The 227146-nt window shown below is 67.6% G+C and carries 205 protein-coding genes and 1 pseudogene; 68 read left to right on the forward strand and 138 right to left on the reverse strand.

The features are described 5' to 3' along the window. Positions 1-10 precede the first annotated feature (10 nt). Both ACODRX_RS00240 and ACODRX_RS00245 read left to right on the forward strand, forming a co-directional pair. Positions 11-1105 carry an RCC1 domain-containing protein gene (locus tag ACODRX_RS00240; RefSeq protein WP_488868837.1) on the forward strand — a complete coding sequence of 365 codons (1095 nt, stop codon included), beginning with the start codon at positions 11-13 and terminating at the stop codon, positions 1103-1105. An 18-nt stretch (positions 1106-1123) separates the two neighbouring features. Next, positions 1124-2806: a multicopper oxidase family protein gene (locus ACODRX_RS00245; protein ID WP_488868839.1), complete on the forward strand. Its 1683-nt coding sequence runs from the start codon at positions 1124-1126 to the stop codon at positions 2804-2806. A 13-nt stretch (positions 2807-2819) separates the two neighbouring features. On the opposite strand, the gene ACODRX_RS00250 is transcribed toward ACODRX_RS00245, so the two are convergent. The 5 genes from ACODRX_RS00250 to ACODRX_RS00270 are packed head-to-tail and all read right to left on the reverse strand — an operon-like array spanning position 2820 to position 6965. Then, on the reverse strand, positions 2820-3428 hold the full coding sequence (locus ACODRX_RS00250) for an SCO family protein (protein WP_488868841.1): 609 nt from the start codon (positions 3426-3428) through the stop codon (positions 2820-2822). A 7-nt stretch (positions 3429-3435) separates the two neighbouring features. Further along, positions 3436-4338, reverse strand: a complete 903-nt coding sequence (cyoE, locus tag ACODRX_RS00255; RefSeq protein WP_488868843.1) for a heme o synthase — start codon at positions 4336-4338, stop codon at positions 3436-3438. Positions 4339-4352: 14 nt separating this feature from the next. Continuing rightward, a complete protein-coding gene (locus ACODRX_RS00260) occupies positions 4353-5492 on the reverse strand; it encodes a COX15/CtaA family protein (RefSeq protein ID WP_488868845.1) in 1140 nt (379 codons plus the stop codon). Continuing rightward, positions 5492-6232: a hypothetical protein gene (locus ACODRX_RS00265; RefSeq protein WP_488868847.1), complete on the reverse strand. Its 741-nt coding sequence runs from the start codon at positions 6230-6232 to the stop codon at positions 5492-5494. Before ACODRX_RS00265 ends, ACODRX_RS00260 begins: the two co-directional genes overlap by 1 nt. Then, entirely contained in the window at positions 6174-6965 is a 792-nt protein-coding gene (locus tag ACODRX_RS00270; protein WP_488868849.1) for an SURF1 family protein, read from the reverse strand. Before ACODRX_RS00270 ends, ACODRX_RS00265 begins: the two co-directional genes overlap by 59 nt. Positions 6966-7027: 62 nt before the next feature. On the opposite strand from ACODRX_RS00270, the gene ACODRX_RS00275 reads away from it, so the two are divergent. Then, on the forward strand, positions 7028-7249 hold the full coding sequence (locus ACODRX_RS00275; RefSeq protein WP_488868851.1) for a twin transmembrane helix small protein: 222 nt from the start codon (positions 7028-7030) through the stop codon (positions 7247-7249). A 48-nt stretch (positions 7250-7297) separates the two neighbouring features. On the opposite strand, the gene ACODRX_RS00280 is transcribed toward ACODRX_RS00275, so the two are convergent. The 7 genes from ACODRX_RS00280 to ACODRX_RS00310 all read right to left on the reverse strand — a co-directional run bounded on the left by ACODRX_RS00280 (position 7298) and on the right by ACODRX_RS00310 (position 13716). Continuing rightward, entirely contained in the window at positions 7298-8179 is an 882-nt protein-coding gene (locus ACODRX_RS00280; protein WP_488868853.1) for a cytochrome c oxidase subunit 3, read from the reverse strand. Between the two features lie 47 nt (positions 8180-8226). Next, entirely contained in the window at positions 8227-8445 is a 219-nt protein-coding gene (locus ACODRX_RS00285; protein WP_488868855.1) for a DUF2970 domain-containing protein, read from the reverse strand. Next, the gene (locus tag ACODRX_RS00290; protein WP_488868857.1) at positions 8445-9062 is read right to left on the reverse strand and encodes a cytochrome c oxidase assembly protein; all 618 of its coding nucleotides are present in this window, start codon (positions 9060-9062) and stop codon (positions 8445-8447) included. The genes ACODRX_RS00285 and ACODRX_RS00290 overlap by 1 nt, the downstream gene beginning before the upstream one ends. 34 nt (positions 9063-9096) lie before the next feature. Next, a complete protein-coding gene (locus tag ACODRX_RS00295; protein ID WP_488868859.1) occupies positions 9097-9210 on the reverse strand; it encodes a cytochrome oxidase small assembly protein in 114 nt (37 codons plus the stop codon). A gap of 6 nt (positions 9211-9216) precedes the next feature. Next, positions 9217-10842, reverse strand: a complete 1626-nt coding sequence (ctaD, locus tag ACODRX_RS00300; RefSeq protein WP_488868861.1) for a cytochrome c oxidase subunit I — start codon at positions 10840-10842, stop codon at positions 9217-9219. Between the two features lie 31 nt (positions 10843-10873). Next, positions 10874-12466, reverse strand: a complete 1593-nt coding sequence (gene coxB / locus ACODRX_RS00305) for a cytochrome c oxidase subunit II (protein WP_488868862.1) — start codon at positions 12464-12466, stop codon at positions 10874-10876. 350 nt (positions 12467-12816) lie between these two features. Beyond that, positions 12817-13716, reverse strand: coding sequence for a biotin synthase (locus ACODRX_RS00310; protein WP_488868864.1), 900 nt, complete (start codon positions 13714-13716; stop codon positions 12817-12819). A gap of 46 nt (positions 13717-13762) precedes the next feature. Between ACODRX_RS00310 and ACODRX_RS00315 the strand changes: the two genes are divergently transcribed. Next, positions 13763-14506 carry a ComF family protein gene (locus ACODRX_RS00315; RefSeq protein ID WP_488868866.1) on the forward strand — a complete coding sequence of 248 codons (744 nt, stop codon included), beginning with the start codon at positions 13763-13765 and terminating at the stop codon, positions 14504-14506. Between the two features lie 21 nt (positions 14507-14527). After that, on the forward strand, positions 14528-15001 hold the full coding sequence (trmL, locus tag ACODRX_RS00320) for a tRNA (uridine(34)/cytosine(34)/5-carboxymethylaminomethyluridine(34)-2'-O)-methyltransferase TrmL (RefSeq protein WP_488868868.1): 474 nt from the start codon (positions 14528-14530) through the stop codon (positions 14999-15001). On the opposite strand, the gene ACODRX_RS00325 is transcribed toward trmL, so the two are convergent. Further along, the gene (locus ACODRX_RS00325) at positions 14982-15614 is read right to left on the reverse strand and encodes a LysE family transporter (protein ID WP_488868870.1); all 633 of its coding nucleotides are present in this window, start codon (positions 15612-15614) and stop codon (positions 14982-14984) included. The two genes, trmL and ACODRX_RS00325, sit on opposite strands and share 20 nt — an antisense overlap. Before the next feature lie 178 nt (positions 15615-15792). On the opposite strand from ACODRX_RS00325, the gene kefC reads away from it, so the two are divergent. Both kefC and ACODRX_RS00335 read left to right on the forward strand, forming a co-directional pair. Next, the gene (gene kefC, locus ACODRX_RS00330) at positions 15793-17682 is read left to right on the forward strand and encodes a glutathione-regulated potassium-efflux system protein KefC (RefSeq protein WP_488868872.1); all 1890 of its coding nucleotides are present in this window, start codon (positions 15793-15795) and stop codon (positions 17680-17682) included. 65 nt (positions 17683-17747) lie between these two features. Beyond that, a complete protein-coding gene (locus ACODRX_RS00335; RefSeq protein ID WP_488868873.1) occupies positions 17748-18182 on the forward strand; it encodes a DUF1841 family protein in 435 nt (144 codons plus the stop codon). A 49-nt stretch (positions 18183-18231) separates the two neighbouring features. Here ACODRX_RS00335 and ACODRX_RS00340 read toward each other — a convergent pair whose 3' ends face one another. Further along, entirely contained in the window at positions 18232-18894 is a 663-nt protein-coding gene (locus ACODRX_RS00340; RefSeq protein ID WP_488868876.1) for a c-type cytochrome, read from the reverse strand. Between the two features lie 100 nt (positions 18895-18994). On the opposite strand from ACODRX_RS00340, the gene ACODRX_RS00345 reads away from it, so the two are divergent. The 6 genes from ACODRX_RS00345 to ACODRX_RS00370 all read left to right on the forward strand — a co-directional run bounded on the left by ACODRX_RS00345 (position 18995) and on the right by ACODRX_RS00370 (position 28367). After that, a complete protein-coding gene (locus ACODRX_RS00345) occupies positions 18995-19849 on the forward strand; it encodes an AAA family ATPase (protein WP_488868878.1) in 855 nt (284 codons plus the stop codon). A gap of 19 nt (positions 19850-19868) precedes the next feature. After that, positions 19869-20453, forward strand: a complete 585-nt coding sequence (locus ACODRX_RS00350; protein ID WP_488868880.1) for a GNAT family N-acetyltransferase — start codon at positions 19869-19871, stop codon at positions 20451-20453. A 111-nt stretch (positions 20454-20564) separates the two neighbouring features. Continuing rightward, the gene (locus ACODRX_RS00355; protein ID WP_488868882.1) at positions 20565-21752 is read left to right on the forward strand and encodes a vWA domain-containing protein; all 1188 of its coding nucleotides are present in this window, start codon (positions 20565-20567) and stop codon (positions 21750-21752) included. Between the two features lie 70 nt (positions 21753-21822). Further along, positions 21823-23754: an autotransporter assembly complex protein TamA gene (locus tag ACODRX_RS00360; RefSeq protein WP_488869250.1), complete on the forward strand. Its 1932-nt coding sequence runs from the start codon at positions 21823-21825 to the stop codon at positions 23752-23754. Between the two features lie 9 nt (positions 23755-23763). Then, positions 23764-28044 (forward strand): translocation/assembly module TamB domain-containing protein, encoded by a 4281-nt coding sequence (locus tag ACODRX_RS00365; protein WP_488868884.1) that lies wholly within the window; start codon positions 23764-23766, stop codon positions 28042-28044. Further along, a complete protein-coding gene (locus ACODRX_RS00370; RefSeq protein WP_488868886.1) occupies positions 28041-28367 on the forward strand; it encodes a YnfA family protein in 327 nt (108 codons plus the stop codon). Before ACODRX_RS00365 ends, ACODRX_RS00370 begins: the two co-directional genes overlap by 4 nt. 6 nt (positions 28368-28373) lie before the next feature. Here ACODRX_RS00370 and ACODRX_RS00375 read toward each other — a convergent pair whose 3' ends face one another. The 19 genes from ACODRX_RS00375 to ACODRX_RS00465 all read right to left on the reverse strand — a co-directional run bounded on the left by ACODRX_RS00375 (position 28374) and on the right by ACODRX_RS00465 (position 48631). Further along, positions 28374-28820, reverse strand: coding sequence for a PqqD family peptide modification chaperone (locus ACODRX_RS00375; protein WP_488868888.1), 447 nt, complete (start codon positions 28818-28820; stop codon positions 28374-28376). 11 nt (positions 28821-28831) lie between these two features. After that, entirely contained in the window at positions 28832-30610 is a 1779-nt protein-coding gene (locus ACODRX_RS00380; RefSeq protein ID WP_488868890.1) for a glycosyltransferase family 2 protein, read from the reverse strand. A 6-nt stretch (positions 30611-30616) separates the two neighbouring features. Further along, complete coding sequence (locus ACODRX_RS00385; RefSeq protein ID WP_488868892.1) at positions 30617-31333, reverse strand: glycosyltransferase family A protein; 717 nt, start codon at positions 31331-31333, stop codon at positions 30617-30619. A 17-nt stretch (positions 31334-31350) separates the two neighbouring features. Then, on the reverse strand, positions 31351-32499 hold the full coding sequence (locus ACODRX_RS00390; protein ID WP_488868894.1) for a nucleotidyltransferase family protein: 1149 nt from the start codon (positions 32497-32499) through the stop codon (positions 31351-31353). Positions 32500-32668: 169 nt separating this feature from the next. Beyond that, a complete protein-coding gene (locus tag ACODRX_RS00395; protein ID WP_488868896.1) occupies positions 32669-33535 on the reverse strand; it encodes a nucleotidyl transferase AbiEii/AbiGii toxin family protein in 867 nt (288 codons plus the stop codon). Further along, positions 33532-34434 (reverse strand): type IV toxin-antitoxin system AbiEi family antitoxin domain-containing protein, encoded by a 903-nt coding sequence (locus ACODRX_RS00400; RefSeq protein WP_488868898.1) that lies wholly within the window; start codon positions 34432-34434, stop codon positions 33532-33534. Before ACODRX_RS00400 ends, ACODRX_RS00395 begins: the two co-directional genes overlap by 4 nt. Before the next feature lie 134 nt (positions 34435-34568). Further along, the gene (locus tag ACODRX_RS00405; RefSeq protein WP_488868900.1) at positions 34569-36122 is read right to left on the reverse strand and encodes a dynamin family protein; all 1554 of its coding nucleotides are present in this window, start codon (positions 36120-36122) and stop codon (positions 34569-34571) included. After that, positions 36119-37372, reverse strand: a complete 1254-nt coding sequence (locus ACODRX_RS00410; RefSeq protein ID WP_488868902.1) for a GTPase — start codon at positions 37370-37372, stop codon at positions 36119-36121. Before ACODRX_RS00410 ends, ACODRX_RS00405 begins: the two co-directional genes overlap by 4 nt. After that, a complete protein-coding gene (locus tag ACODRX_RS00415) occupies positions 37369-38547 on the reverse strand; it encodes a benzoate/H(+) symporter BenE family transporter (protein WP_488868904.1) in 1179 nt (392 codons plus the stop codon). Before ACODRX_RS00415 ends, ACODRX_RS00410 begins: the two co-directional genes overlap by 4 nt. A gap of 33 nt (positions 38548-38580) precedes the next feature. Continuing rightward, positions 38581-39927, reverse strand: coding sequence for an MFS transporter (locus tag ACODRX_RS00420; RefSeq protein WP_488868906.1), 1347 nt, complete (start codon positions 39925-39927; stop codon positions 38581-38583). A gap of 20 nt (positions 39928-39947) precedes the next feature. Beyond that, on the reverse strand, positions 39948-40928 hold the full coding sequence (locus ACODRX_RS00425) for a tripartite tricarboxylate transporter substrate binding protein (protein WP_488868908.1): 981 nt from the start codon (positions 40926-40928) through the stop codon (positions 39948-39950). Positions 40929-40939: 11 nt separating this feature from the next. Next, the gene (gene catC, locus ACODRX_RS00430; RefSeq protein WP_488868910.1) at positions 40940-41218 is read right to left on the reverse strand and encodes a muconolactone Delta-isomerase; all 279 of its coding nucleotides are present in this window, start codon (positions 41216-41218) and stop codon (positions 40940-40942) included. A 33-nt stretch (positions 41219-41251) separates the two neighbouring features. Beyond that, positions 41252-42610, reverse strand: a complete 1359-nt coding sequence (locus ACODRX_RS00435) for an MFS transporter (RefSeq protein WP_488868912.1) — start codon at positions 42608-42610, stop codon at positions 41252-41254. Between the two features lie 30 nt (positions 42611-42640). Continuing rightward, positions 42641-43414 (reverse strand): benzoate diol dehydrogenase BenD, encoded by a 774-nt coding sequence (gene benD, locus ACODRX_RS00440; RefSeq protein ID WP_488868914.1) that lies wholly within the window; start codon positions 43412-43414, stop codon positions 42641-42643. 12 nt (positions 43415-43426) lie between these two features. Next, on the reverse strand, positions 43427-44446 hold the full coding sequence (gene benC, locus ACODRX_RS00445; RefSeq protein WP_488868916.1) for a benzoate 1,2-dioxygenase electron transfer component BenC: 1020 nt from the start codon (positions 44444-44446) through the stop codon (positions 43427-43429). Between the two features lie 16 nt (positions 44447-44462). Then, positions 44463-44966 (reverse strand): benzoate 1,2-dioxygenase small subunit, encoded by a 504-nt coding sequence (gene benB, locus ACODRX_RS00450; RefSeq protein ID WP_488868918.1) that lies wholly within the window; start codon positions 44964-44966, stop codon positions 44463-44465. Continuing rightward, on the reverse strand, positions 44963-46327 hold the full coding sequence (locus ACODRX_RS00455) for a Rieske 2Fe-2S domain-containing protein (protein WP_488868920.1): 1365 nt from the start codon (positions 46325-46327) through the stop codon (positions 44963-44965). Before ACODRX_RS00455 ends, benB begins: the two co-directional genes overlap by 4 nt. A gap of 125 nt (positions 46328-46452) precedes the next feature. Then, complete coding sequence (gene catA / locus ACODRX_RS00460) at positions 46453-47388, reverse strand: catechol 1,2-dioxygenase (protein ID WP_488868922.1); 936 nt, start codon at positions 47386-47388, stop codon at positions 46453-46455. Between the two features lie 46 nt (positions 47389-47434). Beyond that, positions 47435-48631, reverse strand: coding sequence for a muconate/chloromuconate family cycloisomerase (locus ACODRX_RS00465; RefSeq protein WP_488868924.1), 1197 nt, complete (start codon positions 48629-48631; stop codon positions 47435-47437). A gap of 144 nt (positions 48632-48775) precedes the next feature. Here ACODRX_RS00465 and ACODRX_RS00470 point away from each other — a divergent pair, with 144 nt between their 5' ends. The 4 genes from ACODRX_RS00470 (at position 48776) to ACODRX_RS00485 (ending at position 53125) form a co-directional block, all read left to right on the forward strand. Beyond that, on the forward strand, positions 48776-49765 hold the full coding sequence (locus ACODRX_RS00470) for a LysR family transcriptional regulator (RefSeq protein ID WP_488868926.1): 990 nt from the start codon (positions 48776-48778) through the stop codon (positions 49763-49765). Between the two features lie 152 nt (positions 49766-49917). After that, the gene (locus tag ACODRX_RS00475) at positions 49918-50352 is read left to right on the forward strand and encodes a MarR family winged helix-turn-helix transcriptional regulator (protein ID WP_488868928.1); all 435 of its coding nucleotides are present in this window, start codon (positions 49918-49920) and stop codon (positions 50350-50352) included. Between the two features lie 25 nt (positions 50353-50377). Next, entirely contained in the window at positions 50378-51697 is a 1320-nt protein-coding gene (locus tag ACODRX_RS00480) for an MFS transporter (protein ID WP_488868930.1), read from the forward strand. Between the two features lie 9 nt (positions 51698-51706). Further along, positions 51707-53125, forward strand: a complete 1419-nt coding sequence (locus ACODRX_RS00485; protein ID WP_488868932.1) for an MATE family efflux transporter — start codon at positions 51707-51709, stop codon at positions 53123-53125. A 3-nt stretch (positions 53126-53128) separates the two neighbouring features. Here the strand turns inward: ACODRX_RS00485 and ACODRX_RS00490 are convergent, their stop codons facing one another. Together ACODRX_RS00490 and ACODRX_RS00495 are read right to left on the reverse strand one after the other, a co-directional pair. Then, positions 53129-54328 carry a CaiB/BaiF CoA transferase family protein gene (locus ACODRX_RS00490; protein ID WP_488868934.1) on the reverse strand — a complete coding sequence of 400 codons (1200 nt, stop codon included), beginning with the start codon at positions 54326-54328 and terminating at the stop codon, positions 53129-53131. Positions 54329-54343: 15 nt separating this feature from the next. Next, positions 54344-55210, reverse strand: coding sequence for an enoyl-CoA hydratase/isomerase family protein (locus ACODRX_RS00495; RefSeq protein WP_488868936.1), 867 nt, complete (start codon positions 55208-55210; stop codon positions 54344-54346). Between the two features lie 47 nt (positions 55211-55257). Between ACODRX_RS00495 and ACODRX_RS00500 the strand changes: the two genes are divergently transcribed. Next, complete coding sequence (locus ACODRX_RS00500; protein WP_488868938.1) at positions 55258-56100, forward strand: LysR substrate-binding domain-containing protein; 843 nt, start codon at positions 55258-55260, stop codon at positions 56098-56100. 120 nt (positions 56101-56220) lie between these two features. Here ACODRX_RS00500 and ACODRX_RS00505 read toward each other — a convergent pair whose 3' ends face one another. The 18 genes from ACODRX_RS00505 to ACODRX_RS00590 all read right to left on the reverse strand — a co-directional run bounded on the left by ACODRX_RS00505 (position 56221) and on the right by ACODRX_RS00590 (position 75434). After that, positions 56221-57240, reverse strand: a complete 1020-nt coding sequence (locus ACODRX_RS00505; RefSeq protein ID WP_488868940.1) for a Bug family tripartite tricarboxylate transporter substrate binding protein — start codon at positions 57238-57240, stop codon at positions 56221-56223. Positions 57241-57274: 34 nt separating this feature from the next. Further along, a complete protein-coding gene (locus ACODRX_RS00510) occupies positions 57275-59047 on the reverse strand; it encodes an acyclic terpene utilization AtuA family protein (RefSeq protein ID WP_488868942.1) in 1773 nt (590 codons plus the stop codon). Then, on the reverse strand, positions 59044-61056 hold the full coding sequence (locus ACODRX_RS00515; protein WP_488868944.1) for an acetyl/propionyl/methylcrotonyl-CoA carboxylase subunit alpha: 2013 nt from the start codon (positions 61054-61056) through the stop codon (positions 59044-59046). Before ACODRX_RS00515 ends, ACODRX_RS00510 begins: the two co-directional genes overlap by 4 nt. A gap of 14 nt (positions 61057-61070) precedes the next feature. Then, positions 61071-62237 (reverse strand): acyl-CoA dehydrogenase family protein, encoded by a 1167-nt coding sequence (locus ACODRX_RS00520; protein ID WP_488869251.1) that lies wholly within the window; start codon positions 62235-62237, stop codon positions 61071-61073. Positions 62238-62369: 132 nt separating this feature from the next. Continuing rightward, a complete protein-coding gene (locus ACODRX_RS00525; RefSeq protein WP_488868946.1) occupies positions 62370-63989 on the reverse strand; it encodes an acyl-CoA carboxylase subunit beta in 1620 nt (539 codons plus the stop codon). A 101-nt stretch (positions 63990-64090) separates the two neighbouring features. Next, entirely contained in the window at positions 64091-64864 is a 774-nt protein-coding gene (locus ACODRX_RS00530; protein ID WP_488868948.1) for an enoyl-CoA hydratase, read from the reverse strand. Positions 64865-64999: 135 nt separating this feature from the next. After that, positions 65000-65983: a Bug family tripartite tricarboxylate transporter substrate binding protein gene (locus ACODRX_RS00535; RefSeq protein WP_488868950.1), complete on the reverse strand. Its 984-nt coding sequence runs from the start codon at positions 65981-65983 to the stop codon at positions 65000-65002. 10 nt (positions 65984-65993) lie between these two features. Beyond that, complete coding sequence (locus ACODRX_RS00540) at positions 65994-67142, reverse strand: CaiB/BaiF CoA transferase family protein (RefSeq protein ID WP_488869252.1); 1149 nt, start codon at positions 67140-67142, stop codon at positions 65994-65996. After that, entirely contained in the window at positions 67142-69229 is a 2088-nt protein-coding gene (locus tag ACODRX_RS00545; protein WP_488868952.1) for a 3-hydroxyacyl-CoA dehydrogenase NAD-binding domain-containing protein, read from the reverse strand. The genes ACODRX_RS00540 and ACODRX_RS00545 overlap by 1 nt, the downstream gene beginning before the upstream one ends. Positions 69230-69260: 31 nt before the next feature. After that, complete coding sequence (locus ACODRX_RS00550) at positions 69261-70421, reverse strand: thiolase (RefSeq protein ID WP_488868954.1); 1161 nt, start codon at positions 70419-70421, stop codon at positions 69261-69263. After that, complete coding sequence (locus ACODRX_RS00555) at positions 70418-70819, reverse strand: Zn-ribbon domain-containing OB-fold protein (protein ID WP_488868956.1); 402 nt, start codon at positions 70817-70819, stop codon at positions 70418-70420. The genes ACODRX_RS00550 and ACODRX_RS00555 overlap by 4 nt, the downstream gene beginning before the upstream one ends. 12 nt (positions 70820-70831) lie before the next feature. Further along, complete coding sequence (locus ACODRX_RS00560) at positions 70832-71830, reverse strand: tripartite tricarboxylate transporter substrate binding protein (protein ID WP_488868958.1); 999 nt, start codon at positions 71828-71830, stop codon at positions 70832-70834. A 131-nt stretch (positions 71831-71961) separates the two neighbouring features. Continuing rightward, positions 71962-72876, reverse strand: coding sequence for a LysR family transcriptional regulator (locus ACODRX_RS00565; RefSeq protein ID WP_488868960.1), 915 nt, complete (start codon positions 72874-72876; stop codon positions 71962-71964). An 81-nt stretch (positions 72877-72957) separates the two neighbouring features. Then, positions 72958-73950 carry a hypothetical protein gene (locus ACODRX_RS00570; protein WP_488868962.1) on the reverse strand — a complete coding sequence of 331 codons (993 nt, stop codon included), beginning with the start codon at positions 73948-73950 and terminating at the stop codon, positions 72958-72960. 307 nt (positions 73951-74257) lie between these two features. After that, a complete protein-coding gene (locus ACODRX_RS00575) occupies positions 74258-74461 on the reverse strand; it encodes a hypothetical protein (protein ID WP_488868964.1) in 204 nt (67 codons plus the stop codon). Positions 74462-74504: 43 nt separating this feature from the next. After that, positions 74505-74843, reverse strand: a complete 339-nt coding sequence (rbp, locus tag ACODRX_RS00580; protein ID WP_488868966.1) for an RNA-binding regulator — start codon at positions 74841-74843, stop codon at positions 74505-74507. A gap of 69 nt (positions 74844-74912) precedes the next feature. Beyond that, complete coding sequence (infA, locus tag ACODRX_RS00585; RefSeq protein ID WP_488868968.1) at positions 74913-75179, reverse strand: translation initiation factor IF-1; 267 nt, start codon at positions 75177-75179, stop codon at positions 74913-74915. Positions 75180-75197: 18 nt separating this feature from the next. Then, positions 75198-75434 carry a DUF6566 family protein gene (locus ACODRX_RS00590; protein ID WP_488868970.1) on the reverse strand — a complete coding sequence of 79 codons (237 nt, stop codon included), beginning with the start codon at positions 75432-75434 and terminating at the stop codon, positions 75198-75200. A 524-nt stretch (positions 75435-75958) separates the two neighbouring features. Between ACODRX_RS00590 and ACODRX_RS00595 the strand changes: the two genes are divergently transcribed. After that, on the forward strand, positions 75959-77119 hold the full coding sequence (locus ACODRX_RS00595; protein ID WP_488868972.1) for a hypothetical protein: 1161 nt from the start codon (positions 75959-75961) through the stop codon (positions 77117-77119). Between the two features lie 39 nt (positions 77120-77158). On the opposite strand, the gene ACODRX_RS00600 is transcribed toward ACODRX_RS00595, so the two are convergent. The 4 genes from ACODRX_RS00600 to glmS all read right to left on the reverse strand — a co-directional run bounded on the left by ACODRX_RS00600 (position 77159) and on the right by glmS (position 81309). Beyond that, entirely contained in the window at positions 77159-78142 is a 984-nt protein-coding gene (locus tag ACODRX_RS00600; RefSeq protein ID WP_488868974.1) for an alpha/beta hydrolase family protein, read from the reverse strand. 17 nt (positions 78143-78159) lie between these two features. Beyond that, positions 78160-78882, reverse strand: a complete 723-nt coding sequence (locus tag ACODRX_RS00605; RefSeq protein WP_488868976.1) for an RES family NAD+ phosphorylase — start codon at positions 78880-78882, stop codon at positions 78160-78162. Next, the gene (locus ACODRX_RS00610) at positions 78879-79253 is read right to left on the reverse strand and encodes an MbcA/ParS/Xre antitoxin family protein (RefSeq protein ID WP_488868978.1); all 375 of its coding nucleotides are present in this window, start codon (positions 79251-79253) and stop codon (positions 78879-78881) included. The genes ACODRX_RS00605 and ACODRX_RS00610 overlap by 4 nt, the downstream gene beginning before the upstream one ends. A gap of 166 nt (positions 79254-79419) precedes the next feature. After that, positions 79420-81309 carry a glutamine--fructose-6-phosphate transaminase (isomerizing) gene (gene glmS / locus ACODRX_RS00615; RefSeq protein WP_488868980.1) on the reverse strand — a complete coding sequence of 630 codons (1890 nt, stop codon included), beginning with the start codon at positions 81307-81309 and terminating at the stop codon, positions 79420-79422. Positions 81310-81442: 133 nt separating this feature from the next. On the opposite strand from glmS, the gene ACODRX_RS00620 reads away from it, so the two are divergent. Then, positions 81443-81967 (forward strand): Lrp/AsnC family transcriptional regulator, encoded by a 525-nt coding sequence (locus ACODRX_RS00620; RefSeq protein WP_488868982.1) that lies wholly within the window; start codon positions 81443-81445, stop codon positions 81965-81967. A 108-nt stretch (positions 81968-82075) separates the two neighbouring features. Here ACODRX_RS00620 and glmU read toward each other — a convergent pair whose 3' ends face one another. Beyond that, positions 82076-83500 (reverse strand): bifunctional UDP-N-acetylglucosamine diphosphorylase/glucosamine-1-phosphate N-acetyltransferase GlmU, encoded by a 1425-nt coding sequence (gene glmU, locus ACODRX_RS00625; RefSeq protein WP_488868984.1) that lies wholly within the window; start codon positions 83498-83500, stop codon positions 82076-82078. Between the two features lie 266 nt (positions 83501-83766). On the opposite strand from glmU, the gene ACODRX_RS00630 reads away from it, so the two are divergent. Both ACODRX_RS00630 and ACODRX_RS00635 read left to right on the forward strand, forming a co-directional pair. Beyond that, positions 83767-84753, forward strand: a complete 987-nt coding sequence (locus ACODRX_RS00630; RefSeq protein WP_488868986.1) for a LysR substrate-binding domain-containing protein — start codon at positions 83767-83769, stop codon at positions 84751-84753. A 98-nt stretch (positions 84754-84851) separates the two neighbouring features. Next, positions 84852-85835, forward strand: coding sequence for a Bug family tripartite tricarboxylate transporter substrate binding protein (locus tag ACODRX_RS00635; RefSeq protein WP_488868988.1), 984 nt, complete (start codon positions 84852-84854; stop codon positions 85833-85835). Positions 85836-85844: 9 nt separating this feature from the next. On the opposite strand, the gene ACODRX_RS00640 is transcribed toward ACODRX_RS00635, so the two are convergent. The 5 genes from ACODRX_RS00640 to ACODRX_RS00660 all read right to left on the reverse strand — a co-directional run bounded on the left by ACODRX_RS00640 (position 85845) and on the right by ACODRX_RS00660 (position 90910). Next, entirely contained in the window at positions 85845-86585 is a 741-nt protein-coding gene (locus ACODRX_RS00640; RefSeq protein WP_488868990.1) for a helix-turn-helix transcriptional regulator, read from the reverse strand. 136 nt (positions 86586-86721) lie between these two features. Beyond that, a complete protein-coding gene (locus ACODRX_RS00645; RefSeq protein ID WP_488868992.1) occupies positions 86722-88050 on the reverse strand; it encodes an MFS transporter in 1329 nt (442 codons plus the stop codon). 45 nt (positions 88051-88095) lie between these two features. Continuing rightward, entirely contained in the window at positions 88096-88308 is a 213-nt protein-coding gene (locus ACODRX_RS00650; protein ID WP_488868994.1) for a DUF2783 domain-containing protein, read from the reverse strand. Continuing rightward, a complete protein-coding gene (locus ACODRX_RS00655) occupies positions 88305-89945 on the reverse strand; it encodes an FAD-dependent oxidoreductase (protein WP_488868996.1) in 1641 nt (546 codons plus the stop codon). Before ACODRX_RS00655 ends, ACODRX_RS00650 begins: the two co-directional genes overlap by 4 nt. Positions 89946-89950: 5 nt before the next feature. After that, on the reverse strand, positions 89951-90910 hold the full coding sequence (locus ACODRX_RS00660; RefSeq protein ID WP_488868998.1) for an MBL fold metallo-hydrolase: 960 nt from the start codon (positions 90908-90910) through the stop codon (positions 89951-89953). Positions 90911-91141: 231 nt separating this feature from the next. Between ACODRX_RS00660 and ACODRX_RS00665 the strand changes: the two genes are divergently transcribed. After that, positions 91142-92071 (forward strand): DMT family transporter, encoded by a 930-nt coding sequence (locus ACODRX_RS00665; protein ID WP_488869000.1) that lies wholly within the window; start codon positions 91142-91144, stop codon positions 92069-92071. Between the two features lie 31 nt (positions 92072-92102). Here ACODRX_RS00665 and pdxR read toward each other — a convergent pair whose 3' ends face one another. Beyond that, a complete protein-coding gene (pdxR, locus tag ACODRX_RS00670; protein WP_488869253.1) occupies positions 92103-93590 on the reverse strand; it encodes a MocR-like pyridoxine biosynthesis transcription factor PdxR in 1488 nt (495 codons plus the stop codon). 86 nt (positions 93591-93676) lie between these two features. On the opposite strand from pdxR, the gene ACODRX_RS00675 reads away from it, so the two are divergent. The 31 genes and pseudogenes from ACODRX_RS00675 (at position 93677) to ACODRX_RS00825 (ending at position 124724) form a co-directional block, all read left to right on the forward strand. Then, on the forward strand, positions 93677-94300 hold the full coding sequence (locus ACODRX_RS00675; protein ID WP_488869002.1) for an FMN-binding negative transcriptional regulator: 624 nt from the start codon (positions 93677-93679) through the stop codon (positions 94298-94300). Positions 94301-94363: 63 nt separating this feature from the next. Beyond that, the gene (locus ACODRX_RS00680) at positions 94364-95329 is read left to right on the forward strand and encodes a LysR substrate-binding domain-containing protein (protein WP_488869003.1); all 966 of its coding nucleotides are present in this window, start codon (positions 94364-94366) and stop codon (positions 95327-95329) included. Between the two features lie 84 nt (positions 95330-95413). Then, a complete protein-coding gene (gene tcuA / locus ACODRX_RS00685) occupies positions 95414-96838 on the forward strand; it encodes an FAD-dependent tricarballylate dehydrogenase TcuA (RefSeq protein WP_488869005.1) in 1425 nt (474 codons plus the stop codon). Between the two features lie 5 nt (positions 96839-96843). Next, positions 96844-98046, forward strand: a complete 1203-nt coding sequence (gene tcuB / locus ACODRX_RS00690; protein ID WP_488869007.1) for a tricarballylate utilization 4Fe-4S protein TcuB — start codon at positions 96844-96846, stop codon at positions 98044-98046. Positions 98047-98076: 30 nt separating this feature from the next. Continuing rightward, complete coding sequence (locus ACODRX_RS00695) at positions 98077-98877, forward strand: class II aldolase/adducin family protein (protein ID WP_488869009.1); 801 nt, start codon at positions 98077-98079, stop codon at positions 98875-98877. A gap of 27 nt (positions 98878-98904) precedes the next feature. Beyond that, a complete protein-coding gene (locus ACODRX_RS00700) occupies positions 98905-99906 on the forward strand; it encodes a Bug family tripartite tricarboxylate transporter substrate binding protein (protein ID WP_488869011.1) in 1002 nt (333 codons plus the stop codon). A gap of 9 nt (positions 99907-99915) precedes the next feature. Continuing rightward, a complete protein-coding gene (locus ACODRX_RS00705; RefSeq protein WP_488869013.1) occupies positions 99916-100935 on the forward strand; it encodes a D-2-hydroxyacid dehydrogenase in 1020 nt (339 codons plus the stop codon). A 46-nt stretch (positions 100936-100981) separates the two neighbouring features. Further along, on the forward strand, positions 100982-101959 hold the full coding sequence (locus ACODRX_RS00710; protein ID WP_488869015.1) for a Bug family tripartite tricarboxylate transporter substrate binding protein: 978 nt from the start codon (positions 100982-100984) through the stop codon (positions 101957-101959). Positions 101960-102351: 392 nt separating this feature from the next. Then, positions 102352-102732 (forward strand): hypothetical protein, encoded by a 381-nt coding sequence (locus ACODRX_RS00715; RefSeq protein WP_488869017.1) that lies wholly within the window; start codon positions 102352-102354, stop codon positions 102730-102732. Positions 102733-102751: 19 nt separating this feature from the next. Continuing rightward, positions 102752-103609 carry an alpha/beta fold hydrolase gene (locus ACODRX_RS00720; protein ID WP_488869019.1) on the forward strand — a complete coding sequence of 286 codons (858 nt, stop codon included), beginning with the start codon at positions 102752-102754 and terminating at the stop codon, positions 103607-103609. Positions 103610-103640: 31 nt separating this feature from the next. Beyond that, positions 103641-104795 carry an ABC transporter substrate-binding protein gene (locus ACODRX_RS00725; protein WP_488869021.1) on the forward strand — a complete coding sequence of 385 codons (1155 nt, stop codon included), beginning with the start codon at positions 103641-103643 and terminating at the stop codon, positions 104793-104795. A gap of 28 nt (positions 104796-104823) precedes the next feature. Beyond that, complete coding sequence (locus ACODRX_RS00730) at positions 104824-105693, forward strand: branched-chain amino acid ABC transporter permease (RefSeq protein WP_488869023.1); 870 nt, start codon at positions 104824-104826, stop codon at positions 105691-105693. A gap of 3 nt (positions 105694-105696) precedes the next feature. Beyond that, complete coding sequence (locus ACODRX_RS00735; protein ID WP_488869025.1) at positions 105697-106698, forward strand: branched-chain amino acid ABC transporter permease; 1002 nt, start codon at positions 105697-105699, stop codon at positions 106696-106698. Then, a complete protein-coding gene (locus ACODRX_RS00740; RefSeq protein WP_488869027.1) occupies positions 106695-107474 on the forward strand; it encodes an ABC transporter ATP-binding protein in 780 nt (259 codons plus the stop codon). Before ACODRX_RS00735 ends, ACODRX_RS00740 begins: the two co-directional genes overlap by 4 nt. Further along, positions 107461-108174: an ABC transporter ATP-binding protein gene (locus ACODRX_RS00745; RefSeq protein WP_488869029.1), complete on the forward strand. Its 714-nt coding sequence runs from the start codon at positions 107461-107463 to the stop codon at positions 108172-108174. Before ACODRX_RS00740 ends, ACODRX_RS00745 begins: the two co-directional genes overlap by 14 nt. A gap of 24 nt (positions 108175-108198) precedes the next feature. Next, on the forward strand, positions 108199-109230 hold the full coding sequence (locus ACODRX_RS00750; protein WP_488869030.1) for an amidohydrolase family protein: 1032 nt from the start codon (positions 108199-108201) through the stop codon (positions 109228-109230). Between the two features lie 294 nt (positions 109231-109524). Continuing rightward, positions 109525-110541 carry a tripartite tricarboxylate transporter substrate binding protein gene (locus ACODRX_RS00755; protein ID WP_488869032.1) on the forward strand — a complete coding sequence of 339 codons (1017 nt, stop codon included), beginning with the start codon at positions 109525-109527 and terminating at the stop codon, positions 110539-110541. Positions 110542-110591: 50 nt separating this feature from the next. Further along, complete coding sequence (locus tag ACODRX_RS00760) at positions 110592-112070, forward strand: aldehyde dehydrogenase (RefSeq protein ID WP_488869034.1); 1479 nt, start codon at positions 110592-110594, stop codon at positions 112068-112070. Positions 112071-112095: 25 nt separating this feature from the next. After that, positions 112096-112584 (forward strand): annotated as a pseudogene (locus ACODRX_RS00765) (NAD(P)-dependent oxidoreductase); the annotation flags it as partial. A gap of 30 nt (positions 112585-112614) precedes the next feature. Then, on the forward strand, positions 112615-112995 hold the full coding sequence (locus ACODRX_RS00770; protein ID WP_488869254.1) for an NAD-binding protein: 381 nt from the start codon (positions 112615-112617) through the stop codon (positions 112993-112995). Between the two features lie 140 nt (positions 112996-113135). Further along, complete coding sequence (locus ACODRX_RS00775; protein WP_488869036.1) at positions 113136-113870, forward strand: IclR family transcriptional regulator; 735 nt, start codon at positions 113136-113138, stop codon at positions 113868-113870. Between the two features lie 251 nt (positions 113871-114121). Beyond that, the gene (locus ACODRX_RS00780; RefSeq protein ID WP_488869038.1) at positions 114122-115108 is read left to right on the forward strand and encodes a Bug family tripartite tricarboxylate transporter substrate binding protein; all 987 of its coding nucleotides are present in this window, start codon (positions 114122-114124) and stop codon (positions 115106-115108) included. A 69-nt stretch (positions 115109-115177) separates the two neighbouring features. After that, positions 115178-116725 carry an acyl-CoA carboxylase subunit beta gene (locus ACODRX_RS00785; RefSeq protein WP_488869040.1) on the forward strand — a complete coding sequence of 516 codons (1548 nt, stop codon included), beginning with the start codon at positions 115178-115180 and terminating at the stop codon, positions 116723-116725. Positions 116726-116767: 42 nt separating this feature from the next. Continuing rightward, on the forward strand, positions 116768-116980 hold the full coding sequence (locus tag ACODRX_RS00790; RefSeq protein WP_488869042.1) for an acyl-CoA carboxylase biotin carboxyl carrier protein subunit: 213 nt from the start codon (positions 116768-116770) through the stop codon (positions 116978-116980). Then, positions 116977-119103 carry a 3-hydroxyacyl-CoA dehydrogenase NAD-binding domain-containing protein gene (locus ACODRX_RS00795; protein ID WP_488869043.1) on the forward strand — a complete coding sequence of 709 codons (2127 nt, stop codon included), beginning with the start codon at positions 116977-116979 and terminating at the stop codon, positions 119101-119103. The genes ACODRX_RS00790 and ACODRX_RS00795 overlap by 4 nt, the downstream gene beginning before the upstream one ends. 13 nt (positions 119104-119116) lie before the next feature. Next, complete coding sequence (locus ACODRX_RS00800) at positions 119117-119809, forward strand: 3-oxoacid CoA-transferase subunit A (RefSeq protein WP_488869045.1); 693 nt, start codon at positions 119117-119119, stop codon at positions 119807-119809. Further along, on the forward strand, positions 119806-120492 hold the full coding sequence (locus ACODRX_RS00805) for a 3-oxoacid CoA-transferase subunit B (RefSeq protein ID WP_488869047.1): 687 nt from the start codon (positions 119806-119808) through the stop codon (positions 120490-120492). Before ACODRX_RS00800 ends, ACODRX_RS00805 begins: the two co-directional genes overlap by 4 nt. A 212-nt stretch (positions 120493-120704) precedes the next feature. After that, a complete protein-coding gene (locus ACODRX_RS00810; protein WP_488869049.1) occupies positions 120705-121925 on the forward strand; it encodes a CaiB/BaiF CoA transferase family protein in 1221 nt (406 codons plus the stop codon). A gap of 44 nt (positions 121926-121969) precedes the next feature. Continuing rightward, a complete protein-coding gene (locus ACODRX_RS00815; RefSeq protein WP_488869051.1) occupies positions 121970-122950 on the forward strand; it encodes a Bug family tripartite tricarboxylate transporter substrate binding protein in 981 nt (326 codons plus the stop codon). Positions 122951-122957: 7 nt separating this feature from the next. Next, the gene (locus tag ACODRX_RS00820) at positions 122958-123797 is read left to right on the forward strand and encodes an HpcH/HpaI aldolase/citrate lyase family protein (RefSeq protein ID WP_488869053.1); all 840 of its coding nucleotides are present in this window, start codon (positions 122958-122960) and stop codon (positions 123795-123797) included. Positions 123798-123836: 39 nt separating this feature from the next. Further along, complete coding sequence (locus tag ACODRX_RS00825; protein WP_488869255.1) at positions 123837-124724, forward strand: LysR family transcriptional regulator; 888 nt, start codon at positions 123837-123839, stop codon at positions 124722-124724. A gap of 31 nt (positions 124725-124755) precedes the next feature. On the opposite strand, the gene ACODRX_RS00830 is transcribed toward ACODRX_RS00825, so the two are convergent. Genes ACODRX_RS00830 through ACODRX_RS00840 form a run of 3 tightly spaced genes read right to left on the reverse strand, consistent with a single transcriptional unit; the run spans position 124756 to position 128171 of the window. Continuing rightward, positions 124756-125994, reverse strand: a complete 1239-nt coding sequence (locus ACODRX_RS00830) for an MFS transporter (RefSeq protein WP_488869055.1) — start codon at positions 125992-125994, stop codon at positions 124756-124758. 42 nt (positions 125995-126036) lie between these two features. Next, complete coding sequence (locus tag ACODRX_RS00835; protein ID WP_488869057.1) at positions 126037-126903, reverse strand: amidohydrolase family protein; 867 nt, start codon at positions 126901-126903, stop codon at positions 126037-126039. A gap of 23 nt (positions 126904-126926) precedes the next feature. After that, entirely contained in the window at positions 126927-128171 is a 1245-nt protein-coding gene (locus ACODRX_RS00840; protein WP_488869256.1) for an alpha-hydroxy acid oxidase, read from the reverse strand. 111 nt (positions 128172-128282) lie between these two features. Between ACODRX_RS00840 and ACODRX_RS00845 the strand changes: the two genes are divergently transcribed. Beyond that, positions 128283-129194: a LysR family transcriptional regulator gene (locus ACODRX_RS00845; RefSeq protein ID WP_488869059.1), complete on the forward strand. Its 912-nt coding sequence runs from the start codon at positions 128283-128285 to the stop codon at positions 129192-129194. 21 nt (positions 129195-129215) lie between these two features. Here the strand turns inward: ACODRX_RS00845 and ACODRX_RS00850 are convergent, their stop codons facing one another. From ACODRX_RS00850 to ACODRX_RS00865, 4 genes are all read right to left on the reverse strand, one after another. After that, entirely contained in the window at positions 129216-129701 is a 486-nt protein-coding gene (locus tag ACODRX_RS00850; protein ID WP_488869061.1) for a carboxymuconolactone decarboxylase family protein, read from the reverse strand. Between the two features lie 532 nt (positions 129702-130233). Further along, the gene (gene sigJ, locus ACODRX_RS00855) at positions 130234-131139 is read right to left on the reverse strand and encodes an RNA polymerase sigma factor SigJ (protein ID WP_488869257.1); all 906 of its coding nucleotides are present in this window, start codon (positions 131137-131139) and stop codon (positions 130234-130236) included. Positions 131140-131247: 108 nt separating this feature from the next. Then, complete coding sequence (locus tag ACODRX_RS00860; RefSeq protein ID WP_488869063.1) at positions 131248-132849, reverse strand: gamma-glutamyltransferase family protein; 1602 nt, start codon at positions 132847-132849, stop codon at positions 131248-131250. Positions 132850-132851: 2 nt separating this feature from the next. Further along, entirely contained in the window at positions 132852-133853 is a 1002-nt protein-coding gene (locus ACODRX_RS00865) for a Bug family tripartite tricarboxylate transporter substrate binding protein (protein ID WP_488869065.1), read from the reverse strand. Positions 133854-133988: 135 nt separating this feature from the next. Between ACODRX_RS00865 and ACODRX_RS00870 the strand changes: the two genes are divergently transcribed. Then, the gene (locus ACODRX_RS00870; protein WP_488869067.1) at positions 133989-134900 is read left to right on the forward strand and encodes a LysR family transcriptional regulator; all 912 of its coding nucleotides are present in this window, start codon (positions 133989-133991) and stop codon (positions 134898-134900) included. A 50-nt stretch (positions 134901-134950) separates the two neighbouring features. Here ACODRX_RS00870 and ACODRX_RS00875 read toward each other — a convergent pair whose 3' ends face one another. From ACODRX_RS00875 to ACODRX_RS01000, 26 genes are all read right to left on the reverse strand, one after another. Then, positions 134951-135748 carry an SDR family oxidoreductase gene (locus tag ACODRX_RS00875; protein WP_488869069.1) on the reverse strand — a complete coding sequence of 266 codons (798 nt, stop codon included), beginning with the start codon at positions 135746-135748 and terminating at the stop codon, positions 134951-134953. Between the two features lies 1 nt (position 135749). Continuing rightward, positions 135750-136763, reverse strand: a complete 1014-nt coding sequence (locus ACODRX_RS00880; protein ID WP_488869071.1) for an ABC transporter substrate-binding protein — start codon at positions 136761-136763, stop codon at positions 135750-135752. 38 nt (positions 136764-136801) lie between these two features. Further along, positions 136802-137563 (reverse strand): ABC transporter permease, encoded by a 762-nt coding sequence (locus ACODRX_RS00885; protein WP_488869073.1) that lies wholly within the window; start codon positions 137561-137563, stop codon positions 136802-136804. Beyond that, complete coding sequence (locus ACODRX_RS00890; RefSeq protein WP_488869075.1) at positions 137560-138306, reverse strand: ABC transporter ATP-binding protein; 747 nt, start codon at positions 138304-138306, stop codon at positions 137560-137562. Before ACODRX_RS00890 ends, ACODRX_RS00885 begins: the two co-directional genes overlap by 4 nt. Positions 138307-138319: 13 nt before the next feature. Beyond that, positions 138320-139780 carry an acyl-CoA reductase gene (locus tag ACODRX_RS00895; protein ID WP_488869077.1) on the reverse strand — a complete coding sequence of 487 codons (1461 nt, stop codon included), beginning with the start codon at positions 139778-139780 and terminating at the stop codon, positions 138320-138322. Beyond that, on the reverse strand, positions 139777-140883 hold the full coding sequence (locus tag ACODRX_RS00900; RefSeq protein WP_488869079.1) for a LuxE/PaaK family acyltransferase: 1107 nt from the start codon (positions 140881-140883) through the stop codon (positions 139777-139779). Before ACODRX_RS00900 ends, ACODRX_RS00895 begins: the two co-directional genes overlap by 4 nt. 200 nt (positions 140884-141083) lie before the next feature. Further along, positions 141084-141581, reverse strand: a complete 498-nt coding sequence (locus tag ACODRX_RS00905; protein WP_488869080.1) for a type II toxin-antitoxin system VapC family toxin — start codon at positions 141579-141581, stop codon at positions 141084-141086. Continuing rightward, the gene (locus ACODRX_RS00910; RefSeq protein WP_488869082.1) at positions 141520-141807 is read right to left on the reverse strand and encodes a type II toxin-antitoxin system Phd/YefM family antitoxin; all 288 of its coding nucleotides are present in this window, start codon (positions 141805-141807) and stop codon (positions 141520-141522) included. Before ACODRX_RS00910 ends, ACODRX_RS00905 begins: the two co-directional genes overlap by 62 nt. Positions 141808-141876: 69 nt before the next feature. Then, the gene (locus ACODRX_RS00915; RefSeq protein WP_488869084.1) at positions 141877-142599 is read right to left on the reverse strand and encodes a uracil-DNA glycosylase; all 723 of its coding nucleotides are present in this window, start codon (positions 142597-142599) and stop codon (positions 141877-141879) included. Beyond that, positions 142592-144052, reverse strand: a complete 1461-nt coding sequence (locus ACODRX_RS00920; protein WP_488869086.1) for a sensor histidine kinase — start codon at positions 144050-144052, stop codon at positions 142592-142594. Before ACODRX_RS00920 ends, ACODRX_RS00915 begins: the two co-directional genes overlap by 8 nt. Continuing rightward, entirely contained in the window at positions 144049-144756 is a 708-nt protein-coding gene (locus ACODRX_RS00925; protein WP_488869088.1) for a response regulator transcription factor, read from the reverse strand. The genes ACODRX_RS00920 and ACODRX_RS00925 overlap by 4 nt, the downstream gene beginning before the upstream one ends. A 97-nt stretch (positions 144757-144853) precedes the next feature. Next, positions 144854-146134, reverse strand: coding sequence for a TolC family protein (locus ACODRX_RS00930; RefSeq protein WP_488869090.1), 1281 nt, complete (start codon positions 146132-146134; stop codon positions 144854-144856). Beyond that, positions 146115-149225 carry an efflux RND transporter permease subunit gene (locus ACODRX_RS00935; RefSeq protein ID WP_488869092.1) on the reverse strand — a complete coding sequence of 1037 codons (3111 nt, stop codon included), beginning with the start codon at positions 149223-149225 and terminating at the stop codon, positions 146115-146117. The genes ACODRX_RS00930 and ACODRX_RS00935 overlap by 20 nt, the downstream gene beginning before the upstream one ends. 13 nt (positions 149226-149238) lie before the next feature. Next, entirely contained in the window at positions 149239-150372 is a 1134-nt protein-coding gene (locus tag ACODRX_RS00940; RefSeq protein ID WP_488869094.1) for an efflux RND transporter periplasmic adaptor subunit, read from the reverse strand. Positions 150373-150555: 183 nt separating this feature from the next. After that, positions 150556-151347, reverse strand: coding sequence for an enoyl-CoA hydratase (locus ACODRX_RS00945; protein WP_488869096.1), 792 nt, complete (start codon positions 151345-151347; stop codon positions 150556-150558). A gap of 116 nt (positions 151348-151463) precedes the next feature. Next, positions 151464-152294: an acyl-CoA thioesterase gene (locus ACODRX_RS00950; RefSeq protein ID WP_488869098.1), complete on the reverse strand. Its 831-nt coding sequence runs from the start codon at positions 152292-152294 to the stop codon at positions 151464-151466. Positions 152295-152381: 87 nt separating this feature from the next. Then, on the reverse strand, positions 152382-153581 hold the full coding sequence (locus tag ACODRX_RS00955; RefSeq protein ID WP_488869100.1) for an acetyl-CoA C-acyltransferase: 1200 nt from the start codon (positions 153579-153581) through the stop codon (positions 152382-152384). A 156-nt stretch (positions 153582-153737) separates the two neighbouring features. Continuing rightward, on the reverse strand, positions 153738-156149 hold the full coding sequence (locus ACODRX_RS00960) for a 3-hydroxyacyl-CoA dehydrogenase/enoyl-CoA hydratase family protein (protein WP_488869102.1): 2412 nt from the start codon (positions 156147-156149) through the stop codon (positions 153738-153740). Positions 156150-156187: 38 nt separating this feature from the next. Continuing rightward, positions 156188-156622 carry a DUF2147 domain-containing protein gene (locus ACODRX_RS00965; RefSeq protein ID WP_488869104.1) on the reverse strand — a complete coding sequence of 145 codons (435 nt, stop codon included), beginning with the start codon at positions 156620-156622 and terminating at the stop codon, positions 156188-156190. A 30-nt stretch (positions 156623-156652) separates the two neighbouring features. Beyond that, on the reverse strand, positions 156653-158464 hold the full coding sequence (locus ACODRX_RS00970; protein WP_488869106.1) for an acyl-CoA dehydrogenase C-terminal domain-containing protein: 1812 nt from the start codon (positions 158462-158464) through the stop codon (positions 156653-156655). Between the two features lie 34 nt (positions 158465-158498). Then, a complete protein-coding gene (locus ACODRX_RS00975; protein WP_488869108.1) occupies positions 158499-159266 on the reverse strand; it encodes a TetR/AcrR family transcriptional regulator in 768 nt (255 codons plus the stop codon). 253 nt (positions 159267-159519) lie between these two features. Next, the gene (slmA, locus tag ACODRX_RS00980; protein ID WP_488869110.1) at positions 159520-160185 is read right to left on the reverse strand and encodes a nucleoid occlusion factor SlmA; all 666 of its coding nucleotides are present in this window, start codon (positions 160183-160185) and stop codon (positions 159520-159522) included. A gap of 11 nt (positions 160186-160196) precedes the next feature. Beyond that, positions 160197-161099 (reverse strand): acetylglutamate kinase, encoded by a 903-nt coding sequence (gene argB, locus ACODRX_RS00985; protein ID WP_488869112.1) that lies wholly within the window; start codon positions 161097-161099, stop codon positions 160197-160199. 118 nt (positions 161100-161217) lie between these two features. Then, the gene (gene wecB / locus ACODRX_RS00990; RefSeq protein WP_488869114.1) at positions 161218-162318 is read right to left on the reverse strand and encodes a non-hydrolyzing UDP-N-acetylglucosamine 2-epimerase; all 1101 of its coding nucleotides are present in this window, start codon (positions 162316-162318) and stop codon (positions 161218-161220) included. 45 nt (positions 162319-162363) lie between these two features. After that, positions 162364-163464: a glycosyltransferase family 4 protein gene (locus ACODRX_RS00995; protein ID WP_488869116.1), complete on the reverse strand. Its 1101-nt coding sequence runs from the start codon at positions 163462-163464 to the stop codon at positions 162364-162366. Further along, a complete protein-coding gene (locus ACODRX_RS01000) occupies positions 163461-164180 on the reverse strand; it encodes a glycosyltransferase family protein (RefSeq protein WP_488869118.1) in 720 nt (239 codons plus the stop codon). Before ACODRX_RS01000 ends, ACODRX_RS00995 begins: the two co-directional genes overlap by 4 nt. A gap of 69 nt (positions 164181-164249) precedes the next feature. On the opposite strand from ACODRX_RS01000, the gene ACODRX_RS01005 reads away from it, so the two are divergent. After that, entirely contained in the window at positions 164250-165374 is a 1125-nt protein-coding gene (locus ACODRX_RS01005; protein ID WP_488869120.1) for an acyltransferase family protein, read from the forward strand. Between the two features lie 10 nt (positions 165375-165384). Here ACODRX_RS01005 and ACODRX_RS01010 read toward each other — a convergent pair whose 3' ends face one another. Then, the gene (locus tag ACODRX_RS01010) at positions 165385-166308 is read right to left on the reverse strand and encodes a glycosyltransferase family 2 protein (protein WP_488869122.1); all 924 of its coding nucleotides are present in this window, start codon (positions 166306-166308) and stop codon (positions 165385-165387) included. A gap of 146 nt (positions 166309-166454) precedes the next feature. On the opposite strand from ACODRX_RS01010, the gene ACODRX_RS01015 reads away from it, so the two are divergent. From ACODRX_RS01015 to ACODRX_RS01025, 3 genes are all read left to right on the forward strand, one after another. Then, entirely contained in the window at positions 166455-170240 is a 3786-nt protein-coding gene (locus ACODRX_RS01015; protein ID WP_488869124.1) for a methyltransferase domain-containing protein, read from the forward strand. 243 nt (positions 170241-170483) lie between these two features. Beyond that, positions 170484-172262 (forward strand): glycosyltransferase family 2 protein, encoded by a 1779-nt coding sequence (locus ACODRX_RS01020; RefSeq protein WP_488869126.1) that lies wholly within the window; start codon positions 170484-170486, stop codon positions 172260-172262. A gap of 16 nt (positions 172263-172278) precedes the next feature. Beyond that, entirely contained in the window at positions 172279-174468 is a 2190-nt protein-coding gene (locus ACODRX_RS01025) for an acyltransferase family protein (protein ID WP_488869128.1), read from the forward strand. 6 nt (positions 174469-174474) lie between these two features. Here the strand turns inward: ACODRX_RS01025 and ACODRX_RS01030 are convergent, their stop codons facing one another. From ACODRX_RS01030 to ACODRX_RS01055, 6 genes are all read right to left on the reverse strand, one after another. Then, positions 174475-175335, reverse strand: coding sequence for an SAM-dependent methyltransferase (locus ACODRX_RS01030; protein ID WP_488869130.1), 861 nt, complete (start codon positions 175333-175335; stop codon positions 174475-174477). A gap of 104 nt (positions 175336-175439) precedes the next feature. Then, on the reverse strand, positions 175440-176738 hold the full coding sequence (locus tag ACODRX_RS01035) for an ABC transporter ATP-binding protein (RefSeq protein ID WP_488869132.1): 1299 nt from the start codon (positions 176736-176738) through the stop codon (positions 175440-175442). Continuing rightward, positions 176735-177535 (reverse strand): ABC transporter permease, encoded by an 801-nt coding sequence (locus tag ACODRX_RS01040; RefSeq protein ID WP_488869134.1) that lies wholly within the window; start codon positions 177533-177535, stop codon positions 176735-176737. Before ACODRX_RS01040 ends, ACODRX_RS01035 begins: the two co-directional genes overlap by 4 nt. A gap of 56 nt (positions 177536-177591) precedes the next feature. Further along, positions 177592-178527 carry a peptidylprolyl isomerase gene (locus ACODRX_RS01045; protein ID WP_488869136.1) on the reverse strand — a complete coding sequence of 312 codons (936 nt, stop codon included), beginning with the start codon at positions 178525-178527 and terminating at the stop codon, positions 177592-177594. Between the two features lie 163 nt (positions 178528-178690). Then, positions 178691-180379 (reverse strand): cell surface protein, encoded by a 1689-nt coding sequence (locus ACODRX_RS01050; protein ID WP_488869138.1) that lies wholly within the window; start codon positions 180377-180379, stop codon positions 178691-178693. 159 nt (positions 180380-180538) lie between these two features. Then, positions 180539-180979 (reverse strand): hypothetical protein, encoded by a 441-nt coding sequence (locus ACODRX_RS01055; protein ID WP_488869140.1) that lies wholly within the window; start codon positions 180977-180979, stop codon positions 180539-180541. A gap of 757 nt (positions 180980-181736) precedes the next feature. Here ACODRX_RS01055 and ACODRX_RS01060 point away from each other — a divergent pair. Continuing rightward, entirely contained in the window at positions 181737-182417 is a 681-nt protein-coding gene (locus ACODRX_RS01060) for a hypothetical protein (RefSeq protein WP_488869142.1), read from the forward strand. Positions 182418-182557: 140 nt separating this feature from the next. On the opposite strand, the gene gspD is transcribed toward ACODRX_RS01060, so the two are convergent. The 18 genes from gspD to ACODRX_RS01150 all read right to left on the reverse strand — a co-directional run bounded on the left by gspD (position 182558) and on the right by ACODRX_RS01150 (position 203076). Then, entirely contained in the window at positions 182558-185005 is a 2448-nt protein-coding gene (gene gspD / locus ACODRX_RS01065; RefSeq protein WP_488869144.1) for a type II secretion system secretin GspD, read from the reverse strand. A 30-nt stretch (positions 185006-185035) separates the two neighbouring features. Then, positions 185036-185647 (reverse strand): hypothetical protein, encoded by a 612-nt coding sequence (locus ACODRX_RS01070; protein ID WP_488869146.1) that lies wholly within the window; start codon positions 185645-185647, stop codon positions 185036-185038. Next, on the reverse strand, positions 185644-186213 hold the full coding sequence (gene gspM, locus ACODRX_RS01075; RefSeq protein WP_488869148.1) for a type II secretion system protein GspM: 570 nt from the start codon (positions 186211-186213) through the stop codon (positions 185644-185646). The genes ACODRX_RS01070 and gspM overlap by 4 nt, the downstream gene beginning before the upstream one ends. Beyond that, positions 186210-187493 (reverse strand): PilN domain-containing protein, encoded by a 1284-nt coding sequence (locus tag ACODRX_RS01080; RefSeq protein ID WP_488869150.1) that lies wholly within the window; start codon positions 187491-187493, stop codon positions 186210-186212. The genes gspM and ACODRX_RS01080 overlap by 4 nt, the downstream gene beginning before the upstream one ends. Continuing rightward, the gene (locus ACODRX_RS01085) at positions 187494-188312 is read right to left on the reverse strand and encodes a type II secretion system minor pseudopilin (protein ID WP_488869152.1); all 819 of its coding nucleotides are present in this window, start codon (positions 188310-188312) and stop codon (positions 187494-187496) included. A gap of 53 nt (positions 188313-188365) precedes the next feature. Then, positions 188366-189037 (reverse strand): prepilin-type N-terminal cleavage/methylation domain-containing protein, encoded by a 672-nt coding sequence (locus ACODRX_RS01090; protein WP_488869154.1) that lies wholly within the window; start codon positions 189035-189037, stop codon positions 188366-188368. A gap of 2 nt (positions 189038-189039) precedes the next feature. Then, the gene (locus ACODRX_RS01095) at positions 189040-189450 is read right to left on the reverse strand and encodes a type II secretion system protein (protein ID WP_488869156.1); all 411 of its coding nucleotides are present in this window, start codon (positions 189448-189450) and stop codon (positions 189040-189042) included. Continuing rightward, positions 189447-189908: a GspH/FimT family pseudopilin gene (locus tag ACODRX_RS01100; RefSeq protein WP_488869158.1), complete on the reverse strand. Its 462-nt coding sequence runs from the start codon at positions 189906-189908 to the stop codon at positions 189447-189449. The genes ACODRX_RS01095 and ACODRX_RS01100 overlap by 4 nt, the downstream gene beginning before the upstream one ends. Positions 189909-189940: 32 nt before the next feature. Continuing rightward, a complete protein-coding gene (gene gspG / locus ACODRX_RS01105; protein WP_488869160.1) occupies positions 189941-190399 on the reverse strand; it encodes a type II secretion system major pseudopilin GspG in 459 nt (152 codons plus the stop codon). Positions 190400-190442: 43 nt separating this feature from the next. Further along, a complete protein-coding gene (locus ACODRX_RS01110; RefSeq protein WP_488869162.1) occupies positions 190443-191732 on the reverse strand; it encodes a type II secretion system F family protein in 1290 nt (429 codons plus the stop codon). A gap of 180 nt (positions 191733-191912) precedes the next feature. After that, positions 191913-193646: a type II secretion system ATPase GspE gene (gene gspE / locus ACODRX_RS01115; protein WP_488869164.1), complete on the reverse strand. Its 1734-nt coding sequence runs from the start codon at positions 193644-193646 to the stop codon at positions 191913-191915. A 175-nt stretch (positions 193647-193821) separates the two neighbouring features. After that, a complete protein-coding gene (rfbC, locus tag ACODRX_RS01120) occupies positions 193822-194370 on the reverse strand; it encodes a dTDP-4-dehydrorhamnose 3,5-epimerase (RefSeq protein WP_488869166.1) in 549 nt (182 codons plus the stop codon). Between the two features lie 19 nt (positions 194371-194389). Further along, on the reverse strand, positions 194390-196198 hold the full coding sequence (locus ACODRX_RS01125) for an O-linked N-acetylglucosamine transferase, SPINDLY family protein (protein WP_488869168.1): 1809 nt from the start codon (positions 196196-196198) through the stop codon (positions 194390-194392). A gap of 121 nt (positions 196199-196319) precedes the next feature. Beyond that, positions 196320-198116, reverse strand: coding sequence for an O-linked N-acetylglucosamine transferase, SPINDLY family protein (locus tag ACODRX_RS01130; RefSeq protein WP_488869170.1), 1797 nt, complete (start codon positions 198114-198116; stop codon positions 196320-196322). Between the two features lie 296 nt (positions 198117-198412). Then, positions 198413-199309, reverse strand: coding sequence for a dTDP-4-dehydrorhamnose reductase (rfbD, locus tag ACODRX_RS01135; RefSeq protein ID WP_488869172.1), 897 nt, complete (start codon positions 199307-199309; stop codon positions 198413-198415). Positions 199310-199369: 60 nt separating this feature from the next. Then, the gene (locus ACODRX_RS01140) at positions 199370-201151 is read right to left on the reverse strand and encodes an O-linked N-acetylglucosamine transferase, SPINDLY family protein (protein WP_488869174.1); all 1782 of its coding nucleotides are present in this window, start codon (positions 201149-201151) and stop codon (positions 199370-199372) included. Positions 201152-201177: 26 nt separating this feature from the next. Then, positions 201178-202233: a dTDP-glucose 4,6-dehydratase gene (gene rfbB / locus ACODRX_RS01145; protein ID WP_488869176.1), complete on the reverse strand. Its 1056-nt coding sequence runs from the start codon at positions 202231-202233 to the stop codon at positions 201178-201180. Between the two features lie 75 nt (positions 202234-202308). Beyond that, complete coding sequence (locus ACODRX_RS01150; protein WP_488869178.1) at positions 202309-203076, reverse strand: type III pantothenate kinase; 768 nt, start codon at positions 203074-203076, stop codon at positions 202309-202311. Positions 203077-203282: 206 nt separating this feature from the next. Here ACODRX_RS01150 and lysM point away from each other — a divergent pair, with 206 nt between their 5' ends. Further along, positions 203283-203747 carry a peptidoglycan-binding protein LysM gene (gene lysM / locus ACODRX_RS01155; RefSeq protein WP_488869180.1) on the forward strand — a complete coding sequence of 155 codons (465 nt, stop codon included), beginning with the start codon at positions 203283-203285 and terminating at the stop codon, positions 203745-203747. 63 nt (positions 203748-203810) lie between these two features. Here lysM and ACODRX_RS01160 read toward each other — a convergent pair whose 3' ends face one another. From ACODRX_RS01160 to ACODRX_RS01170, 3 genes are read right to left on the reverse strand one after another with little or no spacing between them, the layout of a single operon-like run. Further along, positions 203811-204239 (reverse strand): rhodanese-like domain-containing protein, encoded by a 429-nt coding sequence (locus ACODRX_RS01160; protein ID WP_488869182.1) that lies wholly within the window; start codon positions 204237-204239, stop codon positions 203811-203813. Between the two features lie 30 nt (positions 204240-204269). Continuing rightward, the gene (locus tag ACODRX_RS01165) at positions 204270-205211 is read right to left on the reverse strand and encodes a M48 family metallopeptidase (RefSeq protein WP_488869184.1); all 942 of its coding nucleotides are present in this window, start codon (positions 205209-205211) and stop codon (positions 204270-204272) included. Positions 205212-205242: 31 nt separating this feature from the next. After that, the gene (locus ACODRX_RS01170) at positions 205243-205992 is read right to left on the reverse strand and encodes a lysophospholipid acyltransferase family protein (RefSeq protein ID WP_488869186.1); all 750 of its coding nucleotides are present in this window, start codon (positions 205990-205992) and stop codon (positions 205243-205245) included. 740 nt (positions 205993-206732) lie between these two features. Between ACODRX_RS01170 and priA the strand changes: the two genes are divergently transcribed. Beyond that, positions 206733-208883, forward strand: a complete 2151-nt coding sequence (priA, locus tag ACODRX_RS01175; RefSeq protein ID WP_488869188.1) for a replication restart helicase PriA — start codon at positions 206733-206735, stop codon at positions 208881-208883. A gap of 14 nt (positions 208884-208897) precedes the next feature. Here the strand turns inward: priA and ACODRX_RS01180 are convergent, their stop codons facing one another. From ACODRX_RS01180 to ACODRX_RS01195, 4 genes are all read right to left on the reverse strand, one after another. Next, positions 208898-209683: a sterol desaturase family protein gene (locus ACODRX_RS01180; protein ID WP_488869190.1), complete on the reverse strand. Its 786-nt coding sequence runs from the start codon at positions 209681-209683 to the stop codon at positions 208898-208900. A 49-nt stretch (positions 209684-209732) separates the two neighbouring features. Beyond that, entirely contained in the window at positions 209733-210272 is a 540-nt protein-coding gene (locus tag ACODRX_RS01185; RefSeq protein ID WP_488869192.1) for a midcut-by-XrtH protein, read from the reverse strand. Between the two features lie 2 nt (positions 210273-210274). Beyond that, a complete protein-coding gene (locus ACODRX_RS01190; protein WP_488869194.1) occupies positions 210275-210808 on the reverse strand; it encodes a midcut-by-XrtH protein in 534 nt (177 codons plus the stop codon). A gap of 93 nt (positions 210809-210901) precedes the next feature. After that, positions 210902-211861 (reverse strand): AEC family transporter, encoded by a 960-nt coding sequence (locus ACODRX_RS01195; protein WP_488869196.1) that lies wholly within the window; start codon positions 211859-211861, stop codon positions 210902-210904. Positions 211862-211951: 90 nt separating this feature from the next. On the opposite strand from ACODRX_RS01195, the gene ACODRX_RS01200 reads away from it, so the two are divergent. The 3 genes from ACODRX_RS01200 (at position 211952) to ACODRX_RS01210 (ending at position 215639) form a co-directional block, all read left to right on the forward strand. Continuing rightward, on the forward strand, positions 211952-214021 hold the full coding sequence (locus ACODRX_RS01200) for an ATP-dependent helicase (protein WP_488869198.1): 2070 nt from the start codon (positions 211952-211954) through the stop codon (positions 214019-214021). Between the two features lie 68 nt (positions 214022-214089). Then, positions 214090-214449: a hypothetical protein gene (locus ACODRX_RS01205; protein ID WP_488869199.1), complete on the forward strand. Its 360-nt coding sequence runs from the start codon at positions 214090-214092 to the stop codon at positions 214447-214449. A gap of 5 nt (positions 214450-214454) precedes the next feature. Then, positions 214455-215639, forward strand: coding sequence for a phospholipase A (locus tag ACODRX_RS01210; protein WP_488869200.1), 1185 nt, complete (start codon positions 214455-214457; stop codon positions 215637-215639). Between the two features lie 28 nt (positions 215640-215667). Here ACODRX_RS01210 and ACODRX_RS01215 read toward each other — a convergent pair whose 3' ends face one another. Genes ACODRX_RS01215 through ACODRX_RS01245 form a run of 7 tightly spaced genes read right to left on the reverse strand, consistent with a single transcriptional unit; the run spans position 215668 to position 223354 of the window. Continuing rightward, the gene (locus ACODRX_RS01215) at positions 215668-216072 is read right to left on the reverse strand and encodes a RidA family protein (protein WP_488869201.1); all 405 of its coding nucleotides are present in this window, start codon (positions 216070-216072) and stop codon (positions 215668-215670) included. Positions 216073-216083: 11 nt separating this feature from the next. Next, complete coding sequence (locus ACODRX_RS01220; protein ID WP_488869202.1) at positions 216084-216542, reverse strand: acyl-CoA thioesterase; 459 nt, start codon at positions 216540-216542, stop codon at positions 216084-216086. Positions 216543-216576: 34 nt separating this feature from the next. Then, positions 216577-218199 (reverse strand): benzoate-CoA ligase family protein, encoded by a 1623-nt coding sequence (locus tag ACODRX_RS01225; protein WP_488869203.1) that lies wholly within the window; start codon positions 218197-218199, stop codon positions 216577-216579. An 11-nt stretch (positions 218200-218210) separates the two neighbouring features. Then, entirely contained in the window at positions 218211-219371 is a 1161-nt protein-coding gene (locus ACODRX_RS01230; RefSeq protein ID WP_488869204.1) for an acyl-CoA dehydrogenase family protein, read from the reverse strand. Between the two features lies 1 nt (position 219372). Then, positions 219373-220227 (reverse strand): enoyl-CoA hydratase family protein, encoded by an 855-nt coding sequence (locus ACODRX_RS01235; protein WP_488869205.1) that lies wholly within the window; start codon positions 220225-220227, stop codon positions 219373-219375. 12 nt (positions 220228-220239) lie between these two features. Next, positions 220240-221010, reverse strand: a complete 771-nt coding sequence (locus ACODRX_RS01240; RefSeq protein ID WP_488869206.1) for an SDR family NAD(P)-dependent oxidoreductase — start codon at positions 221008-221010, stop codon at positions 220240-220242. Between the two features lies 1 nt (position 221011). Beyond that, positions 221012-223354: a bifunctional salicylyl-CoA 5-hydroxylase/oxidoreductase gene (locus tag ACODRX_RS01245; protein ID WP_488869207.1), complete on the reverse strand. Its 2343-nt coding sequence runs from the start codon at positions 223352-223354 to the stop codon at positions 221012-221014. A gap of 119 nt (positions 223355-223473) precedes the next feature. On the opposite strand from ACODRX_RS01245, the gene ACODRX_RS01250 reads away from it, so the two are divergent. Continuing rightward, on the forward strand, positions 223474-223977 hold the full coding sequence (locus tag ACODRX_RS01250) for a MarR family winged helix-turn-helix transcriptional regulator (RefSeq protein WP_488869208.1): 504 nt from the start codon (positions 223474-223476) through the stop codon (positions 223975-223977). A 29-nt stretch (positions 223978-224006) separates the two neighbouring features. On the opposite strand, the gene ACODRX_RS01255 is transcribed toward ACODRX_RS01250, so the two are convergent. Beyond that, a complete protein-coding gene (locus ACODRX_RS01255) occupies positions 224007-224480 on the reverse strand; it encodes a universal stress protein (RefSeq protein ID WP_488869209.1) in 474 nt (157 codons plus the stop codon). 68 nt (positions 224481-224548) lie between these two features. On the opposite strand from ACODRX_RS01255, the gene tgt reads away from it, so the two are divergent. Continuing rightward, a complete protein-coding gene (gene tgt / locus ACODRX_RS01260; protein ID WP_488869210.1) occupies positions 224549-225721 on the forward strand; it encodes a tRNA guanosine(34) transglycosylase Tgt in 1173 nt (390 codons plus the stop codon). A 103-nt stretch (positions 225722-225824) separates the two neighbouring features. On the opposite strand, the gene ACODRX_RS01265 is transcribed toward tgt, so the two are convergent. Continuing rightward, positions 225825-226817, reverse strand: a complete 993-nt coding sequence (locus ACODRX_RS01265) for a Bug family tripartite tricarboxylate transporter substrate binding protein (RefSeq protein ID WP_488869211.1) — start codon at positions 226815-226817, stop codon at positions 225825-225827. Between the last annotated feature and the right edge of the window lie 329 nt (positions 226818-227146).

The raw sequence follows: 227146 nt of genomic DNA on the forward strand, positions 1-227146 counted from the left end.
GGAGGCGAAGATGGCGATCAGGATCATGCAGATCAGTGCCGGCCGCGAGCGCTCGGTGGCGCTGGACCAACAAGGCCATGCCTGGGGCTGGGGCGGCATCAAGGTACTGGGCGCCACGCTGCCCCCGGGCTATCCGGGCGATTTGTGCATCGCCAACCCCACCGAGATCGGCCACAACCGCTATGCGCAGCCGCTGCCGCAGCGGCTGAATCCGGCGCAGCTGCCCTTTGCGGCCGTGGCCGACGGGCATGTGGACACGGTCGCCGTCGGCCGCAACGGGCATGTGCTGTCGTGCCGCCCGGTGGTGTCTCCCGAGCACGGCGTGCAGCGCTCGCCCATCGCCGGCCTGCCGGCGCGGCCGGTGCAGGTGGCGCAGGCCGAATCGGCCGGCTTCGCCTTGTATGCCGATGGCTCCGTCTGGTCCTGGGGCCTGCGTGCGCAGGGGCAGCTGGGCCGCGCCACCGAGGCGCTGGCGGCGCCGCCGGGCCGCCTGGCCGCGCTGCCGCCCATGGCGGCGCTGGCGGCCGGGCACGGCCATGTGCTGGCGCTGGACCGCCTGGGCCGCGTCTGGACCTGGGGCGCCAATGGCGCCGGCCAGCTGGGCCACGGCGACCTGGCGGCCAGCGCCTCGCCCCGCCGCTTGGAGATTCCCGCCCGCATCCGCCGGGTGGCCGCGGGCGACACCCACAGCCTGGCGGTGGACGAGGCCGGCCGGCTCTGGGCCTGGGGCGCCAACAACCACGGCCAGGCGGGCGAAGTGGCCGCACGCTACCTGCCGCGCCCCACGCGCATAGCCACCGCGTTCGCGGTGAGCCAGATCGACGGCGGCATGTTCTACACCGTGGCCACCTCGGTGCACGGCGACGTGTTCGCCTGGGGCTGGAACGGCCTGGGCCAGCTGGGCCAGGCCGGCCCGGCCGCATCGGCCCGGCCCTTGCGCATTGCGGCGCTGAAGCGGGTGGCGCAGCTGTCCGCCGGCACCGGCCATGTGCTGGCCCTGGGCGAGCAGGGCGTGCATGCCTGGGGCAACAACCGCAGCTCGGCCTGCGGCGCCTTTCCCTCGGCGGCGGTGCAGCCCAAGCCCCGCCTGGTCACCTTTGCCTGAATTGCCTGAAGGATCGCCATGACCGAAACCCTTCACCCCCCCGCCCAGCCCAGCCGCCGCGAAGCCCTGCAGTGGGCCTTCGGACTGAGCGCCGGCTCCGCGCTGCTGCCGCTCGCCGGCTGCGGCGGCGGCTCGGGCACCGAGGACACGCTGCCCGAGCCGCAGCGGCTCAGCTCCGCCAAGGGCCTGCTGGAGCTGGAGCTGAACGTGCAGTACGCCACGCAGGCGCTGGAGATCGCGGCCAGCCAGCCGCCGGCCTATCCGGGCAGCGCCACCCGCACCCAGGCCACGCTGCGCAGCTTCAACGGCCGCTACATGGGGCCCACGCTGGTGCTCGATGCCGGCGACACGCTGCGCATCCTACTCAACAACCGCCTGCCGGCCAACACCCGGCAGACCGGCGTGTCGTACCTGAACCACCAGAACAGCACCAACCTGCATTTCCACGGCCTGCACGTGGACCCGCGCGAGATCCGCCCCGGCGTCTTCGGCGACTATGTGGTCGATACCGCCGAGGGCGGCGTGCTGCCCGGCCAGAGCCGGCAGCACGAGCTGCAGATCCCGGCCAACCACACCAACGGCATCTACTGGTACCACCCGCACCTGCACGGCTCCTCGAACGTGCAGGTCTCCAGCGGCATGTTCGGCGCCATCATCATCCGCGACCCGGCGGACCGCTTCATCACCTCGCCCGACATCCGCGAGCGCGTCCTGCATGTGCACAAGCTCAACCTGAACGGCGACGGCCGCACCGATTCGTTCAAGGACTCGGTGGAGTCGCCGACCTCGGGCTTCCTGCTCAACGGCGCCTACCAGCCCACCATCGTGATGCGGCCGGGCGAGGTGCAGAACTGGCACCTCATCAACACGGCCTCGTTCTACCCTTTCAACCCGGTGCTGGACGGCCACACCCTGTGGGCCTACGCCAAGGACGGCAATGTGTACGACCGCCGCTTCAAGCCCATGAACGCGGACAACGCCGGCCAGTTCGACGACGCCCACTGGCCCGGCAACGCGCTGTACCCCGGCAACCGGCATTCGCTGATCGTCAAGGCCAGCAGCACGCTCGGCACCTACTACCTGCGCGCGGCCAAGGCCCCGTCGAGCGAGGCGCAGGAAGAGATCGTCGCCCGCATCGTGGTCGAGGGCCTGCCGGTGGACACGCCCATGCCCGCGGCGGCCGATCTGCCGCGCTACGACGAGCATGTGCCGATCACCGACGAGGAGCTTGCCAGCCATGGCGGCAAGCAGCGCAACCTGGTGCTGGCGGTGCTCGACAAGGACGACCCGCAGGTGATGAAGCCGATTCCGCAGGGCGAGGACTGGTTCGTCCCCGAGTCGGAGGGCTTCATGGCCAACCTGGTGTTCGCATCGGGCGCCGTCGGCGCGCCGCTCATTCCGTTCCAGTCATCGCTGGCGGTCACCCAGACGGTGGCGCTCGACGCGGTCGAGGAGTGGACCATCAACAGCCTCAACGGCTATCCGCACCCGTTCCACATCCATGTGAACGACAGCTATGTGGTCAAGGTCAACGGCCAGCCGGTCACGCCGTTCTGGACCGACACCATCCCGGTCGCCGTCAAGGGCAGCATCACCTTTCGCATGCGCTTCTCGGACTTCCCGGGCAAGTTCGTCTGGCACTGCCATGCGCTGGACCACGAAGACCTGGGCATGATGCAGCTGGTCGAAGTGGTGGCCTGATGCCATGGGCCCGTCAGGCGCCGTCCAGTAGTTTCTGGATGTCGCCCGCCAGCTGCTCGGGCGGCGCGCCGTAGCGGCTGTACAGCCGCAGGCGGCCCTGGCCGTCGAAGATGTAGTCGCCGGCCGAATGGTCCATGGTGTAGCTGCCGGGGGTGCTGCCCTCGACCTTCTTGTAGTAGACCTTGAAGTCCTTGGCCATCGCGGCGAGCTGCTCGGGCGAGCCGGCCAAGCCGACGAAGCTTGGATCGAAATTGGCCAGGTAGGCCTTGAGCACCTCGCGGGTGTCGCGCTGCGGGTCCACCGAGACGAAGACCACCTGCAGCAGCTCGCCCTTGGCGCCGAGCTGCTTCTTGACGTTCGCCAGGTCGAGCAAGGTGGTAGGGCACACATCGGGGCATTGGGTGTAGCCGAAGAACACCAGCACCACCTTGCCCTTGAAGTCGGCCAGCGTGCGCTGGCGGCCGTCCTGGTCGGGCATGGCGAAGTCCTTGGCATAGTCGGCGCCGGTCAGGTCGATCGCGTTGAAGCTGGCCTTTTCCTTCTGGCAGGCGGTCAGCAGGCCGGCAGCGCCGGCGGCCAGCGCCGACTTCGCCATCCATTGCAGTGCGTTGCGTTTGTTCATGGTGTGCTCAGGCCAAGGTGTAGTGGTCCACCAGCAGCGCGGCGAATAGCACGCTCAGGTGGATCAGTGAAAAACGGAAGGTCTTGCGCGCCAGCGTGTCGGAGTACTCGCGCCACAGCCCGAAGCCGTAGGCGCAAAAGCCCAGGCTCAGCGCCACGGCGGCGGCCAGGTAGATCCACGAGCTCATGCCGAAGACGAAAGGCAGCAGGCAGGCCGCGAACAGCACGATGGTGTAGAGGAACACATGCAGCCGCGTGAATTCGTTGCCGTGCGTGACCGGCAGCATGGGCAGGCCGCTCTTGCGATAGTCCTCGACCCGGTACAGCGCCAGCGCCCAGAAGTGCGGCGGCGTCCACAGGAAGATGATGAGGAACAGCAGCAGCGCATGCGGCGCCACGTCGCCGGTCATCGCGGCCCAGCCCAGCACCGGCGGCATCGCGCCCGAGGCGCCGCCGATGACGATGTTCTGCGGCGTGAGCGGCTTGAGGATCACGGTGTAGATCACCGCATAGCCGACGAAGGTGGCGAAGGTGAGCCACATGGTCAGCGGGTTGACCCAGAGGTACAGGATCGCCGAGCCCGCGCCGCACAGCAGGGCCGAGAACAGCAGGGTCTGGCGGTTGGACAGCTCGCCGCGCGCCGTGGGGCGCCAGGCAGTGCGCTTCATGCGCGCATCGATGCCCTGCTCCACCAGGCAGTTGAAGGCGGCGGCCGCGCCCGCGACCAGCCAGATGCCCGCGCAGGCCACGGCCATCAGGCCCAGCTGCTGCAGCGACGGCAGGCCGGGCACCGCCAGCACCATGCCGATCAGCGCGCAGAACACGATCAGTTGCACCACCCTGGGCTTGGTCAGCGCATAGAACTGCGCGAACCGTGTCGGCATGGTGGTGGCAGAGGAAGTTTCGGTCATTGCGGCACTCAAGGTCAGTCCGTTTCTTTCGCGGTGCGCCCCGCACAGCTGCGGGTGGAGGTGGAGCACCAGGTCCAGGTCAGCACGGTGATGATGGCCGCCGCGCCGCCGGTATGCAGCACCGCCGCCACCAGGGGCCAGTCCAGCACCACGTTGGACAGCCCCGTCAGGAACTGCAGCACCGTCAGCCCCACCAGCCAGCGCCGCTGGGCCCGCAGCGCCGGCACCACCGCCAGGCGCCAGCCCAGCCACAGCAGGGCCGGCAACACCACATAGGCACCGAGCCGGTGCACGTAGTGAATGCCCACCAACGCCTGGTAGCTGATGTGCGAGCCATCGCGCAGCATGCCCAGCTCGCGCCAGAGCTGGAAGCCGTCGAAGCGCATCTCGGGCCACCAGGCGCCGTTGCAGGTGGGGAAGGTGGAGCAGGCAAGCACCGCATAGTTGGTGCTCACCCAGCCGCCCAGCGCGATCTGCGCCAGCACCAGCGCGGCCACCAGCGCCACGCCGGCGCGCAGGCCGGCGCCAACCGGCACCAGCGCCAGATTATCGGAAAATTGCGTGTGCCGCGTGGCCTGCACGCACAAAAGCACCAGCAGCAGTGTGCCTCCGAGCAGGTGCAGGGTGACGATGGCGGGAAAGAGCTTCATCGTCACCGTGAGCGCGCCGAACGCGCCTTGCAGCAGTATCCACGCCAGCGTCAGCGTGGGCCACCATGGGCTGAGGGGCTGGCGCCCGCCGCGGCGCCGCTGCAGCCAGGCCACCGCGGTCAGCACCACGATCAGCCCACCCACCGCAGTGGCGAGATAGCGGTGGATCATCTCCACCCAGGCCTTGCCGTGGGTCACCGGGCCGCTGGGCATCGCCGCCTGGGCCGAGGCGATCTCGCTGCGCGCGCCCACCGGGCTGGCATTGCCGTAGCAGCCCGGCCAGTCGGGGCAGCCCAGGCCCGAATCGGTGAGCCGGGTGAAGGCGCCGAACAGCACCAGGTCGAAGGTCAAAAACAGCGTGAGCACCGCCAGCACCTGCAGGCGCTTGGAATGCGTGGCGCCGCGGTGGCGCCACCAGATCCAGGCGATGGGGCCGAGCGCGATCACGGCGCCGGTCAGCAGCACCCGCGCCAGCGGCGCCAGGTCGTACAGCTCGCCGCCCATCAGCGCCCTTCCTTGTCCCAGCTGGACGAGGCGCGCATCAGCCGCTCCAGGTCGCGCCGTGCCTTGGCCGCATCGGCCTGGGCCAGCTGCGGCGGAAAGCGCATCATCCAGTGGCCCAGCGGATCGACGACGTACAGATGGTCCTGCAGCTGGCGGCCGGCCTGCGGCGCCAGCCATTGCTGCAGCACCGCCTGGGGCACGCGCAGCACGGTGGCGGTGGCCAGCCCCGGCACGATGGCCGCGGGCGGCTCGGCGCCATCGGCGATCAGCCACACCCAGTCCATGCGCTCCTTGTCCTTGCCCAGGCTCTCGCGCAGCTGGCGCTGCAGGTACAGGTTGCCCTGGCACCGGGCATCGCAGGCACCGCCCGACACGCTCAGCAGCAGCCACTGGCCCTGCAGGCTGCGCAGCTCGACAGGCGTGCCGTCCAGGCGCTGCGCCTGCACCGCCGGGAGCTCCTTTTGCGGCACGATGAGCTCGCCGAAGTTGCGCCGCCCCTCGGGCCGGATGACGTAGTAGGTGAAGTAGGAGGCGATCACCGGCGCCGCGCAGACCAGCAGCACCAGCAGCATCTTGAGCCGGCCGCTGCGCGAGCGCTGGGCATCGTCCATCGCGGCCTGCGCGCGCGGCACCGCCGGCAGGCTGTGGACGGTGAGCCCCAGCAACTCATGGTCGTCGGGCTCAGGCGCCCGCGTGGCGGCGTCTTCGAAGGAAACGTCGGACAATTTGGAACCAGACATAAAGAATCGCGGTCAGGCCACACAGGCCGAACCACTGGAATGCGTAACCATAGTGTTTTTCCACCCCGGTGCCCACCACGGGCCAGTCGCGCAGCAGGCCATCGGCAGCGGCATCGGTCTGCACCACGGTGAAGGGGGACAAGGCTTGCCCGATCTCGCGCGCAAACGCCTCGACGTGCAGATTTTGCCGTATGGGCGAAGCCCCTGGGCCATCGTGCCCCTCGCCGGCCGCAGAAAACTCCCACAGCCGCGAAGGCTCGGCGGCAATGCGCCCGCTGAGCTGCACCGGCCCCGGCGGCGTGGGCACCGCGGGCAGCGCATTGCGATCCTCGAAGTTGCGCGGCACCCAGCCGCGCTGCACCAGCACCACTGCCGGGCTGCCGGCCAAACGCAGCGGGCTGACGACGTAGAAGCCCGGCCGCCCCCGCATCTGCCGGTTGTCAAGAAACACGGTATGCCCGGGCAGCCATTCGCCCTGCACCACCACGCGCCGGTGCAGCAGCGCGGATGCATCGCCGCCCTCGCCGGCGCTGGCGAGGCTGCGGCCATCCAGCGCCGGCAGGGCGGCGCGCGCATCGATCTGGGCCTGCCACTGCTCTTTCTCGGCGGCGCGGCGCAGCTGCCACAACCCCAGCGAGGCCGTCACCGCCATGACCGCCAGCGCGGCCACGGTGAGCAGCAGCCAGCGCAGGCCCCGGCGGGCGCCTGCGGGCGATATACTGGTTTCATGCATATGCGATCTGCGCATCACGCTCCGTTAATCATAGCAATCAAGTATACCCACAGGGCATTCCCATGAAGATCGTCATTGTTCTGGCATTCCTGGTGATTCTGGGCAGCCTGGCCTGCGCGCTGCTGTTCATGATGCGCGGCAACAAGGACAACCAGGGCAGCAACAGCCGCATGGCCTGGGCGCTGACCGTGCGCATCGGCGTGTCGGTGCTGGTGTTCCTGCTGATCCTGCTGGCCTGGAAGCTGGGCTACATCCAGCCCACCGGCCTGCGCAGCGGCACCTGAATCTCAACAAAAAAGCGCCTCGCGGCGCTTTTTGCTGGGCGATGCGGATCACATCCAGTACACCAGCACGTACAGGCCGAGCCAGACCACGTCCACGAAGTGCCAGTACCAGGCGGCGCCTTCGAAGCCGAAATGGTGGCTGGGCGTGAAATGCCCTTTTTGCAGGCGCAGCGTCATGAAGAACAGCATCAGCATGCCCACGAACACGTGGAAGCCGTGGAAGCCGGTGAGCATGTAGAAGGTCGAGCCGTACACGCCGGAGCTGAGCTTGAGGTTCAGCTCGGTGTAGAGGTGGAAATACTCATAGCCCTGCACGCACAGGAAGATGAAGCCCAGCAGCACCGTGATCCACATGAAGCTGATGGTCTTGGCGCGCTGGTTCTCGCGCAGCGCATGGTGGGCGATGGTCAGCGTCACGCCCGAGGTCAGCAGCAGCGCGGTGTTGATGGTCGGCAGCCAGAACGGGCCCACGGTCTGGAAGGGCTCGATGATGCCCGCGGGCGAGGCGGTGGCGCCGGCGGCCAGGCTGGGCCACACGGCCTTGAAGTCGGGCCACAGGACGGCGTTGGCCAGGCTGCCCAGCGCCGGCACCGAATGCGCGCGCGCCCACCACAGCGCGGTGAAGAAGGCGCCGAAGAACATGACCTCGGAGAAGATGAACCAGCTCATGCTCCAGCGGTAGGACATGTCGATGCGGTGGCTGTACTTGCCCGACTCGCTTTCGCGGATCGCATCGCCGAACCACTGGTACAGCACGAACAGCCACCAGACGAGGCCCGCCAGGCAGGCGTACTTGCCCCACTCGTGGCCGTTGACCCATTGCGCCGCACCCAGGATCACGAAGAACAGCCCGATGGCCGCCATGACCGGGTGGCGCGACTCGGCGGGCACATAGTAGTACGGCGTTGCGCCGGTGGTGGATGCACTCATTTCAGCTCCTGATTTCTCGTTTTCTGCTTGCTATTGCTATCAATTCTTTACACCAGCCAGTTTACCAGCGCGATCAGTCCGAGCACCAGCAGGAAGATGGCGATCAGTCCGACCATGATGATCTGCAGCGGCGTGATGTTCTCTATGTCCTGCTGGTACTCCGAGCCCTTGCGCAGCCCGATCAGCGACCATGCCACCGCGCGGATGCTGCGCAGCAGCCCGCGGCCGGCGGGCTTGCGCTCTGGCAGGGGCTGGGGCGGCGCCATCACGAGCCCCGGCTTTCCTGCGGGCCGGAGGGCGGTGCCAGCGCGACCGGCGCCGCCGGTATCTTGCCGCCGACCTCGAAGAAGGTGTAGGACAGCGTGATGGTCTTCACATCCTTGGACAGCTTGGGGTCGATCACGAAGGCCACCGGCCACTGCTTTTCCTCGCCGGGGTTCAGCGTGTACTGGTTGAAGCAGAAGCACTCCAGCTTGTTGAAGTACGGCGCGGCCTGGCGCGGCGCGTAGCTGGGTATGGCCTGGGCCGACATGCGGTGGTTCTGCTCGTTGCGGAACTCGTACATCACCGTCGCCAGCTCGCCCGGATGCACCTGCATCGAATGCACCGCGGGCTTGAAGCTCCAGGGGCCGCGCGCATTGGCGTCGAACTCCACGGTGATGGTGCGGCTGGTGTCGACCTGGGTGTTCGCCGGCAGCCGCACATTCCGGCCCGCCTTGCCGTTGCCCGGCACCTCGCGCTCGGACAGCGACAGGATGTTGATGCCCGTCACCTCGCAGATGCGCTGGTAGATCGGGACCAGCGCATAGCCGAAGGCGAACATGCCGGCGGCGATCACCGCCAGCTTGCCCACCATTCTTGCGTTTTCCGTCTTCTGCCGCACACCTATCCCTCAGCTGTCGCACATGAACAAAGGCCTAGCGGCCCAGCATAACCATCTTGGCCAGAAAGCCCAGGAAGAATACCACCGCGATCGAAGCCAGTATCCAAGCCAGGCGCCGGTTGGCCTTGCGCTGTTCGGGCGTCGCCATGCCGGCCTACCCGATGACCCTGGTCGCGGTCGCGTCCAGCTTGGGCGGCGTCTCGAAGGTGTGGAACGGCGCCGGCGAGGGCACTTCCCACTCCAGGCCTTCCGCGGCCTCCCAGGGCTTTTGCGGTGCCTTCTCGCCCTGGCCGCGCATGGCCGGCCAGACGACGAACACGAAGAAGTACACCTGCATCAGGCCAAAGCCGAAGGCGCCGATCGAGGCCAGCATGTTGAAGTCGGCGAACTGCATCGGGTAGTCGGCATAGCGGCGCGGCATGCCGGCCAGGCCCAGGAAGTGCATCGGGAAGAAGGTGATGTTGAAGGTGATCAGCGAGCCCCAGAAGTGGATCTTGCCGCGGGTTTCGTTGTACATCACGCCGGTCCACTTCGGGCTCCAGTAGTAGTAGGCCGCGAACATCGAGAACAGCGAACCGGCCACCAGCACGTAGTGGAAGTGGGCCACCACGTAGTAGGTGTCCTGCAGCTGGATGTCGATGGGCGCCATCGACAGGATCAGGCCGGTGAAGCCACCCATGGTGAACACGAAGATGAAGCCCACCGAGAACAGCATCGGGGTCTCGAAGGTCATCGAGCCGCGCCACATGGTGGCCACCCAGTTGAAGATCTTCACCGCGGTGGGCACCGAGATCAGCATGGTGGCGTACATGAAGAACAGCTGGCCGGTGACCGGCATGCCGGTGGTGAACATGTGGTGCGCCCACACGATGAACGACAGGATGGCGATGGAGGCGGTAGCGTAGACCATGGAGGCGTAGCCGAACAGCTTCTTGCGCGCGAACGCGGGCACGATCTGGCTGATGATGCCGAAGGCCGGCAGGATCATGATGTAGACCTCGGGGTGGCCGAAGAACCAGAAGATGTGCTGGTACATCACCGGGTCGCCGCCGCCGGCGGGGTTGAAGAAGCTGGTGCCGAAGTGGCGGTCGGTCAGCGTCATGGTGATCGCGCCGGCCAGCACGGGCATCACCGCGATCAGCAGGTAGGCGGTGATCAGCCAGGTCCAGGCGAACATCGGCATCTTCATCAGCGTCATGCCGGGCGCGCGCATGTTCAGGATGGTGACGATGATGTTGATCGCGCCCATGATGGACGAGGCGCCCATGATGTGCATCGCGAAGATGCCGGCGTCCATCGATGGGCCCATCTGCAGCGTCAGCGGCGCGTACAGCGTCCAGCCCGCGGCGGGCGCGCCGCCGGGCATGAAGAACGAGCCCACCAGCATCAGGCCGGCGGGGATCAGCAGCCAGAAGCTGAAGTTGTTCATGCGGGCGAAGGCCATGTCGGAGGCGCCGATCTGCAGCGGCAGCATCCAGTTCGCGAAGCCGACGAAGGCCGGCATGATGGCGCCGAACACCATGATCAGGCCGTGCATCGTGGTCAGCTGGTTGAACAGCTCGGGGTTCACGATCTGCAGGCCGGGCTTGAACAGCTCGGCGCGGATCAAGAGCGCCAGGATGCCGCCCACCATCAGCATGGTGAACGAGAACAGCAGGTACAGCGTACCGATGTCCTTGTGGTTGGTGGCGAACACCCAGCGGCGCCAGCCGGCGGGCCCGTGGTGATGGTGGTCGTCGTGACCGTGTACGTGTCCGTGGTTGTCCAGTACTGCACTCATCTCTATCTCCAATCGGTCATCTGTCCTGGACTCATTGCGCGGCAATGACGTCGACACGGCGTGCCTGGCGGTCGTCGCCGGCACCTGCAGTAATGGCTTCGGGCTTGCGCAGCTCGATGCGGTCGGCGGCGACGCCGTTGTCGCTGAGCACCTTGGCTACCGCCTGGGCGCGCTTCTTGGCAAGTTCGGCGTTCTGGTCGGCGCTGCCGGTGGAGTCCACGAAGCCGGACAGGGCCACCTTGCCCTCCTTGTGGGCCGCCCAGTAGGCCGCCGCCTTCTGGGCTATGGCCTGGGCCTCGGGGCCGAGCTCGCTCTTGCCGGTTTCAAAGAAGATCTGGAACGGGCCGCCATCGGCCGCGGCCGCGGCAGGCGCGGGCGCCGGGGCAGGAGCCGCAGCGGGGGCGGCAGCGGCAGCGGCAGCGGCCGCGGGCGCGGCCGTGCCGCCGCCTTCGGGGTAGGTGCCGGTGCGGGCGGCCACGAACTGCGCGGGCTGGATGAGCTGGCCGGTCTTGTTGCTCCAGTGGTTCTTGGCGAAGGTCACCACCGCCGCCAGGTCGGTGTCGCTGAGCTGCTTCCAGGCCGGCATCGCGCCGTTGGCCCGGCCTTCGAGCACCGCATGCATCATCTCGGCCGGAGCGCCGTTGACCACGGCGCTGCCGTCGAGCGGCTTGATCGGGCCCGCGCCCTTGCCGTTGGCCTGGTGGCAGGCGGCGCAGTTGGCCGCATACACCTTCTCGCCCCGGGCGCTCAGGTCTGCCAGCGTCCAGACCTTGTTCGGGTCGTCCTGCTTGGCGGCCAGCTTCTTCTTCTCGGCCTCGACCCACTTGCTGTAATCCTCGGCCGACAGCACCTTCACATGGATGGGCATGTAGGCGTGCTCCTTGCCGCACAGCTCGGCGCACTGGCCGTAGTAGTCGCCGGTCTTCTCGGCGCGGAACCAGGTGTCGCGCACGAAGCCGGGGATCGCGTCCTGCTTGATGCCGAAGGCCGGCACCATGAAGGCGTGGATCACGTCGTTGGCGGTGGTGATGATGCGCACCTTCTTGTTCACCGGCACCACCAGCGGGTTGTCGACCTTCAGCAGGTAGTCGTTGGGCGCCTGCGAGACGTCGCCGCTGTTGGACAGCACGCGGTGGCTGTTGTCCAGCGTCGAGATGTAGGACAGGCCCTCGCCCTCGCCATTGAGGTAGTCGTAGCCCCACTTCCACTGGTAGCCGGTGGCCTTGATGGTGAGGTCGGCGTTGGTCGTGTCCTTCTGCGCCACCAGCACCTTGGTGGCCGGCAGGGCCATCAGGATCACGATCACGAAGGGCGCCACGGTCCAGGCCACCTCGACCGACACGGACTCATGGAAGGATGCCGGCTTGGCCCCGCGGGACTTGCGGTGCTTCCAGATGGAATAGAACATCACCGCGAAAACCGCGATGAAGATCACCGTACAGATGATCAGCATCATCCAGTGCAGCGAACTCTGCTCCTCCGCGATCTTGGTCACCGGGGGCGCCAGGTTCATCTGCTTGACCGCGGGGCCTCCCGGCAGATCCTGCACTGCGTGGGCCACCGACCCCAGGCCGGCACCGGCCAACAGCAGCAAAGAAGCCAGCCTTTTCGAAACGCTATTCATAGTTGTCACTTACTTCTTAACTTCTCATCATTGATAGACATTCCGATGCGCGCTATGTGGGCTAGCGACTCGGCTGGCCCCGGGGCCATGCATTGCTAACAAATCGAAAGCACGACATGCACCATGGGAGCCAGTCTGTCCTGCGCCCGAGCATGGCCTGAACTGCCCAAGAATGCAACCCAGGCTATCCCCGAACCATAGGCGTTTCACAACAAAATTGCACCCGGGTATAGACAAGCGGCGTAAATGCCGATCCACCTGCGCCGCACGCGCCTGCCGCAGCCGCCGATTGTATCGCCGGGACCTGGAAATTAACCGCCCGATAGCGGCAGTTCAGGCCCGTTGCCCGTTCAATCGCCGCGCTTGCCGGCGCGCAGCATGCTCTGCAGGTCGTCGACGGAGATCCGGCTCTCGCCCTGCATGCGCAGCTTGGGCGCCGGCTTGAAGGCGTGGCCGTAGATGATCTCGAAGCTAAGCTCCAGGCGGGCGCCGCCGGCACCGGGCTGTCCCGCAAGCGATAGCTCCCAGTCCCGCAGCCAGCGCCGCCCGCGCAGCCCTTGGTGGCGCTGGCGGTGCAGGTTGCGCCCCAGCTCGCGCAGCTCGGCGCGCAGCTTCTCGGGCGACGAGAACGACAGCACGATGCGCTCCATGTCCATCACCGGCTCGGCAAAGCCGGTCTGCACCAGCATGTCGCCCCAGTCGTGCATGTCGGTGAAGTCGTGGCTGACCGGCCCCCAGCCCCGCTCGGCATAGAGGCGGCGCAGCTCCTTGAACGTGTCGGGCCCCAGGCAGGAGAACATCAGGTAGCCGTCCACCGCCAGCAGACTGTGCCATTCTTGCAACAGCGCCTGGGGGTTGGCGCTGGCATGCAGCGCCATGTTGGCCCAGAGCATGTTGGCCTCGCCCGCGGCCGCGGCGCCAAAGCGCAGTGCGGGCTGGCGCCAGCGCCCGGGGCTCCACCACGGGGCCTGCAGTTGCTGCTGCGCCTGCGCCAGCCGGGGCGCGGCCTCGTCCACCACGATGCAGCGCGCCCGGGGCAGCTGCGCGGCCACCAGGCGGTGCGCCGCGAGGCCGGCCAGCGCCGGCTGCCAGCTGCACCAGGTGGCGGGCTTTTGCATAATCCACTGCAGGCGGTCCGCCATGCGCCGCCCCACCTCCTCGTGCAGCCAGGGGCTGTGCGCGGGCGCCTGCAGCGCCCAGCGGCGGGCGGCTGCCGGGTCGATACTGGGGGGAACTTGAAACTCAGCCATGGATGGGGAGCGCCAGCCGGTCGCGGGCGAAAGGGGGTGGAGGGAGATGGATAGGCAATGGTGGATCAGGGCGCGCCGGGCAGCCGCGCATCTCGCCGCGCGCATTCCCAGCCAGTGCTTCGTCTGCCGCTCGTGGCCCAGCGCGCGGCTGTGCCCGGACTGCGAGGCCGCGCTGTGGCTGCCGCAGACGCCGCGCTGCCCGCGCTGCGCCCTGCAGCTGCCGGCCGCCGCGCCGCTGTGCGGCGCCTGCCTGCGCGAGCCCCTGCTGCTCAGCACCTGCCATGCAGCGGTGGACTATATCGCGCCCTGGAGCGAGATGCTGCAGGAGCTGAAATTTCACCAGCAGCCCGCATGGGCTCCCGCCTTCGCGGGCTATATCGCGGCCACCCCGGGCGCCGCCGCCGCGTTCGCGTGCTGCGACTGGGTGGCGCCAGTGCCGCTGTCGGCGGCGCGGCTGCGCGAGCGCGGCTTCAACCAGGCGCTGCTGATCGCGCGGCGGCTGCGCCGCCTGCTGCCGGCCGGCGCCCCGCAGCTGCAGCCGGGGCTGCTGCTGCGCCTGCACGACGCCGCGCCGCAAAGCCGCTCCGGCCGCGCCCAGCGCCAGCGCAACCTGCGCCACGCGTTCGCCATCGAGCCGCGGCTGCGCGAGCAGCTGCAGGGCCAGCGCGTCGCGCTGATCGACGATGTGATGACCACCGGCGCCACGCTGAACGCATCGGCCCGGCTGCTGCTGGCGGCCGGCGCCGCCGAGGTGCACGGCTTCGTCTTTGCGCGCACGCCGCAGCACTGAGGCTCTTAAAATCTCGCCCCTATGTTCAATGTCGTCCTGGTCGAGCCCGAGATTCCGCCCAATACGGGCAATGTGATACGTTTGTGCGCCAATACCGGCAGCCGGCTGCACCTGGTGGAGCCGCTGGGCTTTTCGATGGAGGACCGCCTGATGCGCCGCGCCGGGCTGGACTACCACGAGTACGCCCAGGTGCTGCGCCATGCCAGCTGGCCGGCCTTCGTGCAGGCCATGCAGCCCGCGCCCGAACGCATGTTCGCGATGACCACGCACGGCAGCGGCAATCTGTTCGAGCAGTCTTTCCAGCCCGGCGACTGGCTGGTGTTCGGCTCGGAAACCCGGGGCCTGGCGCCCGGGCTGCGCGAGAGCTTCGCGCCGGCCCGGCGCCTGCGCCTGCCGATGGTGGCCGGCCAGCGCAGCCTGAACCTGTCGAACGCGGTGGCGGTGACCGTGTTCGAGGCCTGGCGGCAAAACGGTTTCAGGCCTGGCTGCGCTTGACGAAGAACAGCCCGGTGCCGACCGCCATCAGCAGGCCGCCGAAGACCCGATTCTGGGTGCGCATGGCCCGGCTGCTGCGCAGCAGGCGGCGCAGCGCGCTGGCGCTGGCCGCGTAGCCGTGCATGACCACCATGTCCACCGCGATGGTGGTTGCCGCCAGCACCAGCAGCTGCAGCCACAGCGGGCGCTCGCTGCTCATGAACTGCGGCAGCACCGCCACCATGAAGATGATGCCCTTGGGGTTGGTGGCATTGGTCATGAAGCCGGTCAGGCAGCGCTTGCGCCAGCTGGCGGTCGGCGCCGCCGCCTCACCGCCCGGCAGCGGGCCGCCGCCGGCGCGCCACTGCTGCAGGCCGATGTAGATCAGGTAGCAGGCGCCGGCGATCTTCACCGCATTGAACGCGGGCTCGGAGGCCACCAGCAGCGATCCCACGCCGGCGCCGGCCACGAGCAGGATGGCCAGCAGCCCCAGCTGCAGGCCCACGATGGTGGCGCTGGTCTTGCGCACGCCGTAGGACAGGCCGTGGCTCATCGACAGCACCGCGCCGGAGCCCGGCGAGACCGCGATGATGCAGGCGGCGACCAGGTAGGCCATCCAGGTATGCAGGTCCATGTTGTGCAATCTTTCTCGGCGCGAATAACAAATATGCGGGGAGCGACATTATCCGTCCAACTCCGTGGCCAGGGCTGCGCTGTTGAAACTCATTTTTTCATAGCTTGAATCACTTGCCACTATTGCGCCAATTGCCAATTTCACTCAAACTCTCACTCCCCATCAGCGGCACATCCCCATGGAACACGCACCCACCTGGCTGACCTATACCTTCCTCTACCTGGCAGCCGCCGTGGTGGCGGTGCCGATCTCGCGGGCGCTGGGCCTGGGGGCCATCATCGGCTATCTGGCGGCCGGCATGATCATCGGCCCCAGCGGCTTCGGCTGGGTCAGCAATGTGCAGGACATCCTGCACTTCTCGGAATTCGGCGTGGTGCTGATGCTGTTCCTGATCGGGCTGGAGCTGCAGCCGAGCCGGCTGTGGAGCCTGCGCCGCCCGATCTTCGGCTGGGGCACGGCGCAGATGCTGCTGTGCAGCGCCGCGCTGTTCGGCGCCGCGCTGCTGGCGCGCGCGGACTGGCGGCTGGCGCTGGTGGCCGCGCTGGGCCTGGCGCTGTCGTCCACCGCGATCGCGCTGCAGTCGATCGCCGAGCGCAATCTGATGGGTACCGACAGCGGCAAGGCGGCCTTCTCCATCCTGCTGTTCCAGGATGTGGCCGCCATCCCCATCCTGGCGCTGCTGCCGCTGCTGGCGCTGGGTGGCCACGCCAGCGCCGATGCCAGCACCCTGTGGGCGCTGTGCAAGACGGTGGGCATCGTCGCGGCGGTGATCGTCGGCGGCCGCTACCTGCTGCGCCCGCTGCTGCGCTGGATCGCGCAGAGCAAGACGCAGGAGATCTTCACCGCCACCGCGCTGCTGCTGGTGGTGGCGATCGCGCTCTTGATGGTGCAGCTGGGCCTGTCGATGGCGCTGGGCGCCTTCCTGGCCGGCGTGCTGCTGGCCGACAGCGAATACCGCGCCGAGCTGGAGACCGACATCGAGCCCTTCAAGGGCCTGCTGCTGGGGCTGTTCTTCATAGCGGTGGGCATGACGATCGATTTCTCCGTCATCCTGCGCGCGCCGCTGGCCATGGCGCTGCTGGTGGTGCTCTTCCTGGCGCTCAAGGCCGGCGCCATCTACGCGCTGGCGGCCGGCCTGCACATGCCGCCGCAGGAGCGCCCGCTGTTCACGCTGCTGCTGGCCCAGGGCGGCGAGTTCGCCTTCGTGGTGTTCAGCACGGCGCAAAGCCAGAAGATCATCAGCGACGAGCAGGCCTCGCTGCTGATCGGCGCGGTGGCGATCTCGATGGTGGTGACGCCGCTGGTGGTCACGCTGGTGGACCGCTGGGTGGTGCGCCGCTTCGCGCAGCTGGGCGATGGCGCCGACCGGCCCGCCGAGCTGTCCGAGCCGCAGCAGGCGCCGATCATCATCGCCGGTTTCGGCCGCTACGGCCAGATCGTTACCCGCGTGCTGCTCTCGCAGGGTCTCAAGGCCGTGATCCTGGACCGCAGCGTCGAGATGCTCGAAGTGGCGCGGATCTTCGGCTACCGGGTGTTCTACGGCGACGCCACCCGGCTCGACCTGCTGCGCATCGCCGGCATCGAGAAGGCCAGTGTGCTGGTGATCGCGGTCGACGGCGAGGAGCAGGCCAACCAGATCGCCGAGCTCGCGCTGGAGCATTTCCCGCACCTGAAGATCGTGGCCCGCGCCAAGGACGTGTCGCACTGGTATGCGCTGCGCGACCTGGGCGTGCAGCACATCGACCGCGAGGTGTTCGACTCCAGCCTGCAGACCGCGCAGAAGACGCTGGAGCTGCTGGGCTACAGCGCCGAGGATGCGCAGTACGTGGCCACGGTGTTCCGGGTGCACAACCTCGAACTCACCGAGAAGATGTACGAGCACCACAACGACCGCGAGGCCATGCTGGCGGTGGCCAAGCAGGGGCGCGACCAGCTGACCGAGCAGATGCTGCGCGAGCGCGAGGAGCGCGGGGGCCGCACGCTGGACAGCGCCCAGGCCGAGCAGGCCCCGATGAGCCCCTACCCCGCCCATCCGGCCCAGGCGCCGGCCGCCGCGGAGTCGCCCTGATGCAGTGCCGCGATGAATCGCCCTGATCCTGCAGCGCCGCCGCGGTGGTGCTACGCTGGCCGCCTATGTTCAACCCATCCCAAGCCGACGTAAGGCGATTTTTCTGCGCGGTCCAGGCCAAGTCCGAGGCCCACGCCCCGATGGAGGCCATCGAGACCCTGGCGGGCCTGTGGATCGCCGAGCACCCCGAATACCATGCCGAACTGCAGGACGCAGAGGCCGCGATTGCCCGCAACTACGACGAGGCCCCCGGCAGGACCAACCCTTTCCTGCACCTGTCCATGCACCTGTCGATCAGCGAACAGTGCAGCATCGACCAGCCGCGCGGCATCCGCCAGGCGGTGGAGCTGCTGTCCCGGCGCCTCGCCTCGCTGCACGACGCCCACCACGTGGCCATGGAATGCCTGGGCACCATGCTGTGGGAGAGCCAGCGCTCGGGCCGCCCGCCCGACGGCAATGCCTACGTGGCGGCGGTGCAGCGCCAGGCCACGAAAGACTGACGGAACAAAGGCTCCCGAGGGAGCCTTTGCTATCCATGGGCCGCGCAGCCTACTTGCGGAAGCGCGATTCGGGAATGGTCTGCAGGTCGCCGTCCAGGCTGCCCAGGTAGTTGGCCAGCTCCTTCATCTCGCTGTTGGAGAACTGCTTGGCGATCGCGCCCATCACCGCGTTGTTGCGGCCCACCATCGGGTTGTTGGTGACCTTGTACGACTTGAGCGCGGCAAACAGGTAGTCGGCGTTCTGGCCGGCGATCTTCGGGTACGACGGATCGATGGGCTTGGCGAAGTTGTCGCCGTGGCAAGACACGCAGGTGCCCTTCTTCAGCAGCTCGGCCACCTTGGCCGAGGGCTCGCGCGCCTTGTCGGCCGCCTTGACGGTGCCGGCGCCGTGCTGCTCGTAGTAGGCGGAGACATCGGCGATGTCCTGCTCGGAGAGCGAATCGGCGATGCCGCGCATCGTCGGGTGCTTGCGGTCGCCCTTCTTGTACTCGGTCAGCGCCGCAGCGATGTACTTGGCGCTCTGGCCGGAGATCTTGGGCACCTTGTAGACCTCGGGAAAGCTGGCCTGGTAGCCGATGATGCCGTGGCAGCCGATGCACATGGCAATCTTGTTCTCCCCCGCCTTGGCATCGCCCTTCAGCTCCTGCGCGAAACCCATGCTGGTCGCGGAAGCGACAGCCAATGCAAATACCGTGGTCAATGTTTTATTCATTTTGCGCGCACAATCGTGTGGAAAATCTTGTCTCTGGCAGATGATTGATTATATTGAGCATTCCATCTGTCCTTGCCTCAACGATCCGCATTCCAACCCCATGAAATTCCAAGGCTCACAGAACTACGTCGCCACCAAAGACCTGATGCTTGCGGTCAATGCTGCGATTACCCTTCAAAGACCGCTTCTCGTCAAGGGGGAACCCGGCACAGGGAAAACCATGCTGGCGGAGGAGGTGTCACAAGCGCTAGGCATGCCGCTGCTGCAATGGCACATCAAGTCCACCACCAAGGCGCAGCAGGGCCTGTACGAATACGATGCGGTCAGTCGTTTGCGCGACAGCCAGCTGGCCGACGTGGACGGGGCCGAGCGCGTCAAGAACATCCACAACTACATCGTCAAGGGCGTGTTGTGGCAGGCGTTCACCGCCGAGCAGCCGGTGGCGCTGCTGATCGACGAGATCGACAAGGCCGACATCGAGTTCCCCAACGACCTGCTGCGCGAGCTCGACCGCATGGAGTTCTATTGCTACGAGACGCGCGAGCTGGTGCGCGCCCGCCACCGGCCGCTGGTGTTCATCACCTCGAACAACGAGAAGGAGCTGCCCGACGCCTTCCTGCGCCGCTGCTTCTTCCACTACATCAAGTTCCCCGAGCCCGACACCATGAAGCAGATCGTGGACGTGCACTTCCCCACGCTCAAGGGCGAGCTGCTGGCGGCCGCCATGCGGGTGTTCTACGAAGTTCGCAACCTGCCGGGCCTGAAGAAAAAGCCCTCGACCAGCGAGCTGATCGACTGGCTCAAGCTGCTGGTGGCCGAGGACATTTCGCCCGAGACGCTGCAGACCGCCGACCAGAAGATCGCCGTGCCGCCGCTGGTGGGCGCGCTGCTCAAGAACGAGCAGGACGTGAGCCTGTTCGAAAAGCTGGTGTTCATGAACCAGCGCAACCGCTGAGCTCCAACCCGAGTCCGCCATGGCCTTTGCAGAACCCACCACCTTGCGCCTGAACGGCGTGCTCCTGACGCCGCTTGCGCCGCAGCACGAGGCCGGCCTGGCCGCCGCCGCCAGCGATGGCGAGCTGTGGAAGATCCGCGTCACCTCGGTGCCCGAGCCCGAGCAGGCGCGCGCCTACATCGACACCGCGCTGGCCACCGACAACCGCCGGGCGTTCGCGGTGGTGGACGAGGCCAGCGGCCGCGTGCTGGGCAGCACCAGCTACCACGACATCGTGCCGGCGCTCAAGCGCCTGGAGATCGGCTACACCTGGTATGCGCAAAGCGTGCAGCGCAGCCACGTCAACACCACCTGCAAGCTGCTGCTGCTGAGCCATGCCTTCGAAACCCTGGGCTGCGCGGTGGTGGGCTGGCGCACCGACAACTACAATTTCGCCAGCCAGCGCGCCATCGAGCGCCTGGGCGCCAGGAAGGACGGCGTGATCCGCCACCACGCGCCGCGCCGCGACGGCACGGTGCGCGACACGGTGATGTACAGCATGCTGGCCGGCGAATGGCCCGAGGCCAAGGCCCAGCTGCTGTATCTGCTGCAGCGGCACGCCTAAAAAAAGATAGCTTCCAGCGCCCATGCATGAATGTTTTCAAATACTTTTATATTGCAAACACAGATGTAGCAAGCGCTAGCCGCTATCGTTCCTAAAAACCAAGGCACAAGCATGCTGATCGATTTCTTCTACACCCTGCGCGCCGCCAAGCTGCCGGTCTCGGTCAAGGAGCTGCTGGTGCTGCTGCAGGCGCTGGACAAGGGCCTGGTGGGCCCGCGCTCCGAGGACGCCTGGAGCCTGGAGGACTTCTACTTCATGGCGCGCACCGCGCTGGTCAAGGACGAGAAGCTCTTCGACAAGTACGACATGGCCTTCTCCTCGTACTTCAAGGGCGTGGAGATGCTCACCGACTGGCACAAGGAACTGCCCGAGGACTGGCTGCGCCAGCTGCTGGAGCGCGAGCTCAGCCCCGAGGAGAAGGCCGCGCTCGAGGCCATGGGCTGGGACGAGCTGATGGATACCCTCAGAAAGCGCCTCGAAGAGCAGCAGGAACGCCACGAGGGCGGCAGCAAATGGATAGGCACCGGCGGCACCAGCCCGTTCGGCAACGGCGGCTACAACCCGCGCGGCATCCGCATCGGCGGCAAGGGCGGCCAGCGCAGCGCGGTCAAGGTATGGGAGCAGCGCGTCTACCGCGACTACGACGACAGCCAGGAGCTGGGCACGCGCAACATCAAGGTGGCGCTCAGGCGCCTGCGCAAGTTCGCCCGCGACGGCAACGAGCTGGAGCTGGACCTGCCGGACACCATCCGCGCCACCGCGGCCAATGCCGGCTACCTGGACATCAGGATGATCCCCGAGCGGCACAACCATGTGAAGGTGCTGCTGCTGATGGACGTGGGCGGCACCATGGACGACCACATCCACCGCGTCGAGGAGCTGTTCTCGGCCGTCAAGAGCGAGTTCAAGCACCTGGAGTTCTACTACTTCCACAACTGCGTCTACGACTACATGTGGAAGAACAACAAGCGCCGCTATGCCGAGAAGTTCCCGACCTGGGACATCATCCGCAAGTACAACAAGGACTACAAGCTGATCTTCGTGGGCGACGCGACCATGAGCCCCTACGAGATCCTGCAGCCCGGCGGCAGCGTCGAATACAACAATGCCGAGCCCGGCGCCGAATGGATCCAGCGGCTGACCAACGCCTTCCCCAAGCATGCCTGGATCAACCCCGAGCCGCAGGGCGTATGGCAATACCGGCAGAGCATCGGGCTGATGCGGCAGCTGATGGGCGAGCGCATGTACCCTTTGTCACTCAAAGGTTTGGAAGACACTATGCGGCTGCTGTCAAAATAGCTGCATGCTATGTTGCCCCTACGCGCCGGCATCTAGGCCGGCGTTTTTCATTGCTGCGGCGGTGGCGCTCATGCTCAGCGGCTGCGGCACCTTCTCCCACTCCGGCTCCGATCCGTCGGACGACAACGCCACGGCCGAGGAAAAAAGCAATGCGCTGGCCTTCGACCTGGAGGTCAAGTCCGACGACGACGCCGTGCGCAAATACCTGGAGCAGCACCTGGAGCTGCAGCGCTTTCGCCGCCTGCCCGGCCTCCAGACCACCGAGCTGACCCGCCTGCTGGGCGCGGCCAATGACGACATCGCCGCGCTGATGGGCACGCTGGGCTACTTCAACCCCACGGTGGCCATCGATGTGCGCGACGTGCCGCAAACCGGCTCCAGCACCACCAGCACCAGCACCGGTACAAGCACCGGCAGCACCGCCCCGGCCGGCGCCGCGGCGGCTGACGCCCCCGCTGGCGATGCCGCCGCCGTGCGGCCGCTGGTCACCATCAGCGTCGACCCCGGGCCGCAGACCAAGGTCAGCGAGGTGCAGCTCGACTACGCCGGCGCCGTGGCCACAGATGAGGGCGCCGAGGAACGCCTGGCGCGGCTGCGCCGCAACTGGGGGCTGCCAGAGGGCAGCAGCTTCACGCAAAGCGCCTGGGACGACGCCAAGACCCAGGGCCTGCGCAGCCTCAAGACCCGCCGCTACCCCACTGCCAGCATCGCGCACAGCCAGGCCGACATCGATGCCGACGCCAACACCGCCCGCCTGGGCCTGCGCTACGACTCCGGCCCGCTGTACCGCTTTGGCGAGCTGCGCATCGCCGGCAGCCAGCGCTACGACCCCGAAGGCGCGCGCCGCATCGCGCGCCTGCCCACCGGCGCGGTCTACAGCGAGGCCACCCTGCTCGACACCCAGGCGCGCCTGGTCGCCAGCGGCTACTACGACTCGGTCTTCCTCACGCTCGACACCGACAACGCCGCCGGCGACGACAGCGAAGTCACCGCCCCGGTGATCGCCCAGGTGCGCGAGGCCAGGTACCAGAAATGGGTGTTCGGCGTGGGCGTATCGACCGACAGCGGCCCGCGCCTGTCGATCAACCACATCCACAACCAGATGCCGCTGCTGGGCTGGCGCGCGGTAAGCAAGCTGTCGCTGGACCGCGACAACAAGCTGCTGTCCACCGAATGGACCGACCTGCCGCGCGAAAACGGCTGGCGCTGGTTCGTGGGCGGTCAGGCGTCGAGCGAGCTGACCGGCGACTACACCGTGAACGCGGCCCGCCTGCGCGGCGGCCAGAGCAAGAGCAGCGACCACATCGACCGCAGCAGCTACCTGCAGTACGACTTTGCCGCCACCAAGGGACTGGACAGCGAGCCCTCCAGCAGCGCGCTCAGCGCCAACTATGCCTGGACCGGGCGCTACTTCAACAACAAGAACAACCCCACGCGCGGCTACGGCCTGGGAGCCGAGGCCGGCGTGGGCATCACCCTCACGCCGCGGCGCGACCCGTTCCTGCGCCTGCTGGCGCGCTGGCAGGGCTTCCTGCCCATGGACCGCGTCACCGCCCCCAACGGCAGCTCGCGCCAAAGCCGGCTCTCGCTGCGCACCGAGGCGGGCGCGGTGCTGGCCAACTCCGCGGCGAACATACCGGTCTCGCTGATGTTCATCACCGGCGGCGACACCACGGTGCGCGGCTACGGCTACCGCCAGATCGGCGCCTACGTCACCGGCGACGGCAGCAGCCGGCGGGTGTTCGGCGGCCGCTACATGGCCGTGGGCAGCGTGGAATACCAGCGCCCCCTGGTGCGCGGCGGCGAGATCAGCGACTGGGAATCGGCCGTCTTCATGGACGTGGGCTCGGTGGCCAACACCATAGGCGCGATGACGCCCTATGTGGGCGTGGGCACCGGCCTGCGCTGGCGCAGCCCGGTCGGCGCCTTGCAGACCGACCTGGCCTACGGCGTGAAGGACAAGCGTTTTCGCCTGCACCTGCGCATGGGCTACACCTTCTAAGGGCAAGGCATGGAAGCACAGCAACAGCAGCCCACGAATACCCCCCAAGCCAAGCCCCGCAGGCGCGTCTCCATCCTGCGCCTAGGGCTCTACCTTTTGCTATTGCTGCTGCTGGCGCTCGCCGCCCTGCTGGGCGGCGCCTGGTGGTGGAGCGGCCAGCCCGACTCGCTGCCGCGCACGCTGCAGCTGGCCGCCCGCCACCTGCCGGCCGGCCAGCAGCTGCAGTTCAGCGACGCAAGCGGCAGCCTGCGCCAGGGCGGGCACATCGGCCAGCTGCAGTGGAGCAGCCCCGCGATGGCGGTGGAAGTGGCCGACGCCCACCTGGGCTGGGACCTGGGCCGGGTGCTGCAGCGCGAGCTGCGCTTCGCGCCGCTGCGCATCGCCCGCATCACCGCCACGCCCAGCGGCCGCCCCAGCGACGAGCCGCCCGGCGAGCCGCTGCAGCAGCTGGCGCTGCCGCTGGCCGTGCTGCGGCTGCCCTTCGAGATCGGCGAATTCAACTGGGCCAGCCCGGGCGCGGAGCAGCCGCTGACGCTGTCCGACATCCGCGGCACCTACCTCTACCAGCAGGGCCAGCACCAGCTGCAGCTCGACCACCTGGGCTTTGCCGGCAGCGACTACCGCGGCACGGCCGCGTTGCAGGCGGCCGCGCCCATGGCGCTGCAGGCACAGCTGCAAGGCGACGTGCAGGTGCCGGCCACCGAGCATTCCAAGGCCGCGTCGCTGCAGGCGCAGGCCCAGCTCAGCGGCACGCTCGCCGGCGCCGATGCCGAGCTCAAGGCCAGCCTGCAGGCCCGCCCCACGGACACCGCCGCAGCCGGCGCCAAGCCAACCCAGGCGCAGCTCGACGCGGTGCTCTACCCCTGGCGCCCCTGGCCGCTGGGCCCGGCCAGCGCGGATCTGCAGGCCATCAACCTCGCCGCCTTCGCGCCCCAGCTGCCCACCACCTTGCTCGACGGGCAGCTGCGCTTCGACCAGGCCAGCGCCGAACTCATCGCGCAGGCCGACCAGCTCGCGCCCCGGCCAGCAGCGGCCGGCGATGCCGGAGATACCGGCGAAGCAGCGCCGCAGGGCGCGCTCGCCGCACTGGCCGCCTCCGGCCCCTGGGCGCTGCAGGTGCAGCTGCACAACGCCCAGGCCGGCCCCTGGGACCGGCAGCGCCTGCCGCTCGACCGCCTGAACGCCACCGCGCTGTGGCAGGGCCAGCGGCTGACGCTGCTGCCCGGCGCCACGCTGGAGCTGGGCCAGGGCCGGCTGCAGGCGCAGGGCCGCTACCAGCTCGACAGCCGGCAGCTCGATGCCCGCGCCGAGCTGCACCAGCTGCGCCCGGCGCTGATCGACTCGCGCTTTGAAAGCAACCCGCTGTCGGGCAGCGCCAGCGCCGCGATGCAAGGCGAGGCCATCCGCTTCGATGTGGACATTGCGGGAGCGCCCGGCAAAAGTACGAGTGTCGGCGCCCTGGCCATCAACCGCCTGCTGGCCCAGGGCCAGTGGCAGGCGCCGGCCATCGAGCTGCAGCAGCTGCAGCTCGATGCGCTGCGCGCGCAGGTCTCGGCCAAGGCGCTGCGCTTGGACACCCAGGCACTGGAAGGCCAGGGCCAGCTCGAGGCCCGCCTGCCCGGCGCGCAGCTCAGCGCGAATGCGCAGGCCGGCGCGCGCGACGGCAAGGGCCAGCTGCAGCTGGGCATCGCCAGCGCCGAGCAGCTGCTGCAGTGGGCGCGCGGCCTGCCCTTCATCCAGGCCGGCACCTTTCCCAAGGACCTGGCCGCCCAGGGCTCGCTCAACGCGCAGCTGCAGTGGAGCGGCGGCTATGCCGACGCCCTGCGCCAGCTGCGCCAGGCGGGCCTGCTGGCGATTGCGGAGCCCACCGGGGCCGCGCAGGCCAAGCCTTTCCGCCTCGACGCGCAGCTACAGACCCCGCGCCTGCAGCTGCAGCTGGCGCCGCAGGACATCTGGCAGCTGCGCGACAGCACGGTCTCGGTGCAGGGGCGCATCTCCGACCTGCAGGCCGAAGCCAAGGCCCAGGCCAGCCATGGCGAGCAGCGCTTCGAAGGCGCGCTGCGCATGCAGGCGGCGCTGGACAAGCCGGCGCAATGGAAGGGCCGCATCAGCCAGCTGCAGGCCAATGCCGCGCTGCCGCCGGCGCCCGGCGCCAAGGCGCAGAACTGGCAGGCGGCGCTGGCCCAGCCGCTGGATTTCACGCTGCGCCTGCCCCATGCGGCATCGAAGGGCGCGCCGGGCGAGCTGCAGCTCAGCACCTCGGCCGGCCGCCTGCAAGTCAGCGGCCCCCAGCCCGGCGCCACCGGCATCGAATGGCAGCCGCTCAGCCTGGCGCTGCGCGGCCAGAGCCTGCGCCTGCAAAGCAGCGGCAAGATCAGCGGCCTGCCGCTGCGCTGGGCCAAGGCCTTCAGCCAGCCGGCGGCGGGCAAGCCCGATCCGCAGGCGGTCGATCCGCTCGACTCCGACCTGGTGCTGCAGGGCGACTGGGACATCCAGGCCACCGACAGCCTGCGCGCCCGGGTGCATGTTTCGCGCCAGAGCGGCGACCTGCAGCTGCGCGCCGGCACGCCGCCGCCGGACAACATCACGGTGCATTCGCCCGACGGCCAGCCCGGACGCATTGCCGCGGCCTTGGCGCAGCAGTCGCGGCAGATCGTGGCCGGCATACGCACCATGCAGCTCGACATCGCGATCGACCAGCAGCAGCTGCAGGCCGACCTGCAGTGGGACAGCGCCAACGCCGGCAACGCCCGCGCCAGCGTGCGCACCCGGCTCGCGCCTTGGCGCGGCGAGATCAGCGGCGCCCTGCTGCCCGGCAGCTCGCCGCTGACGGGCACGCTGCAGGCCAACATGCCCGACCTCGGCATCTGGGCCAGCTTTGCGCCGCCGGGCTGGCGCGTGCGCGGCCGGCTGGGCGCCGACGCCACGCTGGGCGGCACCGTGGCGCAGCCCGACTGGAGCGGCAGCATCAGCGCCGACGACATGGCCATCCAGTCGCAGCTCGACGGCGTGGATCTGCGCAACGGCAAGCTGCGCGCCCTGCTGCGCGGCCCCGAGCTGCAGCTGCAGTCGCTGCATTTCGATGGCGGCAAGGGCAGCCGGGCCCGCGTGCCCGGCTACAGCGGCAACCTGACTCCGGCCCCCACCGACGGCGGCAGCCTGGATGCCAGCGGCACCATCCGCTGGGAGCAAGCCCGAAGCGGTGAAGGCGGCCAGTCGGGCGCCAGCATGGACATCCGCGCCCAGGCCAAGGCGCTGCAGGTGCTGGTGCGCGCCGACCGGCAGGTGAGCATCTCGGGCGAGGTGCGCACGCAGCTGGCGCAAGGCCAGCTCAGCCTGAACGGCAACCTGGCGGTGGACCGTGCCACCATCATCCTGGCCGACATGTCCTCGCCCAAGCTGGGCAGCGACGTGGTGGTGCACTCGTCCAAGCGCCGCCCGCCCGAAGGCAAGCCGGAGCCGGACCCGAAGGCCAAGGAGCCCGGGGACGCGCCTGCCGTCACCACCGCCAAGCCCATGCTGCTGAACATCGGGCTCGACCTGGGCCGCGACTTCGCGCTGCAGGGCTACGGCATCACCACGCGGCTGCGCGGCAAGCTGCAGGTGCAAAACGGCGCGCGGGGCAACAGCATGCCCCGCATCACCGGCGAAATCCGCACCGAAGAGGGCCGCTACCGCGCCTGGAGCCAGGTGCTGGACGTGGAGACCGGCCGCATCCGCTTCAACGGCCCGTACGACAACCCCTCGCTCGACATCACCGCGATACGCCCCAACATCTCGGTGCGCGCGGGTGTGCAGGTCACCGGCTCGGCCCAGTCGCCGCGGGTGAACCTGTACTCCGACCCCGACATGCCCGATGCGGAAAAACTTTCGTGGGTGGTGATGGGCCGCGATCCGGCCGCCGGCGGCGCCGAGGCCGCGCTGGCGCAGCAGGCGGCGCTGGCGCTGCTGGGCGGCGGCAACTCGGGCGGCGGCCTCAGCGGCAACATCGCCAGCAGCCTGGGGCTGGACGAGATCGGCTTCAAGAACGACGGCGGCGATGCCTCGAGCTCGGCACTGTCGTTCGGCAAGCGCCTGTCCAAGGATTTGTACGTGACCTACGAGCACAGCCTCGCCGGCGCGCTCGGCACGCTCTACATCTTCTACGACTTCTCGCGCAACCTGCAGCTGCGCGGCTCGACCGGCGCCGCCGGCGCGCTCGACCTGATCTACACCATCCGCCGCGACGGCAAGACACCGCCCCCGGCCACGGCGGACACGGCAGACACGGCAAAGGGCGGCGTGCGATGAAGACCTTTGCGCTCTACCTGGCCACGGCGGTGGCCGAGATCCTGGGCTGCTACCTGCCCTGGCTGTGGCTGCGCCAGGGCGGCGGCGCCTGGCTGCTGCTGCCCGCGGCGGCCAGCCTGGCGGCCTTCGTCTGGCTGCTCAGCCTGCACCCCGATGCCACCGGCCGCGTCTATGCGGCCTATGGCGGCGTCTATGTGAGCGTGGCGCTGGCCTGGCTGTGGCTGGTCGACGGCGTGCGCCCCACGGCCTGGGACGTGGCCGGCGTGGCCGTGTGCCTGCTGGGCATGGGCCTGATCGCGTTCGGGCCGCGCGCGGCGGCGTAGGCTCGCTCAGTCCCGCCCGGCATCGCCGCGCACATGGGGCCAGCCGGTTTCGGTGACTTCGTGCACCGGGTCGAACTTGAGGATGTCCTCGATATCGTCGTAGCGTTCGAGCCGGGGCGGTGCATAGCGCGCGCCCGGCTGGGCCGCTGCGATTTCCAGCTCCAGGCCCGGCTCGCCATCGGCGCGCGCAAGCACCAGGCCGGCGCTGCCGAGCAGCTCGGCCAGCTGGGCCAGGCCAGCCTCGATCTCGCCGGCTTCGCCGGCATGGCGGGCGCGGATCGCCGCCAGCGCCACTGCTGCGCTCGGCGCGCTGAGCAGCCACAGCAGGCAGTCGGCGCCGGTGCGGTCGAGCGTGAAGTAAACGCCCTCGGGCAGGTTGAGCAGAACCATTTCGTCTTCGTAGTTCTCGAACACGATGTCGTTGTGCGGCAGTTTGAGCAGGCTGAAAGGCATGGGTGGATTCCTCATCTTGCGGCGGCGCGGCGGCGGTCCAGCACCTTCTTGGCGACGCGCAGCACATTGAGCTGCACCAGGTTCTTGCCATAGGTCATGTTGCCGCCGTGGCGGCGCACGATCACCGAGACGCAGTCCAGGCGCAGCAGCCTGGCGCCGTGCTCGCGCGCGCGGTTGAACCAGTCGGTGTCCTCGCCGAAACGCAGTTCCGGATCGAACAGCCCGACCCGCTCGAACACCGAGCGGCGGAACACGCTGCCGGTGATGTAGTGCGGAAAGCCTTCGAGCGGATTGCCCTCGAACTCGCCCTCGCCGGCACCGCTGCCGTCGAGCCGGGCCAGCTGCGGCCAGCCTTGCGCCACATCGGCCTGCGGATCGCGGCGCAGCGCGTCCACCAAGTGCACCAGCATGCCGTCGGGCCACAGGTCGTCGCTGTCCAGGCAGGCGACGAACTCGCCGCGCGCATTGATGATGGCACGGTTGCGGGCCTGCGCCGGGCCGCCATTGGGCTGCTCGAACAGGCGCACATCGGGCTGGGCCCGCGCCACCTCGGCGCTGCGGTCGGTGGAGCCGTCGTCGACGACGATGATCTCCAGCCGCGGATAGCCCTGGGCACGGATGTTGGCAAGGGTCTGCGGCAGCATGCGTTCGCGGTTGTAGGCCGGCACCACCACGCTGACCAGCGGCCAGTCGGCGGCCGGCTCGTGGGCGCGCGCGCCGGCGGGCAGCGCCGGGCTGGCCAGGAAGCGCTGCAGGCTCGCCGCCAGCGCCGCCCGGTCGCGGCCCAGGCGCAGGCGATAGGCCGGCACCCGCCGGGTCAGCTCGTCGATGAAGCCATGGGTGTACCTGCCCGCATAGGGCAGCTGCTCGAGCGTGGAAAAGGCGGCGGCGTGGCGCACCGCATCCAGCCCGATATCGGCGTCGATCGCCGATTCGAGCTGGTCGGCCACGCCCGGCACCAGGATGGCGCGGATCGGCATGCCGCCATCGGGAATCTGCGCCCGGTAGGCCGGCAGCAGCTCGAAGACGGCCTTCTCGCCAGCGGCGCCGCCCGGGTTGCGCAGCTGCGCGGCCAGCGCCGCAAAGCGCTCGATCTGGTCGCGGTTGAGCTTGGCCGAGCTGTACAGCGGATAGACCCGGGGCTGCGGCTGCAGCGCCACCACCACATAGTCGTCGCCGGCAAAGTCCATGCCGCTGAGCAGGCCCGCCAGCGCGGTCGAAGACTTGCCCAGGCCGCCCCGGCCGGTCAGCAGCAGGCCACCGTGTGCAGTGCCCACCGCGGCGGCATGCAGCAGCTGGCGCCCGCTGGCCTGCATGCACCAGTGCAGCAGCGTGCGCAGCGGCGCGGCGGCGCTCCAGTAAGGCAGCTGGGCGGCGTCGTCCACCCAGAAGAGGCCTTGCCCGCGCTCGCGGTCGAACAGGCTCACGGAGTACTCGCCGTAGTGGAAGGCCAGCCGGTAGCGCCGGCTCACGAAGCCCCAGATGTCGCCGCGGTCGGTGATGCGCTTCTTGTCGAACGGCGGCGGCGGCGCAGCAATGCCGCTGCCGGCGCGGTCCCAGGCGCAAATGCTCAGCGCCGGCGCCTGGCCGGTGGCAATGGGCGGCAGGTGGCGCAGCGCCGGCAGCAAAGCCGCACGCAGCGCCGGGCTGGCGAAGCGCAGCTCGATCGCGATACCGGCCAGCAGCAGGCCGATGCGTTCCTCATGGCGCTCGGCGGCAGCGGCATAGCTCGCCGCCATGGCTTCGGCAAAGGCCTGCTGCAGGTTTTCATCGTCGTAGAAATCAGTCATGGTCGTTCATGGCTTGCGCTGGGGGCTGCGGGCGCGCATCCGGTCCAGGTGTTCCTTGAGGATACCGGCATGCTGCCTGCGCTTGTCTTGTTCGGTGAACCCGGAATTGCCGGGATGGATGCGGCGCAGCAGCAGCACCTGCGCCAAGGTGTCCATGGCCAGGCCGGATGCGCGCGCGCGCAGGTGCCACTCGACATCGATGCCGACCCGCAGCTCGCTGCGGAAGTAGCCGATGCGCAGGAAATCCGCCCGCTCGAGCAGCAGCGTGCCGCTGATCGGCGCCGGCATGGCCTGCGCGGGGCAATGCAGGCGCGCGCGCTGCTCCGGCTCCAGCTCCGGGCTGATGAACTGGCGGCCGTGGGCATAGCGGATGCGGATATCCGGCCGGCTGGCGGCGTCGCCCAATTGGGCCTGCAGCTTGTCGGGCGTCCACAGATCGTCGGAATCGAGAAAGGCAAGGTAGCGCCCGGCGGCGAGCCGCACGCCGGTGTTCTTGGCCGCGGCCGCGCCCTGGTTGGCCTGATGGTGGTAGCGCAGGCGGTCGCCGTGGCGCTCGGCGTATTCGGCCGCGATGCGCGCCGAAGCGTCGGTGGAGCCGTCGTCCACCAGCACGATCTCGCAGTCGCTGCAACCCTGCGCGAGGATGCTGTCGAGCGCCTGGGCAAGATAGGCCTGGCGGTTGTAGCAGGTGACGACGACGCTGACGAGCGGCGGGCTGGGCATGGGCGCGTCCTTGGGCGTCAGCGGAATCGATGGGCCTTGTCGCCCAGCCTTGCGGCCAGCCGGCGGACGACGAAGCCGGGCACCTGGTGCCAGTGCTCGAGCTTCCAGCTCAGCTTGAGGTAGGCCGGGAAGTCGGCCAGCCGGGCCAGCAGCCCGGTGCGCTGGTAGGCGCGCGAATGATTGAACCATTCGAGCAGCAGTAGCTGATCGATCCGGGCGGCCGCGATCTGGCGCGTCTGCAGGCCATGCTCCAGACGCTCCGCACGGCTGGGCCGGGCCGCCAGCAGCTGGCGCACCAGTGCTGGCGGCAGCGGCGCGGCAAATACCTCGTGCAGGCAGAGCAGGGCCTCGCGCAGCATGAGAAAGCCGTGGTGGCGGTGCGCGTCGGCGACCAGGCGCTCCCAATCGATGGCCGCGGCGTCGTCGCGCAGGATATGGCAGGCATCGGCGACCCAGCGCAGCGGCGGCATCACATTCCAGGCGCCGCCATGCAGGCAGGTGTGCAGCAGCTGGTCGGTCGGCTCCAGGATGCGGCAGGCGATGCCGTCCACGCTGGTGGCCAGCGAGCGCGCCCAGAATGCCTTTTCCGCGCCCGGCCAGGTCGAGCGGTGCAATGGCGTCCAGTGCACATCGATTTCGAGCACGCGGCCATTCCAGTCGCGCCGGAAATCGACCGCGTGAATCAGCCGGCGCGTGCGCATCTGCTCCAGCTCGGCCTGGACCTTGGGTTGCCAGCCGCGCTCGTGCAACAGCCTGAACACCGTCTCCATGTCCTCGGGCCGGACCATGATGTCGAGATCGCTCATCGGCCGGATGCCCGGGTCGCGGTAGTGCCGCTGGATCAGCGCCGCGCCCTTGAGCAGCAGCACCTCGACGCCCAGCTCCCGCAGCGCCGCCAGCAATCGGCGCAGCTCGGCCAGCAGCAGCTGGTTGCGGCACCAGTGGTAGCGGTAGATGCCGCGCAGCCGCGCCATGTCGGGATCGTTGAGGCCCGCCGCCTCCAGGCGCCGGTACAGCAACGGCAGCAAGCGATTGGAAGCCTCGTCGAGGCTATCCAGCTCGGCCTGCCCGCGCCAGGCGCGCCAGTGCGGCTCGATCCCGTCGCCTGGTGCCAGGCAGGCCTGGAGCAGGCTGAGCTGAACGGGGGTGATCTGCGCGGCTGGCATGAATGCAATGGTGTTTGCCGCTACAGAGGGTTTGCTCTTGGTTGCCGCAAGAGCGCGGGATGGAGCATGGGAGAAACCTCGGGGCGGCCGCAATGGGAAATGTAAAAAATTCTACTCCTTGGAGGAGACGTCTGCGCAAGATAAAGAGGATGCCGGCGACAGGGGCGCTTTAGCTATTTGGGCCGGGCCAAGGCAGCGATCGGTACAGCGCCACGACGCGCCCCATGGCTTCATCGAACGGCGGCAACCCGCCATCCACATCCGCCGCCAGCAGGCCATAGCCTTTGCGCGCCATGGATACCACCGCTTCGGCTTCCATCGAGGCGATGGCGGGGGCTATCCCCCTGGATCCGCATGACGCCACCAGGATTGCATGCATCTTGGCGAGCTCAGCGGCCGTGAGCTCCGGCCCCGACTCCAGCAACAACCAGATGTCATAGACATCCTGCCGCCGATTCCTTCTGCGAACGGGCTGCTGAAGCAGCGAACGCATCTTCTCGGCCAGCACATTGTTGAGCGTATAGGAGAGGATGGTCGCGCCGCCATCCAGCGCCAGTACCTCCACATCGAAAACGGCTTCATTGAAGCTGTAGTCGATGTCGACCACCTGCGCAGAGGCCCCCGCCGCCAAGCGCGCCATCGCCGCAGAATTGCCCCGGTTCGCGAATCCGATCTTCAACGCCAGGTTATGGTGGGTCCTGTTCTCTCCTTTCGGCTCGACCCTATGGGACTGCAAGCGGCATGCGGTTCCGTAGGGCAGCCGGTCCTCGGCCGCCACCAGCCCTGCGCGCAGCTCTGCCAACAGCATGCCGGCACTTTCCGCGGTATAGCTGTCGCCGGTAGAAAAATCCAGGTCGCGGGTGTAGCGGGAGCTGTCGTAGCGTATGGCCAGCAGCAGCCCGCCCTTCATCACCATCTTGACACTCAGATTTTTGGAATGGCCGATGCTGTCCAGAATGGTATGCACCGCCTCTCTGAAGCCTTGCTGCCCCGGCGGGGCCTGCGCAACCCAGGCCTCGATTTCCACCTCGATCATGGATCCTCCGAATCAGTGCGCGGCGCATACAGCGATGGGACATTGACCGACAGCGCCCACCTCGCGGAGAAGAACGGCGCATATTCCTCCTGCGGGTCCAGCTTGCGGGAGCCGCCCCGCTGCACCGTGGATGCCCATGCATCCATGCGCGGATCCGAAAGGCCACATACCTCGTCCAGCAGATAACCCGCCCGCGCCCGCTCCATCGACGTTCCGTGCCTGTCGACCTCTTCAATGATGAGCCGCACGTACCTGGCCGCATATGTTCTATAGGAGTCCACGACATGCTGCATTCCACCGCACCACTGCGAATCGCGCAGCATGTCCAAGAAAGTCCGCCCCACCAGGGCGACACGAATGGCTGGAGACCTGACGGCCTTGAAGGCCCCCCGATGCGACCGGCGCATCAACTCGACCAGCACACTTTCAATGCGCTCGAATTTCTGGAACCTCAATACCGGCAGCTTGGCCGCGAGGTAGGCTTCCTGGAGCTTGCCCAGGTCCTTGTCCATGCGCACCGCCGCCTGCGCCCTCCATTGCTGCTCGGGCGGAGTGGACAAGTACAGGATTTTCGAGAAACGGTCGGTAATGCCATGGTATTCCATGGCACTCAGATGGCTTGCATAGGCGAACGGATCAACCGCGCAGGCCACCTCCATGGGCGAGGGCTTGTTCCGTCCAAACAGATGGAAAACCGTGCCAGGCTTGAAATCCTTGGCGGGTGAAATGAGCCCGAATGAAGATAGCAAACGCACCATTTCTTGATAGACAGGCAGTGAAATCGGCGCGCCTGCTCTTGCCGCCTGGGTCGCAGCCAATACACCCAGTTCGTAGGCCGTGACAACCGGCCGCTCCCATGCGCCCAATCGTTCCTGGATAGGCCTGGCCAAGGCATTCAAAGCCTCATGCGATATCGTCTTATCTCTCACTTGCTACACTATGCGTCCTAAGGACGCATAGTGTAGCAAGTGACTATTCCGCTGCCAAGGTCTCGCACAAACCCCAGTCTCGTCGCCGTCAGCCAGGCCCTCTGTTATTCGGCCTGCAATCCCCGCTTGATGCCCTGCAGCCGCTCCCCATGCAAGCGAATGACGCCCTGCAGGCGCTCGGCCCCGGCATCGAGCGCGCGCAGGATCGCGGCGCAGGCATCCAGCGCCTGGGCGGCCCGCTCCTGCAGCTGGGCCTGCAGCGCGACGGCCAGCGCGGCATGCAGCCGCTCGTAGCCCACGGCCAGCACCGTTGCCGCGGCGCCGGCCGCGACGGGTTCGTAGGCCATGCCTTCGCCCGGCGCAATGTGCATCGGCGCGGCTGGCGGCAGGCCATAGCCGCCCAGCTGCTGCCGCAGCTGCCAAGCGAAGGCGGCATCCGCCGCGCGCGCGGCCATGGTGCAGACCGCCTCGGCATCCTGCGCCGGCGCATATTGCTCCAGCCATTGCGGCAATTCGGCGACCACGCTGCGCCATGCCGCCTGCACGATGCGCGTTTGCCGCTGCGCCAGCTGCCCGCCTTCCATCTGCAGCGCTCGCCGCAGGGCCGCCAGCGCAGGCAAGGTCTGGGCCTGCAGGCGGCCGAGCACGCGCTCCTCCAGGTGGTGCAGCAGCATTTCGGCGGGCTTGCGCTGCTTGTAGGCCAGCGCCGGCGCGGCCAGCTCCAGCAGCGCGCCGTACAGGCGCTCGAAGCCGGCATCGGCCATGGCCGCGCTGCCCTGCCCCGCCGCCTGGGCCATGCGCACCGAGACGGACACCGGCGCCTTCAACAGGCCCGCCGGCACGCCCAGCGAGCGCAGCTTGTCCGCCGCGCGCTCCTGCACGTCGGCCTCCTGCAAGGCGCGGTTGGCAGCGGTCTTGTTGCGCAGCAGCTTGACGATCTCGCCATCGACCTCGTCTTCCTCGATGCAGTCGCTGCGCGTCACGACGGGCAGCAAGGGCTTGTTGCGGCGCAGCTCGCGCGCCAGCTCGTCAAGCTCCTGCACCTGCCCGGGCGAGGTGGAGCTGGTCAGCCACAGCACCGCATCGGCGCTGTCGAGAAAACGCTGGGTCAGCGCGGCATTGGCGGCGCTCGCCGAATGCAGGCCGGGGGTGTCCAGCAGCACCAGCCTGCCGCCCAGGCTCACGCCCTGCAGGCGGGCGGTGGTCTCGGTCGCGCCTTCGTGCAAAGCCTCGGGAGCCTCCCGCACCTGCCCGCCCTCCAGGTGGAAGTACTGCAGCGGCCGGCCCTGCTGCCGAAAGCGCCCGGCCAAGAAGTTGCACAGCGAACTCTTGCCCGCATTGAACTTGCCGAACACCAGCAGCATGGCCTGGTCTTCGAAGGCCGCGGCCAGCGACTGCGCCGGCGCCAGCCCGGCCCGCTGCGCGCTCCAGCCCTGCACGTCCATCCGCACCCCCGCATTGATGGCCAGCGCCTGCTGCGCCAGCTCGCTACCCTGCTGCAGCCCGGCGGCCTCCAGGCTGCAGGCAGCCAGCTCCCGAGCCAGGCTGGCAAGCCAGGCATCCAGCTGGCCCAGCACCGGCTCCAGGTCGCGGGCGGCAAAGCCGAAGCCGTCGACCGCGGCCATGAACCGCCGCTCGTTGCCGGCCGCGCTGCTCATCGCAGCTGCTCCAGCGTGCGCAGTGCCGCCAGCGCCCGCGCGGCTGCCGCGGCGGCGGCCTCGGCCTCGCCGATCTGCCCGGCTAATGCCCTACGGTCTTCGGACAGCTCGAAGTAGTGCGCAAATGCCTGCTGCAGCCGCTGGCGCCCGGCGGGCTCGCAGAACATGCTGCGCAGGTCGTCGCGGTATTTGACCGACACGCCCATGACCGCCACCATCACCGTATCCAGGCTGCGCACCGAGGTCTGCTGCGCGGGCGGCAGCCCCACCACGCCATGCCGCACCAGGTGACCGTTGATGGCTATGCAGGCACGCGAGTAGGCGATCTGTATGCGCGCACGCTCCATCTTGCCGGCGGTGAGCTTGAACATGTTATCGAACGAGTCCGGCACCAGGGCCTGGTCGGTGCCCGAGACCTCCAGCACCGGCTGCAGATCGTCCTGCACCTTGCCCAGCACGGCTGCGAGGCCCTGCTCGAAATCCTGGCGCTGGCGCTGTTGCAGGCAGTGCAGTTGCTGCAGCAGCGCCGCCGCCTCGGCCTGCAGGCGCTGCAGCTCGGCGCGGATCTCGCCCAGCAGCAGCGCGGCCTCGTGCGCGCGCGCCTGCGGCACCTGCTGCATTGCGCCGTGCAGCGCCGCCTGCAGGGCCGGCATGCCGCTTTTTTTCACCAACAGCTGCTTGCCGCCTTCCATGCCCTGCCGGTGGCGGGTGGCCGATACCGGGTGCAGCCCCAGGCCCGGCGCCTGGGCCCGGATGGCCCGCGCCACCTGCTCCAGGTGCGCATCGTCGGCCAGCTGGTCCACCTGCGTCAGCACGAACAGCGTCTGGCGCCGCGTGCGCTCGCGGTCCGCATGCAGGCGCTGCAGCAGGGCACGCTCGGCGGCATCGAGCTCGCCCTCCTTCGCCGCATGCACGAACAAGCGGATGTCGGCCTGCTCCCAGGCGGCGCGGTGCGCATGGCCGTCGTCCGCCTGGCCCACGTCGGCATCCAGCCCCGGCGCGTCCAGCCAGCGCACCTGCGGCTGCACATGCTCGGCCAGGAGCACGGTTTCGCGCCGGTCGGCCACCGCGAACGCATCGCTGCCGACCAGCTCGTTGAGCAGCCGGCTCTTGCCATGGTTGTATTTGCCGATGACCGTCACCGTGGGCCGCGGCCCCTGCTGCGCCATGCTGCGCAGGCGCGCCAGCTCCTGCGCGCGCGCCGGCAACACCGCCAGCAGCGCACTGGCGGCAAGGTCGAAATCCTTCATTGCTTTCTCCATGATTCCTGCGCCGGGCGGCCGAACAGCCAGTACGAGGCCATGCCGAACACCACGCCCCAGAATGCCGCGCCCAGCCCGAACAGCGTCATGCCCGAGGCGGTCGCCAAAAAGGTGATGACCGAGGGCTCGGCATACGCGCCCTCCTGCGCCAGCAGCCGGATGTTGGAGACGATGGCGCCGATCAGCGCCAGCCCGGCCAGCGCCGCGATCAGCGCGGGCGGGAAGGCGCTGAACAGCTGCACGATGGTGCCGGCGAACGTGCCGCCCACCAGGTAGAAGACACCGTTGGCGATGCCGGCGACATAGCGCCTGCCGGGGTCGGGGTGCGCATCCTTGCCGGTGCACAGCGCGGCCGTGATGGCCGCCAGCACGATGGTGATGCCGCCGAAGCACGCGGTGAGCAGCGAAGCCAGCCCGGTGCCGGTGACTACCGCCCGCGACGGCGTGCGGTAGCCGGCCAGCTGCAGCACCGCCATGCCGGGCAGGTACTGCCCGGTCAGGCTCACCAGCACCAGCGGCACGGTGAAGCTGAGGAAGACGCCGATATCGAAATGCGGCGCGACGAACACCGGCCTGGCCAGCGCCAGGCCCAGCGCCTGCAGGTGGGTCTTGCCCAGCGCGAATGCCACCGCGAAGCCGGTCAGGGCCACCAGCACGATGGCATAGCGCGGCCACAGCCGCTTGCCGAGCAGATAGGCCGCGAGCATGGCGAACACCATGCCGGGCGCATCGCTGCTGACTCGGAAGGCCTGCACGCCGAACTGGAACAGGATGCCGGCCATCATGCCCGCGGCAATGCCCTTGGGTATGAAGTCGACGATCTTCTCGAAGCAGCCGGTGACGCCGATGAGGATCACGATCGCCGCCGCGCTCAGGTAGGCTCCCACCACCTCGGGCATGGAGATGTGGGGCAGCAGGCTGAGCAGCAGCGCGGTGCCCGGCGCGGACCAGGCGGTGATGATCGGCTGCCTGAGCCACCAGCTCAGCAGCAGGCCGCTCACGCCCGCGCCCATCGAGATGCCCCATATCCATGAAGTCAGCTCCGCGTTCGATACATGGCCGGCCTGTGCCGCCTGGATGAAGATGACCAGCGGCCCCGCATAGGAGATCAGCACCGCCAGAAAGCCGGCCACCCAGGCGGTGATGGACCCATTCTTGAACATCGTTCCTCTCCTTGCGGTGCGAATCCCTTGAACTCAGTGCGGCGCCGGCACCGCGGCACCGGCATCGGGGCGGCTGAGCTTGAGGCTCAGCACCGCGATGCCCGCGCCGATCAGCGGCACGGCCAGCGCCAGGAAGAAGCCCTTCGGCCCGCCCCAGGCGAGAAAGCTGCCGCCGATGGCCGAGCCGAGTATGGCACCCGCGCGCCCCATGCCTATGGACCAGCCCGTCGCGGTGGCGCGCAGCGCCGTCGGGTAGGCGCCGACGATCAGGTAGTTCAGCGCGATCTGCTGGCCGCCGACGCCAAAGCCGGCCACCCCCACCAGCACGAACACCACGGCCCAGTTCTGCCCGGCAAAGCCCAGGCCCAGCGCCACCGCAATGCCGATGGCGAACATCGCGGCCAGCAGGCGGCGGGTGTCGACACGCGGCAGCAGGAACGACAGCGGCACCGCGCAGACGATGAACACCGCATTGACGATCACCGTGCCCAGCGGCGCATCCGCCGCGGGCAGGCCTGCCGCCTTGAGCACCGTCGGCAGCCACGACAGCAGCATGAACCAGGCCACCCAGTTGAGCAGGTAGATCGCCCAGATCGCCAGGGTCTTGCCGGCGTTGCCAGCGCTGAACAGCGCGCGCACGCTGGCCCGGGCCGCCGCGGATTCCGGCACGGTGAAGCGCACATCCGCAGGCAGCGGCCGCCTGACGATCTTGGACAGCACCTGCGCGATGTAGCGCTGCCCCGCGGCATCGCCGCGCGTCGCGCGGAAATACAGCGACTCGGGCAAGAGCAGCGCAATGACCAGCAGCATCGCCAGCGGCGCGGCACCGCCGACGATGAAGATGCCCTCCCATCCGATCAGCGGCAGCATGCGCGCCGCCAGCAGGCCGCCCAGCATCGCGCCGGCAGGCAGCCCCAGCAGCACGCCGGTCATGATCGTGCCCCGGTAGCGGGCGGGCCCATATTCGGCAGCCAGCGCCAGCAGCACCGGCGTGCAGCCGCCCATGCCCAGCCCGGCAATGAAGCGCAGCACCAGGATGTGGCGGGTGTCGCTGGACCAAGCCGTGGCCAGCGTCGCACAGCCAAAGATCGCCAGGCTCAGCATGATGGTGGGGCGGCGGCCAATGCGGTCGCCCACCATGCCCAGCGTCATGGCGCCGATGGTCATGCCCACGATACCGGCCGTCAGGATGGGCGCCAACGCACCTGCGGGCAAGCCGAATGCGGCAAGAATGGCCGGGCCGGTGAAGGCGATGGCCTGCGTGTCAAAGCCGTCGAACAGCGCGATGGCGAAGCACAGCGCCAGCACCCTCCACTGGAAGGCGCCCAGGCGCTCGTTGTCGATCAGCGAGGGAATCGCCCATTGGGAAGCAGAATTCATCGGGTAGTCTCCATGCACCATCAGTCCATGCGGATGTTGCGTTCCTTGATCAATCTGCCCCAACGGTCCATCTCCCGGGCCAGGTGCGCGGCCAGCTCCTGCGGCGTGGAGCCGATCGGCTCGGCGCCCAGCGCTTCGAGCTTCTTGAGGGTCTCGGGCTGCTGCATGGCCGCGCGCAGCGCCTGGTTGAGCCTGGCCACCACCTCGGCCGGCGTGCCCGCCGGCGCGAACACCGCAAACCAGGGCGAGACCTCGTAGCCCGGCACGCCGGCCTCGGCGATCGTGGGCACGCCCGGCAATGCCGGCGAGCGCGTGGCGGTGGTCACGCCCAGCGCGCGCAGCTTGCCCGACTGGATGTGCGGGCGGGCAGAGGTGATGCTGTCGAACATCAGGTCCACCTGCCCGCCCAGCATGTCGGTGATCGCCGGGCCGCTGCCCTTGTAGGGCACATGCACGAGATCGAGCCCGGCCAGCGAGGCGAACATTTCGCCGGCCAGGTGGATCGAGGTGCCGTTGCCCGCGGACGCGTAGGTCAGCTTGCCCGGATTGCGCCGGGCGTGGGCCAGCACGTCCTGCACCGACTTGTCGGCGCTGCGCGCCGCGTTCACCACCAGCACATTGGGCACCACGGCCAGCAAGCTGATGGGCGCGAAGTCCTTCACCGGGTCGTAGCTCAGCTTGGCGTACAGCGCCTTGTTGGTCGCCATGCCGATGGAGGTGATCATGATGGTGTAGCCGTCGGCCGGCTGCTTGGCCACATAGTCGGCGCCGATGTTGCCGCCGGCGCCCGGCCGGTTCTCGATCACGAACGGCTGGCCCAGCTGCCGCGCCGCCTGGTCGCCCAGCGTGCGGGCAATCGCGTCCATGGCGCCGCCCGGCGGAAAAGGCACCACCCATTTGACGGGCCTGCCCGGCCAGTGCGCGCCGGGTTGCGCCAGGGCCGTGCCGGGCAGCGCGCAGGCCGCGGCCAGCAGGGCGAGGGTGCGTCGCTTCAGCTTCATCTCGCGCGCTCCTAGAGGATGGAAGAAGGGTGCCTGGCCAGCGGCGTCACCGTGATCTTCATGAACGGGAACAGGGGCAGCCGGCTGAGGGTGTCGTGCAGCTCGTCGTTGCTCTGCACGTCGAACACGCTGTAGTTGGCGTATTCGCCCACCACGCGCCACAGGTGCGGCCATTGGCCCGAGCGCTGCAGCGCCTGCGAGTAGGCTTTCTCCTGCTCCTTGATGCGCGCGGCCTCTTCGGGCGGCACGGTGGATGGGATGTCGACGATCATGTGCACCAGGTACAGCATGGTGTTCCTTTCGGTATGAAAACGGCTGCGGTATCAGCGCGCGGAGGCACTGGTCATGGCAAGGGCTGCCTCGGTGGCGCTGGCGGGGGTGCCGCGGCGGTGCCACAGAATGAAGCAGCCCATCGCCAGCGCCGCCACCAGGCCTGGCGCCGCGAATATCAGGAAATTCATCTTCAGCGGCAGGGCTGCGGCCATCAGCGATCCGCCCAGCAGCGGGCCGACGATGGCGCCCGTGCGGCCGACGCCGGAAGCCCAGCCCAGGCCGGTCGAGCGCATGGACAGCGGGTAGAACTGCGCCGTGTTGGCATACAGCAGGATCTGCGTGCCGATGGTGGTGGCACCGGCCACCGCAATCAGCAGGTACAGCACCGGCATCGGGCTGTTGAAGCCCAGCAGCGCGATCGACACCGTGCCCAGCGCGAAGAAGGCCACCACCACCTTGGGCAGGCTGAAGCGGTCGCCCAGCCAGCCGCCGGCAATCGCGCCGACCACGCCGCCGAAGTTCAGCATCAGCAGAAACGACAGGCTGGAGCCCAGGCTGTAGCCGGCGTTGGCCATCAGCTTGGGCAGCCACGAGCCCAGCGCGTACACCATCAGCAGGCAGCAGAAGAAGGACAGCCAGATCATGAAGGTGCCCATGCTGCGCCCCTGCTTGAACAGCTCCAGCATCGGCACGCCCGCGCCCTTGGCGTCGGACTGCACCAGGCGTGCATCCGCCGGCAGCGCCATGGCCGGAGCCACCCTGCGCAGCATCTCGCGGGCCTGGGTCTCCTTGCCCTGGCGCAGCAGGAAGCCCACCGACTCCGGCAGCTTCCACAGGATGAGCGGCAGCAGCACCAGCGGCACCGCCGCGGCGAAGAACATGGACTGCCAGCCAAAGCGCGGCAGCATGTAGATGCCCAGGCCCGCGCACAGCACGCCGCCCAGCGAGTAGCCGCTGAACATCAGCGCCACCAGGGTGCTGCGGGCCCGCCTCGGCGCATACTCGTTCATCAGCGCCACCGCGTTGGGCATCAGGCCGCCGCAGCCCAGGCCGGCGATGAAGCGGAAGATGCCGAACTCGGCCGGCGAGCCGGCAAAGCCGCTCATGAAGGTGGCCAGGCTAAACAGCACGAAGCTGATGGCCACGCCCTTCTTGCGGCCGATGCGGTCCGCCAGCGGGCCGAACACGAAGGCGCCGAACATCATGCCGAACAGCGCATAGCTGCCGAGCGCGCCCGCCTGCACCGGCGTGAGGCTCCACTCCTTCATCAGCACCGGCAGCACCGCGCCGTAGATGAAGAGGTCATAGCCGTCGAACACCAGCAGCAGTGCGCACAGGCAGGTCACCATCCAGTGAAAGCGGGTGAAGCGGGCGTTGTCGATGATCTGATTGATTTCCAGTGTTTTCATGCTTGTCTCCTTGGGTGGATCGCGGCGCGTTCAGCCGAGGTCGCCGCCTGCCACCGGCAGCACGGTGCCGGTGATGTAGCTCGCCTCGCGCGAGGCCAGGAACAGGATCGGCGCCACTTGTTCGTCGAGGCTGCCGTAGCGCTTGAAGAAGGTGGATTCGGTGACCTGCCTGACCGCCTCGCCCATCCAGGCCTTTTCCTGTTCGGTGTCGCCGGCGGCATTGCGCGGAATGCGGCGCGGCGGCGCAGCGGTGCCGCCCGGCGCGGTCGCGGCGACGCGGATGTTGTGCTGGGCATACTCCATCGCCAGCGACTGGGTCAGCGCATTGACGCCGCCCTTGGCCGCCGAGTACGGCACCCGGTGGATGCCGCGCGTGGCGTTCGACGACACATTGACGATGGTGCCGCCGCCGCGCGCCAGCAGGTGCGGCAGCACCGCATGGCAGGCATACAGCGTGGGCATCAGCGAGCGGCGGATCTCGGCGTCGATCTGCTGCGGCTCGAACTCGGCGAACGGCCGCATGCGGATCGCGCCGCCAACCCCGTTGACCAGGATGTCGATGCCGCCGAAGGCCTGCGCGGCAAACGCCATCGCGGCCCGGGCGCCCTCGTAGGTTTCGAGGTCGGCCACGAATCCCGCCGCGCCGGCCCCGCCAAGCTCCGCCGCCACCTCGGCGACGAAGTCCGCACGGTCGACCAGCACCACCTTGCCGCCCTCGGCGGCGATGCCCTGCGCCACGCCACGGCCAATGCCCTGGGCCGCGCCGGTGACGACGACGACCTGGCCTGCGAATCTTTGCCTCATGCTGCGCTCCGCCTAGGCCGCCACGGCCTGGTTGGGGGTGAACTTCTCGTAGTGGAAGCTTGCGGGCGCCATGCCCTCGGACTTGAAGTGCTTTTGCACCGCCTCCACCATGGGCGGCGGGCCGCACAGGTACACGTCCACATTGCCGCCATGCAGCGCCTGCGCGGGCATGTGGTTGGTGACGTAGCCCTGGCGCTCGTGCGCGGTCTGCGGGTCGGCCACGCAGGTGGTGAAGGTGAAGCCCGGGATGCGCCGCGCATACTCCTGCAGGCGCTCGACCAGCACCAGGTCCTGGTCGCGCGTCGCGCCGTAGATCATGTGCACCGGCTGCGCAGTGCCCTGGCGCGCCAGTACCTCCAGCATGGACAGAAAGGGCGCGAGGCCCGTGCCGCCGGCCAGCAGCAGCAGCGGCCGGGCCACCGCCCGCAGGTAGAAGCTGCCCAGCGGCCCCGTCATCTGCAGCTGCTGCCCGGCGCCAGCGCCCTGGAGCCAGGAGCTCATCAGGCCGCCGGGCACCTGCTTGATGAGAAAGCTCATGCGGCGCTCGCCCGGCGCCGAGCTGAACGAGTAGGAGCGGTGCTGGCCGCTGCCCGGCACCGTGATGTTGACGTACTGCCCCGGCAGGAAGGCCGGCGCATCCTGCGCGACGTCGAGCACCAGCTCATAGGCGGCGTCGCTGAACGGCACCACCTCGGCGACCGTGGCGCCGAACTGGGCGGTGCCGGTCTTGCAGGCCGTCGAAGGCACGGGCACCGCGATCACGCAGTCTGACTTGGGCACCATCTGGCAGGTCAGCACCAGGCCCTGCCCGGCCTCGTCCTCGGTCAGAGCGTCCTCGATGTAGTCGTCGCCCAGGTCGTAGGCGCCGCTTTCGGCCTTGCACTTGCAGGTGCCGCAGACGCCGTCGGAGCAGTCCATGGGCAGGTTGATGCGGTTGCGGAACGCGGCATCGAGCACCTTCTCGGTGGCGCCGCAGTCCACGAAGCGGGTGACCCCGTCCTCGAAGTTCAGGGCTATGCGATAGCTGGTCATGGTGATCTCCTTGGCGTCAGATGTGATAGACATCGACCACCTGGCGGATGTAGTCGTTCTTGAGAACGATCTTCTTGCGCGCGATCAGGAAGCCCCCGTCCACCTTGCGCAGCGTTGCGAAGACCGTGCCGAAAAAGTGGTCGGTCTGCTTGTAGCGGTGGCTCAGCGTGTGGAAGTTGTAGCGCACGTCCACCGCATCGCCACTCTCGGCCAGCACCTCCACGTTGGTGATCATGTGGTTGGTGCGCGGCTCGGGCATCGAGGCGCTGGAGCGCTCGGTCTTGATGCGGAAGACCCGGTCTTCCAGGCCGTTGCGGCTCGGGTAGTAGATCAGCGAGATTTCGCTCTGCGGGTCTTCGGTGAGCTGGTCGTCGTCGTCCCAGGCCGGCATCCAGTATTCGGCGTCGGGGGCATACAGCGCAAGCCAGGGCTCCCACTCGCGGTCATCCAGATGGCGTGCCTCGCGGTGGAGGAAGGCGCAGATCGCGCCATGGTCGGCGCGGGTATCGGTGGCGCTCATGGCTGGGCTCCTTCGCGTTCCTGTTGCACGGCCTTGCGCATCGTCTTGGCCCAGTAGTCGTGCTGGCACACGAACAGGCCCTCGTCCTCGCTGCGCTCGCCGCTGAGCAAGGGCTTCATGCCCATTCTTCTGGCGTTCTGGTCGGGGCCCTCGATCCACAGCGGCGCGCCGCGGCTCATGTCGTTCCAGCGCACCGCGCTGCCGGCATAGCCTGCCTGGCAGGCGCGGAACTCCTCCAGGTCGTCCGCCGTGCCCATGCCCGAGACGTTGAAGAAGTCCTCGTACTGGCGGATGCGGATGGCGCGGTCCTCGGCGCTCTCGCCCTTGGGGCCGAAGCAGAAGATGCTGATCTCGGTCTGGTTCACGCTCAGCGGCCGGGCCACGCGGATCTGGGTGCCGAACTGGTCCATCAGGAACACATTGGGATAGAGGCACAGGTTGCGCGTCTGGCTGACGATGATGTCGGCGCGATCCTGCCCCACGCGCTCGGCGAGCTGCTCGCGCTGGTTCCAGATCGGGCGCACCTCGGGGTTCAGCGTCGTGGTCCACAGCAGGATGTGGCCGTTCTCGAAGCCGTAGACGCCGGCCACCGATTTGCTCCAGTTGTTGGCATCGGTGGCCTTGGTGCCCTCGGCGTGGCGGCGGCCCATGGTGGCCGCATAGTTCCAGTGCACGGAGCTGACGTGGTAGCCGTCGCAGCCGTTTTCCATCTGCATCTTCCAGTTGCCGTCGTAGATGTAGCTGGAGTTGCCGCGCAGCACCTCCAGGCCGCCCGGTGCCTGGTCCACGATCTGGTCGATGATGACCCGGGTCTCGCCGAGGTACTCCTCCAGCGGCTGCACATCGGCGTTGAGGCTGCCGAACAGGAAGCCGCGGTAGCTCTGGAAGCGCGCCACCCGGGTCAAATCGTGCGAGCCGTTCTGGTTGAAGGAGACCGGGTATTCGGTGGTCTTCTCGTCCTTGACCTTGAGCAGCTTGCCGCTGTTGTTGAAGGTCCAGCCGTGGAACGGGCAGGTGAAGCTGCCCTTGTTGCCGTGCTTGCGGCGGCACAGCATGGCCCCCTTGTGGGCACAGGCGTTGATCACCGCATGCAGCTCGCCCTGCTTGTCGCGGGTGATGATGATGGGCTGGCGGCCGATCGAGGTGGTGTAGTAGTCGTTGTTGTGCGGAATCTGGCTCTCGTGCGCCAGATAGACCCAGTTCGACTCGAAGAGGTACTTCATCTCCAGCTCGAACAGCTCGGGGTTGGTGAAGATGTCGCGGCGGCAGCGGAAAACGCCGCTTTCCTTGTCGTCTTGCAAGGCTGTTTCCAGCAACTTCTCGACGTCGCCGAACCTGTCGGCAGAGGCAGTCGTGTTCATGGTGGGTCTCCTTGGGGTGCAGCTCTCCCCCGCAACGCCGGTCGCGGTGCGGCAGGGGGTAAATCGGAAGGGCAGGAGCCGCGGTGCACCTGGCAGCTCGTGCCGGGCGGCGCGGCCGTCAGGCGTCAGGCCGCCAGGCGCGGGCGGTTGACGATCTGGTTGTCGACGCCATTGACCAGGGCGCTGAGCGCGATGTCGAACACGATCTCGGCGAACGGCCCGCTCAGGCCGTTGGCCTCGATGCTGGCCGCATCGCTGTGCTCGACCAGCGGCGGCACCAGCCCTTCGCGGGTGGCGTAGGCGAAGTCGTCATACACCAGCGGATCGCCATCGATGTTGATCTGCGTGGTCAGCTTGCGGTGGCCGTCGGCCGTGACGAAGAAGTGGATGTGGGCCGGGCGGTTGCCGTGACGGCCCAGCTGGTTGAGCAGGCCTTGCGTGGGGCCGTCCGGCGGGCAGCCATAGCCCTTGGGCACGATGCTCTGGAACTTGTAGCGGCCCTGCGCATCGGTGATGATGGTGCGGCGCATGTTGAACGGCTTTTGCTCGCCGGTGGGGTCGAAGTGCGAATAAAAGCCCTTGGTGTTGGCATGCCAGACCTCGACCTGGGCGCCGGCCAGCGGCTGGCCGTCCGCGCCGCGCACCGTGCCGTGCATGATCAGGGTCTGGCCTTCCTTGTCGCTGCCGTCGTCCAGGCGCACATAGCCCTGGGCCACCGGCGCGCCGGCAACGTACAGCGGGCCTTCGATGGTGCGCGGCGTGCCGTTCTCGACGCCCAGCGCCCGGTCCTGCGCATCCATGCGCATGTCGAGAAAGCGGTCGAAGCCCAGGCCGGGCGACAGCAGGCCCGCCTCGCTGCTGGCACCGAGCCGGTTCAGGTAGGCAACGCCGGCCCAGTATTCGTCGGAGGTGATTTCCAGGTCTTCGATGGTCTTGAACAGATCCGACAGGATGCGGTGCACGATCTGCTTGGTGCGCGGGTTGCCGCCGCCCTGGTCCAGGCCGCTGGCCAGGCGCAGGAAGTCTTGTACTTCGGCGGTGTTGAAAATCTTGGCTGTCATTGCAGTCTCCTTCGATCGTGGGTGGAAATGGGTGAAGTGGGGCGGATCAGTGGGAAGCCATCGCGGGGCTGGCCGCCGCCACCGCGGCGCCCCGCTGCTTGTCGCGGCGGAAGAACTGGACGCGGTCCTCGTCCAGCGTGATGCCCAGGCCGGGCGCCGTCGGCACCGCGAGCTGGAAATCCCGGTACTGCAGCGGCTGGGCCAGGATCTCCTCGGTCAGCAGCAGGGGGCCGAAGAGCTCGGTGCCCCACTGCAGCTGGCGGAAGGTGGCAAAGGCATGGGCCGCGGCGACCGTGCCCACCGCGCCTTCCAGCATGGTGCCGCCATAGAGTTCGATGCCGGCGGCGTCGGCGATCGCCGCCACCTGCTGCGCGGCCTGCAGCCCGCCGGACTGCTCGGTCTTGACCGCGAACACATCGGCGCCCGCCACGCGCGCCAACGCAAAGGCCGAGGCCGGGCCGGTCAGCGATTCGTCGGCCATCACCGCGATCGGGAAACGCCCCTTCAGCCGCGCCAGCGCATCGGCCGAGGCCACCGGCTGCTCGACCAGCTCGCAGCCGGCATCGACCAGGCCGGCCAGGCCGCGCTGCGCCTGCAGCTCGCTCCAGGCCATGTTCACATCGACCCGCACCGCGCCGCGCTCGCCCAGCGCTTTCTTGATGGCGGCGACGTGGGCCACGTCGGCGGCCACGGCGCGGCGGCCGATCTTGAGCTTGAAGATGTTGTGGCGGCGCTGCGCCAGCATGCGCTCGGCCTCGTCGATGTCCTTGGCAGTATCTCCCGAGGCCAGCGTCCATGCCACCGGCAGGCTGTCGCGCACCCGGCCGCCCAGCAGCTGCGACAGCGGCAGGCCGCAGCGCTGGCCCAGCGCATCGAACAGCGCGGTCTCCACCGCGCACTTGGCGAAGCGGTTGTCGTGGATGGCACGGTGAAGCCTGGCCATGAGGGCCGGCACCTGGCTGGCGTCGGCGCCGAGCAGCAGCGGCGCGAAATAGGTATCGATCGCCAGCTTCATGCCCTCGGGCGATTCCGCGCCGTAAGCCAGGCCGCCGATCGTCGTGGCCTCGCCCACGCCCACCGTGCCGTCGGAGCAGTACAGGCGCACCAGCATCAGGGTCTGGCCGTTCATCGTCGCCATCGACAGCTGGTGCGGCCGGATGGTCGGCAGATCCAGCAAAAAGGTCTCCACCCGCTCGACGAGCGCCGTGGCTGTGCAGGATTGAATGCGTTGCGTGTGTTCCATGGAGTGGATTGAACAACGACAGCCCCCGGTCTATCCAACACCAAATTGGTCTGATTCAATACCTTAAAGATATGAAGCAGAATCAAATCCATAAAAATCAATAAGCTACAATCCGTCAATCCCATTAAGCTATGGTTTTCCCTGATGGATATCCGACAGCTCAAGTACTTTGTCGCGGTGGCCAACGCACGCAACTTCACACGGGCGTCCGAACAGCTGCACATTGCCCAGCCGCCGCTCAGCCGCCAGATCCAGCTGCTCGAAGACGAGCTGGGCGTGCAGCTCATCCTGCGCAACAGCCGGCCGCTGCGGCTGACCGAGGCAGGGCGCATGTTCTACGAGCAGGCGCTGCAGATCATCAACCGCGTCGACCAGCTCAAGACCGCCACCCGCCAGATCGGCCTGAACCAGCGCCAGACCCTGTCCATAGGCTTCGTCGCCTCGACGCTGTACGGCGGCCTGCCCATGCTGGTGCGCAAGCTGCGCCAGCACTACCCGGACGTGGATATCCAGCTGGTCGAGCTCACCTCGATGCAGCAGTTCGTGGCGCTGAAGTCAGGTCGCATCGACGTGGGTTTCGGCCGCATACGCAGCAACGACTCGACGGTGGCGCGCACCGTGCTGCGCGAGGAGCGGCTGGTGCTGGCCATGCCGCCGAGCTCACCGCTGGCCGCCGAGACCAGCCGCATCGGCCTCAAGGCGCTTCAGGGCCACAAGCTCATCGTCTACCCGAAGGAGCCGCGCCCGAGCTTTGCCGACCATGTGCTGGGCCTGCTGAGCGACCAGGGCATCCGGCCCGCCGAGGTGCACGAGGTGCGCGAGATCCAGACCGCGCTGGGCCTGGTGGCCGCCGAGTCGGGCTTGTGCCTGATACCCGCGTCCGCGCGCCTGCGCAGCGACCTGCACTACCGCCTGGTGGACGATCCGCGCGCCACCTCGCCGATCATCTTCACCCACCGCCTCAACGACAACGCCTGGTACATAGACGCCATCAAGCAGCTGGTGGCCGACATGTATGCCGAAAATCCGGCCTGGCTGGACGTGGACCACAACTTCTTTCCCAACGCCAACCTGCCCCAGGCCAGGACCGCGCGCGAGCCGCGCGGCCGCAAGAAAACGCCCGAGCGTCAATAGCCATCGAGCTCGCGCGACAGGGCCTGGAGCCTTGGCAGCGCCTGGTCCGCCCCCAGCTTAGGCCCATGCCCCTGCCCCGGACAAGGTTGCGCAGCCACATGGCCGCCATCAAATCATTGCATATACAATGATTGCAGATACAATAATCTGCCATGACCGCCACCGCCAAGCCGCAAGGCTGCACCAACTTCAAGCTGCGCCAGCTCACCCGCGTGGTATCGCGCCACTACGACGCCTACATCGCCGGCAGCGGGCTCAAGACCTCGCAGTATTCGCTGCTGACGAATCTTGCCGCGCACGGCCCCATCCGGCCGGTCGACCTGGCGGCGCGCATGCGCATGGATGCCTCCACGCTCACGCGCAACCTCAAGCCGCTGATCGCCGAGGGCTGGGTGGAGATGGGCGAAGGCGCCGATGCCCGCAGCCGGCTGCTGACCCTGACCGGCAGCGGCCACGCCAAGCGCGACGAGGCCCGCGCGCTCTGGCGCAAGGCGCAGCTGGCGCTGAACGAGCGCCTTGGCGTGGAGCGCGTGCTCGCGCTGCATGCGCTGCTCGACGATGCCCTGACCGCGCTGGGCGACGAATAGCCGCCGTTCCTTCCGGAGAACCCCCATGTCCCTCACCCGCACCGCCACCTGGCTGCAAGGCCGCGGCATCCACTATGGCTGGCTGGTCGCCGGCATCACCTTTCTCACCATGCTCACCATGGCCGCCGCGCTGGGCCTGCCGGGCGCGATGATCCAGCCGCTGGGCAGGGAGTTCGGCTGGACCACGGAGCAGATCTCGTCGGCGCTGGCGCTGCGCTTCGCGCTGTTCGGGTTGATGGGGCCGTTCGCCGCGGTGCTGATGGAGCGCTTCGGCCTGCGCCCGGTGGTGGTTGCCGGGCTGGCGCTGGTGGGCGGGGCCATGGCCCTGGTCACCATGGCCGACCAGCTGTGGCAGCTGTTCTGGCTGTGGAGCCTGATGCTGGGCGTGGGCACGGGCCTGACGGCGATGGTGCTGGGCGCGGTGGTGGCCAACCGCTGGTTCCAGGCCCGCCGCGGCCTGGTCATCGGGCTGCTGACCGCCAGCTCGGCCACCGGGCAGCTGGCCTTCCTGCCACTGGCGGCGTGGATCATCGAGCACTGGGGCTGGCGCGCCGCCGTGGCGCCCATCGTCGCGATGGCGCTGCTCGTGGGCCTGCTGGCGCTCACCTTCCTGCGCGACCGGCCGGCCGACGTGGGCCTGCGCCCCTACGGCGAGACGCCGGACACCGCACCGCCCGCGGCGCCCGCGATGCGGCTGGACTTCGGCACGCCCTTTCGCGTGCTGCGCGAGGCTGCGGCGAACCGCACCTTCTGGGTGCTCGCGGGCAGCTTCTTCATCTGCGGGTTGAGCACCAACGGCCTGGTGCAGACCCATTTCATCTCGCTGTGCGGCGACAACGGCCTGGGCCCGGTGCCGGCAGCCTCGGTGCTGGCCGCCATGGGCGCCTTCGACTTCGTGGGCACGGTGCTGTCGGGCTGGCTGTCGGACCGCTACGACAACCGCAAGCTGCTGTTCTGGTACTACGGGCTGCGCGGGCTGTCGCTGTTCTGGCTGCCGCACTCGGGCTTCACGCTGGTCGGGCTGGGCGTCTTCGCGATGTTCTACGGGCTGGACTGGATCGCCACCGTGCCGCCCACGGTCAAGCTGGCAGGCGCCGCCTTCGGGCCGCAAAAGGCCGGCATGGTGTTCGGCTGGGTGTTCGCCGCGCACCAGCTCGGCGCGGCCGTGGCCGCCTGGGGCGGCGGCCTGTCGCGCACGCTGCTGCTGACCTACACCCCCGCCCTGTACACCGCCGGCGGCGCATGCCTGCTGGCCGCGCTGCTGGTGCTGCAGGCGCGGCGCCCCGCCGCACCCGCCCAGCCTGGCGCCGCTGGCGCTGCGGGCCCGCAAACCGCCCGCGCCTGAGGATCCGCCATGCCAGCCACCACTCCGCCCAGCCTCGATCCGCGCACCCAGCGCCTGCTCGAAGCGCCCATCGTGCCCACGCTGCTGCGCCTGGCGCTGCCCAACATCGCGGTCATGGCGGCGCAGGCCGCCATCGGCTTGATCGAGACTTACTTCGTCGGCAGGCTCGGCACCGATGCGCTGGCTGGCATAGCGCTGGTGTTTCCGCTGGTGATGCTGATGCAGATGACCTCGTCGGGCGCCATGGGCGGCGGCATGGCCTCGGCCATCGCCCGGGCGCTGGGCGCGCGCCGGCATGAGGATGCGCAGGCCCTGGTCTGGCAGTCGCTGGCCATCGCGCTGGGCTTTGGCCTGGCCTCCACCGCCGCGATGTGGCTGGGCGGGCGCTGGCTGTACGAGCGCATGGGCGGCAGCGGCACGGCGCTGGAGGCGGCGCTGGTGTATTCGCACTGGGTGTTCGGCGGCGCGCTGCTGGTGTGGCTGTTCAATGCGCTGGCCGCGATGGTGCGCGGCACCGGCAACATGGCGCTGCCGGCCAAGGTCACGGTGGTGGGCGTGGTGGCGGTGGTGCCGCTGTCGCCGCTCTTGATCTTCGGCGGCGGGCCGCTGCCGGCGCTGGGCATCGCCGGCGGCGCGCTGGCGCTGCTGCTGTACTACCTGGGCGGCAGCATCGCGCTGCTGCTGTACCTGCGCTCGCCGGCCAGCCTGCTGCGCCCACGCTGGGCCGAGGCACGGCTGCGCTGGCCGCTGATGCGCGACATCCTGCGCGTCGGCCTGCTGGGCGCCATCTCCACCGCGGCCACCAATCTCAGCATCGGCATCGCCACCGCGCTGGCCGGGCGCTGGGGCGCCGGCGCCATCGCCGGCTATGGCACGGCCGCGCGGCTGGAGTACCTGATGGTGCCGCTGGTCTTCGGCCTGGGCGCGCCGCTGCTGGCCATGGTGGGCACCTGCATGGGCGCCGGCCGCAGCGAGCGCGCGCTGCGCGCCGCCTGGGCCGGCGCGGCGCTGGCCTTTGCGCTCACCAGCGCCATCGGCATCGCGGCCGCGCTGTTCCCCGAGGCCTGGCTGCGGCTGTTCGGCAGCGACCCGGCCATGCTCGCGGCCGGCAGCCTGTACCTGCGCACCGTGGGGCCGTGGTATGGATTTTTCGGCCTGGGGCTGGTGCTGTACTTCGCCTCGCAGGGCGCGGGCCGGCTGCTGTGGCCGGTGCTGGCCAACGTGCTGCGCCTGGCGGTGGCCGGCGCCGGCGGCTGGCTGGCGCTGCGGGGCGGCGGAGCGCTGGTGCAGGTGTTCGCCGCGCAGGCGGCGGCGCTGGCGGTTTATGGCATCGTCATCGCCGTCACCATTGCGGGCGGTGCCTGGTTCGGCCGCCCCGGCTGGCCGCGCCACCCGGCGGCGCTGGCGCGCCAGTGGGCGCGCGGCTGACGGCTACGCCGCCTCGCCGGCAGCGGCCTGCCGGATCACGCCCCGCTCCAGCAGCAGCGCGATCTGCTGCTCCGACAGGCCGGCCTCGCCCAGCACCTGCAGCGTGCTCTGGCCGATCTCCTGCGGCCGCAGGCGGTAGCTGGCCGGCGTGCGGCTGAGCTTGATCGGCGAGGCCACCGAGCGGAAGCCGTCCACCTCGGCCACCATGCCGCGGTGCGCGGTATGGGGGTGGGCCAGCGCCTCGACCACGTTGTGGATCACGCCGCAGGGCACGCCCACCGATACCAGCCGCTCGAACAGCGCCTGCGCATCGAAGCCGGCGAAGGCGCGTCGCAGATCCTGCTTGAGCTCGAAGCGGTGCACCGCACGCTGGGCGTTGGTGGCATAGCGCCGATCCTCGGCCAGCTGCGGCTGGCCCACCGCCGCGCACAGGCGCTGGAACTGGCCGTTGTTGCCCACGGCCAAGTAGATCGGCTCGGTGGCGGTGGCGTAGGTGTCGTAGGGCGCGATGTTGGGATGGCCGTTGCCCGAGCGCTGCGGCGCCCGGCCGGTGAACAGCGTGTTGATGGAATGCGGGTACAGCGAGAAGAGCGCGCTGTCGAACAGTGCCGACTCCACCGACTGGCCCCGGCCGCTGCGCTCGCGCTCGTGCAGCGCCATCAGGATGCCGATGACCGCGTTGAGCCCGGTGGTCACGTCGACGATGGGCACGCCCATGCGCGTGGCCACGCCTTCGGGGTCGCCGTTGATGCTCATCAGCCCGCTGAGCGCCTGCACCGCCGCGTCGTAGCCCGGCAGCCCGCCCAACGGGCCGGTGGCGCCGAAGCCGGTCACACGGCAGTGGATGAGGCGCGGAAAGCGCTCGCGCAGCACCTCCTCGTAGCCCATGCCCCAGCGCTCCAGCGTGCCGACCTTGAAGTTCTCGATCAGCACGTCGGCATCCTGCAGCAGCCGCAGCACCACCTCGCGCCCCTCGGGCGCGGACACATCGACGCACACCGTGCGCTTGTTGCGGTTGATGCCGGCAAAGTACGAGGCCATGCCGGCGCCGTCGAACGGCGGCCCCCAAGTGCGGGTCTCGTCGCCCGCCGGGCCCTCGACCTTGATCACGTCTGCGCCGTGGTCGCCCAGGATCTGCGCGCACAGCGGCCCGCCGAGCACGCGCGACAGGTCCACCACTTTCAAACCATCCATGGATGCCATGTCGGCCTCTCCTTTCTATGCCAGGTCCAGTGCCGCCAGCGCGCCGGCCGCATTCCAGTGGGCAGGCCGCTTTTCCTTCGCGGCGCTCACGCCTTCCATCGCCTCCGAGCGCATCTGGCGGGCAAACAGCTCCGCGGCCTCGTCCAGGTAGCCCTGCAGCGCGCTGCTCGCCTGCAGCGGCGCCACGGGCAGCCGGCCCAGCATGCGCTTGGTGCAGGCCGAGGCCTGCGGCGCGGTGGCCAGCACCGACTCCAGCACCTGCCGCGCCAGCGCGCCCAGCGCCTGGGGCGAGTCGGCCAGGTAGTCGAGCAGGCCGATGCGGTAGGCCTCGGCCGCGTCGATGCGCCGCCCGGTCAGCACCAGCCGGCGGGCCGCGGGCAGGCCCAGGCGCGCGGCGACGAAGGGCAGGATCTGCCCCGGCACCAGGCCGATCGCGGCCTCGGGAAAGCCAAACTTCGCCTCGGGCGAGCCGATGGCGATGTCCACCGCGCAGGCCAGGCCCGCGCCGCCGCCCATGGCCGCGCCCTGGATGCAGGCCACGGTCACCTGCGGCAGGTTCACCAGCTGCGTCAGGAACTCGCCGTAGCGGCGGTTGCCGGCGGCGATCGGATCGCGCCCGTCGGGCCCGGCCTCGGCGGCGAGCCTGTCGCCCAGGTTGCCCAGATTGCCCCCGGCGCTGAAGGCCGAGCCCGCCGCCGTGAGCACAATGGCACGCACGCCGCTGTGGCCGGAGGCCTCGGCCACCGCCGCGGACAGCGCCTGCACCATGTCGGCCCCGAGCGGATTGCGGACCTCGCCGCGGTTGAGATGGATACGGGCCACCGGCCCCGTGCGGGACGTGAGCACCCAGGGCTGGCCGTCTTTTTCGTCTTTGGCTTGCATCAGAAACCTCTTTCCACAGAGCTACCTACAATCCTTGCACTATGAGCATGCGCAACCTCGACATCGGCCTGCTGCGCACCTTCGTGGCGGTGGCGGAGCGCGAGAGCTTCACCCACGCCGCCGAGAAGGTCTACCGCACGCAGGCGGCGGTCTCGCAGCAGATGCAGAAGCTCGAGACGGTGCTGGGCTGCGCGCTGTTCGAGCGCGTGGGCCGGCGCAAGAAGCTGACCGTCGAGGGCGTGCGGCTGCTGGAGTATGCGCGCCGCATGGTCGGCCTCAACGACGAGGCCTACCGCGTCATCACCCAGCAGGCGGCGACCCAGCCGGTGAAGATCGGCGCCTGCGCCGACGCGGTGGACACCCTGCTGCCCGCCTACCTGGAGATCTGCGCCGAGAACTTTCCCAACCTGAGCATCGACATCCAGGTCGGGCGCAGCCGCTGGCTGGCATCGGCGCTGCGCAAGGGCGAGATCGAGCTGATGCTGGACATCGCGCCGCACCCCGAGTTCGCGCACACGGTGCTGCGCACCTCGCCGGTGGCCTGGATCGCCGGCGCCCGCTACCACCCGCAGGCCGGCGCCTCGGTGCCGCTGATCCTGATGGAGGCGGCCTGCCCTTTTCGCAGCAGCATGGTGCAGGCGCTGAGCGAGGCCGACATCCCCTGGCATGCGGCCTTCGAGACTTCGACCCTGGCCGGCGTGCGCGCCGCGCTGCGCGCCGGCCTGGGCGTGACCGCGCGCGCGGTGGAGATGCTGGCCCCCGACCTGCGCGTGCTCGACCCGCAGGCCCGCCTGCCGGCGCTGCCGCCGATCAGCTTCTGCCTGTACTGGCGCGCCGACGCCAGCCATGAAAGCGCGATGAAGGTGCGTCACTTGATCGCCCCCCACTAAGAGCTGCTAACACAACCCAGCAAATCGAAGATTTGCGGTTGAGACGAGGCGCGAAGCCGCAGGCAGTACGCTAGTACGACAAGGCGAAGCAACGACGTATCAAGGGTTGTGTTAGCGGCTCTAAGGTTGCTGCATGCCGGCATCGATGATGATCCTGCCCCAGTCCTTGGTGTCGCGCGCCTGCAGCTGCAGCAGGTGCCCGGGCGAGACCGGCGTGGGCACCAGGCCCTTCTTGACGAGGAAGTCCTGCCCCGCGGGCGCATCCAGCGCCTCGCCCACCCAGCGCGACAGCGCGGCCGACACCGGCTGCGGCGTGGTGGCCTTGGCGCTCCAGATGGCGATCCAGGAGCTGACGTCGAAACCCGCATAGCCCAGCTCGGCCACGGTGGGCACATCGGGCAGGCTGGGTATGCGCTGGGCGCTGGACAGGGCCAGCGCCCGCACCGTGCCGGCCTTGATCTGCGGCAGCGCGGTCAGCATGTCGCAGAAGTAATAGTCGAACTGGCCGCCGATCAGGTCCGTCATGGCCTGGGCGCTGCTCTTGTAGGGGACGTTCACCGCATTGAGTTTGGTGAGCTGCTTGAAGCGCTCGCCCGCGATGCGGCCGCCCACGTTGGCGCTGGCGAACGACAGGGTCTGCCCATCCTTGCGGGCCCAGGCCAGGAAGTCCGCGGCCGAGGCCTGGGCGATGCGCTTGGGGTTGACCAGCATCGCATATGGCGTGGTGGCCATGGTGGCCAGCGGCGTGAAATCCTTGTCCGGGTCGTAGGCCAGCTTCTTGTAGATGGTGGCATTGGCCGCGTGGGTGGAGGAGCCCGACACCAGCAGGTTGTAGGCATCGCCGGGCGCCCGCACCACGTACTCGGCGGCGATGTTGCCGTCGGCGCCCGGGCGGTTCTCGACCACCACCGGCTTGCCGCCGCGCTGGGCGATGGCATCGCCCACATAGCGGGCAATCGCGTCCGACGCGCCGCCCGCCGCATAGGCCACGACGATGCGCACCTGCTTGTCGAGCTTGAAATCGGCGCCGCCGCCCTGGGCGAGCGCGGGCAGGCCCGCCGCCATGCCCAGCCCCAGTGCGCCGGCGCCGCGCAGCAGTTCGCGGCGTGACAGCCGCGGCTCGTGATTCGGTATCTGCATGCTCTGTCTCCTTGGTATCGCTGTGGAAAGGCGCTCAGGGCGCCAGGTCTTCGGGGCAATCGATCTCCATGTCCAGCAGCATCTGCGCATAGCACTTGCCCAATGGGTCCGAGCGCAGGCTGCACGAGCCGCCCCCGCCCAGCGCCTGGCGCAGCACGAAGTTGAAGGCCCCCAGGCCCGGCAGCTCGTAGCGCTGCACCGGCCCCTGCACCAGGTGGGCGAAGTACTGCCGCACCCGCTCGGCGCCGAGCTGCTCGCGCAGCACCGGCAGCCACTGCGGCTGGCGGGCCATCAGGCCGATGTTGGCGTCGTCGCCCTTGTCGCCGCTGCGGCCATGGGCGATGCGGCCCAGCGCCACGCGCACCGTGGGGCCGGCGGCGGTTGCAGCCGCCACGGGTTCTGCAGGCTGGTGCGGCACGGCCGGCGCAAGCGCCTGCTCCACGCCTGGGACCGCCAGCGGCGCTGCATCCGGCGCGGCCTGCACCTGCACCGCGACCGCCGCCTTGGGCAGCAGGAAGGAGGCGGTGCGGATGATGCTCTGCACGTCGGAGCGGCCGCCGAAATGGCTGCGCGTGCCCGGCCCCATCGAGGTGCCGGCCGACGAGGCCTCTTTCTGCAAAAAGGCCAGCGCGCGCTTGTCGCGGTGCCGGGCGGCGATGCGCAGCACGATCTCGCGGCTTTCGCTCACACGGCGGTGCGGGCCGTACATGGACTCGGCGCCCAGCAGCTCGACCAGCGTGTCCTCGTAGTCGGCGAAGCCGGCCGCCTGCATCTGGCGGCGGGTGCGCGCCAGCAGCGCATCGGCGGTGCGCTGCGCCTTGGCCAGCGCGCGCTGGCCGCGGATGGCCATCATGATGGCGATCTGCCAGCCCTGCTGGTAGGTGGCGGTCACCTTGTAGCGGCTGCCCGGGGCGCGGCCGCGCGCGCCCTGCACCCGCACCCGCCCGCCCGCCAGGTCGGCGATCTCGACCTGGGTGAAGTCGCAGACCACGTCGGGCAGCTCGTAGGCCGCCGGATCGCCGATCTCGTACAACAGCTGCTCGCCCACGGTCTGCCGCGTGACCAGGCCGCCCGCGCCCTCGGGCTGCGACAGCTCGAAGCCGCCATCGGCCTGCAGCCGCACCAGCGGGTAGCCGATGTCGGCCCAGTCGGGCACCTGCTCCCAGTCGGTGAACAGGCCGCCGGTGGCCTGCGCGCCGCATTCCACCAGGTGGCCCGCCAGGCTGGCCTGCGCAAGCCGGTCGTAGTCCGTCAGGCGCCAGCCGAACTCGTGGATCGCAATGCCCAGCAGCGTGGCGCTGTCGACGCAGCGGCCGGTGACCACGATGTCGGCGCCGCTGGCCAGCGCCTGCGCGATGGGCGCGGCGCCCAGGTAGGCATTGGCCGACATCAGCGCGGGCAGCTCCCCCTGGGGCGCATCGCCCCAGGGCTCGAACTGCGGCTGCAGCGCCAGCACGTCGTCGCCGGTGACGATGGCCACCTTCAGCGCCACGCCCTGCTCCTGCGCCAGCGCCAGCAAGGCATCGCGGCAACCCGCGGGGTTGAGGCCGCCGGCGTTGGAGACCAGGCGCACGCCCTTGGCCTTGATCTCGCGCAGGTGCGGGCCCACGGCCGCGGTGACGAAGTCGGTCGCATAGCCCAGGCCCGGCGCGCGCAGCCGGGCGCGCTGCAAAATGGACATGGTGGTCTCGGCCAGGTAGTCGAACACCAGGTACTGCAGCCCGGGCTGGCGCAGCAGCTGCGGCACGGCGATCTGCGAGTCGCCCCAGAAGCCGCTGGCCCCCCCGATCAGAACGGTCTGCTTCATGGCGTCTCCTTCCCCATCACTTCCAGAACGGCCTGGCCGGCATGCAGCTGCTGGCCCTGGCTGACATGCAATTGCGCGATGCGGCCCGTGCAGGGCGCGGCCAGCGGCATCTCCATCTTCATGGACTCGATCACCACCAGCGGCTCGCCCTGCGCCACCTCCTGCCCTTCGCCGGCCAGCAGCGCGATCACGCGGCCGCTCATCGGCGCGCGCAGCAGGCCGCTCGCCTGCTGGCTGCCCGCTGCGGCGAAGCGCTCCACGCGCTCGAAGACGAAGGCATCCGCGCCGTCCTGCACCCACAGCGGCCCACCGTCCTGCCGCCAGCAGGCCAGCTCGCGGTAGATGCCGGCTATGGCCAGGCCCAGGCGGGCGCCGCCCGCCTCGTCGTGCCAGCGCAGATGGGATATCTGCCAGGTGGAGGTCTGCACCTCCGCATCCGCTGCGGCCTTGCCCGCTGCGCGCTCGCTGCACTGCAGCGCCAGCCCGGCGGCACTCGGCGCCAGCGTGCATTGCATCGTCTTGCCATCCGCGCCGGCCGTGGTGTCGCGCAGCCACAGCGAGCGCCCGCCCAGGCGCTCGGCAAGCCCGGCCGCCGCGGACTTGACCGCGCCGCCAAGCACCAGCGCCGCCGCGGCCAGCGCATGGGCCGAAGGCTCGCGCCGCCAGAAGGGCTGCTGCAAATCCTCCTGCGCCAGGAAGTCGGTGGTCACCTCGCCAGCCGCAAAGCGCGGGTGGCGCAGGCAGCGCGCCAGAAAGCCCAGGTTGCTGCGCACGCCCAGCACGGTGGTGCGCTCGCAGGCCCGCGCCAGCTGGGCGATGCAGGCCGCGCGGCTCTCGCCCCAGGCCATGAGCTTGGCCACCATCGAGTCGTAGAACGGGCTGATCGCCATGCCGCTGGCAAGCGCCGTATCCGTGCGGATATCGGCGGGCGGGCGCCAGTCGCCCACCGTGCCCACCTGCGGCAAAAAGCCGGCCCAGGGGTCTTCGGCACACAGGCGCAGCTCGATCGCGTGGCCCTTGAGCTTCACATCCTGCTGGCCGAATGCCAAGGCCTCGCCCTGGGCCACGCGGATCTGCTGCTCCACCAGGTCGAGCCCGGTCACCAGCTCGGTCACGCCGTGCTCCACCTGCAGCCGGGTGTTCATCTCCATGAAGTAGAAGCGCTGGTGCTCGTCGAGCAGAAATTCGAGCGTGCCCACGCCGGTGTAGCCAATGGCCTCGCAGGCCTGGCGCGCCACCTGGCCCATGGCCTCGCGCAGCGCGGCATCGACCGCGGGTGAAGGCGCCTCCTCGATCAGTTTCTGGAAGCGCCGCTGGGTGGAGCAGTCGCGCTCGCCCAGGTGCAGGCAGCGGCCGTGCTCGTCGCACAGCACCTGCACCTCGATGTGCCGGCCGCGCTCGATCGCGCGCTCGATGATGATCTCGCCCGAGCCGAAGGCGCCCGCCGCCTCGGACTGCGCCTGGCGGAACATCTCGGCCAGCGCGCCCGGCTCGCGCACCACGCGCATGCCGCGCCCGCCGCCCCCGGCCGCGGCCTTGAGGATGACCGGAAAGCCGATGCGCCCGGCCGCCGCGGCGACCTGCTCTGGCGTGGCGCAGCCCTGCTCGCCCGGCACCGTGGGCACGCCTGCGGCCTGCATGGCCTGCTTGGCCTGGGCCTTGTTGCCCATGAGCGCGATCGCCCGCGCCGACGGGCCGACGAAGACCAGGCCCGCATCGGCCACGGCCTGGGCGAACTCGGCGTTCTCGGACAGAAAGCCGTAGCCCGGGTGGATGGCCTGGGCGCCGCTGCGGCGGCAGGCCTCGATCAGCGCCGCGCCGTTGCGGTAGCTCTGCTCGGCCGGCGTGGGGCCGATGTGCACGGCCAGGTCGGCGGCGCGCACATGGGGGCTGTGCGCGTCGGCGTCGGAATACACGGCCACCGTGCGCAGGCCCATGCGCCGTGCGGTGCGCAGTATGCGCAGGGCGATCTCACCCCGGTTGGCCACAAGCAGCGTGTCGAAACGCATGGTGCCTCCTCCGCTCAGGCCCGCTTGGGCAAAGTGCCCATGTGCTTGCAGATGATGGTCAGCATGATCTCGTCGGCGCCGCCGCCAATCGAGATCAGGCGCAGGTCGCGCCAGGCGCGCGAGACCTTGTTCTCCCAGGTGAAGCCCATGCCGCCCCAGTACTGCAGGCACGAATCGGTCACCTCGCGGCACAGGCGCCCGGCCTTGAGCTTGGCCATCGAGGCCAGCTCGGTCATGTCACCGCCGCCCATGTGCACCTGGGCCGCGCGGTAGATCAGCGCGCGCAGCAGCTCCACCTCGGTCTTGAGCTCGGCCAGGCGGAAATGCACCGCCTGGTTGTCGAGGATGGAGCGGCCGAAGGCCTTGCGCTGGCGCGTGTACTCGATGGTCTCGTTGATCACGTTGGACAGCGCGGTCACCCGCCGGGTGGCGCCGCTCAGGCGCTCTTCCTGGAACTGGCGCATCTGGTAGGTGAAGCCCTTGCCCTCCTCGCCGATGCGGTAGCGCTGCGGCACGCGCACTTCGTCGAAGAAGACCTGGGCGGTGTCGGAGGCCCACATGCCCACCTTCTTGATCTTCTGCATGCTGATGCCGGGGCGCAGCTTGCCGTTTTCGCGCAGCGGCAGGCAGATCAGCGACTTGTTGCGGTGCACGTCGCCATCGCTGGTGTTGGCCAGCAGGCACATCCAGTCGGCCTGGGTGCCGTTGGTGATCCACATCTTGGAGCCGTTGATCACGTAGTCGTCGCCGTCCTTGCGCGCCGTGGTCTTGAGCGAGGCCACGTCCGAGCCCGCGCCCGACTCGGATACGCCCAGGCAGACCACCTGCTCGCCCGCCACCGTGGGCTTGAGGAACAGCTCGCGCAGCTCGTCGGAGCCAAAATGCGTGAGCGCCGGCGTGGCCATGTCGGTCTGCACCGCGATGGCCATGCCCACGCCCCCCGAGCTGATGCCGCCGATGGCCTCGCAGAACGCGATCTCGTAGCTGTAGTCCAGCCCCATGCCGCCGAACTCCAGCGGCTTGTTCACGCCCAGGAAGCCCGCCGCGCCCAGCTTCTTGAACACTTCGTGCGCGGGGAAGATCTCGGCCGCCTCCCACGCGTCCACATGCGGCTCGATCTCGCGCTCGATCAGCTTGCGCACGCTGTCCTGCAGGGCGATGTGCTCGGGTGTCATCATGATCCGGTCTCCTTATGGAAAAAAATGAGAGCTACTGGCGCCTGCCATTCCTTGATTTCAGAATGGAAAGCACCTAAAAACCTTGCTCATCAATCGCGAGCAGCTCACTTTTTCAAAGCTGCTGCGCCGCTCGTGCTACAGCCGCGCCACGCCGAACTGCATGGGCTGCAGCGCACGGGCGCGGGCATCCAAGGCGGTGGCCAGCGCCATGCCCAGCCAGGCGCGGGTTTCGCGCGGATCGATCACACCGTCGTCCAGCAGCAGGCTGCTGGTGTGGATGGCGCTGGACTGCGATTCGAAGGTGTCGACGATGGCCCGGCTCTCGGCCGCCAGCGCGGCCTCGTCGAGCTGCCTGCCGCCGCGCCTGGCCGCGTTCTCGGCCACGGTGCGCATGGTCATCGCGGCCTGCTCGCCGCCCATCACCGCCGTCCTGGCGTTGGGCCAGGAGAACAGCAGGTCTGGCTTGAAGGCGCGCCCGCACATGCCGTAGTTGCCGGCGCCGTACGAGGCGCCGCACAGCACGGTGAAGCGCGGCACCGGCGCATTCGACAGTGCCTGGATCAGCTTGGCGCCGTGCTTGATCATGCCGGCCTCTTCGTGCCTGCGCCCCACCATGAAGCCGGTGATGTTCTGCAAAAAGACCAGCGGCCGGCCCAGCTGCACGCACAGCTGGATGAACTGCGCCGCCTTATTGGAGCCATCGCTGTCGAGCGGGCCGTTGTTGGTCAGGATGCCCACCGCTCGGCCCTCGATGGCCGCGTAGCCGCAGACCGTGGCCGGGCCGAACGCCTCTTTGAAGGCATGGAACTCGGAGCCATCCACCAGCCGCGCGATCACCTCGCGCATGTCCACCGGCGTGCGCATCTCGGCCGGCATCAGGCCCAGCAGCTCGTCGGCCTCGTGCAGCGGCGGCCGGGCCTGCATGGCGGATGGCGCCGGCGCGCCCTGCCAGCCAATGCGCTGCAGGATCTCGCGCACCCGCATGATGCCGTCCAGGTCGTTGTCGGCCACATAGTCGGCCAGGCCCGAGGCCGCGGCATGCATGTCGGCGCCGCCCAGCTCCTCGTCGCTCGCCTCCTCGCCGGTCGCGGCCTTGAGCAGCGACGGCCCGGCCAGGTAGGCATGGGCCTGGCCGCGCACCATCACCACATAGTCCGACAGGCCCGGCAGGTAGGCGCCGCCGGCGGCCGACGAGCCATGGATCAGCGCCACCACCGGCAGCCCCGCCGCCGACAGCCGCGCCAGGTTGTAGAACATGCCGCCGCCCACGACGAAGCGCTCGACCCGGTACTTGCGCAGGTTGCCGCCGGCGCTCTCCACCAGCTGCACGAAAGGCAGCTTCTGGGCCAGCGCGATCTCCTGCGCGCGGATCAGCTTTTGCCCGGTCAGCGCCTGCATCGCGCCGGCGCTGATGCCCGAGTCGTTCACCGCCACCATGCAGCGCACGCCGCTGATGTGGCCTATGCCCACGATCAGCGCGCTGCCCGGCACGCTGGTGGCCGGGTCGGGGTCTTCCAGGCCGCAGTAGCCCGCCAGCGCCATCAGCTCGTAGAAGGGTTGGTCGGCATCGAGCAGATGCGCCAGCCGCTCGCGCGGCAGCAGCTTGCCCTGCGCATGGAAATGTTTGGCCGAGCGCGCCGAACGGTCCACCGCCCGCTGCTCCAGCCGCCTCAGCTCATCGATACGCTCCAGCATGTGCGAGCGGTTGCGCTGCGCGCCGCCGCCTGCCTGCCCGGTGCCTGCTCCATCTGCCATTGTGTGCCTCTGCCCATGGATTGATGCGGTCCATCATTGCAGAGGCGGCGCCTGGTTTCCAACAATTACTTGGGGCGCGATGCATAAGAGGTGTTTATGGATCAGGCCTGCCGCCCGCCAGCCTTCTTGCGCTGCAGGAAGGCGTTCATGTGGTGCTGGGGCTCGCCGGTCTTGAAGGCTGCGCCGAACTCGGCCACGCTGTCGCCGATGGCGGCGTCCAGCGCCATGCCCTCCCAGCGGCGCAGCAAACGCTTTTGCTGGCGCAGCACCACCGGGCCGATCTCGGCCAGGCCGGCGGCCACTTCCAGGATGCGCGCGTCCAGCCTGTCTTGCGGCACGCATTCGTTGATCAGCCCCCATTGCTGGGCCTGCGTCGCGGGGATGTTCTCGCCGGTCAGCAGCAGCCAGGCGGCGCGGGTGGAGCCGATCTGCGCGGGCATCATCGCCGCGTGGATCACCGACGGGATGCCGACCTTCACCTCAGGCATGCCAACCACCGCGTTGTCGGCCGCGATGCGGATGTCGCCGGCCATCGCCAGCTCCAGGCCGCCGCCCAGGGTGTGGCCTTCGAGCCGCACGATGACCGGCACCGGAAAATGCCGCACCGCGTTGCACAGGTCGCGCAGCGCGCTGATGAACACGCGGCCGCTGGCGGCGGTGAGCGCGGCCAGCTCCTTGATGTCGGCGCCGGCCACGAAGGCGCGCGCGCCCGAGCCGCGCAGCACCAGGCAGTGCAGCGCCTGGTTCTCGGCCAGCTCGCCGATCTGCGCGGTGAGCGCATGGATCACCGGCGTGCTCAACACGTTGAGCACGCCGGCACCGGTGATGGTGAGCACGGCGGTGGCGGGGGTGGGATAGGTGACTTGGCAGTACATATTCGGTTCTCTATTGCATTGGGGAATACTTCAGGCGGTTTTGCAATCGCGGCGAGAACGCGACGCGAAGCTGCAGACAGTACAAGTGGCACGGCAAAGCGAAGCAACAAAGTTATCGCCGCGATTGCAAAACCGCTAATTCAGTTTCTCGAAGCCAATTGCTTTTATCAGCCTGGCCCAGGCTTGGTTCGATCGAGCCACGGTCTCGCCGAACTGCTGCGGCGTCTGGTAGTCGACGATCGCGCCTTGCTGCTCTATGGCCTTGACCAGCTCGGGGTTGCGCAGCGTCTGCTGCATCGCCGTACTGAGCTTGGCCAGCACGGCAGGATCGAGGTGCGCCGGTGCGCCCAGACCGTACCACGACATGTCGTTCATGGGCTTGAGCCCGGCTTCGGCATAGGTGGGCACACCCGGCAGCTGCGGCAGGCGCCGCGGGCTGGACACCGCCAGCGCCCGCAGCTGCTTGCCGGCGATCAGGGCGCCCGACGAGGGCATGTTGTCGAACACCACGTCGATCTGCTGGGCCATCAGGTCGTTGAGGGCCGGGCCCAGGCCCTTGTAGGGCACATGGGTGATGCGCGTGTGCGTGGTGTTGCCGAACAGCGCGCCGCTCAGGTGACTCAGGCCGCCGTTGCCGGATGAGCCGTAGTTGAGCTTGCCGGGCGATTTGCGCGCGGCCTCGATCACGTCCTGTGCCGTCTGGTAGGGCGAATGGGGGCTCACCACCATCACGCCGGGCACGTTGGCGATGTTGGTGACGGGCGTGAAGTCCTTCACCGGGTCGTAGGCCGGCCTGGCGTAAACGTTGGGGTTCACCGCGTGCGAGCTTTCCACCATCATCACCAGCGTATAGCCGTCGGCCGGCTGCTTGGCCGCGTACAGCGAGCCGGTGCTGCCGCCCGCGCCGGGCCGGTTCTCGACGATGACCGATTGCCCCAGCGCCTCGCCAAGATAGCGCGCCGTCACGCGGGCGATCACGTCGGTGGCGCCGCCCACGGCGTAGGGCACGACCAGACGCACCGGACGTTCGGGGTAGCCGGCCGCCTGGGCCAGCGGCAGGGTCGCGAGGCACAGCGCCAGCGACAGCAGGGGTTTGGCCATGGATTCGGCAATGGGCATCAGTAGTCTCCTAGGGTTGAACGGCGGCGGGGCCAAGCACCGGCGGCGCGCCCCGGCTTTCGGCGCCGGGCGCCACCATGGGGTTGCGCACCAGCTTCAGCGCGCCCAGCTCGGGGTGCTGCACGGTCTGCAGCATCTGGCGGTGCTGCACCTGCGGGTGGGCGAAGACCTGCTCCAGATCGTTGATGCGGCCCCACGGGATGCCGTGGGCATCGAGCGCCCGGCCCAGCGGCTCCACCTGCCATGCGGCGAGCTTGCCGCGCAGCAGTGGGCGCAGCTGGCGCAGGTTCGTCAGCCGCCCGGCGTTGCTGGCGAACTCGGCCGACCGGTGCCAGTCGGCCTGCACCAGGCCGCAGAAGGCGGCGAACTGCGTGTCGTTGCCGATGGCCAGGATGATGTAGCCGTCCTCGCAGGCAAAGACCTCGTAGGGCGCCAGGTTCGGATGGGTGTTGCCTATGCGCTGCGGGCTCTCGCCCGAGGCCAGGTAGTTGGCGGCCTGGTTGGCGTTCATGGCCACGGCCACGTCGAGCAGCGCGATGTCGAGGTGCTGGCCGGCGCCGGTGCGCCCGCGCTGCACCAGCGCGGCCAGCACGGCGCTGGTGGCGTACATGCCGGTCATCAGGTCGACCACCGCCACGCCGGTGCGCAGCGGGCCCGCGCCGGGCTCGCCGTCCGCGATGCCGGTATAGCTCATCAGCCCGCCCATGCCCTGGAAGATGTAGTCGTAGCCCGGCTTGTGGGCAAAGGGCCCGCTCTGGCCGAAGCCGGTGACCGACAGGTAGATCAGCCGCGGGTTGAGCGCCGCCAGCGTCGCGTAGTCAAGCCCGTAGCGAGCGAGCGTGCCCACCTTGTAGTTCTCCACCAGCACGTCGGCAGCGGCGATCTGGCGCAGCAGCCATTGGCGGTCGGCCTCGTTGGCGAAATCGGCCGTGACCGATTGCTTGCCGCGGTTGCACGACAGAAAATACGCTGCCACCTTCTCGCCGCTGGCAGCCTGCACGAACGGCGGGCCCCAGCCACGGGTGTCGTCGCCTTGCAGCGGGCGCTCCACCTTGAGCACCTGCGCGCCCAGGTCGGCCAGGTTCTGCGTGCACCACGGCCCGGCCAGAATGCGCGACAGGTCGACCACGCGCAGCCCCTCCAATGCGCTCGCCAGCATCATGCCTGCTCCGACGCTTGCGCTTGTTGCACGATCCACGGCGCGGGCAGCCAGTACTCGCCGTGCTGCGCATGCAGCTCCCGCAGGCGCTGCAGCAGCTGCTTCCAGCCCAGGGTCTGGGCATGGAACATGGGCCCGCCGCGCCAGGCCGGAAAGCCATAGCCGTTGACGTAGACCACGTCCACGTCCGAGGCGCGCTGCGCGATGCCCTCCGCGACGATACGCGCGCCCTCGTTGACCAGCGCGAGCAGGCAGCGCTCGACGATCTCTTCGTCGCCGATGGCGCGGCGCGTGATGCCGGCCTCACGCGCGCAGTCGGCGATGATGCCGTCCACGGCAGGATCGGGAATCGGCGTGCGGCTGCCCGCCTCGTAGCGGTAGTAGCCGGCGCCGGTCTTCTGGCCGAAGCGGCCCTGCTCGCAGATGCGGTCGGCCACCTGGGAGTAGCGCAGGTGCTTGGGCCGCGTGGGCGCCAGGCGCTTGCGCGTGGCCCAGTTGATATCCATGCCGGCCAGATCGGCCATGGCCAGCGGCCCCATCGCGAAGCCAAAGCCCTGCATGGCCGCATCGATCTGCGCCGGCGTGGCGCCCTCTTCGAGCAGAAAGCCCGCCTCGCGCCAGTAGCCGGTGAGCATGCGGTTGCCGACAAAGCCCTCGCACACGCCGACCAGCACCGGTATCTTGCCTATGGCCACCGCCATCCGCATGCAGCTGGCGATCACCTCGCCGGCCGTGCGCGCGCCGCGCACCACCTCCAGCAGCTTCATCACATGGGCCGGGCTGAAGAAGTGCAGGCCGATCACGTCCTGCGGGCGGCCGGTGACGGCAGCGATCTCGTCGATGTTCAGGCGCGAGGTATTGGTCGCCAAAATGGCGCCCGGCTTGCAGATACGGTCCAGCTGCGCGAACACCGCGCGCTTGACCGCCATGTCCTCGAACACCGCCTCGATCACCAGGTCGGCATCGGCAAAGGCCGCGATGTCCAGCGTGGGCTGGATGCGCTGCATGCGCGCTTGCACCTCTGATTGCGGCAACGCGCCCCGGGCGGCCGAGATCTCGTAGTTGCGCTGCACCAGCGCCAGCCCGCGATTGAGCGCGGCCTGCTCGCGCTCGCACAGCAGCACGCGGTAGCCGGCGTTGGCAAAGGCCATGGCGATGCCGCCGCCCATGGTGCCGGCGCCCAGGATGGCCACGCTGCGGATGGCGCGCGTGGCCGTGCCGGCAAACTTGGCCGCTTCCTTCTCGGCAAAGAACAGGTGGCGCAGCGCCTTCGAGGGCACGCCGGCCACCAGCTCGTCGAACAGCGCGCGCTCGCGCTCGAGCCCGGCCTCGAATTCCAGCTCGGTGGCGGCCCGCACGCAGTCCACCGCGCTGCGCTGGGCGATGGCGTTGCGCGCCTTGGGGTTCACCGCCTGGCGCTGCGCCGCGAAATCCATGCCTTCGCAGTCTGCGGGCGGGCGCTCGGCGAGCACCGGCGGTACCTTGCCCGCCTGGGCCAGGGCAAAGGCGATGGCGGCAGCCTCGCGCTCGCCGTCGATGACCGCATCGACCAGGCCCAGCGCCAGGGCCTTGCGGGCGTCCACCGGCTTGCCGGAGGTGATCAGCTGCAGCGCCGCCGGCGCGCCGATCAGGCGCGGCAGCCGCTGCGTGCCGCCGCCGCCGGGCACCAGGCCCAGGTTTACCTCGGGCAGGCCCAGGCGGGCCGATGCCTCGGCGATGCGGTAGTGGCAGGCCAGCGCCAGCTCCAGCCCGCCGCCCAGCGCCACGCCGTGGATGCAGGCCACCACCGGCTTGGCAGATGCCTCGATCATGCGGTTCACATCGCGCAGCATGGGCTGCGCGCTGGCGGCCGGGGTGTTGAACTGGCGGATGTCGGCGCCGCCGCAGAACAGCTTGCCGGCGCCCTGCAGCACCACGGCGCGCACCGCCGCGCTGGCCGCGGCGCGCGCCAGGCCCTCAGCCAGGCCGCGGCGCACCGTGTCGCCCAGGCCGTTGACGGGCGGATTGTCTATGGTGATCAGCGCCACGCCGCCGCGCTCTTCGTAGCGGACGGTGTCGGTCAGGCAAATGGATGCGTAATCAGTCATATTCGAGTGGGTATCGTTGTCGGTCCTGCGGCTACAGCGACGAGGCCAGAATGGCCGTGGCCTCGCTGGAGAGCACGCCGCCGTTGCCATGCACCAGCGCCACCTCGGCGCCGGCCACCTGGCGCGCGGCCTGGGCCTCGGCGCGCAGCTGGGTCACCGCCTCGATGATCAGGAAGATGCTGTACATGCCCGGGTGCACGCACGACAGGCCCCCGCCATTGGTGTTCATGGCGAAGTCGCCGCCCGGCGCGATGCGCCCGCCCTCGATGAAGGCGCCGCCCTCGCCCTTCTTGCAAAAGCCCAGGTCTTCGAGGAACAGGATGGGGTTGATGGTGAAGGCGTCGTAGAGCTCGACCACGTCGATATCCGCTGGCGCAAGGCCCGCCTGCGCGAAGGCCTTGCGGCCCGAGTCCACGGCCGGCGTGACGGTCAGGTCCTCCATGCACGAGATCTGCCGGTGCCAGTGCGCAAAGCCGCTGCCTAGCACGTAGATGGGCTTGGCATGCAAAGCCTTGGCGCGCTGCGCCGAGGTAACGACGATGGCGCCCGCGCCGTCGGTCACCAGGCAGCAGTCAAGCGCGGTGAAGGGGTCGGAGATCATCCGGGCATTGAGCACGTCGTCCACCGCCAGCGGCTTTTTCGAGAAGGCGTCGGGGTTGAGCTGCGCCCACTGGCGCGCCGCCACCGCCACCTCGGCCAGCTGCCGGCGCGTGGTGCCGTACTGGTGCATGTGGCGGGCGGCGGCCAGCGCGTAGCTGGAGACCGGGTTGAAGGCCTTGTACGGGTGCTCGTAGGGCTGCGGGTCCAGCTCGGCGCGCATCTGGTTGATCTTGGAGCTGCTGGGCGCGCTGCGCGGCGTGGCGCCGTAGCAGATCAGCACGTTCTCGCATTCGCCGGCATCGATCGCCAGCTGCGCGATCTTCAGGTCGGCGATGAAGGCCGAGCCGCCGAACATGGTGCTGTCGGAAAACCGCGGCCGGATGCCCAGGTATTCCGCCATGCGCATCACCCACCAGGGCGAGGTCAGGCTGGAGGTAATGATGCCGTCGATATCGCCCTTGGCGAGGCCGCTGCGCGCGATGGCCAGGCTGGCCGCCTGCGCGATGATCTCCTGCTCGGAGGCACCGCCGGCATGGCCCATGCCGGCGAGGCCCGTGCCCAGGATGGCGATGGAGCCGCGAGAGGTATTCATGCCTGTGCCTCCAGCGCGGTAAACACCAGCAGGGGCGCCTCGTCCACGGTGTCTATGCGCGAGCGCACCGCCATGCCGATGCGCACCTGCTCCACCGGCGTGCCGACCACGCGGCTCATCAGCCGCGGGCCTTCGTCCAGGTCAACCAGCGCCACGGTGTAGTCGGCGTCGCTCCCCTTGCGCACGATGGTCACGGAATACACCACGCCCCGGCCCGAAGGCGCCTGCCATTCGAGCGCCTGCGAGCCGCAATGCGGGCACAGCACGCGCGGGTAGAAGTGGAACTTGCCGCAGCCCGTGCAGCGCGGTATCTCGAAGCGCCCCTCGGCCAGCGCGCCGAAATAGCGCTGGTCGCAGGCCTGGGCCGCCGCCGACTGCGGCGTACTGGTATCACGCATGCTCATCTTGTTTCACTCTTCCACACTCACGCCGGTATCGGCCACCACGCGCTTCCACTTGTGCACCTCGGCGGCGACGAAGCTGCGCGTCTGCGCCAGGTCCATCACACCCAGCGGCTCGCTGTACTGCAGGCGCAGGCGCTCGGCCATCTCGGGTGCGTTCATGATCTGGTTGATCTCGCGGTTGAGCAGCGCCAGCACCGGCGCCGGCGTGCCGGCGGGCGCATACAGGCCCAGCCAGGTGTAGACGTCGAAGTCCTTGAAGCCCGCCTCGCGCAGCGTGGGCAGCTCGGGAAACAGCTTGCTGCGCTCGGCCGCCATGTTGGCGATGGGGCGCAGGCGGCCCGACGAAATGAAGGCCGACACGCTCATCGAATCCTGCACCGCCATCGGTATCTGGCCCGCCACCGCATCGTTGGTGGCCGGCGCCGCGCCCTTGTAGGGCACATGGGTGAACTTGTAGCCCGTCAGCTTGCGCAGCCACTCGCCGCCCAGGTGGGTGGAGCCGGCCGCGCCGGCGGTGCCGAAGGGAATACTGGGCTGGGCCTTGGCCCAGCTCAGGAACTCGGGCAGGTTCTTCGCCGGCACGCTGGGGTTCACCACGATCAGGTTCGGCGCCTTGGCCAGCACCGCCACCGGCTCCAGGCTCTTGAGCGGGTCGTAGCCCACCTTCTTCATCGCCGGCGCGATCACATAACCGGTGGCGCCGACCAGCAGGGTGTAGCCGTCGGCGTGCTGCTTGGCCACGTATTCCGTGCCCACCTGGCCGGCCACGCCGGGCCGGTTCTCGATGATGAAGGGCTGCTTGAGGCGTTCGGACAGCTCCTTGGCCAGCGCGCGGCTGACGATGTCCGTCATGCCTCCCGGCGGAAAGGCCACCACCACCGTCACCGGCTTCACCGGATAGGCTGGCGCCTGGGCCCGCGCCACCGCCCACGGCGCCGCGGCAGCGGCCAGCAGCGCGGCCCTGCCAATGATGGAACAAACCCTGCCCTGCAGCGCGATGGCCATACCCTGTCTCCTTGCGTTTTGATTGATCTTCGGCACGCAGGCAGTGTATGAACGGGTGCCCGGCGGCACCATCCGAAAGATTCGAACGCTGCGTTAGAGGATTTGGAAAGGAGCTGCTCGGGCCGCGCTGCTCAGGCCTGGGCGCGGGTCATCGCCACCTGCGGGTCTTCCAGCAGGAAGTTCACGAACTCGGTGATGAAGCCGGGAAAGCGTGCGTCCTGCCGCACCACCAGGCTGAGCTCGCGCAGCGCCCAGGGCTCGTCGAGGTGCACGACCGCCAGCTGCCCGCTCCTGGCATGCTGGCCCAGCACGCTGGTCGGCACCAGCGCCACGCCCACGCCCGAGGCCACCAGCGACAGCACGGCCTCGAAGTTGTGCGCATGCAGGCGCGTGCGCACGCCGCGGCCCACCTTTTGCGCGGTGTCGCGCAAAAAGAGATAGTTGCTGCTGCTGCGCGCCATGCAGACGAAATCGAAATCCAGCGCCGCCCCCAGCCGGATCGACGGCTGCGACGCCAATACATGGTCGCGCGGCGTGACCACGACCAGCCGGTCCACCGCGTAGGGCTGCACCGCCAGGCCCGGCACCTCGCAGGGGCCGGCAAAGATGCCCACGTCGGCCTCGCGCGCCAGCACCGCGCCGGGAATGTCTTCGCTCTGGCGCTCCTCGATGTCGGCGTCTATGCCCGGGTAGGCCACCAGAAAGCGCCCCAGCGTGGGCGTGACGAAGCCATTGAGCGAGCTGCTGTTGGCCACCAGCCGCACATGGCCCTTGACGCCCGAGATGAAGCGGCTGACATCGCCCTGCATGCGCTCTATGCCCTCGAACAGCTCGCGCACATGCGCCAGCACCGTCTCGCCCGCGGGCGTCAGCTCCATGCCGCGCGGATTGCGCTCGAACAGCAGGGTGCCCAGCGCCTGCTCCAGGTTCTTGAGCCGGTAGCTGGCCGACGATGGCGTGATGAATACCGCGCAGGCGCCGGCGGTGAGGCTGCCGGCCTGGGCGATTTCCAGGAAGAGGCGCAGGTCCGAGAGTTCGTATCGCATGGCTGCCGGCGATACTACCGCGTTTGCTCAAGCTGGGCGCGCCAAGCGCCAGGCTTCACGCGCCATCAGGCTCCATCAGGCCTAGGACCGGCGGCCCAGCCCATACAGGCCGAGCAAGGCCAGCGCCACCCCCAGCAGCGCCCGGGCCCAGGCGCCCAGCACGGGCACCGGCGTGGGTGCCTGCGGCGCCACGGGCGGGGCGGCCTTCACCGTGACCGTCGCCGGCACCTCCACGCAGGCCAGCGGCGACTGGCTGTCGCACAGCTGGTAGGTGAGCGCATAGACACCCGCGGCGGTGGCGGCGGACACCGACACCGCGCCCGTGCCCGGATCGAGGCGGATGCCGGCCGGCCAGCCCTCCTTGGCAAGCACCAGCGCATTGCCGCCGGCGCCCAGCACGGCCGGGCTGCCATTGACGCCGTCATTGCTCGCAACGCCGGCAATCGCCACCGAATCGGCGCCGGCCAGCGCCTCGCCGCTGTCCGGCAGCGGATCGAAGCTCGACCAGCGGCCCGCGCCGCTGGTCTGGAAGTACTGGCTCTCCCCACCCGCGGAGACATCGGCATAGGCGCAGAAATCGTTGGCCACCATCTTGCACGGCGCTTCGTGGGCAATGCCATCGTTGGCCTGGCCCAGGCCGTTCAGCAGCGACAGCACATCCATCTTCTGCTCCACCACATGGGGCGGCAGCGGCGCAAAAATGCCCAGGAAATACCCTGAGATATTGCCCGCGCCGTCGGTGGTGACGGATGCCCCGCTGGGCACCGGGCTGCCCGGGTTCGCCGGGGCGAACGCACTGTTGCCGGCAGCATAGGCATGCACGCCATCGTTGAAGCTCCAGTCCTGCACCAGGTTCAGCCCGCCAGGGCCGATATCGGTCAGCTCCGCCAGGCCGGCAGGCAGGCGTGCAGGGCTGCTGAAGCGGCCCGTGACCATCATGGAACTGTCGTAGGGCGGCGGCAGCGGCACCGATGAGCCGCCGCCCAGCCCCTGCACATCGGTATATGGCTGCCCCACGTAGACATAGGTGGTCGCGGCAGCGCCCGCTGCCGCCCCCACCCCAACAGCCAACACGAACGCGCCACATGCCTGCCTCAAACCCATGCATATCCTTCCCGATCCATCCGAGGATCTTAAAAATCAATAAAAAATAAATGATTAATTTATTTTATTTATTGATAAGCAAAAATGCACACCAAATCCATCAACATTCACATTTGTTGACAGAATCAGCAGGGGCTAAGCAGGAATTCAAGCGGCGCAACGAACCCAAGATGGTGCATTGGCATGGGGAAGCCTTGCCGCGGCAAGGCGCGAGCGGGGAGCGGCGCTCCAGCGCAAGCGAGCAAAAGTTGTGAGGGCGGCAGGCGCGGGCGGCTAGCTAGCGCCAGCGGCAGAGATTGCTGCCGGTGGTGGTCAGCTGCAGGCTGCCGCCCACCCATTCAAGCCAGGCCAGCGCCACCAGGTCGTCGATGACCGATTCGTCGATCTCGTTGGCGCGGCGCTGCTGCAGCAGCTCGGCCACATGGGGCAGTTCGGCACGAAGTGCGTCCTGCCTGGGCTGAGGAAGAAGCGCTTGGTTCATAGAAATCCTTCGTGCCAGAACACTGGCCTATGGGCTGAATATATCAGTAGCCGCGGCGATCGCCACCGAAGCCACGGCCGCCGCCGCCAAAGCCGCCGCCGCCAAAACCACCACCGCTGCGGGGTGCGCGCGGCTCCATCGGGCGGGCTTCGTTGACCACCAGGTTGCGGCCGCCCATCGACTGGCCGTTCAGGCCCTGGATCGCAGCCTGTGCCTCGTCCGCGCTGCCCATCTCGACAAAGCCGAAGCCCTTGGAGCGGCCGGTGTCGCGCTCCATCATCACCTTGGCCGATTGCACTGCGCCAAAGGCGGAGAAATGTTGTTCCAGATCGGCGTCGCGCACCGAATAAGACAGGTTGCCGACGTACAGTTTGTTGCTCATAGCGAGCCTTTCATGAAAAACGCCATGGTACATGGCGTGGGGAAACAGCGGCGCAGCGCACCGCGAAAATCAACGAGACGGACCGCGCGCGGCTCCGTGGCCTGCGGAGGAGCGGTTTTCCAGATGGCGGAAGGTGATGCGCCCCTTGCTCAGGTCGTAGGGCGACAGCTCCAGCGACACGCGATCGCCGGAAAGAATGCGGATGCGGAACTTGCGCATCTTGCCGCCGGTATAGGCAATCAGGGTGTGGCCGTTGTCCAGCGTCACCCGGAAACGGGAATCGGGCAGCACCTCGTCCACCTTGCCTTGCATTTCAATCAATTCTTCTTTGGCCATGGCCTCTCCTCGGTCAGATCAGGCGAATGCCTGAGGGTGGTGTATCCAGCGGCGCCCCTGCGTTGCCGCGTGCAGCAATGCGCTTTCGCGGGTGATGAACTCGGGCGCGAAGGTATAGATACGGTCGTTGGTGCTGCGGCCCTGGCCGCGGCGAATGGACACCGATGCGGTATAGCGGCCGCTTGCTGCCAGGCGCGACAACGGTGTGATCAGGTATTTGCCCACCGTGAACGGCAGGACTGCGGGTAACTTCATAGAAAAAAACAGGTGCCGCCGAAGGCAGGCAGAAAGACAAGGCATGCGGCGCGCAAACTGCGCAATGGCGCGTGTGCCGCATGGACAGTCACGGTTGCGGTGCCAGGACCGACCGGTGTAGGGCTTGCCGTAGAGAGAAAGTTGACCACCAAAGCGGCCTCAGCGGGGCGCGGTGGCATCAGGAGTGCGGTGTTGGGGAACCGCTGCCCATGTCAGACCTTGCTGCAGTGAAGGTAAGCAATTAACTGCAACCCGCCTAGTGTACAGCCTTTTGGTTTTCGGGCCGGTGCCAGGGGATTCAGCTGGCATCGCCCATGCCATTGAGCACGTACGGCCCAGGAAACGAGATGGCAAAAATGGAAACCTTGCCACAGCTGAGTTGACTTTTATTTGCAGTGAAAATTCTCACAAATACAAATAATAAATTAATAGTGGATAACAATTATAAAAATAAATTATCAATAGCCAGTGCGATTCACACAGCCATCCCGTCGGCACCGAATCCACAGAGGAGATCTTTCATCATGACTTCCGCTCCAATGCTGCGGCATGCAGTTGCCGCTGCCGCACTGGCCCTGCTGAGCGTTGCCGCCCAGGCCCAAAGCAGCAATCAGGCGCCAGTCCTCACAGCGCCGTCGAGCCTGTCAACCAACCAGGACACCGCACTGCCCATCGCCGGCCTGTCGGTGGCGGATGACAGCGCCAGCCTCGATACCGTGGTCACCATCCCTGCCAATACCGGCACGCTCGCTGCCGCGGCAAGCAATGCCAGCATCACCGGCAACAACACCGCTTCGCTCACGCTTAGCGGTTCGCCTGCGGACATCAGCACCGCGCTGGCCGGCTTGCAATACACGCCGGCCGCCGGCTACAACACGGGCACGCCGGATACGCCCTTCAACCTGAGCGTGACCAGCACCGATAGCGGTGCCACGGGGCTGCCGCTGAACCTGCCGCCGCTCAACGGCAATGTCGGCTTCCGGGTAGTGCCTGCCGGCTGGACCTACGCCACCAGCCGCTTGAATAGCGACAATCCCAACGATATTGGCAACTCGCCCAACATCATCTCCGGCAACGGCCCGCATCCGGAAATTCCGGGCTACGCGATCTCGCACATAGAAGGTACCTCAAGGGATGGCGGCACCATGGTCTACCTGGAGGCCAATCCCACCGGCGGCCAGGAGAACATCGAAACGACCCTGAGCGGCCTGGTTGCCGGCCAGACCTACAGCTTCTCGCTGCAATGGCAGCAGGCCCAGGCGGTCAACCCCGACTATCCGCCGATCACCAGCGTCTATGGCGGGCGACTGCGCGTGATTGTCGATGGCAGCCCGCATGACTTCACGTCGTCCGGCGGACTGGATGACAGCTGGCAGGATGCGGTCGTGAGCTTCGTGGCATCGGGCAGTACCGCCAAGGTGGTACTGACGATCACGCCGCCAGACCCCGCCACGGTCACGCCAGACTCCAATGGCAACGGCATCGCTATCGACGGCGGCACCTTCGCGGCCGAGCCGCTGTCTGCCACTGCCAATATCGCCATCTCCGTGGTACCCAAGGCCGAGCCCCCGCAGCCAAGCCGGGCCGCAACACCCGTGCCCCTGGGCGGCGCCGGCTTTGCCGCGCTGCTGGGCTTGCTGCTGACCGGGTTTGCCGCATGGGGCCGCAGCCGCCGCAACCATTGAGTGCACGCACGGCCCGTGCCTGCCGCAGGCCGCTATAGGTTATAGGTTCTCGCCCAGGAACTTGGCGATGGCGGACTGAATTTCCGCATGCACCGCCTTGCGCTCCACGCCCGATGGATCGCAGCAGATATCCGGGGCGATTTTGCGCAGCGCGGGTTCGCAAACGTCCGTGAAAACCCAGTGGTTGCCCGCAATGAAGCGCAGCACCGGCTGGCTCGCCAGGGCCGTGGCAAGCCCCAGCCCATTGGGTTCACCCGCAAGCTCGCTCTGCCGGGGACGCAAGATCAGCACCGGCGCCGCCACGGACAACAGGCCCCGGCGCTCGAAAGGCAAGGCATACGGGTCCAGCAGCACGATGGCCCTGGCGGCAAGCGTCCAGTTCCCGGCCTGCCGGCCCGTTGACGGATCCTGCTTGGAAGGCCCCGCGGCGGGGCCAGGATCGCAAGACATGAAGTCATCGCGATGCACACTGCAATACGCGCGAAAACGGTCGACGCTTGGCGTGGCACCCGCGGCTTCCAACACCACGGCACCGCCCAGCGAATAGCCCAGCAGGCCGAGCCGCCGGGTGTCGAGATGAGCGGCCAGGCGCGGGTCTGCCGCTACCGCTGCAAGCGCCTGGCCCAGTTGCCGGGTACGGACGGCCAGCGGCGCCTGGCGGTGCAGCGGCGCAACCACCACATATCCGCTCCTGGCAAGTCCGGCGGAGAGATCGCGCAAAATCAACGGGCTGCCGCCGGTCGGCCCGCCGCCATGGGACAGCAGCACCACGGGAAAGCGGCCCGCGGCAAACGGCGCATCGCGCGTCGCGGGTATGGCCGCTGGCCCGGCCTGCCAAGGCACTTCATCAACCGTCGTCGGGTACCACACCAACAGCTCGAAAGGCCTGTCCGCCGAAGCAGGCAACGTCGCTACCCCAGCCCTGTACGAGGCCGTTTGCATTTGCGTTTGAGACAGGGCAAGGCTTGGCCCCAGAATGAACAGCGCCAGCACGGCCAGCAGACTGCGAACAACAAACATCATTCCCTCCCCTCCATTGATCACTCGCTCCAGCTGAAGCGGCCCGGGCCGTTCTTCTGGATCATCAGCACGACATCGCGGGTGGTCTTGCAGACCCACTCCTGCTTGGATTTCTCCAGCCGCGCGCGCTCGGCGTGCACCGCCTCGGGCACCAGCGCCGCCGCCAGGGCGCAGCTTGGCTTGCGCACCGATTCGTACTGTATCCATTGGATGCGTCCAGAGGCCATCGCGGCGGCCGCCAGCCGCTGGGTGGCGCCATAGTCGCTGCCGTGCCTCCAGAGAGGGGAGAGCTCCACCCAGGGCGGCGCCATCAGGTTGATCGCCCGCCCGCGCACCGAGGCCTGGAAGAAGGTGTGTTCGGTGACCAGCTCGCCCGCCGCCAGCCCCGCGCTGTCGAGCAGGAAGCGCATGCGCCAATAGGCGATCTCGGAGCAGGCCCCCTCCAGCGTGGAAGCCCCATACCACAGGCCGCTGTGGTGCGCCGGCCGAAAGCGCGAGCCGTGCTGCGGCACATAGCGAAACGGACTGAGCAGCAGGTAGTGCTGGCCCGCGGGCGCCGCGGGTGCGGCGGGCTTGCTGGCCTCCAGCAGCTCCTCCAGCAGCGCCTGCTCCTGCAGCGAGTCCACCAGCTTCATGGAGGCCGCGATGTACTGGGTCTCAACGCCGCGCCAGGCGCCCTCCATGCTCAGGTCGGCCGCATGCGCCTGCAGCCAGGCGGGCTCCAGCCAGGGCTCGGCGCTCATGTCGCGGCCCGCATGCCGTCCAGATAGTCCAGCGTGCGGGTGAGCCCGTCCACCTTGCGGATGAGCTGGTTCGGAATGCCCCGCAAGGCCTTGTTGTGGCTCGACATCCAGGCAGCGCGCCTGGCTTCGTCGCCCCCCACCAGCGGGTCGAGCGAGCGAAAGAGCCGGATCAGCATCAGCGCCAGCTCACCCTCTTTGTCGTTGATGCCTATGGTTCTGGACTGGGCCTTGAGCCGCGATACGGAGGCCTCGCTGACACCCAGCACCGCAGCCAGCCCGGCATTGTTCAAGCCCAGCTGCTGCGCCGCGCGGAGAGTGGCCTTGGTGACCACGGCGGCGGGATCGGGCGTGGCGCGGGGGGATGCGGGCATGTTCGAGCTCCAATCTGCGGTGCCAGCGGTGTTCGCCAGCTTCAGCGGATCATACCGGGATTGGCGCAAACCTCATCATTTGATGGAATTTCCATAATTTCTTTCAAATGAAGCGCGCAACCCGGGCGCTACGCGCGGCGGCCTTGCCGCCCCAAGGGCGCGCCGGTCATTCGACCGTCACGCTCTTGGCGAGGTTTCTGGGTTTGTCCACATCTGTCCCCCGTGCCACGGCCGTGTGGTAGGCCAACAGCTGCAGCGGCACTACGTGCAGGATGGGCGAGAGCTCGCCGTACTTGCCATTCAGGCGGATGACGTGCATGCCCTCGCTGCTTTCGATATGCGTGTCTTCGTCGGCCAGCACGTAGAGCACGCCGCCGCGCGCGCGCACCTCCTGCATGTTGCTCTTGAGCTTTTCCAGCAGTTCGTCGTTGGGCGCGACGGTGACCACCGGCATGCTGCTGGTGACCAGCGCCAGCGGGCCATGCTTGAGCTCGCCCGCCGGGTAGGCCTCGGCGTGGATGTAGCTGATCTCCTTGAGCTTGAGCGCCCCCTCCAGCGCGATCGGGTAGTGCGCGCCGCGGCCGAGGAAGAGCGCGTTTTCCTTTTGCGCAAAGGCCTCGGCCCAGCTGATGATCTGCGGCTCCAGCGCCAGCACCGCCTGTAGCGCGGCGGGCAGGTGGCGCATGCGCTCCAGGTAGTCGTGCGCCTGGGCCTCGCTCACCTGGCCCTTGCTCTGGCCCAGCGCCAGCGTCAGCAAAAACAGCGCCGCCAGCTGCGTGGTGAAGGCCTTGGTCGAGGCCACGCCGATCTCCACGCCGGCGCGGGTGATGTAGCTCAGCTTGCACTCGCGCACCATGGCGCTGGTGGCCACGTTGCAGATGGTGAGCGTGTGCTGCATGCCCAGGCCCTGCGCGTGGCGCAACGCGGCCAGGGTATCGGCCGTCTCGCCCGACTGGCTGATGGTGACGATGAGCGTGCGCGGGTTGGGCACGCTCTTGCGGTAGCGGTATTCGCTGGCCACCTCCACCTGGGTAGGGATGCCGGCAATGCCTTCCAGCCAGTACTTGGCGGTGCAGCCGCTGTAGTAGCTGGTGCCGCAGGCCAGGATGAGCACATTGTCGATCTGCTCGAACACGCGCCACGCGGCGGTGCCGTCGGCGCCGTTGAACAGCTCGGGCACCACCGCCTGCACGCCCTCCAGGGTTTCGGCGATGGCCCGGGGCTGCTCGAAGATTTCCTTTTGCATGTAGTGGCGGTACGGGCCCAGCTCCACCGCGCCCGAATGCGCCTGCACGGTGCGCACCGGGCGCTCGGCCTCGGCCAACGCCTTGCCGGCGGCATCGACGATCCAGTAGCGGCCGATCTGCAGGTCGGCCAGGTCGCCCTCGGCCAGGTACACGATCTGGTCGGTCACGCCCGCCAGCGCCATCGCGTCGCTGGCCAGGAAGTTCTCGCCCTTGCCCACGCCCAGGATCAGCGGCGAGCCGGCGCGCGCGCCCACCACGCGGTGCGGCTCGTCCTTGTGCACCACCGCAATCGCATAGGCGCCATGCAGCTCGGCGATCGCGGCCTGCACCGCCTCGAACAGGTCGCCGTTGTAGCAGCTGTCGATCAGGTGGGCGATGACCTCGGTGTCGGTCTGGCTCAGGAATTCATAGCCCTTGGCCTGCAGCCGGGCGCGCAGGGCCTCGTGGTTTTCGATGATGCCGTTGTGCACCAGGGCCACGCGGCCGCTGGCATTGCTGTCCGACACACCGGTGCCGGCGCTGAAGTGCGGGTGCGCATTGCCCACCACCGGCGCGCCATGCGTGGCCCAGCGGGTGTGGGCAATGCCGGTGGCGCCGCGCAGCTGGTCGTGGCGCACCTGCTCCTGCAGCTCGGCCACCCGGGCGGTACTGCGCGCCCGGCGCAGGCCGCCGCCCTGCCCGCCATCGAGGCTGGCCTCGTGCACCGCCACGCCGCAGGAGTCGTAGCCCCGGTACTCCAGCCGCTGCAGGCCCTGCACCAGAACCGGAACGATATCGCGCGTAGAAACCGCACCCACAATGCCACACATAGCCTGCTCTCCTTGAAACGATGCGCCAGTGTAGAAAAATCGATATAGAATTTCTGATTAACTTTTGCATTTATATGAAATTTTATTTCTCAAATGTCATAGCCAGAAATCAAATTTCACATATTCAACATTTATGAAATCGATTGAGCTCGACATCATCGATCTGCAGTTGCTGGACTGGCTGCAGAAAGACGCATCCATGAGCAACCAGGAGCTGGCCGAGCGCGCGCACGTCTCGCCGCCGACCTGCCTCAGGCGCATCAAGCGGCTGCGCGACGAGGGCTTGATCGCCGCGCAGGTGGCAATTCTCGAGCCAGCCCGGCTGGCGGCCATCCAGGGCTTCGGGCTGTTCGTGATCGTCGAGGTGACGCTGGACCGCCAGGGCAGCGAGGAGCTTGACGCCTTCGAGGCGCTGGCCACCGCGCACGAACAGGTGCAGCAGTGCTGGCGCGTGTCGCCCGGGCCGGATTTCGTGCTGGTGGTGTATGCGCACGACATGCCCGCCTACCTGGCGTTGGCGCAGAAGCTGTTCACCTCGCAGGCCAATGTCCGCAATGTGAAGGCCTATTTCGCCACCAAGCGCGCCAAGTTCCATACGCGGATTCCGCTGCACAAGGGGCCGCACCTGGCGCCGCCGCGCGCCGAGCCTTCGGAGTGACGGGCAGGCATATGCCTGTCTTACAAAAAATATAGCTATAAGCGCCTGTCATATATAGTTTTCCAATATTTTTTACATGGAAAACGTTGACCATCAATCGCTAGCAGCTCACTTTTTCTTCGCCGGCCGCTGCCAGCCGGCAATGCTCAGCTGCTTGCCGCGCGCCACGCTCAAGGCGCCCGGCGGCGTGCTCTTGGTGATGGTGGAGCCGCCGCCCACCGTGCCGCCGGCGCCTATGGTCACCGGCGCCACCAGCACGCAGTTGCTGCCGATGTGCACATCGGCCTCGATCACCGTGCGGTGCTTGTTGGCGCCGTCGTAGTTGGCGGTGATGCTGCCGGCGCCGTAGTTCACGCGCTCGCCCACGCTGGCGTCGCCCAGGTAGGCCAGGTGGTTGGCCTTGGCGCCGTCGGCCAGCTGCGAATTCTTGACTTCGACGAAGTTGCCGATGTGCACCTCGCGCCCCAGCTGCGCGCCGGGACGCAGCCGCGCGAACGGGCCGACCAGCGCGCCTTCGCCCACGCGGGCGCCGGCCTTTTCGCCATCGATGTGGGTGAAGGGGTGGATCACCGCGCCGGCGCCGATCTCGGCATTGCTGATGTGGCAGTAGGCGCCGATCTGTGCGCCAGCGCCGATCTCGACCCGGCCGCCGAAGATGCAGCCCACGTCGATCTCCACGTCCTGGCCGCAGCGCAGCTGCGCACGGGTGCCGCGGGCATCATCGCGCAGATCGAACCGGGCCGGGTCGGCCAGGCGCACGCCCTGCTCCATCAGCGCCCGGGCCTGGCGCAGCTGGTGCGCGCGCTCCAGCTCGGCCAGCTGCAGCGGGCTGTTCACGCCGGCCACCTGCAGCAGGTCGGCAATGCGGTGGCCCACCACCGGCACGCCGTCGGCCACGGCCATGGCAACGATGTCGGTCAGGTAGTACTCGCCCTGGGCATTGTCGTTCTTCAGCCGCGCCAGCCAGCCGCGCAGCTGGCGCGCCGGCACCGCCATGATGCCGCTGTAGATCTCGGTGATGGCGCGCTCGGCCTCGCTGGCGTCCTTGTGCTCGACGATGCGCTGCACGGTGCCAGCGGCATTGCGCACGATGCGGCCATAGCCGCTGGGCTCGGGCGCGGTCACCGTGAGCAGCGCCAGCTGCTGGCCCGCCGCCGCCGCCACCAAGGCCTGCAAGGTGTCGGCCTGGGTGAGCGGCACATCGCCCGAGAGCACCACCACCATGCCGTCATCCGGCAGCACCGGCATAGCCTGCTGCACCGCGTGGCCGGTGCCCAGCTGCGGCTCCTGGCGCACGAATTTCAGCTCCAGGCCAGCCTCGTCGCCGGCCGCGCCGGCGACGGCCGCCTCCACTTCGGCCGCGCCATGCCCGGTGATCACCACGGCGGAACGCGCCTGCAGCTGCGCCGCCGTGTCGAGCACATGCGACAGCAGCGGCCGGCCCGCGAGCTTTTGCAGAACCTTGGGGGTGCGGCTTTTCATGCGCGTGCCCTTGCCTGCGGCCATGATGACGATATCGAGCAATGCGGTCATAGAGAGAGTGAATGAGTCAGTCGGCAAACGATCCCCGCATTATCTCGCGCTGCAGCAAATGCAAGAAAGGCCTGCCGCAAGCCGGCAGGCCTCTTACCCACGGATGCATCCGCAAAGAAAAGTCACACGTTGTAGCGCAGGCTACCGTCGGCCATGGCACACCGGTGGCGGCTGGCCACCTGGCGGTGCGCCAGGCGAATTAATGGAAAACCCTAGGTTTTCCAGGCGGTGCAAATCACGATAAGTATCGACAATCAGCATCCGCCATGCCCGAGTCCCACCTGCCCCCGTCGCTGCTGCGCTCCCGCCCCATCGCAGTGGGGCATCTGCGGGCATTCCTGGCGGTGGCGCGCTACCTGAACTTCCGCGCCGCGGCCGACGAGCTGGCGCTGACGCAGTCGGCGGTGAGCCGGCAGATCCAGGCGCTGGAGGACGAGGTGGGCGTGCCGCTGTTCCTGCGCCACACCCGCGCGGTGGAGCTGACCAGCGCGGGCGCCCAGCTGCAGCGCACGGTGGCGCCGGCGCTGGAGCGCATCGATGCCTCGGTGCGGCTGATCCGCCAGACCGCGGGCCGCAAGAGCGTGGCCATCACCACCTGGGCCAGCTTCGCGTCGATGTGGCTGATCCCGCGGCTGGAGGCCTTCCAGCGCGACAACCCCGAGATCGACATCCGCATCGATGCCACCGACAACGTGCTCGACCTGGAAACCGCCGATGTCGACGTGGCCCTGCGCTACAGCCTGCCGCAGGCGGCGCGCGGCGCGCAGCGGCTGTTCGGCGAGCAGCTCGCGGTAGTGGCCAGCCCCTGGCTGCTCAAGAGCTCGCCCGCCATCGGCCAGCCCGCCGACGTGGCGCGCTTCACGCTGATCGAGGCCGGCGATGCCCACCGGCTGCAGCACCTGGACTGGCTGACCTGGGAGCGCTGGCTGGAGCTGCACGGCAGCGCGCGCCTGCAGCCCAAGCGCTGGCTGTTCCTGAACTATGCGCACCAGATCGCGCAGGCCGCCCTCACCGGCCAGGGCCTGGCGCTGGCGCGCATGCCGCTGGTGGCCGATTCGCTGGCCAGCGGCGACCTGGTGGAGGTGCTGCCCGGCCACCGCATGGATTCGCCGCTGGCCTACTGGCTGCTCGTGGGCCCGCGCAGCCAGCAGCGCCCCGAGGTGCAGGCCTTTTGCGCCTGGCTGGAGCTGCAGGCCGCCGCCACGCGCGCCGCCATAGTCGACCGACCCGAGCCGGGCGCGGCTGGCGCCTGATACCTGCCGCGAATCAGCCGCCCGGCGATTCATATTGGACGACCGGCGCCGGCCAACCTACATTGCAGGGGCATACGACACACCTATAGGAGACACACATGCCCCACCGCCGATCCTGGCTGCGCCTGGCGCTGGCCGCCGGCCTGGCCTGCAGCGCGGCCACCCTGGCGCCGCTGGCCCGGGCCCAGGACTTCCCGAGCAAGCCCATCAAGTTCATCGTGCCCTTCGGCCCCGGCAGCGGCACCGACACCTCGGCGCGCTACTACGGCAAGAAGCTGCAGGAGCTGACCGGCCAGCCGGTGGTGGTGGAGAACCGCCCGGGCGGCAACGGCTTCATCGCCGTCAAGCAGGTGCTGGCGGCGCCGGCCGACGGCTACACCGTGTTCATCGGCAGCAATTCCACGCTGGCGGTCAATGCGGCGCTGTTCAAGGCCCTGCCCTACGACCCGCTGGGCGACTTCGCGCCGCTGACCATGATGATGCGCGCGCCCGCCGTGGTCGTCGTGGCCGCCGATTCGCCCTACCGCGACCTGCAGGCCCTGGTGGCCGATGCCAGGGCCCGCCCCGGCAAGGTGAACTTCGGCGCCGGCTCGGCCGGCTACCAGCTGATGGGCGAGCTGCTGAACGACGTGGCCAGCGTGCAGACCACGCACGTGCCCTTCAAGGGCGCGGGCGAGGTGGCCACGGCCGTGGCCTCGCGCACCGTGGACTATGCGTTCGCCGACGCCACCTCGGTGCAGGAGCTGATCAAGGCCGGCCGGCTGCGCGGCCTGGCCGTGGCCTCGGAGCAGCGCATCGCCACGCTGGCGCAGGTGCCCACCGCGCGCGAGGCCGGCCTGCCCGGCATCGAGTCCTATGTGTGGGTGGGCGCCATGGTCTCGGCCCACACGCCGGCGGCCGTCACCGCCAGGCTGGCGGGGCTGTTCACCCGCATCGCGCAGATGCCCGACACGCAAGGCTTCTACGCGCAGATCGGGGCGTCCGCGATGGGTGGCGGCCCGGCCCAGATGCACGACTTCCAAAGCGCCGAGATCACGCTGTGGAAGCGCATTGCCCGCCAGGCCAAGGTGGAGCTGCAATAAGCCGGCAACTCAGGACAGCAGCCCGCCCAGAAAGTCGCTGGCCCGGCAAAAGCGGTAGCGTTCGTAGGCCCGCAGCCGGTAGGTGTGCACCGTGGCGGGCTTGATGGACAGCGCCGCGCCGATCTGCGCCGCGCTGTCGCCCAGCAGCGTCAGCGCCACGATCAGGCGCTCGCGCTCGGTCAGCCGGGGAAAGCTGCGCGCCAGCCGGGCCTGCAGCACCGCATCGGCGCCGCCCTGCGCCTGTGGCGCAGGGGGCTGCGAGCGCGCCCGCTCGTGCAGCGCCGCCATCGCCATCTGGCCCAGCGCCGACAGCTGCGGCTCGGCCGCCTCGGGCGCGGCGTCGAGCCCGCGGTAGAAGCTCAGCACCAGGCACTGCGATGCGCTGCGCCAGCCAAAGCTCAGCTTGTCGAGAAAGCCCGGCTGGGCGTAGCACAGCTCCCGGTAGTCGCCCGGCGGTATGTCGCGGGCCCGCACCCGGCGCGCAAAGCCGCCGGGCTTTTCGCGGTAGGCCCGCGCCAGCAGCACCGGGTCCATGGCGTGGAAGCGCCGGGCGTATTCGCCGGTGCGCTCGGCAATGCCACGGCGCTCGCCCGAGGCCAGCATCACGCTCACCCGGCCCGCTGCGTCTATCTGGTAGGCAAAGACTTCCTCGATGCAGTCGAAGCGGCGCGCCGCGCCCAGCAGCACCGCCGCGAAATCGGGGGACGCGGCGGACGCGATCAGCGAATACCCCAGGGCTGGGTCCAGCAATGGCTCTCTCAAAGCGACGCAACCCATGGCGGGCCTCTCTTTCCACTCGGCCGGCAATCACCACCGCGCCGGCTGGCTTGCTTTTACGCCAGCGCAGGCCTGCGGCCATTGGTGGATACCCGCGGCCCGCTGCGCGCTACAGCGCCAGATCCACGCCCATGCGCTCGCGCGTGAGGCTCACCGCGGCGAGCGATACCAGCGCCAGTGCCGCGATGTAGATGCCGATGTAGTAGGAATGGCCGAAGCTGGTGATGAGCCACTCGGCCACCGTGGCCGCGAAGGCGCCGCCCAGGATGGTGCCCAGCGCATAGCCGATGGACACGCCCGAGAAGCGCACGCGGGCGGGAAACATCTCCGCATACAGCGCCGCCTGCGGCCCGTAGGTCAGCCCCAGCGGAATGCTCAGCACGGCCAGCGCCACGAAGAACAGGCCCAGGCTGCCCGAGTCCACCAGCCACCACATCGGCACCGCCCACAGCGCCAGCAGCACATAGCCGATCTGGAAGGTGCGCACGCGGCCCAGCCGGTCGCCCATGGCGCCGCCCACCAGCGTGAACACCAGCCAGCTCAGCGAGGCCGCGGTGCAGGTGAGCAGCAGCGGCGTGGCGGGCAGGCCCAGCCGCTTGCGGCCATAGGCCACGAAGAAGGCGATCAGCAGGTAGCCCGCGGCATTGTTGCCGACGAAGATCAGCGCCGTGCGCAGCACCTGGCCGCCATGGGAGCCGAACAGGCTGCGCAGCGGCGCCGAGGACTCGGCGCGGCGCGCATGCATCTCCTCGAAGATCGGCGACTCTTCGACCGTGCGGCGGATCAGCGCGCCGACGCCCACCAGCACCAGCGACAGCAGGAAGGGAATGCGCCAGCCCCAGGCCATGAACTGCTCGCCGGACATCGACGAGGTGAGCAGGCCCAGGATCAGCGTCGCCAGCACCAGCCCGATCGGCACGCCGACCTGGGGAAAGGCGCCAAAGAAGCTGCGCCGGTGGCGCGGCGCATGCTCCACCGACATCAGCGCGGCGCCGCCCCATTCGCCGCCGGCGGAGAAGCCCTGGATCACCCGCAGCAGCACCAGCAGCACCGGCGCCCATACGCCGGCCTGGGCATAGGTGGGCAGCAGGCCGATGAGCATGGTCGAGCCGCCCATCAGCACCAGCGTCATCACCAGCACCATCTTGCGCCCCAGGCGATCGCCCAGCGAGCCGCAAACGATGGCCCCGAGCGGCCGGAACAGGAAGGAAATGCCGATGGTGGCGAACGAGATGATCTGCGCCATGGCCGGGTTGTTCTGCGCCAGCGGCCCGAAGAACAGCGCGCCCAGCACCAGGCCGGCCATCTGCGCGTAGATGAAATAGTCGTACCACTCGATGGCGGTGCCGACGAGGGTGGCGGTGAGCACCTTGCGCTCGTCGCGGGTGATGGAAGCTGCCCGCGGCGCGGGCATGCCCATGGCGGATGATTCGCTCATCGCATTGTCTCCTGATTGTGAAATTTCTTACGGCGGCGAATGGGCTCAGCCGCCTTCGCGGACCTGCGGCCCGGCCTTGGCCAGCGCGATGGCGCCCAGCACCGCCTCGCTGTCGCCGATGTGGTTGGCCAGCGCCAGGATCAGGCGCGCGCACAGCTTCAGGCTCTGCGCCTCGTCCAGGCCCTCGTGCATCTGGATCAGCTGCTGGTAGATGTCGTCCACGCGGTCCAGCTGGGCATGGCGGATCAATCGGGTCATGGCTGCACTCCTTTGGCCAGGTCCAGGCTGGCCTGCAGCTGCGCCGCCGACGGCGCCTGGCGCCAGCGCGCGGCCACATACTGGTCAGGGCGGATGAGGTAGGCGGCGCCGGGCGCCAGCTGGTAGCGCTCGCGCAGCAACGGGCTGTCCGCCCCCTGCGCGGCCACGTCGATCAGCTCGACCCCTGCTGGCAGCGCGCCGCCGCACCAGCCGTTGGCCAGCAGCACGAAGCGGTTGCCCAGCAGGCCCAGCAGCCAGCCGCCATCCCAGGGCGCATCGAGCGCGGGCGAGCCCGGCGCGATGCCGCCGTCCCAGGCCTCGGCGTCGGGCGTGCTCAGCCGGCTGCCAGGGTAGTGGATGGCCGTGGACAGGCGCCCGGAGTTCACGAAGGGCCGGGCGAATTCCTCGCTCGCGGCCAGCTCCAGCACCGCATCGCGGAATGCCCGGCTGGCGGCGGTCTTGGGCGTCAGGAAGTCGGTGGAGCGCGTGGAGTTCAGGATGTTCTCGTCGGCCGTGGCCACCGCCTCGTCGTTGTAGCTCTCCAGCAGGCCGGCCCCGGCCCCGGAGCGCAGCACCAGATCGAGCTTCCAGCCCAGGTTGTCCACATCGGCCAGGCCGCCATTGCAGCCGCGCGCGCCAAATGGCGACACCAGGTGCGCGCTGTCGCCCGCGAACAGCACCCGGCCATGCACGAAGCGCTGCATGCGCCGGCACTGGAAGGTGTAGATGCTGTACCACTCCTCGCTGAACTGCACCTCGTCGCCCAGCATGGCACGCACGTAGCGCGCCACGTTGTCGGGCTGCACCGCGGCCTGCCGGTCGATGTTCCAGCCCAGCTGGAAATCCAGCCGCCACACGCCATCGGGCTGCTTGTGCATCAGCGCCGACTGGCCCGGGTTGAACGGCGGATCGAACCAGAACCAGCGCTCGCAGGGCCGCTCGTCCTGCATGCGGATGTCGGCGATCAGGAAGTTCTCCTCGAACACCCGGCCGTCGAAATCCAGCCCCATCAGCTGCCGCACCGTGGAGCGGCTGCCGTCGCAGGCAAGCAGCCAGTCGGCCTGCAGCCGGTAGCGCTGCCCCGCGGCGTCCACCTCCACCTCGACCCCGTCGGGCCGCTGCCGCAGCGCCACCACGTCCTGGCCCAGGCGCAGCTCCACATGGGGCAGCGCCTGCAGCGCGCGCAGCAGCGCATCCTCCACGTAGTACTGCTGCAGGTTGATGAAGCCGGGATACTGCTGGTCCTTGACCGGCAGCATGTCGAACTGGTAGATGGGCTCGCTGCGCCCGCCCCAGAACACCTTGCCCACATTCCAGGTCACGCCCTGCTGCAGCAGCTCGGCTCCCACGCCCAGGCGGTGGAAGATGTCCAGCGAGCGCTTGGAAAAGCAGATCGCCTTGGAGCCGCCGGCCACGAAGGGCAGCCGGCTGACGACCACCACCGGATGGCCGCGCCGCCCCAGGTCCAGCGCCATGGCCAGCCCCACCGGCCCGGCGCCGACCACCAGCACCGGCACCCGCTGCTCGGCGGCTTGCGGCGGCGCAGCGCTGGCGCCTAGGTGGCGCCAGACCGGAATGCCCGCATGGCGCGTGGCGGGGCCGGGCGCCATGGGCGATGTGCTTGCAATTGCAGCCATGGCGATCACCCCTGCAGCTGTGCCCAGACCGCGCGGTCGCGCTCGGCCGTCCAGATGCGCGGCCAGTCGATGCCGTCGAACTCATCCCACAGGCGCTGCACGTCGAACGGCAGGCAGTGCTCGAAGATCGGCCAGCGGCCAAACTGGGGCGCCAGCGCCTGGTGGGTGGCCTCGAAAGCCTGCCTGAGCGTGCCGCCGCGCCTGTGCACCGCACCCACGTTGTCGATCATCCCCTGCAGGAAGGAGCGCGTCTGCTCGATGGCGGCATCGGTGGCGGCTACGCCGCGCGCCACCTTGCCGCGCCCGCCCACCAGCTTGTCGGCGCGGTAGTGCTTGAGGGCGTCCAGCGTCTTGGTGGACCAGTCGAAGTGAAACGCATCGCCGGTGTACAGCGCCGCCTCGGCCTCCACCAGATCGCCGGCGAACAAGGTGCCCGATTGCTCGTGCCAGGCGACGATGTCGCCGGCCGTGTGGCCGCGGCCATGGAAGCGCAGCTCCACCGAGCCGCGGCTGCCGCCCAGCGGAATCGAGAAATGCTCGTCGAAGGTCTGCGTCGGCCAGGTCAGGCCGGGTATGCCCTCGGGCTCCTTGAACAGGCGCGGCATGCGGCCGTATTCGCTGTCCCAGTCCTGCTGGCCGCGCTCCTCGATCAGCCGGCGCGTGGTGGCGCTGGTGATGATGTGCTCGGCATCGAACGCCGACGCGCCCAGCACCCGCACCGCGTGGTAGTGGGTCAGCACCAGGTACTTGACGGGCTTGCCGGTGTGCTCGCGCAGCTTGGCCAGCCAGTCGCGGGCGGCGGCCGGCGTGGCGCGGGCCTCGATGGCGACGATGAAATCCTCGCCCTCGATCGCGCCCACATTCGGGTCGCCTTCGGCGGTGAGCGCATAGACGCCGTTGTCCAGCACCTCCAGGGTTTCGGCTTTGGCCGCCAGATCGGCCGATGAAGCAAAGGGCTTTGCCATGGTCAGGGGTCTCCTTGAAGAATGCGCGCAGTCTCGCCAAAGCTGCCGCCCCTGTCTGTCCATAGACCTATGGACAGCTGCCACCAAAGCGGCTCCGCTCCTCTGAGCCAGATCAGGAAATACGCCCAAACAAGGGTATTCACCTAGAATATTGACCCCATCCAGCAAGTGCGGCGCACACCGGGCCGCCGCCCGCACTTCGGGAGAACACATCCTAGAATCGGCCTACCCATGCCCCCGCTCCGCCCTTCCCCCGCGGCCGCCGCCACCGTAGCGGACACCGCTGCTTCCCACCGTTCGCACCAGGCGCTGAAGGGCATCGCCTTCACGGCGCTGGCCTGTGCCTGTTTTTCGCTGCTGGACACCGGCTCCAAGTACGCCGGCGCGGCCTTGCCGCTGCTGATGGCGCTGTGGCTGCGCTACGCGCTGCAGACCGCGCTGACCGTGGGCTATGGCGTGGCCCGCAGCGGGCTGGACATCTTCCGCACGCAGCGCCCCGGCTTCCAGTGCCTGCGCGCCGTGCTGTTCTGCCTGAGCAATGTGCTGGCGATGCTGAGCCTGCGCTACCTGCCGCTGGCCGAATTCACCGCGGTGATCGCGCTCACGCCGCTGGCGCTGACGCTGGTGGCCGCACTGTGGCTGCGCCAGCAGGTGAGCCCGCTACGCTGGGTGCTGGTGGCACTGGGCTTCGGCGGCACCCTGGTCATCATCCGCCCCGGCGGCGCCGGCTTCAGTGGCGGCGCCCTGCTGTGGCCCGCGCTGCAGCTGGCGGCCAACACCGCCTACCAGGTCCTCAGCAGCCGCATGGCCGGCAAGGAGCGGCCGCTGACCACGCAGATCTATACCAGCCTGCTGGCCCTGGGCCTGACCTGCGCCGCGCTGCCATGGGCCTGGCAGCTGCCGCACACCCCGGCGCTGTGGCTGGCCGCGCTGGCCATGGGCGTGGGCAGCTCGGTCGGGCACCTGCTGCTGCTCAAGGCCTACGAAAAAGCCCAACCCGCCACCATCACGCCCTTTCTGTACAGCCAGATTCCCTGCGCGCTGTTCGCCGGCTGGCTGGTCTATGGCCACATGCCGGACCAGTGGGCGGTGATGGGCATGGTGGTGATCGCCCTGTGCGGCGCGGCCAGCGCCTGGCTGAGCCTGCGCGAATCGCGCTGAGCCGGCGGCAGGGCAATGTTCGGCAGGGATTTCAGCGCCGTCCCATTTCCGCGATAGCCGCCGACAGGGCGGATATGCCTTGCCGGATCTGCTCGGTATCCAGGCTGGCATATCCCAGGATCAATCCCGCGTGCCTGGGCCGATCATGAACGGCAGCAGCCATGAACAGCGGCGCGGCGGGATAGATTCCCACGCCTTTGTCATGGGCCGCCGCCACGAGCTCCGGCTCCTGCTGCGCATCCAGGAATGGCAGCCATAGCACCACATGCAACCCCGCCGCCGAGCCGCTCACCCAGGCGCCCCGAGGCAGGCATTGCGCAATGGCCTGCAGCAGCGCAGTGCGGCGGCGCTCGTTTGCACGGCGCATGCGGCGTATATGGCGCTCATAGCCACCGCTGTCGATCAAGGCGGCCAGCGCCTGCTGTTCCAGCGCCGGCGCATGCCGATCCACCAGCCGCTTGGCGCTCCGGAACACGGGCACCAGGGCATGCGGCAGCACCATGTAGCCAAGCCGCAGTTGCGGCGACAAGGCTTTCGAGAAAGTACCCACGTAGATCACACGGCCGTCTGTGTCGATGGATTGCAGCGCGTCGATGGGGCGATGACCATAGCGGAACTCGCCATCGTAGTCGTCTTCGACAACCCATGCGCGCCGACGCTGCGCCCAGTGCAACAACTGCAGGCGCCGTCCTATCGGCAGCACACCGCCCAGCGGGAACTGGTGCGACGGGGTCACATAGGCCAGGCGGACACGCTCGTCTTCCGGCAGCCTGTCCGTATCGATGCCCAGCCCGTCCACCGGCACCGGCAGCAGGCGCGCACCGGTCGCCTCGAAGCAATGCCTTGCCATCTGGTAGCCCGGATTCTCAAAGGCAAAGGCATCGTTCGCATCCAGCAGCAGCCGGGCGCACAGATCGATGGCCTGCTGCGAACCCTGCACCACCATGATCTGCCCGGCATCGCAGGAAATACCCCTGGCACGGCGCAAGTAGCCTTGCAGCGCGTGCCGCAGCGACGGCTCCCCTTCGGGCGGGATATAAGACAGGCTGGGCTGCTGGCGCAGCAGTGCACGCAGGTAGGCGCGCCGCCAGGGCAGGCTCGGAAAATCCTGGGAAGCGAGCGTGCCATAGCGGAAATCGCAGCGTGCGAGTCCGGCTTGCCCCTGCGCCGGCATCGAGATATCCGCAACCCGCCGGCCAAAGGCTGACAGCACTGGCACGGATAGCTCCCGCCGCCCTTGGGCCGGCCCACCGGATGCGCTTGCCGCCAGCGGGCTGGCGACGCGGGCCGCCCGGCCGGGCGCGGTTTCCAGAACACCCTCTGCGGCAAACTGCTCATAGACCGCCGTGACGGTGGTGCGCGACACGCCCAGCTCGGCGGCCAGCGCCCGGGTGGATGGCAGCCGCGCCCCCGAAGGCAGCGTGCCGTCTGCCATTTGGCCGCGCAGCATGTCGTAGATGCGGCGTCCGGCACCCGTGGCGCCCGGCTGCCTTGGAGTGATGCGCTTCAACTGGACCATTAAGAATGACAAGAACTGGTTCTTTTCATCATGCCAGATGAAAGCCATAGTCATGTGCTGTCTCTTGCCGAGCGAGTTGCCCCGCCATGTACATTCCCCCCCACTTTGCCGAAACCCATCCCGAGGAACTGGCGCGGATCATCCGCGCGCATCCACTGGGCATGCTGGTGACCCATGATGCCAATGGACTGGATACCGACCATCTTCCGTTCGAATTCGCCCCCGATGCCGGCGCGCACGGCACGCTGACGGCGCATGTGGCACGCGCAAACCCTATCTGGCAGCGGTGTGCAGCGGGCTGTCCGGTGCTGGTGGTGTTTCGGGGGGTCGAGGGCTATATCTCACCCAACTGGTATCCCAGCAAGCATGAAACCCACCGCCAGGTGCCAACCTGGAACTACGAAGCGGTGCATGCGCACGGCCGGCTCACGGTGCGCGACGACGAACGATTCGTACGCGGCATCGTCGGCCGGCTGACGCGCCGGCACGAGGCCGCGGAAGCCCGGCCCTGGAAAATGGCAGACTCCGCGCCCGAGTTCATCAATCGCATGCTGGCGAGCATCGTCGGCATCGAGATCACCATCACATCGCTCGAAGCAAAGCGCAAGCTCGGCCAGAACAAGGAAAAACGCGACCGCCTTGGCGCCGCACAGGCGCTGCAGGCCAGGGGCCATGCCGAGCTGGCGCAACACATGCGCGCACCTGAATGAAGACGAAGTCTGCGGCCATACCGCAGCAGCAGATGCGCTGCGAGCGCCCTCCATAATGCCGGAATGGAACTGAGACAACTGCGCTATTTCGTGCGCATCGTCGAGCTGGGCTCGATGAGCCGCGCCGCGCTGGACCTGGACATGGTGCAGTCGGCGCTGAGCCAGCAGATCAGCCGGCTGGAGAGCGAGCTGTCGACCCGGCTGCTGCAGCGCACGCCGCGCGGCGTGGTGCCCACCGACGCCGGCGTGGCATTCTTTCGCGAGGCCCAGCTCACGCTGCGCCATGCCGAGCAGGCCGTGCGCGGCGCGCAGCAGGCGCGGCTGTCGGGCTCGGTCAGCGTGGGGCTGGCGCCCACCACCTCTGCCATGCTGGCGCTGCCCTTGATGCGCGCCATGCGCGAGCGCTATCCCGACGTGCGCCTGCACATGGTGGAGGGCATGTCCGGCCACCTGGCCGACATGCTCAACGCCCGCGCGCTGGACATGGCCGTGCTGTTCGACGCGCGCCTGCACGGCGCGCGGGCGGGCGCGGGCGGGCGGCGCCACTGGCAGGTGCATCCGCTGATCGAGGAAGCGCTGTTCCTGATCCGCGCGCGGCGCCCAGGCACGCGGCCCCTGCCGGCGACGATGGCGCTGGCCGACCTGGCGGGCGAGCCGCTGATCCTGCCCACCGGGCTGCACGGGCTGCGCAGCACGCTGGACACCGCGTTCTCGCAGGCGCGCTTTGCACCCCACCTGGTGCTGGAGGTCGATTCGCTGTCCATGGTCATGGCCGCGGTGGACGCGGGGCTGGGCTCCACCGTGCAGCCCTGGGCCGCGATGGGGCGCTATGCCGATGCCGGGCAGCGCTTCGAATGCTCGCGTATCACGGATAGAGATGCCCAGCGCACCAACCTGCTGTGCAGCCTGTCCGAGGACGAGTTGGCATCGGCCGCGCTCGCGGCGCGCGTGGTGCTGATCGACTGCATGCGCCAGCTCGTCGAAAGCGGCGCCTGGCACGGGGTCGCCCCCATCCATCACGAAAACTGATACCCCCATGCCGGCCGGCGCCTGCACAGCGCGCCGGGCCCTCCCTACAGTGGAGCTCCCACGAGAAAACCACGAGGAGAGGCGATGGACGCTGATGTCCTGGTCATTGGCGGCGGCAATGCCGCGCTGTGCGCCGCGCTGATGGCGCGCGAGGCCGGTGCCCGCGTGCTGCTGCTGGAGGCGGCGCCGCGCGACTGGCGCGGCGGCAACTCCGGCCACACGCGCAACCTGCGCTGCATGCACGACGCGCCGCAGGACGTGCTGGTCGAGGCCTACCCCGAAGAGGAGTTCTGGCAGGACCTGCTCAAGGTCACGGGCGGCATCACCAACGAGCACCTGGCGCGCATGGTGATCCGCGCCTCCTCCACCTGCCGCGGCTGGATGCGCCGCCACGGCGTGCACTTCCAGCCGCCGCTGTCGGGCGCCCTGCATGTGGCGCGCACCAATGCCTTCTTCATGGGCGGCGGCAAGGCCCTGGTCAACGCCTACTACCGCAGCGCCGAGCGGATGGGCGTGCAGGTCCGCTACGCATCGCCCGTGGACCGCCTGGAGATCGAGGGCGGCGAGTTCAAGGCCGCCTGGGTGGGCGAGCAGCGCATCACGGCAAAAACCTGCGTGCTGGCCGCAGGCGGCTTCGAGTCCAACCGCGAATGGCTGCGCGAGGCCTGGGGCCAGAACGCGCGCGGCGAGTGGCCGTCCGACAACTTCCTGATCCGCGGCACGGCCTACAACCGCGGCGTGCTGCTGCGCCACCTGCTCGAAGACCATGGCGCCGACCGCATCGGCGACCCCACCCAGGCCCACATGGTGGCCATCGACGCGCGCGCGCCGCTGTACGACGGCGGCATCTGCACGCGCATCGACTGCGTCTCGCTGGGCGTGGTGGTCAACCGCGAGGCCGAGCGCTTCTACGACGAGGGTGAGGACTTCTGGCCCAAGCGCTACGCGATCTGGGGCCGCCTCGTGGCCCAGCAGCCGGGCCAGACCGCATGGTCCGTCATCGACGCCAAGGCCATAGGCCGCTTCATGCCGCCGGTCTTCCCGGGCGTGCGCGCCGACTCCCTGCCCGAGCTGGCACGCAAGCTGGGCCTGGACGAGGGCCGCTTCATGCAGACCCTGGATGCCTACAACGGCGCCTGCCGCGTCGGCCACTTCGACCACACGGCGCTGGACGACTGCCATACCGAGGGCCTGGCCCCCGCCAAGACCCACTGGGCCCGCCCCATCGACACGGCACCCTTCTACGGCTACCAGCTGCGCCCCGGCGTGACCTTCACCTATCTGGGCCTGGAGACCGACGACACGGCGGCCGTGCGCTTTGCCAGCCGGCCCAGCGCCAGCCTGTTCGTGGCCGGCGAAATGATGGCCGGCAACGTGCTGGGCAAGGGCTATACGGCCGGCGTGGGCATGTCCATCGGCACGGCCTTCGGCCGCATCGCGGGCCGCAACGCGGCCCTGGCCGCCGCCGGACAACCCGCCGTGCGCGGCGCAGTGACAGAAAAGGCTTGACCGAGATGCAGACCCTGAACGCCCTGACCCGAGAAGCCCAGGCCCTGGCCACCGACCGGGTCATCCCCATCCTGCCGGCCGCCACGGACACCGCCGCCGAATCCGAGGTGGCGCGCGCCCTGCAGATCTGCAACGCCTGCCGCTACTGCGAAGGCTTTTGCGCGGTCTTCCCGGCCATGACGCGGCGCCTGGAATTCGCCAAGGCCGACGTGCACTACCTGGCCAACCTCTGCCACAACTGCGGCGCCTGCCTGCATGCCTGCCAGTACGCGCCGCCGCATGAATTCGCCATCAACATCCCCCAGGCCATGGCCGAGGTGCGCGGCCAGACCTATGCCGACTACGCCTGGCCGCCCGCCCTGGGACGCCTGTACCAGAGAAACGGGCTCACGCTGTCACTGGCCCTGGCCGCAGGCCTGTCGCTGTTCCTGGTGCTGGCCGTGGCCCTGCAGGGCGGCCTGGGGCGCCTATGGGGCGCCGACCTGGGCGCCAACTTCTACCACCTGTTCCCGCACAACCTGCTGGTGGGCCTGTTCGCGCCCGTCTTCCTGTTCGTGGTGTTCGCGCTGGCCATGGGCGTGCGCCGTTTCTGGAAGGACGTCAAGCCCGCCACCAGCGGCGTGGACGTGGGCGCGCCGGCCGCCGCCGAGGCCGCGCACGATGTGCTGCGCCTCAAATACCTGGACGGCGGCCACGGCGAAGGCTGCCACAACGAGGACGATGCCTACACCCTCAGGCGCAGGCGCTTTCACCACCTGACCTTCTACGGCTTTCTGCTGTGCTTCGCGGCCACGTCCCTGGCCACGGTCTACCACTACGTGTTCGGCTGGGCCGCGCCCTACGACTTCCCCAGCCTGCCCAAGCTGCTGGGCGCGGTGGGCGGCACCAGCCTCATGCTGGGCACGGCGGGACTGTGGCACCTGAACCGCAGGCGCCACCCGCTGCATGGCGACGCGCGCCAGAAACCCATGGACCTGGGCTTCATCGCCCTGCTGTTCCTGGTCGCCGCCAGCGGCATGGCGCTGTGGCTGGGCCGCGGCACGCCGGCCCTGGCCCTGCTGCTGTGCCTGCACCTGGGCGCCGTGATCGCCCTGTTCGCCACCCTGCCCTACGGCAAGTTCGCGCACGGCGTGTTCCGCACGGCCGCCCTGCTGCGCCACACCACCGAAAAGCGCCAGCCCAGCCCTATTGGGCTGGGTGCCGATTGAACCGACAGCCATTCCCACAAGGAGCAAGCCATGAACACCACCCCCACCCGCCAAGGCGTCTTGCAGATCCCCTCGATGCGTCCCCATTGCTCCGACGCGGAGTGGCAGGCCCGCATCGACCTCGCCGCCTGCTACCGCCTCGTCGCCCGCTACGGCATGGCCGACATGATGGCCAACCATATTTCCTCCCGCGTGCCGAGCGAGGACAACGCCTTTCTCATCAACGCCTACGGGATGATGTACGAGGAGATCACCGCGTCCAGCCTGATCAAGGTGGACCACAGCGGCAAGGTTCTCGCCAAGCCCGATTTCGGCGCGCTGAACTACGGCGTCAACCAGGCCGGCTACGTGATCCATAGCGCCGTGCACCACGCCCGGCCCGAGGTGGACTGCGTGATCCACACCCACAGCTGGGCCTCGATGGCCGTCTCGGCGCTGGCATGCGGCCTGCTGCCCATCACGCAAACGGCCATGCGCTTCCTGAAGATCGGCTACCACGACTACCAGGGCGTGGTACTCGACACCGCCGAGCAGGCCTCGCTCATCGCCGACCTCGGCCAGGGCGAGGCACTGATCCTGCGCAACCACGGCGCACTCACGGTCGGCCGCACGGTGGGGGAAGCCTTCAACTGGATGCACCGGCTCGAACTCGCCTGCCGCTCGCAGCTTGCCGCCATGGCCGCCAACAGCCCGCTCGCAGCCGTACCCGCGCCCGTGCTCGAAGAGACCTGGAACAACTACCAGCCCGGCACGCGCAGGCCCTACGGCGTCATGGAATGGCCCGCCCTGCTGCGCATGCTGGACCGCATCGACCCAAGCTATCGCGACTGAACCCCACAACATCCCAGGAGACAAGACATGCCCACCCCTCTTACCCCTCAAGCCACCAGGCGGCGACGCTTCTGCGCCGCGGCCACCCTGGCGCTGGCCAGCCCGCTGCTTTTCACTCCACTGCAGGCACAGGAAACGAAATGGCCGAGCAAGCCGGTGCGCGTGGTGGTGGCCTTCTCGGCGGGAGGCACGACCGACATCCTGGCGCGTGCCGTCACGCAAAAGGTCGGAGAAAAGATCGGCCAGCCCTTCGTTATCGACAACAAGCCGGGCGGCGGCGGCAACATCGGCACAGCCGAGGTCGTGCGCGCGGCACCCGATGGCTATACGCTCATCGTCAACTCCGTGGGGCCGATCGCCATCAACCAGACGCTCTACAAGAAGCTGCCATACGACCCACTCAAGGATCTGGTGCCCATCGTGCAGATTGCCGACGTGCCCAACGTGCTGGTCGTCCACCCCTCGGTACCGGCCAAGACCTTCGACGAATTCGTCGCCTATCTGAAGCGCAACCCCGGCAAGCTGAGCTATGGCTCGACCGGCGTCGGCACCTCGTCGCACCTGTCAAGCTACATGCTGGGCGAGCGCGTGGGCGCGCAGCCATTGCATGTGCCGTACAAGGGGGCCAATGCACTCAATGACCTGCTCGCGGGCCGGCTGCAGTTCATGTTCGCCACGATCCCCTCCGTGATCTCGCATGTGCATGCCGGCAAGCTGCGCGCACTGGCGGTCTCCAGCCTCAAGCCCTCACGCTCGCTGCCCGGCATCCCGACCGTGGCGGAAAAGGGCTTTCCCGGCTTCGAGGCCGGTTCCTGGTTCGGCTTCTTCGCGCCCAAGGGCACGCCGGCGCAGATCGTCACGCTGCTCAACCAGTCGGTGAACGAGGTGCTGCCGTCGCTCGAAGAACAGATGATCCGCGAAGGCGCCGACCCCGTGGGCGGCACGCCCGAGCAGTTCGGCCAGTTCACACGCAAGGAGTATGTGAAATGGCAGAAAATCGTCAAAGACTCCGGCGCGAGCGTGGACTGACCAGCCACCATGAATTGTCCCAACAGCAGCACGGGCCCCCTGCGCATCCTGGTCTCCGAAGCCGTGCGCGCCCAACACGGCGAGCGTATTCGCGCCAGCCTCGCCACCGCACCCGAGCTGATCACGGTGGACGACGTGGAACAGCGCGGCGCGGCATTCGAGATCGCCTTTGTCTCGCGCGACGTCACGAGCATCTCCACCAAGCACAGCGTGCAGCCGTACACACAGCGCTTCTACGCCGCGATGCTGAACAGCCAGACCCTGCGCTGGCTGCATTTCCATTCGGCAGGCGCCGACCGGCCCGTCTACCTAGAACTGCTCGCCCGCGGCAAGGCGCTTACCTCGTCCGCAGGTACGAACACCGAAGCGGTGGCCCAAAGCGCCGTCGCCGGGCTGCTGATGCTCGGCCGGCGCTTTCCCGCCCTCCTGGCCGCACAGCAGCGGCGCGAATGGGCGCCGCTGGTGGACCGCCCGCCGCTGCCGCCCGACATCCAGGGGCAGATGGCCACCATCGTCGGCTGGGGCGGCATAGGCCAGGCAATCGCGCGGATTCTCATGGCCATCGGCCTGCGCTTCCAGGTCGTGCGCAGCAGCAATACCCCCATCGCCAATGGCTCGCCGTCGTGTACCTATGAGGACATCGCCAGCGTGCTGCCACGCACCGACTGGCTGCTGCTGGCCTGCCCACTGACGAACCGCACGCGCCAGCTTATCGACGCCCGGGCGCTGCAGCTGCTGCCTGCGGGCGCGCACCTCATCAACGTATCGCGCGGCGACGTGGTGCAGGAACAAGCGCTGATCGATGCACTCGGCAGCAACCGGCTTGCAGGCGCCTATCTCGACGTATTCGCCCATGAGCCGCTGCAACAGGATTCGCCGCTGTGGACGCTGCCCAATGTGATCGCCACGCCGCACAGCGCCGGCTTTGCCGCAGGCAATTCGGCGCGCGTGATACAGATATTCCTGGACAACCTTGCCCGTTTTGCCAATAGCGCCCCATTGGTGAACGTGGTGCGCCTGGAACCATGAAGGGGGCTGCGCCGGCCCTGTTTTCCACCACTACCGGATATCCACGATGAAAAAACGCACTCTGCTCAAGGCCGCCCTGCTGGCCATCACCTCGCTGTCGCTTGCCGCACACGCGCAGGCCCAGGAATTCCCGCCGAACAGGCCCGTGACCCTGGTGGTGGGCTTCGCGGCAGGCGGCGCCGCCGATGCGGCCGCGCGGCTGATCGCCAAGAAGCTGGGCGAGAACATCGGCCAGAGCGTGGTGGTCGAGAACAAGGGCGGCGCGGGCGGCAATATCGCGCACCAGTACGTGTCCAAGGCGCCTGCCGATGGCTCGGTGCTGCTGTTCGGCTCGGTGGGCCCGCTGACGATTGCGCCCCACATCATGAAGGTGGGCTACAACCCCTTCACCGATCTGGCGCCCATCTCCGGCGGCGTGAACTTTCCCAACGTGCTGGTGGTGCACAAGGGCGCGGGCGTGAAGACCCTGGCCGAGTTCGTGGCCAAGGCCAGGCAGAACCCGGGCAGCGTGGATTTCGCCTCGACCGGCGCGGGCTCGGCCTCCCACCTGGCCGGCGAGCTGTTCAACCAGCGCGCGGGCATCGACATGGTCCACGTGCCCTACAAGGGCGGCGCGCCCGCGCTGCAGGACCTGCTGGGCGAGCGCGTGACCAGCTACTTCGCCGCGCCGCCCACGGCCCTGCCCCACATCGAGGCCGGCAAGCTGATACCGCTGGCCACCACCGGCCTCAAGCGCCCGGCCTACATGCCCGACATTCCCACCGTGGCCGAGGCTGGCTACCCGGGTTTCGAGGCGCTGAACTGGTATGCCTTCGTGGCGCCCGGCAAGACACCCAAGCCCATCCTGGACCGCTGGAACACCGAGATCGTCAAGGTGCTGAATGACCCCGGCGTCAAGGAAGCGCTCAACAAGCACGGCCTCACGCCCCAGCCCACCACGCGCGCCGAGTTCGCGGCCTTCATGAAGAAGGAATACGAGCAATGGGGCAGGCTGGTGAAGGAGCGCAAGCTTTCCGCGGAATAAGGCGGCTGCGGTCTGCGGCCGTTCGCATCGTCTGCTGTATTTTGCTATTAATATAATAGCATCAACCAACCATCAGGCATTAATCCATGAAGGATTTATGCCTGAATTCTTTTATGGCCCTACGTCATTAGCTATCAATATTGAAATTCCCAGGCCCATGGGCAGGCGTCTGGCGACGAGTCCTGCCCGACGCTCCAGCTCAATCAGCAGCTTTTTGTTTGACAGTCCATCTCTCATGCATTATTCTCCATAGCAGAACTTAAGTTCTATTAGAAAGAATTTAAAAATTGCCAGACCGATGACTGGATGCGCCGCCCAGCGCTTCCTCAGCTGCACCTCCAGCCATCCAGTCCGGCCGGGCCACAGGCACCCGACCAAGAGGAGACATGGAAGTGACAGCATCCCTGCAGCAGCGATTTGAATCCGTCCGGCAACAGGTGAATGCCAACCGCCGGCTGGTGCATCGCGGCCGCTATCTGACGGCGCATATCAAGGTCTTCATCGGCACCGCCGCGTACCTGGTGGATATCCGCAACGGCGAGATCCACAGCATCAGCGCCCGGCCCCCTCTTTTTGCAGCCGCCGACCTCGTCATCCGCGCCTCCGAGGAAGCCTGGGCGGCGCTGTGGGAAAAGCCTCCCCGGCCCGGCTGGCACGACCTATTCGCGCTGGCCAAGCGCGGCGCCATGGGCATCGAGGGCGACTCGCAGCTGTTCTTCGCTCACCTGCAGTACCTGAAGGACGTGCTCAGCGCCCCCGCAAGCGCCCCATGACGCCAGCCAAGGAAATGCAATGACAGCCACCATAGAGCCCATCGTGGGCAAGTACCTGCACCTGGACATCCTGGGCGATGCATGCCGGGTGTACTTCGAGGAATGCGGCCAGGGCATCCCGCTGCTGTGCCTGCACACGGCCGGCTCCGACGGCCGCCAGTTCCGCCACCTGCTGTGCGATGCAGACATCACTGCGCAGTTTCGCGTCATCGCCTTCGACATGCCATGGCATGGCAAGTCCTATCCGCCCGAGGGCTTCCAGCACCAGGACTACGAACTCACCACGGAGCGCTATGTCGAGACCATCCGTGCGTTCATCTCCGCCCTGGGGCTTGAACGGCCCGTGGTGATGGGCTGCTCCATCGGCGGGCGCATCGTGCTGCAGCTGGCCCACGCCCATGGCGAAGAGTTCCGGGCCCTGATCGGCCTCGAAGGCGCCGACTACCAGCCGCCCTGGTACGACACCAGCTGGCTGAACCGCCCCGACGTGCACGGCGGAGAAGTCTGCGCCGCGCTGGTGTCGGGCCTGATAGCGCCGCAGAGCCCGGAGCGCTACCGCCACGAAACGCTGTGGCAATACCAGCAAAGCGGCCCCGGCATCTTCAAGGGCGACCTGTACTTCTATCGCGTCGACTCCGACCTGCGCGGCAAGCTCGGCGGCATCGACACCAGCAAGACGCCGCTGTTCCTGTTGACCGGGGAATACGATTTTTCCTGCAGCCCCGAGGACACCCTGCGCACCGCCAGCTCCATCCCCGGCGCCCAGGCCGTCGTCATGAAGGAGCTGGGGCACTTTCCGATGAGCGAAAACCCGGAGCAGTTCAAGAAATACATCACGCCGGTGCTGCAGGCCATTGCTCAATCGGCCCGGCCCTGACTCGAACCCACGCAACCCAAGGAGATCGACCATGAAGAAAATCGCCATCGCCGGCCTGCTGTGCCTGGCCGGCACCGCCTTCGCCCAAGAGGAACTCAAGATCGGCGCCATCGTCACATTGTCCGGCGCAGGCGCGGCCTGGGGCCAGGCGATGCTCTATGCCACGGAGCTCGCGGCCGATGATGTGAACGCCAAGGGCGGCCTGGAAGTCGGCGGCAAGAAATACAAGCTCAAGGTCGTTGCCTACGACGACAAGTACCAGGCCGGCGAAGCCGTGACCGCGGCGAACCGGCTGGTCTTCGAGGACAAGGTCAAGTACATCATCGGCCCGGTGGGCTCCGCCGGTGCGCTGGCGGTCACCCCCATCGTCGACAAGAACAAGGTGATGATGCTCACGCTGGGCTTCACCGACAAGGCCTTGGGCAAGGACAAGCCCTTCAACTTCCGCCCCAACCTCACGACCATGGAGACATCGCAACCCCAGATCGACTGGATCGTGAAGGCCAAGAACATCAAGAAAGTGGGCGGACTGTTCCCCAACGACGAAACCGGCCAGCAGATCGCGGTCGACCTGGAAAAAGCCTACAGCAAGGCCGGCGCGCAGCTCAACGCCAAGGAATTCTTCGAGCGCGAGCGCGTGGACATGATGCCGCTGCTCACGCGCCTGATCGCCAAGGGGGTCGATGCGATCGAGCTGGACGGCAATGCGCCCGGCACGGCCGGCCTGATCGTCAAGCAGGCGCGCGAGCTCGGCTTCAAGGGTTTCATCATCCGCAGCGGCGGCCCCGCAACGCCCGAGATCGTGAACGTGGCCGGCGCCAGCGCCACCAACGGCATGCTGGTGAACACGCCCATCAACCCGGCCAACACCGCGGTGAAGGCGTATGCGGAACGCTACTTCGCCAAGTACAAGAAGCGCATGAACGGCTTCAGCCCCGCGTTCTACGACGGCACCCACATGCTGCTGCAGGCCATGGCGGCCGCGGGCAGCACCACCGACACCGACAAGGTGCGCGTGGCGCTCGAGAACATCAAGGACTTCAAGGGCATTCTCGGCACGCTCAACTGGAGCGGCGCCGAGGTCTACGGCATCGCGCACCAGATCAGCGCCCCGTTCTACATCGCCCGCGTGCAGGACGGCCAGGAAGTGATCGAGGCCAGCTGCTCTCTTGCCGAGTGCAAGTAGTGCGGCGGCAGGCACCGGGGATACCGCCGTGGACTTTACTTTTCTGCTGGGCCAGGCGCTGACCAACGGACTCATCATCGGGCTGCTGTACCTGCTGATGGCCATTGGCTTCACACTGGTCTTTGGGGTGATGCGCGTGGTCAACTTCGCGCATGGCGAGTTCTACATGCTGGGAGCCTTCTCGGCCTATGTCTGCGTCACGCGGCTGCAGCTGCCCTTTCTCGCGGCCGTGCTCGCCACCTTCGTGCTCACGCTGCTTGCCGGCTGGCTCATCGAGGTCGTGGTGATGAAGGGCTTTCGGGGCGACGAGCTCAACGGCATGATCGCCACCATCGGACTGGCGATGGTCCTGCAAAACGGCGCCCTCATGGTCTTTGGCCCCGATCCCCAGTCCATGCCACCGGTTGCCGAGGGCGTGGCATCGCTCGGGCCGGTGATGCTGCCGATGTCGCGCCTGTACGTGGTGGCGTTCTCGCTGGTGGTGCTGGTGATGCTCTACGCCTTCCTGATGCACAGCAAGGGCGGCCGCGCGCTGCGCGCGGTGGTGCAGGACATCGAGATCGCCAACGCGCAGGGCATCCGCTCGCAGCTCATGTACCCGCTGGGCTTCGGCATCGGGGTCGCGCTCGCGGCCGTCGCCGGCGCCCTGATGGCGCCGGTGTTCTCCGTATCGCCCAGCATTGGCGCCACGCCGCTGCTCAAGGCCTTCATCGTGGTCATCCTGGGCGGCCTTGGCAGCATTCCGGGCGCGGCCCTCGCGGCCTTGCTGCTCGGGGTTTTCGAGAGCGTGGCCAATACCTTCATGTCCAGCAGCTTTTCGGACATGCTGCTCTTTGGCTGCGTGATCCTGATGCTGATCTTCCGCCCCTCGGGGCTGCTCGGAAAGGCCGGGCGCTAAGCCATGAACACCTCCACCATGAACGGCAAGTACAACCTGGACTCCCGCGAGCCAACGCCGGGCGGCAGCTGGGGCATATGGATCACGGCACTGCTGGCGCTGTTCTCCCTTCCACTGCTGCTGGCCGGCAATCCTTTCTACATCCACCTGGCGGTGCTCATCTGCCTGAACATCATTTTCGTGAACGGGCTCGCGCTCATCAACCGCACGGGCCAGCTCTCGTTCTGCCACGCGGCATTCATGGGCATGGGCGCATTTGCCGCCGTGATCTGCACCACGCGATTGCACACGCCGTTCTTCGTCTCGGTGCTGGCCGGCGTTGCCGTCTCCATGCTGGTGGCCTACCTGCTGGGCGCGGTGATTCTGCGCCTGCAGGGCGTGTACTTCGTGCTGGTGACCTTCTGCTTCGGCGAGCTGTTCCGCCTCGTGCTGCTGGAGGGCGGCGGCATCACCGGCGGCGCCAACGGCATTGCCAATATTCCGCCAGCCAGCCTGCTGGGCTTCAGCTTTGACAGCAAGCTGTCGTTCTACTGCCTGGCCGCCGCCTGCGCCTTCGCATCCATCGTGCTGCTGATCGCGCTGTGCAAGACGCCCAAGGGCCATTCGCTGGACGCGGTGGGCGACAACCCCGAGCTGGCCGAAGCCAGCGGCATCGGCATCCAGGGCTCGCAGATGTTCGCCTTTGTGCTCGGCAGCGCCTTCGCCGGCTTCGCCGGCGCCTTGCTCGCGCACTACCTGGGCTTTGTCTCGCCGGAATCATTCAACCAGCACATCTCGGTGGCGGCCATCATCATGCTGGTGATCGGCGGGCGCGGCTCGGTGCTGGGGCCGATTCTCGGCGCGCTGATCATGACCCCGCTGCCCGAGTTGTTCCGCAGCGCGATCGAAACGCAGAACATCATGTACGGCATCACGCTGATCCTGGTGCTCAAGTTCCTGCCCATGGGATTGGTGGGCCTGGCGGGCACCGGCGCCAGGCGCGGCGGCAAGAAAGGCCAGCGATGACGGCACTACTCAAGATCGAAGGCCTCTCCAAGACTTTTGGCGGACTGGCGGCCGTGCGCGACCTGAGCTTCGAGCTCAACGAAGGCGAGATCGTCGGCCTGATCGGCCCCAACGGGGCCGGCAAGAGTACCGCGTTCAACATGATCAGCGGCTCGCTCGCACCCAGCGCGGGCAGGATCGTGTTTGCAGGCGAGGACATCACCGGCCGCAAGCCCAGCCATGTCGTCAGGCACGGGCTGGCCCGCACCTTCCAGTCGGCTACCGTCTATCCGGGATCGACGGTGCAGGAGAACGTCTACCGCGGAGCGCTGTGCCACTTCGACATCCCTGTATGGGCGCAGATCGCGCAGACCGGCGCGTATAAGGCCGCACGCCAGAAGATCCGCGCCGAAGTCGACAAGGTGCTGGAGATCACCGGGCTGGCGCCCTACCGCCACGAGATCGCCGGCGAGCTGGCCTACGGGCACCAAAAGCGCATCGGCGTGGCGATCGGCCTGGCAACGAATCCACGCCTGCTCCTGCTCGACGAGCCCGCCGCCGGACTGAACCCCGAGGAATGCGCCGAGTTCGGCCGCCTGCTGAAGACGCTGCGCAGCGAGCACCGGATTTCGCTGCTGTTCGTCGAGCACCACATGGCCCTGGTGATGGGAACCTGCGAAAAGATCATCGTCCTCGTGCAAGGACAAAAGATCGCCCAGGGCACTGCGGAAGAAATCCGCAACCACCCCGCGGTGATCGAAGCCTATCTGGGAGTGGATGAAGATGCGCACGCTTGAGGTCAGGGACATCGTGGTCCACTACGGGCTGGTGCAGGCCTTGCACGGAGTCAGTTTCAAGATCGAGGCGGGCAGGATAGTCGCGCTGATCGGCTCCAACGGCGCCGGCAAGAGCACTACCCTCAAGGCGCTGATGGGCTTGAAGAAGCTCAGCGCCGGGTCGCTGCTGCTCGACGGCCAGCGCATCGACGGCGCCAACGCGGCGCAGCGCGTGGGCATGGGCATCGCCTTGTCCCCCGAGGGCCGGCGGCTCTTTCCGCGCATGTCCGTGTGGGAAAACCTGATGGTGGGCGCGCATACCGTCAGCTCTGCGGCGCGGCGCAACCAGTCGCTGGAGCTGGTGTACGAACTCTTTCCCCGCGTCAGGGAGCGCCGCGAGCAGATGGCGGGCTCGCTCTCGGGCGGCGAGCAGCAGATGGTGGCCATTGGCCGCGCCATGATGTCCAGCCCGCAGATGCTGATGCTCGACGAGCCGTCGCTGGGCATCGCGCCCAAGATCGTCTCCGAGATCGCGCAGGCCATCAAGCGCCTGAACCAGGAGAGCGGCATCTCCGTCATCCTGGTGGAGCAGAACGCCCGCCTGGCGCTGAAGATGTCCGACGACGCCTATGTGTTCGAGCAGGGCCGGGTGATCCGGGCGGGATCGGGCCACGAGCTGCTGAACGACGTGTTCGTGCAAAAAGCCTTTCTCGGCATCTGAACTCGACCTGCATGAGGCCACCCCATGAGCAACAACCGCCCGCTTCCCATCATCGCCCGCGCCGAAGTGCGCCCCGACTGGCTGGCCCGGCACACCGAAGCCGCGTTGGAGCCTGCGCTGCCCATCATCGACCCGCACCACCACCTCGCCGACCACCACTGGGGCGGCTACCTGGCGGATGATTTGCTGGCCGACCTGGGCTCGGGCCACCGCATCGAATCGACCGTATTCATCCAGGTCGGCTTCGCCTACCGCGATGGCGGCCCCGAGCAGCTGCGGCCGGTAGGAGAAACCGAGCGCGTGGTGCAGATTGCCAGCCAGGCCAATCGCCTGCAGGACGCAACGCAGATCTGCGCCGGCATCGTCGGCTTTGCGCAGCTGTCTCTGGGCGCACAGGTCGAAGAGGTGCTGGCGGCGCAGCTCGAGGCTGGCGCCGGCCGCTTTCGCGGCATCCGCTGCCACGCGGCCGCGCACGGGCAATTCCAGTACGGGGTGATGCATCCACCGCCGCTGCATGTCTACCTCAGCCCCCGTTTCCGCGCAGGCTTTGCCAAGCTGGCCCAGTTCGGGCTGAGCTTTGACTCGTGGGCCTACCACACCCAGCTGGATGAACTCGCCGACCTGGCCGCGGCATTTCCCGAAACGGCTATCGTGATCGACCATATTGGCGTGCCGCTGGGCGTAGGCCCCTATGCGGGGCAGCGCGACGCCGTGTTTGCCGAGTGGAAAAGGCAGCTGCAGCGCATTGCCCAGCTGCCCAATGTATCCATCAAGCTCGGCGGCATGGGCATGAGCGTATTCGGCTTCCCGTTCCACGAGCAGGCCCGGCCACCAAGCTCCGCCGAACTGGCACAGGCCTGGAAGCCGTACATCCTCACCTGCATCGACCTCTTTGGCCCGCACCGCTGCATGTTCGAGAGCAACTTCCCCGTGGACAAGGGCACGTGCAGCTACCAGGTGCTGTGGAACACGTTCAAGCGCATCACAGCCGGCATGTCGGCCGACGAGAAGCGGCTGCTCTACCGCGACACCGCAGCAAGCTTTTACCGGCTGTGAACAGGCTCTAAGCCGCAGGGATGGCGCCCGCCCTGCCATCCCGAGCCACAGATTTCCGCCGCCCCGACGGACGCATAGCCGGCCGCGCCCGCCTTCGTCCCCAAGGGGCGTTCACCTCCTATTTTTTTCATTTGACATGTGGCTTCTCACAAATTATTCTTACAGACAGAACTTTTGTTCTGTTTGAAAGAATTTTTATACCTATCGGCCCAAGGCCTCATGTCGGCAGGCAGGGAATCGCTCACGTATCCCGACCGGCCGTTCAAGCACACAGCACCCAGGAGACCCGTAGAAATGACCCCACCAGAGAGCCCCTTCGCAGCAGCGCTCAATCCAGCGCTCAATCGCCGGCAGGCGCTCGGCAGCATGCTGCTGGCTGCACTCGCACCGGGCGCGGCGCTTGCCCAGGCTGCGAAATTCCCGACCGACACCGTTCGGCTCGTGGTGCCCTATGCGGCGGGCGGCGCCACCGACATCGTGGCCCGGGCCGTCGTCGACAAACTGGCTGCCCGCTGGGGGCAGGCCATCGTGGTCGACAACAAGCCCGGCGCGGGCACCACGCTGGCCGCGGCCCAGGTGGCGCGCGCGCCGGGCGACGGGCATGTGCTCTACATGACCACCTCGGCGCACACGATCAGCGGCCTGCTGTACAAGAAGCTCGGCTACGACCCGCTCAAGGACTTCGCGCCGCTGACGCTGATTGCCAAGGTGCCGCTGGTGCTCGTGGTGCGGCCCAGCCTCAACGCCAGGACGCTCGACGAATTCACCCGCTATGTGCAGGCGAATCCCGACAAGGTTTCCTTTGCATCCCCCGGCAACGGCACCGCCCAGCACCTCACGGGCGAGATGTTCAATGCCGCCATGAAGACGCAGATGGTGCATGTGCCCTACAAAGGCGATGCACCCGCCATCACCGATCTCATGGGCGGCTCGGTCGATGCCATGTTCGCCACCTTGACGGTGGTGCTGCCGCACATCGCGTCGGGCAAGCTCAAGGCCATTGCGCTGGCCAATGGCAAGCGGATCGAGAAGGTGCCGGCGATTCCCACCTTCGCCGAGCTAGGCCTCAAGAACTTCGAAGCGGCCACCTGGTTTGGCGTTCTGGCCCCGGCGGCGCTGCCTGCGGCACTGCGCGAGCGCATTTCGGGCGATATACGCGCCGTGGTGGACCAGCCGGACCTCAGAGCCAGGCTCACCGATCTTGGCGGTGAAGTGGTGTCCAGCACTCCCGCTGAATTCGACACCTTCATGCAGGCCGAATTCCGTAAATGGCAGGACATCGTGAAACAGTCCGGCGCCGTCATCAATTGAGCGCCGAGCCTGCCGCGCCCCATTCCTTGCAACGAGATAGAGACTCCATCATGCCCATGGAACAGACGACCGAACTCAAGCCTATGCTCATCGGCGATCAGTGGATCGCCAGTGAGGAAAATGCACTGGACTCCATCAACCCCGCCAATGGCGGCACCAACTGCCGTGTCACCACGGCCAGCGCGGCGCATGTCGACGCGGCCGTCTCGGCCGCCCGCGACGCGGCAGCCGCTGCGTCGTGGCGCGGCATGCTGCCCCATGTCCGGGCGCAGATTCTTGGCCGTATCTCCGATGGCATCCTGGCCCGTTCGAACGAGCTGGCGCATCTGCAGATGATCGAAAACGGCAAGGTCCTGAGCGAGTGCAAGGCGCAAGTCGCGGGGGCCGCATCGACCTATCGCTACTACGCCGCCGTCTGCGAGACACTGGGCGCAGAAGTCACGCCGTCGCGTGGCGACTACCTCAGCATGACCGCCTATGAGCCCTACGGCGTCGTGGCGGCCATCACCCCCTGGAATTCGCCCATGACCATGGAGGCGCAGAAGATCGCGCCCGCGCTGGCCGCGGGCAATGCGGTGCTGCTCAAGCCATCCGAGGTCACGCCCAGCGTGGGCCTGGCCGTCGCCCGCATCGCACTGGAGGCCGGCCTGCCGCCGGGCATTCTGAATGTGCTGCCCGGCAGCGGCGCGGTCACCGGCAATGCCATCATCCACCACCCCGGCGTGCGCATGGTGTCCTTCACTGGCGGCACGCAGACCGGGCGCAATATCGCCGCCGTGGCCGCGCAGCGCCTGATCCCCGTCGCCCTGGAGCTGGGCGGCAAGTCGCCGCACATCATCTTCGACGATGCCAACCTCGACGCCGCCATCCATGGCGTGGTGGACGGCATCTTCGAGGGCAGTGGCCAGTCCTGCGTGGCCGGCTCCCGGCTGTTCGTGCACCGCAAGGTGCTCGACAAGGTCTTGCAGATGCTGGTGGAGCGCGCCAACACCTTGCGCGTCGACCTGCCCGATGCGCCGGGCGCCCAGATGGGCCCCGTGGCCGGCTTCAAGCACCGCGAGCGCATCGAAGCCATCGTGGACAGCGCCCGCCGCGAGGGCGGCGACATACTTGCCGGCGGCGCCCGCCCCGAGCAAGCGCACCTGGCAGCAGGCGCCTTCTACCGGCCCACCGTCATCGCCGGCCTGGACAACCGCGCGACCGCGGTGCGCGAGGAAATCTTCGGCCCCGTGCTGTGCGTGCTGCCTTTCGACAATGAAGAAGACCTGATCGCCCAGGCCAATGACACCGCCTTCGGCCTGGCCTCCGGCATCTGGACAGCCAACTACCAGCGCGCATGGCGCATCGCACGCGCCCTTGAGGCTGGGCTGGTGTGGATCAACACCTACAAGCAGCTCTCCATCGCCACCCCGTTCGGCGGCTTCAAGGAAAGCGGCATCGGCCGGGAAAAGGGCGCGACCGGCATGCGCCTGTACCAACAAAGCAAGGGCATCTACTGGAGCATGAACCCCGCCAACATGCCAGGCTGAACAGCCCCCCGCAAGACGACAGCAAGGAAAAGACATGCAGCAACCCATCGTAGGTTTCATTGGCGTTGGCGTGATGGGCGAGCCCATCTGCCGGCATATCGCCACCAAAAGCGGCGCGCAGGTAATCGCATCCGATCTGAACACCGAGCCGCTGAGCCGCCTGGCCGAGCACGGAGTGCGCTCGGTCAGCATGGCCGAACTGGCACAACAGGCGAACATCGTATTCCTCTCCCTGCCTTCGGGAGAGGTCATGCAGCAGGTGGTGGCCGGCCCCGCGGGTCTGGCGCAGCAACTGTCCGCCGGCTCCACCGTCGTGGACCTGAGCACCTCTTCAGTCGATGTCACCCTGGCCGTGGCCGAGATGCTGCAGGCCAGGGGCATCCACTTTGCCGACGCCCCCGTCATGCGCACGCGCGCCGCCGCGGAGGCCGGCACCCTGGCCGTGCCCGTGGGGGCCAGCCCGGAGGTTTTCGCGCGGATCGAAGCCTTCATCCGCAGCTTTGCCTCCGACGTCACCCATGCGGGCGGCGTCAGCGCCGGCCAGGTGGTCAAGATACTGAACAACATGGTCCTCTACGAGACCGTGCTGGCGCTTTCCGAGGCCGCCGCCATAGGCCGGCGCGCCGGCGTCCAACCCGAGGTGCTGTTCCAGGCCTTCTCCACCGGATCGGCCGACAGCTTCGCCCTGCGCAACCATGGCATGAAGGCCATTGCACCGCAGCATTTCCCGCAGAAGGCCTTCCCGGTCACCTATGCAAAAAAAGACATTTCCTATGCCGTGGCGCTGGGCGAGCAGGTCGGCGTGGAGCCCAGCGGCGCGCGCAACCTGATGGACACCCTGCAAAAGGCCATCGACGCGGGCCACGGCGACAAGTACGCCCCGGCGATCAGCCTGGTGTTCGAAAGCAGCCCCAGGCCGGCATAGGGCACGGGCGGCAAGCCGCCGCGGCCGATCTGCGCCGGCGAGGTGCAAACTTGCGATAACATTCATTCGCTCTCTGGAGCGCCGCCCCCGGCACGCGGGGGATGCCGGCCCTCCAGCCTTTTCAATGAATGCCGTCGACCATGCCCCAAGCTGACCCCACCGAGCCATCTGAGCAATCATTTGGGGACGGCGGAGGCGTTGCCGCCGTGGACCGGGCCCTGTCCGTTGCCAGCGTCCTTGCGCGCACGGCGACGCCGATGACCCTGTCGGAGCTGTCACAGGCCACGGGCTTCTACAAAAGCACGCTGCTGCGCCTGCTGACCTCGCTCGAACGCTCCAACCTGGTGATGCGCCGAACGGACAGGCGCTATACGCTGGGCTCGCTCGCGTTTCTTTTCGGGCGGGCCTTCGACGCTTCCAACGGCCTGCGCGAGAGCCTCACGCCCATTTTGCAGTGGCTGGTGGACCATGGCACCGAGAGCCCCTCGTTCCATATCCTGCACGGAGCGGACAGCCGGCTCTGCCTGTTCCGCCAGGACTCGGGGCACTCGACGCTGGACCGCGTCCGGGTCGGCGACGTGCTGCCGCTGCGCCGCGGCGCAGCGGGCAAGGTATTGCAGGCCTATGCGTTCGAGACGCCGGAATTCACCCCCCAAAGCCAGTTCGTCTTCACCTCTTTCGGCGAGCGCGACCCCTTGTGCGGCGCCGTTGCGGCCCCGGTCTTCGGGCCCAACAACATGCTGCTCGGCGCGCTGTCGCTGTCAGGGCCGCTGGAGCGCTTCTCGCCCGCCGCAGTGGAGCGAATGAGCGCCCTGCTGCTCGCCGCCTGCGAACGCGCCACCGAGGCCATGGGCGGCGCCTGGCCGCAGCAGTAGCCGGCCGCTTCGCCGGCCACCCAGCACCCAACCCGCGCCAACCAGCACGAATCCCTGGCGTACCCCGGATCGCGGGTGGCGCCGGCAGCGCCATGCCCGCTTCATCCCGGATGCCCGATTCAGGGTTTGTCCCCCCGCTTGACGGTTGACTTTCGCCCGTTTCTCCTCAAAACTAAAAAAGAGAACAAAAGTTCTGCATAACAGAACATTAAGAAATTCCATTCCCGTTCCAAGCACAGGAGACAAACGCAGTGAAGCCTTCCAAGCCTCTCTTTCTGGCCACCGTTGCCGCCGCGGCCTGCATGGCGGCAGGCGCGGCCTGGGCACAGGCGCCAAGCTATCCCGGCAAGCCGATCCGGTTCGTCGTGGGCTTCAGCGCCGGCAGCTCCATCGACACCGTCGCCCGGATCGTCGGGCAGTACATCACAGCCAGGACAGGCCAGGCTGTGGTGGTGGACAACCGCACGGGCGCCAACGGCATGCTGGCAGCCACGGAGGTCGCCCGCGCCCAGCCCGATGGCTACACGGTTCTCGTCAGCAACTCCAGCACGATCACGGTCAACCCTTCGCTCTACAAAAAAATGAGCTACGAAGTGAAGGACTTCGCGCCAGTGAATCTGATGGTGTCGGTGCCCTTCATCCTCACCGTCAATCCGCAAAAGCCGCCCATCGGCACGGCGCCCGACCTCAAGACCATCATCGACCTGGCCAAGGCCAGGCCCGGCGCGTACTCGTACGGCTCGGCGGGCGTGGGCAACCTCACCCAGCTCAGCTACGAACTGCTCGGCGGCATGGCCGGCGTGAAGATGACGCATGTGGCCTACCGCGGCTCCGCGCCCGCGCAGGTCGCGGTGATGAGCGGCGAGGTCGATTCCGCCTTCGACAACCCGTCAGCCGTACCCAAGATCAAGGCGGGCCAGATGCGGGCCATCGCCGTGACCTCTGCCCAGCGCTGGCACGAGCTGCCCGACGTGCCCACGATTACCGAATCCGGCTACCCCGGCTTCGACATCTCCTTCTGGGTCGGTGCGCTCGCGCCCGCGCAAACCCCGCCGGCCGTGGTCAAGGCGCTGTCCGAGCTGATCGCCGGTGCGCAAAACGACCCCGAAGTCAAGGCCAGGCTCGCGCAGCAGGGAAATATCCGCATGCTCGGCCCGCAGGCATTCGAGGCGCAGATCCAGTCCGAAACCGCGCAGTACGCCGACATCATCCGCAAGGCCAACATCACGCTGCAATAGCGCCGCGCTCGCGCCCCCGGCGGGCGAAGGCGCCATACGGCAATTCATGAATCAAGGGAGCAACACAAGGTGGCTTGGGAAAAAGAACTCGCAGAACTCGCGCAGAGAACAGAGCTGTCGCAACGCATGGGCGGCCCGGAGAAACTCAAGCGGCACCGCGATGCGGGCAAGCTGCCGGTGCGCGAGCGCATCGCGGCGCTGGTGGACGACGGATCGTTCCGCGAAGTGGGCGGTCTTGCCGGCAGTGGCAGCTACGACGGGAGTGGCGAGCTGGCCGGCTTCACGCCGTCCAACCTCATCATGGGCCGCGCGCGCATCGAGGGCCGGCCCGCCGTGGTGATGGGCGATGACTTCACCGTGCGCGGCGGCGCCAACGATGGCGCCGTCGGCGACAAGATGATCGTGGCCGAGCAGATGGCGCACGAGCTGCGCATCCCGCTGGTGCGGCTGGTGGACGGCACCGGCGGCGGCGGCTCGGTCAAGAACATCGAACTCAAGGGCCACACGCTGCTGCCCAAGCTCAAGTCATGGCCCTATATCGCGCGCAACCTGGCCACGGTTCCGGTGGTCGGCCTGGGGCTTGGCTCGGTGGCGGGCCTGGGCGCGGCGCGCGTCTCGGCAAGCCACTACTCGGTGATGGTGCGCGATACGGCCCAGCTCTTCGTCGCCGGCCCGCCAGTGGTGGCGCGCACCGGCCAGAACATCGACAAGAACGATCTCGGCGGCAGCCAGATCCATGCCCGCAACGGCGTGGTCGACGACGAGGCCGAATCCGAGGCGGATGCCTTCGCCCGCGCGCGGCGCTTTCTGTCGTATCTGCCTTCGTCGGTCCATGAGCTCCCGCCTCGCGCCGAGGCGGGGCGCGAAGCCGTGCAAAACCAGCAGGCGCTGCGCAGCGCGATTCCCGAGAACACGCGGGCGGTCTACAAGATTCGCGGCATCGTGGAAACCCTGATGGACCAAGGCTCCTTCATGGAGATCGGCCGCCACTGGGGCAAGGCCATCGCCGCCGGGCTGGCGCGCATCGACGGCTGGCCCGTGGTCATCGTCGCCAGCGACCCCTATCACTACGGCGGCGCCTGGGATCGGCAGACCACGGAAAAATACATGCGCATGGTCGACCTGGCCGAGCAGTTCCATCTGCCGGTAGTCAACCTGGTGGACGTGCCGGGCTTTCGCATCGGCCTGGAGGCGGAGAAGGAAGGCGTCATGCGCGCGGGCGTACGCGCACTCACCGCGATCGCACAAAGCACCGTGCCATGGTGCAGCATCATCATCCGCAAGGCCTTTGGCGTGGCGGGAGGCGGCCACCAGAATGCAGACCGCTTCAACTTCCGCTACGCCTGGCCTTCCGCCCAATGGGGCTCGCTGCCCATAGAGGGCGGCCTTGAAGTGGCCTACAAGGCCGAGATCGAAGCCGCCAGCGATCCCGAAGCCGCACGGCAAGGCATCGAAAGGCGCGTGCGCAGCCTCACCTCGCCCTTTCGCAGCGCGGAAGCCTTCGTGGTCGAAGACATCATCGATCCGGCCGACACGCGCGCCGCACTCGTTGAATTCGCCAACATCGCGGCGCCGCTGCGCCGGCCGGGAGCCGCGCGCTTCGGCTACCGCCCCTGAAGCCCCCCGGCCCTGCCCAACCAACACTATCGGGAACTCCTTATGCCGACCATCCACTCTCCCCTCTCCGGCTGTATCGCGGCGCTTTGCGTCGAGCCGCAATCCACGGTTGCCGCGGGCGATCCGCTGCTCATCATCGAATCGATGAAGATGGAAATCCCCGTCGAGGCCGAAGGCTCGGGCACGATCGTGCGCTTTCTCGTCGCCGAAGGCGATGAGGTCACCGAAGGCCAGGCCCTGGTGGAGCTGCAATGAGCAACGCCACGGTCAACCGCGAGCCATTTCAGCGCCACGGGCACGTGGCCGTCATCCAATGGTCCAACCCACCCGTTAACGGCATCTCCTTTGCCTTGCGCCAACAGCTGAGCCAAGGGCTGGATGCGGCCGTGGCAGACCCCGGGATCGATGCCGTCGTCATCGCCGGCGAGGGGCGCATGTTCTCGGGTGGCGCCGATATCCGGGAGTTCAACACGCCCCAGGGCAGCGCCGAGCCGACCACGCCGCAGCTGATCTGGCGCATCGAGCATCTGGCCAAGCCCGTCGTGGCCGCCATCCACGGCGCGGCGCTGGGCGGCGGCCTGGAGCTGGCGCTGGGCTGCCACTGGCGCGTAGCCGAATCCGGTGCCAGCATCGCGCTGCCTGAAGTCAAGCTCGGCCTGCTGCCGGGTGGCGGCGGCACGCAACGCCTGCCGCGCCTGGCCGGCGTGGAGACGGCCCTCGACTGGATCGTCAGCGGCAAGATGGTCACGGCCACGGCCGCGCTTGCAGCTGGCGTACTGGACGCACTGTTCGACGGCGACTTGCTTGCCAACGCCGTCGCCTTTGCCGCCAAGCTGGCGCCCGCCACCGCGCTGCGCGCCACCGGCCAGCTCCCGCTCAAGGTTCCGGAACACGCCGCCGAGCTGTTTGAGAAGGCCCGCGCCAACGCCCGCAAGGCTGCGCGCGGCATGGACGCGCCGCTGCAATGCATCGCCTGCGTGGAAGCGGCCACGCACAGCAGCTTCGAGCAAGGCCTGCGCTTCGAGCGCGAACGCTTCCTGGCGCTGGTCAATGGCACGCAATCCAAGGCCATCCGCCACCTGTTCTTTGCCCAGCGCAAAGCCGCCCGGCCTCCCGCCGATGCGCAGCAAGCGCAGCTGCGCCGCATGCAGCGCGTGGGCGTGATCGGCGCCGGCACCATGGGCACCGGCATCTCCATGGCCTTCGCCAATGCGGGCTATCCGGTCACGCTGGTAGAGCTGGCCGATGCAAACCTGCGCCGCGGCCTCGCCGGCATCGAGCGCAACTATGCGGCCACGGTCAGCAAAGGCAAGCTCGATGCCGAGCAGGCGCAAGCCCGCATGCAGCGCATCCAGGGCAGCACGGACATGCAGCAGCTGGCCAGCGCCGACCTCATCATCGAAGCGGCCTTCGAGGACATCGCCGTCAAGCACGCGCTATTCAAGCAGCTCGACCAGATCGCCCGCCCGGGCGCCATTCTGGCCACCAACACCTCGCGCCTGGACATCAACGACATCGCGGCCGTCACCGGCCGGCCGCAAGATGTGCTGGGACTGCACTTCTTCAGCCCCGCGAACGTGATGAAGCTGCTGGAGATCGTACGCGGCAGGGCCACCGCGCCCGAGGTGCTGGCCACCGCGCTGCAGGTGGCCAAGCAGATTGGCAAGGTGGCGGCGGTGGTCGGCGTCTGCGATGGCTTCGTCGGCAACCGCATGGTAAGCCCCTACACGCGCGAAGCGCATTTCCTGCTGGAAGAAGGCGCCACGCCCCAGCAGGTGGACCAGGCGCTGGAGCGCTTTGGCCTGGCGATGGGCCCGCTGCGCATGGGGGACATGGCGGGCCTCGATATCAGCTGGGCGGCGCGCAAGCGCCAGGCGCCCACGCGCCCCCGCCATATCCGCTATTGCCACATCGCCGACCGCCTGTGCGAATCCGGCAGGCTGGGGCAAAAGACCGGCGCGGGCTTCTACCGCTACGAGGCCGGCAGCCGCGCGCCCATACCCGACCCCGAGGTCGAGGACATCATCAAGGCCTGCGCCCAAGCCTCCGGCATCGAGCGCCGCCCCATCAGCGACGAAGAGATCATCGAGCGCACCATGTACGCGCTGGTCAACGAAGCGGCCCGCATCCTGGACGACGGCATCGCGCAGCGCGCCAGCGACATCGACCTGATCTATGTGAACGGCTACGGCTTCCCCGCAGGACGCGGCGGCCCGCTGTTCCATGCCGACACCGTGGGCCTGCCCCAGGTGCTGGAGCGCATCCGTGAATTCCACCGCGCGCACGGCGAGCTCTGGACACCCGCGCCGCTGCTGGAAAAGCTTGTGGCCAAAGGCCAGCCCATTTCCACCTACGAAGCCCCCGCCAACCCCGCATGACAGGAGTGCCGGCATGCTGAACAAGCTTGTTGATTCCGTACACCACGCCGTGCGCGACGTGCACGATGGGGCCACCATCATGATCGGCGGCTTTGGCATCTCGGGCGTGCCCACCGAGCTGGTCTGCGCTCTGCTGGACCAGGGCGCGCGCGAGCTCACCATCGTCAACAACAACGCGGGCAACGGCAGATACGGCCTGAGCCAGCTCATCGAAGGCGGCCGGGTGCGCCGCATGGTCTGCTCCTTCGCGCGCAACTCCAACCCCAAGCAGCCCAATGCCGAGGCCTTTGCCGCGTGGTACCGGGCTGGCCGCATCGAGCTCGAATGCGTGCCGCAAGGCACCATGGCCGAGCGCATGCGCGCCGCCGGCTCGGGCCTGGGGCCGTTTTTCACCCCCACCTCCTACGGTACCTCGCTGGCCGCGGGCAAGGAAACCCGCGTGATCGATGGCGTGGGCTATGTGCTGGAAAACCCGCTGCACGGCGACTTCGCGTTCGTGAAGGCGCAAAGCGCCGATGCCTGGGGCAACCTCATGTTCCGCAATGCCGAGCGCAACTTCGGCCCGGTAATGTGCATGGCATCGAAAACCGCGGTGGCGCAGGTCGACGAGGTACTGCCCTTGGGTGCGCTGGAGCCCCAGAACGTGATGCTGCCCGGCATCTTCGTGCAACGCATCGTGCAGCTCGCACCAGGAGCAACGCCATGACCGATACCACCGCCGCATTCAAGCGCCTGAGCCGCGAGGAAATGGCGCGCATGGTGGCCAATGACTTTCCCGACGGCTGCTATGTGAACCTGGGCATAGGCATTCCCACGCTGATCTCCAAATGCCTGCCCCAGGGGCGCGACGTGATACTGCACAGCGAGAACGGCATCCTCGGCATGGGCCCCGGCCCTGCCGACGGCAGCGTGGACCCCAGTCTGCTCAATGCCAGCAAGGAGCCGGTGACGCTGCTGCCCGGCGCATCGATCTGCGACCACAGCCTGTCGTTCGCGATGATGCGCGGCGGCCACATCGACATCTCGGTGCTCGGCGCCTTCCAGGTCTCCGCCCAGGGCGACTTGGCAAACTGGGATACGGGCGCCGCCGATGCCATCCCTGCGGTAGGCGGCGCGATGGACCTGGTGGCGGGCGCCAAGCAAGTGGTCGTGGTGATGGAGCACACCACCAGGGACGGCCAGCCCAAGATCGTCGCAGAGTGCAGCTACCCGCTCACCGGTGCGGGTGTCGTGGACCGCGTCTACACCGACTGCGCGGTGATCGACGTGACACCCCAAGGCCTGCTCGTGCGCTCCATGGTGCCCGGCCTGAGCCTCGAGGCGCTGCAGGCAATGACCGGGGCGCCGCTGCGGCAAGACAGCGCCCCGGGCGGGGCAACCACCTTGTAGGAATGTAGATGGCTATCCCTCAAACAGACAATCTCCAAGAAGGAGCGCTCCACGCCCACTGAACCCAGGTCCCGAGCGCTCGCCTGCTGCCCGGTGATCGAGGCCTTCTTCAGCGTCCTTGATAAAACTCTTCATGTGATTTCATTGGATTACATTTGCCGCTCTGCCTAGAATTTTTTCCATCGCATATCCATGGAAAAAAGGCAGGGTACATGGCAGAGCAGACACTCCCGCGGCATCGGGTGCAGGCGTTGGACGGCATCCGGGTTCTCGATCTTGGCACCTTCGTGGCCGGCCCCTTCTGCACCACCGTGCTGGCGGAGTTCGGCGCCGAAGTCATCAAGGTCGAGCCGCCCGAAACCGGAGACTCGCTGCGGCGTTTCGGTACCCGCACCGCCTGCGGCGATACCTTGATGTGGCTCAACGAGAGCCGCAACAAGAAGTGCGTGACGCTCAACCTGCGCACCCCCCAGGGGCAGGACCTTCTCAAGCGCCTGGTGGCCTGCAGCGATGTGATCGTGGAGAACTACCGGCCTGGCGTGCTGGAGCGTTGGGGCCTGTCCTGGGAAGAAGTCCAGCGGCTCAATCCACGCGCCATCCTGGTGCGCATTTCCGCCTATGGCCAGGAGGGCCCTTACCGCGGCAGACCCGGATTTGCCCGGGTTGCCCATGCTTTCTCGGGCCTGGCCTATCTCGCCGGCGAACCGGGCCGCATCCCGGTGACTCCCGGCTCCACTTCGCTCGCAGACTATGGCTCGGGCCTGTATGGGGCCATCGGCGTGCTGCTGGCCCTGCGTGCGCGCGAGCGCACGGGCCAGGGACAGATGATCGACCTGGCCCTGTACGAGTCCATGTTCCGCGTGCTCGACGAAATGGTTCCCGTCTACCAGCAGACCGGCATCGTGCGCGAACGGCAAGGCGCAGATACGGTGAACGTCGTACCGCACAGCCACTACCAGACCCGCGACGAGAAGTGGGTGGCCATTGCATGCACCAATGACAAGATATTCGCGCGCCTGGCGGCCGTCATGGGCGCACCCGAGCTGGCGGCACCCGAGCGCTGGGGCCCGGTGGAGCGGCGCCTGGCCGAGCGCGCCGCCGTCAACGCCCGCGTGGCATCCTGGGCCGCATCCATCGACTGCGCCGAGCTGCTGCGGCAATGCGATGCCGGCGGCGTGCCTGCCGCCACGCTCTACAGCGTGGCCGACATTTTCGAAGACCCCCAATATGCGCTGCGCGAGAACATCACCACCGTTGCCTCGCGGGTCGGCCCTGTGGCTGTGCAGAACGTCATTCCCAAACTGTCGGACACACCAGGCGGTATCCGCTGGCTGGGCGCGGCGCTGGGAGAGCACAACCGGCAGGTTTTCCAGGAGTTGCTCGGTGTAGACGCCGACGAACTCGAAGCCCTGCGCGCCGGCGGCATCGTGTGATCCGGTCCCCCTCAGCCAACTTGCACATCACCAGGAGACAAACCATGAGAAGACGCAGCTTCATGCGCGCCAGCGCGGCAGCGCTGGCCGCACCGCTCGGCACCGCCGCAGCATGGGCCCGGGCCTGGCCCGAGCGGCCGGTCAAGCTCCTGGTGCCGACACCGCCGGGCAACGCGCTCGATATATCGGCTCGGCTGCTGAGCGACAGACTGGCCCAGCGCTGGAAACAGGCAGTGGTGGTGGAGAACCGTGCCGGCGGCAGCGGGATTCCCGCCATGGTCGCGGGCAAGAGCGCAGCGCCGGACGGGTACACGATCATCGTCGCGCCATCGTCCACCATGGCCATGAATCCTGGCCTCTACCCCAAGCTGCCCTATGACCCGCGCAAGGATTTCGATACCGTGGGCGGCATCTATCTGGGGCCCATCATGCTGGTGGCGGGCAACTCCTCGCCCTACCACTCGGTGGCCGACGTCGTGGCTGCGGCGCGCAAGGAGCCAGGCAAGCTGGCCATGGCCATTGGCGGCCCACCGGGCACCACGCAGCATCTTTCTTCCGAATTGTTCTGCTTCAGGGCCGGCCTGCAAGTCATCAAGGTAACGTACAAGGGCAGCGGCCCGGCCATGCAGGACCTGCTCGGCGGCCAGGTCGGGCTGCTGTTCGACAGCGTGGCCTCGGCGCTGCCGCAGATCAAGGCCGGTACCCTGCGCCCCATCGCGGTCGCCAGCGCCCAGCGCATGCCACAGCTGCCGCAGGTTCCCACGATCGCCGAATCCGGCTATCCGAGCTTCGAGGCAGTGAGCTGGGGCGGCCTGGCCGTGCCCAAGGGCACGCCGCAGGCTGTCATCGACCAGATCGGCGAGGACGTGCGCGCCATCGTCAACGACCCGGCGGTGAGCGAGCAGATGCTCGCCCGCGGCCTGCTGCCCGACGCCCGCAATGCGGCCGACTGGAGCAGCTTCATCGATGCGGAAATCCTCAAGTGGGGCGAGTTGATCCAGTCGGCCCACATCAGCGTGGAGTGACGCAGCCATGGCAGCGCAGCATTCCTTTCTCTTTGTGCCCGCCACTCGGCCAGAGCGCTTTCGCAAGGCCTGCGCAAGCGGCGCCCATGCGGTGATCGTGGACCTTGAAGATGCGGTCGCAGCCGCCGAGAAGGAGCGGGCCCGCGCGCTCTTCGCCGGCGAGGCCGCTGCCTTGCGGGCCTGGTGCGATCAGGCCGGCTGCGAACTGCTGGTGCGCATTAACGCCCATCACAGCGCCTGGCACGCGCAGGATGTACGGGCCTGCGCCGAGCTGCCGGTCCATGGCGTGGTGGTGCCCAAGCCGGACGACCTGGTTCTGCTGGCTGCGCTGGCGCGCATCCTGGGGCCTGCCAAGCCGCTGTATCTGCTTGTCGAGTCGGCGGCCGGCTTCCACCACATCGCCGATATCGCCCGCACGCCCGGTGTGCGCCGGATGATGCTGGGCGCCGCCGATCTGATGCTCGACCTCGGCCTGCCCGATGACGACGCCCCCCTGCACCATTTCCGCTCGCTGTTGACCCTGCATTCCCGGCTGGCCGGCCTGCAGCCTCCGGTCGATGGCGTCTGCCTGGCACTGGATCAGCCCCAACGGCTGGAGCAGGAGGTGCAAAGAGCCCAACGATTCGGTTTCGGCGCCAAGTTGTGCGTTCACCCGGCACAGATCGAAGCCGTCAACCGCGGCTTCCGGCCATCGGCCACCGAATCTGCATGGGCCCAGCGCGTACTGGAGGCTGCGGCCGAGGCGGGCGGTGCCGCTGTGAAGGTTGACGGCCGGCTGGTGGATGCCCCGATCATCGAGCAGGCCAGGCGCATCCTGGAGGTCACGGGCCTGGCCAAGGACAACTGATCTTGCGCTCGTAGAATGGCCTCCCACATGGGAACGCCTATCGACCTCCAGCACCTGCGCGCCTTCACCGCCATCGCCCGCGAGGGCAATCTCACCCGCGCCGCCGAGCAGCTGCACCTGACCCAGCCTGCCGTCAGCATGCAGATCAAGAGCCTGCAGGAGCTGCTGCAGGTCTCGCTGTTCGTGCGCACCGGGCGTGGACTCACCCTCAGCCCGCAAGGGCGCGCACTGGTGCCGGTGGCGCGCAGGATCCTGGAGGCGGTTGAAGATTTCTCCCACACTGCCGAGGCCATGCGCAGTGTCGTCTATGGCACGCTGGCGATGGGCACCATCCTCAATCCCGAGGCCATCCGCCTCGGCGCCTGCCTGCAGTATCTGGTGGAGCACCATCCCAACGTGCAACCCCGGTTGCGGCATGGCATGTCCGGCTGGGTGCTGAGCCAGGTACGCAGCGGCGCCCTGGATACGGCGTTCTATCTCGGCCCGCCTGGCGAAGTGGGCAGCGGCGACGATATCCATGCACTGCTGCTGCGGCCCATTCACTACTACGTCATTGCACCGCGCGGCTGGAATGCACGAGTGACTGGCAAGAGCTGGGCCGAGGTGGCCCAGCTGCCATGGGTCTGGACGCACGAACACTCGACCCACCACCGCATGCTGAGCCGCAAGTTCAGCGAGCTGGGGGTGAGCCCGCAGGTCGCCGCAGAAGTGGACCTGGAGGCATCCATGGTGGACCTGGTTGCTTCCGGTGTCGGTCTTTCGCTGGCCCGCGATTCAGTGGCGCTGCGCGTGGCCCAGTCGCACGGCCTGGCCGTCGAGCAGGCCCTCAGCCTGACGGCCGACCTGTCGTTCATCGCGCTGGCCAAGCGGATCGACGACCCTGTGGTGCGCGCCGCCTTCGCGGCAGTGCGCGCCACCTATGGCTAAGCAGCCGCAGGGCTCGGTCTGCTGGCTTCCATCAATCCGATCCGCTCGAATACAGATCCCGCCCCTTGGTCTCCGGCAGGAACAGCGTGATCACGATCACCGCCAGGTAGGCGCCGCCGGCAAACACCCCGATGGCCCAGGCCAGGCCGTGGCGCTGCGCCAGAAAGCCCACCAGCGTCGGGAACAGGGCGCCGATGCCGCGCCCGAAGTTGTAGGCGAAGCCCTGCCCGTTGGCCCGTAGCTCGTTCGGGAACAGTTCCGTCAGGTACGCGCCCAGGCCGCTGAAGATGCCCGAGGCGGCGAAGCCCAGCGGAAAACCCATGACCAGCATGGCCTCGTTGGTCAGCGCGAACTGGGTGTAGAAGTAGATGCTGAGCCCCGACAGCACCGAGAACACCAGCAGATTCGCCTTGCGGCCCCATTTGTCGGTCAGGAAGGCGCCGCACAGATAGCCCACGAACGAGCCCGCGATGATGACCCCCAGATAGCCGCCCGTGTTCAGCACCGACAGGCCGCGCTCGGTCTTCAGGTAGGTGGGCAGCCAGGTGGTGATGGCGTAGTAGCCACCCTGCACGCCGGTGCACAGCACCGCCGCCAGCAGCGTGGTCTTGATCAGGCGGGGCGAGAAGATATCCCAGAAGCTGGTCTGGCCCGCCACCCGGGACTGCTGCGTGCGCTGGAACACCTCGGGCTCCGGCACATGCTTGCGGATGAACAGCACCAGGAAGGCCGGCAGCACACCGATCCAGAACAGCGTGCGCCAGGCCCATTGCGGCGGCAGCACGCTGAAGGCCACGGTGTACAGGATGGCGGCCGCGCCCCAGCCGATGGCCCAGCCGCTTTGCACGGTGCCGACCGCCTTGCCGCGGTGCTCGGAGCGCACGATCTCCCCCATCAGCACCGAGCCCACCGCCCATTCGCCGCCAAAGCCCAGCCCCTGCAGCGCGCGCAGCACGAACAGCTGCTCGAAGTTCTGCGTGAACCCGATCAGCACGGTGCAGACCGAGAACCACAGGATGGTGTATTGCAGCACCCGCACCCGGCCGTAGCGGTCCGCCAGGATGCCGGCCACCCAGCCGCCAATCGCCGAGAACAGCAAGGTGACCGTCCCCAGCATGCCCGCCTGGGCCTTGTCGATGCCCCACAGCGAGATCAGCGTGGAGATCACGAAGGTGAAGACCATGAAATCCAGCGCATCGATGGCCCAGCCGCCAAAGGCGCCTATGAAGGTCTTTTTCTCGGGGCCGCTCAGTTCCTTGTACCAACGCATGGCAATGCCTCCTGCTTTCTATAGATGATGTTTCCCGGGGCTTCAGACGGCGGCAAAGCCGTAGAGCCTTTGCGGGTTGTGCACCAGCACCTGCTCCAGGTCGGCCTGGGTGGGCAGCCACAGCGGCAGCTGGTTGCGCAGGGCGCCGGTATCGGGCATGCGCTCCAGCGCAACATGCGGCCAGTCGCTGCCCCATACGCATTGCTGCGGCGCCGCCTGGTAGAGCTTGCGCGCCCATGGCACCACATCGCGGAAGCCGGGAAAATCCTCACCGATGCGGTAGGCGCCCGACAGCTTGACCCACCAGCCCCGGTGCTGCATCAGATGCAGCAGCCCCTGCATGCCGGGGCCGTCCAGGCCCGAGGACACGGGCGTATGCCCCATGTGGTCCACCACGCCGATGACGGGCAGCTTTTCCAGGCGCGGCAGCAGCTCGGGAATCTGCGCGGCGTCCATCAGGAACTGCAGGTGCCAGCCCAGCGGCCGGATCTTGGCGGCCAGGCGCTCCATCGCGGCAAAGCCGATGCCGCCGCCAAACAGCACATTGATGCGCAGCCCCCGCACGCCCAGCTGGTGCATGCGCTCCAGCTCCTGCTCCGGCACGTCGGCATCCACGACCGCGATGCCGCGCAAGGTCTGCGGGTGGCGCGAGAGCACTTCCAGCATATAGCGGTTGTCGGTGCCATACACGCTGATCTGCACCAGCACCCCGCGCTGCATGCCGGTGGCGCCGAGCATGCGCAGATAGTCGCTCTCGGTCGCCGGCCGGGGGGTATAGCTGCGTTCGGCCACCATCGGGTAGCGCTGCATGTCGTCGGCCACCACATGCGCATGCGTGTCGCAGGCCCCGGCGGGGATGGTGAAGCAGGCCGGCTGCACTTGCGGCAAAGGGGCGAGGCAAAAGTCCATGGGTTCTCCAGTTGCAGTGATTCTCATGCCTGCGGCAGCCGCGCCCCATGGGCCCGGCGCACGATATGCTGCGGCCCCAGCTGGCCGCAGCAGCTGGCGCCCAGCATGGCCAGGTTGCGGTCCACCTCGTCGCGCAGCAGCGCGATGGCGTGCAGCACGCCGGCCTCGCCGGCCACGGCCGCCGCGTAGTTGAACGGGCGCCCCACCAGCACCATGCGCGCGCCCAGCGCCACGGCCTTGAGTACGTCGGAGCCACGCCGAAAACCGCCATCGATGAGCACGGGGTAGTCCGGCCCCAGGGCCGCCACCACGTCCTCCAGGATGCGCATGGCCGACACCGCACCGTCAAGCTGGCGCCCGCCGTGGTTGGACAGCACGATGCCGTCGGCGCCCACGCGACGGGCCTGCAGTGCGTCCTCCACGCTGAGCACGCCCTTGATCACCAGCGGCCCCTTCCAGCGCCGGCGGATGGCCTCGATGTGGCGCCAGCTCAGGTGGTCGCGTGCCGAAAAGTCGCGCATCACGCTGGACGACATGATGGGCGCGCCGCGCGTGGCAAAGGAATTCTCGAAATGCGGCATGCCGTGGCGCAGCAGCGTGCGCAGGAAGGTGCCCGCCACCCAGCCCGGGCGCACCATGCCATCCCAGGCCAGGCGCAAACTGGGCTTGAGCGGCGTGGAAAAACCCGTGCGGATGTTGTTCTCGCGGTTGGCGGAGATCGGTATGTCCACCGTCACCACCAGGGTGCGAAAACCTGCGCGCTCCACGCGGTCGAGCAGCGCGTCGATGCGCTGCTGGTCGCCCGGGATATAGGCCTGGAACCAGGTGGCCGGGCTCTCGCGCGCCACCTCCTCCATGGGGATCAGCGAGGTGCCGCTCATGATCGACACGATGCCCGCGCGCTGCGCCGCGCGCGCCAGCACCAGGTCGCCCCGGTAGGCGGACAGTGCATTGATGCCCATGGGCGCGATGCCGAAGGGGCTGGCATGGCGCTCGCCAAACAGCTCCACGGCCTGCGAGCGCTGCGACACATCGGCCAGCACGCGCGTGGTGAAGCCGAGCTCGCCGAACACCTCGCGGTTGTCGCGCAGCGATGCGTTGTCTTCGGCCGCGCCGGCGATGTAGCCGAAGATGGGGCGCGGCAGGCGGCGCCGCGCCGCCGGCTCGAAATCGTGCAGCGACAGCATGCGGCGCAGCACCGCCGGGGCGGCACACGCGGATGCAGCTGCAGGCAGGGTATCGATGGGAGAGGCGGGGCTCAAGGCCATGGCGCGAATGTCGGTCTGGTTCAGGACCGGCAGACTGTAGGCCGCCATCAAATTGATGAAAAGCGAAATATTTAGAATGAATATTTTCGCTTTTATTCAATATAGAGGCCTATGTCCACACCCTCGATCAAGCAGCTCGAAGCCTTCTGGTGGGCCGCCACCTGCAGCAACTTCGCCACGGCAGCGCAGCGGGTGCACCTGTCGGTATCGTCGCTGTCCAAGCGCATCACCGAGCTGGAGGCCGCGCTGGGCCAGCCGCTGTTCGACCGCAGCGGCCACCGCGCCGTGCTCACCGAGGCTGGCGAGCGCCTGCTGCCCGCGGCGCTCGATGTGCTCAACGCCATGGCTGCGCTGGGCCGCTCGCTCGATGCGCATTCGGCGCTGGCAGGCCATTGCCGCTTCGGCGTGGGCGATCTGTCCGCGCTCACCTGGCTGCCGGGCTTCGTTGCCGCGGTGCGCCAGGCGCATCCGCACCTGGCGCTGGAGCCCTATGTGGACGTGGGCGGCGTGCTGGAGCGCCGCCTTGCGGATGGCGAGCTCGATTTCGCGGTGATCGCCGGCCGCTCGTCGCGCAGCACGCTGCTCTCGCAGCCGGTGGGCGCCGCGCAGTTCGCCTGGGCCGCCGCAGCCGATCTGCCGGTGGCCGGCGGCATCGACGCGCTGCTGCAGCGCCACCCCTTGATCACCTTGCCGCCGAGCGCGGGCACCACGCGGCTGCTGGACGACTGGCTGCTCGCGCACCGCATCGCCGTGCGCGAGCGCATCCTGTGCAACAGCTGGGGCGCCGTGGCCGGCATGCTGCGCGCGCGGGTGGGCGTGGGCTTTCTGCCTCGGGACTGGATCGCCGCGCTGGGCCTGCGCACCGTGGGGCCGCGCGCATCGCTGGCGCCGCTGCGCTACGCCTTCCAGTGGCGGCGCGGCGATGCGCGGCCGCTGATCCCGGTGATGCAGCAGCTGGCCCAGGCGCATGTGGACTTCACCGTGTCGCCGGCCCTGGCCAGCACCACGGGCGGCGCAGCGTAGCCGCAAGCGCCCGGCAGGTGCTCAGGCCTTGATCGGCTTGCGCGCCACCGGCGCCGCAAAGCCCACGCACAAGCGGTTCCAGACATTGATGCTGCCAATCGCATAGCTCAGCTCCACGATCTCGCGTTCGCTGAAATGCGGGCGCAGCGCGTCGAAATCCTGCTGCCCGGGATGGGCCTGGCTCAGCCGCGTGCAGCGCTCGGCCCAGTTCAGCGCGGCGCGCTCGCGGCCGTCGTAGAAACCCACCTCGCGCCAGGTGACCACGCTGTTGATGCGCTGCAGCTCCTCGCCCCGCGCCAGCAGCTCGCGCGTGTGCATGTCCACGCAGAAGGCGCAGCCATTGATCTGCGAGACACGCAGGTAGACCAGCTCCAGCAACTGCACGCCCAGGCTGGAGCGCGCGAGCTGCGCATTGATGCCGCCCTGGGCCTGGTAGAGATCGGGCGCGACCGTGCGGAAATCCAGGCGCGGCGCGGCAATGGCGAGGGGGTTGGCGGTATCGTTCATGCAAGACTCCTTGAGGCAATGCGGGCCAGCCGGAATGGCCAGCCCTTAGAACCTGTTCACGATCTCTACGATGCCGCGCCAGTGCATTTGCGGGCGCCCGGCTAGGGGATGGGATGCAAGGCGCGATACCGCAGCAATAGCCCAGCTATTGCGAGGATTCGCGCGGCCGGCGAGGCAACGCCGCAGACCGCCCGCAAATACACTGGCCCTAAGGGTTGGGACGCAATCGGGCGATTGCTTCGCGCTGCGTCTTGCATGCACACCAGTGCATGCTGCGCCACATCGACTCGCACTCATCCCGATTGCGTCTGCAACGCGGCTGCGTAGAGATCGTGAACAGGTTCTTAGCACCAAGACGCAGCAGCCCCAAGTTTTGTGACGGCTGGCGGCGGTGCATGGGCGGGTTGATCACCAAATATCAAAAACAATAGCTACAATCAATCTGTATTCAATGTTTTCAGATACTTTTATATCTAAAAACATTTACACGACTACGCAAGCAGCTATCAACATTGAATCTCCGCGCCATGCCTCAGCCCGCTGGAATCACCACCCTCGCCAGCTTGTCGGGGTTGCGCAGGATGTAGACGCGGCGCACCAGGCCGTTCTCGGCCAGCAGGGTCTGCACCGATTCCACCTGGCCGTCGACGCTGCGCAGCAGGCCCGGCATGCCGTTGACGCGCACCAGCTGCATGGACTGGAGCTGCCCTTCGCGCCGCAGGCGCCGCGTGGTCGCGAAATACAGCAGCCCCAGGCGGCGGCCGCTCTCCAGCACCCGGCCGAAGGAAGGCACCTTGCCGCCGCCGTCGCTGATCAGCGCCGCATCGGGCGCGAACAGCGCCTGGATCTGCGCCAGATTGCCGCCCTGCACCGCCTGGGCAAAGCGGCGCAGCAGCTCGGCATGGGCCCCGGGCGGCGCATCGAAACGCGGCCGCCCGGCCTTGAGCTGCACGCGCGCGCGGTGCACCAGCTGGCGGCAGGCCGCCTCGCTGCGGCCCAGCGCCTCGGCCAGCTCGCCATAGCCGGCATCGAATACCTCGCGCAGCAGGAAGGCGGCGCGCTCCTCAGGCGTGAGCTGCTCCAGCACGAACAGCAGCGCGGTGGACACATCGTGGGCGCGCTCCAGCAGCTCCTCGGACGACGGCGCCGCGGCCTCGCTCCAGGGCTGCACCAGCGGCTCGGGCAGCCAGAAGCCGGCGTAGTGCTCGCGCTCCACCCGCAGGCGCCGCAGCCGGTCTATGGCCAGCCGCGTCGCCGTGGCCACCAGCCAGGCCTCGGGCTGGACGATGGCGCAGCGGTCGCTGCCCTGCCAGCGCAGCCACACGTCCTGCACCAGGTCTTCGGCCTCGGCCCGCTGGCCCAGCATGCGGTAGGCCAGCCCGAACAGCCGCGGGCGGTGGCGCTTGAAGGTCTGCAGTGCCGCCTCGGCGGGCGGCATGCCATCGGCAATGGGGTTCACACGAGCTCTCCTGGCAAAGCGGCCGGCCACCCAGCGTGGCCCGAGCCTATCCCATCAAGACGCGCAAGCCCCGTGTTTTGTGACGCCTCAGAACCCCACCGCGCAGCCATCCTTGCGCGGATCGGAGCCGGCGATGTAGTGGTCGCCGTCGCGCAGCACCAGCTGGGCGCCGCCAAAGGCGAACACGCCATGGCCGGCCTCGATGCTGACCTCGTGGCCGCGCGCGCGCAGCTGCTCCACCACCGCGGCATCGAAGGCCGGCTCCAGCGCCACGCCCTTGCCGCCGGTCACGCGCCAGCGCGGCGCGTCGGCCGCGGCCTGCGGGTTCTGGCCGTAGCGCAGCACGCGCAGCGCCATCTGCAAGTGGCCCTGGCTCTGCATGGGGCCGCCCATCACGCCGAAAGCCATTTGCGGCGTGCCGTCGGCGTTCATGGCGAAGGCGGGAATGATGGTGTGCGAGGGGCGCTTGCGCGGGCCCACCTCGTTGGCGTGGCCGGCCTGCGTGGTAAAGCCGCAGCCGCGGTTTTGCAAGCTGATGCCGGTGCCCGGCACCACCACGCCCGAGCCGAAGCCCATGTAGTTGGACTGGATGAACGAGACCATCATGCCGCTGGCATCGGCCGCCGCCAGGTAGACCGTGCCGCCGGGCCGGGGCGCGCCGTAGCGGGGATCGCTGGCCTTCTCGCGGTCGATCAGCTGGGCGCGCTCGCGCAGGTAGGCGCGGTCCAGCAGCTGCGCGGGGGTGACGCGCATGTGCTCGATGTCGGCGTTGTAGTGGTGCAGGTCGGCAAAGGCCAGCTTCATGGCCTCGAGCTGCAGGTGCACGCTGTCCACGCCGTCGAGCGGCTGCGCGCCAATGCCCAGCTCGTCGAGCATGCCCAGCGCCATCAGCGCGGCAATGCCCTGGCCGTTGGGCGGGATCTCGTGGATCACCGAGCTGCCGAACTGCTGCGCCACGGTGCCGACCCAGTCGGGCTGGTGCGCGGCCAGGTCTTGCTCGCTCATCACGCCGCCGCAGGCGCGGGAATGCGCGGCCATCTTGCCGGCCAGCGCGCCGCGGTAGAACGATTCGCCCATGGTGGCGGCGATCTCTTCCAGCGTGCGCGCGTGGGCCTCGCTCTTGAACACCTCGCCGGCCCTGGGCGCGCGGCCGCCGGGCAGAAAGCACTCGGCAAAGCCGGGCTGCTCGCCCAGCTTCTGGCCGCCCAGCTCCCACAGCGTGGCGATGGTGGGCGAGACCGCGAAGCCATGGCGCGCGTAGTCGATCGCCGGCTGGGCCACCTGCTCGAAGGGCAGCTTGCCGAAGCGCCGGGACAATGCCACCCAGGCCGAAACCGCGCCGGGCACGGTCACCGCGTTCCAGCCTTTTTCCGGGATGCCGCCAAGCTGGGCGAAGTAGTCGGGCGTCCAGCTCGCAGGCGAGCGGCCCGAGGCGTTCAGGCCGTGCAGTTCCCGGCCGTCCCAGACGATGGCAAAGCCGTCGCTGCCGATGCCGCAGCCGGTGGGCTCGACCACGGTGAGCGTCATCGCCGCGGCCAGCGCCGCATCCACCGCATTGCCGCCGGCCAGCAGCATGGAGAGGCCGGCCTGCGCGGCCAGCGGCTGCGAGGTGCTGACCATATTGCGCCCCAGTACCGGCGAGCGGCGCGAGGCGTAGGGAAGCGTCCAGTCGTTGATCAGGTTTGCCATGCTTACTCCAGAGTGATGTGGTTGTCCTTGATGACCTTGGCCCAGCGCGCGCTGTCGGCCTTGACCATCGCGGCGAACTGCGCGGGCGTCTGCGCCTTGGCCGGCTCCACGCCCTGCTTGGCCAGATTGGCGACCACCTCGGGATTCTGGCTGGCGCGGTTGAAGGCCTGGTTGATCCGGGCCACCAGGTCGGGCTTCATGCCGGCCGGGCCGTAGACGCCGAACCAGGTGACCGAAGCATAGCCGGGCAGGCCGGATTCGGCCACGGTCGGCAGCTGGGGCGCGAGCGCGCTGCGGTGCTCGCCGGTCACGGCCAGCGCGCGCAGGCGGCCGCTGGCCACATGCGGCATGCCGGTCGGGATCGAGTCGAACAGCAGGTGCACCTGGCCCGCGGCCAGGTCGGTGATGGACTGCGCGGTGCCCTTGTAGGGCACGTGGGTGAGCTGGATGCCGGCCTGCGCGGCAAAGGCCGCGGTGTTCAGGTGCACGATGGTGCCGTTGCCGCTGGTGGCGTAGTTGAGCTTGCCCGGATGGGCCTTGGCGTAGGCGATCAGCTCCTGCACGCTCTTGACCGGCAGCGACGGCGTGACCAGCAGGATGCTGGCCGCATCGGCCGTGTGGGCGATCGGGGTGAAATCCTGGTCCGCGTTGTAGGCCAGGCGCGGCATCAGGTGCGGCGAGATGGCATGCGTGCTGCTGGTGGTGAACAGCAGCGTGTAGCCGTCGGGCGCGGCCTTGGCGGCCTCGGCCGCGCCGATGGTGCCGCCGGCGCCGGGCTTGTTGTCGATGACCAGCTGCTGGCCCAGCTCCTGCGACACGCGCTGCGCGATCACGCGCGCCACCAGGTCGGTGGCGCCACTGGCCGGAAACGGCACGATCACCCGCACCGGGTGGCTGGGCCAGGCCGCCGCGTCCTGCGCCGCGGCGCCAGTGGCAAAGCCTGCCAGCGCGGCCAGCGGCAGCAGCAGGGAAAGACGGCGTCGGATCGACAGCGTTACGGGCATGGCGGTGCGTCCAGCAAAAATGGGGGAGACGCACATCTTAGGCAAGCAGGGCGCGCGGCACTACCAGCAAATTGGCAAACCAGGTTTGCCGCCACGGCAATAATCCACCATCAGTCAACGATCTTCAGCAATACCATGGCCACCATCCAATTGCAGGACACCGCGCTGCGCTACTTCCACGAAGTGGCGCAGTGCGGCTCGGTCAGCCTGGCCTCACAGCGGCTGCACGTGGCGGCCTCGGCCGTGAGCCGCCAGATATCGGGGCTGGAGGCGCAGCTGGGCACGCCGTTGTTCGAGCGCCATGCACGCGGCATGGTGCTGACCGCGGCCGGCGAGATCCTGGCGCAGCATGCGCGCCGCATGAGCCTGGATGGCGAGCACGCGCTCGAGGCCATCCACGCGCTGCAGGGCCTGCGCCGCGGCAGCGTGCGCATCGCCACCTCGGACGCCTTTGCCAACGAGCTGATCCCGCGCCTGTGCGCCGAATTCCAGCGTGGCAACCACGGCGTGCGCTTTGACGTGCAGGTCTGCGGCACCGCCCTGGTGTCGCAGAAGGTGCTGGCCGGCGAGGCCGACCTGGGCCTGCGCTTCAGCCTCGCGCCCGAGAAGGACATCCGCGTCGCCTACCGCCAGCCGGCGCCGGTGCTGGCCGTGCTGCCGCCCGCGCATCCGCTGGCGCGGCAGCGCCAGGTGGCGCTGGCCGAGCTCACCCGCTGCCCGCTGGCGCTGCCGCCGCCCGAGACCGCGGTGCGCCAGATGATCGACATGGCCTGCAGCCGGCAGGAGCTGGCGCTGGAGCCCATCCTGGTGAGCAACCTGGCCAAGACGCTGCTGCATTTCGTGCTGCACGAGGGCGGCGTCAGCGTCTCCAGCGAAGTCGGCGTGCGCCACCTGGTGGCCACCGGCGCGCTGGCGGCGCGGCCGCTGTCGGATGCCGGCATGGACCTGCGCGACATCGAGGTGCAGACCCTGGCCGGCCGCACGCTGCCGCACGCGGCCCAGGCCTTCCTGGCGCTGCTGTGCCAGCGCCTGCAGACGCCCTGGTGATTCCGCTGCCGAAGCCGCCATGAGGGCGAACAGGCTGCGCCCAGGCGCGCTCAGCGCATCACCAGCCCGCCATCGACGAACAGCACCTGGCCCGTCATGAAGCCGCTGAGTTCCGAGGCCAGGAACAGCACCGGGCCGGCCACGTCCTCGGGCCGTGCCAGGCGCCGCAGCGGCGTGGCCGCCATCAGCGACTCGCGGAAGGATTCGCGCGTATCCCGGGTGCCCTGCGTGGGGTAGACCAGGCCCGGCGCCACGCAGTTGACGCGTATGCCCACGGGACCCAGCTCGCTGGCCAGGTTGCGGCTGAAGGCCACCAGCGAGGCCTTGGCCGTGGTGTAGTCGTGGTAGGGCACGACGGGGTGCTCCACCAGGTTGCTGGCGATGTTGACGATGCTGCCGCGCGCGCGCTGGCGCATCTGCGGCAGCACGGCGCGGCAGACGTTGAAGGCCGCGCCCACGGCGCCATCGAACTGGGCCTGGTAGTCGCTCCAGTCCAGGTCGTCGAAGCGGCTGCGGCGCTCGGGATCGAAGGCGTAGGGGCGGAAGGCGTTGTTGACCACGATGTCGATGGCCCCGGCCTCGCGGACGATGGACTCGGCCATGGCCTGCACCGCAGGCTGCGAGCCCACGTCGGCCCTGACGGCCCAGGCATCGCCGCCAGCGTCTTTGCCCGCCGCCTGGCAGGCCGCCACGGTCTGCGCGGCGGCGGCGTCGTTGGACAGGTGATTGACCGCCACGATGGCGCCCTCGCGTGCGAAGGCCGTGGCAATGGCCGCGCCTATGCCGCGGCCGGCGCCGGTGACCAGCACCACCTTGCCGCGCAGACCCAGGGAAGACGGCTGCGCCATCTCAGGCCCCGGGCAGCAGGCTGGTGTCGACCACGTCGGACGCCTTGATCTGCTTTTGCACCATGCCCAGCGCGCGGTAGGCGTCGGCGCCCTTTTGCAGGGCCGCCAGGTCGAAGCTGCCCAGCGGCTGGCCGGCCTGCACGGGCTGCGAGGAGGCGTTGCGCAGGCGGATCACATCGAGGTTGATGTCGCGCTGCGTACCGTCGATGGCGTGCCTGCCGGCCAGCGTGGCGGCTTCCTCGGGATGGGCGATCATCCAGGCGGCGCTGTCGCGGTAGCCCTTGAGGAAGGCGCGCAGCAGTTCCTTCTTGTCGCGCAGCGTGTCCTCGCGCACCACGAACATGTCGCTGGAGATGTTCAGGTGATCGCGCACCTGCATCACGTCGACCTCGCCAATGCCCTTGCGCAGGCCCACGGCCAGGCCGGTGTCGGTGGCGGCCGTGGCATCGACCTGGCCCTGCATCAGCGGCGCGAAGTTGAGCAGGCCGGTGACGACGATGCTCACGTCCGACTCCTTGAGGCCGGCCTGGTGCAGCATCACCAGCAGGTTCTGGCGCGTGCCGCTGGACAGGCTGTAGACGCCGATCTTCTTGCCCTTCAGGTCCGCCGGCTTGCGGATGCCGGCCGACTTGAGCGAGACCACGTTGAACACGTTCTGCGGATAGATGTCGTAGATGGCGACCAGCTTCTCGCCCTTGTCCAGCGCCATGAAGAAGGAACCGGGGTCGGTGAAGGCCACGTCGGCCTGGCCGCTGAGCATGTTGCGGATGGCATCGCCGCCGCCCGCGCCGGGCAGGTAGGCCAGTTCCACGCCCTGGGCCTTGAAGAAGCCCTTGTCGGGCTCGGCCAGGATGTTGGTGATCTCGCTGATGGGCTTGCTCCAGCCGGCCAGGCGGACCTTGCCCAGGGCGGGAGCGGCCAGGGAGTTGCCAGCCAGTGCCAGGCCGGCAAGGCCCGCAGAAGCGCCCAGCAGGTGGCGGCGGGAGAGGAACGAGGCAGGGTGCGGTGTGTGCATGGCGCTTGGACGAAAGGTTGCAGGACTGTTCAGGATCTTCAGGAGGCGCGCGAGCGCAGCAGCCGGCGCTCCAGCACCAGGCAGGCCTGGTACAGCAGCAGGCCCATGGCGGCGATCAGCACCAGGGCCGCGAACATGAGGGTGGTGTCCATCATTCCCTGGGCGGCGATGACCACGGCGCCCAGGCCGCGGCTGGCGCCCATGAACTCGGCCACCACGGCGCCGACCAGGGCCAGCACCACGGCCACGCGCAGGCCTGCGAGGATGGCGGGCAGGCCCGTGGGCAGTTTCAGGCGCAGCAGGGTCTGCAGGCGCGTGGCGCCCAGCATGCGGAACAGCTGCAGCCGCTGGGCATCGACCTGGCGCAGGCCGGTCAGGGTGTTCTCCATCAGCGGGAAAAAGCAGATCAGGGCCGTGATCAGCACCGTGGGCAGCATGCCGAAGCCGAACCACAGCACGAACAGCGGCGCCAGCGCCAGCTTGGGCACGACCTGGCTGACCACCACATAGGGCCTGAGCACGCGCTCCAGGAATTCGGATTCGGCCAGGGCCATGCCCGCCAGCAGGCCGATGACACTGCCGGCCGCCAGCCCCAGCAGCAGGGCCTGGAGTGTCGCCAGGATGTGCGGCCAGAAATAGCCCGTGGACAGACCCGTCCACAGCGAGGCCGCGATGGCCGAGGGCGCAGGCAGCACCAGGGCGGACAGGCCCCATTGCCGCACCAGCAGCTCCCACAGGCCCAGCAAGGCCAGCAGCAGCGCGGCGGCCAGCAGGCGGGCGGAACCCGGTGATATGGTCATGCGGCCGTCCTGTCCATGGCGGCGCGCACGCGGGCGCAATGGTCATTGAACATCGGCCCGTGGCGCATGGCCTGGGTGCGCGGCGCGGGCAGATCGACCGCCATGTCGTCCACGATGCGCCCGCCGTGCATGAGGGCGATGCGGTCGCCCAGGTACACGGCCTCATGGATGTCGTGCGTGACGAAGAGCACCGTGGTACCGCGCTCGCGGCAGGTGCGCAACAGGTCGTCCTGCAGCTCGGCGCGCGTGATGGCGTCCAGCGCGGCAAAGGGCTCGTCCAGCAGCAGCAGCGGCGGATCGAGGACCAGCGCCCGCGCCAGCGCCACGCGGCTTTGCTGGCCGCCCGAGAGATGGCGCGGATGGCGCTGCGCCTGGCCGGCCAGGCCCAGTTGCTCCAGCAGCGCCAGGGCGCGCTGCTCGTCCTGCGGCGCGATGCGCCTTTGCAGCGACACGGGCAGCAGCACATTGCCCAGTGCCGTATGCCACTCCAGCAGCGTGGGCGCCTGGAACATGAATCCCAGTTGCGGGCCGGGCTCGGCCAGCTCGGCACCATGCAGCAGAATGCGCCCCGACTGCGGCCTGAGCAGCCCCGCCGCCAGCTTGAGCAAGGTGGTCTTGCCGCAGCCGCTGCGGCCCAGCAGGCAGTGGATCTGGCCGGCCGGCACCTGCCAGTCCACGCCGTCCACCACGGGCGGGCGGCCCGGATAGGTGAACACCACCTGTTCGATATCGAGAAACGCCATGCCGCCGGTCCGGTCAGTCCGCATAGGGCGCGAAAGGCTGCGCCGCCGCTTCGGCGGACTGCTCGATCTCGGTCATGCGCACCAGGTCGAGCAGGTTGAAGCGGCCGTCATGGTGCCAGCCGGCCTCGGGCATGCTCATGGAGCCTATGGCGCTGATGCGCGTGACGCCGGCCGCGCCCAGCAGGCCGGCCAGCCGGTACAGCTGCTCGGGCGCGGCGGCGATGCCCGCCGTCTGCAGGTAGTCGCGCTGCGCGGCCACCACGGGCACGGCATCGTCCAGGCGGTCCACGCCCACCACGGCAATGGTGCGGTACAGGGCCGTGGGCGCCAGCGGCTGCAGGCTGTCGCTGCAGGCCACGCTCCAGGCCGCATCCGCAGGGCCCAGCAGCTGCTGCTCGTCGCCCGACCATTCCACGGCCTGCTGCCAGCGGGCCACGGCGGCGCCCTCTTCCAGCTCCAGGGGCCGGCGTGCAAAGCGCCGCTGCAGGTTGGCCAACTCGGCCGCCAGATAGTCGGCAAAGGCGCGTGGCGGCACGGGGGCACCACGCTCCACATAGAAGACATGGGGCGAGTAGCAGCCCTGCTGGTCGTAGCGCATCACGTCCCAGGCCGCCAGCCGCGCCACGGCGGGCGCCTTGAGCGTATCCAGCGCCGCCGCACCCACCATGCCGAAGCCCAGCTTGTGCCCGTGCGGCAGAAAGCGCGTGGTCACGGGCAGGCGCCGGCGCAGCGCATCCAGTGTCTGGTTGCTGCCGTAGGCCAGCACGGTGTCGGCCTCGGCATGGAGCGCGGCGGCGGCATCGCCATCCGCACCGCCCGCACCGCTCCACCACACCACGGCCAGGCATTCGGCCAGCGGCGGGTGCACCTCGGCCAGCAGCCGTGCGAACCAGCCCGCGAACAGCGGCTCGGCACTGGCCAGCTTGCCGATGGCGGGCGCCTTGACCAGCAGGCCGCAGACCAGGCTCCACAGCGACAGCGCGGGCACGTTGCCGGCCCAGCTGTGCATCAGAAGATCCGGCCCGAAGGCGCGCACCGCGCCGCCCTTGGGCGCGGGCTGGAAGCCGTCAAGCACGGCCGGGTTGGCAAAATCCTCGGCCACGAAGCGCCGCAGCTGCGCGGCGCGGAAGGTCTTGAAGAAGCCCGTCAGCCCCAGGCGCACCATGTCGGCGTCGTAGCCGCTGACCACGGGCAGCCAGGCCTCGGCCTGGCGGCGATAGGGGTCGCTGCGGTCCAGCAGGCGGGCAATGGCGCGGTCGATGGCATCGATGATCTCGGCCACAGGCATGGCCCTCAGGTGGCGGTCGGCGGCCTGGCGCACATGGGCGGCCAGCGCATGCATCTGCGCGGCGGTCAGCACGGGCACCGATACTTCCAGGCGCACGCCTTCGCGCTCGAAGGGCAGCACATGCCACTGCACTTCGTCCTCGCGCAGCCCCGGCAGGTAGCCGGCCGTGATCCGCTCGATGTTCATGCAGCGGCAGCCTTCACGAATTCATCGACCGCCAGCGAACAGCCCTTGGCCGCCGCGCCCTCGGCCCTGCCCAACAACAGGAATCCACCGTCAGCCCACAGGCCCACATCCTCGGTGAGGATGGTGGTGACCGCGTTGTAGTTGGCCAGGTCGCAGTGCACGAGAATGCCGCGCTCGCCGGGTGCGACACTGCGGCCCGTGACGGGCTCGACCAGGCGCGAGCGTATCCAGTGCGGCCCCGACTTGACCGAAGGCAGCGTGGCATTGCCGTCGTCATAGAACTGCGTGCTCAGCTCGGTCATGCCGTACATGTTGATGCAGTGGCTGCGCGGCACGCCCAGCAGCCGGGAGAGGTCGGCATAGAAGTCTTCCAGCGGCAGTTCGCGCGACTGGCCCTTGTAGCCGCCCGTGTCCAGGATGCGGCTGCCTGGCGGCAGGCGAAAGCTGCGGCCCTGCTCGCGCAGCGCGTCCATCACGTGCACCAGGCTGAAGCTGGCGCCCAGCAGCGCATAGGGGCGGCCGCTGCGCTCGGATGCCTCCAGCACGGTGCACAGGCCCGGCATGTCCAGGCCTTCAGGGGTCAGGAAGTAGCGGCTGCCCTCGGTGCCGAATTCCGTCTTGGCCAGCGCCAGGTAATGGGCCAGCGAGGAGTTGGGCATGGCCTGCTCGTCGGGAAAGAGAATGCCCATGGCCATGCGCTCCTGCCCGGCCATGAAGCGCTGCGCGAAGTTGCGCGTCATCGACGCATCGTAGACATCGAGCGCGGGATGGAAATGGCGGCCGCGTACCGGCATTCCCTTGGCCTGGCCCGTGGTGCCGCTGGTCATGAACACGCGCTCCGTGGCCGAGGCCGGCTCGCTGCGCAGCTCCATGGCCTTGAACGCGTCAATGGGCACGGCGGGAATGTCGCTCCAGGCCTTCACATTGCGCAGCGTGGCGCCGCGCCGCTGGCAGAAGCTGCGAAACGGCGCATTCGATTCGTACTGGTGCGCGAACAGCCGCAGGGCAAGTGTGTCGAACTGCTCGTCGGTGCAGCCATCCATGGCGATGAATGCGAGCAGGTCTGCGACCAGAGAAGCCGCCTGGGGCCGGGCCTTGTCCATGGAATTCCTTCGAGAGCTGGGACGTGGTGCTCCGAAGGCGCCCCGCCCGTGGCGCATGGGCGGCCACGCAGGGGTGCAAGCTCTTCTTCCGCCGGAATGACCCGGTTCAAGTTCTCGGGTGTGGATCTCAGCACTGGCGTGCACCCCGGAGCAAGCGGGCATTTTACTGCAGTGGTGGCGGAGCCGGCGGGGCGTCGCCTTCACCCGGCATGCGCGGCATGCCAATGGGCCAGTTGCAGGCCGTCGATATGCGCAAAATCCGCCGTGTTGCGCGTCACCAGGCTCAGGCCCTGGGCGAGTGCGATGGCGGCGATCTGCCCATCCACGAAGGACAAGGGCTTGCCCTTGCGTTCGCCGGCCACGCGAATGCCGGCGTGGATGCGAGCCGCCGCTGCGTCGTACGCCAGCATGGGCAAAGGCGCCAGAACGCCATGCAGGAAGCTGCCGATGCGGTCGCGCCGCCGCCCGGGCGGCATACGCAGCCAGCCAAAGTACAACTCGTGCCACACGGGCGCCGCCAGGGCCAGTGTATTTTCATACTGCTGCAATTGGCGCATCACATTGGCATCGGGTTCAGGCCTCAGCGCTTCTGACCAGACATTGGTGCGGGCAACCAGGACAGCATGCCGGCACCTCTCACCAGGCGAATTCGCGGCCCGGCGAGGCGTCGCGCACACCGGCAAGGAAATCGTCGGCATCGTCCGCCCGTAAGGCATCGGCATGGAGTTCGCGCCAGGCAGCCAAGCGGCCGGCAAGACCGCTGCTGGCACCGCTGCGCAAGCGCTCATACTGAGCCAGCGACAGCAAAACCGCCACCGGCTCGCCACGGCGCGAGATGAAGGCGGGCTCGCCCTGCTGCTCCACGCGGCGCAAGGTATCGGCCAGATTGGCTCGGGCCTCGGAAAGCGAAATTTCAGTCAGCATGCGCAGCCTCCCGCAGAAAATGTACAAATGAATTGCCACAGCTGGTGCTGCAGCCGGCCGCCGCGCCCATCACTGCCCCTGCTGCGCCTCCTTGAACGCCTTGGCCTGGCTGAAGTGTCCGCAGCCGATGAAGGGCAGCGGCGGGCGCAGCGCCGACAGCGGCGAGGGGTGGTTGGCGGTGAGCACCAGGTGGCCGCGATCGCGCGGGATGAAGGCTCGCTTGGACTGGGCGTGCGAGCCCCAGAGCATGAAGACCACCGGCCGCGGCCCCTGCGCGATATGGGCAATGACCGCGTCGGTCAGCTGCTCCCAGCCCTTGCCGGAATGGCTGGCGGCCTGGCCCTCTTCCACCGTCAGGCAGGTGTTGAGCAGCAGCACGCCGTGCGTGGCCCATTTGACCAGGCTGCCGCCGGGGCTGGGAAAGGCCGGCCATGGCACGCCCAGGTCGCGCTGCATTTCCTTGAAGATGTTCTGCAGCGAGGGCGGCAGGCGCACGCCCGGCGCCACCGAGAACGACAGGCCCTCGGCCTGGCCGCGGCCGTGGTAGGGGTCCTGTCCCAGGATGACCACGCGGGTATCTTCGGGCGGCGTGAGCTTGAGCGCGCGCAGCGGATCGGGCGGAAAGACCACCGCGCCCTGCGCCAGCCGGTCCAGCAGGAACTGTTCGATGGCCTGGCCCTTGGGGCTGGCAAAAAAGGCATCGACGACGGGCTGCCAACCCGGCGCCACGCGGTGATCCTGCAGCGCGGCGGCGTCGAGCTGGTCGGCGGGGTGTTGGAGTGCATCAGACATGGGGAGGCATCATACCGGCGGCCTGCGCCGTGCCCGCGGAGCCGGCCGAGTCCGGTATGGCCGGCAACACGATGCGCACCGCCAGGCCCGGCGCGGCGGGCTCGAACAGCAGCTGGCCGCCGTGCAGCCGCACCACCGCGAGCACGCTGGCCAGCCCCAGGCCGTAGCCTTGCTGGATGCGGTCGGCCCGGTAAAAGCGCGTGCCCAGCTGCTCCAGGTCGGCAGGCGCCACACCGGGGCCGTGGTCGCGCACCAGCAGCTGCACGCTGCCCGGCGGCATGCCTTCGGGCAGCGCCTGCTCGGCCAGCAGGCTGGCCTGCAGTTCGAGCCGCAGCCGGCCATCGGCGGCCGCGCCGTACTTGATGGCGTTCTCCACCAGGTTGGCCAGCGCGCTGGCCAGCAGGTTGGCATCGCCCCAGGCGCTGGGCTCGCCCCGCACCCGCAGCGCGATGCTGCCGCCCTGCTCCTGCACCAGCGGCTCGTACAGCTCGCACAGGTCTTCGAGCAGGGTGCGCAGCGCCAGCGGCCCGAAGGCCTCGCGGGCGGCGCCGCTTTCCACCTCGGCGATGCCGAGCAGCTTGTCGAACACCACGCCCAGCTCGGCCACCTCGTGGGTCACGGCCGCCAGGGTGGCGGCATGCGCCTCGGGCGGCTGGTGCTCGGCCGCGCGCAGCTGCAGCAGGATGCGGGTGAGCGGCGTGCGCAGGTTGTGCGCAATGGTGTTGGAGACGTGGCGGATGCCGTCCATCAGGTGCTCCAGCCGGTCGAGCATGCCGTTGATGTCGCGGTTGAGCAGGGTGAACTCGTCGTGCTGGCCGGGCTGCACCGGAATGCGCTGGCGCAGATCGCCCGCCGCCACCAGCGCCATGGTGTTGCGAATGTCGCCGGCGCGCAGCTCCACCGCGCGGCGAAAGCTGAGCGCTCCGCCCACCGCCATCAGCAGCGCCACCGCCACCACGATCATGCTGGCGCGGCTGAACAGCGCCTCCACGTCGCGCTGGGCCTGCATGTCGCTGCCGGCCGCCAGCAGGTGCCCATCGGCCAGGCGCGCCACGGCGACGCGCCCCTCCACCAGCTGGCCGCGGCGCAGCACCACGATGTCGCGCACGCCCATGTCGCTCAATACCCGCGCCGGCTGCGGCTGGGCATTGCCGACGATGGGGGTGCCGTCGGGCTGCATCAGGATCAGGATCTCGGTGTCGCTGTCCACGCCGTCGCGCAGCACGGACTCTATCTCCTCGCGCAGCCCGTCCACGCCGTGCTTGTAGGCATATTCCTGCAGCCGCTTGAGCTGCAGCGAGGCCTGGTGGTCCAGCCGCGTCAGCAGCACGCCGACGATCTGCATGTAGAACACCGCCAGCACGATGGCCACGGTGAGCACCAGCAGCACGCCGTAGTTCAGCGCCAGCCGGAAGGCCAGCGAACTCCAGGGCCGCGGCAGCGGGCGCTTCATCCGCCGCCGCCCAGCAGCTGCGGCTGCGCGCACAGGCTGTAGCCCACACCGCGCACCGTGTGGATCAGCGCCAGCGCATGGCCCTTGTCCACCTTGCCGCGCAGGCGGCTGATGTGCACGTCGATCACATTGGTCTGCGGGTCGAAGTGGTAGTCCCACACCGATTCGAGCAGCATGGTGCGGGTGACGATCTGGCCCGCATGCTGCATCAGGAAGGCCAGCAGCCGGAACTCGCGCGGCTGCAGCAGCAGCGGCTGCCCGGCCCGCTCGGCCGAGCGCGACAGCAGGTCGAGGCGCAGGTCCTCCACCCAGATCTCGGGCGAGGGCGGCGGCTGCTGGCTGCGGCGCAGCAGCGCATCGAGGCGCGCCGACAGCTCCGAGAATTCGAAGGGCTTGGAGAGGTAGTCGTCCGCCCCCGCCTTGAGGCCGCGCACCCGCTCGTCGGTGGCCGACAGCGCGCTCAGCACCAGCACCGGCGTCTGGCGCCCCGCAGCGCGCAGCGCGCGCAGGATGCTCACGCCGTCGAAGCTGCCGCCCAGCATGCGGTCGAGCACGATCGCATCCCAGGGCTGGGCCAGCGCCAGCTGCTGGCCTTCGCCACCCTCGTGGCAGACCGTGACGGCCGCGCCCTGGCGGCGCAGGCCTTCCGCCATGAAGCGGGCGTTCAGCGCGTCGTCTTCGATGATGAGGTAGCGGTGGGGCATGGTGCGGATGGTAGCAGTTGCGGGCGCGCCGCTCTCTCAAATTGATAGCTGCCAGCGCTTGGCGTGCAAGTACCAGCAGCCGATTTCTCTCAGAAAATCATTCCACCGCCGGCACATTGCCGCTGGCCAGGCGCAGCTCCCATTCGGCTTCGAGCATGTCCTTGGTCAGCTCCAGATGGTCCAGGCGGCGCTCCTGCAGGGTCTGCAACGCGTCGATCAGGTCAAGGATGCTGCTCTTGCCCAGGCGGTAGGCGTCTTCGGTCATCTGGCGCAGCGAGGCCATCTGCGCCATGCCGCTGTCCTCGAAGTCGCGCAGCGCCGCGCGCTTGAGATCGAGCTGCTGCAGGCTGCGCAGCAGCTCGGCCCGGGCGGCCACCTCGGCGGCCTCGCGGCGGTGCTGGGCCTGGACCACGCCGACCTCGGCACGCGCGATCGGGCCTTGCTTGCGGTCGAACAGCGGCACTTCCACCGACACGCCGACCTGGTTGTAGTTGCCGTCGTTGCGGTTGCGGATGCGGCCGTAGTTGACAGCCACCGCAGGCATGGCCTCGCGCTTTTGCAGCAGCACCTGCTGGCGCGCCAGCTCCAGCTCGGCATCGGCGGCCTTGAGCGCCGGCAGCCGGCCCTGGGCCTGCTCCCACAGCGCGTCGAAGCTGCCGAACGCCTGTGCCTGTGCCGGCGCCTGCAGGGGCTTGAGCGAGCCGAAGGCCCGCGGCCGCCAGGCCGGCATGCCGGCCAGCGCCGCCATCTTGACGACCGCGGCCTGCAGCTCGGCATCGGCCTTCTTGAGCTGCACCTCGACCTGCGCGCGCTGCATGGCCACGCGGGCGCCGTCGTAGCGGCTGCGGGCGCCGGCCTCGATCTGGCCGTTCACCACGCGCTCGGCATTGGCAAAGTCGCCCTGGCCGGCCTGCCACAGCGCCAGCTTCTGCTGCGCGACCTGCACCTCGATGAAGGCGTGCGCCGCGTCGTTGAGCAAGTCCTGCACATTGCCCTGCACCTGCATCGCCGCGGCCTGTTCGGCCTGGCGCGCGGTCTTGATGCGCTGCGAGCGCTGGCCGAAGATGGGCAGCGGCTGCTCCACGCTGACGCTGTTCTCGAAACGGTGGCGGTTGTACGACACCGTGGGATTGGGCCAGGCGCCGGCGGCCACCGTGTCGGCCTCGGCGGCCTTGACGTCCAGGCGCTGCGCCATCAGCTGCGGATTGCTCCTGGCCACCAGCTGCAGGTATTCGATCAGCGAGACCTGCGCGGGCGCGGCCGCGGCTGCGCCCGCACCGGGCTGCTGCTGCGCGGCAGCCGGCAGCGCAGGCAGAACCGCACCCGCGCACAACAGTGCCAGCGCCAGGGGCGCCAGGCTATTTTTGCGGCAACTCATCTTCTTCTTCCTGCGTCATCATGTTCTTCGGCCCCAGGGCCATGTACAGCACCGGCAGCAGCACCAGCGCGATCAGCGGCAGCAGCACCATGCCGCCCACGATCACCGAGGCGAAGGGCCGCTGCGTCTCGCTGCCCACGCCGGTGGACATGGCCATGGGCAGCAGGCCCAGCAGCGCCAGCACCGCCACCAGGATGACCGAGCGCATGCGCTCGGCCGCGCCGCCCACCACCGCCTGCAGCAGCGGCACGCCGCCGAGGCGGCGCTCTTCCACCTCGGACAGCACCAGCAGGCCCACCAGCGCCACCTGGCCCAGCAGCGCGATGAAGCCGATGGCCGCGCTGATGGACAGCTCGATCCCGGTCAGGTGCAGCGCGGCCACGCCGCCCACCATGGCGAACGGCGCGCACAGCATGATCACGCCCGCGCTGCGCGCCCGGCCCAGCGCGCTGAACAAGAGTGCGTAGACGATCAGCAGCGACAGCGGCACCACCACCTTGAGCCGCGCCGAGGCGCGCTGCTGGTTCTCCCACTCGCCGCCCCAGACCGCCTCGTAGCCCTCGGGCACCTTGACGTTCTGCTTGAAGGTGGCCAGCGTGTCCTTGACCACCGAGCCGATGTCGCGGCCCTCGACATTGAACTTCAGCGCCATGTAGCGCGCATTGCCCTCGCGGAAGATCGACGAGTTGCCGATCTCCACCTTCACCTCGGCCAGCGCATGCAGCGGCAGCGAACGGCCGCCCGGCGTGGGGATGGCGATGTCGCGGATGCGGGCCTCGTCCATTCGGTCCACATAGGGCAGGCGCACCCGCACCGGCACCGGGTACGGGCCTTCCCACAGCGTGGTGACGATATCGCCGGCCAGCGCCATCTCCAGCGTCTTTTGCGCGGTGTCCATCGCGATGCCCTCGCGCGCCAGCGCGTCGCGGTCGAAGCTCACATGCACCTGCGGCGCGGGCGCGTCGCGGTACAGGCCCAGATCGACCACGCCGGCGATGGGGCGCACCAGCTCCACCGTCTGCTGCAGCAGCGCGCGCAGCTGCGGGATATCGGGGCCGAAGACCTTGAGCACCACCTGCCCGCGCGCGCCGGAGGTGGATTCCTCCACGCTGTCGCGGATGGGCTGGGCGAAGTTGAAGGCCACGCCCGGGATTTCGCTCAGGCTCGCGCGCATCTGCTCGATCAGCTGCGGCTTGGTCAGCCCCTTGGTCCACTGGCCATGGGGCTTGAGGCGCACCAGCACCTTGGCCAGGTTCTGGGTCTCGTTGTCGGTGCCCGACTCGGGCCGGCCCTGCTCGGAGGTGACCGAGATCACCTCGGGGTATTGGCCCAGGCGCCGGCGCACGTCGCGCAGCACCTCCTGGCCTTTTTCCAGCGAGATCGACGGCGGCATCTGTACCAGCACATAGGCATCGCCTTCGTCGAGCTCGGGCAGGAACTCGGTGCCCAGCCAGCGCACCGACAGGCCCGCCAGCGCCAGCACCGCCACCGCCGCTCCCGCCACCAGCCAGCGCAGCCGCGCGCTGGCCAGCAGGCTGCCCACCCGGCGCTCGTAGCCGTGGTGCATGGCATCGAACACCTTGGGCTCCTCGACCATCACGTGCTTGGGCTTGAGCAGCAGCGCGCACAGCGCCGGCACCAGGCCCATGGCGAACACCAGCGCGCCGAGCAGCGCGAAGGTATAGGTCATCGCCAGCGGGCGGAAGATGCGGCCCTCGATGCTCTGCAGCGAGAACACCGGGATCAGCGCCGCGATCACGATGGCCATCGCGAACAGCGTGGGCTTGGCCACCGCCACCGCCGAGTCGATGATGATGTGGCGCAGGTCGAGCTGCGTCTGGGGCTTGCGCAGCCGCGCGTTGCGGATGATGTTCTCGGCCAGCACCACCGCGCCGTCGACCATGATGCCGAAGTCGATCGCGCCCATCGAGATCAGGTTGGCCGGCATGCCCAGCCAGTGCAGGCCGATGAAGGCCACCAGCAGCGACAGCGGGATCACCGTGGCCACGATCAGCGAGCCGCGCAGGCTGCGCAGCACCAGCCACAGCACGCTGACGATCAGCGTGGCGCCGAACAGCAGGTTGTGCTGCACCGTGGCCAGCGTGTGGCCCACCAGGTCGGAGCGGTCGTAGTTGGTGATCATCTGCATGCCCTGGGGCAGCTCGCCGCCGTTGAGCTGCGCGACCTTGGCATGGATCTCGTCGAGCACCACGGAGGGGTTGGCGCCGCGCTTGAGCAGCACGATGCCCTGCACGATGTCGTCCTGCTCGTTCTGGCCCACCGAGCCCTGGCGCGGCGTGTGCGACTGCATCACCCGCGCCACGTCGCCGATGGTGACCGCATGGCCGCCGCGCAGCGCCACGACCACGCGCTGCATGTCCTCGGGCCTGGTGAGCAGGCCGATGCCGCGCACGATCAGCGACTGCTCGCCGCGGCGCAGCAGGCCGCCGCCCACGTTGCGGTTGGACGTCGAAAGCGCATCGGCCACGTCCTGCAGCGACAGGCCCAGGCCGTAGAGCTTGTCCGGGTCGACCTCGACGTGGAACTCCTTGACGAAGCCGCCCACGCTGACGATGTCGGCCACGCCCTGCACCTGCTTGAGCACGCGGGTCACATGCCATTCCTGCTCGGTGCGCAGCTGCGCCAGCGTGTGGCGGTCGCTCTTGAGGCGGTAGTAGAAGATCTTGCCCAGCGGCGTGTAGTCGGGCGCCATCTCGGGCGTCACGCCCGGCGGCAGGTCGGCCTGCGGCAGGCGCTGCGAGACCTCGGCGCGGGCCTTGAAGCTCTCGGCATCGTCGTTGAAGACGAGGTTGATCATCGACAGGCCGAAATAGCTCTCCGAGCGCAGCGAGATCAGGCCCGGCGTGCCGTTGAGCTCGCGCTCCAGCGGCTGGGTGATCTGGCGCTCCACCTCTTCGGGCGCCAGGCCCGGCGCCTGCGCGATCACGCCCACCTGCACGTTGGTCACGTCGGGGTAGGCCTCGATGGCGGTCTGCAGGTACGAATACACGCCGTAGACGGCGATCAGCAGCGTGGCGCACAGCGCCAGCATGCGCCGGTGCACCACGAAGGAAATCAATGAACGCAACACGGGGGCGTCTCCGTCAGAGCAGCTGGCTGGCCGCGCCGTCGAGCAGCAGGCCGCCGCGCACCACGATGCGCTCGCCCGCCTGCAGCCCGCTGAGCACCGGCACCATGCCATGCAGCGGGCGGCCCAGGCTCACGTCGCGCGCCTCGAAGCGGTCGTCTGCCACCTGCACGAAGACCACCGAGCGGTTGCCGTCCTTGATGATGATGGCCGTGATCGGCACCAGCATCTGCGCCGCCTGCCCTCCCTGCCCTCCGACCGGCAGCTCCACCCGGGCCTGCATGCCGGTGCGCAGCTCGGGCCGCTGCTCGCCGAGTTCGATATAGACCGGCGCGCGGCGCGACTCCTTGTCGAGCGCCGCGCCCACGTAGCGCACCTTGCCGGCCAGCGTGGCCGACAGCTGCGGCACCTCGACCTTGACCGCGGTACCGGGGCGCACCTGGCCCAGATCGCCTTCGAAGACCTCGGCCACCACGCCCATGGCCCGCGGATCGCCGATCAGAAACAGCGCCGCGCCGGCCTCGGCCGATGCGCCGGGCACCGCATTGCGCTCGGCGACCACGCCGGCGCGCGTGGCGCGCAGCACGATCTTGTCGCCGCTGCCCGAACCCAGCAGCGCCGCCGTGCCCTGGGCGCGCGCCAGCTCCTGCGCGGTCTCGCGCAGCTTGGCCTCGGCGGCGCGCAGCTCGATCTCCACGCCCACGCCCTTGTCCATCATCACGCGCTGGCGCTGGGCCTCGACCGCCGCCAGCTCCTTCGCGGTGCGGGCGGCATCGACCTCGTAGCGCATGCGCAGCGCCTCGGGGCTGACCAGCGTGGCCAGCTCGTCGCCCGCCTTGACGATGTCGCCCACATGGGCCTGCACCGACACCACGCGCGCCTCCACCGGCAGCGTGGCCGCCGCGACCTTGTCTTCCTGGAAGGCGACGCGCGCCGGCACCGAGGCGGTCTGCGGGCTGCCCTCGCCGCCGAGCGTGACGATCTTCAGCATCTTCTGCGCCTCGGGCTTGAGCCGCAGCTGCCCCGGCGGCAACTCGGCCGCCTGCTTGCCCGCGGCCTCCGCCCCCTCCTTGGGGGCTTCGGGGGCCGCGCTCTTGCCCTGATCGTTGCAACCAGCGATCGCCGCCGCCGACACCAATGCCAGCAGCATGTGGCGCGCGGCCTGCCCTGGCCGCCCGCGTCTTGCTATCCCGTCCATCCTCGCCTCGCTTTGCCGGGCGGCCCCTGCCGCCCTGTGGGGGGCAATGCTATGCGGGAAGGCGGCCGGGCAGCATTACGGTTTGGTAAGGCGGGAAATAAATCAAAAAGGAGAGCATCCGGCGCTTGACACGCCTCACATGCCGGCGAAGTTGGGCTTGCGCTTTTCCAGGAAGGCGGTCATCGCCTCCTTGGCCGCGGGCTGCTGCAGCAGGTGGCGGAAGACCTGGCCTTCCTCGTTGATGCGCTGCTGCACCTGGGGCAGCTGGGCGCTCTTGAGCAGCTTCTTGCTCGCCAGCAGCGAGGCCAGCGGCTTGGCCGCCAGCTTGCGCGCCTGGGCCTGCGCCAGCCCGTTGCATTCGGTGGGCGGCACCACGCGGTTGACCAGGCCGACCTCGAGCGCCGCCTCGGCCATGAAGGGATCGCCCAGCAGCAGCGCCTCGCAGGCGCGCTGGTGGCCCATCAGCTGCGGCAGCAGCAGGCTGGAGGCGCCCTCGGGGCAGAAGCCCAGGTTGATGAAGGGCAGCGAGAACATGGCGTTGTCGCCGGCATACACCAGGTCGCAGTGCAGCAGCAGCGTGGTGCCTATGCCCACGGCCGGGCCGCAGACCGCCGCCACCAGCGGCTTGGCGAAGGCGGCCAGCGCCTGCAGGAAGACGAAGGGCGGCGACTCCACGCCGCCATCGCCGCCCTTGGGGCCGTTGAGGAAGTCGCCCAGGTCGTTGCCCGCGGTGAACACCGTGGCATCGCCCTGCAGCACCGCCACGCGCACCGCGTCGCTGGCATCGGCCTGCCGCAGGATGTCGGCCAGCGCCAGGTACATGGGGCCGGTGATCGAGTTCTTCTTGGCCAGGCGGTTGAAGGTGATGGTGCAGATGCCGTCTTCGGCATGCACCAGGATATCGCTGCAGGAGGATTGGATGGTCATGGCTGGGTGCGTTTGGGTGATGGCAAAAATGATAGTAGCTAGCGCTTTACCAGATTGGTTTTCAGATACTTTTACATCCAATACCAATACCTATCAAGCGCTAGTAGCTATTATTTTTATTCCTTGTAGTACACCAGCTGGTGGCTGGTGGCCAGCAGCGTACCATCGGGCGCCCAGACCTGGGCGGTCTGGTCGAAGAAGCCGTCGCGAAAGCCCTGGCCCTGCGCCTGGGCCAGCAGCGGCTGGGCGCCGACGGCGCGGATCTGCGCCTCGCTGGCATGGAAATACACGGTGAAGCTGACCGTGCCCGAAGGCACGCGCCTGGCGCGGCGCAGCCATACGCGGGGGTAGAACACGTCGCACAGCGCGGTCAGCGCGGGCGTGTCGAGCGGGCGCGGGGGCTCGTCCTGCACCCACAGGCGGGTGCGGCTGGGGCGGGTCGATCCGTCCCACTCGGCGGGGTAGCTGCCCTCGACCGGTCGCATGCTGTAGCGCCGCAGCCATTCGGCGCGGAACTCCACCGTGGCGGGCTCGATGTCGGCCGCGGGCGGCGCCGGCGGCATGGCGCATTCGTCGTCGGACCAGGTGCCGCGCACCAGCGCCGTCATCGCGGTGGCGGTGGTGCTGATGGCTTCGCTGCCATCGGCGCCCGGCTCGCGCATGGTGATGATCCAGTGCTGCGTGGAGCGGTTGGTGCGCACCGGCAGCGCCTCGATGCTGTACTCGCCCTCGCCCACCGGGCCTGCATAGTTCACCGTGAGCGACACCAGCTCGCCCACCAGCTCGGGGTGCTGCAGCACGGCCTGCGCCATCTGCGCGGCGGTGATGCCGCCGTAGGGCCCCACCATGTTCCAGTAGGCCTTGCTGGCAGATGCGCGGTAGCGGTTGGGAGCTACCGGCTGCAGGGCCAGCGCGGCGTCCATGGGGTGGCGGTCTGGAGAGGTCATGACTCGGTGCTCGCAAAAAGGAAACCAGCGCGTTGTACCACCGGAAGGCGCCATCCGCCGTCCGGTGGCGGACAGGAGAGCGCGCTCCTAGACCCGCTCGATGATGCCGGCCGCCCCCTGCCCCATGCCCACGCACATGGTCACCATGCCGTATTTGAGCTTGCGGCGGCGCAGGGCGTGCACCACGGTGGCGGCGCGAATGGCGCCGGTGGCGCCCAGCGGATGGCCCAGCGCAATCGCGCCGCCCAGCGGGTTGACCTTGGCCGGGTCGAGCTGCAGATCGTTCATCACCGCCAGCGACTGCGCGGCGAAGGCCTCGTTCAGCTCGATCCAGTCGATGTCGCCCAGCCGCAGGCCGCCGGCCTTGAGCGCCGCGGGAATCGCCTCGATCGGGCCGATGCCCATGATCTCGGGCGCCACGCCCTTGCTGGCGAAGCTCACGAAGCGCGCCAGCGGCGTGAGGTTGAAGCGCTTGAGCGCCGCCTCGCTGGCCACGATCAGCGCGCCCGCGCCGTCGCTGGTCTGCGAGCTGTTGCCGGCGGTGACCGAGCCGCGCGCGGCGAATACGGTGCGCAGCTTGGCCAGGCCTTCGAGCGAGGTATCGGGGCGCGGGCCTTCGTCCAGGCTCACGGTGCGGCTGGCGGCGGTGGCCTGCAGGCTGGCCAGGTCCACGCCGCGGTCGGTGACGGCGATCGGCGTGATCTCGTCGGCGAACTCACCCGCCTGCTGCGCGGCGATGGCGCGCTGGTGCGACTGCAGCGCAAAGGCATCCTGCGCCTCGCGGCTCACCTTCCAGCGCTGGGCGACCTTCTCGGCCGTCAGGCCCATGCCGTAGGCGATGCCGTAGTCCTCGCTGCGCTCGAAGATGCTGGGCGACAGCGAGGGCGAGTTGCCCATCATCGGCACCATGCTCATGCTTTCGACGCCGGCGGCGATCATCACCTCGGCCTCGCCGACACGGATGCGGTCGGCCGCCATCGCCAGCGCCGAGATGCCCGAGGCGCAGAAGCGGTTGACGGTGATGCCGCCCACGCTGACCGGCAGCCCGGCCAGCACCGCGCCGATGCGCGCCACGTTCAGGCCCTGCTGCGCCTCGGGGATGGCGCAGCCGCAGACCACGTCCTCGACCGCCGCGGGATCGAGCCCCGGCGCCTGGGCCATCACCGCCTTGAGCGTGGTGGCCAGCAGGTCGTCGGGGCGGTAGTTGCGGAAGAAGCCCTTGTGCGAACGGCCGATGGGCGTGCGCGTGGCGGCAACGATGTATGCGTCCTGGAGTTGTTTGGTCATGGTGGCTTGTCCTTGTTTGCGCTGCCTACAGCGCATCAAACTGGCGCGACCCGGCTGCGGACGCCGAGCAAGGGCCGCCCCGCAGCGAAGGTGTCGTCCACCTCCCGCGAAGCGAGAGAGGGGGAAGGCGCGAAGCGACTCAGGGGGTGCTTCATGTCAGTTGCGCACAGGCTTGCCGGTATTCAGCATGCCCAGGATGCGCTCCTGCGTCTTCTCGTGCACGATCAGGCCGCAGAACGCCTTGCGCTCCAGCGCCATCAGGTATTCCTCGTTCACCAGCGTGCCGGCGTCCACGTCGCCGCCGCAGACCACCTCGGCGATCGCGGTGGCGATGCGCATGTCGTGCTCGCTGATGAAGCCGCCCTCGCGCATGTTGACCAGCGAGCCGCGCAGCGTGGCGATGCCGCTGCGCCCGGCCACCGGGAACGGGCGCCTGAGCGGCGGCCGCCAGCCGCCGGCCGCCAGCGCCCTGGCCTCGGCCAGCGCCACGAACAGCAGCTCATCGCGGTGCGGCACGATCACGTCGGCCGCCTGCAGATAGCCCAGATCGCGCGATTCGAGCGCGCTGGTGCCCACGGTGGCCATGGCCGCGGCCTTGAAGCCATCGGCCAGGAAGGGCAGCAGGTCGGTGCCGCTCGACGCCTTGGCGTTGAGCGCGGCGCGGCGCGCCACGTCGGCCAGGCCGCCGGCGCCGGGCACCAGGCCCACGCCCACCTCGACCAGACCGATGTACGACTCCATGTGCGCCACGCGGCGTGCGCAGTGCAGCAGCAGCTCGCAGCCGCCGCCCAGCGCCATGCCATGCACCGCGCCCACCACCGGCACTTGCGCATAGCGCAGGCTCAGCATCAGCTGCTGCAGCGCGTGCTCGATGGCCTCGATGGCCGAGGGGCCCGACAGCGCGAACGCCGGCATCATGGCCTGCAGGTCCGCGCCCACGCTGAACGGCGCGTCGCCCGACCAGACCACCACCGCGTCGAACTGCTGCTCGGCCAGCGCCAGGGCCTGCTGCAGCTCCTCCATCAGCTGCGGGCTGATGGCGTGCATCTTGGTCTTGAAGCTGAGGATCAGCACCTGCTCGTCCAGCGTCCAGGCGCGCAGCGCGCTGCTCTCCTGCACGGTGCGGCCGGCAGTGCGCCAGTCCTGCTGCGGATCGGCGCTCTCACCCAGCACGCGCTCGGGGAAGAGCTGGCGCGCATACACCGGCAGCTCGCGGCGCGGCACGAAGCGCTGCTCGGCCGCGCTCCACGAGCCCTGGGGCGTGTGCACGCCGCCAGCCTCGGCCACCGGGCCCGCGAACACCCATGGGGGCAGCGGCTCCTTGGACAGCGCCTTGCCGGCGTCAATGTCGTCCTGCACCATCTTGGCCACCTGGGCCCAGCCCGCCTCCTGCCACAGCTCGAACGGGCCTTGCTGCATGCCGAAGCCCCAGCGCATGGCCAGGTCGACATCGCGCGCGTTGTCGGCAATGTCCTTGAGGTGCACCGCCGCATAGTGGAAGCTGTTGCGCAAAATGGCCCAGAGGAACTGGCCCTCGGCGCCCTCGCTGTTCCTGAGCAGCGCCAGGCGCTCGCCGGCCGGGCGCTTGAGCATGCGGGCATACACGTCGTTGGCCTTTTCGCCGGCCGGCACGTAGCCGCCCTGCCCAGCGTCGAAGCGCTCGATGTTGCCCATGGCGCCCTTGCGGAAGAAACCCGCCTTGGTCTTCTGGCCCAGCGCGCCGCCGTCGATCAGTTGCGTGAGCACGGCGGGCGTGGCGTAGCTGGCGTAGAACGAGTCGGTCTCGGCCGACAGGTTGGTCTGCATGGTGGCGATGACGTGGGCCAGCGTATCCAGCCCCACCACGTCGGCGGTGCGGAAGGTGCCCGAGCTGGCACGCCCGAGCTTCTTGCCGGTGAGGTCGTCCACCACGTCGTACGTGAGGCCGAAGCGTTCGGCCTCGAGCATGGTCGACAGCATGCCGGCCACGCCCACGCGGTTGGCGACGAAGTTGGGCGTGTCCTTGGCGCGCACCACGCCCTTGCCCAGGCCGGTGGTGACGAAGCTCTCCAGCTGGTCGAGCACCTGCGGCTCGGTGGTGGCGGTGGTGATCAGCTCCACCAGCATCATGTAGCGCGGCGGGTTGAAGAAGTGGATGCCGCAAAAGCGCGGGCGGATGGATTCAGGCAGCGCCTCGGACAGCTTGGTGATCGACAGGCCCGAGGTGTTCGATGCCACGATGGCATGCGACGCCAGGTGCGCGGCGATCTTGTGGTACAGGTCCTGCTTCCAGTCCATGCGCTCGGCGATGGCCTCGATCACCAGGTCGCAGTCCTTGAGCAGATCCAGGTGCTCCTCGTAGTTCGCGGGCTGGATCAGCTCGGCATCGGCCTGGCTGCCCAGCGGCGAGGGCTTGAGCTTCTTCAGGTTGGCGATGGCCTTGAGCGCGATGCCGCTCTTTTCGCCTTCCTTGGCGGGCAGGTCGAACAATATGACCGGCACCTTCACATTCACCAGATGGGCGGCGATCTGCGCGCCCATCACGCCGGCGCCGAGCACGGCGACTTTCTTCACAACGAATCGGGACATGGCGTCTCCATCAAGTCAGATAGGGGCAAAGCCCGCTTTCATTCCACACGCACCCAGGTCTGGGTACGCCAGAACGGCCCGAGAAAGCCCCGCACCTCCAGCTTCCGACCGCCGTCTATGGGCGTGAAGCTGGCGCGGTATTCCTTGCCGTTTTCAGGGTCGAGGATCTTGCCGCCCTCCCACACCTCCTTGCCTTCAGCCTGCTTGCCGCCGCGGATGATCTCCAGGCCGGCGATGGGCTGGCCCTTGCGCTCGTCGCTGCACTCGGTGCAGACGGCGTCGGGCTTGGCATCCTTTTTCAGGGTCTTCACGATCTGCCCCCTGAGCGCGCCGCCGCTATCGGTGATGCGGATCTCGGCCTTGGCCTCGCCGCTCTTGTCGTCCACGCTGCGCCACAGGCCCACCGGGTTCATCTGGGCCAGCGCCGGCGCGGCGAGCAAAGCAAAAACCATCGCTGTCAGCGCTTGTTTCATGGGCATCTCCTGGGGTTGGGGCGGGAATCTTCAGGCCAGCGCGGCGTCGGTGTTCATCAGCAGCTTGCTGCCGCTGCGCATGGTGCGCACCGCCAGGCCCGCCTCGGGGAACAGGCGCGCGAAGTAAAAGCGCGCCGTCTCCAGCTTGCCCTGGTAGAACTGCGCGTCGGCCACCTCGCCTTCGGCCAGCCTGCGCAGCGCCGCCTGCGCCATGCGCGCCCACCAGTAGCCCATTACCAGATGGCCCAGGATGCGCAGGTAGTCCACCGCCGCGGCGCCCACCTCGTCGGGGTTCTGCAGCGACTTCAGGCCCAGCTCGGTGGTCAGCGCCGTCATCTGCCCGGCCAGCTGCGCCAGCGGGTTGATGAAGTCGGCCATGCGCTCGTTCACGCCCTCCTCGCGGATCAGGCCCTCCACCAGCTTGCCCAGCGCTTTCAGCGCCGCGCCGTTGTCGCCCAGCACCTTGCGCCCCAGCAGGTCCAGCGCCTGGATGCCGTTGGTGCCCTCGTAGATCTGGTTGATGCGCGCATCGCGCACGAACTGCTCCATGCCGGTCTCGTGGATGTAGCCATGGCCGCCGAAGACCTGCTGGCACAGCACGGTGGCCTCGAAGCCCTTGTCGGTGAGGAAGGCCTTGAGGATGGGCGTGAGCAGCGCCACCTGGGCCGCATTGGCCGTGCGCACGGCCTCGTCGGGGTGGTGCAGCTCCTCGTCGAGCAGCGCCGAGGTGGCGATCATCATCGCCCGGCCGCCTTCGGAATAAGCCTTGGCGGTGAGCAGCATGCGGCGCACGTCGGGGTGCACGATGATGGGGTCGGCCGGCAGGTCCTTGGCCTTGGTGCCCGAGAGGCTGCGCATCTGCACGCGCTCCTTGGCATAGGCCAGCGCGTTCTGGTAGGCCACGGTCATCAGGCCCAGCGACTGGTTGGCCACGCCCAGGCGGGCGGCGTTCATCATCACGAACATGGCCTGCAGGCCCTTGTTGGGCTGGCCCACCAGGGTGCCGATGGCGCCGTCGAGGGAGATCTGCGCGGTGGCATTGCCGTGGATGCCCATCTTGTGCTCCAGGCCGGTGCAGAAGATCGGGTTGCGCTCGCCCAGCGAGCCATCGGCGTTCACATGGAACTTGGGCACCAGGAACAGGCTGATGCCCTTGCTGCCCTTGCTGCCCTTGGGTGCATCGGGCAGGCGGGCCAGCACCAGGTGGACGATGTTCTCGGCCATGTCGTGCTCGCCGGCGCTGATGAAGATCTTGTTGCCGGTGATCTTGTAGGTGCCGTCGCCCACAGGCTCTGCCTTCGTGCGCAGCAGGCCCAGGTCGGTGCCGCAGTGCGGCTCGGTCAGGCACATGGTGCCGGTCCACTCGCCGCTGGTGAGCTTGGGCAGGTAGCGCTGCTTCTGCTCGTCGCTGCCGTGCGCATGCAGCGCCTCGTAGGCGCCGTGCGACAGGCCGGGGTACATGGTCCATGCCTGGTTGGCGCCGTTGAGCATCTCGTACAGGCACTGGTTCAGCACGAAGGGCAGGCCCTGGCCGCCGTATTCGGGGGCACACGACAGCGCCGCCCAGCCGCCCTCGACGTACTGCGCGTAGGCCTCCTTGAAGCCCTTGGGCGTGGCCACGCTGGAGTCCGCCGGATTGCGGGTGCAGCCCTCGGTGTCGCCGCTCAGGTTCAGCGGCTGCACCACCTCGGCCGCGAACTTGCCGGCTTCCTGCACGATGGCGTCCATGGTCGCGGCATCGACCTCGGCAAACGGCGGCAGCGCGGCATAGCGCTGCGGCAGCGCCAGCACTTCGTGCATCAGGAACTGCATGTCGCGCAGCGGCGGGTTGTATTGGGGCATGTTCGGGTCCTTGGCGATGAAGAGAAAGGGGAATTTATGCAGCCGGTGCCACATGGATGCGCAGCACCGCGTCCACCAGTGCATGCACCTGCGCCGGGCTGGTGGCATGGCGCGCCAGCAGCCCGGCAAAGCCTTCGCAGGCATGGGCCAGCGCCTGCGGGCCATGCAGGAAGCGGACTTCGTAGTGCAGCGCCAGGATCAGCCCATGCACTTCGAACAGGATCTGGTCGGGCGACACGCCGGGCTGCAGCTGGCCTTCGGACTGGCACTGCGCGATGACGCGCCGCATGGCCGCCATCCAGGTGGTCACCGAGAATTCGAGCGCCTCGCGCACATCGCCGGGCCGGTCGTCGAACTCGACCGCGCCGCTGATGTACAGGCTGCCGTAGAGGCGGCTGGACTCCTGCTCGGACGCGGTGCTGCGCATCCAGCCGGTCACCATGTGCACCAGGCGCGGCAAGCCGCGCTCGGCCTGCAGCGCGGGCTGGAAGATTTCGCGCTCGAAACGGGCATGGTATTCCCGCACCACCGAGCACTGCAGCTCCTCGCGTGAGCCAAAATGCGCAAACACGCCCGACTTGCTCATGCCCAGGCGATAGGCCAGCATGCCGAGCGACACGCCGTCCAGCCCCTCCTGCGCGGCCAGCTCCAGCGCCGCATCGAGGATGGCGGCGCGCGTCTGCCGGCCCTTGGGGATTTTCTGGGCCTTGCCCCCTTCGGCGGCAGTCAGGGCCAGCGGCTCAGGCGCGGCTTGCGGCTTGGTTTTCTTCGGGTTGGATGCGATGATTTTGAGTTGTGGCATAAAAATGACTCCCCATGCTCCCCACTGCGTTGGGTCGCGGCCCCTGCGAGAGGAACGCTTTTTATCTTGGGACGGCCGGTAATAAAAAATGCATGATCAAAAAAGCACGACCGTTCTTTTTTTATTCTTGCATAGAACCTAGGCATCTCCAAGCACCGAAGCATGAACCTAGGGTAAACGAGAGCCATGAAAAAGCAAAAAGCCGCCGCCACTGTCGTGGCAGGCGGCCATGGCGATGGCAACCGCGATACGCTCAGCGCTGCAGCAATGCGAGGCAGGCGGGGAGCTGCTCCGTGGGCAGCTGCCGGAAATCCGAGCGCGCAAAACGCAGCAGCCGCCCCTGCACCAGGGCCATCAGCACGCTGGCGCGCACCTGGGCGTCCACGGTGGGCGTGACCGATGCACCAGCGGTGACGCGCAGGCATTGGCGCAGCGTGGACTCGATGCGGTCGAAAAACTGCCGCATGCGCTGCTGCAGGCGCGGATTCTCGTTCAGCAGCGCATCGCCCAGCATCACGCGCACCATGCCGGGGTTGCGCTCGCCGAACTGCAGCACCATGGTGACCACCCGGTGCGCCTGCGCCACGGCCTGCTCGGGTGTCTTGGCCTCATCGGGCAGCTCGCGCCCGACGATCTGCTGGCACAGCGTGAACACCGATTGCTCCACGAAGTCGATCAGCCCCTCATACATCTGCGCCTTGCTGGCAAAGTGGCGGTACAGCGCGGCCTCGCTCACCGACAGGCGCGCCGCCAGGGCCGCCGTGGTGATGCGCTCGGCGCCGGGCTGCTCCAGCATGGCGGCCAGCGCCTGCAGTATCTGCAGGCGCCGCTCGCCCGGCTTGGGGCGCTTGCGGGCAGGCGCGGCGGCGATTTCCGGCGCGGCTTCTTCCAGGGGAAACGCAGTCTCTTGATCTTGCATGCGCTCCCCGGTCAATAGCTGCGGATCATGGTGCCGTAGGCCTGATCGGTCAGGATCTCCAGCAGCATGGCATGCGGCACGCGGCCGTCCACCACGTGGACCGCATTCACGCCGCTCTTGGCGGCATCGATGGCGCCGGCCAGCTTGGGCAGCATGCCGCCGGAGATGGTGCCGTCGTCGATCAGCGCGTCGATCTCGCGCGAGGTCAGCTCGGTGAGCAGCTTGCCCTGCTTGTCGAGCACGCCGGGAATATTGGTCAGCAGCAGCAGCTTCTCCGCCTGCAGCACCGCGGCCAGCTTGCTCGCCACCACATCGGCATTGATGTTGTAGCTCTCGTTGTTCTCGCCAAAGCCTATGGGGCTGACCACCGGGATGAAGGCGTCGTCCTGCAGCGCCTTGACCACGCTCGGGTCGATGGAGACGATGTCGCCCACCTGGCCCACGTCATGCTCGATGTTCGGGTCCTTGTGGTCGAGCAGCTTGAGCTTCTTGGCGCGGATCAGCCCGCCATCCCGCCCGGTCAGGCCCACGGCCTTGCCGCCGGCCTGGTTGATCAGGCCCACGATGTCCTGCTGCACCTCGCCGGCCAGCACCCATTCCACCACCTCCATGGTCTCGGAGTCGGTCACGCGCATGCCCTGGATGAACTCGCCCGTCTTGCCCAGGCGCTTGAGCGCGGTCTCGATCTGCGGCCCGCCGCCATGCACCACCACCGGGTTCATGCCCACCAGCTTGAGCAGCACCACGTCCTCGGCGAAATCGGCCTGCAGCTCGGGGTCGGTCATGGCATTGCCGCCATACTTGATGACCATGGTCTTGCCATGGAACTTGCGGATATAGGGCAGCGCCTGCGCCAGGATCTCAGCCTTGTCGCGCGGGTTGATGGCGGCTGCCACGGGGGTGGATGTGGTCATGGATGGGTGCCTTCTCGAAAAAGCGGAAGCCGATGAAACATGCAAGCGCGGATTGTGCCGCAAAGTGCGTGCCTGCCCGTGCCAGCCGGGTTGGCTGCCCGGCAAAACCCGGCAAAAGTCAGGCACAGTAGTCGCGCAGGGTCTTCACGATGCGCTGCGCCGCCCGCCCGTCGCCATAGGGCGACACGCCCCGCGCCATGCGGGCATAGGCCTGCTCGTCGTCCAGCAGGTGCTGCGCCTCTTGCACTATGCGTTCATAGTGCGGCCCGACGAGCCGCACCACGCCTTCGGCCACCGCCTCGGGCCGCTCGGTCTCGTCGCGCAGCACCAGCACCGGCTTGCCCAAGGCCGGCGCCTCTTCCTGCACGCCGCCCGAATCGGTCAATATCAGGGTCGCCCGCTTCATCGCCGCCACGAAGGGCGCATAGTCCAGCGGCTCGCACAACACGAAGTTCGGCAGGCCGCCCAGGTATTCGTGGGCCAGGTTCTTCACATTCGGATTCGGGTGCACAGGGTAGAGGAATTGCAGCCCTGGGTTCTGCCGCGCCAGGGCCTGCAGCGCCCGGCAGATCTGCCGGAACGGCTCGCCAAAGTTCTCCCGGCGGTGCGAAGTCACCAGCACCAGCCGCCTGGACGCATCGAGCTCGACACCGATGTCCACATGCTTTTCGGCGGTCATCAGCAGGGCGTCTATGACGGTGTTGCCGGTGACGACGATGTCCCGATCGGCAATTCCCTCCCTCAGCAGGTTCTGGCGCGAGCCCTCGGTGGGCGCGAAATGCCAGCGCGCCAGCCGCCCGGCGATCACGCGGTTGGCCTCTTCGGGAAAGGGATTTTGCATGTCCCAGGTGCGCAGCCCGGCCTCGACATGGCCGATCGGAATGCGGTGGTAGAAACAGGCGAGCGCCACCGCCATCACGGTCGTCGTGTCGCCCTGCACCAGCACCACATCGGGTTGTTCCGCCGCCAGCACCCGGTCCATCTCCAATAGCAGGCGTGCCGTCAGCGCCGAAAGCGCCTGGTTGGGCCGCATGATGTCCAGGTCGATATGCGGCTCGATGCCGAAGAACGCCAGCACCTGGTCCAGCATCTGGCGGTGTTGCGCCGTGGCCAGCACCCGCACCTCGGCCCAGGGCTGCTGCTGCAGCGCCAGGATGACGGGCGCCATCTTGATGGCCTCGGGCCGGGTGCCGACGGCGCAGAGGATCTTCTTGGTCATGCCTTCCCCCTTGAAACCAGGGCCTATCCGCCACATCCCGGACGGTCAGCGAAGCCAGCCCGGCAGCTTGAAGCGCACGATCACCAGGTAGGCCGCCACATAGGATACGCAAAACAGCAGGCAAAATCCCATGAGCACATAGGTATTGCGCCAGAACAGCACCGCCGGAACCACCGTCAGCAAGGTGAATGCCCACAGGTAGGGCGCGGTCCGGTTGTTTCGCCTGAGCATGCGGCGGGCCGCGTTCTCGTCCAGCACACTGCGCACGATCCGGCGGTAGACCAGCTGGTGCAGATGCAGTGCATCGGCCATGCCGGGCGAAACGCCGCGCGCCAGCTTGCGGTAGATGGAGAACATGGTTTCCCAGACCGGATAGATCAGCAGCAGCATGGGGAACCAGGGCGAAACCACCGGATGGCGCTGCACCAGCATGATGCTGCAAAACGCCACCACCACGCCCCAGACATAGGCGCCGCCATCCCCCGCGAAAAGCTGCCCCATCGGGTAATTCCAGAACAGGAAACCCGCAGTCGCCGCCGCGGTGATCACCAGCATGGCCGCCAGCTCCCGGTCACCCAGCTGCAGCGCCACATGGGTGAGTGCCGCGCAAATAACGATGGCCACCATCCCAGCCAAGCCGTTATAACCATCGATGATATTGAACGCATGCGGCAAACCCGCAATCGCCACCATGGCCAGCAGCATGCCGATCCATGGCATCCGGAGCAGCGCCTGGTCCACCCAGCCGATATCCAGGCGTGGGACCGACAGGTCCAGCAGATAGACCGCCAGCACACCGGTCATCAAGGTCAGCGCCAGGCGGTAGCGCACCGACAGGCGCTGGGTCATGTCCTCGGCAATGCCGCCGGCCACCGCCGGCGCCATGGCCAGGAAAAAGTACAGCAGCCAGCGATTCCACTGCAGCGCGTTGCCATCGTAGCCCCACCAGTTCTGTATCCCGGCCACCACCGCGGTCACGATCAGGCTCGCCATCATCGCCAGGCCGCCCAGGCGCGGAATATTGCCAACATGAAAGCGCTGCGGCATGTCCGAGCCATAGCGCCTGGAGTGGCCCCGCATGCGGCGCACGATGAAGCCGGAGCCGACCAGCGCCATGAGGAAAGCGACAACAGCCAGAAAAATCATGGATCAGAATGAATGAGTTCCGCATCGGCCATGCGGCGCAGCAGGGGGCGGGCACGCCAGAAAGCCGACGAGCGCCAAAGGCGCAAGAGTGCCCGAATATGCCACAAACCGTGCCGCCAGCGCCGGTGGCTGTCGCGCTGCCCCGCATGCTGCACGCGGGCCGCCGCGCGCGCCAGCCGCCATCCCGCCAGGCGCAGGCGCAAACAGAAATCCACATCCTCGCAGTACATGAAGTAGCGGGTATCCAGCCCCCCCGCCTGCAGCCAGGCCTCGCGCCGTACCAGCCAGAAGGCGGCATTCACCCATTCGGCCCGGGATTCACGCCGCCCCGCCAGGTAGCGCAGCAGCAAGGACCAGGGCGTCGGCAGTTCGCGCTCGCTGTCCTGCAGCACACCGGCCGCATCCACCTGCCGCGGATAGGCCAGCCCCACCCCGGGCCTGGCCAGCGCCTGCCGCAATGCGGGAAAGGGATTGCCGCCGAGCAAGCCCACGTCCGGATTCAGCAGGCAAAGATACGGCTCCTGCGCCTGCGCTAGCGCAGCATTGTGATTCGCGGCAAAGCCTTGCGGCAGCGCATTGCGGCGCAGCTCCAGCACGAAGGGCCAGCCGCCCGGCGGCGGCTCGGGAGCGGGCTCGGGCAGATTCTGGGTCAGCACCACGCGCCCAACCTCGCCCGCACAGCTTCGGGCCAGCGCTTGCAGCAGCGCCTGCACCATGGCTCCATGTCCATGGCTGACCACGGAGAGGGCTATGGCACCCGACGGAGAAGATAAGGCGGAGGAGGCATGCATCTGGCGCGTATTGTCTCCTGTCTTCCATACGCCATTTGCCTTACCATGCTGCCGGCTCCCGCCGTCAACACGGGCTGTTTCATTCCTTTGGCCTTCTGCATGAGAGAAAACAATTTCGACCTGCTGCGGCTCCTGGCAGCCCTGGGGGTCTTCTTCGCCCATGGCTCATACTTCTATGACCGGCAACAGCCGGTTTTTTTCAACAATACCTACAGCCTGGGATCATTGTCTGTCTACATCTTTTTTTTCATCAGTGGACACCTCAATTTCCAGAGCTGGGATCGCAGTCCGCGATGGACCGCGTTCGGCACCAAGCGGGCACTGAGGATTTTCCCGGGGCTGGTGGTGGCGGCCTTCGTGTCGGTGTTCGCCATAGGCGGGCTGATGACCACCCTCGATCTGAAAAGCTTTCTCTCGTCCGCGCAAGCATGGGGACTGTTCATCAACTATGCCAGCGCCCTTGCCACGCTCAACGACCTTCCCGGAGTATTCGCACACAACCCTTTGCCGAATGCCGTCAATGGGTCTTTGTGGACCATCAAATACGAGATCATCATGTATGGCCTGCTGGTCAGCTTCGGCATGGCCAGGCTGCTCTCCCGCCGCCGTCTTGCACTGGTCGTGGCCGCCTCGGCCGCCGCTTTTCTTTTGGTCAAGGTTCCGGCACTGGATCAAGGCACCATCACCTGGCGGGATTTCTGGCAGTTCGCCGCCATCTTCTTCGCCGGAGCTGCCTTCAACCATATCCCGGTGGATCGGCGGCTCTGGCTGATACCGCCATTGTTGGCAGGCTTTGCCATCTCCTATACCGGGAACTCCCTCGCCGTCATCCAGGGTGGCGTTTTTCTGTGGCTACCCTGCCTGGTCTTCTTGGCGGCGTACTGGCGCCCCTTGACCCGCGTCCGCCTGCGCCACGATCTTTCCTATGGCATCTATATCTATGCATTCCCGGTGCAGCAGGCAGTCACCGAAATTAGCCTGAAGCACGGACTATCCAAACCAATCTGCCTGGCTGCGGCCTTGATCGTCGTGCTGCTGCTCGCCCTCTTGTCGTGGATTTGCGTCGAGCGTCCGGCCATCGCCTGGGCACACTCCATCAGCAGACAGCGCCTGCCATAGCGAACTGGCCTCAGTATTTTTTCAGCACCAGCAATACCCGCAAGATCAAGCTATCCAAGCGGCTCGTGCGCCAGTAAAAACCCATGGCCGCCACCCGCAGTCCATCCTGCCATCGCTGCCGCGAACGCAGCAACCAGCGCACCTGCTCGCGCCGATCGGCCCCCAACTGATCGCCGTGGATGCGCAGGAACTCCGCCAGCTGGTCCAGGAAGCCAAAGCCGCTGCGCCGCCAAAACCGCCGCACGCGCGCCCATTGCCCAGCCCACCCGCCCTGCAGCATGCCGATGGTATTGCCCCCATGCTGCCGGTAGCGGATATGGCTGCGCGGGTCGAAAACCACCTCGCCGAATGCGGAGACCACCAGGTACACCCACCAGTCATGCGCCAGGCATTGCCTGGGCAACTGCGCCGCCAGCAGCGCCCGGGCCCGGGCATTGATGGCCATGGTGCATCCTGTCGCCACATTCTGCACCAGCGCGTTGCCCCAACCCAGCTTGGCCTTCGGGTAGCTGGGCGACAACCCCAGGCTGTTCAGGTGCTCATCGACATACTCCGTCCTGCTGCAGTACATGCCGGGCCCGCTCAAGCCCCTGCGCCCCAGCACGTCGACGGCCGCAGCCACCTTGTCCGGATGCCAGACATCGTCCTGATCGCAGAAGAAATAGAAGTCATAGCCATCGCCAGCCACTTGCAACAATTCGAAAAAACTCTGGACAAAACCGACGTTTTTTCCTTGCAAGACGGTCACCCCACCCTTCTGGCTGGCATACCGCTGCGCGACGGCCAGCGAACCATCGGATGAACCGTCATCCCTTACAAATATATGCAAGTTCGAATGATTTTGGGCATACAGTGAATCCAGCTGCTGCGGGAGAAATTTCTCGCCATTGAAAGTTGACAATAGAATTGCCACACGATTGTTGTTGTCAGTCATAGAAAAAAATTCTGCTGGCCATCCATCGCTCCCCGTGTCCCAATCGCCTGGTACGTGATCATTCGCTTGCGCCCATTGTCCAAGCTTGGCGAAATCGTCACCAGACACACGCTGGCTGCCTGCACTACCATCCTAGAACGACTCCCATGAGCCGCGACCTTCACGTATATACGCGCCACATCGATTTGCGAGAGCGCACCTCTTTGTCTGTCCTGGCTGGCAAGATAGCGCCCGGCTCACGGGTGCTGGACCTGGGGTGCGGCTCGGGGGCATTGGGCTCGTTCCTGCACCAGCAGCTGAACTGTACCGTGGACGGCGTGACCTTCAACAGCCAGGAGGCGGCCCTGGCACAACCGCACTATCGGGACGTGGTGGTTGCCGACCTGGAGCAGCTGAACCTCGCGCAAGCCTTTGCGCAGCGCCAATACGACTACATCGTCTGTGCGGACGTGCTGGAGCATTTGAAGCAGCCGGAACGCATACTGGCCGACTGCCGCGCGCTGCTGGCCGCCGATAGCGGCCAATTGCTGATCTCGCTGCCGAATGCCGCCTATAGTGGCCTGCTGATGGAATTGATGCAGGGCGAATTCCGCTACCGCCCCGAGGGCCTGCTCGACCGGACCCATCTGCGCTTCTTCACACGCCAGTCCCTGCTGCGCTTTCTCACCGAGCAGCAATGGAGCCTGACCGCGCTGGAAACCATTGAGCGCCCCCTGGATGAATCGGAATTCCGGCACCGCCCCGCCGACAGCTTCCCGCCAGCGGTGGTTCGCTACCTGCTCGCCCAGCCGGATGCGCTCACCTACCAGTTCATTGCCACCGTCCGGCCCGAGAGCGACCCGGCCTCGCGGCAAGCCGGCGCGCTGCTGGAAAACGGCAGCCAGGAAGCGCAAGCCACCTTCACCAGCAACCTGTACTGGGCGGATGCCCACCAATTCAGCGAAGCCCAAAAACTGATCCGCAAGGGCGACATTGGGCAAATGCACCAACGCCTGCGCTTCGAGCTGCCGGCATTCGAAGCCTCGGCCCCCAGCTTGCGCTGGGACCCGGCCGACCGCCCTGGCTTCATGCACCTGCACCACATCCGGCTCAAGGATGGCACGGGAGCACAACACTGGGCCTGGGACGGCCCATGGGACAGCGATAGCGCACTGGCGCATACCGCGCACCACCAGATCACCTTGCAGCCTGCGCTGGCCACGGCCCCCAGCTCGGCGCTCATGCTGCTCAATGGCGACGACCCCTGGATGCACCTGCCCATCCCGCACGACGCACTGCGCCAATGCCTGCAAGCCGGCGGAGCCGTTCTGGAGATCGAGGTGGGCTGGCCCATGTCCGCCGACTATGCGGCGCTTGCCACGAGCACCCATGATCTGCAGCAATATATCCAGCATGCAGACCGCGAAGTGCAGAAATGGCAGGCCGAGCACCATGCGGTGGCCCAGGCCCATGCCGAAGCGAACCAGAGCATCGTCCAGCTGCAGGAACAAATGCAGGCGCAGCGGCACGGCCTGCTGGCCCAACAGCAACATCTGCAAGAGCGCATGCAAGAGCAGCAGCTGCGCATCCGCGAGCAGCACCAATACCTTGGCGGGCAACAGCAGCATCTCCAAGCACAGCACAGCTATATCCAGGAGCTGCAAGCCCATCTGCAGCACATTGAAAGCTCAGGCCTCTACCGGTTCGTGCAATCGCTGACGCGCACCAAGACCCCGTTCCTGGGCATGCCGCCACCCGAGCCTGCATCCCCCCTGCCCCCGCTGGCGGATGACGAGCATCCAGTCCAGGCACCGGCTTCCCCTGCGCCGCTGCAGACCGCCCCCCAAGCGTCGGAGGCGCCCGCAGCACCCGAACCCGCGGCCAGCGAGGCGGCGCCCAGCCCTCAACCGCTGGTGTCCCCCGCGCCGGCATCCATGGTGGATGTCATCGTACCGGTCTACCGGAGCCTGTCGGACACACGCCGCTGCCTGGAATCAGCGCTCAATGCCTCCACCAGCGTTCCTTGCCAGCTGATCGTCATCAACGACGCCAGCCCCGAGCCCGAGCTCACCGCCTGGCTGCGCCAGCTTGCTGAACGAGAGCCGCGCATTACCCTGCTGGAAAACCCCGAGAACCTCGGCTTCGTCGCCACCGTCAACCGCGGCATGGCGCTCAACCCCAGCCACGATGTGCTGCTGCTCAACAGCGACACCGAAGTGGCCGGCGACTGGCTGGACCGCCTGTACCGGGCGGCCTACCGCCATGCCGACACCGGCAGCGTCACCCCGCTGTCCAACAACGCCACCATCTGCAGCTACCCCCGGTTCTGCGAGAACAACGCGCTGCCCGCCGGGCTCGACACCGCCGGCCTCGACCAGCTGTGCGCCAGCGCCAACCCCGGCGCCAGCATAGATATCCCCACCGCCGTGGGCTTTTGCATGTATATCCGGCGCGACTGCCTGCAGCAGACCGGCCTGTTCGATGTGGAGCATTTCGGCAAGGGCTATGGCGAAGAAAACGACTTCTGCATGCGCGCCCGCGCCCATGGCTGGCGCCACCAGCTCGCGCTCGACACCTTCGTGCTGCATACGGGCGGCGTCAGTTTTGGCGACAGCAAGACTCCGCGGGAGCAGGCGGCCTACGAGACCTTGAAGCAGCTGCATCCCGAGTACGACCCGCTCGTGCATGCGCACCTCAGGGATAACCCAGGGCAAGCGGCACGCAATGCGATCGACAAGGCGCGCATCCGCCAAAGTGCCGCGCCGCGCATCCTGATGGTCATGCACAACGTGGGCGGTGGCACGCAACGCCATGTCCATGAACTGGCGGCCTACCTCAAGGCCCAGGGCAAGGCCGTGGTGCTGGGGCTCACCCCCCTGCCCGACTACTACCTGCGCCTGCAGTGGCTCGACAGCGCCGAAGGCTACCAGGAAGAATTCCACTGGCCCACCGAATCGGGCAAAGTGGTGGCGCTGCTCCAGGAGCTGGGTGTCAGCCACATCCACTACCACCACCTGCTGGGGGTATCGCCAGACCTCATGCGCCTGCCGCAGCGCCTGGGCGTTGCCTACGATTTCACCGCGCACGACTACTACACGGCCTGCCCGCAAATCACGCTCACCAGCGCGGATCACACCTATTGCGGAGAAAAAGGGCTCTCCCAGTGCACCAGCTGCCTGCAGCAGCGCCCGGCCTCCACGCTGGAGTCCATTGACGACTGGCGGCTGCGCCACCGGCTGTTCCTGCAGCAGGCGCGCTATGTGCTCGCTCCCAGCCGCGATACAGCAAGGCGGCTCATGCGGTATTTCCCCGCCGCCAATATCCGCTACGTGCCCCATCTGGACATCGCCGCGCCCCAGGCGCTGCCCCGCCCCCATGGGCATGCCTTGTCCAGCAAGGCGCATCTGCGCGTGTTCGTGCTGGGTGCCGTCAGCGCAGTCAAGGGCGGCAACGTACTGGAGGCGGTGGCGCTCGAAGCCGCGCGCACCAATGCCCCCATCGAGTTCCACCTGCTTGGCTACCCCCACCGCCAGATGCGTACGCAGCCGCATGCGAGCCTCACCATACACGGCCCCTACGACGAGGAGCAGCTACCTTTGCTGCTGCAGCGGCTGCAGCCCGATCTGGTCTGGTTCCCGGCGCTGTGGCCGGAAACCTATAGCTATACCCTCAGCGCCTGCCTGCAGGCAGGCCTGCCCGTCGTCGCCCCCGATATCGGCGCCTTCAGCGAGCGCCTGAGCGAACGCCCCTGGACCTGGCTGCGCCCCTGGAACACCCCGGTGGATGCATGGCTCTCCCTTTTTCTCGACATCCGCGAGCGCCACTACCTGCACTCCGAAGAGCCCGTTGCCGCACCCGGCGCCACGGCCTCGGAACTGGATGCCCGGCTGCCGAGCTGGAGCTACGACCACGACTACCTGAGCGATGCCGTAGCAGCCACTCCAGTCCGCTAGACTAGCAACCCGACGACTTCCTCACATTTAGATACCGTTCGCATCGTGCCGAATCCCCACCCGTACATCCGCTTCCTGCCCCATAAACTCAGGCAACTCCGCCGCAGTCTCTACCATTTGTTCAAGGATCCCGGCAACCTGGGCAGCAATGGCCGCAAGCTCTGGCGTGCATGGCGAGAGGGTGGTACACCGCTGCTCAAACGTCAACTATTGTCACTGGGCCACCCCGCTGCGCCGTCGGTTTTGCCCACCGACAGCTGGCAGCAATACCAGCAGCGGCTCGCCAGCGAGGTGCTGCCGCAGCTGCGGCAGGAGATCGCGGCCATGCCGCAGAGCGTCACGATCTCCATCCTCGTGCCCACCTACAACACGCCGCACGCCATGCTGGCGGCGATGATCGAATCGGTGCAGGCCCAGGTCTACCCGCACTGGGAGCTGTGCATTGCCGACGACGCCTCGCCCGAGCCGCATATGCGCAAGATGCTGCAAGGCTATGCGAGCCGGGACCAGCGCATCCGCCTGCATCTGGGCGAGCGCAACCAGGGCGTCTCGCATGCCACCAACCAGGCACTGGCGCTGGCCACGTCGCCCTTCGTCGTGCTGCTCGACCACGACGACCTGCTGCAACCCCAGGCCATCTACCGGGTGGCCCAGTCCGTGCTGGCCGAAGACCCCGACATGCTGTACTCCGACGAGGTGCTGGTCGATGCCGACGCCAACAGCGTGCTGCAGTACTTCCACCGCCCCGCCTTCTCACCCGAATACCTGCGCAGCCACCCCTATATCGTGCACCTGGTGGGCTTTCGCACGGCGCTGCTGCGTGAGCTGGGTGGCTTTGACGAGCAGCTGCGCATTTCGCAGGACTACGACCTGATCCTGCGCGTGAGCGAACGCGCCGCCACCATCGTCCACATCCCCGAGATCCTCTACCAGTGGCGCACCCATACCGCCTCCGCCGGCCACGAGAAAATGGCCGAGGTCATGGACACCTCGGGCCGCATCCTGCAGCGGCACCTGGATCGCATCGGCATGCCGGGCACCATCGCGCCCGGCGTCTCGTTCAACTTCTTCGAGGCACGCCACCGCATTGGCGACGGCCAGCGCGTGGCCATCATCATTCCCACCAAGAACCATGGCGAGCTGGTGCGCCAGTGCATCGACAGCATCAAGGCCACCGTCAAGCAGGCCGACTACGACCTGATCCTCATCGACCATGAATCGACCGATGCCGCCAGCATCGAATACTTCGCCGCGCTGAAGCACAGCGGCACCGCCACCGTGCTGCGCTACCAGGGCCCGTTCAACTTCTCCAGCATCAACAACTGGGCGGTGCGGCAGCTCACGCGCGAATACACCCACTACCTGTTCTGCAACAACGACATCGAGGCCCTTGACGAAGGCTGGCTGGAACACATGCTCGCGCAGTGCCAGGACCCATCGGTGGGCATGGTGGGCGCGCAGCTGCTCTACCCCGACCGCACCTCCATCCAGCATGCCGGCGTCTGCGTGGGTGCGTTCGGCATCGCCGAGCACTACGGCAAATTCCTCAAGCTGCCGCCCGACCGCGTGGACATCGCCTTCATGGGGCGCCTGGTCTGCACCCACGAGGTCGCCGCCGTCACCGCCGCCTGCCTGCTCATGCGCAAGGAGGCCTTCGACGCCATCCATGGCTATGACGAGGCACTGGCCGTCGGCTTTGGCGACGTCGACCTCTGCCTGCGCACGCTGGAGCAGGGCTGGCGCATCCTCTACTGCCCCCAGGCCACGCTGATCCACCACGAATCCATCACCCGCGGCAAGACCGAAGGTTTCGATCCGCACCCGGAGGACTCCGCGCTGTTCTCCACCCGCTGGCGCACCTGGCTGGATGCGGGCGACCCCTACTTCAACCCCGCCTTCGAGCTGCGCCATACCTGCTGGCTGGTGCAAACGCCCATGCCTTGCAACGCCAAGGTGCATCGCCGCATCTTCCAGCGCAGCGGTCCCCAGCAGCGCCTGCAGCGCCTCACCCACAGCAGCTGACCAGGGCAGCGCGCCCATGCTCCACTCCATCCAGGCGCTGCGCATCCTCAGTGCGCTGTGGGTCGTGCTCTACCACACGCGCGACAGCGCGCTGCTGGCACCCGCCAGCGGGCCGTGGCAGGCCTTCATAGGCTTCGGCTACCTGGGGGTGGATGTCTTCTTCGTCATCAGCGGCTTCATCATGGCCATGAACACCGCCGAGCGCCCGCCGGGCGGGCGCTCGGCGCTGCAGTTCGTAGCCACCCGCTGCGCCCGGATCTACAGCGGCTGGTGGCCGGTATTCCTGCTCTGCCTGCTGGTCTACGGCAGTGCCGGGCAACTGCAAGGCAAGGACCTGCTTGGCTCCTTCTGGCTGTACCAGCTCAATTTCAACGTGCTGGTGCTGCCCGTCACCTGGACCCTCACCTTCGAGCTTTATTTCTACGCCCTGGTCGCGCTGTCGCTGTTCGCGCCCAGCCACTGGAGGCAGCGCATCTTCTGGGCCTGCCTGGCAGTCCTGGTCGCCGCCAATGCCTGGTGGCTCGCAACCGACCGCTATAGCGTCGAGCAATTCGAGCGCAGCCACTACGGCATGCACCTGTTCCTGTCGCCGCTATGCCTGGAATTCCTGCTGGGCTACCTGCTGCAGCGCCACCGGCAGCGCCTGCGGCTGCCCGCACCGGTGCTGACCGTGCTCACGCTGGCAAGCGCGGCAGCGCTGTACTGGTATGCCACCCACATGGCGCACAAGCCCTCGGGCCTATCCGGCTTCTTCCACTTTCCCGAGCGCGCCGCACTTGCCGGCCTGCTCGCCGCCTGCCTGCTCGGGCTGTTTCTTGCGCTGGAAAACCGGCTGCCGCGCCGCCTCAGCCTGTGGGGCGGCGACATCTCGTACATGGTCTACCTGGTGCACCTGCCCACGCTCTGGCTGTTCGAGCGCTTCGTCGCCCCGCTGCTGCCAGCCAGCGCGGCCCTTGGCAGCGTGGTGGCGCTGGCCATGGTGCTGATGCTTTCCAGCCTGCTGCATCTGGTGGCCGAGCGGCCGGCATACCGCGGGTTCAAACGCCTCGCAGCCCGCGAGCAAGGCACAATGGCGCCTGTCATGCAACACACCGGTAAAAACGAAGAAATCCAAGCGCTGCGGGCCATCGGCATCGGCCTGGTCATCATCGGCCATCTGCATGGGCTCTTTTTCTGGGAGCCTCGCTGGCTCGGCATCGGCAAGGGTTTCTGGGTGGGGGTAGACCTGTTCCTGTGCGTGTCCGGCTACGTCATAGCCAGAAACCTTATCCCCAAGCTTGCGGACAAAACAGGCACCGCCTTCTGGCGCGAAGCAGCCGCCTTCTGGGTGCGGCGCCTGTATCGCATCACGCCCTCGGCATGGGTCTGGCTTGCGTTGCCACTGGCCATGGGACCCTGGCTCGTACAAGCCGGCAACCGCGGCATCTCGGCACCCAATCTGGCCGATGCCGCCGCCGCCCTGCTGCATGTGGCCAACTTCCATTTCTACGATTGCACCCAGGGCCGCGGGCAATGTGGCGACTTCGCGCTGTACTGGTCGCTCTCGCTCGAAGAACAGTTCTACCTGCTGCTGCCGCTGCTGGTACTGCTGCTGCGCAAATGGCTGGTACCGGCACTGATCGCCGTCGTGCTGGCCCAGGTATTCCTGCAACGCGCAGTCTGGGCCGATTGGCTGTGGTTCGTGCGCAGTGACGCCATCGTGCTGGGCGTATTGATCGCCATCTTTTCCCGCACGGATACCTGGCGGGCACTCGATCCCAAGCTTAGCGCCTCGCGCCTGCGCTTCGTCATTCCGCTGCTGCTGCTTTTCGGGCTGGTCGCCTCTACCCGCTATGACGTCGTCAGCTTCTCCACCGGCCTGGCCGCCATCGTGTCCGCGATCATCGTCTGGCTGTGCTCCTACCAGGCAGGCTATTTCATCCGTTCGCGCTGGATGCTGAGCCTGCTGGGCTGGATTGGCGATCGCTCCTACGCCATCTACCTCATCCATATACCGGCCTTCTGGGTCACCCGCGAACTGTGGGCGCGGCTATCGCCCGCGGGCACCGTCTTCGACGCCGGCTTCACCCTGCCGTTCGCGCTGACCGCCGCCGCGCTCACGCTGGCGCTGGCGGAGCTGAACTACCGGCTGCTCGAAGAGCCCCTGCGCCGGCGCGGCGCCGAACGGGCCCGCCGCATCGTGGCGGCCGGCACACAAACGGCCTGATTTCGGCTACTTCGTCAACAACAAAAAGATCTCATTGTTCGTCAGCAGCTCGCGCGGGTACTTGGCCAACAACTCCTCGGGCAAAGGTGCAGGCTCATAGTGGCGGCGCTCTTGGCGGGCCACCGAGAAGCCGGCCTGCTGCGCCCAATCCACCAGTTCATCCGCGGTCACGCGGTTCAGCTCCTGGTACTCCTTGAAGACGAACTTCTTGTAGCCATCCGGCCCGAAATCGGCAAAACCGAAATCCACCTCGTCCGGATTCATCGGCGCATCGCAGGCCTGTATCACCTTCCACAGCTCATCGTCGCTCACCAGCAGGTGGTGCCAGGGCACGGGATCGTAACGCCCCAGGTGCGCGCCAAAGGCGGAGTAGTACAGGGGCTCGATCTGCAGAAAGAAATAGCCGCCCGGCCGCAGGCAGCCATGCAGATCGCGCAAGATCGGCAGCACCTGGTCGCGCTGCACATGCTCGAAGGTCGACCAGCTCATCAGCGCGTCATACAACGGCGCCTGGCCCAGCAAGGGCTCGCTGGGCCTTATCGTCTGGAAGCTCAGCGCCGTGGGAATGCGCGCCAGCCCCAATTGCTCGCGTGCGATGCGCGGCAGCTTCTCGTATTCGCGGCGCACATCCACGCCATGGATGGCCTTGGCACCATGGCGCAGCACCAGCGCCAGGTCGGTAATGCCATCGCCGCAGCCGAACTGCAGCATGCGCGCGGCCTTCAGGTCGATCACTCCACCCAGCCAGACCTGGACCACATCCGCCGCATACTCGAAATGCGAGCGAAACCACTCATCGGTGATGCGCCCGGCATCCCACGGCGCCAGGCCCCACAGCTTTTCCTGAATCCGATGCAGCACACGCATGGCCAACTCCTCCAAAAATCATAGCTGCCTGCGCTTGATTTACGATTGTTTCAATATGAATATTATTTAAAACTACCGCCAATCACACGCTAGGCGCTCACTTTTTATTCCCAATAATGCGGCAGCCGCACCAATCCCGGCAGTGGCTTGGGATAGATATAGCGGAAATAAGTGTATTGGAACCACTCGTCATAGACCGCCAGGCCCGACTCGTCGAATAAATGCGCCGACACCACATAGTCGCCGCTGTGCAGCGGCAGGTCGGGAAAGGTCAGCACCGACTTCCAGGTACCGTCGCTCTGGCGTACCGGCGCCGCGCCATCCTCGTGCGTACCCAGCGAGGCAATGCCCACGCCCTTGTACTGCTCGATCATGAAGCCCATGTGCGGCCGCTCGTCGCCATTGCCGCACGCCACGATGGTCACCACCAGGTTGTGGCCCTGCAGTACCGGTGGCGATGCGTCGCTCAGGTTCGCGATATCCACCGACAGGATCTGCGCCTTCGACTCCACATGCGGCAGCTGCGGCGGATAGTGCACATACGGCGTGGCCAGCGGGTCTTCAGCGCTGGCAGGCTCCACCACGGTCTCGGCGGGTTCGGCGGGAACCGGGGCCGGCGGCAGCGCGGCGCGCTCCTGCGCCGCCTTCTCCTGCTGCCGCTGGCGCGTTCGCGCATCGTAGGCGGCCAAGGCGGTTTCGGTATCGCCAAAATACTGCATCTGTCCATGGTCGAGCCAGATCGCCGCATCGCACAGATGGCGCACATGGTAGGGGCTGTGCGAACAGAACAGAATCGTGCAGCCGTTTTCTCGAAAGCTCAGTATCCGCTCGATGCACTTCTTCTGGAAGCTCTGGTCGCCCACGGCCAGCGCCTCGTCCACGATCAGCACGTCCGGCTGCACAGCCGTCACCAGCGCAAACGCCAGCCGCACCGTCATGCCCGACGAATAGGTTTTCACCGGCCGGTCGATCGCCTCGTGCAGCTCCGAGAAAGCGATGATCTCGGGCTCCAGCAGGCGCATCTCATCGTGGCCTATGCCGATCAGGCTGCCGGCGAAATACAGGTTGTCGCGCCCGGTGAACTCCGGGTGAAAGCCCGCCCCCAGCTCCAGGATCGCGGTGATGCGACCGGTGCGCTCCAGGCTGCCGGTGGACGGCTGCATCGTACCCGCCAGCAGCTTGAGCAGCGAGCTCTTGCCCGCGCCATTGTCGCCAATCACGCCAATGCACTGGCCGCGCTCCAGCGTAAAGCTCACATCGCGCAGCGCCCAATGGCTGCGGTGCGTGGCCCGCCCGGTGAGCAGGGCCTTCACCCGCTGGCGCGGCGAATCGTAGAGCTTGTATTCCTTGCCCAGGTTGCGCACCACCAGCACCGGCGCCTGTACTGCCACATCCGCCTTCATAGCCAATCCACCAATTGATCGCGGCTGCGACTCACCAGCACGCTTACCAGCACCGCCAGCAGCGCAATCCACACCGCGCCCACCACCCATACCTCAGGTGCGGGCCAAGCGCCCTGCAGCAAAATCGACTGGTAGCCCAGCACGTACGAAGCCATCGGGTTGAGCCATAGCAGCCAGCGCCAGTCCTCGGGGAACATCGACATTGGAAACAGGATAGGCGTGAGGTAGATGCCCACCGACAGCATGAAGCTGACGATCTGCGTCGTATCGCGCAGCGCCGCCGCAAGTATCGCCAGCGCGTAGGCCAGCAGCACCGTCATCGCCAGTTGCATCACCAGCAGCGGCGGCAACGCCAGCATGCCCCACTGCATCTGGTGCAGCGGCATGTAGACCAGGGCAACCAGCAGGATCAGCGGCCCGAAAATCAGCGCGCTCGCCATCACCGCCCGCACCGGAAACAGCACCGGCGGCAACGGGTTCTTCTGCAGCATGGAGCCCGCCTCCAGCAGGCTCGACATGCCGCGCGACACCGCGTCGCAAAACGCCATCCACGGCAGCGCGCCGACCACCAGGAAGGTACCCACCGCATGCGTGGGCGCGCCCTCGCCCAGCCGCATGGCAAACACCACATCGAACACCAGGTAATACGCCGCCACCGACAGCAGCGGCTGCAGATAGGGCCACAGCACGCCCACGGCGGTGCCGGCATGGCGCGCAGCCAGTTCGCGGCGCGTCATCACCCACGCCAACGAACGCGCGCGCCAAAGCGCGCGGACTTCATTCAACAAGGTTTGCATGGAATATGCGGGGAGCATCGGCGAGCAATTGCCCACAGCGCTCCTCTTACACCGGATTATTTCTTGGGTGTGGCTTTCGCCTCATAAGGACCGGAGAACGCATCGATCGCAGCGTCGTTCATCTTCAGATCCTGTGTCACCCGCTCCACTTCGGCGCTGCGGGCAGTATCCAGCATCTTGTCGGTGATTTGCTTCTCGATCTGGGGGCGCACCTCGTCCAGGGTTTGCAGGCGCTCCGGCCGGCTCTCCAGCAGCTTGATGATGTGATAGCCAAAGGCGCTCTTGACCACACCGCTCAATTCACCGGGCTTTTTCAGTGCAAACGCGGCCTCTTCGAAAGGCGGCACCATCTTGCCTTTGCCTACCCAACCCAGGTCGCCGCCCTTGCTGCCAGACCCGGGGTCCGCCGACTCCTTCTGGGCCAGCTCGGCAAAATCAGCGCCACCACGCAGCTGCTCCAGCAGCTTCTGCGCATGGGCCTCGGCATCGGGCGCATCCTGAGCAACCAGGATATGGGCCACATGCACCTGTGCGGGCAGCTTGAAGCTCTCCTTCTGCGCCTGGTAGGTAGAGCGCACCTGGGCATCCAAAGCCTCGGCCGCAGGCTTGTGCTGCTCGTTGAAAACCTGCAGGTACATATCGGACAAGGCCTTGTCCACCGCAATCCTGGCCGCCGCGGCCACCACGGGATCATTGGGCGTGGCGGTCTTGGCCCGCTCGGCCATCACCCGGCGGATATACAGATTGCGGGCAATCGACTTTACATTGTTGGGAACGCCGAGAAAGCTATCGCGCATGTAAGGCGGCAGGCGCTGGGCATCCGCAATCACGTCAGCCGAAGTGATCTGCACGCCATCGCCTTCCAGCAGCACCGCCGGTGCCTGGCCAGCTGCCACAGCCACCGTCGCAGCGCCCCAACATGCCGCCGCCAGTGCCACGCCACGCCACGCCACGCCGCAGTGTCCAGACTTGGACCGAGAAAAAGCCTTCATGCGTCAATCACTCCAAAACAAGCACAAGAATGCAAGCATAACAAAAGCCGGCCATCCACCCGGCCGGCTTGCCCAATAAAAAAGGCGGGAATCAATCCCGCCTTTTTGTTGCTGTGCCAGCCCGGACTGATCCGGGCCGGCTGGGCTTGCGCCGCAGAACCGATTAACGGTCGAAGCGGTGTGCCCAGGTGATGCCGAAGTTGCCGGCCGTACCAGGGGTAACGGACGGGTTGTACAGCTTGGTGAACGAGTGGCCCATCAGAGGCAGGCGGCCGCTCAGAGTGCCGTCAGCGTCAGCGTAGGCGTTGATCGAGCCCCAGCCGTTCGTGAAGGGAGCCTTCATGAACGAGTTGGCAACCGAGCCACCCAGCACGCCAGGACCATTGCCGTCCTTGGTGATGGACAGAACGCTCACTTCGCCGCACAGCTGCATCAGGATGTTGCCAGGCGACACGGCGATGTTGTTCTTCTGCTGTTCTTCACGGTCGAAGAACGAGTTCGAAGCGGTACGCACGCACAGGCGGCCTTGGTCGTCAGCCGTCACGTTGGCTGCAACACCGGTCAGCGGCGGGTAGATGATGCCCAGGCTGCTGCCGACGTCGAAGTTGAAGAACGGCTTGCCCTTGTCCAGATCGCTCACGCCACCGTTCACCACGATGTAGTTCGCGGGGTACAGGAACGTGCCGATAGCCTTGTAGTTGGCAGCCAGAGCGTAGCGGCGGGTAGGCATCGACAGCGTCCAGTCGGTCTGGGCGGAGATACCTGCGTCGGTAGCGTACTGGTTGGCAACGTTGGTCACAGCCAGAGCGGTGGACAGCTGCGAAGCCTGGGTGTTCGGGTTGCCGAAGGTCGTCGTGGTGTACGGGGTCGACAGATCGGGGTAGTCGAACACTTGGCGGATCAGAGCCGGGTTCAGGCCAGCCAGCAGCGGGTCAGCGCTGTAGGTGTTGGCACGTGCGTACGGATCAGGCAGGGCATCTTGCACTTGCGAGAAGAACACGAAGTTGCCGCGGGCAGGAGCGCCAGCCGAGTCAACAGCGATCACAGCCGGAGCCGAGCTGGAGTAGGTGGTGCTCTTGGGCACGTTCTGGATGTACCAGTCGCCGAACAGGCCGCCGGTCGGGGTGTTCAGGCCCAGCTTGGCTGCCACGTCTTCTTCACCGCCAGCACCGGTCGTGCCGTGCAGGGTGTACAGAGCGGCGGTAGCTTGCAGCGTAGCGGTATCGCAGGTCGGCTTGGCGCCGCCGTTGTGCTTCACGGCATTCCACAGCTTGGTCTGCGTAGCGCCCAGGTCAGGATTGCCCTGGGTGGGGATGTCAGCCATGTTCAAGATTTCCACATAGCCTTCGCGGGTGTGGTTCTTCTTGGCGTCGTTGCTCCAGTTGGCGTTGCTCAGGCGCTCCAGCGAGAACGACTTGGGACCAGTCGTCACGTCTGCGGGCAGAATGCAGGAGGTGTCGGCGGTGGTGAAGGTAGCGATGCCGTCAGCCCCCTTGGAGACATAGCCGGTCCACACGTCGGAAGGCGACAGGAACACGGTGAAGTCAAGCACGTCGTCGGAGTTGGCGGCGCCGCGGAAGCGAACCTTCAGAGCCTTACCGTTCTTGGAGTCGGTGTTGACCACGTGCAGAACGGTGATGTTGTCGTCTTGCGCGGTGTAGTAAGGCACGATCAGCATGTGACCCTTGCCGTTGTCCGACAGTTCCAGATCCGTAGCCGTAGCCGTAGCCATCGTTGCAGGCGAAGCCGAAGGGGCGAAAGTGCTGGTACCCGGCAGAACGCCAGCGGATGCGGCGCCCGCAAAGCCGCCAATCATGGCAGCAATGCTCAAAGCGAGAACATTTTTCTTCATAAACACACTCCAGTTAAAAAAGGTTAGTCAGCGCAACTACCACGATTGATTACGCCGAGAGATAGTAGCATAACGCCATGGCCTGCTGCAAAACAAGTTTACGCCACCAAAATAGTTGTTGAGTAATTACAACGCACACATTTCGCGGCTTGCACATGCTCAGGGCTGCAGATACAAGCCCCACTGGCCATCTTCCAACAGCCAGATGCTGTCGGAATAGGTCTCTATAGTAAACGGCTTTTGGGCCGCCATGGCCGATAGGTTGCTGGCAGGCACCGGCGGCGCCACGGCCAGCCGGGTGCTGACGGTGCAGCGGTCAGGCCCGCACTCGACCTTCTTGACCTCGGCTTCGCGCGCGCTGGTAGCCGCGTACTCACGCTTGAAGTCATCCAGCGAATGCAGCTTGCGGTAGCCGGGGCTGACCAAGGCATAGGCCTTGGCAGTCTCGCCCTGGATGCGTGCGTTCCAATACGCCTGGGCATTCTTGGCCACCACTTCTTCGGGCTTGCCGCCCAAGGTGGCGCAAGCGCTGAGCATGGCCGCGGCCGCCATCACGGCCAGCGCCTTGACTGGCCGCGAAGGGAACAAAGCGGTTTTCATACGGGTTTTCTCCTGTGGTTCAATCAATACACATGCGTTGGGCCACTGCGATGAGCACACCAGCCGCGCAATGCTGTTGCTGGAGGCCGGCCGGGCCCAAAAGTTTCCGCTCCCAGCGAAAAGCCCCGACAAAGAAGCCCTCGCCTCCCTCCATATAAATGCATATATAGCCAACAGCCTCGTGCCACGCACTATCTATATATAGAGGCAGCGACACCCGGCCACCTGCGAAGAAGGCGCATCCGCCCACCATGCGGTTCATGCATGCGGCACGGGCCGATTGTATGCGCAGGCATGCACCCAACGCGCCGCCAACGCCCGCATCGAGCAAACGGAAACCAAATGCAATTGTGGTTGCCGATCACATCCGGCAGGGCGTTTGTGGCCTTTGGTACCACATTCCATCCGCAGCCATGGAGCGGCAGGCCGTGCTGCGCCCGTTTCGGAAAGTTGCGCATTGAGCGTTTTGGGGTTGGGGTTTGGCGAGAAGACCTCGGACCGCCTACCGCGAGAACATGCAGCGTGAGAGCCCAGGGCACTTCCCGCACAACACGCTATGCATAGCTCACAGCTGCCTCACGACCGCGCCATCCCAGACCTTGCCCCCGAGCTGACAGCCGGACGATTCCCGTTAGAGCGAATTTATACATTTAGTTTCAATTTAAATGATAATCAATCAATAAAATTGATAGCAAATCTATATCATGAAGAAATGTGAACTTATGTTTGCATACCACAAATCAACGGGAGGTGATTCATGAAAAAGCTAACTGTACTGGTGGCGCTGTCCGGCGCCTGCGCCGTGGCCCATGCCGCGGATGAGGGATGGGTCGATGGGGCGGATGCCAATGGCGCATCCGGCTGGGCCTGCGATTCGGCCTGGCCCTATCACCAGGAGTATGTGCATGTCTATCGCGACGACGGGCCATTCCTTGGCGCCATCTACGCGGGCAATGTGCGCGAGCAGGCCGTGGGTGACCGCTGCGGCGGGCATTCACACCATGGCTTCAGCGGCCTGTTCAGCTACCCCAGCAATCTGATCGATGGCAAAAAGCACAACGTGCATTTTTACTTTATCAGGGGCGATGGCTCGCATTTCGAGATACCAGGATCGCCAAAGCAGGTGCAGTTTGGGGATCCGCCGCCCCCACCGCCCAGCCCTCAAGCAATATACGGTTGCATTTCAGAGCCGCCGACCCCACATTGGGTTGCTACTGAATGGGGCGCCTACCACAACAGGTGCTATATGCGCTGGCAAAACCTGGACCCCGCAACTTATCCATATAAATTTGGACACACCGTATACTCATGTTCAAGCAATACCCCGCCAGGGTGGGCTCGGGTTGGACAAACCCTATGGGGAGGTGGCTGTCATATTCGTGACTCGGTTTCCGGAATGCCAAAAATATCCTCCGCATGGATATTAAAAAAACTGTGACCCAACAAATCCATCCAAATATAGACTTTTAAATCAGTCTCTAAATAAACCTGGACTCTCACCATACGAAGGCTCAGGTTTTTTCATCAGCACCTTGACCACATAAAATTTAGCTTAAGCACTTAACTCAAGGGACATTTTCATTGAGCAGGCAATGGTTGTATCGTGCTCCGAGATTGCTGAGGCTTTTGCGGCTTGGAATTAGGCAGATCATCGCGATCCAGCCCGCGCAGCCGGTCGCGCAACTCATCGCTCACCTCACGAATATCCACATCCGTTCGGACAACGCGGGGGGTAATCACAACCAGCAGCTCTGTACGCTTTTTCTGAACATTGGTACTGCTAAAAAATTTCCCAAGCACGGGAATATCCTTCAGTAAAGGAACGCCACTATTGCCACTAGTTTTACTATCCTGAATCAGCCCCCCCATCACAATAGACTCGCCAGAACGAACCGCCACCTTGCTCGTTACCTGACGCTGCAGAAATGGGTATTGCTTTGTCGCGTCATCCACGGCTGCACCCTTGTCGATAACTGACTGATCCACTTGCATGGTCACCATATTTCCAGAATTAACCGAAGGTGTTATATTCAGCATAACACCGGTATTTACATACTGGTAGGAATTAACAGTAGAAGCAGTACCTGAGGTGTTGTAGTACGTTGCAGATTGAACTGGCTCTTGATTACCCACTGATATGTTTGCAGTATGATTATCAAGCACCATGAGAGATGGACTGGAAAGCATCTTCACCTCCGTGTTACTTGCGAGTGCTTGCAACTGCGCTTTTATGATGCCAGCCCCATTGAGTAGCGAGTAACTAAACCCGCTCGGCACCAACGGATTAGTGCTCGAAGTGGTACTAGCAAGTGCCCCACCTACCCCCCCGGCCGCCATACCGCCAATACCGCCAACACCTCTGTAGTCGCCTCCCGACAAACTATTGTTGAACATCCAGTCCACGCCGTATCTCAGCGCGTCATTCAACGTGACCTCCAAAATACTGGCCTCGATCAACACCTGCACCGGCGGCACATCGAGCCGCTTCAAGGTTGCCTCGATCTTGCGGAACTCCGTACCCGTGCCCCAGACCAGAATGGTGTTATTGAGCGGATCGGCCATGACCCGGATATTGCCAATGGTTGCTGCGGTCGCGGTCTGCAATTGCGTCTGATTGCGGTTGTTCTGGTTGTTGTTGTTATTGGACCCAAAGCGACTCCCTCCCAAACCCAGGCCGCTGCTGGAGCCAAAGCTGCTGCTACTGCTGCCAAAGCTGCTGCCGCCGCCAAAGCTACTACCCAATCCACTGTTGAACCCGGTATTGGTACCCGTCAGGCCCGGCGCCACGCCACTGGTCATATTGCCGGCGGAGCCTCCGGCCATGCCACCGAAGATCCCCCCCAGCACCCCAGCCAGGTGCTGCGCATTGCCGTTCTGCACGCGGTAGATGTGCAGATCGGGCTCGCCGCCGCCAGAGCTGGGAATATCGAGGCGGCGGATCCACTTTTCGGCTTCGTCAAGGTACGAGGCGCGCGGGGTGATGACCAGAATGGCGTTGAGCCTAGGCACCGGCATGACGCGGATGGCGCCGAACAGCGGATTGGATTCGCCCAGCGAGCTGAGCACGGCGGCAGCCGCCGCCGCATTGCCGCTGGCCTGTTGCGTAGTGCCCGCCGCACCCGGCCGGGCCGGCTGCGGCGCGGCGCGGTTCGCGGCGCCCCCCCCTGCCACGCCGGCGCTGGCCGCGCCGCCCTGGCCCGCAGCGGCCGCGCCGCCGCCGCTGACCATCTGCAGCGCCGACGAAACCTCTTCGATGGAGGCGTACTTGAGCGGGTAGATGCCGACCGACATGCCCTTGAGCAGGTCGACGTCGAAGGTGCGGACCATTTCCATCCAGCCTTCGGACTGGGTGCGGGTGCCTTGCATGACCAGCACGTTGCGCACCGTGTCCACGCGCACGATGGCCTCGCCGGGCACCATGGGCTTGAGGATGGAGGCCATTTCATTGGCGCCGATGTACTGCAGCGGGATGATGATGACGCCGTAGCCCGGCGCCATGCTGCCGGGGGCGCCGGCCATGCGCACCGCGCCGGTCACGCCCTTGAGCGCTTCGGGCTTGCCGATCTGGTAGGTGCCGCGCGCATCGCGCACCATGGCCAGGCCGTTGGCCTGCAGCGCGGCTTCGAGCAGGAAGACGGCCTTGTCGGGCTCGATGGGGGTGCGCGTGGTCAGGGTGACGGTGCCTTGCAGCGGCGGGTGCAGCACGTAGTCGAGCTTGAGCATGTCGCCCAAAATGGTGCGCACGACCTCGCCAATGGGCGCTTCCTCGAAGCGGAAGGTCACCGGCTCGCCTTTGGGAATGGGCTCGGACTTGGCGACGGAGACCATCTCGTCGTTGCCGCGCAGCACGCGCGGGGCGAGGGCGCGGTCTTGGTCCTCATCCGCCTTCTGGGCATTGACGAGTATGGGCTGGGCCTGCAATACCGGGATCTCTGCGGGCTGCTGGGCGCGAACGGCTTGCAGCGCCAGTATCTGGCCCAGGGCCAGAACGATGGTGTTTCGAGCGAAGTTGAAAGTGGTCATCATGTGTCCAGGAATTCGTTGCTGGGCGCGGTTTCAGCGGAATCTGCGGCCGGTGGCGCGAACTGTCCGCGAAGGAGACGACGGCATCGCGGAAGCGCCAGGGTTCTGGCTTGCGCCTGGAGTGCCAGCCGCCTTGCCTGTGGCAGCGGTGTTGCCCAGCTTGCCGATCTGCAGCGTGAGGGTGCGGGTTTCGCCGCCCTTCGTGAAATAAGCGCGGTTGTCAGCCAGTGATTTGAGTGTCCAGCCCTCAAGCTGCCCATTCAAAGGCACGGATTTGTCCTTGCCGTTGAACTTGATGATCACGCCGCCTATGCCGTTGCCCGAATAGATGCCAGAGAGCACCGAGGTGCTCAGGTGATCGGGTGGTGGCGGCTCGGCCCCAGCCGCCGATGGCGGCGGAGGGGGCGGCGGCGGGCGCCGAGTGATCGAGAACAGCGGGCGGTCGAGCATGGCGAGGAACTCGCGCTGGTCCATGGGCTGGGGCTTGCCCAGCGGCGGCACAAGGGCCTCGTAGTCGGTGGTGCGCGGCGCTGGCGCAGACCAATGGCTGCTGCGCTGGCCGCCCAGTCCGAACCAGGTCCAGGCCAGCAAGGCCGCCAACGCGGCATTGACGCCGATCAGGATGGTGCCAAGGTAGCGTTTCATTTGCGCTCCCTCAACACGCTGAGGCTGAGCTGCAGCGTGATGATGGGTACCGTCTTGGGCGCATTGCCGCCCATGGTCAATGGCAGCTGGCTGCCCATTTCGGCACTATTGATGAAGATGACGGGCAGCTGCTCGCCCAGTACGGACAGCGCGGTGTTCACGGCCAGCAGCTCGCCTTCGGCGCGTACGGTAAGAGGAATGCGGTCAAAGCCTTTTTCTTCCTTGGATGGCAGAACCTGGCTGCTGACGATGGTCAGGCCCGCCTTGCTGAGCAGGTCGCGCACTTTCTGCTGGGATGCATTGCCGGCCTGCACGGCATCTTGCGCGGCGGGATAGACGTAGGCTGCGCGAATGCCGGCGGCACGCTTGTGCATCTGCGCGATTTCATCGCGCTGCCGGTCGAGCCCCGCCAGGCGGGCGTAGCGCGGCTCCATTGCGGCCAGTCCAGCCTGCGCCTGCTGGTACTTCTGGAACACATAGACGCCCAATGCCATCAAGGGCAGCAGGACCAGGCACAGGGTGGCGGCAAGTATCGCCCATTCTCTGCGGGTGGGTGGTGCAATCATGGCTGTGGTTTTCCTTGGGGCGCTGCAGGCGCAGTGGCTGCAGATGCCGTTGCAGGTGCGGCGGCAGCCCCGGCAGCCACAGGGGCGACGGCGGATGCGGCCGGAGCCAGCGGCGCGGCGGCCGGCACCTGCGGAGCAACTGCGGTGGGTGCCTGCGGTGCAGCGGCGGGCGCCGTGGGCTCAGCCTCGGCCTCCGACTCCGGCGGCTTGAGCACGAAGCCGAAAACCTTGGGGTCGAGCGTGAGCTCGATGGAGAACGATTCCCGGGTCGCGCCTTGCAGGCGCGTGGCGGCACTGGGCGCCTTGACATCCTTGACGCCCTCACGGTTGCTGAGCTTTTGCATCAGCGCCGAGGAGTCGCCGGTCAGGCCGCCGATGGTGACCTTGCTGTTCTGGATGCGCGTCGCCTGCAGCGCGGTATCGTCGGGCAGCTCGGTGGTAAGCATGCCCAGCACCCGCACGGGATCGACGCGCTCGGCCAGCAGCTCGGCCAGAGCCCCTACCTGATCGGCGCTTTGCACGAGCTGCTCGCGCTGGGCCGCGACATCGCTCGTCTTGGCGGCCATGGCATTGAAGGCTTGCAAGCCCTCAAGCGCACGCATGCGCAATTGCAGTACCGGAGTGATCGCAATGGCGCCCAACAGCAGCGCGGCCAGCAGCACGCCGCCGGCATTGCGCAGGGTTTGGGTGCGTGCCGCCTGGGCGCGCAGCGCTTCGCCAAAGCCGCGGAAAACAATGGGTACCCCCTGGGGGCTGAAAGCCCAGACCTCGGGCTCGGCAGGGTTCTTGCCCGGCTGGCTCGGCTGGCTCGGCTGGGTGATCGCGGCACGCCTGCCCTGCAGCCACGGCTCGATCTGCTTGCGCGAGGCCAGCGCGAGCTGCAGCCGCACAGCGGTGTCGCCCCGGCTTTGCTCGGCATAGCCCCAGAGCAGGTCTTCCATGGGGAAGGGGCTGATGGCCTGCGCCTCCAACTGCGCGGCGCTGGCGCAGTCCTGCGGATCGAGCGGCGGCAGCTGCAGCTGCTTGCGCAGTATCAACGCCTCGGGCAGCTCGATGGCCTGGAAGGCGGTCTGCATGCGCGTGCCATCGGCCAGCGGCACGCCGTCTTCCCAGACCAGGCGCTGGCTGCCATCGGCGGCCAGCAGATGGAGTGCCTGCCTGGGCCGCAGCCAGCTGAGCGGCGGCCAATGCAGGGCCTTGCGCCAGGTCTGGCGGACTTCGGCGCCGAACTGGTTCAGATCCAGCCCGAAAAAACGTGATTCTGTGGATAGTGCCGGCATTTATCTGCTCGCAGGCTGCATGGCCTGGCGGGTTTCAAAGGTGTACCAGGGCAGGCCGTCGCGGGAACGGCCGCCGAAATAGACGGAGCGCTCCACCACGAAAGTGCCGCCATCGGCCAGCGGTACTTTCGCGCTCAAGCGGTATCTTCTGCGAAAGGATGCCCCCATGGCCAAGCTAGGATCAAGGCCGCTGGTATCCACGCCAGGCTGGCCCGAAGCGCGCGCGGCAGCGATACGATCGGCCACCGCCTGGTTGCCGCCGGCCAGAATCTGCAAGACCTCGGGCGGGGCCGCCATCGGATCGACGCCAGCGCCGCCGAAGTTGGAGTCGGCCGTGATCAAGGGCGCGAGTCTAGCATAGAGGTCGTAATCGACTCCTGGCACCTGCATCAGGTCTTCGGGGGCCTCGAAACGCTCCGGCATGCCGCCACCCGCCGCGCTGCGCTGGCGGGTGTCGACGATGTTGATGGCAATCTGCTGCGCCGCCCCCTCGGGCAGGCCGCCGCCGATGGTGAGCAGCGCGGTGAGCAGCTGCGGGGAAGCGCTGTTGATGCTGATCAGGCCGCTGAGTGGCATGACGGCAACCGGAATGGATACGCCGTTGAAGGCAACGGTGGTTTCGGTCCACTGCTGCACCGGCTGGGGCGGCGCCACCAGTTGCTGCAGCACGAGCATCAGGGCCGCATCGCCCAGAGCCTGGGCTTCGAGCTTTTGCCGCGCGACGGCCTGCACCCGCGACTCCTGGCGCACGACGCCGCTGACGCCGCTGACCATGATGCTGAGCGCAGCCACGAGCCAGAGCACGGCGATCAGCGCCATGCCACGCTGGCGCCCGGCCCTGGGCCGGGCGTGGAATGGGATTGCCCGCCGCATCAGCTTCCCACCCCCCCGATGGTGACCCCGCCCCCCTGGGGATCACCCGCCGGCAACACGCGCAACTGCACCACCAGCGGCGGCAGCACCGCCTGGTCGGATGACATGACGACCTGCACCGCCTGCGGCAGCACATTGGGATTGCCCCAGGGCGCCCCCCAAGCCGGCGGATCGGTATTGCCGTCCTGGTACTGGAACGCCAGGCTGGTGGCATGGGTGAGTATGGGGTAGCTCTCGGCCGCGCCCCAGTTGGGCATGGTCTGCACATCGACCCATGGCGTAAAACTGAGCACCACGGCCGGGGCACCCAGGTACTGCCCCATGGCCAGGCGGAAATGGTAGCGGCCGCCAGCACCATAGCGGGCCGGCATGACACCGACCCAGCTCATGGCCTGCGGCTCGCCCGAGAAGAAATATGCCGCGCTGCCCACCTGCTGCAAGGCCAGCACCTTCTTGGCCGAGATGCGCGAGAGCACGCTGCGCAGAAAGTCCTCGCCCGCGCGCGCCTCATCCATGCGCTGCAGGCGGTTGTCGATGCTGTCCTCGGTACGCCCCATGGTGCCCATGGCTCCGGCCAGGCCGAGCATGAGCAGCGACAGCAGCACCAGTGCCACCAGCATCTCGACCAAGGTGAAGCCGCCCTCTGAGCGGTTGCGAATAGCCCTTGCCATGGTCATTGCAGCTGGTTGAGGGCGGGATCGGGCGGACGGCGCATGGCGCGCAGCGTGTCCAGCTCGAAGCTGCGCGGCTTGCCACCCTGGTTCCAGGCAACCGAGATGCGCACCTGGAACAGCATGGGGATATTCGGACCCTCGATGCCGGTCTGGTAGGGTGCGCTCTGGATCTGCCAGCGGTAGCCATTGCTGTCGCCGCCGTCGTTCCAGCCGCTTTCGTAGACCGAGTCGCGCATGGACAGCAGCGACTCGGCCAGCTGCACCGCGTACTGGTAGCTGTCCATGTCGCCCACGCTGCGGGCGCTGCTGCCGGTGGCGCGGTAGATCATGCCCAGCGAAATGGCCATGATGGCCAGCGCCACCAGCAACTCCAGAAGGGTCATGCCGCGCTGGGCGGATCGGCGCGTCATTGGAACAGCGGCTCCTGCGTGACGCGCCCCGACAGCCAGTCCACCCGCAAGCGGGTGCCGGCGCCGGTCTTGCGGATGACTTCGATACTGCCGCCGGTGGAGCCGCCAGTGGGCAGGAAGGCAATCGACGCGGCGCTGCCCGGCACGAACTCCTGGCCGGCCACCGTGGTGCGCACGACGACGCTCTCGGGCAGTTCCTTGGGCATGCCGGTACTCAAGCCATAGGTCTTGGCCTGCAGGTTGACCACGAAGCGCACATTCCGGCCCTCGGAGACAGCCGCATAGCGGGCGGTGCGCAGCTGGCTGAGCATGCTGCGCACGGTATCGCGGTATTGCACGCCATCGCGCAGCCGGTCATAGGCCACCGGCGCCATGCTCACCACCAGGACCATGATGGCAAACACGACCATCAGCTCGATCAAGGTGAAACCTTGCTGGTGGGAGCGGGTGGATCGCATGGGCCGTCTGGCGAGGTGGTGCGCAAGCGCTGTTATTTGGTGTTGTGGATGTCGCTGGCCTCGCCATCGCCACCGGGCGCACCATCGGAGCCCAGCGAGACGATATCGAGCTGGCCGCCGTTGTTGGCGTAGCGGTAGGGGTTGTTCCAGGGATCGGAAGGCACGCCACCGCTCAGGTACGGGCCGTTCCAGCCGCGCACGCTGCCGGGCGCCTTGACCAGTGCATCCAGGCCTTCTTCGCTGGTGGGGTAGCGGCCCACGTCGAGCTTGAAGATGTCGAGCGCCTTTTGCAAGTCGGCGATCTGCACCGCGGCCGTCTTGGTCTTGGCGCCGCCCAGCGCACCCAGCACCTTGGGGCCGACCAGGCCGGCCAGCAGTGTCAGGATGGCCAGCACCACCAGCAGTTCGATCAGCGTGAAGCCGCGCGCCCGGCTGGGGCGCTCCCGGCGCTGCAGCAGGTTGGAACGAAATTTTTTAATGATGGCCTGCATGTCAGGGCTCCCCTTTCAATGGAATGAATCAACCAATAACCGATTACACCGCCAGATCGTTGACCGACAGGATGCCCATCAGGATCGAGACGATGATGGCCGCGATCATCATGCCCAGCACCAGGATCAGCACCGGCTCGATCATGGTCAGCGCCCGTTTGATGCCGGTTTCGACCTCGCGGTTCAAAATATTCGACAGCTCCAGCATCATCGGACCGATGCGGCCGGTTTCCTCGCCCACGCGCACCAGGTTCACCGCCAGCGGCTCGAAGACGGTGGTGGTGTTCATGGCCTGCACCATGCGGCCGCCTTCCTTGACGATGGGCGCGATCTGCGCCAGCTCCTGCTGGATGATGCGGTTGCTCACGGTATCGGTGGCGATGTTCAGCGCGGTGATCAAGGGCACGCCGTTGCCCAGCAAGGTGCCCAGCGAGCGCGAGAACAGCGTGAGCTGGTATTTGAGCGCCAGCCGGCCCAGCAGCGGCAGGCGCAGCAGGCGGGTCTGCCACCACAGCGAGCCCTGGGGCGACTTGAGCCAGCGGCGCAGCAGGTAGATCACCAGCACCGCGACGATGCCGATCACCATGCCATAGCTGCGGAAGGCATGGCCCACCATCATCACCAGCCGGGTGGGCGCGGGCAGCGCGTCGCCCAGGTCGTTGAAGAGTTTTTCGAACTGCGGCACCACAAAGCCCAGCATGGCGACCAGCGACAGGATGGCCACCACCACCAGGATCATCGGGTAGATGGTGGCGGAGACCACGCTTTCCTTGAGCGCGCGCTGGCGCTCCAGGTGCTCGACCAGGCGCTCCAGCACGGCGGACATCTGGCCGCTGGCCTCGCCGGAGCGCACCATGTTGATGTAGAAGTCGCCAAACAGCTCATGGTGCTGGGTGAGCGCCTTGGACAGCGGCACGCCGCCCTTGACGGCTTCGAGAATGCCCTGCAGCAGCGTGCGCATGCTGTCCTTGTAGCTCATGTCGATGAGCACGCGCAGCGCGTTGTCGAGCGCCAGCCCGGCCTTGAGCATGATGGACAGCTCGGAGGTCATCGCCAGGATGTCGGGCGGCTTGACCGGGCCTTTCTGCGCCTTGGTGCTCTTGGCCTTGACCAGGGCGGCAGCGCCCTCCTTCTTGGCGGCCTTGCCGCCGCCGGCGGCCGGCGCCAGCGCAGCGGCATTGGCCGCGTCGACGATGCGCACCGGGGTGAGCTTTTGCAGCCGCAGCTGCTTTTGCACCTGGGCGACGTTCGGCGCCTCCAGCGTGCCGTGCACCGACTCGCCTGCGGCATTGATGGCGTGCCAGGCAAAGGAACCTGTTGACGGCGTTTTCATGAGGTACGCATGGCTTCAGCGCCGTTGTGATCTAGACGCACGCCGCTGGCCATACAGGCGTATGGCCCAGGCGAGCAACGACGAGCACGGCGGCGCTGGGGCCATGCCCTTCGGGTTGCCCCGCAAAAATAGCCTTTGCGGGGCAACGTAGCCCATGAAAACGCCGTCAACAGGTTCCTCCTAGCCATCGATCTGGTCCTGCGTGACGCGCGCCACCTCGTCCAGCGTGGTCATGCCGGCCGCCACCTTGCGCAGCCCATCCTCGTGCAGGCTGAGCATGCCGGAGTGCGAAGCCAGCGCGAACAGCTCGTTCGCATCCTTGCCGGCATTGATGGCATTGCGCATCGGCTCGTCGAGCACGAAAAGCTCGTGGATGCCGGTGCGGCCCTTGTAGCCGGTCTGGCGGCACTGGTTGCAGCCCACGGCGCGGTAGACGGGCTGCCCCACCTGGCTGAAGCGGGCCAGGCCCGAGCGCTTGCGCACCTCTTCGCCGGGCTCGTATTCCTCTTTGCAGTTGGAGCACAGCGTGCGCACCAGGCGCTGGGCCAGCACGCCGTTGACGGACGAGGTGATGAGGTAGCTTTCCACGCCCATGTCCTGCATCCGGGTGATGGCGCCGGCGGCGGTGTTGGTGTGCAGGGTCGACAGCACCAGGTGGCCGGTCAGCGCGGACTGCACCGCGATCTGCGCGGTTTCGCCGTCGCGCATTTCACCGATCATGATGATGTCCGGGTCCTGGCGCAGGATGGAGCGCAGCGCATTGGCGAAGGTCAGGTTGATCTGCGCATGGGTCTGGATCTGGTTGATGCCGTCGAGCTGGTATTCGACCGGATCCTCGACGGTGATGATCTTGTTCTCCACCGCATCGATCTTGGACAGCGCCGCGTACAGCGTGGTGGTCTTGCCCGAGCCGGTCGGGCCGGTCACCAGCAGGATACCGTGCGGGCGGGCCAGCAGCTCGTTGAACTTGGCCAGCGTGTCCGACGCGAAGCCCATGGTTTCGAGCTGCAGGCGGACGCTGGCGCGGTCGAGCACCCGCATCACGATGCTTTCGCCGTGCACGGTGGGCACGGTGGAGACACGCAGGTCCAACTCGCGGCCCTTGACGCGGGTCTTGATGCGGCCGTCCTGCGGCAGGCGGCGCTCGGCAATGTCGAGGTGCGCCATGAGCTTGACGCGCGAGCCCACGGCCGCCGACAGGCGGGGCGGCACCAGCTCGCCCGGGTGGATCACCCCATCGACCCGGTAGCGCACATGCAGGCCGTCGTCGAAGGGCTCCAGGTGGATGTCGGAGGCGCGCAGGTCGGTGACGCGGCCGATGATGCTGTTGACCAGCCGGATCACCGGTGCCTCGCTGGCCAGGTCCTTCAGGTGCTCGACGAAGTCGCCGCCATCCACGCCATCGCCGAAGAGATCGCTGCCGCCCTCGCCCTCTTCCACCTCGGGCTCGGGCTCCTGCAGGGCTTTCTCGATATCGGCCTCGAGCGCCAGATGCGGACGCACGGCCAGGCCGGTGGACATCTGCACGGCCTTGAGCACGAACGGATCCTGCGGTGCGCTCATGGCCACGTCGAGCACGCCGTCTTCCAGCTTGAGCGGATAGACGTGCTGCGCGTGCTGGAATTCGGGCAGCAGGCCCGGCACCTCGGGCGGCTCGGGCGGGAAATCCGCCACCTGGACGAAGGGGATCTGCAGCTGCTGCGCCAGCGTATGCATGACGTCCATCTCGGACACCAGGCCGAGCTGCGTGAGCACATGGCCCAGCAGATGGCCCATCTCCTGCTGCGCCTGCAGCGCCCGCTCCAGGTCGCGCGGCGACAGCTTGCCAGCCGCGACCAGCATGTCGCCCAGGCGTGGCCGCGCGGGCTCGGACGCGAGGATCGGTTCTAGTTCGAGAATGGCGCTGGTATTCATGCGGTGCAATCAGGGAGCTTGCCCAAAGCAAGCGCCATAGTGTAGTTGGAAGCCTGTGGAGACATTGAGGAGAACGCGCAAATTGCAGGAAAAGCCGCCGCTTTTGCGATCTTTTGCAGTTTTTCCGCACCAGCGCTTGCCCCATAAGCGCCAGCTGCTATCAATTTTTCACAATCTATGCAAAGCACTCCGCCTCGCCGAGGCGCTTGCCCTGCCGGTCCTTGCCCGACAGTTGCGGCTCGATGCCGCCGAGCTGCCAGTCGATGGCCAGCTGGGGATCGTCCCAGGCGATGCAGCGCTCGTGCTCGGGCGCATAGTAGTCGGTGGTCTTGTACAGAAACTGCGCCGTCTCGCTGTGGACGACGAAGCCATGCGCAAAACCTGGCGGCACCCACAGCTGGCGCTTGTTGTCCGCCGTCAGCTCCACAGCCACCCATTGGCCGAAGGTGGGCGAGCTCTTGCGGATGTCCACCGCCACATCGAGCACCGCGCCTTCGACCACCCGCACCAGCTTGCCCTGGGGCTGCTGGATCTGGTAGTGCAGGCCGCGCAGCACGCCACGCCCGCTTTTGCTGTGGTTGTCCTGTACGAATTCGTAGTGGCGGCCCACCGCGGCATCGAAGGCACGGAGGTTGAAGCTCTCGAAGAAAAAACCGCGCTCGTCGCCGAAGACCTTGGGCTCGAGGATGATGACGTCGGGGATTTTGGTCGCAATGGCTTGCATAGGGAAACTCTGGTGAATGCTAGGTTGAATGGACGCTGGCCGCTATCGTTTTCTGTATATCGGCCACGGCAAAAGCCTGGGTTGGCAGGCCTTGCCGCCAACGCTCGATCATATGCAGGTAGGCAGCCTCGATGTCCGCCGCGAACCTGCCCGCATCGAAGAGACTGGTGGTGTGGCGCACCGCCTTCAGGTGCGCACACAGGCGCTGCTGGTAGGCCGGGTCTTGGGCGATGCGCAGCGCCAGGGCTTCGTAGTCCTGCAGATTGTGGGTGATCAGCTCCTGCAGCCCCACCGCCGTCAGCAAGCTCGCCGCCACCCGGCCGGCAAATGCCTGGCCCATGCAGGTCACCACCGGGATGCCCGCCCATAGCGCGTCGCTGCTCGTGGTGTGCGCGTTGTAGGGCAAGGTATCCAGCAGCAGCCCGGCATGGGCATGCCGCGCCAGGTGCTGGGCCAGCGGTACCTTGCGCGCAAATACCAGCCGCGCCGGATCGATGCCGCAGGCGCTGGCCTCGGCCCGCAGGTTCTGCTGCGCCATCGGCTCCGAACACACCAGCCACAGCACGCTGCCCGGCACCTGCCGCAGCAGGCTCATCCAGACCTTGAAGAACGCCGGCCGGATCTTGTAGACATTGTTGAACGCCGCGAACACGAAGCCTTGCTCGGGCAGGCCTTCTTGCGCACGGCTGGGCAGTTGCGGCGCTATCGCCCGCTGGCTGTCGTTGACCATGTAGCTATGCGGCATCTGCACGATATGCTCGCTGTAGTGGCTGGCGTGCTCGAAGGGGGTGATCACCGCATCGCCGATGATGTAGTCATGCAGTGTCGAGCCCGTGGTACCGGGAAAACCCATGTAATTGACGACGACAGGGGCGGGCTTGCCCAGGAGCAGCTCCAGCTTGGACAACCCGGTATGCCCCATCAGGTCCACCGCGATATCGATCTCGGCCTCGCGCATGCGGGCAGCGATCCGCGGCACGCTCCAGCCGCGCACCTCCCAGAATTCGTCGAAACCCTTTTTCAGCCGCGCGCGTATGGGATCGCCCTCGCCCGGCCCCCAGGAGACGGCAATCACCTCGAAGCGCGAGCGGTCGTGGCGCTCGAACAGCTCGGCCATCAGGTAGGGCAGCGGGTGCTCACGAAAATCCGCCGACAGATAGGCCACGCGGATCTTGCCATGCGCGCCATAGGCAAACGTTTTGGCAGCTTCGACATGCGCCAGGCCCTGCAACGCGCCCTCGGCGCAACGCCGGTGCAGGGCTGGGTCGTCGGCAAACGCCAGCGCGCTGAATGGCGCCAGCACCCCGCCACCCTGGCCACGCATGGCCTGCTCGCAGCGCTCCAGCGCCGGCCAGTCGCAGGTGTGCTGCGCCAGCTCCCACTCCATGCCCAGGATAAAAGCGCCCAGCCCGGCGTCCGCCCCCAGCTCGCGGGCCTTGGCAAAGGCAGCCACCGCATGCGCATAGTCCTTGGCCGACAGCGCCGCCGCGCCATCCAGGTACCAGTTCTTCGCCACCTGGGGCGCCAGCTCGATCGCTTTGCGCGCCGCCTCCCGGGCCTGTTCGACCTGCTCGGTCTCCAGGCAGGCCTGCGCCAAACCGCCCCAGGCCACGGGGTTGGCGGGCTGCGTCGCCAGGCTGCGCCGGAACAGCTCTATCGCCTCGTCGAATCGCTTGCGGCCCGCGGCCAGCGTTGCCGCCAGGTGCAGTGCCAGCGGATGGTGCGGCACTTGCGCAAGCACCGAACGATAGCGCTGGTCAGCCGTATCCCAATCCCCTGCTTTTTGCAAGGCCGCGCCCTCCACGAGCACGGCGTGCAACTGCATCATGTCTGGCTGCATAAAAACCGGTTGTATCGTTTACAGAATCTCTTGGAGCATACGCTGAATGCTCGCCTGCCAATACGGCAATGACTGCGGGCAGTAGAAATTATTCAGCCATCAGCAACAGCTATCTTTTTTGAATATCGGTTACTGCAAAAGCCTGGGCTGGCAACCCCTGCTGCCAGCGCTCGTACATATGGGTATACGCCAGTTCGACGTCCGCCGCGAACCTGCCCGCATCGAACAGGCTGGTGCTGTGGCGCACCGCCTTCAGATGTTCGCACAGCTGCTGCTGGTATGCCGGGTCTTGGGCGATGCGCAGCGCCAGGGCTTCGTAGTCCTGCAGATTGTGGGTGATCAGCTCCTGCAGCCCCACCGCCGTCAGCAGGCTCGCCGCCACCCGGCCGGCAAATGCCTGGCCCATGCAGGTCACCACCGGGATGCCCGCCCATAGCGCGTCGCTGGCCGTGGTGTGGGCATTCACGGGCAGGGTATCGAGCAAAACACCTGCATGGACATGCCGCGCCAGATGCTGGGCCAGCGGCGCCCTGTGCGCGAAAATCAGGCGCTCCGGATCGATACCGCGCAATTGCGCTTCAGCGCGAAGATTGCGCCGCGCAACATCTTGCTCGCACACCAGCCACAACACGCTGCCCGGTACCTTGCGCAGCAGGTTCATCCAGACACCGAAAAATGCAGGCTGGATCTTGTAGACATTGTTGAAGGCAGCAAATACGAAGCCCTGTTCGGGCAGGCCTTCCTGCGCACGGCTGGGCACCTGCAGCGCTATCGCCCGCTGGCCGTCGTTGACCTGGTAGCTATTGGGCATCTGCACGATATGCTCGCTGTAGTGGCGGGCATGCTCGAAAGGAGTAACCACCGCATCGCCAATGATGTAGTCATATGTCGCCGAGCCCATGGTGCCGGGATAGCCCAGGTAGTTGACGATGATGGGCGCGGGCTTGTGCAGGAAAATCTCGGCCTTCGCGGCCTGGGTGTGCCCCTTGAGATCCACCGCGATATCGATTTCGGCCTGCGCCATGCGTTGCGCAATCTGCGCAGCGGTGCAATCGCGCACATCCCAGAATTCATCAAACGCCCGTTTCAACCGGGGAAAGATGGGCGAATCCTCGTTCGGCCCCCACGATATGGCGATCAGCTCGAAGCGGGTTCGGTCGTGACGCTCGAAGAGCTCGGCCATCAGGTAGGAGGTCGCATGCTCGTAGAAATCCGCCGAAAGGTAAGCCAGGCGGATGCGCGGATGCCGGCGCGCACTATGCCGCATGGGCATAATGCCCGCCAGCGCTTGCATGTTCCGGGCATTCAATTCGGCGGTTTCATGGTGCAAGGCAGGATCATCGGCATAGGCCAGGGCCTTGAACGGATTCATCAAACGCTCGCCCTGCGCCAGGCTCTGCTGCACGCCGCTGGCAATCCGTGGAAGGTGCGTCCAATCGCAGATGGCTTGTGCTGCTGCGTGTATGCCGATCCATACATACTGCGCTTCGGGCGCTATGCTGGACGCACGGTCAGCATATTGCTCCAGCGTCATGCCTGCGGCCTGCAGGTGGCGCTGTATCTGCTCCCGGATTTGCCGCGCCCCGCCATAGCATGAATCGAGCTTGCAGGCTATCGATACCGCAACCGCCGCGCCCGACAGATTGTCACATTGCAGTGCCATGCGCGCCAGATTCGCCCAGGCCTTGGCATCCTCAGGCTGTGCAAGCAGGCTCCCATTGAGCAGCGTGATTGCCTCCAGCAATCGCCCCTGCATGCTCGCCACAATGGCTGCCATGTGCAGCCCGGCCGGATTGCCCGGACTGATGCGGATGACCTCATCAAAAATCTTTTGCGCCTTGGCGAGATTACCGGTCTTGGCCAGCATCGCCCCGTCTTTCAGCAGCACCTCTACCGTTTTGTCCAACTCTAAACCTCTAGCTATCGATTTTCTTCTCTGAATATGTGACTGTCCCCAAGCCCCCCCCGGACAGCGGCAGTGCAAAGTGGAGGATCCGCCAACGCAGGCCCATGCATCGATGGGCAACCAGGAGACTCACGGCACGCCAGAACTGCCTCCCCGCAGATCTGTTTTGCACCCGGTCCACTTCCAGCGGCGTCCAGCCGGGCCCCTCTCAAGCGCCCAGGCCAGTGGTGCAGCTCCACGCATATGGGCTGCACAGGTTCTTGGCAGATAGTACAAACGCACTATCTGATTATCGTTTACAAAGTCTCTTGCAGCATGCGCTTGACACCCGCCTGCCAGTGTGGCAATTGCAGGCCGAAGCGCTGCTGCAGCTTGCCGGTAGCCAGGCGCGAGTTGCGCGGGCGCTTGGCGGGCGTGGGAAAGGCTTCGGTCGCAACGGCCTGTACCTCCCGGGCCACGATGGGCAGCGCGGGCTGGATCTGCCGTGCCTGCTCCAGCACATAGCGGGCATAGCGGTTCCAGGTGGTTTCGCCCTGGGCAACCAGGTGGTAGATGCCGCTGGCGTCGTCCATGCCGCCGCCAAGCACCCGGTGCAGCGCAAGCGCCGTCACATCGGCCAGCAGTTCGGCGCCGGTGGGCGCCCCCCATTGGTCGTCGATGACGGCCAGGCGCTCGCGCTCCTGCGCCAGGCGCAGCATGGTCTTGGCGAAGTTGCCGCCGCGCGCGGCATAGACCCAACTGGTGCGCAAGACCAGATGGCGCACGCCGGATGCGGCGATCTGCTGCTCGCCTTCGAGCTTGGTCTGCCCGTAGACCGACAGCGGGCCGGTGGCATCGTCCTCGCGCCAGGCGGCGGCGCCGCTGCCGTCGAACACATAGTCGGTGCTGAAATGCACCAGCCAGGCGCCGATGGCCGCGGCCTCGCGGGCTAGCACGCCGGCCGCGTCGGCATTGATGGTGCGCGCCTGCTGCGGCTCGCTTTCGGCCTTGTCCACTGCGGTATAGGCCGCGGCATTGACGATGGCCTGGGGCTGGACAGCCCGCACGGTGTCAGCCAGGCGACCGGGATCGAGCAGGTCGCCGCAATGCGTTTCGCTATGGCGATCCAGGGCGATGACCTCGCCCAACGGCTGCAGGCTGCGCTGCAGTTCCCAGCCGACCTGGCCGTTCTTTCCAAGGAGAAGGATTTTCATGACATTCAATCAAATGGGCAGGCAGCGCTGATGCGAGAGGCGGCCAGCGCGTGCCGGCGATCATTGCACATCGGCTACGGAAAATGCCTGTGCCGGCAAACCTTGCTGCCAGCGTTCGTACATATGCAGGAATGCTGTCTCTATATCTGCGGCCAGCCTGCCCGCATCGAACAGGCTGGTGCTGTGGCGCACCGCCTCCAGATGTTCGCACAGCTGCTGCTGGTATGCCGGATCTTGGGCGATGCGCAGCGCCAGGGCTTCGTAGTCCTGCAGATTGTGGGTGATCAGCTCCTGCAGCCCCACCGCCGTCAGCAGGCTCGCCGCCACCCGGCCGGCAAATGCCTGGCCCATGCAGGTCACCACCGGGATGCCCGCCCATAGCGCGTCACTCGCCGTGGCATGGGCATTCACCGGCAGGGTATCGAGCAAAACACCTGCATGGGCATGCCGCGCCAGGTGCTGCGCCTGCGGCAGCTTGCGCGCAAATACCAGCCGCGCCGGATCGATGCCGCAGGCGCTGGCCTCGGCCCTCAGGTTCTGCTGCGCCATCGGCTCCGAACACACCAGCCACAGCACGCTGCCCGGAACCTGCCGCAGCAGGCTCATCCAGACCTTGAAGAACGCCGGCCGGATCTTGTAGACATTGTTGAACGCCGCGAACACGAAGCCTTGCTCGGGCAGGCCTTCTTGCGCCCTACTGGGCACCTGCGGCGCTATCGCCCGCGTGCCATCGTTGACCTGGTAGCTGTTGGGCATCTGCACGATATGCTCGCTGTAGTGGCGGGCATGCTCGAAAGGCGTGACCACCGCATCGCCGATGATGTAGTCGTGCACCGCCGATCCGGTGGTTCCCGGGTAGCCCAGGTAGTTGACGATGATGGGGGCAGGCTTGTGCAGGTACAACTCCGGCCTGGCCAGGCCGGAGTACGCCATGCGATCCACGGCGATGTCGATCTCGGCCTCGCGCATGCGGGCAGCGATCCGCGGCGCACTCCAGCCGCGCACATCCCAGAAGTCGTCGAAGGCTTTTTCCAATCGCAGCCGCATGGGCGTGCGATCGCTCGGCCCCCACGAGACTCCGATGATTTCGAAGCGCGCACGATCGTGGCGCTCGAACAGCTCGGCCATCAGATAGGCGCCTGGGTGGTTCTCATGGAAGTCCGCAGACAGATAGGCAAGGCGGATTCTCTCGTGCCTTCCATGGCGAGGAACCGCCGGCGGCTGGACCTGTTCAAGATTGCGCTGCGCCCCTTCGGCGCAGCGCCGATGCAGTTCCGAGTCGTCGGCGAATGCCAAGGCGCTGAACGGCACCAGCACCGCGCCGCCCTGGCCACGCATGGCCTGCTCGCAGCGCTCCAGCGCCGGCCAGTCGCAGGTGCGCTGCGCCAGCTCCCACTCCATGCCCAGGAGGAAAACGCCCAGCCCGGCATCCACCCCCAGCTCGCGCGCCTGGGCGAAGGACGCCGCCGCATGCGCATGGTCCTTGGCCGACAGCGCCGCCGCGCCATCCAGGTACCAGTTCTTCGCCACCTGGGGTGCCAGCTCGATCGCCTTGCGCGCCGCCTCCCGGGCCAGTTCGACCTGCTCGGTTTCCAGGCAGGCCTGCGCCAGGCCGCCCCAGGCCACGGGGTTGGCGGGCTGCGTCGCCAGGCTGCGCCGGAACAGCTCTATCGCCTCGTCGAATCGCTTGCGGCCCGCGGCCAGCGTTGCCGCCAGGTGCAGTGCCAGCGGATGGTGCGGCACTTGCGCAATCACTGCGCGATAGCGCTGGTCAGCACCTTGCCAGTCGCCAGCCCGCTGCAAGGCAGCGCCCTCCACGAGCATGGCGTGCAGTTGCATCATGTCTGGCTGCATGGCTTGCCCGTTTCTCAACCGTATTGCTTGCTGACCCAGTCGCGGTAGCTGCCCGACTGCACCTGGGCCACCCAATCGGGATGCTCCAGGTACCACTGCACGGTCTTGCGGATGCCGGTGTCGAAGGTTTCGGCGGGCTTCCAGCCCAGCTCGCGCTCGAGCTTGCGTGCATCGATGGCGTAGCGCCGGTCGTGGCCGGGGCGATCCTTCACATAGGTGATCTGCGCGGCATAGCTGCTGCCGTCGGCCTTGGGGCGCAGCTCGTCGAGCAGGCGGCAGACGGTGTTCACGATGTCGATGTTGGGCTTTTCGTTCCAGCCGCCGACGTTGTAGGTTTCGCCCAGACGACCGGCCTCGAGCACCCGGCGGATGGCGCTGCAGTGGTCCTTCACGTACAGCCAGTCGCGGATCTGCTGGCCGTCGCCATAGACCGGCAGCGATTTGCCGGCCAGGGCATTGACGATCATCAGCGGGATGAGCTTTTCGGGAAAGTGATACGGCCCGTAATTGTTGCTGCAATTGGTGGTGAGCACCGGCAGGCCGTAGGTGTGGTGCCAGGCGCGCACGAGGTGGTCGCTCGCGGCCTTGCTGGCCGAGTAAGGGCTGTTGGGCTCGAAATTGTGCTCTTCGGTGAAGGCCGGCGCGTCCTTGGACAGGCTGCCATAGACCTCGTCGGTGGAGACATGCAGGAAGCGGAATTGCTCCCGCGCCTCGCCCTGCAGGCCGCTCCAGTAGGCGCGGGCCGCTTCGAGCAGGCGCAGCGTGCCGACGACGTTGGTCTGGATGAAGTCCTCCGGGCCGTGGATCGAGCGGTCCACATGGCTTTCGGCGGCAAAGTGCACGATGGCGCGGGGCTGGTGCTGGGCGATGAGCGCATCGAGCAGCGCGCGGTCGGCGATGTCGCCCTGCACGAAGAGGTGGCGCGCGTCGCCTTCGAGGCTGGCCAGGTTGTGGCGGTTGCCCGCATAGGTGAGCTTGTCCAGATTGACGACGGGCTCGCCGGTGCCCGCCAGCCAGTCCAGCACAAAATTGGAGCCGATGAAACCGGCCCCACCGGTGACGAGAATCATGATGGTTCTACCTGTTCGAAACAACTGCGAATTATCGCATCCGCAGGCCGTAGCCCCCGGCGCGCTGCTTCGCTCTCAAGTGTGAAAGCGGCTGGCCGCGATATGCAGCAGCCCATCGAAGATCAGGTTTTCCACGAGCTCGAAGGGGCGCGTCATGCTGGGCATCATCTTCCAGCCGGCGCCGCCGGTCATGATGCAGGCGGGCTCCTCGCCGCACTGGTGCTGCAGGTGCTGCACCATGCGGTCGACCGCGCCGGCAATGGCATAGGTGCCGCCGCTGGTGAGTGCATCGCTGGTATTGGTCGGAAATTCGCAGACCTCGCCGGTGGGCACGTGCAAGCCGGCGGTGCCGGATTCAAGCGCCTTGAGCATGATGCCGTGGCCGGGCAGGATCAAGCCCCCCAGGAACCGGCCGCTCGCGTCTATGCATTCGACCGTCACTGCCGTGCCGACCATGACCACGACGGTCGGGCGCGGCCGCCCCTGGGCCAGCACATGGTGCCAGGCGCCGATCATGGCCACCCAGCGGTCGGTGCCCAGGCGCATCGGATGGTCGTAGCCATTGACCAGGCCGGCCTCCTGGGCGGAGGACACCACCCAGCGCGGCGCCAGGTCCCAGATCTCCATCTGCTCCTGGACGCGATGCTTCACCGATTCCCCCGCCACCACGCAGCCCAGCATGTACTGCGGCTCCGGCAGCTGGGACCAGGCCCCTTCGGCCAGGCGATCGATGTGGTCCAGGAATTCCACGCCATCGGCCAGGACCGCCGCGCCAGGGCGGGGAGCCTCGTACATCTTCCACTTCAGGCGCGTGTTCCCTACGTCAATGGCCAAAAATTGCATGGGCGGCATTATTGGTGCTTTTTCTCAAGAAACCTGTCACATTTTCAACCGAGCCGCGGGCCTGCCGGCCCAAGCCCCACCCCGAAATACACCGCAATTACCCTCGAAAGCTATGTGAAAGATGTTCAAGCAGGTTTTATCTGACCCTGCGGCGTCACGGAACCGGTCTATATTGCAGCTTTCCACTCTGACTTAGGAGCAAATCCATGGGACTGTTCAGCTTTATCAAGGAAGCCGGTGAAAAACTGTTCGGGGGCAGCAGCGCCCAGGCAGCACAGGCCCCCCAGGATCTGAATGCCGCCGCAGGCGCGGCCATCGAGAAGTACATTGCCACGCAGAACCTGGGCGTGAGCGATGTGAAGGTGGCGTTCGATGCCGGCAAGGTCACGGTCACCGGCACGGCGCCCACGCAGTCCGCCAAGGAAAAGGTCACGCTGTGCTGCGGCAACGTGTCGAGCGTGAGCGAAGTGGACAACCAGATGGCGGTCACCAACCCCGAGCCCGAGGCCCAATACCATGACGTGGTGTCCGGCGACACCCTGTCGGCCATCGCCAAGAAGTACTACGGCGACGCCAATAAGTACCCGGTGATCTTCGAGGCCAACAAGCCCATGCTCAGCGACCCGAACAAGATCTACCCCGGCCAGAAGCTGCGCATCCCCGCGCTGTAAGGCCTGGCACTTGCCAACCGAAGGACTCCGCTGGAGTCCTTTTTTCTGGGTGCAGCGCCCGGCTCAGCCCTGCCGCCAGGGCAGCCCGCGCAACCGCCAGCCACCCAGCTTGCCGCGCTGGCCGTTCGCATCGGCATCGCCCTCGAAGCCTTCGAGGATGTTGTAGGCCTCGCGCCCCAATTGCGCCGCCCGCTGCGCGGCGGCAATCGAGCGCACGCCGCTGCGGCACAGCAGCACCACCTTGCGGTCCGCGGGCACCGCGGCCAGCAGCTGGGCATCGAAATCGGGGTTCGGCTCCATCGCGGGCCACTGCTTCCAGGCCACCGGCACGGCCTGCGGCACCATGCCGACCCAGGCGCGCTCGGCGTCGGTGCGCACATCGACGAGCACGGCTTCGCCGCTTTGCACCCACTGCCAGGCGAGCTGCGCGGATATATCGCCCGCGTAGCCGTTGGCGGGGCGGATGGAATGGGTGTCGTTCGGCGTGCTCATTGCAGACTCCTTGTGTCCAGATTGTCCATTTCAGCCTGCCAGGTCATCCCACGGCGGCGCCGGGGTTTCCTTGAGCTGGCGGCGCAGTTCGCGATGGTCGGGCACCACCTCGGCCACGGTGTTCCAGAACCGGGGGCTGTGGTCCATCACCCGCAGGTGCGCCAGCTCGTGCGCCACCACGTAGTCGATGACCTCGGGCGAATAATGCATCAGCCGCCAGTTCAGCCGGATGGAGCCGTCGCTCTTGGCGCTGCCCCAGCGGGTGGCCGCATTCGACAGCCGCATCGAAGTATGGCGCACGCCGAGCCGCGGCTCGAAATGCGCCAGCCGCGCCAGGAAGTGCTGGCGCGCGCTGCGCATGAACCAGGCCTGGGCCATGTCGCGGATCTGGCCGCGCGAGGCGTCGCGGGGCAGCGGCAGGTACAGGCGCGCCGTGGTGGCCGACCCGCCCTTTGCATCTTCCACCCGCCCAACGGCCCCGGCGCGCGCATGGCGCAATTCGCCATCGAGCACCAGCTCCATCTCATGCCCCAGAAACGGCAGCACGCCGCCATGGCGCCACTGGATGGCGGCCTGCTGCCGGTGTGCATGGCGCTTTTGCATCTCGCCCAGCTTGCGCACGATCCAGGGCGCCTTGTCCCGCAGCGCCTCTTCGATGCCGGCCTGGGAAACCCAGCGCGGCGCACGCACCGTCAGGCCCGCATCGTCCACGACAAAGCCAATGGTCTTGCGCTGCACGCGCTGCAGCGCATAGCCGATATGGACATCGCCCACCAGAATGGTCCGGCTGGCCTGCGGGTGCTCGAACGACTGCGGCAGCAGGGCCGATGAAAGCGGCAGGGCCTCGGGAGCGGCCTGCCTGGCCGCCACCGGGGCCGGTGGGGGTGAGGGTGAATCGGCAACCACCGGCGGCGGCCCCGCCGGCGCGCTTCTCTCCCACAGGTCGAGCGCAAGCTGTATCAAACGCTGCATGGCAGTCGGGCCTCAGAACGTGTTTACGATCTCAGGACTCCCTGCCAGCGTAGGCCTCGGGGTCGAGCCTGCGCATCTCGGCCTCGATCCAGGCCTGCACCTGCTCGGTCAGCTCGTCGTGCTTGCGGCCGGCCGTGGCAATGGGCGCGCCGATGGACACATCGACCACGCCCGGATACTTGATGAAAGCCTTGCGCGGCCAGCACTTGGCCGAGGTGACGGCGACAGGCACCACGTCGGCGCCGGTCATGATGGCCAGCCGCGCCGCGCCGGTCTTGTACTCTCCCGCCTGGCCGCGCGGAATGCGCGTGCCTTCGGGAAACATGATGACCCACATGCCCTGCTGGATCAGGCGCTTGCCCTGCTCCACCACCTTGTGGAAGGCGCGGCTGCCGTCCTTGCGGTTGATATGGATCATGTCCAGGCTGCCGATGGACCAGCCGAAGAAGGGGATCTGCAGCAGCTCCTTCTTGAACACATAGGCCAGCGGCACCGGCATGATGGCTGGCATCAGAAAAGTCTCGTAGGTGGACTGGTGCTTGACCAGCAGCACCGCCCCCCGGCCGCCGCCAACCGGCAGCCTGTCCATGCCCTGCACCCGGTATTTGATGCCGATGATGACCCGCGCGCTGTCCACCGACAGCTTGAGCCAGGCGCGCGCCACCCGGTAACGCGCCAAGCTGCTGGCACCACAGATGCGCAGCAGCAAGATGGTCAGGGTATAGGGAACGACCGAAAGGCTCATGAAGAGCATGTGCAATACCGAACGGATCAGGGGCATGAGGGTAGTTTCAGGGTCTGTTCACACGATGCGGGGAAGCAGCGCGCAGGCTGGCGGCGTCCGCCATCATATCGGAAGGCCCGCCAATCGAGCACGGCCCGCACCTCGGCCCTGCCCCCACCTCGCAAGCAAGCAATCCACAGGAAGAAAAAATACAACCAATTGATTCATATGAATTATTTTTCGACCCCAGAGGAATAATCACCAACCGCCCCACAAGCAGCCACCAGCTTGCACACAGATTTATCCACAGCGCCACCAAACAAAGAGAATTGGCGAAAACTCATAGGCTTAGCATGCGTTTTGTGTGCATCTTGTCTCGGTTGATGACAATGGCTGATCTTTGGCATGCCGGCACCCTCTTGCCAAATGCGCCTGGCCATGGCAGTTATGCACATATTGTGGAAAGCAGCCCCGCCATCCTCTTTACCGGCGATTCATAGATTTGTCATCAAAAAACACCGCATATCCCATTGATTAAAAAAGATAAAAAAATATTCTTTCGATTTTTCATCTAGCCACCGCTATCCGTGCTAGGCCCGCCGGCACCATGGCGGGCAGGCATGTCAACAAAGTTATCCACAGATCCATCCTCGAAATGTTGATATGCCTAGATACCTGCCTGTGGGTAACCAGTGCACGGGCAAAAGAGCGACGCATCCGATCGCGCACCACGGAGCGCATGGGTACACTGGCGGGTTCTCGGCCTGTCTGCCGACGCCACTCCCGCCCCTGCCTTCTTGCCCGTGTCCCTGCTCCGCATCGCCGTCAACACGCCCGCTCACAGCGCCATCAGCGCCAGCGCGCCGTGGCTGACCTACCGGCATACCGAGCCGCTGGCGCCCGGCAGCCTGGTGCGGGTGCCACTGGGACAGCGCGAGGTGCTGGGCGTGGTCTGGGGCCTGGATAACGATGCCGGACTGGGCGCGGCCATCAAGCCGGTGGGCGCCGTGCTGGCGCTGCCTCCGCTATCGCCCGGCTGGCTGCGGCTGGTGGCCTTCGCGGCGCGCTACTACCAGCGCAGCCTGGGAGAGATGGCCATCGCCGCGCTGCCGCCCGCCTTGCGCGACCTGAGCGAGGTGCAGCTGCAGCGCCGCCTGCGCCGCAAGGTCAAGGCCGGCGCCGATGCCTGCGGTACTGCAGGCATTGCAGCAGCCATGGATTCCATGGCACTCAGCGCAGAGCAGCAAAGCGCCTTCGCGCAAATTGGCGCCATGCCCGGGCCTTTTCTGCTGTTCGGCAGCACCGGCAGCGGCAAGACCGAGGTCTACCTGCGTGCCGCGCAGCGGGTGCTGGAGCAGTCGCCCACCGCCCAGGTATTGGTGATGGTGCCCGAGATCAACCTGACGCCGCAGCTGGAGCAGCGCTTCAGCCAGCGCTTTGCGCCGCTGCTGGGGCCTGGCGCCGTGGTGTCCATGCACAGTGGCATGACCCATCCGCAGCGCCTGCAAAGCTGGCTGGCCGCGCACACCGGTGCGGCGCGCATCATGCTGGGCACGCGCATGGCGGTGTTTGCCTCGCTGCCGCAGCTGGCGCTGGTGGTGGTCGACGAAGAGCACGACACCAGCTACAAGCAACAGGAGGGCGCGCGCTATTCGGCGCGCGACCTGGCGCTGTGGCGGGGCCACGATGCGGGCGCCAAGGTCATCCTCGGCTCGGCCACGCCGTCGCTGGAGAGCTGGTGGGCCAGCCGAGCGGCCGGCGAAGACGGCCCCGAAGACCCTGGCGGGCGCTACCAGCGGCTGGCCATGCCCAGCCGTATCGGAGCCGGCTCAGGCGCGGCCCACATGCCTGCGCTGCGCCTGGTGGACATGCGCCAGCAACCCCGGCGCACGCTGTTTTCCGAGCCGCTGCTGCAGGCCATACGCCAGCGCGTGGAGCGCGGCGAGCAAAGCCTGGTGCTGCTCAATCGCCGGGGCTTCGCGCCAGTGCTGCTGTGCGGCGACTGCGGCTGGAAGAGCGACTGCCCGCACTGCAGCGCCCACCAGGTCTTCCACAAGAGCGACCGCACGCTGCGCTGCCACCACTGCGGCTTCAGCCAGCGCGTGCCGCGCCAGTGCCCGAGCTGCGGCAACCCCGACATCCTGCCGCTGGGCCTGGGCACCGAGCAGCTCGAAGAGGCGCTGTCCCGGCAGCTGCGCAATGTGCAGCGGCCCGACCGCGAGCCCGCGCGCATCGCCCGCATCGACGCGGACACCACCAAATCCAAGGGCGCGCTCGAAACCCAGCTGCAGCACATGCACGCCGGCGAGATCGACGTGCTGATCGGCACGCAAATGGTCGCCAAGGGTCATGACTTCCGCCGCGTGACGCTGGTCGCCGCGGTGCAGCCGGACGACGCGCTGTTCTCCAGCGACTTCCGCGCGCCCGAACGCCTGTTCGCCCTGCTGCTGCAGGCGGCCGGCCGCGCCGGACGCGATGCCGGCTATGTGGCCCGCCAGCGCAGCGCGGTGGAGATGTGGGTGCAGACGCAGCAGCCCGGCCATCCGGTTTTCGAGGCCTTGCGCACGCACGACTATGCCGGCTTCGCAGCGCAGCAGCTGCGCGAGCGGCGCGACGCCGCCATGCCGCCCTTCGCCTACCAGGCCCTGGTGCGCGCCGACGCGCGCAGCCAGGAAGTCGCCCAGGCCTTTTTGCGCAGCGCCAGCGAGCAGGCCCACGCGCTGCAGCTGCCGGGCCTGGCCGAAATGTTTCTCTATCCGCCGATCCCGCTGGCCGTGCAGCGGGTGGCCAATGTGGAGCGGGCGCAGATGCTGGTGGAGAGCGCATCGCGCCCTGCGCTGCAGCAGTTTCTGCGCAGCTGGCAGGCCGTGCTGCACCAGGTGCGCGCGCAGCCCGAGCACAAGGCGCTGATCCGCTGGCTGGTGGATGTGGATCCGCAGGCGATCTGAGATGCCGCCAGGGCTCAGCTCGACCGGAATGGCGCCAGCAGCAAGGCTGGCAGCGTCTGGCTGGCGGCATCGCGGTGGCGCTCCAGCCCCATGACGACCGAGCGGCCGCCGTCGGCAGGTACCGCGCTGGCGCTGCCCAGCAGGTAGTCGAACCAGGGGAAGACCGTCGCGTAGTTGCTGTCGGTCTGCACTTGCTCGCGGCTGTGGTGGATGCGGTGGTAGGCCGGCGTGACGAGCAGGCAGCGCAGCACCCGGTCCAGGCTCGCTGGCAGCCGCAGATTGCCATGCGCCACGGTGCTGACCACCACCGCCAGCAGGCTGTAGGCCAGCACCGCCTCCACCGGTGGCGCCAGCAGCAGCAGCACCGGCAGGGTCGCCAGCGCGATGAACAGGTTTTCCAGCGGATGGTGGCGGTGCGCGGTGGTGGCGTCCAGCTCCACGTCGCTATGGTGCACCGCATGCAGCCGCCACAGCCAGGGCACGGCATGCGACAGGCGGTGCAGCGCATAGGCCATGCCATCCAGCACCAGGAAGGCAGCCAGCCACTGGCCCCACACCGGCACACCCCAGCGCTGCAGCCAGCCGCCCCAGCCGCCTGGCCGCAGGCCCAACGCATGCATGGCCGCCCAGAAGAGCGCCGGCGCCGCCAGCATGGCGCCCAGCGCCAGCACCGACAGCGCCAGGTTGCGCAGCCAGCGCGCCAGCGGCACGGTGGGGGTGGGAAACAGCGGGCTCAGCGATTCCCAAAAAATTACCGCCGCCAGGCTGATGACGATGGCGGCGATATATATCTGCTGCATGGATAGGATCAATCACCAAATATATTTCTGTGCAACCCCGGCACCAGCGCTAGCCCCGCAGGTATTCAAACCGCACATTGCATTTGGCTCCCGGCTGCACCACGGCTCCAACCTGGCACTGCGGCCCTTCAGGCGCATCGGTAACCACAACCCAATCGACATTCGGCCGAATGGCCTTGATCTGCTGCGGCACACCCGAGGTATTGGTGGCCTGCACCCAGTGATTGCCACTCACGCTTGCGCCGGAGGGGCTGCTCAGACTGACGGGGTTCGCGCTGATCGCTTGGGCGCGCTGCACCAGGTCGTGCCCCGCCACGCCCGCAGCCGCCACGCCGCCAACCACCAACAGATTGGAGAGCAGCCGCCCATTGACCCGCCCGCGCAGCACGCGGTATGCCACCGCGGCAACCAGCAAGGCCAATAGCAGCAGTGTCCAGACGCCCAGCGTGGGCACGCTGCTGGCCAGCGGCGCATAGTCGATCGCGCCGCCCGGAGGGACTTCGACACCCGCCCGCGCCGCCGAAGCGGCGCAAACCACTGCCAACCCGGCCGCGGCACGAATGCCCGCGAAATTCCTGATGAACAACATGCTTAGGTTGGCGGGTAGGTGAACAGCACATTGCATTGGGCGCCCGGCTGCACCACGGTGCCCACCTGGCACTGCGGCCCCACTGGCGCCTCACGCACCTGCACCCAATCGTTGTTGGGCCGGATGGCCTTGATCTGCTGCGGCACCCCCGAGGTATTGGTGGCCTGCACCCAGTAGTCGCCGCTCACGCTGCCGCCGGAGGGGCTGCTCAAATTGACGGGGTTCGCGCTGATCGCTTGGGCGTGCTGCACCAAGTCATGTCCCGCCATGCCCGCCGCGGCCACGCCGCCAACCACCAACAGATTGGAGAGCAGCCGCCCGTTGACCTGCCCGCGCAGCACGCGATACGCCACCGCGGCAACCAGCAAGGCCAGCATCAGCAGCGTCCATGCGCCCAAGGTGGGCACGCTGCTAGCCGTCGGTGCATAGTCGATTGCGCCCCCCGGCGCCGGCAGACCCGCCTGTGCCGCCGAAGCGGCGCAGAGCATGGCCAACCCGGCCGCCGTGCGCATGCCTGCGAAATTCCTGATGAACATGTTTTGCCTTATGTTGCGATTTGTCACGCAATCATAAATGCATCAAATAACCAAATACAAGATTTAACAATCTGCGCGCCTGCCGCTGTTTCGCTACTGCAACAGCGCCACCGCCAGCGAAAAACTCACGAATGCCAGCACCGTCGACACCAGGATCACATGCGCGATGCGCCCGTTGTGGGCCCCGTAGCGCTCGGCCAGCAGCGTGACATTGCTGGCGCTGGGCAGCGCCGCCAGCAGCACCAGCGCCTTCAGCGCAAAGGGTGACAGCGGCGCCCCCAGGCGCATGGCCAGGGCGCCCAGCCCCCAGACCAGCAGCGGATGCACGAGCAGCTTGGCCAGCGCCAGCGGCACATAGCTGCGCGGCGCCGCGTATTCGGCGGGCCGCATCTGCGAGCGCGCCAGCACCGCCCCCACCGCGAACAGCGCCACCGGCGTGGCGGCGCTGCCCAGCAGGCCCACGGTCTGGTCCAGCGCCGCGGGCAGCCGCCACTGCTGGTACGAGGCCAGTGCGCCCAGCAAGATGGCCCAGGGCATGGGATTGGCCAGCATGCCGGCCAGGGCCTTGCGCAGCGCAGCGCCGGCATGGCCTGCGTGGCCGGCGGCATCGCCCAGGCGCGACAGGGCCAGGCAGATCGAGGTGGTGACCACCATGTCGACCAGCATCGACAGGATGCTGGGCCCGGCGCCGGCATCGCCGAGCAAGGCCACCAGCAGCGGCAGCCCCATGAAGCCGGTGTTCGGAAAGGCCGTCACCAGCGCGCCGAAGGATGCATTGTTCCAATCCAGGCCCGCGCGGCGGCCGAAACCTATGCAGCCCGCCACCATGATCAAGCCGCACAGCAGGTACAGCAGCATGGCGGGCAGATCGAGCAATTGCGCAAACGGCAGCCCCGCGCCAGCCTTGAACAGCATGCAGGGCAGTGCAAAGAACAGCACGAAGCCATTGACCCCGGAGATGGCCTGCAGCGGGAACACGCCGCGCCGCGTGGCCAGGTAACCGCACAGCACCAGTGCAAAAAACGGGAAGGTGATCTGAAGGACGGAGAGCACGGCGCTATTGTGATGTCCCTTTGCCGGCCGGCCCCGGGGCCAAGCGGTTATTCTTGCCCTTTTTTCGCGTCGCACGCAGGTTTCGGTTTCATGGCAGTCGGTCTCAATCTCGCGCAACTCCAGGCGGTGCACTACACCGAAGGGCCCTGCCTCGTGCTGGCCGGCGCGGGCTCGGGCAAGACGCGGGTGATCACGCACAAGATCGCGCGGCTGATCGAGACGGGCCTCGCGCCGCGCAGCATTGCCGCCATCACCTTCACCAACAAGGCGGCCGCCGAGATGCGCGAGCGCGCCAAGGGGCTGATCGGCCGCGCCGCCAAGGACGTGCTGGTCTGCACCTTCCATGCCCTGGGCGTGCGCATGGTGCGCGAGGACGGCCGCGTGCTCGGCCTCAAGCCGCAGTTCAGCATCCTCGACGCGGACGACGTGATCGGCATCCTCAAGGACGCGGCCGGCGGCACCACCGATGCCGCCACCGCCCGCCAGTGGCAGTACCTGATCAGCAACTGGAAGAACCGCGGCCTCGACCACCAGGCCGCGCTGGCCCAGGCCAAGGACGACAACGAACGCGCGGTCGCCGTCATCATGCAGCGCTACGAGGAACGGCTCACCGCCTACCAGAGCGTGGACTTCGACGACCTGATCGGCATGCCGCTGCGCCTGCTGCAGGGTCACCCCGAGGTGCGCGAGAAGTGGCAGCGACTGCTCGGCCATGTGCTGGTCGACGAATACCAGGACACCAATGCCACCCAGTACGAACTGCTGAAGCTGCTGGTGGGCGAGCGCGCGCGCTTCACCGCCGTGGGCGACGACGACCAGAGCATCTACGGCTGGCGCGGCGCCTCGCTGGACAACCTGAAGAAGCTGCCGCAGGACTTCCCCCAGCTCAAGGTGATCAAGCTGGAGCAGAACTACCGCTCCACCAGCGCCATCCTGCGCGCGGCCAACAACGTGATCCAGCCCAACCCCAAGCTGTTCCCGAAGACGCTGTTCTCCGAGCTGGGCGAAGGCGAGCCGGTGCGCGTGGTCGATGCCGACAGCGAAGACCACGAGGCCGAGCGCGCCGTGGCCCGCATCCTGGGCCTGCGCGCCGCGGCCAACCCGCCGCCGGACTGGAAGAGCTTCGCCATCCTGTACCGCGCCAACCACCAGGCCAAGCCCTTCGAGAAGGCGCTGCGCCGCGCCAACGTGCCCTACAAGGTCTCGGGCGGCACCAGCTTCTTCGACCGCGCCGAGATCCGCGACCTGTGCGCCTGGTTCCGGCTGTGGATCAACAACGACGACGACCCGGCCTTCCTGCGCGCCATCACCTCGCCCAAGCGCGGCATCGGCCACACCACGCTGGGGCGGCTGGGCGAATTCTCCCAGGCGCGCAGCAGCAGCATGTTCGGCGCGCTGTTCAACCAGATGCTGCCCGATGCGCTGCCGGCCAAGGGCTACGAAAGCCTGATGGAATTCGGCCGCTACATCAACGAGCTGGAAAGCCGCGCCCGCAACACCCGCGGCGCCGAAGAGGCGCATGCCTTCCTGATGGAGTGGCTCAAGGAAATCGGCTACGAGCAGCACCTGTACGAGCACGAGGACAGCGACAAAGTCGCCGCCGCGCGCTGGACCAACGTGCTGGAGTTCTGCGACTGGATGGCCCAGCGCGCCGGCGGGCAGATCGACACCAGCGCCGGCATGACCACGCAGGCCGAGGCCAAGAGCCTGCTCGAGGTCTCGCAGACCATTGCGCTGCTGTCCACCATCAGCGAGCGCGAACAGGAGCAGGACATGGTGACGCTCTCCACGCTGCACGCCAGCAAGGGCCTGGAATGGCCGCATGTGGTGCTGGTCGGCGTGAACGAAGGCCTGCTGCCCTTCAAGCTCGACGATGACGACGGCAAGCAGCAAAAGCTCAGCGAAGACACCGCCCAGCGCCTGCAGGAAGAGCGCCGCCTGATGTACGTGGGCATCACCCGCGCCCAGCGCACGCTGGCGGTGAGCTGGGCCAAGCGCCGCAAGAAAGGGCGCGAGATGGTGATGGCCCAGCCCAGCCGCTTCATCGCCGAGATGAAGCTCGACGCCTCGACCGCCCGTGAAGACCCGCGCGCCAAGCTGCGCGCGCTGCGCGAGGAGTTTGCCAAGAAGGCGCAGGCCAAGCCCGAAACACCGGCATGAAACCCATGAAGCAAATCCTTCTGATAGCAATCTGCGCCTTGTCCATCGGCGCCTGTAGCCAAAACCCCTTGAATTCGCCACGCCCGGCCTGCCCCACGGCCGCGCAGATGGAGCAGCCCGAGCTGCTCGGCCACTGGCGGGCCGAGGTGCAGGGCCAGGCCGGCCCCATCACGCTGGAGCTGCGCCCGCACCCGGAGTGGAACGGCACCGTCAAGGGCGAAATCCGCCGCCCCGGCGGCAGCGCCATCGTCGTCGGCGACGTGGACAAGGGCGAGCTGTCCATGGAAGAGTCCAGCGACGGCAAGCGCACCACCGGCACCTGGTCGGGCGACGTGGTGCAGGGCAGCTGCGCGCGCGAGATCCGCGGCGAATGGACAGACCAGAACGAGCACTCCCACCGCTTCACGTTGCGCAAGGCCGCACACTGACCACCATGCGACACCCTTACCTGTGCGCGGCGGCCATCGCCGCCCCCCTGCTCTACGGCACCTCGGCCCAGGCCCAAATCCATGGGCAAGCCCCGGGCGCCCCGGCTTTGCCCGCCGCCTGGCGGCAGTGCGCCGCGCAGTCCGACCCTGCGCAGCGCCTGGCCTGCTTCGACCAGTGGGCCGCGCAACAAGACTCCGCGGCCGCGGTGGCGGCGGCCCCCGCCAGCCAGGAGCCGGCTGCGGCCACTACCGCGGCCGCGCCCCCTGCCGCGCTTGCCCCGGCCACCGAAATGCTGGCAGCGCTCGACCCCAACCGCGCCAACGGCGGCTGCCGCGACTCGGCCTATACCGAGATGTCGCGCTTCTGGGAACTGGAGGCCGGCACCGACTGCGGCACCTTCAGCTTCCGCGGCTACCGGCCGCTGTCGCTCTCGGCGGTCACCGCCAGCGGCGTCAACGTCCAGCCCCTCTCGGACAACCCGAACAACTCGGCCACCCATGCCACCGCCTACCAGAAGCAGGAAATGCGCATCCAGCTCTCGGTGCGCACCAAGCTGGCGCAGAACCTGCTGACCAGCCCCGGCTCCAACCTGCGCGACTCGCTGTGGGTGGGTTACACCCAGCAGTCGTACTGGCAGCTGTTCAACCCCGCGCTGTCGCGGCCCTTCCGCAACACCGACCACGAGCCCGAGATCTTCTACGTCTACCCCACCACCGCCAAGCTGCCCTTCGGCTGGCGCTGGCGCTACAGCGGCATAGGCCTGGTGCACCAGTCCAACGGCCAGAGCGACCCGCTGTCGCGCAGCTGGAACCGCTACTACCTGATGACCGGGCTGGAGCTGGACAACCGCTGGCAAATCCAGGCCAAGCTGTGGAAGCGCATCGCCGAAAATGCCGCCAGCGACAACAACCCCGACATCCAGGACTACATCGGCCGGGGCGAACTCAAGATCGGCTGGAACCTGAACCGCGACAACTGGCTCGGCCTGACCGCGCGCGGCTCGCTGAACGGCTCGGGCAAGGGATCGGCGCGGCTGGAATGGATGCACGCGCTGGGCGACGGCTGGATGGGCGGCAAGAGCAACCTGCGCCTGCACGCCCAGCTGTTCAGCGGCTATGGCGACTCGCTGCTGGACTACAACTACAAGCGCACCATGTTCTCGCTGGGCTTCAGCCTGCTGGATTTCTGATCATCCAGCCGACCCCTCACCGCGGCGCTCAGGCCCGCGCGTCGTCGGGCACCACCGCGGTGACCTCGATCTCCACCTTGGCGCGGTCCTCCACCAGCGCGGCCACCTGCACCGCGGTCATCGCCGCGTTGAAACTGCCGATCAGCTCGCGGAAGGCCTTGCCGATCTCGGGATAGGCCGCGACGTACTCCTGCTTGTCCGTCACATACCAGGTCATGCGCACGATGTGCTCGGGCCGGGCGCCGCCCGCGCGCAGCACCTCGACGATGTTCTGCAGCGCCTGGCGCACCTGGCCGGCCAGATCGTCGGTGTGGAAGACGCCGTGCGCATCCCAGCCGATCATGCCCGCCACGAACACCATGCGGCCGCGGGCCGTCACACCATTGGAATAGCCCTTGGGGCGGGGCCAGCCGGGCGGCAGTAATACTTGCATTGCGTTTCCTTTCAACAAAATCGATCTTCGCCAGCCAGCCAGCGCGCGATGGCCGCCTGGATGGGGCCGGGCACGGCGATGGCCTGGTGCGTGTCCAGGCTGGTGAACACCAGCACCTTGCGCGCGGCCACGCGCAGCTGGCCATCGGCGCCGCGGCAGTCCAGGTCCAGCGCCAGCGAGCGCTGGCCGAGCCGCGCCACCGACAGGCCCAGCACCACCGTTTCGCCCATACGCGTGATGGCGCGGAAATCGCACTCCAGGCGCACGATGGGCAGGCCCGTGCGCTCTTCGCCCAGCATGCGGGCATAGGGGTGGCGCAGCGCCTGGTTGAACCAGTCTTCCACCAGCCCGTTGAACAGCACCAGGTACTGCGGGAAAAAAATGATGCCCGCCGGGTCGCAGTGGGCAAAGCGTATGCCCACCTCGCGCTCGAAGCGTTGCGCGCATGGGGATGGGACGAAGTCCGTCATTTCAGATTCCGCTCGGGTTCCGATGCCCGGGGCACTACGCTGGAGCATGCAGCCGGAATCGCTGCAGCTTGCCGGTCGCGGTGCGCGGCAGCTGCCCCATGAACTCGACCGCGCGCGGGTACTTGTACGGCGCCACGGTGCGCTTCACGAAATCCTGCAGCTCCCGGATCTTGGCATCGTCCGCGGCCTGCCCCGCATGCAGCACCACGAAGGCCTTGACGATCTGGCCGCGCTCGCTGTCGGGCACGCCGATCACCGCGCACTCGGCCACGCTGGGGTGCTGCATCAGCGCCTCCTCCACCTCGGGCGCGGCGATGTTGTAGCCGGCAGAGATGATCATGTCGTCGGTGCGGGCCTGGTAGACGAAGTAGCCGTCCGCATCCATCAGGTAGGCGTCGCCGGTGAGGTTCCAGCCGTCCTGCACATAGCTGCGCTGGCGCGGATCGCCCAGGTAGCGGCAGCCGGTGGGGCCCTGCACGGCCAGGCGGCCCACGGTGCCCGGCGGCAGCTCGCGGCCCTGCTCATCCACCACGCGGGCGCGGTAACCGGGCACGGCCTTGCCGGTGGCTCCGGGGCGGGCCTCGTCCTCGCGGTGCGAGATGAAGATGTGCAGCATCTCGGTGGAGCCTATGCCGTCGATGATCTCGATGCCGGTGGCCTGCTTCCACATCGCGCGGGTCGATGCGGTGAGCGCCTCGCCGGCCGAGACGCACTTGCGCAGGCGGCTGGCGCGGATGCTCGCGCCCTGCTCCGCCATCACCCGGTACGAGGTCGGCGCGGTGAACAGCACCGTGGCGCCAAAGCGCTCGATGCCGTCCACCAGCTGCTGCGGCCCGGCCCTTTCCATCAGCGCCAGCGAGGCGCCGATGGCCATAGGAAACAGCACCTGCCCGCCCAGGCCGAAGGTGAAGGCCAGCGGCGGGCTGCCGATGAATACATCGTCCTGCGTCGCCCGCAGCACATGGCGCGGCCAGCAGGCGCAGATCGCCATCACGTCGCGGTGGAAATGCATGGTGGCCTTGGGCACGCCGGTGGTGCCCGAGGTGAAGCCCAGCAGGCAGGTGTCGACGGCCGCGGTGTCCACGTTGGCAAAGCTGGCGCTCTCGCCGGCCATCAGCGCTTCGAGCGACGCGCCGGCAGCGCCGCACTTGGCGTTGAAGAAGCACACGCGCTGCAGCGTGGGGCTCTTGGCCTGCGCGCCCAGCACCTCGTCCTGCAGGGCTTCATCGGCCAGGGCCAGCGATATCTGCGCGATGTCGGCAAACGCCGACAACTCCTTGGCGCGCAGCAGCGGCATGGCCGCGACCACGATGCCGCCAGCCTTGACCACGCCGAACCAGCAAGCCACCATCATCGGGTTGTTGGGCGAGCACAGCAGCACCCGGTTGCCGGGCACCAGGCCCATGCGCCGGGTCAGCACGTTGGCGATGCGGTTGGCCTTGTCCTGCAGCTCGGCATAGCTCCAGCGCACGCCCTCGGCCTGGATGCACAGCCTGTCGCCGCGCCCTTCGGCCACATGGCGGTCCAGCAGCTCGGCGGCGCAGTTCAGGCGCTCGGGAAACTGCAGCCCGGGCAGCTCGAACAGGTAGTCGGGCTGCAGCTCGGCGGGCGGCAGGTGGTCGGCGGCAAAGGTGTCGATATGGGCGGTATAGGGCATGTGGCGGCCTCCTAAGCCTGCGCGCTCTTGAGCAGTTCGCGCGCGATGATGAGCTGCTGCACCTCGGTCGCCCCTTCGTAGATGCGCAGCGCGCGGATCTCGCGGTACAGCCGCTCCACCACCTGCCCGCTGACCACGCCCAGACCGCCCCACAACTGCACCGCGGCGTCGATGACCTGCTGGGCGTTCTCGGTGGCCGCCATCTTGGCCATGGCGGCCTCGCGCGTCACGCTCTCGCCCTGGTCGCGCTGCCAGGCGGCGCGGTAGGTGAGCAGGGCCGCGCTGTCGATCTGCGTGGCCATCTGTGCCAGCCTGGCCTGGGTGAGCTGGAAATCGGCCAGCACGCCGCCGAACATCTTGCGCGTGGTGGCGCGCATGAGCGCCTCGTCGAGCGCGCGGCGCGCAAAGCCCAGCGCGGCGGCGGCCACCGAGGTGCGGAACACGTCGAGCGTGCGCATGGCGAGCTTGAAGCCCTCGCCGCCCGCGCCCACGCGCTGCGCCACCGGCACGCGGCAGTTGCTGAACCTGAGCCGCGCCAGCGGGTGCGGCGCGATCAGGTCTATGCGCTCGGCGATCTCGAAGCCCGGCGTGCCGGCATCGACGATCAGCGCCGAGATGCCGCGCGCGCCCGGCGCCTCGCCGCTGCGTGCGAAGACCAGATAGAAGTCGGCGATGCCGCCGTTGGAGATCCAGGTCTTCTCGCCGTTGAGCACGTAATGCTCGCCTTCCAGCCGGGCCTCGCAGGCCATGGCCGCCACGTCCGAGCCGGCATCGGGCTCGGACAGCGCAAAGGCGGCGATCGCCTCGCCCGCCGCCACCTTGCCCAGGTAGCGCTGCTTTTGCTCTGGCGTGCCGGCCAGGCTGATCGCGCCCGAGCCCAGGCCCTGCATGGCAAAGGCGAAGTCGGCCAGGCCGTTGTGGCGCGCCAGCGTCTCGCGGATCAGGCAGATGGCGCGGGTGTCGATCTGCGCGCCGCCAGATTCAGCGCCGGCCACCGCGTGGCGCAGCCAGCCGCCCGCGCCCAGTGCCTTCACCAGCTGGCGGCAGTCGCCATCCGTGTCGCCGCTGTGCACCTGCGCCGCATGCCGCGCCGCCCAGGCGTCGAGCTGCTGCGCCAGCTGCGCATGGCGGGCCGCGAAGAAGGGCCATTTCAGATAGCTGCTGTCGGCCATGTCAGTTTCCTTGGAATTGGGGTTTGTGCTTGGCGACGAACGCATGGTAGGCGCGCGCGAAGTCTTCGGTCAGCATGCACAGGGCCTGGGCCTGGGCCTCGGCCTCGATGGCCTGCTCCACGGTCATGGCCCATTCCTGGTGCAGCATGGTCTTGGTGATGCCGTTGGCGAAGCTGGGGCCGGCGGCCAGCTCGGCCGCGAGCTGGTGCGCCTGCTCCAGCAAGGCTTCGGGCGCGCACAGGCGGTTGAAGAAGCCCCAGCGCTCGCCCTCCTCGCCGCCCAGGCTGCGCCCGGTGTAGAGCAGCTCGCTGGCGCGGCCCTGGCCGATGATGCGCGGCAGGATGGCGCAGGCCCCCATATCGCAGCCGGCCAGGCCGACGCGGTTGAACAAAAAGGCGGTCTTGCTGCGCGCGGTGCCCAGGCGCAGGTCCGAGGCCATGGCCATGATGGCGCCGGCGCCGGCGCACACCCCGTCCACCGCCGCGACGATGGGCTGGGGGCAGGCGCGCATGGTCTTGACCAGCTCGCCCGTCATGCGCGTGAACATCAAAAGCTCGGGTGCCTTGAGCTGCACCAGCGGGCCGATGATCTCGTGCACGTCGCCGCCCGAGCAGAAGTTGCCGCCCGCGCCCACCAGCACCACGGCCTTCACGTCCTGCGCCCATTTGAGGCGGTGGAACAGGTCGCGCAGCTCGGCGTAGGAGTCAAAAGTCAGCGGGTTCTTGCGCTCGGCCCGGTTGAGCGTGAGCGTGGCCACGCCGCCCTCGAGCTGCCACAAAAAATGCCGCGCCTCGTAGCCGGCCAGCTGCTGGTGGTTGCCCGCCACCAGGGCGGGATCGATTGCGTATTCACTCATCTTGCACTCCATTCACATCACTTCGCCGCCGGCCACCGCGATGGCCTGGCCGGTGACGGCGCCGGCGCCCGGGCCGCACAGCCAGAGCACGGCGTCGGCCACCTCCTGCGGCTGCACCAGCCGGCCCTGGGGGTTGCCCTTGACGAACTCGGCCATGGCCTGCTCGGGCGTGCGGCCGGTCTTTTCCACCACGCGCGCAATGCTCTCGCGCACGATCTCGGTCTCGGTATAGCCGGGGCAGACGGCGTTGATGGTGACGCCCTTCTTCGCGAACTCCAGCGCCAGCGAGCGGGTCAATCCCACCACGCCGTGCTTGGCCGCACAGTAGGCCGCCACATAGGCGTAGCCGGCCAGCCCGGCCGTGCTGGCCACGTTGACGATGCGCCCGTAGCCCGCGGTCGCCATCGCGGGCAGCGCCTGCTGCATGCACAGCATGGTGCCCGTGAGGTTGACGGCCAGCATGTTCTGCCAGGCCGCCGCGTCCATCTTCAGGAACGGTGCGCTCTGCGCCTGGCCGGCGTTGTTTACCAGAATATTGATAGCACCTAGAGCTTTCTGCGCTTGGCCAAAAGCCCTTTTCACCTCGGATTCCTGGGCCACATCGGCCAGCTCCATGCGGCACTGGCCGGGGAATTCGTCCACGAGCTTGCGCAGCGTCTCGGCCCGGCGCCCCAGCACCGTGACCCGGGCGCCGCGCGCCAGCAATTGGCGCGCGATGGCCTCGCCTATGCCCTGGCCGGCGCCGGTCACCAGCGCGTGCTGATCGTTCAGATCGCCCGCCATCTCAGTGCCCCCCGGCCGAAGCCAAGGCGGCGGCCTGCTGGGCCTGCTCGCGCTCGAACAGGGTTTCCATCTGGCGTTTGCCCTGGAACAGCTGCCTGGGCCAGGCGATGGGCGTGTAGCCTATCCTGGCGGCCTCGGCCAGCGTCCAGTTCGGGTTGGCCAGGTGCGGGCGCGCCACCGCGCACAGGTCGGCGCGGCCCGCGGCGATGATGGAGTTGGCATGGTCGGCCTCGCTGATCGCGCCCACGGCCATGGTGGCGATGCCGGCCTCCTGGCGGATGCGGTCGGCGAACGGCGTCTGGAACATGCGGCCGTAGACCGGCTTTTCCTGCTTGCTGACCTGGCCCGACGAGCAGTCGATCAGATCGGCCCCGGCGGCCTTGAAGGCCTTGGCGATCTGCACCGCATCTTGCGGCGTGATGCCGCCGGGCACCCAGTCGTGGGCCGAGATGCGCACCGACATGGGCCGCTCGGCGGGCCAAGCGGCACGCACCGCCGCGAAGACTTCCAGCGGGTAGCGCAGGCGGTTTTCCAGGCTGCCGCCATAGTCGTCCTGGCGCTGGTTGGTCAGCGGCGAGATGAAGCTCGACAGCAGGTAGCCGTGGGCGCAGTGCAGCTCCAGCCAGTCGGCGCCGATGTCGGCGGCCATGCGCGCGGCCTGCACGAACTGCTGCCTAACCATGTCCATGTCGGCGCGCGTCATCGCCTTCGAGATCTGGCTCACGCCTTCGAGGTACTGCTGCGCCGAGGCCGAGATGATGGGCCAGTTGCCCTCGGGCAGCGGCAGGTCGGTGCCATCCCAGGCCAGGCGCGTCGAGGCCTTGGCGCCCGCGTGGCCGATCTGCATCGCGAATTTGGCATCGGTGTTGGCGTGGATCCAGTCGGCGATGCGCTTCCAGGCCGCCTGCTGCGCCTCGGTATAGGTGCCCGGGCAGCCCGGGGTGATGCGGCCCTCGGGGCTGACGCAGGCCATCTCGGCGAACACCAGGCCCGCGCCGCCCAGGGCGCGCGCGCCCAGGTGCACCAGGTGGTAGTCGCCGGGCACGCCGTCCACCGCCGAGTACTGGGCCATGGGCGAGACCACGATGCGGTTCTTCAGCGTGAGGCCGCGCAGCGTATAGGGCAGGAACATCGGCGGCGGCGCCTGGCCCTCCACGGCCACGCCATTTTTCGCGGCCAGCCATTGCTCGTAGCCGCCCAGCCAGGCCGCATCGCGCAGGCGCAGGTTCTCATGGCTGATGCGCTGGCTGCGGGTGAGCATGGAGTACATGAACTGCTCGGGTTCGAGCTGGTCGCAGTAGCGCTGGCCGCAGACCTCGAACCACTCCATCGCATTCCAGGCCGCGTTCTGGATGCGCAGCGTCTCCACCCGGCGCGCCTCCTGGTAGGCGGCCAGCACCTCGGGGATGTGCGCGGGCGTGGCGCCCAGGCGGCGGAACTGGCGCGCCAGCTCGATCGCGTCCTCGATGGCCAGCTTGGTGCCCGAGCCGATGGCGAAGTGCGCGGTGTGCACCGCATCGCCCATCAGCACCACATGGCTGCCCCGGGCGTTCTTCAGCCACCACTGCTCGCAGACCACGCGCTGGAAGTTGATCCAGGCCGAGCCGCGCAGGTGGCGCGCGTTGGTCATGAGCTTTTCGCCCTGCAGGTTGGCGGCGAACAGCCGCTCGCAGAAGTCTATGGACTGCTGCTGGTCGGCCTGGTCCAGCCCGTGGGCCTTCCAGGTGTCTTCGGTGGTCTCGACGATGAAGGTCGAGGTCTTGTCGTCGAACTTGTAGATGTGCGCCTGGAACCAGCCATGCTCGGTGCGCACGAAGTCGAAGGTGAAGGCCTCGTACACCTTGTTCGTGCCCAGCCAGATATAGCGGTTGGGGCGCGTGACGATGTCGGGCTTGAAAATGTCCGCATAGCGGCCGCGGATGCGCGAATTCACGCCGTCGCTGGCGATGATGAGGTCGGCGTCCGCATAGTCCTCGTCGGACTGCGCATCGGTCTCGAACACCAGCTGGACGCCCAGCTGCTCGCAGCGCGCCTGCAGGATGTTGAGCAAATGCTTGCGGCCTATGCCCACGAAGCCGTGGCCGCCCGAGCGGATGCGCCGGCCCTTGAACAGCAGCTCGATGTCGTCCCAATGGTTGAAGGCCGCCTCGATCTGCGCGGCGGTGGCCGGGTCCCACTCGCGCATGTTGTCCATGGTCGCGTCGGAGAACACCACGCCCCAGCCGAAGGTGTCGTAGGGCTGGTTGCGCTCGACGACGCTGACCTCGTGCGAGGCATCCATCTGCTTCATCAGCAGCGCGAAGTACAGGCCGGCGGGGCCGCCACCTATGCAGACGATTTTCATGGCCAGGGTCCGTATGGAAAATTACTTTATGTTTAAATTATTTATCCATAAATATTTCACTAGAATACGTACTTACCCTGTCATGGCCTTCGCCGGCCCGCGCCACCATGCATAGCCATATGTCCATCGATTCATCCTCCGACACGGCGGCCCGCCTTCCCGGGCGGGAGGCCGGACTCTCGCATGCAGACCACCAGATGGTGCGCCTGTGGCTGCGCCTGCTGACTTGCAGCACCCAGATCGAGCAGGTCATCCGCGGGCGGCTGCGCACGCAGTTCGGCACCACGCTGCCGCGCTTCGACTACCTGGCCCAGCTCAGCCGCTTTCCCGAGGGGCTGCGCATGAAGACCTTGTCGGAATACCTGATGGTGACCGGCGGCAACGTGACCGGGCTGACCGACCAGCTCGTGGCGGAGGGCTGGGTGGAGCGGGTGGCCGACGACAGCGACCGGCGCTCCATGATCGTGCGCATCACCGGCACCGGGCGGGCGCAGTTCGCCGCCATGGCCGAAGCCCATGAGCAGTGGCTGGAGCAGTTGTTTGCGCCGCTGGGCGCGGCGCGGGCCCAGTCGCTCTACGAGCAGCTGGGCGAGCTGCGGCGCAGCCTGGGCCCGGGGGACTGACACCCCGGCGGCTGCGCCGCTGGCAGGCGCTATTCCTCGTCCACCAGGCCGGCGTCGGCGGCCGGCTCGGTTTCGTCGGGCTGCTTGACGATGGTGACCGGCACGCGGCTGTGGCGCGCCACCTCGCGCGAGACCGAGCCGATCAGGATGCTGGCGAGCGCGCTCTCGCCAGTGGCGCCGATCACGACCAGCTGGCAGCCGCGGGTCTCGGCGATGTCCAGCAAGGTCGTGTAGGCCTCGCCCAGGCGGATGTCCACCTCGTGCGGCACGCCCGCCGCGCGCAGCAGCTCGATGGCGGGCGCCAGCAGGTCCATGCCCGCCTCGATGCTGGCGTTGGCGATCAGCTCGGAATCCTGCGTGGCCAGCTCCAGCAGCGAGGCCTCCTTTTGCACATGGGCCAGCACCACGTGGGCGCGCAGGCCGTTCGCGGCCAGCGCGATCCCATGGCGCACGGCCTGCAGCGAGTTTGGCGAGCCATCGACGGCGATCATGATGTTCAGCATAAAGATCCTCCTGGCACCAGTGTAGCGGCCCCGGCAGCATGGGCGCGCATCTGCGAAAATACGCGGTTATGCTGCAATTCGACCTGCTCAAGACCGACCCGACCAGCCACGCCCGCCGTGGCACGCTCACGCTCAACCACGGCGTGGTGCAGACCCCCATCTTCATGCCCGTGGGCACCTATGGCACCGTCAAGGGCGTGATGCCGCGCAGCCTGCACGAGATGGGCGCGCAGATCATCCTGGGCAACACCTTCCACCTGTGGATGCGCCCGGGGCTGGATGTCATGCAGGGCTTCGGCGGCCTGCACGGCTTCGAGAAGTGGGACAAGCCCATACTCACCGACTCGGGGGGCTTTCAGGTCTGGAGCCTGGGCTCCATGCGCAAGATCACCGAGGAAGGCGTGCACTTCGCCAGCCCGGTCAATGGCGACAAGCTGTTCATGTCGCCCGAGGTCAGCATGCGCATCCAGACCATCCTGAACTCGGACATCGTGATGCAGCTCGACGAATGCACGCCCTACGAGACCAACGGCAAGAAGACCAGCGAGGCCGAGGCACGCAAGAGCATGGAGATGAGCCGCCGCTGGGCCCGCCGCTCCAAGGACGAGTTCAAGCGCCTGGGCAACCCCAACGCGCTGTTCGGCATCGTGCAGGGCGGCATGTACAAGAACCTGCGCGAAGAGTCGCTGCAGGCCCTGGTCGAGATGGATTTCCCCGGCTATGCGGTGGGCGGCGTCTCGGTAGGCGAGCCCAAGGACGAGATGCTGGACATCATGGCCCACACGCCCCACCTGTTGCCGCAGCACAAGCCGCGCTACCTGATGGGCGTGGGCACGCCCGAGGACCTGGTGCAGGGCGTGGCCGACGGCGTGGACATGTTCGATTGCGTCATGCCCACGCGCAATGCGCGCAACGGCACCATCTTCACGCGCTACGGCGACCTCAAGATCCGCAACGCGCGCCACAAGAGCGACCACCAGCCGATCGACACCAGCTGCACCTGCCACGCCTGCGCTGGCACCGCAGGCGCGAGCTGGGACCAAGGCGGGCGCAGCGGCTTCTCGCGCGCCTACCTGCACCACCTGGACCGCTGCGGCGAGATGCTGGGCCCCATGCTCACCACCATCCACAACCTGCACTACTACCTGAACCTGATGCAGGAAGTGCGCAATGCGCTCGACGCGGGCAGCTTCGCCCAGTTCCGCGCGCAATTCAAGGCAGACCGGGCCCGTGGCATCTGAGCGCAGCAAGCATTTTTGATAGCTGCTAGCGCTCTTCAATAAACGATTTCAATATGATTCATATCTAAAATCGTTTATACACAAGCGCCAGCAGCTACTGTTTTTACTCCACCCGGATATGCTGCTTGGCGATCAGCGCGCCGTACAGGCGCGCATCGCTCTGGATGCGCCGTGCCAGCGAGGCGGCGCTGGTATCGCCTATGCGCCAGCCCTGGGCCAGCAGCTTGCCGCGGATCTCGGGCGCATGCAAGATGGCCTCCAGCGCGGCAGACAGCCGGGCGCGGTGCGCCTGAGGCATCGAAGCCGGCGCCATCACCGCATTCCACACCTCGATATCCACCTGACCGGCACCCACCTCGGGCATGGCCGGCACGCCCGGCGCCAGCGGGCTGCGCCGGCTGGAGCTGACCGCCAGCGCCGCCAGCTTGCCCGACTGCACCAGCGGCATCACGGTGGACGCCGGCAGCAGCGCCATCTGCACCTGCCCGCCCAGCAGCGCATTGACCACCGCCGGGCCGCCGTTGTAGGGCACATGAACCATGTTCAGCCCCATGGCCTCGCGGATCAGCTCCATGCCCAGGTGCCCGCCCGAGCCCGTGCCCACCGAGCCGTAGTTGCCCTGACCGCTGCGCTTGAGCGCGCCGAAATACGCCGGCACATCGGCCGCGGCGGCATGCGGAGCCACCAGCACCAACGGCGCCGAGCCGATCATGGCCAGCGGCGCCAGGTCGCTGATCGGGTCATAGGGCAGCCGGGGATAGAGAAACTTCGAGCTGGTCAGCGGGCCGTTGCCGATCACGCCAATGGTGTGGCCGTCGCCAGCCTTGGCCACCGCATCCGCGCCGATATTGCCGCTGGCGCCGCCCCGGTTCTCGACCACCACGGGCTGGCCCAGCGCCTTGCCCAGCGGCTCGGCCAGCAGGCGCGCCTGCACGTCGGGCGACGAGCCGCTGGCATAGCCCACCACCAGGCGCAGCGGGCGCACGGGCCAGTCGCGGCCCTGCGCCAGGGCCGGCAGCGGCAGCGGCAGCGCCGCGGCGGCACACAGCAGCAAGGCCTGGCGGCGCGAGGGGCGGGGAAGGGATTCGATGGTCATGCGGGATTCCTGCAAAGGTTCGGCGCAGCGGCGGCGGCTGGATGCACGTCAAAATAAATAGCAATCCACCCATGAGCCACAGGCATAGGGGCTGATTATCGCCGAGCCCCGCCGCTGGGCGGGCGGCGCGGCCGCCATGGCCTGGCCGCGCATTCTGGGCAAAAACGCCTGCCCGCTGTGCGTTTGCGCCCAAATATGGTTTTCATAGCAGCCAATGCAGAAAAATACTGCCGTACCGGCGCATGCCATGGCCCCATTGCTTGTGCCTTGCAGCCGGCGAACCGTAATTGCCCCAATACACCCGCTGCGCGGGCGTGCCACGATGGCTG

Source organism: Comamonas sp. FG99 (assembly GCF_057808605.1).

Bases quoted from the DNA above. Each gene is read 5' to 3' on its own strand.
- ACODRX_RS00240 (WP_488868837.1), top strand. From the start codon at position 11: ATGGCGATCAGGATCATGCAGATCAGTGCCGGCCGCGAGCGCTCGGTG.
- ACODRX_RS00245 (WP_488868839.1), top strand. From the start codon at position 1,124: ATGACCGAAACCCTTCACCCCCCCGCCCAGCCCAGCCGCCGCGAAGCC.
- ACODRX_RS00250 (WP_488868841.1), bottom strand. From the start codon at position 3,428: ATGAACAAACGCAACGCACTGCAATGGATGGCGAAGTCGGCGCTGGCC.
- cyoE (WP_488868843.1), bottom strand. From the start codon at position 4,338: ATGACCGAAACTTCCTCTGCCACCACCATGCCGACACGGTTCGCGCAG.
- ACODRX_RS00260 (WP_488868845.1), bottom strand. From the start codon at position 5,492: ATGGGCGGCGAGCTGTACGACCTGGCGCCGCTGGCGCGGGTGCTGCTG.
- ACODRX_RS00265 (WP_488868847.1), bottom strand. From the start codon at position 6,232: ATGTCTGGTTCCAAATTGTCCGACGTTTCCTTCGAAGACGCCGCCACG.
- ACODRX_RS00270 (WP_488868849.1), bottom strand. From the start codon at position 6,965: ATGCATGAAACCAGTATATCGCCCGCAGGCGCCCGCCGGGGCCTGCGC.
- ACODRX_RS00275 (WP_488868851.1), top strand. From the start codon at position 7,028: ATGAAGATCGTCATTGTTCTGGCATTCCTGGTGATTCTGGGCAGCCTG.
- ACODRX_RS00280 (WP_488868853.1), bottom strand. From the start codon at position 8,179: ATGAGTGCATCCACCACCGGCGCAACGCCGTACTACTATGTGCCCGCC.
- ACODRX_RS00285 (WP_488868855.1), bottom strand. From the start codon at position 8,445: ATGGCGCCGCCCCAGCCCCTGCCAGAGCGCAAGCCCGCCGGCCGCGGG.
- ACODRX_RS00295 (WP_488868859.1), bottom strand. From the start codon at position 9,210: ATGGCGACGCCCGAACAGCGCAAGGCCAACCGGCGCCTGGCTTGGATA.
- ctaD (WP_488868861.1), bottom strand. From the start codon at position 10,842: ATGAGTGCAGTACTGGACAACCACGGACACGTACACGGTCACGACGAC.
- coxB (WP_488868862.1), bottom strand. From the start codon at position 12,466: ATGAATAGCGTTTCGAAAAGGCTGGCTTCTTTGCTGCTGTTGGCCGGT.
- ACODRX_RS00310 (WP_488868864.1), bottom strand. From the start codon at position 13,716: ATGGCTGAGTTTCAAGTTCCCCCCAGTATCGACCCGGCAGCCGCCCGC.
- ACODRX_RS00315 (WP_488868866.1), top strand. From the start codon at position 13,763: ATGGATAGGCAATGGTGGATCAGGGCGCGCCGGGCAGCCGCGCATCTC.
- trmL (WP_488868868.1), top strand. From the start codon at position 14,528: ATGTTCAATGTCGTCCTGGTCGAGCCCGAGATTCCGCCCAATACGGGC.
- ACODRX_RS00325 (WP_488868870.1), bottom strand. From the start codon at position 15,614: ATGGACCTGCATACCTGGATGGCCTACCTGGTCGCCGCCTGCATCATC.
- kefC (WP_488868872.1), top strand. From the start codon at position 15,793: ATGGAACACGCACCCACCTGGCTGACCTATACCTTCCTCTACCTGGCA.
- ACODRX_RS00335 (WP_488868873.1), top strand. From the start codon at position 17,748: ATGTTCAACCCATCCCAAGCCGACGTAAGGCGATTTTTCTGCGCGGTC.
- ACODRX_RS00340 (WP_488868876.1), bottom strand. From the start codon at position 18,894: ATGAATAAAACATTGACCACGGTATTTGCATTGGCTGTCGCTTCCGCG.
- ACODRX_RS00345 (WP_488868878.1), top strand. From the start codon at position 18,995: ATGAAATTCCAAGGCTCACAGAACTACGTCGCCACCAAAGACCTGATG.
- ACODRX_RS00350 (WP_488868880.1), top strand. From the start codon at position 19,869: ATGGCCTTTGCAGAACCCACCACCTTGCGCCTGAACGGCGTGCTCCTG.
- ACODRX_RS00355 (WP_488868882.1), top strand. From the start codon at position 20,565: ATGCTGATCGATTTCTTCTACACCCTGCGCGCCGCCAAGCTGCCGGTC.
- ACODRX_RS00360 (WP_488869250.1), top strand. From the start codon at position 21,823: ATGCTCAGCGGCTGCGGCACCTTCTCCCACTCCGGCTCCGATCCGTCG.
- ACODRX_RS00365 (WP_488868884.1), top strand. From the start codon at position 23,764: ATGGAAGCACAGCAACAGCAGCCCACGAATACCCCCCAAGCCAAGCCC.
- ACODRX_RS00370 (WP_488868886.1), top strand. From the start codon at position 28,041: ATGAAGACCTTTGCGCTCTACCTGGCCACGGCGGTGGCCGAGATCCTG.
- ACODRX_RS00375 (WP_488868888.1), bottom strand. From the start codon at position 28,820: ATGCCTTTCAGCCTGCTCAAACTGCCGCACAACGACATCGTGTTCGAG.
- ACODRX_RS00380 (WP_488868890.1), bottom strand. From the start codon at position 30,610: ATGACTGATTTCTACGACGATGAAAACCTGCAGCAGGCCTTTGCCGAA.
- ACODRX_RS00385 (WP_488868892.1), bottom strand. From the start codon at position 31,333: ATGCCCAGCCCGCCGCTCGTCAGCGTCGTCGTCACCTGCTACAACCGC.
- ACODRX_RS00390 (WP_488868894.1), bottom strand. From the start codon at position 32,499: ATGCCAGCCGCGCAGATCACCCCCGTTCAGCTCAGCCTGCTCCAGGCC.
- ACODRX_RS00395 (WP_488868896.1), bottom strand. From the start codon at position 33,535: ATGATCGAGGTGGAAATCGAGGCCTGGGTTGCGCAGGCCCCGCCGGGG.
- ACODRX_RS00405 (WP_488868900.1), bottom strand. From the start codon at position 36,122: ATGAGCAGCGCGGCCGGCAACGAGCGGCGGTTCATGGCCGCGGTCGAC.
- ACODRX_RS00410 (WP_488868902.1), bottom strand. From the start codon at position 37,372: ATGAAGGATTTCGACCTTGCCGCCAGTGCGCTGCTGGCGGTGTTGCCG.
- ACODRX_RS00415 (WP_488868904.1), bottom strand. From the start codon at position 38,547: ATGTTCAAGAATGGGTCCATCACCGCCTGGGTGGCCGGCTTTCTGGCG.
- ACODRX_RS00420 (WP_488868906.1), bottom strand. From the start codon at position 39,927: ATGAATTCTGCTTCCCAATGGGCGATTCCCTCGCTGATCGACAACGAG.
- ACODRX_RS00425 (WP_488868908.1), bottom strand. From the start codon at position 40,928: ATGAAGCTGAAGCGACGCACCCTCGCCCTGCTGGCCGCGGCCTGCGCG.
- catC (WP_488868910.1), bottom strand. From the start codon at position 41,218: ATGCTGTACCTGGTGCACATGATCGTCGACATCCCATCCACCGTGCCG.
- ACODRX_RS00435 (WP_488868912.1), bottom strand. From the start codon at position 42,610: ATGAAAACACTGGAAATCAATCAGATCATCGACAACGCCCGCTTCACC.
- benD (WP_488868914.1), bottom strand. From the start codon at position 43,414: ATGAGGCAAAGATTCGCAGGCCAGGTCGTCGTCGTCACCGGCGCGGCC.
- benC (WP_488868916.1), bottom strand. From the start codon at position 44,446: ATGACCAGCTATCGCATAGCCCTGAACTTCGAGGACGGGGTCACCCGC.
- benB (WP_488868918.1), bottom strand. From the start codon at position 44,966: ATGAGCGCCACCGATACCCGCGCCGACCATGGCGCGATCTGCGCCTTC.
- ACODRX_RS00455 (WP_488868920.1), bottom strand. From the start codon at position 46,327: ATGAACACGACTGCCTCTGCCGACAGGTTCGGCGACGTCGAGAAGTTG.
- catA (WP_488868922.1), bottom strand. From the start codon at position 47,388: ATGACAGCCAAGATTTTCAACACCGCCGAAGTACAAGACTTCCTGCGC.
- ACODRX_RS00465 (WP_488868924.1), bottom strand. From the start codon at position 48,631: ATGGAACACACGCAACGCATTCAATCCTGCACAGCCACGGCGCTCGTC.
- ACODRX_RS00470 (WP_488868926.1), top strand. From the start codon at position 48,776: ATGGATATCCGACAGCTCAAGTACTTTGTCGCGGTGGCCAACGCACGC.
- ACODRX_RS00475 (WP_488868928.1), top strand. From the start codon at position 49,918: ATGACCGCCACCGCCAAGCCGCAAGGCTGCACCAACTTCAAGCTGCGC.
- ACODRX_RS00480 (WP_488868930.1), top strand. From the start codon at position 50,378: ATGTCCCTCACCCGCACCGCCACCTGGCTGCAAGGCCGCGGCATCCAC.
- ACODRX_RS00485 (WP_488868932.1), top strand. From the start codon at position 51,707: ATGCCAGCCACCACTCCGCCCAGCCTCGATCCGCGCACCCAGCGCCTG.
- ACODRX_RS00490 (WP_488868934.1), bottom strand. From the start codon at position 54,328: ATGGCATCCATGGATGGTTTGAAAGTGGTGGACCTGTCGCGCGTGCTC.
- ACODRX_RS00495 (WP_488868936.1), bottom strand. From the start codon at position 55,210: ATGCAAGCCAAAGACGAAAAAGACGGCCAGCCCTGGGTGCTCACGTCC.
- ACODRX_RS00500 (WP_488868938.1), top strand. From the start codon at position 55,258: ATGCGCAACCTCGACATCGGCCTGCTGCGCACCTTCGTGGCGGTGGCG.
- ACODRX_RS00505 (WP_488868940.1), bottom strand. From the start codon at position 57,240: ATGCAGATACCGAATCACGAGCCGCGGCTGTCACGCCGCGAACTGCTG.
- ACODRX_RS00510 (WP_488868942.1), bottom strand. From the start codon at position 59,047: ATGAAGCAGACCGTTCTGATCGGGGGGGCCAGCGGCTTCTGGGGCGAC.
- ACODRX_RS00515 (WP_488868944.1), bottom strand. From the start codon at position 61,056: ATGCGTTTCGACACGCTGCTTGTGGCCAACCGGGGTGAGATCGCCCTG.
- ACODRX_RS00525 (WP_488868946.1), bottom strand. From the start codon at position 63,989: ATGGCAGATGGAGCAGGCACCGGGCAGGCAGGCGGCGGCGCGCAGCGC.
- ACODRX_RS00530 (WP_488868948.1), bottom strand. From the start codon at position 64,864: ATGTACTGCCAAGTCACCTATCCCACCCCCGCCACCGCCGTGCTCACC.
- ACODRX_RS00535 (WP_488868950.1), bottom strand. From the start codon at position 65,983: ATGCCCATTGCCGAATCCATGGCCAAACCCCTGCTGTCGCTGGCGCTG.
- ACODRX_RS00540 (WP_488869252.1), bottom strand. From the start codon at position 67,142: ATGCTGGCGAGCGCATTGGAGGGGCTGCGCGTGGTCGACCTGTCGCGC.
- ACODRX_RS00545 (WP_488868952.1), bottom strand. From the start codon at position 69,229: ATGACTGATTACGCATCCATTTGCCTGACCGACACCGTCCGCTACGAA.
- ACODRX_RS00550 (WP_488868954.1), bottom strand. From the start codon at position 70,421: ATGAATACCTCTCGCGGCTCCATCGCCATCCTGGGCACGGGCCTCGCC.
- ACODRX_RS00555 (WP_488868956.1), bottom strand. From the start codon at position 70,819: ATGCGTGATACCAGTACGCCGCAGTCGGCGGCGGCCCAGGCCTGCGAC.
- ACODRX_RS00560 (WP_488868958.1), bottom strand. From the start codon at position 71,830: ATGGCCATCGCGCTGCAGGGCAGGGTTTGTTCCATCATTGGCAGGGCC.
- ACODRX_RS00565 (WP_488868960.1), bottom strand. From the start codon at position 72,876: ATGCGATACGAACTCTCGGACCTGCGCCTCTTCCTGGAAATCGCCCAG.
- ACODRX_RS00575 (WP_488868964.1), bottom strand. From the start codon at position 74,461: ATGAACCAAGCGCTTCTTCCTCAGCCCAGGCAGGACGCACTTCGTGCC.
- rbp (WP_488868966.1), bottom strand. From the start codon at position 74,843: ATGAGCAACAAACTGTACGTCGGCAACCTGTCTTATTCGGTGCGCGAC.
- infA (WP_488868968.1), bottom strand. From the start codon at position 75,179: ATGGCCAAAGAAGAATTGATTGAAATGCAAGGCAAGGTGGACGAGGTG.
- ACODRX_RS00590 (WP_488868970.1), bottom strand. From the start codon at position 75,434: ATGAAGTTACCCGCAGTCCTGCCGTTCACGGTGGGCAAATACCTGATC.
- ACODRX_RS00595 (WP_488868972.1), top strand. From the start codon at position 75,959: ATGACTTCCGCTCCAATGCTGCGGCATGCAGTTGCCGCTGCCGCACTG.
- ACODRX_RS00600 (WP_488868974.1), bottom strand. From the start codon at position 78,142: ATGATGTTTGTTGTTCGCAGTCTGCTGGCCGTGCTGGCGCTGTTCATT.
- ACODRX_RS00605 (WP_488868976.1), bottom strand. From the start codon at position 78,882: ATGAGCGCCGAGCCCTGGCTGGAGCCCGCCTGGCTGCAGGCGCATGCG.
- ACODRX_RS00610 (WP_488868978.1), bottom strand. From the start codon at position 79,253: ATGCCCGCATCCCCCCGCGCCACGCCCGATCCCGCCGCCGTGGTCACC.
- glmS (WP_488868980.1), bottom strand. From the start codon at position 81,309: ATGTGTGGCATTGTGGGTGCGGTTTCTACGCGCGATATCGTTCCGGTT.
- ACODRX_RS00620 (WP_488868982.1), top strand. From the start codon at position 81,443: ATGAAATCGATTGAGCTCGACATCATCGATCTGCAGTTGCTGGACTGG.
- glmU (WP_488868984.1), bottom strand. From the start codon at position 83,500: ATGACCGCATTGCTCGATATCGTCATCATGGCCGCAGGCAAGGGCACG.
- ACODRX_RS00630 (WP_488868986.1), top strand. From the start codon at position 83,767: ATGCCCGAGTCCCACCTGCCCCCGTCGCTGCTGCGCTCCCGCCCCATC.
- ACODRX_RS00635 (WP_488868988.1), top strand. From the start codon at position 84,852: ATGCCCCACCGCCGATCCTGGCTGCGCCTGGCGCTGGCCGCCGGCCTG.
- ACODRX_RS00645 (WP_488868992.1), bottom strand. From the start codon at position 88,050: ATGAGCGAATCATCCGCCATGGGCATGCCCGCGCCGCGGGCAGCTTCC.
- ACODRX_RS00650 (WP_488868994.1), bottom strand. From the start codon at position 88,308: ATGACCCGATTGATCCGCCATGCCCAGCTGGACCGCGTGGACGACATC.
- ACODRX_RS00655 (WP_488868996.1), bottom strand. From the start codon at position 89,945: ATGGCTGCAATTGCAAGCACATCGCCCATGGCGCCCGGCCCCGCCACG.
- ACODRX_RS00660 (WP_488868998.1), bottom strand. From the start codon at position 90,910: ATGGCAAAGCCCTTTGCTTCATCGGCCGATCTGGCGGCCAAAGCCGAA.
- ACODRX_RS00665 (WP_488869000.1), top strand. From the start codon at position 91,142: ATGCCCCCGCTCCGCCCTTCCCCCGCGGCCGCCGCCACCGTAGCGGAC.
- pdxR (WP_488869253.1), bottom strand. From the start codon at position 93,590: ATGGTCCAGTTGAAGCGCATCACTCCAAGGCAGCCGGGCGCCACGGGT.
- ACODRX_RS00675 (WP_488869002.1), top strand. From the start codon at position 93,677: ATGTACATTCCCCCCCACTTTGCCGAAACCCATCCCGAGGAACTGGCG.
- ACODRX_RS00680 (WP_488869003.1), top strand. From the start codon at position 94,364: ATGGAACTGAGACAACTGCGCTATTTCGTGCGCATCGTCGAGCTGGGC.
- tcuA (WP_488869005.1), top strand. From the start codon at position 95,414: ATGGACGCTGATGTCCTGGTCATTGGCGGCGGCAATGCCGCGCTGTGC.
- tcuB (WP_488869007.1), top strand. From the start codon at position 96,844: ATGCAGACCCTGAACGCCCTGACCCGAGAAGCCCAGGCCCTGGCCACC.
- ACODRX_RS00695 (WP_488869009.1), top strand. From the start codon at position 98,077: ATGAACACCACCCCCACCCGCCAAGGCGTCTTGCAGATCCCCTCGATG.
- ACODRX_RS00700 (WP_488869011.1), top strand. From the start codon at position 98,905: ATGCCCACCCCTCTTACCCCTCAAGCCACCAGGCGGCGACGCTTCTGC.
- ACODRX_RS00705 (WP_488869013.1), top strand. From the start codon at position 99,916: ATGAATTGTCCCAACAGCAGCACGGGCCCCCTGCGCATCCTGGTCTCC.
- ACODRX_RS00710 (WP_488869015.1), top strand. From the start codon at position 100,982: ATGAAAAAACGCACTCTGCTCAAGGCCGCCCTGCTGGCCATCACCTCG.
- ACODRX_RS00720 (WP_488869019.1), top strand. From the start codon at position 102,752: ATGACAGCCACCATAGAGCCCATCGTGGGCAAGTACCTGCACCTGGAC.
- ACODRX_RS00725 (WP_488869021.1), top strand. From the start codon at position 103,641: ATGAAGAAAATCGCCATCGCCGGCCTGCTGTGCCTGGCCGGCACCGCC.
- ACODRX_RS00735 (WP_488869025.1), top strand. From the start codon at position 105,697: ATGAACACCTCCACCATGAACGGCAAGTACAACCTGGACTCCCGCGAG.
- ACODRX_RS00740 (WP_488869027.1), top strand. From the start codon at position 106,695: ATGACGGCACTACTCAAGATCGAAGGCCTCTCCAAGACTTTTGGCGGA.
- ACODRX_RS00745 (WP_488869029.1), top strand. From the start codon at position 107,461: ATGCGCACGCTTGAGGTCAGGGACATCGTGGTCCACTACGGGCTGGTG.
- ACODRX_RS00750 (WP_488869030.1), top strand. From the start codon at position 108,199: ATGAGCAACAACCGCCCGCTTCCCATCATCGCCCGCGCCGAAGTGCGC.
- ACODRX_RS00755 (WP_488869032.1), top strand. From the start codon at position 109,525: ATGACCCCACCAGAGAGCCCCTTCGCAGCAGCGCTCAATCCAGCGCTC.
- ACODRX_RS00760 (WP_488869034.1), top strand. From the start codon at position 110,592: ATGCCCATGGAACAGACGACCGAACTCAAGCCTATGCTCATCGGCGAT.
- ACODRX_RS00775 (WP_488869036.1), top strand. From the start codon at position 113,136: ATGCCCCAAGCTGACCCCACCGAGCCATCTGAGCAATCATTTGGGGAC.
- ACODRX_RS00790 (WP_488869042.1), top strand. From the start codon at position 116,768: ATGCCGACCATCCACTCTCCCCTCTCCGGCTGTATCGCGGCGCTTTGC.
- ACODRX_RS00795 (WP_488869043.1), top strand. From the start codon at position 116,977: ATGAGCAACGCCACGGTCAACCGCGAGCCATTTCAGCGCCACGGGCAC.
- ACODRX_RS00800 (WP_488869045.1), top strand. From the start codon at position 119,117: ATGCTGAACAAGCTTGTTGATTCCGTACACCACGCCGTGCGCGACGTG.
- ACODRX_RS00805 (WP_488869047.1), top strand. From the start codon at position 119,806: ATGACCGATACCACCGCCGCATTCAAGCGCCTGAGCCGCGAGGAAATG.
- ACODRX_RS00810 (WP_488869049.1), top strand. From the start codon at position 120,705: ATGGCAGAGCAGACACTCCCGCGGCATCGGGTGCAGGCGTTGGACGGC.
- ACODRX_RS00815 (WP_488869051.1), top strand. From the start codon at position 121,970: ATGAGAAGACGCAGCTTCATGCGCGCCAGCGCGGCAGCGCTGGCCGCA.
- ACODRX_RS00820 (WP_488869053.1), top strand. From the start codon at position 122,958: ATGGCAGCGCAGCATTCCTTTCTCTTTGTGCCCGCCACTCGGCCAGAG.
- ACODRX_RS00830 (WP_488869055.1), bottom strand. From the start codon at position 125,994: ATGCGTTGGTACAAGGAACTGAGCGGCCCCGAGAAAAAGACCTTCATA.
- ACODRX_RS00835 (WP_488869057.1), bottom strand. From the start codon at position 126,903: ATGGACTTTTGCCTCGCCCCTTTGCCGCAAGTGCAGCCGGCCTGCTTC.
- ACODRX_RS00840 (WP_488869256.1), bottom strand. From the start codon at position 128,171: ATGGCCTTGAGCCCCGCCTCTCCCATCGATACCCTGCCTGCAGCTGCA.
- ACODRX_RS00845 (WP_488869059.1), top strand. From the start codon at position 128,283: ATGTCCACACCCTCGATCAAGCAGCTCGAAGCCTTCTGGTGGGCCGCC.
- ACODRX_RS00850 (WP_488869061.1), bottom strand. From the start codon at position 129,701: ATGAACGATACCGCCAACCCCCTCGCCATTGCCGCGCCGCGCCTGGAT.
- sigJ (WP_488869257.1), bottom strand. From the start codon at position 131,139: ATGCCGCCCGCCGAGGCGGCACTGCAGACCTTCAAGCGCCACCGCCCG.
- ACODRX_RS00860 (WP_488869063.1), bottom strand. From the start codon at position 132,849: ATGGCAAACCTGATCAACGACTGGACGCTTCCCTACGCCTCGCGCCGC.
- ACODRX_RS00865 (WP_488869065.1), bottom strand. From the start codon at position 133,853: ATGCCCGTAACGCTGTCGATCCGACGCCGTCTTTCCCTGCTGCTGCCG.
- ACODRX_RS00870 (WP_488869067.1), top strand. From the start codon at position 133,989: ATGGCCACCATCCAATTGCAGGACACCGCGCTGCGCTACTTCCACGAA.
- ACODRX_RS00875 (WP_488869069.1), bottom strand. From the start codon at position 135,748: ATGGCGCAGCCGTCTTCCCTGGGTCTGCGCGGCAAGGTGGTGCTGGTC.
- ACODRX_RS00880 (WP_488869071.1), bottom strand. From the start codon at position 136,763: ATGCACACACCGCACCCTGCCTCGTTCCTCTCCCGCCGCCACCTGCTG.
- ACODRX_RS00885 (WP_488869073.1), bottom strand. From the start codon at position 137,563: ATGACCATATCACCGGGTTCCGCCCGCCTGCTGGCCGCCGCGCTGCTG.
- ACODRX_RS00890 (WP_488869075.1), bottom strand. From the start codon at position 138,306: ATGGCGTTTCTCGATATCGAACAGGTGGTGTTCACCTATCCGGGCCGC.
- ACODRX_RS00895 (WP_488869077.1), bottom strand. From the start codon at position 139,780: ATGAACATCGAGCGGATCACGGCCGGCTACCTGCCGGGGCTGCGCGAG.
- ACODRX_RS00900 (WP_488869079.1), bottom strand. From the start codon at position 140,883: ATGGACAAGGCCCGGCCCCAGGCGGCTTCTCTGGTCGCAGACCTGCTC.
- ACODRX_RS00905 (WP_488869080.1), bottom strand. From the start codon at position 141,581: ATGCCGACGATTTCCTTGCCGGTGTGCGCGACGCCTCGCCGGGCCGCG.
- ACODRX_RS00910 (WP_488869082.1), bottom strand. From the start codon at position 141,807: ATGCTGACTGAAATTTCGCTTTCCGAGGCCCGAGCCAATCTGGCCGAT.
- ACODRX_RS00915 (WP_488869084.1), bottom strand. From the start codon at position 142,599: ATGTCTGATGCACTCCAACACCCCGCCGACCAGCTCGACGCCGCCGCG.
- ACODRX_RS00920 (WP_488869086.1), bottom strand. From the start codon at position 144,052: ATGAAGCGCCCGCTGCCGCGGCCCTGGAGTTCGCTGGCCTTCCGGCTG.
- ACODRX_RS00925 (WP_488869088.1), bottom strand. From the start codon at position 144,756: ATGCCCCACCGCTACCTCATCATCGAAGACGACGCGCTGAACGCCCGC.
- ACODRX_RS00930 (WP_488869090.1), bottom strand. From the start codon at position 146,134: ATGAGTTGCCGCAAAAATAGCCTGGCGCCCCTGGCGCTGGCACTGTTG.
- ACODRX_RS00940 (WP_488869094.1), bottom strand. From the start codon at position 150,372: ATGCTGCTGGCATTGGTGTCGGCGGCGGCGATCGCTGGTTGCAACGAT.
- ACODRX_RS00945 (WP_488869096.1), bottom strand. From the start codon at position 151,347: ATGACCATCCAATCCTCCTGCAGCGATATCCTGGTGCATGCCGAAGAC.
- ACODRX_RS00950 (WP_488869098.1), bottom strand. From the start codon at position 152,294: ATGACCTCTCCAGACCGCCACCCCATGGACGCCGCGCTGGCCCTGCAG.
- ACODRX_RS00955 (WP_488869100.1), bottom strand. From the start codon at position 153,581: ATGACCAAACAACTCCAGGACGCATACATCGTTGCCGCCACGCGCACG.
- ACODRX_RS00960 (WP_488869102.1), bottom strand. From the start codon at position 156,149: ATGTCCCGATTCGTTGTGAAGAAAGTCGCCGTGCTCGGCGCCGGCGTG.
- ACODRX_RS00965 (WP_488869104.1), bottom strand. From the start codon at position 156,622: ATGAAACAAGCGCTGACAGCGATGGTTTTTGCTTTGCTCGCCGCGCCG.
- ACODRX_RS00970 (WP_488869106.1), bottom strand. From the start codon at position 158,464: ATGCCCCAATACAACCCGCCGCTGCGCGACATGCAGTTCCTGATGCAC.
- ACODRX_RS00975 (WP_488869108.1), bottom strand. From the start codon at position 159,266: ATGCCACAACTCAAAATCATCGCATCCAACCCGAAGAAAACCAAGCCG.
- slmA (WP_488869110.1), bottom strand. From the start codon at position 160,185: ATGCAAGATCAAGAGACTGCGTTTCCCCTGGAAGAAGCCGCGCCGGAA.
- argB (WP_488869112.1), bottom strand. From the start codon at position 161,099: ATGACCACATCCACCCCCGTGGCAGCCGCCATCAACCCGCGCGACAAG.
- wecB (WP_488869114.1), bottom strand. From the start codon at position 162,318: ATGACCAAGAAGATCCTCTGCGCCGTCGGCACCCGGCCCGAGGCCATC.
- ACODRX_RS00995 (WP_488869116.1), bottom strand. From the start codon at position 163,464: ATGATTTTTCTGGCTGTTGTCGCTTTCCTCATGGCGCTGGTCGGCTCC.
- ACODRX_RS01000 (WP_488869118.1), bottom strand. From the start codon at position 164,180: ATGGTGCAGGCGCTGCTGCAAGCGCTGGCCCGAAGCTGTGCGGGCGAG.
- ACODRX_RS01005 (WP_488869120.1), top strand. From the start codon at position 164,250: ATGCATCTGGCGCGTATTGTCTCCTGTCTTCCATACGCCATTTGCCTT.
- ACODRX_RS01010 (WP_488869122.1), bottom strand. From the start codon at position 166,308: ATGACTGACAACAACAATCGTGTGGCAATTCTATTGTCAACTTTCAAT.
- ACODRX_RS01015 (WP_488869124.1), top strand. From the start codon at position 166,455: ATGAGCCGCGACCTTCACGTATATACGCGCCACATCGATTTGCGAGAG.
- ACODRX_RS01025 (WP_488869128.1), top strand. From the start codon at position 172,279: ATGCTCCACTCCATCCAGGCGCTGCGCATCCTCAGTGCGCTGTGGGTC.
- ACODRX_RS01030 (WP_488869130.1), bottom strand. From the start codon at position 175,335: ATGCGTGTGCTGCATCGGATTCAGGAAAAGCTGTGGGGCCTGGCGCCG.
- ACODRX_RS01035 (WP_488869132.1), bottom strand. From the start codon at position 176,738: ATGAAGGCGGATGTGGCAGTACAGGCGCCGGTGCTGGTGGTGCGCAAC.
- ACODRX_RS01040 (WP_488869134.1), bottom strand. From the start codon at position 177,535: ATGCAAACCTTGTTGAATGAAGTCCGCGCGCTTTGGCGCGCGCGTTCG.
- ACODRX_RS01045 (WP_488869136.1), bottom strand. From the start codon at position 178,527: ATGAAGGCTTTTTCTCGGTCCAAGTCTGGACACTGCGGCGTGGCGTGG.
- ACODRX_RS01050 (WP_488869138.1), bottom strand. From the start codon at position 180,379: ATGAAGAAAAATGTTCTCGCTTTGAGCATTGCTGCCATGATTGGCGGC.
- ACODRX_RS01055 (WP_488869140.1), bottom strand. From the start codon at position 180,979: ATGAAAACCGCTTTGTTCCCTTCGCGGCCAGTCAAGGCGCTGGCCGTG.
- ACODRX_RS01060 (WP_488869142.1), top strand. From the start codon at position 181,737: ATGAAAAAGCTAACTGTACTGGTGGCGCTGTCCGGCGCCTGCGCCGTG.
- gspD (WP_488869144.1), bottom strand. From the start codon at position 185,005: ATGATGACCACTTTCAACTTCGCTCGAAACACCATCGTTCTGGCCCTG.
- ACODRX_RS01070 (WP_488869146.1), bottom strand. From the start codon at position 185,647: ATGAAACGCTACCTTGGCACCATCCTGATCGGCGTCAATGCCGCGTTG.
- gspM (WP_488869148.1), bottom strand. From the start codon at position 186,213: ATGATTGCACCACCCACCCGCAGAGAATGGGCGATACTTGCCGCCACC.
- ACODRX_RS01080 (WP_488869150.1), bottom strand. From the start codon at position 187,493: ATGCCGGCACTATCCACAGAATCACGTTTTTTCGGGCTGGATCTGAAC.
- ACODRX_RS01085 (WP_488869152.1), bottom strand. From the start codon at position 188,312: ATGGCGCTGATCGCCGTGCTCTGGCTCGTGGCTGCGCTCAGCATCATG.
- ACODRX_RS01090 (WP_488869154.1), bottom strand. From the start codon at position 189,037: ATGGCAAGGGCTATTCGCAACCGCTCAGAGGGCGGCTTCACCTTGGTC.
- ACODRX_RS01095 (WP_488869156.1), bottom strand. From the start codon at position 189,450: ATGACGCGCCGATCCGCCCAGCGCGGCATGACCCTTCTGGAGTTGCTG.
- ACODRX_RS01100 (WP_488869158.1), bottom strand. From the start codon at position 189,908: ATGCGATCCACCCGCTCCCACCAGCAAGGTTTCACCTTGATCGAGCTG.
- gspG (WP_488869160.1), bottom strand. From the start codon at position 190,399: ATGCAGGCCATCATTAAAAAATTTCGTTCCAACCTGCTGCAGCGCCGG.
- ACODRX_RS01110 (WP_488869162.1), bottom strand. From the start codon at position 191,732: ATGAAAACGCCGTCAACAGGTTCCTTTGCCTGGCACGCCATCAATGCC.
- gspE (WP_488869164.1), bottom strand. From the start codon at position 193,646: ATGAATACCAGCGCCATTCTCGAACTAGAACCGATCCTCGCGTCCGAG.
- rfbC (WP_488869166.1), bottom strand. From the start codon at position 194,370: ATGCAAGCCATTGCGACCAAAATCCCCGACGTCATCATCCTCGAGCCC.
- ACODRX_RS01125 (WP_488869168.1), bottom strand. From the start codon at position 196,198: ATGATGCAGTTGCACGCCGTGCTCGTGGAGGGCGCGGCCTTGCAAAAA.
- rfbD (WP_488869172.1), bottom strand. From the start codon at position 199,309: ATGAAAATCCTTCTCCTTGGAAAGAACGGCCAGGTCGGCTGGGAACTG.
- ACODRX_RS01140 (WP_488869174.1), bottom strand. From the start codon at position 201,151: ATGATGCAACTGCACGCCATGCTCGTGGAGGGCGCTGCCTTGCAGCGG.
- rfbB (WP_488869176.1), bottom strand. From the start codon at position 202,233: ATGATTCTCGTCACCGGTGGGGCCGGTTTCATCGGCTCCAATTTTGTG.
- ACODRX_RS01150 (WP_488869178.1), bottom strand. From the start codon at position 203,076: ATGCAATTTTTGGCCATTGACGTAGGGAACACGCGCCTGAAGTGGAAG.
- lysM (WP_488869180.1), top strand. From the start codon at position 203,283: ATGGGACTGTTCAGCTTTATCAAGGAAGCCGGTGAAAAACTGTTCGGG.
- ACODRX_RS01160 (WP_488869182.1), bottom strand. From the start codon at position 204,239: ATGAGCACGCCGAACGACACCCATTCCATCCGCCCCGCCAACGGCTAC.
- ACODRX_RS01165 (WP_488869184.1), bottom strand. From the start codon at position 205,211: ATGCAGCGTTTGATACAGCTTGCGCTCGACCTGTGGGAGAGAAGCGCG.
- ACODRX_RS01170 (WP_488869186.1), bottom strand. From the start codon at position 205,992: ATGCCCCTGATCCGTTCGGTATTGCACATGCTCTTCATGAGCCTTTCG.
- ACODRX_RS01180 (WP_488869190.1), bottom strand. From the start codon at position 209,683: ATGCAGCAGATATATATCGCCGCCATCGTCATCAGCCTGGCGGCGGTA.
- ACODRX_RS01185 (WP_488869192.1), bottom strand. From the start codon at position 210,272: ATGTTGTTCATCAGGAATTTCGCGGGCATTCGTGCCGCGGCCGGGTTG.
- ACODRX_RS01190 (WP_488869194.1), bottom strand. From the start codon at position 210,808: ATGTTCATCAGGAATTTCGCAGGCATGCGCACGGCGGCCGGGTTGGCC.
- ACODRX_RS01200 (WP_488869198.1), top strand. From the start codon at position 211,952: ATGGCAGTCGGTCTCAATCTCGCGCAACTCCAGGCGGTGCACTACACC.
- ACODRX_RS01210 (WP_488869200.1), top strand. From the start codon at position 214,455: ATGCGACACCCTTACCTGTGCGCGGCGGCCATCGCCGCCCCCCTGCTC.
- ACODRX_RS01215 (WP_488869201.1), bottom strand. From the start codon at position 216,072: ATGCAAGTATTACTGCCGCCCGGCTGGCCCCGCCCCAAGGGCTATTCC.
- ACODRX_RS01220 (WP_488869202.1), bottom strand. From the start codon at position 216,542: ATGACGGACTTCGTCCCATCCCCATGCGCGCAACGCTTCGAGCGCGAG.
- ACODRX_RS01225 (WP_488869203.1), bottom strand. From the start codon at position 218,199: ATGCCCTATACCGCCCATATCGACACCTTTGCCGCCGACCACCTGCCG.
- ACODRX_RS01230 (WP_488869204.1), bottom strand. From the start codon at position 219,371: ATGGCCGACAGCAGCTATCTGAAATGGCCCTTCTTCGCGGCCCGCCAT.
- ACODRX_RS01235 (WP_488869205.1), bottom strand. From the start codon at position 220,227: ATGAGTGAATACGCAATCGATCCCGCCCTGGTGGCGGGCAACCACCAG.
- ACODRX_RS01240 (WP_488869206.1), bottom strand. From the start codon at position 221,010: ATGGCGGGCGATCTGAACGATCAGCACGCGCTGGTGACCGGCGCCGGC.
- ACODRX_RS01245 (WP_488869207.1), bottom strand. From the start codon at position 223,354: ATGAAAATCGTCTGCATAGGTGGCGGCCCCGCCGGCCTGTACTTCGCG.
- ACODRX_RS01250 (WP_488869208.1), top strand. From the start codon at position 223,474: ATGTCCATCGATTCATCCTCCGACACGGCGGCCCGCCTTCCCGGGCGG.
- ACODRX_RS01255 (WP_488869209.1), bottom strand. From the start codon at position 224,480: ATGCTGAACATCATGATCGCCGTCGATGGCTCGCCAAACTCGCTGCAG.
- tgt (WP_488869210.1), top strand. From the start codon at position 224,549: ATGCTGCAATTCGACCTGCTCAAGACCGACCCGACCAGCCACGCCCGC.
- ACODRX_RS01265 (WP_488869211.1), bottom strand. From the start codon at position 226,817: ATGACCATCGAATCCCTTCCCCGCCCCTCGCGCCGCCAGGCCTTGCTG.